The 219,480-nt window shown below is 70.1% G+C and carries 229 protein-coding genes, 1 tRNA gene, 1 other RNA gene and 4 pseudogenes (1 of these 235 only partly in view); 111 read left to right on the top strand and 124 right to left on the bottom strand.

The features are described from left to right. On the top strand, positions 1-426 hold the 3' portion of the coding sequence (locus DR046_RS08210; protein ID WP_115381771.1) for a fatty acid desaturase. 633 nt of this gene lie to the left of the window's left edge; 426 of the gene's 1,059 nt are visible here — the last part of the coding sequence; its start codon lies beyond the left edge, outside the window; the stop codon is at positions 424-426. 110 nt (positions 427-536) lie between these two features. Here the strand turns inward: DR046_RS08210 and DR046_RS08205 are convergent. From DR046_RS08205 to DR046_RS25015, 3 pseudogenes are all read right to left on the bottom strand, one after another. Continuing rightward, positions 537-1,178: pseudogene (locus DR046_RS08205) on the bottom strand (transposase); the annotation flags it as partial. A 37-nt stretch (positions 1,179-1,215) separates the two neighbouring features. Then, positions 1,216-1,377 (bottom strand): annotated as a pseudogene (locus DR046_RS23960) (IS110 family transposase); the annotation flags it as partial. A 147-nt stretch (positions 1,378-1,524) separates the two neighbouring features. Further along, positions 1,525-1,714: pseudogene (locus DR046_RS25015) on the bottom strand (transposase); the annotation flags it as partial. 167 nt (positions 1,715-1,881) lie between these two features. On the opposite strand from DR046_RS25015, the gene DR046_RS08195 reads away from it, so the two are divergent. The 13 genes from DR046_RS08195 (at position 1,882) to DR046_RS08135 (ending at position 12,679) form a co-directional block, all read left to right on the top strand. Then, positions 1,882-2,577: an SDR family NAD(P)-dependent oxidoreductase gene (locus DR046_RS08195; protein WP_115381767.1), complete on the top strand. Its 696-nt coding sequence runs from the start codon at positions 1,882-1,884 to the stop codon at positions 2,575-2,577. A 6-nt stretch (positions 2,578-2,583) separates the two neighbouring features. Beyond that, on the top strand, positions 2,584-4,209 hold the full coding sequence (locus DR046_RS08190) for an MFS transporter (protein ID WP_115381765.1): 1,626 nt from the start codon (positions 2,584-2,586) through the stop codon (positions 4,207-4,209). 376 nt (positions 4,210-4,585) lie between these two features. Further along, positions 4,586-5,533, top strand: coding sequence for a DMT family transporter (locus tag DR046_RS08185; protein ID WP_115381763.1), 948 nt, complete (start codon positions 4,586-4,588; stop codon positions 5,531-5,533). Positions 5,534-5,725: 192 nt separating this feature from the next. Further along, positions 5,726-6,439 (top strand): DUF2306 domain-containing protein, encoded by a 714-nt coding sequence (locus DR046_RS08180; RefSeq protein WP_115381761.1) that lies wholly within the window; start codon positions 5,726-5,728, stop codon positions 6,437-6,439. 85 nt (positions 6,440-6,524) lie between these two features. Beyond that, a complete protein-coding gene (locus DR046_RS08175) occupies positions 6,525-7,508 on the top strand; it encodes a PAS domain-containing protein (RefSeq protein ID WP_115381759.1) in 984 nt (327 codons plus the stop codon). Positions 7,509-7,606: 98 nt separating this feature from the next. Next, positions 7,607-7,894, top strand: a complete 288-nt coding sequence (gene gatC, locus DR046_RS08170) for an Asp-tRNA(Asn)/Glu-tRNA(Gln) amidotransferase subunit GatC (protein ID WP_115381757.1) — start codon at positions 7,607-7,609, stop codon at positions 7,892-7,894. Further along, positions 7,891-9,375 carry an Asp-tRNA(Asn)/Glu-tRNA(Gln) amidotransferase subunit GatA gene (gene gatA, locus DR046_RS08165; protein WP_167766974.1) on the top strand — a complete coding sequence of 495 codons (1,485 nt, stop codon included), beginning with the start codon at positions 7,891-7,893 and terminating at the stop codon, positions 9,373-9,375. The genes gatC and gatA overlap by 4 nt, the downstream gene beginning before the upstream one ends. A gap of 32 nt (positions 9,376-9,407) precedes the next feature. Continuing rightward, the gene (locus DR046_RS08160) at positions 9,408-10,229 is read left to right on the top strand and encodes a hypothetical protein (RefSeq protein ID WP_115381755.1); all 822 of its coding nucleotides are present in this window, start codon (positions 9,408-9,410) and stop codon (positions 10,227-10,229) included. Between the two features lie 5 nt (positions 10,230-10,234). Next, positions 10,235-10,921: an N-acetylmuramoyl-L-alanine amidase gene (locus tag DR046_RS08155; protein ID WP_115381753.1), complete on the top strand. Its 687-nt coding sequence runs from the start codon at positions 10,235-10,237 to the stop codon at positions 10,919-10,921. 10 nt (positions 10,922-10,931) lie between these two features. Further along, positions 10,932-11,312, top strand: an RNA gene (rnpB, locus tag DR046_RS08150) — RNase P RNA component class A. A 165-nt stretch (positions 11,313-11,477) separates the two neighbouring features. Continuing rightward, positions 11,478-11,801: a PAS domain-containing protein gene (locus DR046_RS08145; RefSeq protein WP_115381751.1), complete on the top strand. Its 324-nt coding sequence runs from the start codon at positions 11,478-11,480 to the stop codon at positions 11,799-11,801. 90 nt (positions 11,802-11,891) lie between these two features. Continuing rightward, positions 11,892-12,059, top strand: coding sequence for a 50S ribosomal protein L33 (gene rpmG / locus DR046_RS08140; RefSeq protein ID WP_055661766.1), 168 nt, complete (start codon positions 11,892-11,894; stop codon positions 12,057-12,059). A gap of 86 nt (positions 12,060-12,145) precedes the next feature. Next, positions 12,146-12,679: a GNAT family N-acetyltransferase gene (locus DR046_RS08135; protein ID WP_245190861.1), complete on the top strand. Its 534-nt coding sequence runs from the start codon at positions 12,146-12,148 to the stop codon at positions 12,677-12,679. Positions 12,680-12,761: 82 nt separating this feature from the next. On the opposite strand, the gene DR046_RS08130 is transcribed toward DR046_RS08135, so the two are convergent. The 5 genes from DR046_RS08130 to DR046_RS08110 all read right to left on the bottom strand — a co-directional run bounded on the left by DR046_RS08130 (position 12,762) and on the right by DR046_RS08110 (position 18,400). Then, positions 12,762-13,037, bottom strand: a complete 276-nt coding sequence (locus tag DR046_RS08130) for a hypothetical protein (protein WP_115381749.1) — start codon at positions 13,035-13,037, stop codon at positions 12,762-12,764. Positions 13,038-13,082: 45 nt separating this feature from the next. After that, the gene (locus DR046_RS08125) at positions 13,083-14,249 is read right to left on the bottom strand and encodes a DUF1501 domain-containing protein (RefSeq protein ID WP_115381747.1); all 1,167 of its coding nucleotides are present in this window, start codon (positions 14,247-14,249) and stop codon (positions 13,083-13,085) included. Continuing rightward, positions 14,246-15,598 (bottom strand): DUF1800 domain-containing protein, encoded by a 1,353-nt coding sequence (locus tag DR046_RS08120; protein WP_115381745.1) that lies wholly within the window; start codon positions 15,596-15,598, stop codon positions 14,246-14,248. Before DR046_RS08120 ends, DR046_RS08125 begins: the two co-directional genes overlap by 4 nt. Before the next feature lie 271 nt (positions 15,599-15,869). Next, complete coding sequence (aspS, locus tag DR046_RS08115; RefSeq protein WP_115381743.1) at positions 15,870-17,642, bottom strand: aspartate--tRNA ligase; 1,773 nt, start codon at positions 17,640-17,642, stop codon at positions 15,870-15,872. 77 nt (positions 17,643-17,719) lie between these two features. Then, positions 17,720-18,400: an HAD family hydrolase gene (locus tag DR046_RS08110; protein WP_115381741.1), complete on the bottom strand. Its 681-nt coding sequence runs from the start codon at positions 18,398-18,400 to the stop codon at positions 17,720-17,722. Positions 18,401-18,646: 246 nt separating this feature from the next. On the opposite strand from DR046_RS08110, the gene carB reads away from it, so the two are divergent. The 3 genes from carB to DR046_RS23240 all read left to right on the top strand — a co-directional run bounded on the left by carB (position 18,647) and on the right by DR046_RS23240 (position 23,131). Continuing rightward, positions 18,647-22,015 carry a carbamoyl-phosphate synthase large subunit gene (gene carB / locus DR046_RS08105; RefSeq protein WP_115381739.1) on the top strand — a complete coding sequence of 1,123 codons (3,369 nt, stop codon included), beginning with the start codon at positions 18,647-18,649 and terminating at the stop codon, positions 22,013-22,015. Positions 22,016-22,397: 382 nt separating this feature from the next. Continuing rightward, positions 22,398-22,739 carry a hypothetical protein gene (locus DR046_RS08100; RefSeq protein WP_115381737.1) on the top strand — a complete coding sequence of 114 codons (342 nt, stop codon included), beginning with the start codon at positions 22,398-22,400 and terminating at the stop codon, positions 22,737-22,739. Next, entirely contained in the window at positions 22,739-23,131 is a 393-nt protein-coding gene (locus DR046_RS23240) for a PIN-like domain-containing protein (RefSeq protein ID WP_135227274.1), read from the top strand. The genes DR046_RS08100 and DR046_RS23240 overlap by 1 nt, the downstream gene beginning before the upstream one ends. Positions 23,132-23,173: 42 nt before the next feature. On the opposite strand, the gene DR046_RS08095 is transcribed toward DR046_RS23240, so the two are convergent. Then, complete coding sequence (locus DR046_RS08095) at positions 23,174-23,587, bottom strand: BrnA antitoxin family protein (protein ID WP_115381735.1); 414 nt, start codon at positions 23,585-23,587, stop codon at positions 23,174-23,176. Between the two features lie 292 nt (positions 23,588-23,879). Between DR046_RS08095 and DR046_RS08090 the strand changes: the two genes are divergently transcribed. The 3 genes from DR046_RS08090 to DR046_RS08080 all read left to right on the top strand — a co-directional run bounded on the left by DR046_RS08090 (position 23,880) and on the right by DR046_RS08080 (position 25,921). Continuing rightward, the gene (locus DR046_RS08090) at positions 23,880-24,365 is read left to right on the top strand and encodes a hypothetical protein (protein WP_115381733.1); all 486 of its coding nucleotides are present in this window, start codon (positions 23,880-23,882) and stop codon (positions 24,363-24,365) included. A gap of 55 nt (positions 24,366-24,420) precedes the next feature. Then, positions 24,421-24,666, top strand: a complete 246-nt coding sequence (locus tag DR046_RS08085) for a hypothetical protein (protein WP_115381731.1) — start codon at positions 24,421-24,423, stop codon at positions 24,664-24,666. A gap of 148 nt (positions 24,667-24,814) precedes the next feature. Further along, entirely contained in the window at positions 24,815-25,921 is a 1,107-nt protein-coding gene (locus DR046_RS08080; RefSeq protein ID WP_115381729.1) for a beta-ketoacyl-ACP synthase III, read from the top strand. 109 nt (positions 25,922-26,030) lie between these two features. Here the strand turns inward: DR046_RS08080 and DR046_RS08075 are convergent. Then, a pseudogene (locus tag DR046_RS08075) lies at positions 26,031-26,255 on the bottom strand (hypothetical protein); the annotation flags it as partial. Positions 26,256-26,362: 107 nt separating this feature from the next. On the opposite strand from DR046_RS08075, the gene DR046_RS08070 reads away from it, so the two are divergent. Beyond that, positions 26,363-26,965 carry a thymidine kinase gene (locus tag DR046_RS08070; protein WP_115381842.1) on the top strand — a complete coding sequence of 201 codons (603 nt, stop codon included), beginning with the start codon at positions 26,363-26,365 and terminating at the stop codon, positions 26,963-26,965. 254 nt (positions 26,966-27,219) lie between these two features. On the opposite strand, the gene hisN is transcribed toward DR046_RS08070, so the two are convergent. Both hisN and DR046_RS08060 read right to left on the bottom strand, forming a co-directional pair. Next, positions 27,220-28,005 carry a histidinol-phosphatase gene (gene hisN / locus DR046_RS08065; RefSeq protein WP_115381727.1) on the bottom strand — a complete coding sequence of 262 codons (786 nt, stop codon included), beginning with the start codon at positions 28,003-28,005 and terminating at the stop codon, positions 27,220-27,222. A gap of 63 nt (positions 28,006-28,068) precedes the next feature. After that, positions 28,069-28,428, bottom strand: a complete 360-nt coding sequence (locus tag DR046_RS08060) for a helix-turn-helix domain-containing protein (protein WP_115381725.1) — start codon at positions 28,426-28,428, stop codon at positions 28,069-28,071. A gap of 279 nt (positions 28,429-28,707) precedes the next feature. Between DR046_RS08060 and DR046_RS08055 the strand changes: the two genes are divergently transcribed. After that, complete coding sequence (locus tag DR046_RS08055) at positions 28,708-29,670, top strand: NADPH:quinone oxidoreductase family protein (RefSeq protein WP_115381723.1); 963 nt, start codon at positions 28,708-28,710, stop codon at positions 29,668-29,670. On the opposite strand, the gene DR046_RS08050 is transcribed toward DR046_RS08055, so the two are convergent. Beyond that, positions 29,627-30,520: a LysR family transcriptional regulator gene (locus DR046_RS08050; RefSeq protein ID WP_115381721.1), complete on the bottom strand. Its 894-nt coding sequence runs from the start codon at positions 30,518-30,520 to the stop codon at positions 29,627-29,629. The genes DR046_RS08055 and DR046_RS08050 overlap by 44 nt on opposite strands. A gap of 249 nt (positions 30,521-30,769) precedes the next feature. Here DR046_RS08050 and DR046_RS08045 point away from each other — a divergent pair, with 249 nt between their 5' ends. Further along, positions 30,770-31,552 (top strand): Bax inhibitor-1/YccA family protein, encoded by a 783-nt coding sequence (locus tag DR046_RS08045; protein WP_115381719.1) that lies wholly within the window; start codon positions 30,770-30,772, stop codon positions 31,550-31,552. 54 nt (positions 31,553-31,606) lie between these two features. Here DR046_RS08045 and DR046_RS08040 read toward each other — a convergent pair whose 3' ends face one another. The 7 genes from DR046_RS08040 to DR046_RS08010 all read right to left on the bottom strand — a co-directional run bounded on the left by DR046_RS08040 (position 31,607) and on the right by DR046_RS08010 (position 38,981). After that, positions 31,607-32,194 carry an alpha/beta hydrolase gene (locus DR046_RS08040; protein ID WP_115381717.1) on the bottom strand — a complete coding sequence of 196 codons (588 nt, stop codon included), beginning with the start codon at positions 32,192-32,194 and terminating at the stop codon, positions 31,607-31,609. Further along, positions 32,191-33,108 carry a ring-cleaving dioxygenase gene (locus DR046_RS08035; protein ID WP_115381715.1) on the bottom strand — a complete coding sequence of 306 codons (918 nt, stop codon included), beginning with the start codon at positions 33,106-33,108 and terminating at the stop codon, positions 32,191-32,193. The genes DR046_RS08040 and DR046_RS08035 overlap by 4 nt, the downstream gene beginning before the upstream one ends. Positions 33,109-33,217: 109 nt before the next feature. Then, positions 33,218-34,384 carry a rod shape-determining protein RodA gene (gene rodA, locus DR046_RS08030; RefSeq protein ID WP_115381713.1) on the bottom strand — a complete coding sequence of 389 codons (1,167 nt, stop codon included), beginning with the start codon at positions 34,382-34,384 and terminating at the stop codon, positions 33,218-33,220. Further along, entirely contained in the window at positions 34,381-36,321 is a 1,941-nt protein-coding gene (mrdA, locus tag DR046_RS08025; protein ID WP_115381711.1) for a penicillin-binding protein 2, read from the bottom strand. Before mrdA ends, rodA begins: the two co-directional genes overlap by 4 nt. Before the next feature lie 22 nt (positions 36,322-36,343). Next, positions 36,344-36,871 (bottom strand): rod shape-determining protein MreD, encoded by a 528-nt coding sequence (locus DR046_RS08020; protein ID WP_115381709.1) that lies wholly within the window; start codon positions 36,869-36,871, stop codon positions 36,344-36,346. 3 nt (positions 36,872-36,874) lie between these two features. Then, positions 36,875-37,777, bottom strand: a complete 903-nt coding sequence (gene mreC, locus DR046_RS08015) for a rod shape-determining protein MreC (protein ID WP_115381707.1) — start codon at positions 37,775-37,777, stop codon at positions 36,875-36,877. 166 nt (positions 37,778-37,943) lie between these two features. Beyond that, complete coding sequence (locus tag DR046_RS08010) at positions 37,944-38,981, bottom strand: rod shape-determining protein (RefSeq protein WP_115381705.1); 1,038 nt, start codon at positions 38,979-38,981, stop codon at positions 37,944-37,946. A 188-nt stretch (positions 38,982-39,169) separates the two neighbouring features. On the opposite strand from DR046_RS08010, the gene DR046_RS08005 reads away from it, so the two are divergent. The 3 genes from DR046_RS08005 (at position 39,170) to DR046_RS07995 (ending at position 42,516) form a co-directional block, all read left to right on the top strand. Further along, positions 39,170-40,198 (top strand): ATP-grasp fold amidoligase family protein, encoded by a 1,029-nt coding sequence (locus tag DR046_RS08005; protein ID WP_115381702.1) that lies wholly within the window; start codon positions 39,170-39,172, stop codon positions 40,196-40,198. Positions 40,199-40,252: 54 nt separating this feature from the next. Beyond that, the gene (locus DR046_RS08000) at positions 40,253-41,317 is read left to right on the top strand and encodes an ATP-grasp fold amidoligase family protein (protein WP_115381700.1); all 1,065 of its coding nucleotides are present in this window, start codon (positions 40,253-40,255) and stop codon (positions 41,315-41,317) included. Positions 41,318-41,397: 80 nt separating this feature from the next. Then, complete coding sequence (locus tag DR046_RS07995; RefSeq protein ID WP_115381698.1) at positions 41,398-42,516, top strand: ATP-grasp fold amidoligase family protein; 1,119 nt, start codon at positions 41,398-41,400, stop codon at positions 42,514-42,516. 383 nt (positions 42,517-42,899) lie between these two features. On the opposite strand, the gene DR046_RS07990 is transcribed toward DR046_RS07995, so the two are convergent. Beyond that, positions 42,900-43,460, bottom strand: a complete 561-nt coding sequence (locus tag DR046_RS07990) for a DMP19 family protein (RefSeq protein WP_135227273.1) — start codon at positions 43,458-43,460, stop codon at positions 42,900-42,902. 141 nt (positions 43,461-43,601) lie between these two features. After that, complete coding sequence (locus tag DR046_RS07985; RefSeq protein ID WP_115381695.1) at positions 43,602-45,170, bottom strand: 2-isopropylmalate synthase; 1,569 nt, start codon at positions 45,168-45,170, stop codon at positions 43,602-43,604. 244 nt (positions 45,171-45,414) lie between these two features. Between DR046_RS07985 and DR046_RS07980 the strand changes: the two genes are divergently transcribed. Continuing rightward, a complete protein-coding gene (locus DR046_RS07980) occupies positions 45,415-46,197 on the top strand; it encodes a helix-turn-helix transcriptional regulator (protein WP_167766972.1) in 783 nt (260 codons plus the stop codon). Positions 46,198-46,365: 168 nt separating this feature from the next. Here the strand turns inward: DR046_RS07980 and DR046_RS07975 are convergent, their stop codons facing one another. Continuing rightward, positions 46,366-47,133, bottom strand: a complete 768-nt coding sequence (locus DR046_RS07975; protein WP_115381691.1) for an SdiA-regulated/phytase-like domain-containing protein — start codon at positions 47,131-47,133, stop codon at positions 46,366-46,368. Between the two features lie 77 nt (positions 47,134-47,210). Between DR046_RS07975 and DR046_RS07970 the strand changes: the two genes are divergently transcribed. The 3 genes from DR046_RS07970 to DR046_RS07960 all read left to right on the top strand — a co-directional run bounded on the left by DR046_RS07970 (position 47,211) and on the right by DR046_RS07960 (position 50,051). Further along, a complete protein-coding gene (locus DR046_RS07970; RefSeq protein ID WP_115381689.1) occupies positions 47,211-47,858 on the top strand; it encodes an SDR family NAD(P)-dependent oxidoreductase in 648 nt (215 codons plus the stop codon). Further along, positions 47,852-49,381 carry a cryptochrome/photolyase family protein gene (locus tag DR046_RS07965; RefSeq protein ID WP_115381687.1) on the top strand — a complete coding sequence of 510 codons (1,530 nt, stop codon included), beginning with the start codon at positions 47,852-47,854 and terminating at the stop codon, positions 49,379-49,381. The genes DR046_RS07970 and DR046_RS07965 overlap by 7 nt, the downstream gene beginning before the upstream one ends. 85 nt (positions 49,382-49,466) lie before the next feature. Then, positions 49,467-50,051: a hypothetical protein gene (locus tag DR046_RS07960; protein ID WP_135227272.1), complete on the top strand. Its 585-nt coding sequence runs from the start codon at positions 49,467-49,469 to the stop codon at positions 50,049-50,051. Between the two features lie 166 nt (positions 50,052-50,217). Here the strand turns inward: DR046_RS07960 and DR046_RS07955 are convergent, their stop codons facing one another. Beyond that, on the bottom strand, positions 50,218-51,690 hold the full coding sequence (locus DR046_RS07955; protein ID WP_245190859.1) for an MORN repeat-containing protein: 1,473 nt from the start codon (positions 51,688-51,690) through the stop codon (positions 50,218-50,220). Positions 51,691-51,847: 157 nt separating this feature from the next. Here DR046_RS07955 and DR046_RS07950 point away from each other — a divergent pair, with 157 nt between their 5' ends. Next, the gene (locus DR046_RS07950) at positions 51,848-53,512 is read left to right on the top strand and encodes an NAD+ synthase (protein WP_115381682.1); all 1,665 of its coding nucleotides are present in this window, start codon (positions 51,848-51,850) and stop codon (positions 53,510-53,512) included. Between the two features lie 70 nt (positions 53,513-53,582). After that, a complete protein-coding gene (locus DR046_RS07945; protein WP_115381680.1) occupies positions 53,583-54,050 on the top strand; it encodes a DUF411 domain-containing protein in 468 nt (155 codons plus the stop codon). Between the two features lie 13 nt (positions 54,051-54,063). On the opposite strand, the gene DR046_RS07940 is transcribed toward DR046_RS07945, so the two are convergent. Both DR046_RS07940 and DR046_RS07935 read right to left on the bottom strand, forming a co-directional pair. Then, positions 54,064-54,333: a DksA/TraR family C4-type zinc finger protein gene (locus DR046_RS07940; RefSeq protein WP_115381679.1), complete on the bottom strand. Its 270-nt coding sequence runs from the start codon at positions 54,331-54,333 to the stop codon at positions 54,064-54,066. 50 nt (positions 54,334-54,383) lie between these two features. Beyond that, positions 54,384-54,740, bottom strand: coding sequence for a DUF1428 domain-containing protein (locus DR046_RS07935; RefSeq protein ID WP_115381677.1), 357 nt, complete (start codon positions 54,738-54,740; stop codon positions 54,384-54,386). 65 nt (positions 54,741-54,805) lie between these two features. On the opposite strand from DR046_RS07935, the gene DR046_RS07930 reads away from it, so the two are divergent. Next, entirely contained in the window at positions 54,806-55,249 is a 444-nt protein-coding gene (locus tag DR046_RS07930; RefSeq protein ID WP_115381675.1) for a MarR family winged helix-turn-helix transcriptional regulator, read from the top strand. Here DR046_RS07930 and rpoH read toward each other — a convergent pair. Together rpoH and DR046_RS07920 are read right to left on the bottom strand one after the other, a co-directional pair. After that, complete coding sequence (rpoH, locus tag DR046_RS07925; RefSeq protein WP_115381673.1) at positions 55,246-56,139, bottom strand: RNA polymerase sigma factor RpoH; 894 nt, start codon at positions 56,137-56,139, stop codon at positions 55,246-55,248. The genes DR046_RS07930 and rpoH overlap by 4 nt on opposite strands. 244 nt (positions 56,140-56,383) lie before the next feature. Then, positions 56,384-57,409 (bottom strand): RluA family pseudouridine synthase, encoded by a 1,026-nt coding sequence (locus DR046_RS07920; RefSeq protein ID WP_115381671.1) that lies wholly within the window; start codon positions 57,407-57,409, stop codon positions 56,384-56,386. On the opposite strand from DR046_RS07920, the gene DR046_RS07915 reads away from it, so the two are divergent. Continuing rightward, the gene (locus DR046_RS07915) at positions 57,396-57,698 is read left to right on the top strand and encodes a DUF6476 family protein (RefSeq protein ID WP_209313561.1); all 303 of its coding nucleotides are present in this window, start codon (positions 57,396-57,398) and stop codon (positions 57,696-57,698) included. The genes DR046_RS07920 and DR046_RS07915 overlap by 14 nt on opposite strands. A gap of 176 nt (positions 57,699-57,874) precedes the next feature. Here the strand turns inward: DR046_RS07915 and mnmC2 are convergent, their stop codons facing one another. Continuing rightward, positions 57,875-58,549: a tRNA (5-methylaminomethyl-2-thiouridine)(34)-methyltransferase MnmC2 gene (gene mnmC2 / locus DR046_RS07910; RefSeq protein ID WP_115381669.1), complete on the bottom strand. Its 675-nt coding sequence runs from the start codon at positions 58,547-58,549 to the stop codon at positions 57,875-57,877. An 88-nt stretch (positions 58,550-58,637) separates the two neighbouring features. On the opposite strand from mnmC2, the gene DR046_RS07905 reads away from it, so the two are divergent. The 5 genes from DR046_RS07905 to DR046_RS07885 all read left to right on the top strand — a co-directional run bounded on the left by DR046_RS07905 (position 58,638) and on the right by DR046_RS07885 (position 62,909). After that, a complete protein-coding gene (locus DR046_RS07905) occupies positions 58,638-59,627 on the top strand; it encodes an NAD(P)/FAD-dependent oxidoreductase (RefSeq protein ID WP_245190865.1) in 990 nt (329 codons plus the stop codon). Between the two features lie 39 nt (positions 59,628-59,666). Further along, positions 59,667-60,287: a queuosine precursor transporter gene (locus DR046_RS07900; protein ID WP_115381665.1), complete on the top strand. Its 621-nt coding sequence runs from the start codon at positions 59,667-59,669 to the stop codon at positions 60,285-60,287. A 293-nt stretch (positions 60,288-60,580) separates the two neighbouring features. Then, a complete protein-coding gene (gene arfB, locus DR046_RS07895) occupies positions 60,581-61,000 on the top strand; it encodes an alternative ribosome rescue aminoacyl-tRNA hydrolase ArfB (protein ID WP_115381663.1) in 420 nt (139 codons plus the stop codon). Positions 61,001-61,029: 29 nt separating this feature from the next. Next, positions 61,030-62,055 carry a ParA family protein gene (locus DR046_RS07890; protein WP_115381661.1) on the top strand — a complete coding sequence of 342 codons (1,026 nt, stop codon included), beginning with the start codon at positions 61,030-61,032 and terminating at the stop codon, positions 62,053-62,055. Continuing rightward, on the top strand, positions 62,052-62,909 hold the full coding sequence (locus DR046_RS07885) for an SIR2 family protein (RefSeq protein WP_115381659.1): 858 nt from the start codon (positions 62,052-62,054) through the stop codon (positions 62,907-62,909). Before DR046_RS07890 ends, DR046_RS07885 begins: the two co-directional genes overlap by 4 nt. Here DR046_RS07885 and pncB read toward each other — a convergent pair. The 3 genes from pncB to pncA all read right to left on the bottom strand — a co-directional run bounded on the left by pncB (position 62,906) and on the right by pncA (position 65,663). Further along, positions 62,906-64,198, bottom strand: a complete 1,293-nt coding sequence (pncB, locus tag DR046_RS07880; protein WP_115381657.1) for a nicotinate phosphoribosyltransferase — start codon at positions 64,196-64,198, stop codon at positions 62,906-62,908. The two genes, DR046_RS07885 and pncB, sit on opposite strands and share 4 nt — an antisense overlap. 46 nt (positions 64,199-64,244) lie before the next feature. Beyond that, positions 64,245-64,985, bottom strand: a complete 741-nt coding sequence (locus DR046_RS07875; protein WP_167766970.1) for a YkgJ family cysteine cluster protein — start codon at positions 64,983-64,985, stop codon at positions 64,245-64,247. Between the two features lie 81 nt (positions 64,986-65,066). Continuing rightward, complete coding sequence (gene pncA, locus DR046_RS07870) at positions 65,067-65,663, bottom strand: bifunctional nicotinamidase/pyrazinamidase (RefSeq protein ID WP_115381653.1); 597 nt, start codon at positions 65,661-65,663, stop codon at positions 65,067-65,069. 158 nt (positions 65,664-65,821) lie between these two features. Here pncA and trhO point away from each other — a divergent pair, with 158 nt between their 5' ends. The 3 genes from trhO (at position 65,822) to DR046_RS07855 (ending at position 68,066) form a co-directional block, all read left to right on the top strand. Continuing rightward, the gene (trhO, locus tag DR046_RS07865) at positions 65,822-66,721 is read left to right on the top strand and encodes an oxygen-dependent tRNA uridine(34) hydroxylase TrhO (RefSeq protein ID WP_115381651.1); all 900 of its coding nucleotides are present in this window, start codon (positions 65,822-65,824) and stop codon (positions 66,719-66,721) included. Positions 66,722-66,912: 191 nt separating this feature from the next. Next, positions 66,913-67,629, top strand: a complete 717-nt coding sequence (locus tag DR046_RS07860; RefSeq protein ID WP_115381838.1) for an alpha/beta fold hydrolase — start codon at positions 66,913-66,915, stop codon at positions 67,627-67,629. Continuing rightward, positions 67,626-68,066 (top strand): DMT family transporter, encoded by a 441-nt coding sequence (locus tag DR046_RS07855; protein ID WP_115381649.1) that lies wholly within the window; start codon positions 67,626-67,628, stop codon positions 68,064-68,066. The genes DR046_RS07860 and DR046_RS07855 overlap by 4 nt, the downstream gene beginning before the upstream one ends. Positions 68,067-68,107: 41 nt before the next feature. Here the strand turns inward: DR046_RS07855 and DR046_RS07850 are convergent, their stop codons facing one another. The 4 genes from DR046_RS07850 to DR046_RS07835 form a co-directional block, all read right to left on the bottom strand. Further along, positions 68,108-68,578, bottom strand: coding sequence for a Dps family protein (locus tag DR046_RS07850; protein ID WP_115381647.1), 471 nt, complete (start codon positions 68,576-68,578; stop codon positions 68,108-68,110). Between the two features lie 46 nt (positions 68,579-68,624). Beyond that, a complete protein-coding gene (locus DR046_RS07845) occupies positions 68,625-69,014 on the bottom strand; it encodes a hypothetical protein (protein WP_115381645.1) in 390 nt (129 codons plus the stop codon). A gap of 115 nt (positions 69,015-69,129) precedes the next feature. Further along, on the bottom strand, positions 69,130-70,353 hold the full coding sequence (locus DR046_RS07840) for an amino acid ABC transporter permease (protein ID WP_115381643.1): 1,224 nt from the start codon (positions 70,351-70,353) through the stop codon (positions 69,130-69,132). A 130-nt stretch (positions 70,354-70,483) separates the two neighbouring features. Then, positions 70,484-71,371 (bottom strand): EamA family transporter, encoded by an 888-nt coding sequence (locus DR046_RS07835; RefSeq protein ID WP_115381641.1) that lies wholly within the window; start codon positions 71,369-71,371, stop codon positions 70,484-70,486. Positions 71,372-72,342: 971 nt separating this feature from the next. Between DR046_RS07835 and DR046_RS07830 the strand changes: the two genes are divergently transcribed. From DR046_RS07830 to DR046_RS07815, 4 genes are read left to right on the top strand one after another with little or no spacing between them, the layout of a single operon-like run. Beyond that, a complete protein-coding gene (locus DR046_RS07830; protein WP_167766968.1) occupies positions 72,343-72,783 on the top strand; it encodes a PRC-barrel domain-containing protein in 441 nt (146 codons plus the stop codon). Then, positions 72,776-73,801: an efflux RND transporter periplasmic adaptor subunit gene (locus DR046_RS07825; protein ID WP_115381637.1), complete on the top strand. Its 1,026-nt coding sequence runs from the start codon at positions 72,776-72,778 to the stop codon at positions 73,799-73,801. The genes DR046_RS07830 and DR046_RS07825 overlap by 8 nt, the downstream gene beginning before the upstream one ends. Then, a complete protein-coding gene (locus DR046_RS07820; protein ID WP_115381635.1) occupies positions 73,798-74,652 on the top strand; it encodes an efflux RND transporter permease subunit in 855 nt (284 codons plus the stop codon). Before DR046_RS07825 ends, DR046_RS07820 begins: the two co-directional genes overlap by 4 nt. After that, on the top strand, positions 74,649-74,864 hold the full coding sequence (locus tag DR046_RS07815; RefSeq protein ID WP_115381633.1) for a hypothetical protein: 216 nt from the start codon (positions 74,649-74,651) through the stop codon (positions 74,862-74,864). Before DR046_RS07820 ends, DR046_RS07815 begins: the two co-directional genes overlap by 4 nt. Positions 74,865-74,867: 3 nt before the next feature. Here the strand turns inward: DR046_RS07815 and DR046_RS07810 are convergent, their stop codons facing one another. Both DR046_RS07810 and DR046_RS07805 read right to left on the bottom strand, forming a co-directional pair. Further along, positions 74,868-76,070: an MFS transporter gene (locus DR046_RS07810; protein ID WP_115381631.1), complete on the bottom strand. Its 1,203-nt coding sequence runs from the start codon at positions 76,068-76,070 to the stop codon at positions 74,868-74,870. A gap of 129 nt (positions 76,071-76,199) precedes the next feature. Continuing rightward, the gene (locus DR046_RS07805) at positions 76,200-77,579 is read right to left on the bottom strand and encodes an FAD-binding oxidoreductase (protein ID WP_115381629.1); all 1,380 of its coding nucleotides are present in this window, start codon (positions 77,577-77,579) and stop codon (positions 76,200-76,202) included. A gap of 101 nt (positions 77,580-77,680) precedes the next feature. On the opposite strand from DR046_RS07805, the gene DR046_RS07800 reads away from it, so the two are divergent. Further along, positions 77,681-77,757, top strand: a tRNA-Met gene (locus DR046_RS07800). 146 nt (positions 77,758-77,903) lie between these two features. Here the strand turns inward: DR046_RS07800 and DR046_RS07795 are convergent. The 5 genes from DR046_RS07795 to DR046_RS07775 all read right to left on the bottom strand — a co-directional run bounded on the left by DR046_RS07795 (position 77,904) and on the right by DR046_RS07775 (position 83,774). Further along, on the bottom strand, positions 77,904-79,334 hold the full coding sequence (locus DR046_RS07795; RefSeq protein WP_245190858.1) for an alpha,alpha-trehalose-phosphate synthase (UDP-forming): 1,431 nt from the start codon (positions 79,332-79,334) through the stop codon (positions 77,904-77,906). Continuing rightward, complete coding sequence (gene otsB, locus DR046_RS07790) at positions 79,327-80,106, bottom strand: trehalose-phosphatase (protein ID WP_245190857.1); 780 nt, start codon at positions 80,104-80,106, stop codon at positions 79,327-79,329. Before otsB ends, DR046_RS07795 begins: the two co-directional genes overlap by 8 nt. Before the next feature lie 46 nt (positions 80,107-80,152). After that, positions 80,153-81,007, bottom strand: a complete 855-nt coding sequence (locus tag DR046_RS07785; protein WP_115381627.1) for a UTP--glucose-1-phosphate uridylyltransferase — start codon at positions 81,005-81,007, stop codon at positions 80,153-80,155. A 132-nt stretch (positions 81,008-81,139) separates the two neighbouring features. Next, positions 81,140-82,543, bottom strand: a complete 1,404-nt coding sequence (locus tag DR046_RS07780; RefSeq protein WP_115381625.1) for a UdgX family uracil-DNA binding protein — start codon at positions 82,541-82,543, stop codon at positions 81,140-81,142. 1 nt (position 82,544) lies between these two features. Further along, positions 82,545-83,774, bottom strand: a complete 1,230-nt coding sequence (locus tag DR046_RS07775; RefSeq protein WP_115381623.1) for a putative DNA modification/repair radical SAM protein — start codon at positions 83,772-83,774, stop codon at positions 82,545-82,547. Positions 83,775-83,884: 110 nt separating this feature from the next. On the opposite strand from DR046_RS07775, the gene gnd reads away from it, so the two are divergent. Then, positions 83,885-85,270 (top strand): NADP-dependent phosphogluconate dehydrogenase, encoded by a 1,386-nt coding sequence (gene gnd, locus DR046_RS07770; RefSeq protein WP_115381621.1) that lies wholly within the window; start codon positions 83,885-83,887, stop codon positions 85,268-85,270. Positions 85,271-85,525: 255 nt separating this feature from the next. Here the strand turns inward: gnd and hemC are convergent, their stop codons facing one another. After that, positions 85,526-86,476, bottom strand: a complete 951-nt coding sequence (gene hemC, locus DR046_RS07765) for a hydroxymethylbilane synthase (protein ID WP_115381619.1) — start codon at positions 86,474-86,476, stop codon at positions 85,526-85,528. 125 nt (positions 86,477-86,601) lie between these two features. On the opposite strand from hemC, the gene hemE reads away from it, so the two are divergent. Together hemE and DR046_RS07755 are read left to right on the top strand one after the other, a co-directional pair. After that, positions 86,602-87,636 (top strand): uroporphyrinogen decarboxylase, encoded by a 1,035-nt coding sequence (gene hemE, locus DR046_RS07760; RefSeq protein ID WP_115381617.1) that lies wholly within the window; start codon positions 86,602-86,604, stop codon positions 87,634-87,636. 40 nt (positions 87,637-87,676) lie between these two features. Then, positions 87,677-88,834 (top strand): FAD-dependent oxidoreductase, encoded by a 1,158-nt coding sequence (locus DR046_RS07755; RefSeq protein WP_135227271.1) that lies wholly within the window; start codon positions 87,677-87,679, stop codon positions 88,832-88,834. Positions 88,835-88,870: 36 nt separating this feature from the next. On the opposite strand, the gene hemF is transcribed toward DR046_RS07755, so the two are convergent. After that, positions 88,871-89,758, bottom strand: coding sequence for an oxygen-dependent coproporphyrinogen oxidase (gene hemF, locus DR046_RS07750; protein ID WP_115381833.1), 888 nt, complete (start codon positions 89,756-89,758; stop codon positions 88,871-88,873). Between the two features lie 293 nt (positions 89,759-90,051). On the opposite strand from hemF, the gene DR046_RS07745 reads away from it, so the two are divergent. Beyond that, on the top strand, positions 90,052-91,335 hold the full coding sequence (locus DR046_RS07745) for a D-alanyl-D-alanine carboxypeptidase family protein (protein ID WP_370815867.1): 1,284 nt from the start codon (positions 90,052-90,054) through the stop codon (positions 91,333-91,335). An 87-nt stretch (positions 91,336-91,422) separates the two neighbouring features. Here DR046_RS07745 and DR046_RS07740 read toward each other — a convergent pair whose 3' ends face one another. The 5 genes from DR046_RS07740 to DR046_RS07720 form a co-directional block, all read right to left on the bottom strand. Further along, positions 91,423-93,030 (bottom strand): ABC transporter ATP-binding protein, encoded by a 1,608-nt coding sequence (locus DR046_RS07740; protein ID WP_115381612.1) that lies wholly within the window; start codon positions 93,028-93,030, stop codon positions 91,423-91,425. Between the two features lie 160 nt (positions 93,031-93,190). Then, positions 93,191-94,387 (bottom strand): ABC transporter permease, encoded by a 1,197-nt coding sequence (locus tag DR046_RS07735; RefSeq protein ID WP_115381610.1) that lies wholly within the window; start codon positions 94,385-94,387, stop codon positions 93,191-93,193. Position 94,388: 1 nt separating this feature from the next. Then, positions 94,389-95,468, bottom strand: coding sequence for a microcin C ABC transporter permease YejB (locus tag DR046_RS07730; protein WP_115381608.1), 1,080 nt, complete (start codon positions 95,466-95,468; stop codon positions 94,389-94,391). Further along, positions 95,469-97,316, bottom strand: a complete 1,848-nt coding sequence (locus DR046_RS07725) for an extracellular solute-binding protein (protein WP_115381606.1) — start codon at positions 97,314-97,316, stop codon at positions 95,469-95,471. It lies immediately after the preceding gene. 175 nt (positions 97,317-97,491) lie between these two features. Then, the gene (locus DR046_RS07720; RefSeq protein ID WP_115381604.1) at positions 97,492-98,013 is read right to left on the bottom strand and encodes a c-type cytochrome; all 522 of its coding nucleotides are present in this window, start codon (positions 98,011-98,013) and stop codon (positions 97,492-97,494) included. Between the two features lie 117 nt (positions 98,014-98,130). Between DR046_RS07720 and DR046_RS07715 the strand changes: the two genes are divergently transcribed. Next, positions 98,131-98,979, top strand: coding sequence for a prephenate dehydratase (locus DR046_RS07715; RefSeq protein WP_115381602.1), 849 nt, complete (start codon positions 98,131-98,133; stop codon positions 98,977-98,979). Between the two features lie 27 nt (positions 98,980-99,006). Here the strand turns inward: DR046_RS07715 and DR046_RS07710 are convergent, their stop codons facing one another. The 3 genes from DR046_RS07710 to nudC form a co-directional block, all read right to left on the bottom strand. Further along, positions 99,007-99,966, bottom strand: coding sequence for a YihY/virulence factor BrkB family protein (locus tag DR046_RS07710; protein ID WP_115381600.1), 960 nt, complete (start codon positions 99,964-99,966; stop codon positions 99,007-99,009). Positions 99,967-100,195: 229 nt separating this feature from the next. Then, on the bottom strand, positions 100,196-100,651 hold the full coding sequence (locus tag DR046_RS07705; RefSeq protein ID WP_115381598.1) for an SRPBCC family protein: 456 nt from the start codon (positions 100,649-100,651) through the stop codon (positions 100,196-100,198). Positions 100,652-100,717: 66 nt separating this feature from the next. After that, on the bottom strand, positions 100,718-101,659 hold the full coding sequence (gene nudC, locus DR046_RS07700; protein WP_115381596.1) for an NAD(+) diphosphatase: 942 nt from the start codon (positions 101,657-101,659) through the stop codon (positions 100,718-100,720). 163 nt (positions 101,660-101,822) lie between these two features. On the opposite strand from nudC, the gene DR046_RS07695 reads away from it, so the two are divergent. The 4 genes from DR046_RS07695 to DR046_RS07680 all read left to right on the top strand — a co-directional run bounded on the left by DR046_RS07695 (position 101,823) and on the right by DR046_RS07680 (position 105,851). Beyond that, positions 101,823-102,671, top strand: a complete 849-nt coding sequence (locus DR046_RS07695) for a dienelactone hydrolase family protein (RefSeq protein ID WP_115381594.1) — start codon at positions 101,823-101,825, stop codon at positions 102,669-102,671. Between the two features lie 392 nt (positions 102,672-103,063). Continuing rightward, positions 103,064-104,068: an ABC transporter substrate-binding protein gene (locus tag DR046_RS07690; RefSeq protein WP_115381592.1), complete on the top strand. Its 1,005-nt coding sequence runs from the start codon at positions 103,064-103,066 to the stop codon at positions 104,066-104,068. 137 nt (positions 104,069-104,205) lie between these two features. After that, positions 104,206-105,087: an ABC transporter ATP-binding protein gene (locus DR046_RS07685; protein ID WP_115381831.1), complete on the top strand. Its 882-nt coding sequence runs from the start codon at positions 104,206-104,208 to the stop codon at positions 105,085-105,087. Continuing rightward, the gene (locus DR046_RS07680; protein WP_115381590.1) at positions 105,084-105,851 is read left to right on the top strand and encodes an ABC transporter permease; all 768 of its coding nucleotides are present in this window, start codon (positions 105,084-105,086) and stop codon (positions 105,849-105,851) included. The genes DR046_RS07685 and DR046_RS07680 overlap by 4 nt, the downstream gene beginning before the upstream one ends. 18 nt (positions 105,852-105,869) lie before the next feature. On the opposite strand, the gene DR046_RS07675 is transcribed toward DR046_RS07680, so the two are convergent. Then, a complete protein-coding gene (locus DR046_RS07675) occupies positions 105,870-106,703 on the bottom strand; it encodes an inositol monophosphatase family protein (RefSeq protein ID WP_115381588.1) in 834 nt (277 codons plus the stop codon). Between the two features lie 84 nt (positions 106,704-106,787). Between DR046_RS07675 and DR046_RS23595 the strand changes: the two genes are divergently transcribed. Beyond that, the gene (locus DR046_RS23595; RefSeq protein WP_167766966.1) at positions 106,788-106,946 is read left to right on the top strand and encodes a hypothetical protein; all 159 of its coding nucleotides are present in this window, start codon (positions 106,788-106,790) and stop codon (positions 106,944-106,946) included. 45 nt (positions 106,947-106,991) lie between these two features. Here the strand turns inward: DR046_RS23595 and DR046_RS07670 are convergent, their stop codons facing one another. Further along, positions 106,992-109,010 carry a M3 family metallopeptidase gene (locus tag DR046_RS07670; protein WP_115381586.1) on the bottom strand — a complete coding sequence of 673 codons (2,019 nt, stop codon included), beginning with the start codon at positions 109,008-109,010 and terminating at the stop codon, positions 106,992-106,994. Positions 109,011-109,071: 61 nt separating this feature from the next. Here DR046_RS07670 and DR046_RS07665 point away from each other — a divergent pair, with 61 nt between their 5' ends. After that, on the top strand, positions 109,072-109,488 hold the full coding sequence (locus DR046_RS07665) for a VOC family protein (protein ID WP_115381584.1): 417 nt from the start codon (positions 109,072-109,074) through the stop codon (positions 109,486-109,488). 61 nt (positions 109,489-109,549) lie between these two features. Here the strand turns inward: DR046_RS07665 and DR046_RS07660 are convergent, their stop codons facing one another. Beyond that, positions 109,550-110,032, bottom strand: coding sequence for a pyridoxamine 5'-phosphate oxidase family protein (locus DR046_RS07660; RefSeq protein ID WP_115381582.1), 483 nt, complete (start codon positions 110,030-110,032; stop codon positions 109,550-109,552). Positions 110,033-110,262: 230 nt separating this feature from the next. Between DR046_RS07660 and DR046_RS24590 the strand changes: the two genes are divergently transcribed. Continuing rightward, entirely contained in the window at positions 110,263-110,394 is a 132-nt protein-coding gene (locus DR046_RS24590) for a hypothetical protein (protein ID WP_280652826.1), read from the top strand. A 183-nt stretch (positions 110,395-110,577) separates the two neighbouring features. On the opposite strand, the gene DR046_RS07655 is transcribed toward DR046_RS24590, so the two are convergent. The 4 genes from DR046_RS07655 to lepA all read right to left on the bottom strand — a co-directional run bounded on the left by DR046_RS07655 (position 110,578) and on the right by lepA (position 113,584). After that, positions 110,578-110,886, bottom strand: coding sequence for a TraR/DksA family transcriptional regulator (locus DR046_RS07655; RefSeq protein WP_115381580.1), 309 nt, complete (start codon positions 110,884-110,886; stop codon positions 110,578-110,580). Positions 110,887-111,292: 406 nt separating this feature from the next. After that, positions 111,293-111,541: a DUF2442 domain-containing protein gene (locus tag DR046_RS07650; protein WP_115381578.1), complete on the bottom strand. Its 249-nt coding sequence runs from the start codon at positions 111,539-111,541 to the stop codon at positions 111,293-111,295. Then, a complete protein-coding gene (locus tag DR046_RS07645; RefSeq protein ID WP_115381576.1) occupies positions 111,525-111,767 on the bottom strand; it encodes a DUF4160 domain-containing protein in 243 nt (80 codons plus the stop codon). The genes DR046_RS07650 and DR046_RS07645 overlap by 17 nt, the downstream gene beginning before the upstream one ends. Beyond that, the gene (gene lepA / locus DR046_RS07640; protein WP_115381574.1) at positions 111,767-113,584 is read right to left on the bottom strand and encodes a translation elongation factor 4; all 1,818 of its coding nucleotides are present in this window, start codon (positions 113,582-113,584) and stop codon (positions 111,767-111,769) included. Before lepA ends, DR046_RS07645 begins: the two co-directional genes overlap by 1 nt. A gap of 112 nt (positions 113,585-113,696) precedes the next feature. On the opposite strand from lepA, the gene DR046_RS23235 reads away from it, so the two are divergent. Then, positions 113,697-115,205, top strand: a complete 1,509-nt coding sequence (locus DR046_RS23235; RefSeq protein ID WP_167766964.1) for a winged helix-turn-helix domain-containing protein — start codon at positions 113,697-113,699, stop codon at positions 115,203-115,205. Here DR046_RS23235 and DR046_RS23590 read toward each other — a convergent pair. Both DR046_RS23590 and DR046_RS07620 read right to left on the bottom strand, forming a co-directional pair. Then, the gene (locus DR046_RS23590) at positions 115,202-115,372 is read right to left on the bottom strand and encodes a hypothetical protein (protein WP_167766962.1); all 171 of its coding nucleotides are present in this window, start codon (positions 115,370-115,372) and stop codon (positions 115,202-115,204) included. The genes DR046_RS23235 and DR046_RS23590 overlap by 4 nt on opposite strands. A gap of 134 nt (positions 115,373-115,506) precedes the next feature. Continuing rightward, on the bottom strand, positions 115,507-116,799 hold the full coding sequence (locus tag DR046_RS07620) for an alpha/beta hydrolase family protein (protein ID WP_115381570.1): 1,293 nt from the start codon (positions 116,797-116,799) through the stop codon (positions 115,507-115,509). A 299-nt stretch (positions 116,800-117,098) separates the two neighbouring features. Between DR046_RS07620 and DR046_RS07615 the strand changes: the two genes are divergently transcribed. The 3 genes from DR046_RS07615 (at position 117,099) to DR046_RS07605 (ending at position 119,149) form a co-directional block, all read left to right on the top strand. Continuing rightward, positions 117,099-118,397, top strand: a complete 1,299-nt coding sequence (locus DR046_RS07615) for a DEAD/DEAH box helicase (RefSeq protein WP_115381568.1) — start codon at positions 117,099-117,101, stop codon at positions 118,395-118,397. A gap of 72 nt (positions 118,398-118,469) precedes the next feature. After that, the gene (locus DR046_RS07610; RefSeq protein ID WP_115381566.1) at positions 118,470-118,721 is read left to right on the top strand and encodes a hypothetical protein; all 252 of its coding nucleotides are present in this window, start codon (positions 118,470-118,472) and stop codon (positions 118,719-118,721) included. A 71-nt stretch (positions 118,722-118,792) separates the two neighbouring features. Further along, positions 118,793-119,149: a hypothetical protein gene (locus tag DR046_RS07605; protein WP_245190855.1), complete on the top strand. Its 357-nt coding sequence runs from the start codon at positions 118,793-118,795 to the stop codon at positions 119,147-119,149. Between the two features lie 37 nt (positions 119,150-119,186). Here the strand turns inward: DR046_RS07605 and DR046_RS07600 are convergent, their stop codons facing one another. Further along, positions 119,187-120,512 (bottom strand): cation:proton antiporter, encoded by a 1,326-nt coding sequence (locus tag DR046_RS07600; protein ID WP_135227269.1) that lies wholly within the window; start codon positions 120,510-120,512, stop codon positions 119,187-119,189. A gap of 194 nt (positions 120,513-120,706) precedes the next feature. Between DR046_RS07600 and tldD the strand changes: the two genes are divergently transcribed. The 3 genes from tldD to topA all read left to right on the top strand — a co-directional run bounded on the left by tldD (position 120,707) and on the right by topA (position 126,268). Next, positions 120,707-122,134, top strand: a complete 1,428-nt coding sequence (tldD, locus tag DR046_RS07595) for a metalloprotease TldD (RefSeq protein ID WP_115381562.1) — start codon at positions 120,707-120,709, stop codon at positions 122,132-122,134. An 89-nt stretch (positions 122,135-122,223) separates the two neighbouring features. After that, complete coding sequence (gene dprA / locus DR046_RS07590) at positions 122,224-123,402, top strand: DNA-processing protein DprA (protein WP_115381560.1); 1,179 nt, start codon at positions 122,224-122,226, stop codon at positions 123,400-123,402. A gap of 127 nt (positions 123,403-123,529) precedes the next feature. Beyond that, entirely contained in the window at positions 123,530-126,268 is a 2,739-nt protein-coding gene (gene topA, locus DR046_RS07585) for a type I DNA topoisomerase (RefSeq protein ID WP_115381558.1), read from the top strand. 7 nt (positions 126,269-126,275) lie between these two features. Here topA and DR046_RS07580 read toward each other — a convergent pair whose 3' ends face one another. After that, on the bottom strand, positions 126,276-126,710 hold the full coding sequence (locus DR046_RS07580; RefSeq protein WP_115381556.1) for a VOC family protein: 435 nt from the start codon (positions 126,708-126,710) through the stop codon (positions 126,276-126,278). A gap of 171 nt (positions 126,711-126,881) precedes the next feature. Between DR046_RS07580 and DR046_RS07575 the strand changes: the two genes are divergently transcribed. Both DR046_RS07575 and DR046_RS07570 read left to right on the top strand, forming a co-directional pair. Continuing rightward, entirely contained in the window at positions 126,882-127,475 is a 594-nt protein-coding gene (locus tag DR046_RS07575) for a nitroreductase family protein (RefSeq protein WP_115381825.1), read from the top strand. Beyond that, positions 127,472-128,158, top strand: coding sequence for an EI24 domain-containing protein (locus DR046_RS07570; RefSeq protein WP_115381554.1), 687 nt, complete (start codon positions 127,472-127,474; stop codon positions 128,156-128,158). Before DR046_RS07575 ends, DR046_RS07570 begins: the two co-directional genes overlap by 4 nt. Before the next feature lie 6 nt (positions 128,159-128,164). Here DR046_RS07570 and DR046_RS07565 read toward each other — a convergent pair whose 3' ends face one another. Next, on the bottom strand, positions 128,165-128,446 hold the full coding sequence (locus DR046_RS07565) for a DUF1467 family protein (RefSeq protein WP_115381552.1): 282 nt from the start codon (positions 128,444-128,446) through the stop codon (positions 128,165-128,167). After that, positions 128,446-128,850: a methylmalonyl-CoA epimerase gene (gene mce / locus DR046_RS07560; RefSeq protein WP_115381550.1), complete on the bottom strand. Its 405-nt coding sequence runs from the start codon at positions 128,848-128,850 to the stop codon at positions 128,446-128,448. The genes DR046_RS07565 and mce overlap by 1 nt, the downstream gene beginning before the upstream one ends. A gap of 129 nt (positions 128,851-128,979) precedes the next feature. Between mce and DR046_RS07555 the strand changes: the two genes are divergently transcribed. After that, entirely contained in the window at positions 128,980-129,678 is a 699-nt protein-coding gene (locus DR046_RS07555) for a response regulator (RefSeq protein WP_115381548.1), read from the top strand. Between the two features lie 238 nt (positions 129,679-129,916). Here the strand turns inward: DR046_RS07555 and DR046_RS07550 are convergent, their stop codons facing one another. Further along, a complete protein-coding gene (locus tag DR046_RS07550) occupies positions 129,917-130,678 on the bottom strand; it encodes an SDR family NAD(P)-dependent oxidoreductase (RefSeq protein WP_115381546.1) in 762 nt (253 codons plus the stop codon). A gap of 44 nt (positions 130,679-130,722) precedes the next feature. Beyond that, a complete protein-coding gene (locus DR046_RS07545) occupies positions 130,723-131,358 on the bottom strand; it encodes a DUF3047 domain-containing protein (protein ID WP_115381544.1) in 636 nt (211 codons plus the stop codon). A 209-nt stretch (positions 131,359-131,567) separates the two neighbouring features. Here DR046_RS07545 and DR046_RS07540 point away from each other — a divergent pair, with 209 nt between their 5' ends. Then, on the top strand, positions 131,568-132,074 hold the full coding sequence (locus DR046_RS07540; RefSeq protein WP_245190854.1) for a type III secretion system chaperone family protein: 507 nt from the start codon (positions 131,568-131,570) through the stop codon (positions 132,072-132,074). Between the two features lie 16 nt (positions 132,075-132,090). On the opposite strand, the gene DR046_RS07535 is transcribed toward DR046_RS07540, so the two are convergent. The 5 genes from DR046_RS07535 to DR046_RS07515 form a co-directional block, all read right to left on the bottom strand. Further along, entirely contained in the window at positions 132,091-135,492 is a 3,402-nt protein-coding gene (locus DR046_RS07535; protein ID WP_115381542.1) for an efflux RND transporter permease subunit, read from the bottom strand. Further along, positions 135,492-136,949 (bottom strand): efflux RND transporter periplasmic adaptor subunit, encoded by a 1,458-nt coding sequence (locus DR046_RS07530; protein ID WP_115381540.1) that lies wholly within the window; start codon positions 136,947-136,949, stop codon positions 135,492-135,494. The genes DR046_RS07535 and DR046_RS07530 overlap by 1 nt, the downstream gene beginning before the upstream one ends. Positions 136,950-137,022: 73 nt before the next feature. Next, positions 137,023-137,550, bottom strand: coding sequence for a molybdenum cofactor biosynthesis protein B (gene moaB / locus DR046_RS07525; RefSeq protein WP_115381538.1), 528 nt, complete (start codon positions 137,548-137,550; stop codon positions 137,023-137,025). Between the two features lie 93 nt (positions 137,551-137,643). Next, positions 137,644-138,462, bottom strand: a complete 819-nt coding sequence (gene yghU / locus DR046_RS07520; RefSeq protein ID WP_115381536.1) for a glutathione-dependent disulfide-bond oxidoreductase — start codon at positions 138,460-138,462, stop codon at positions 137,644-137,646. A gap of 99 nt (positions 138,463-138,561) precedes the next feature. Beyond that, the gene (locus DR046_RS07515; protein ID WP_115381533.1) at positions 138,562-139,347 is read right to left on the bottom strand and encodes a uracil-DNA glycosylase; all 786 of its coding nucleotides are present in this window, start codon (positions 139,345-139,347) and stop codon (positions 138,562-138,564) included. 93 nt (positions 139,348-139,440) lie between these two features. On the opposite strand from DR046_RS07515, the gene DR046_RS07510 reads away from it, so the two are divergent. Further along, on the top strand, positions 139,441-140,373 hold the full coding sequence (locus tag DR046_RS07510) for an aspartate carbamoyltransferase catalytic subunit (protein WP_115381531.1): 933 nt from the start codon (positions 139,441-139,443) through the stop codon (positions 140,371-140,373). A 32-nt stretch (positions 140,374-140,405) separates the two neighbouring features. Here DR046_RS07510 and DR046_RS07505 read toward each other — a convergent pair whose 3' ends face one another. After that, a complete protein-coding gene (locus tag DR046_RS07505) occupies positions 140,406-142,721 on the bottom strand; it encodes a mechanosensitive ion channel domain-containing protein (RefSeq protein ID WP_115381529.1) in 2,316 nt (771 codons plus the stop codon). 124 nt (positions 142,722-142,845) lie between these two features. Next, entirely contained in the window at positions 142,846-143,265 is a 420-nt protein-coding gene (locus tag DR046_RS07500; RefSeq protein WP_115381528.1) for an NUDIX hydrolase, read from the bottom strand. Between the two features lie 77 nt (positions 143,266-143,342). Between DR046_RS07500 and ribB the strand changes: the two genes are divergently transcribed. Then, positions 143,343-144,467, top strand: coding sequence for a 3,4-dihydroxy-2-butanone-4-phosphate synthase (gene ribB, locus DR046_RS07495; protein WP_115381526.1), 1,125 nt, complete (start codon positions 143,343-143,345; stop codon positions 144,465-144,467). Between the two features lie 4 nt (positions 144,468-144,471). Further along, positions 144,472-144,975, top strand: a complete 504-nt coding sequence (locus DR046_RS07490) for a 6,7-dimethyl-8-ribityllumazine synthase (RefSeq protein ID WP_115381524.1) — start codon at positions 144,472-144,474, stop codon at positions 144,973-144,975. A 131-nt stretch (positions 144,976-145,106) separates the two neighbouring features. Here the strand turns inward: DR046_RS07490 and DR046_RS07485 are convergent, their stop codons facing one another. The 9 genes from DR046_RS07485 to coxB form a co-directional block, all read right to left on the bottom strand. After that, positions 145,107-145,682, bottom strand: coding sequence for a GNAT family N-acetyltransferase (locus tag DR046_RS07485; protein ID WP_115381821.1), 576 nt, complete (start codon positions 145,680-145,682; stop codon positions 145,107-145,109). Beyond that, entirely contained in the window at positions 145,682-146,941 is a 1,260-nt protein-coding gene (locus DR046_RS07480) for a M16 family metallopeptidase (protein WP_115381522.1), read from the bottom strand. Before DR046_RS07480 ends, DR046_RS07485 begins: the two co-directional genes overlap by 1 nt. Next, positions 146,938-148,323: a threonine synthase gene (gene thrC, locus DR046_RS07475; protein WP_115381520.1), complete on the bottom strand. Its 1,386-nt coding sequence runs from the start codon at positions 148,321-148,323 to the stop codon at positions 146,938-146,940. Before thrC ends, DR046_RS07480 begins: the two co-directional genes overlap by 4 nt. A 9-nt stretch (positions 148,324-148,332) precedes the next feature. Next, entirely contained in the window at positions 148,333-148,989 is a 657-nt protein-coding gene (locus tag DR046_RS07470; protein ID WP_370815821.1) for an SURF1 family protein, read from the bottom strand. A 100-nt stretch (positions 148,990-149,089) separates the two neighbouring features. Then, the gene (locus DR046_RS07465; protein WP_115381516.1) at positions 149,090-149,902 is read right to left on the bottom strand and encodes a cytochrome c oxidase subunit 3; all 813 of its coding nucleotides are present in this window, start codon (positions 149,900-149,902) and stop codon (positions 149,090-149,092) included. 38 nt (positions 149,903-149,940) lie between these two features. Continuing rightward, positions 149,941-150,531, bottom strand: coding sequence for a cytochrome c oxidase assembly protein (locus DR046_RS07460; RefSeq protein WP_370815866.1), 591 nt, complete (start codon positions 150,529-150,531; stop codon positions 149,941-149,943). Further along, positions 150,531-150,719 (bottom strand): cytochrome c oxidase system small membrane protein, encoded by a 189-nt coding sequence (locus DR046_RS07455; protein ID WP_115381514.1) that lies wholly within the window; start codon positions 150,717-150,719, stop codon positions 150,531-150,533. Before DR046_RS07455 ends, DR046_RS07460 begins: the two co-directional genes overlap by 1 nt. Next, on the bottom strand, positions 150,719-151,660 hold the full coding sequence (cyoE, locus tag DR046_RS07450; protein ID WP_370815819.1) for a heme o synthase: 942 nt from the start codon (positions 151,658-151,660) through the stop codon (positions 150,719-150,721). The genes DR046_RS07455 and cyoE overlap by 1 nt, the downstream gene beginning before the upstream one ends. Further along, positions 151,657-152,529, bottom strand: coding sequence for a cytochrome c oxidase subunit II (gene coxB, locus DR046_RS07445; RefSeq protein WP_115381512.1), 873 nt, complete (start codon positions 152,527-152,529; stop codon positions 151,657-151,659). The genes cyoE and coxB overlap by 4 nt, the downstream gene beginning before the upstream one ends. A gap of 196 nt (positions 152,530-152,725) precedes the next feature. Here coxB and nusB point away from each other — a divergent pair, with 196 nt between their 5' ends. Continuing rightward, positions 152,726-153,202, top strand: coding sequence for a transcription antitermination factor NusB (gene nusB, locus DR046_RS07440; protein ID WP_115381815.1), 477 nt, complete (start codon positions 152,726-152,728; stop codon positions 153,200-153,202). A gap of 56 nt (positions 153,203-153,258) precedes the next feature. Here the strand turns inward: nusB and DR046_RS07435 are convergent, their stop codons facing one another. From DR046_RS07435 to DR046_RS07425, 3 genes are read right to left on the bottom strand one after another with little or no spacing between them, the layout of a single operon-like run. Continuing rightward, entirely contained in the window at positions 153,259-153,999 is a 741-nt protein-coding gene (locus DR046_RS07435; RefSeq protein ID WP_115381510.1) for a hydroxypyruvate isomerase family protein, read from the bottom strand. Next, positions 153,996-154,637 carry a 3-oxo-tetronate 4-phosphate decarboxylase gene (gene otnC, locus DR046_RS07430; protein WP_115381508.1) on the bottom strand — a complete coding sequence of 214 codons (642 nt, stop codon included), beginning with the start codon at positions 154,635-154,637 and terminating at the stop codon, positions 153,996-153,998. The genes DR046_RS07435 and otnC overlap by 4 nt, the downstream gene beginning before the upstream one ends. Next, positions 154,630-155,214, bottom strand: a complete 585-nt coding sequence (locus tag DR046_RS07425) for a glutathione S-transferase family protein (RefSeq protein ID WP_115381506.1) — start codon at positions 155,212-155,214, stop codon at positions 154,630-154,632. Before DR046_RS07425 ends, otnC begins: the two co-directional genes overlap by 8 nt. A 110-nt stretch (positions 155,215-155,324) precedes the next feature. Between DR046_RS07425 and DR046_RS07420 the strand changes: the two genes are divergently transcribed. Together DR046_RS07420 and DR046_RS07415 are read left to right on the top strand one after the other, a co-directional pair. Next, positions 155,325-156,458, top strand: coding sequence for a pyridoxal phosphate-dependent aminotransferase (locus DR046_RS07420; RefSeq protein WP_115381504.1), 1,134 nt, complete (start codon positions 155,325-155,327; stop codon positions 156,456-156,458). Between the two features lie 99 nt (positions 156,459-156,557). Continuing rightward, positions 156,558-156,809, top strand: coding sequence for a hypothetical protein (locus DR046_RS07415; RefSeq protein ID WP_115381502.1), 252 nt, complete (start codon positions 156,558-156,560; stop codon positions 156,807-156,809). 33 nt (positions 156,810-156,842) lie between these two features. Here the strand turns inward: DR046_RS07415 and DR046_RS07410 are convergent, their stop codons facing one another. Further along, complete coding sequence (locus tag DR046_RS07410; RefSeq protein ID WP_245190853.1) at positions 156,843-158,060, bottom strand: pyridoxal-phosphate-dependent aminotransferase family protein; 1,218 nt, start codon at positions 158,058-158,060, stop codon at positions 156,843-156,845. A 101-nt stretch (positions 158,061-158,161) separates the two neighbouring features. Here DR046_RS07410 and ygfZ point away from each other — a divergent pair, with 101 nt between their 5' ends. The 12 genes from ygfZ (at position 158,162) to DR046_RS07350 (ending at position 168,351) form a co-directional block, all read left to right on the top strand. Further along, positions 158,162-158,881 carry a CAF17-like 4Fe-4S cluster assembly/insertion protein YgfZ gene (gene ygfZ / locus DR046_RS07405; RefSeq protein ID WP_115381498.1) on the top strand — a complete coding sequence of 240 codons (720 nt, stop codon included), beginning with the start codon at positions 158,162-158,164 and terminating at the stop codon, positions 158,879-158,881. An 85-nt stretch (positions 158,882-158,966) separates the two neighbouring features. Beyond that, positions 158,967-159,800: a M48 family metalloprotease gene (locus DR046_RS07400; RefSeq protein WP_245190852.1), complete on the top strand. Its 834-nt coding sequence runs from the start codon at positions 158,967-158,969 to the stop codon at positions 159,798-159,800. A gap of 319 nt (positions 159,801-160,119) precedes the next feature. Further along, on the top strand, positions 160,120-161,931 hold the full coding sequence (locus DR046_RS07395) for a M3 family oligoendopeptidase (protein ID WP_115381495.1): 1,812 nt from the start codon (positions 160,120-160,122) through the stop codon (positions 161,929-161,931). Then, positions 161,928-162,641: a hypothetical protein gene (locus tag DR046_RS24140; protein ID WP_245190850.1), complete on the top strand. Its 714-nt coding sequence runs from the start codon at positions 161,928-161,930 to the stop codon at positions 162,639-162,641. The genes DR046_RS07395 and DR046_RS24140 overlap by 4 nt, the downstream gene beginning before the upstream one ends. 83 nt (positions 162,642-162,724) lie before the next feature. Further along, a complete protein-coding gene (locus tag DR046_RS07385; protein WP_115381494.1) occupies positions 162,725-163,174 on the top strand; it encodes a YHS domain-containing (seleno)protein in 450 nt (149 codons plus the stop codon). Between the two features lie 61 nt (positions 163,175-163,235). After that, on the top strand, positions 163,236-163,808 hold the full coding sequence (locus DR046_RS07380; protein WP_115381493.1) for an NUDIX hydrolase: 573 nt from the start codon (positions 163,236-163,238) through the stop codon (positions 163,806-163,808). A 59-nt stretch (positions 163,809-163,867) separates the two neighbouring features. Further along, positions 163,868-164,542: an aminoacyl-tRNA hydrolase gene (gene pth, locus DR046_RS07375; protein WP_115381492.1), complete on the top strand. Its 675-nt coding sequence runs from the start codon at positions 163,868-163,870 to the stop codon at positions 164,540-164,542. Positions 164,543-164,790: 248 nt separating this feature from the next. Beyond that, positions 164,791-165,960, top strand: a complete 1,170-nt coding sequence (locus DR046_RS07370) for a serine hydrolase domain-containing protein (RefSeq protein ID WP_115381491.1) — start codon at positions 164,791-164,793, stop codon at positions 165,958-165,960. 44 nt (positions 165,961-166,004) lie between these two features. Further along, on the top strand, positions 166,005-166,370 hold the full coding sequence (locus DR046_RS07365) for a DUF2237 family protein (RefSeq protein WP_115381811.1): 366 nt from the start codon (positions 166,005-166,007) through the stop codon (positions 166,368-166,370). 12 nt (positions 166,371-166,382) lie between these two features. Beyond that, positions 166,383-166,949, top strand: a complete 567-nt coding sequence (locus DR046_RS07360; RefSeq protein ID WP_115381490.1) for a DUF4893 domain-containing protein — start codon at positions 166,383-166,385, stop codon at positions 166,947-166,949. Continuing rightward, positions 166,946-167,725, top strand: a complete 780-nt coding sequence (locus DR046_RS07355) for an alpha/beta hydrolase (RefSeq protein WP_115381489.1) — start codon at positions 166,946-166,948, stop codon at positions 167,723-167,725. Before DR046_RS07360 ends, DR046_RS07355 begins: the two co-directional genes overlap by 4 nt. A 38-nt stretch (positions 167,726-167,763) precedes the next feature. Next, positions 167,764-168,351: a GNAT family N-acetyltransferase gene (locus tag DR046_RS07350; RefSeq protein WP_115381488.1), complete on the top strand. Its 588-nt coding sequence runs from the start codon at positions 167,764-167,766 to the stop codon at positions 168,349-168,351. A gap of 4 nt (positions 168,352-168,355) precedes the next feature. On the opposite strand, the gene DR046_RS07345 is transcribed toward DR046_RS07350, so the two are convergent. From DR046_RS07345 to DR046_RS07250, 20 genes are all read right to left on the bottom strand, one after another. After that, positions 168,356-168,922: a helix-turn-helix transcriptional regulator gene (locus tag DR046_RS07345; RefSeq protein ID WP_115381487.1), complete on the bottom strand. Its 567-nt coding sequence runs from the start codon at positions 168,920-168,922 to the stop codon at positions 168,356-168,358. Between the two features lie 33 nt (positions 168,923-168,955). Next, the gene (locus tag DR046_RS07340) at positions 168,956-169,330 is read right to left on the bottom strand and encodes a hypothetical protein (protein ID WP_135227268.1); all 375 of its coding nucleotides are present in this window, start codon (positions 169,328-169,330) and stop codon (positions 168,956-168,958) included. A 27-nt stretch (positions 169,331-169,357) separates the two neighbouring features. Next, on the bottom strand, positions 169,358-169,975 hold the full coding sequence (locus tag DR046_RS07335) for a PepSY domain-containing protein (RefSeq protein WP_167766958.1): 618 nt from the start codon (positions 169,973-169,975) through the stop codon (positions 169,358-169,360). Between the two features lie 354 nt (positions 169,976-170,329). Continuing rightward, the gene (gene trpB / locus DR046_RS07330) at positions 170,330-171,562 is read right to left on the bottom strand and encodes a tryptophan synthase subunit beta (protein WP_115381484.1); all 1,233 of its coding nucleotides are present in this window, start codon (positions 171,560-171,562) and stop codon (positions 170,330-170,332) included. Between the two features lie 108 nt (positions 171,563-171,670). After that, positions 171,671-172,363, bottom strand: coding sequence for a phosphoribosylanthranilate isomerase (locus DR046_RS07325; RefSeq protein ID WP_115381482.1), 693 nt, complete (start codon positions 172,361-172,363; stop codon positions 171,671-171,673). 3 nt (positions 172,364-172,366) lie between these two features. Then, on the bottom strand, positions 172,367-172,714 hold the full coding sequence (locus DR046_RS07320) for a lipopolysaccharide assembly protein LapA domain-containing protein (protein WP_115381480.1): 348 nt from the start codon (positions 172,712-172,714) through the stop codon (positions 172,367-172,369). 61 nt (positions 172,715-172,775) lie between these two features. Continuing rightward, a complete protein-coding gene (gene ihfB / locus DR046_RS07315; RefSeq protein WP_115381478.1) occupies positions 172,776-173,060 on the bottom strand; it encodes an integration host factor subunit beta in 285 nt (94 codons plus the stop codon). 286 nt (positions 173,061-173,346) lie between these two features. After that, complete coding sequence (gene rpsA / locus DR046_RS07310) at positions 173,347-175,026, bottom strand: 30S ribosomal protein S1 (RefSeq protein WP_115381476.1); 1,680 nt, start codon at positions 175,024-175,026, stop codon at positions 173,347-173,349. 202 nt (positions 175,027-175,228) lie between these two features. Further along, positions 175,229-176,395: an MFS transporter gene (locus tag DR046_RS07305; protein ID WP_115381474.1), complete on the bottom strand. Its 1,167-nt coding sequence runs from the start codon at positions 176,393-176,395 to the stop codon at positions 175,229-175,231. Positions 176,396-176,449: 54 nt separating this feature from the next. Further along, on the bottom strand, positions 176,450-177,133 hold the full coding sequence (locus tag DR046_RS07300) for a dienelactone hydrolase family protein (RefSeq protein WP_115381472.1): 684 nt from the start codon (positions 177,131-177,133) through the stop codon (positions 176,450-176,452). Between the two features lie 59 nt (positions 177,134-177,192). Then, positions 177,193-177,735 (bottom strand): polysaccharide deacetylase family protein, encoded by a 543-nt coding sequence (locus tag DR046_RS07295; RefSeq protein WP_115381470.1) that lies wholly within the window; start codon positions 177,733-177,735, stop codon positions 177,193-177,195. A 75-nt stretch (positions 177,736-177,810) separates the two neighbouring features. After that, a complete protein-coding gene (locus DR046_RS07290) occupies positions 177,811-178,182 on the bottom strand; it encodes a hypothetical protein (RefSeq protein ID WP_115381468.1) in 372 nt (123 codons plus the stop codon). Further along, on the bottom strand, positions 178,183-178,794 hold the full coding sequence (locus tag DR046_RS07285; RefSeq protein WP_115381466.1) for a (d)CMP kinase: 612 nt from the start codon (positions 178,792-178,794) through the stop codon (positions 178,183-178,185). Between the two features lie 70 nt (positions 178,795-178,864). Next, complete coding sequence (locus DR046_RS07280; RefSeq protein WP_115381809.1) at positions 178,865-179,851, bottom strand: serine hydrolase domain-containing protein; 987 nt, start codon at positions 179,849-179,851, stop codon at positions 178,865-178,867. A 69-nt stretch (positions 179,852-179,920) separates the two neighbouring features. Then, entirely contained in the window at positions 179,921-181,228 is a 1,308-nt protein-coding gene (locus DR046_RS07275; RefSeq protein WP_115381464.1) for a TRAP transporter large permease, read from the bottom strand. Next, on the bottom strand, positions 181,228-181,734 hold the full coding sequence (locus DR046_RS07270; RefSeq protein ID WP_115381462.1) for a TRAP transporter small permease: 507 nt from the start codon (positions 181,732-181,734) through the stop codon (positions 181,228-181,230). The genes DR046_RS07275 and DR046_RS07270 overlap by 1 nt, the downstream gene beginning before the upstream one ends. Positions 181,735-181,900: 166 nt before the next feature. After that, positions 181,901-182,902: a TRAP transporter substrate-binding protein DctP gene (gene dctP / locus DR046_RS07265; RefSeq protein ID WP_115381460.1), complete on the bottom strand. Its 1,002-nt coding sequence runs from the start codon at positions 182,900-182,902 to the stop codon at positions 181,901-181,903. Further along, on the bottom strand, positions 182,899-183,495 hold the full coding sequence (locus DR046_RS07260) for a 3-isopropylmalate dehydratase small subunit (RefSeq protein ID WP_115381458.1): 597 nt from the start codon (positions 183,493-183,495) through the stop codon (positions 182,899-182,901). The genes dctP and DR046_RS07260 overlap by 4 nt, the downstream gene beginning before the upstream one ends. A 268-nt stretch (positions 183,496-183,763) precedes the next feature. After that, entirely contained in the window at positions 183,764-185,134 is a 1,371-nt protein-coding gene (gene leuC / locus DR046_RS07255; RefSeq protein ID WP_115381456.1) for a 3-isopropylmalate dehydratase large subunit, read from the bottom strand. Next, positions 185,131-185,919: a GntR family transcriptional regulator gene (locus DR046_RS07250; protein WP_115381454.1), complete on the bottom strand. Its 789-nt coding sequence runs from the start codon at positions 185,917-185,919 to the stop codon at positions 185,131-185,133. Before DR046_RS07250 ends, leuC begins: the two co-directional genes overlap by 4 nt. A gap of 114 nt (positions 185,920-186,033) precedes the next feature. On the opposite strand from DR046_RS07250, the gene DR046_RS07245 reads away from it, so the two are divergent. The 6 genes from DR046_RS07245 to DR046_RS07220 are packed head-to-tail and all read left to right on the top strand — an operon-like array spanning position 186,034 to position 193,058. Then, on the top strand, positions 186,034-186,504 hold the full coding sequence (locus DR046_RS07245; protein WP_245190848.1) for a nuclear transport factor 2 family protein: 471 nt from the start codon (positions 186,034-186,036) through the stop codon (positions 186,502-186,504). Further along, entirely contained in the window at positions 186,501-188,186 is a 1,686-nt protein-coding gene (locus DR046_RS07240) for a hydantoinase B/oxoprolinase family protein (protein WP_115381450.1), read from the top strand. The genes DR046_RS07245 and DR046_RS07240 overlap by 4 nt, the downstream gene beginning before the upstream one ends. Then, positions 188,168-190,252 (top strand): hydantoinase/oxoprolinase family protein, encoded by a 2,085-nt coding sequence (locus DR046_RS07235; RefSeq protein WP_115381448.1) that lies wholly within the window; start codon positions 188,168-188,170, stop codon positions 190,250-190,252. The genes DR046_RS07240 and DR046_RS07235 overlap by 19 nt, the downstream gene beginning before the upstream one ends. After that, a complete protein-coding gene (locus DR046_RS07230; protein WP_115381446.1) occupies positions 190,249-190,851 on the top strand; it encodes a cysteine hydrolase family protein in 603 nt (200 codons plus the stop codon). The genes DR046_RS07235 and DR046_RS07230 overlap by 4 nt, the downstream gene beginning before the upstream one ends. Then, positions 190,848-191,705 carry an isocitrate lyase/PEP mutase family protein gene (locus DR046_RS07225; protein ID WP_115381444.1) on the top strand — a complete coding sequence of 286 codons (858 nt, stop codon included), beginning with the start codon at positions 190,848-190,850 and terminating at the stop codon, positions 191,703-191,705. The genes DR046_RS07230 and DR046_RS07225 overlap by 4 nt, the downstream gene beginning before the upstream one ends. Next, positions 191,706-193,058, top strand: a complete 1,353-nt coding sequence (locus DR046_RS07220; protein WP_115381442.1) for an FAD-dependent oxidoreductase — start codon at positions 191,706-191,708, stop codon at positions 193,056-193,058. 12 nt (positions 193,059-193,070) lie between these two features. On the opposite strand, the gene lhpI is transcribed toward DR046_RS07220, so the two are convergent. From lhpI to DR046_RS07185, 7 genes are all read right to left on the bottom strand, one after another. Further along, positions 193,071-194,717, bottom strand: coding sequence for a cis-3-hydroxy-L-proline dehydratase (gene lhpI, locus DR046_RS07215; RefSeq protein WP_115381440.1), 1,647 nt, complete (start codon positions 194,715-194,717; stop codon positions 193,071-193,073). Further along, positions 194,717-195,568 carry an esterase-like activity of phytase family protein gene (locus DR046_RS07210; protein WP_115381438.1) on the bottom strand — a complete coding sequence of 284 codons (852 nt, stop codon included), beginning with the start codon at positions 195,566-195,568 and terminating at the stop codon, positions 194,717-194,719. The genes lhpI and DR046_RS07210 overlap by 1 nt, the downstream gene beginning before the upstream one ends. Next, the gene (mepA, locus tag DR046_RS07205; protein WP_115381436.1) at positions 195,535-196,395 is read right to left on the bottom strand and encodes a penicillin-insensitive murein endopeptidase; all 861 of its coding nucleotides are present in this window, start codon (positions 196,393-196,395) and stop codon (positions 195,535-195,537) included. Before mepA ends, DR046_RS07210 begins: the two co-directional genes overlap by 34 nt. Next, positions 196,368-197,762: an MFS transporter gene (locus DR046_RS07200; protein ID WP_115381434.1), complete on the bottom strand. Its 1,395-nt coding sequence runs from the start codon at positions 197,760-197,762 to the stop codon at positions 196,368-196,370. The genes mepA and DR046_RS07200 overlap by 28 nt, the downstream gene beginning before the upstream one ends. Positions 197,763-197,835: 73 nt before the next feature. Further along, positions 197,836-198,027, bottom strand: coding sequence for a hypothetical protein (locus DR046_RS07195; protein WP_115381432.1), 192 nt, complete (start codon positions 198,025-198,027; stop codon positions 197,836-197,838). A 178-nt stretch (positions 198,028-198,205) separates the two neighbouring features. Next, positions 198,206-198,604: a PRC-barrel domain-containing protein gene (locus DR046_RS07190; RefSeq protein ID WP_167766956.1), complete on the bottom strand. Its 399-nt coding sequence runs from the start codon at positions 198,602-198,604 to the stop codon at positions 198,206-198,208. Then, entirely contained in the window at positions 198,558-199,349 is a 792-nt protein-coding gene (locus DR046_RS07185; protein ID WP_115381428.1) for a fasciclin domain-containing protein, read from the bottom strand. Before DR046_RS07185 ends, DR046_RS07190 begins: the two co-directional genes overlap by 47 nt. A gap of 300 nt (positions 199,350-199,649) precedes the next feature. Here DR046_RS07185 and ffh point away from each other — a divergent pair, with 300 nt between their 5' ends. The 13 genes from ffh (at position 199,650) to DR046_RS07125 (ending at position 207,866) form a co-directional block, all read left to right on the top strand. Beyond that, positions 199,650-201,143 (top strand): signal recognition particle protein, encoded by a 1,494-nt coding sequence (ffh, locus tag DR046_RS07180; RefSeq protein WP_115381426.1) that lies wholly within the window; start codon positions 199,650-199,652, stop codon positions 201,141-201,143. Continuing rightward, positions 201,140-201,661 (top strand): GNAT family N-acetyltransferase, encoded by a 522-nt coding sequence (locus tag DR046_RS07175; RefSeq protein ID WP_115381424.1) that lies wholly within the window; start codon positions 201,140-201,142, stop codon positions 201,659-201,661. The genes ffh and DR046_RS07175 overlap by 4 nt, the downstream gene beginning before the upstream one ends. Continuing rightward, positions 201,658-202,173 carry a GNAT family N-acetyltransferase gene (locus DR046_RS23955; RefSeq protein ID WP_209313560.1) on the top strand — a complete coding sequence of 172 codons (516 nt, stop codon included), beginning with the start codon at positions 201,658-201,660 and terminating at the stop codon, positions 202,171-202,173. Before DR046_RS07175 ends, DR046_RS23955 begins: the two co-directional genes overlap by 4 nt. Next, the gene (locus DR046_RS23950) at positions 202,170-202,727 is read left to right on the top strand and encodes a GNAT family N-acetyltransferase (protein WP_209313559.1); all 558 of its coding nucleotides are present in this window, start codon (positions 202,170-202,172) and stop codon (positions 202,725-202,727) included. Before DR046_RS23955 ends, DR046_RS23950 begins: the two co-directional genes overlap by 4 nt. A gap of 164 nt (positions 202,728-202,891) precedes the next feature. Further along, on the top strand, positions 202,892-203,470 hold the full coding sequence (locus DR046_RS07165; protein WP_115381421.1) for a GNAT family N-acetyltransferase: 579 nt from the start codon (positions 202,892-202,894) through the stop codon (positions 203,468-203,470). A 2-nt stretch (positions 203,471-203,472) separates the two neighbouring features. Next, complete coding sequence (locus tag DR046_RS07160) at positions 203,473-204,072, top strand: GNAT family N-acetyltransferase (RefSeq protein ID WP_115381419.1); 600 nt, start codon at positions 203,473-203,475, stop codon at positions 204,070-204,072. 75 nt (positions 204,073-204,147) lie between these two features. Next, positions 204,148-204,471: a chorismate mutase gene (locus DR046_RS07155; protein ID WP_115381417.1), complete on the top strand. Its 324-nt coding sequence runs from the start codon at positions 204,148-204,150 to the stop codon at positions 204,469-204,471. 45 nt (positions 204,472-204,516) lie between these two features. Further along, a complete protein-coding gene (gene rpsP, locus DR046_RS07150; protein ID WP_115381415.1) occupies positions 204,517-204,894 on the top strand; it encodes a 30S ribosomal protein S16 in 378 nt (125 codons plus the stop codon). 278 nt (positions 204,895-205,172) lie between these two features. Further along, positions 205,173-205,700 carry a ribosome maturation factor RimM gene (rimM, locus tag DR046_RS07145; RefSeq protein ID WP_115381413.1) on the top strand — a complete coding sequence of 176 codons (528 nt, stop codon included), beginning with the start codon at positions 205,173-205,175 and terminating at the stop codon, positions 205,698-205,700. Positions 205,701-205,752: 52 nt separating this feature from the next. Further along, complete coding sequence (locus DR046_RS07140; RefSeq protein ID WP_115381411.1) at positions 205,753-205,917, top strand: DUF1328 family protein; 165 nt, start codon at positions 205,753-205,755, stop codon at positions 205,915-205,917. Between the two features lie 38 nt (positions 205,918-205,955). Continuing rightward, positions 205,956-206,735 (top strand): tRNA (guanosine(37)-N1)-methyltransferase TrmD, encoded by a 780-nt coding sequence (trmD, locus tag DR046_RS07135; protein ID WP_115381409.1) that lies wholly within the window; start codon positions 205,956-205,958, stop codon positions 206,733-206,735. A 307-nt stretch (positions 206,736-207,042) separates the two neighbouring features. Next, positions 207,043-207,426, top strand: coding sequence for an integrase core domain-containing protein (locus DR046_RS07130; protein WP_115381407.1), 384 nt, complete (start codon positions 207,043-207,045; stop codon positions 207,424-207,426). A 233-nt stretch (positions 207,427-207,659) separates the two neighbouring features. Next, complete coding sequence (locus DR046_RS07125) at positions 207,660-207,866, top strand: cold-shock protein (protein WP_115381405.1); 207 nt, start codon at positions 207,660-207,662, stop codon at positions 207,864-207,866. A gap of 49 nt (positions 207,867-207,915) precedes the next feature. Here DR046_RS07125 and DR046_RS07120 read toward each other — a convergent pair whose 3' ends face one another. Then, a complete protein-coding gene (locus DR046_RS07120; RefSeq protein WP_135227267.1) occupies positions 207,916-208,581 on the bottom strand; it encodes an acyl-homoserine-lactone synthase in 666 nt (221 codons plus the stop codon). Positions 208,582-208,696: 115 nt separating this feature from the next. Continuing rightward, positions 208,697-209,314 carry a helix-turn-helix transcriptional regulator gene (locus tag DR046_RS07115; RefSeq protein WP_115381402.1) on the bottom strand — a complete coding sequence of 206 codons (618 nt, stop codon included), beginning with the start codon at positions 209,312-209,314 and terminating at the stop codon, positions 208,697-208,699. Between the two features lie 122 nt (positions 209,315-209,436). On the opposite strand from DR046_RS07115, the gene DR046_RS07110 reads away from it, so the two are divergent. Further along, positions 209,437-209,934: an autoinducer binding domain-containing protein gene (locus tag DR046_RS07110; protein WP_167766954.1), complete on the top strand. Its 498-nt coding sequence runs from the start codon at positions 209,437-209,439 to the stop codon at positions 209,932-209,934. Here DR046_RS07110 and DR046_RS07105 read toward each other — a convergent pair. Further along, positions 209,931-210,239 (bottom strand): hypothetical protein, encoded by a 309-nt coding sequence (locus DR046_RS07105; protein ID WP_115381400.1) that lies wholly within the window; start codon positions 210,237-210,239, stop codon positions 209,931-209,933. The two genes, DR046_RS07110 and DR046_RS07105, sit on opposite strands and share 4 nt — an antisense overlap. Positions 210,240-211,315: 1,076 nt before the next feature. Further along, complete coding sequence (locus DR046_RS07100; RefSeq protein ID WP_115381398.1) at positions 211,316-213,802, bottom strand: calcium-binding protein; 2,487 nt, start codon at positions 213,800-213,802, stop codon at positions 211,316-211,318. A gap of 218 nt (positions 213,803-214,020) precedes the next feature. Between DR046_RS07100 and DR046_RS07095 the strand changes: the two genes are divergently transcribed. Further along, positions 214,021-214,272, top strand: coding sequence for a type II toxin-antitoxin system RelE family toxin (locus DR046_RS07095; RefSeq protein ID WP_115381395.1), 252 nt, complete (start codon positions 214,021-214,023; stop codon positions 214,270-214,272). Between the two features lie 16 nt (positions 214,273-214,288). Then, a complete protein-coding gene (locus tag DR046_RS07090) occupies positions 214,289-214,630 on the top strand; it encodes a helix-turn-helix transcriptional regulator (protein WP_115381393.1) in 342 nt (113 codons plus the stop codon). Positions 214,631-214,904: 274 nt separating this feature from the next. Here the strand turns inward: DR046_RS07090 and DR046_RS07085 are convergent, their stop codons facing one another. The 5 genes from DR046_RS07085 to DR046_RS07065 are packed head-to-tail and all read right to left on the bottom strand — an operon-like array spanning position 214,905 to position 218,928. Next, entirely contained in the window at positions 214,905-216,698 is a 1,794-nt protein-coding gene (locus DR046_RS07085; RefSeq protein WP_115381391.1) for a SulP family inorganic anion transporter, read from the bottom strand. A 3-nt stretch (positions 216,699-216,701) separates the two neighbouring features. Beyond that, positions 216,702-217,085 carry a rhodanese-like domain-containing protein gene (locus DR046_RS07080; protein WP_209313558.1) on the bottom strand — a complete coding sequence of 128 codons (384 nt, stop codon included), beginning with the start codon at positions 217,083-217,085 and terminating at the stop codon, positions 216,702-216,704. Positions 217,086-217,097: 12 nt separating this feature from the next. Beyond that, on the bottom strand, positions 217,098-218,015 hold the full coding sequence (locus DR046_RS07075) for an MBL fold metallo-hydrolase (protein ID WP_115381389.1): 918 nt from the start codon (positions 218,013-218,015) through the stop codon (positions 217,098-217,100). Continuing rightward, positions 218,012-218,452, bottom strand: a complete 441-nt coding sequence (locus tag DR046_RS07070; protein ID WP_115381387.1) for a DUF6691 family protein — start codon at positions 218,450-218,452, stop codon at positions 218,012-218,014. Before DR046_RS07070 ends, DR046_RS07075 begins: the two co-directional genes overlap by 4 nt. After that, positions 218,452-218,928: a YeeE/YedE family protein gene (locus DR046_RS07065; RefSeq protein WP_245190845.1), complete on the bottom strand. Its 477-nt coding sequence runs from the start codon at positions 218,926-218,928 to the stop codon at positions 218,452-218,454. The genes DR046_RS07070 and DR046_RS07065 overlap by 1 nt, the downstream gene beginning before the upstream one ends. A 72-nt stretch (positions 218,929-219,000) precedes the next feature. On the opposite strand from DR046_RS07065, the gene DR046_RS07060 reads away from it, so the two are divergent. Then, complete coding sequence (locus tag DR046_RS07060; protein ID WP_115381385.1) at positions 219,001-219,318, top strand: ArsR/SmtB family transcription factor; 318 nt, start codon at positions 219,001-219,003, stop codon at positions 219,316-219,318. Positions 219,319-219,480: the final 162 nt, after the last annotated feature.

Here is a 219,480-nt window from a genome sequence, read left to right as displayed (position 1 = left end):
GTCATGGGGCTCGGGGCGATCCTCTTCACAGGCGGTCCCGCGCCGATACTCGCGATCTTCCTGCCGACAACGATGGTCGCGGCCTCGATCGGCGTCTGGCTCTTCTACGTCCAGCACCAGTTCGAAGAGACCAGTTGGGACCACGATCCGAACTGGCAGCTTCAGGACGCTGCTCTGCACGGCAGTTCGCATTACGTGCTTCCCACTGTGCTGCAGTGGTTCACCGCAAATATCGGTGTGCATCACGTGCACCACCTGCAGAGCCGTGTTCCCTTCTACCGTCTGCCCGAGATCCTGCGCGACCACCCCCGGCTGAACGAGGCACAGCGTCTCACGCTGGGGGAAAGCTTCAGATGCGTCAGGTTGCAGCTCTGGGACAGCCGCAGCCGCAGGCTCGTCTCCTTCGCAGAGGCCAGAACCCTCTGACGGAACATTACGCTGTCCACAGCGGCCGGCATGCTCGGATCGGACGTGGCACTATTGCACGGAACGTCTGGAGGCTGATCGCCCCTTGGCCCGATCGGCTCAGACGACGGTTCTGTGACGGGGATGCCGAGCGCGGTGAGGCGGTTGAGGATGGCGATGCGGACCTGGAGTTCGGCGGTCTGGCGGTCGAAGGTGAGGCATCGAGCCGCCCTCGGTCCGAGGCCGATGCCGAACGGCCATGAGCTTCTGGCCGAGCAGCTTCATGCAGGTCATCTTCGTTTGGACACAGCTTCGGCGGGGATAGCCGCTCCAGTGCCGCCAGATGGTCCGGCCGAGGCGCTTGATGGCACGCAGGGCCTCGTTCCTGCCTGCCGCCCCGGGGGCTTTCCTTCTTCCACGGCCTGGCGTTGCGCCTGGGCGGGAGCGAGCCTTGTGCGCCATCGGTTCGAGCACAAAGGCGAGCGCGTCCGCGCCCCGGCCCGCGATGGCGTCGCGGCAGCCGCGGGTGTCGTGGGCGCGGTCCATTGCCCGGCAGGGCATCGCGCAGCGATGTCCCGAGAGGGGCCTTTGACGGGGGCGATTGCTTCGGCCTTGGGGATCTGGACGAGCAGATCAGGCAACACAGGCGCATCGCCGACGTCGCTGCCGGTGATCTCGACGGCCCGGACCTTTAGGGTCGCCTCGTCCATGGCCAGATGCACCTTGCGCCAAACCCGCCTGCGCACGCCGCCATGCTTGCGCGCATGCCATTCGTCGGGGAGCGGTCCGGGGGACCGTTTCCCCGACGAACGAGCACGCTTCCATTCCGATGAGGCACGGTCCCAGCCGCTCGAAGAATGCCTGCATTTGCGCGCGCCGCAGCTGACGGCGAAGGACGACCCGCCCCTCGCCGTCGATCCCGTGCAGCTGGAAAACGCTCTTGGTCTCCCTCTCGGCAGATTTGCAGGGCAAATCGCCTGCGGGGCGGCGGATCGAGGCCGAAGGTGATAGGCCGGTCCATGGACGGCTCCCTTCGGTGGAAGGCTCAGCAGTTCCCACCCTGACACATCGCGATGCCGCAAGCGGGGCAATCCACACCGTCATTGGCGCCGTGCCGGCTCACCTGGCGAAGCGGCAGGCTGAAAAGGACCTTCACTGTCAGACATGCCTGGATGGCGGCGTCGCCATAGACCAGCTGGCCGCCGCGCTTGCCCGATGGCGCCGCCTGCCAGGGCGCCGGAGGGCCGAACCAGACAGTCAGCGATCCATGCTCACGCAGCGACGTATTGCAGGCGGACGAGATCAGGATGCGGTAGCGGGCCGGGGCAGGCTTCGTGCAACAAGGCCGGTCAAACCCATCCACCTTGCTTAGAAGGCTGAGGTCTTACCACTACACAACGCCCGCTTAGCGTCTTACGAGGTATGTGAAGTGATCTGCGAGGTCAAGCAGGTCGCCGGGCTTCGGGGAACGTGACGATGGATAAACCGCGGGCCGTCATCATCGGGGTCGGGGACGGGCTGTCGGCCGCCCTCGCGCGGGAGCTGGCGCGCGACCACGATCTGACGCTCGCCGCGCGAAGCGGTGCGAAGATGCGGGAGGTCGCCGCCGGGACCGGGGCGGAGACGGTCCTGCTCGACGCGACCGACGAGGCAGCGGTCGCGGCCCTGTTCGACGCCCTGCCCCGGCCGCCGCGGGTCGTGATCTACAATCCCTCCGCGCGGGTGCGCGGCCCGGTGGCGGAGCTTGACGTAGGGGACGTGCGGCGCGCCATCGAGGTCACGGCGGTCGGCGCGTTCCTTACGGGCAAGCACGCCGCGCGGCGGATGCTGGACGCCGAGCCGGTGGACGGCTGCCGCGGCACGATCCTCTTCACCGGCGCCTCCGCCGGCGTGAAGGGCTTCCCCCGTTCGGCGCCTTTCGCCATGGGCAAGTTCGCGCAGCGCGGCCTGGCCGAGAGCATGGCGCGCGAGCTGCACCCCGAAGGCATCCACGTCGCCTGGGTCAATATCGACGGCGCCATCCTGAACCCGGGGCGCGTCGAGCCCGGGGACCGGCCCGGCTCCATGCTGCGGCCCGACGCCATCGCCCGCACCTATCGGCACCTGATCGAACAGGACCGCAGCGCCTGGACGCACGAGATCGCGGTGCGCCCCTGGGTCGAGACCTTCTGACGGGGCATGGCGGAGCCCTCCTCCCAACTCGCGGTCTTCCGGAACCCGGCCTTCCGCAACCTCTGGTTCGCGACGCTCGCCTCGAACTTCGGCGGCATCGTCCAGGCCGTCGGCGCGGCCTGGCTGATGACCTCGCTGACCTCGTCCGAGAGCATGGTGGCGCTGGTCCAGTCCTCGGTCACGCTGCCGATCATGATCTTCTCGCTGACGGCAGGCGTCTTCGCCGACAATTTCGACCGCCGGCAGATCATGCTCTGGGCGCAGGCCTTCATGTGCGCGGCCTCCGTCGGCCTCGCCTTCCTCGCCTACGAGGGGTGGCTCACACCCTGGCTGCTTCTGTCCTTCACCTTCCTGATCGGCTGCGGCACGGCGCTCAACAACCCGTCCTGGCAGGCGACGGTCGGCGACCTCGTGACCAAGGCGGAGCTGCCCAGTGCCGTCTCGGTCAACTCGATGGGCTTCAACATGATGCGCAGCGTCGGGCCCGCGGCGGGCGGCGCCATCGTCGCCGTCTTCGGGGCCGCGGCCGCCTTCGCCGTGAATGCTGCGAGCTACGTCGCGATCATCGCCGCCCTGCTGGCCTGGAAGCCCAAACCAAAGGCCAGCCGGCTGCCGCGGGAGCAGTTCGGCAGCGCCTTCGCCGCCGGGCTGCGCTACGTCGCGCTGTCGCCCAACCTGATCCGCACGATCCTGCGGGCGTTCCTCTTCGGGGTCTCGGCGATCGCCCTGCAGGCCCTGCTGCCGGTGATCGTCCGCGACACGCTCGGCGGCACCTCGCTCACCTACGGTCTGCTGCTCGGCGCCTTCGGCGTCGGCGCCGTCACCGGCGCGATGGCGAGCCAGCGCCTGCGGCAGCGGTTCGAGAACGAGGCCATCATCCGCATCGCCTTCGGCGGCTATGCGATCTGCTACCTGGCCCTGGCGCTCGCCCCGCCGGTCGTCGTCGCGGGGGCTGTCCTGTTCCTCGCCGGATCGGCTTGGGTCCTCGCGCTGTCGCTGCTGAACACCACGATCCAGCTCTCGACGCCCCGCTGGGTCGTGGGCCGCGTCCTCGCGCTCTACCAGACCGGCACCTTCGGCGGGATGGCCGCGGGAAGCTGGATCTGGGGCGCGCTGGCCGAGGGCAGCGGCATGGCCGCAGCACTCGTCGGCGCGGGCCTCGCGATGGGGGTCGGGCTTGCCTTCGGCACGGTCGCGCCGCTGCCCGGCCGGGCGGAGATGCGCCTCGACCCGGCCAACAGGTTCGTCGAGCCGACGCTCCTGCTCGACATCCAGCCGCGCAGCGGACCGATCATGGTCATGGTCGACTTCACCATCGACGAGGCCGACGTGCCGCGCTTCCTCGACCTGATGGCCGAACGCCGCCGCATCCGCATCCGCGACGGCGCCGGCCACTGGACCCTGCTGCGCGACATGGAGAACCCCGACATCTGGAGCGAAAGCTACCACGTCCCGACCTGGGTCGAATACATCCGCCACCACGAGCGCCGCACCGAGGAGGATGTCGAGAACTTCGAGAAGCTCCGCGCCCTGCACCGCGGCCCCCACCCGATCCGCGTCCACCGCATGATCGAACGACACACGGTCTGGGAGTTGCGCACCACCCCCGGTCGGCGGCGGGAGGCGAAGTGAGACGGCGGTGACGTCGCTTCCGCCCTCGGCATGACTCCGGGCCGCTCTGGACCGCAGGGGGAGACCCGGGGACCAACCGCCAGGCTCACTGGACTCTTCGTGGTCACAGGATACGGAGCAAGACGCGCGCGCGCCCTCGTCGCCGGCTCGCTGGCAGCCCCATGCCGCGAGTCGGCTTCTCCGCAGCAGTCCTCCGGGTCAGCAAGCCCCATCGCGCGGCACCTCGACGTCCGGAACGCCGCCCTGACTGCCGTCCGTCACAGTATGCCAAGGCGCCGTGTCCAGCCTGAAACGGCCCGTATCGCGGCGCCCGCATTCGCCCTCCAGCCTCACGATGAGCATGGACGGGAGTCCGCAAATCGACCTACGTGGAGCCATGACGCACGCCACCTCCTCCGCCCCGTCCACGGACCGCATCCTCGCCGGTGTCGCCCTGATGCTGGGGTTCTGCCTGACCGCGCCCCTGCTCGACGTGGCGGCCAAGCTGGCTTCGGACACCGTCCCGGTCGGACAGATCACGGCCGCGCGCTTCATCGTGCAATGCGTGCTGATGGCGCCGGTCATCTGGGTCATGGGCCTGTCGATGCGGGTCCCGCGCGGGCATTGGGTGGCCCTGGTGTTCCGCGCGGTCCTCCTGCTGGTCGCCACCTTCTGCTTCATCGCGGCGATCAGCGTGATGCCCTTGGCGGACGCGCTCGCGATCGTGTTCGTGGCCCCGTTCATCGTGCTGCTGGTGGGCAAGTTCTACATGGGCGAGGATGTCGGCCCCCGCCGCGTCGGGGCCGCCGCCGTGGGGTTCCTGGGTGTCCTGTTCGTGATCCAGCCCAGTTTCGCGGCCTTCGGCGTCGTGGCGCTGTTCCCGATCGGCACGGCCGTGGCCTTCGCGTTCTACGTTCTCGTGACGCGCGGGCTGTCGCGCCAGGTTCATCCCGTGACGCTGCAATTCCACACCGGCCTGATCGCCAGCCTGTTCTGCCTGCCGGTGATGATCCTCGCCGAAGGGTCGGGCGTCGCCTCGCTCGATCCGGTCTGGCCCGAGGGCGTTGCATGGCTCTGGCTGCTGGGCGTGGGGTTCTTCGCCGCGCTCAGCCACATGATGATGACCTACGCACTGTCCCTGGCTCCCTCCGCCACTCTGGCCCCGCTGCAATACCTGGAGTTGCCGGTGGCGACCTTGCTGGGCTATCTGGTGTTCCGGGACTTCCCCAACACGCTGACCCTGATCGGCATTGCCATCATCATCGGCGCGGGGATGTACATGATCCACCGTGAGAGGGTCACCGCCAGACAGCTGGTGACCGAGCGCGCCGCCCCGCCGATCTAGGCCGGCAGGAGCCGGACCTGCCTCGCTTGCGCGGAACGGTTTCGTGTCAGATCCGATGGTGAGACCGCCCCGGTCCGCATCTGGTGCTCGGCAGCACAGCAAGGCAGGGGCTGCGGCCGCGCGCCCGATTGGCCGGATCGCGCCCCGCCGCTAGAATCGCTCCGTCTTCCGCCCGGGACAGGAGCCCGCCCCATGACGATGCCGCGCCCGCTGACGCTGCTGATCGGCTTCGCGCTGCTGACGGCGCTGCCCTTCGCGCTGGTCTCGGCCCTGCAGGGGATCGACGGGCTGGACATGGCGCAGGCCGAGCCGACCCGCTTCCTGCACCCGGAGGACGGCGCCGCGAGCCGCGCGCTCTTCGTCCACATGATCGCCGGGGCCGCCGTCACGCTGCTGGCGCTGCTGCAGCCGGTCGCCGCAATCCGCGACCGCTGGCCTCGGGTGCACCGCGTCTCGGGGCGGATCGTGGTCTTCGGCGCGCTGCTCACCGCCGCCGGGGGCCTGACCTACATCGCCCGGCAGGGCACCATCGGCGGCGCGGGGATGAGCGCGGGCTTCGCGCTCTACGGGGTGCTGCTGGCCGGAGCGGCGATCATGACGCTACGTCATGCCGGCCGGGACATCGCGCGTCACCGCCGCTGGGGCCTGCGGCTGACATGGCTGGCGATCGGATCCTGGCTCTACCGGGTGCAATACGGGCTGTGGCATGCGGCGTCGGGGGGCGCGGGCTCAACCCCCTCTTTCGACGGGCCTTTCGACCAGGCGATGTTCGTCGGCTTCTTCCTGCCGCACCTGATCCTGCTGGAGATCTACCTGCGCCGCCGCCCGGGTCCTGCCGCCCCGCCGCAAGGGGCCATCCGACCGCCCCCGCCGAGGGAGGGGACCCGGTCGCTTCAGAAAGGTTAACTTGACCCCCGCCCTCAACTGTCGGACCACGACATGCCGCAAGATGGATCCCGCCGCACCGGGATCGCCGAGGATTACCGCCACCATGCCCGATTCCGCCACGCTCGACGAGCGCACCTTCGGCCCGCTCAGCGACAGCGTCCTGCAGATGCTGGAACAGGTGCGGCTGCCGCTCTGCGTCACCAACCCGAACATGCCCGACGACCCGATCGTCTACGTCAACCCGGCCTTCCTGGAGCTTACGGGCTACGAGGCGCAGGACGTGATGGGCCGGAACTGCCGCTTCCTGCAGGGCCCCGGGACGACGCCCGAAAGCCTTCAGGCCCTGCGCGAGAGCATCAAGGGCGACCGGGTCACCACGGTCGAGATCGTCAACTACCGCAAGGACGGAACGCGCTTCGACAACGCCCTGCAGATCGGGCCGATCATCGACGCCGAGGGCCAGCGGGTGCTGCATTTCGGGTCGCAGCTCGACGTCACCGACAAGCGCGCCGCCGAGCGCGAGGCGATCGCGCTGGAGATGCAGGAACGCACCCACCGCCTGCGCAACATCATCAACGTCATGGCCATCACCGTGCGGATGACCGCGCGCGAAGTGACCGATGTCGAGAGCTTCGCCAAGATCGTCTCCGACCGGCTGCAGCTTCTGGGCGCGGCCCATCTGAGGACCTTCGAGGACCCCGACGCGACCACGGTCTCGGATACGGTCGCGGTCATCATGAACGCCTATGCGCCCCTGGGCGAGCGGCAATACCGGCTCTCGGGGGCGAGCCTGCGGCTGCCGCCTGCGCAGATCACGCCGCTGACCCTGTCGCTGCACGAGCTGGCGACGAACGCGGTGAAATACGGCGCCTTCAGCGACAACGCCGGTCACATCGACCTGTCCTGGGAGCGGAGCGACGGCGAGCTGCGCCTGACCTGGCAGGAACGGGGCGGCCCCGAGGTCACGCCCCCCACGCGCGAGGGCGGGTCGAAGATCGTGCAGTCGGTGCTGCGCAACGCCAGGGGCAATATCACCTACGACTGGGCGCCCGAAGGGCTGACCGCGGTACTGACGCTGCCGGCCTGATCGCCGGACAACGGGCGCGCGGGCCTGTATTGAACCCGTCGCACGGCCCCGCTAGACCGCCTCGAACGTCCCGCCACCCGACCCCGCCCGGAGGCCCCATGTCGATCGACACCGAGACCGCGCGCCGCGTCGCCAAGCTGGCGCGCATCGCCGTCCCCGAGGACCGGCTTCCGGCCCTCGCCGGAGAGTTCAACGCCATCCTCGGCTTCATCGAGCAGTTGCAGGAAGTCGATGTCGAGGGGGTCGAGCCGATGGTCTCGGTCACGCCGATGCGGCTGAAGCGCCGCGAGGACGTCGTGATCGACGGCAACCAGGCGAAGGCGGTGCTGGCCAACGCGCCCGAGGCGCGCGAGGGCTTCTTCGCCGTCCCGAAGGTGGTCGAATGAGCCTGACCGACCTGACCATCGCCGAGGCCCGCGACCTGCTGCGCGCAGGCGAGACGACCGCGCTCGCCCTGACCGAAGCGCATCTGGAGGCCGTGGAGGGCGCTGGCGCGCTCAACGCCTTCGTCCACCACACGTCCGAGATCGCGCGCGAGCAGGCCAGGGCGGCCGACGAACGCATCCGCCGGGGCGACCAGCCCGACATGTGCGGCATCCCGATCGGGGTGAAGGACCTGTTCTGCACGCGCGGCGTGGCGTCGCAGGCCGGCTCGCGCATCCTCGAAGGCTTCAGGCCCGAATACGAGAGCACGATCACCGACAAGCTGTTCCGGTCGGGCGCCGTCATGCTGGGCAAGCTCAACATGGACGAGTTCGCCATGGGGTCCTCGAACGAGACCTCGACCTATGGCGACGTGGTGAACCCGTGGCGCGCAGGCAATTCCGATGCGAACCTCACGCCCGGCGGATCCTCGGGCGGCTCCGCCGCCGCCGTCTCGGCGCATCTGTGCCTCGGCGCGCTGGGCACCGATACCGGCGGCTCGATCCGCCAGCCCGCTGCCTTCACCGGCATCACCGGGATCAAGCCGACCTATGGCCGCTGCTCGCGCTGGGGGGTGGTCGCCTTCGCCTCGTCGCTCGACCAGGCCGGGCCGATGACGCGCTCGGTGCGCGACGCGGCGATCTTCCTCAAGGCGATGTCGGGCCACGACCCCAAGGATTCGACCTCCGCCGACCTGCCCGTGCCGGATTTCGAGGCGATGCTGACCGGCGACGTGCGCGGCCAGGTCATCGGCATTCCGAAGGAATACCGCATGGACGGCATGCCGGAGGAGATCGATACGCTCTGGCAACAGGGCATCGACATGCTGCGCGACGCGGGCGCCGAGATCCGCCACATCTCGCTGCCCCACACGAAATACGCGCTGCCGACCTACTACGTCATCGCCCCGGCAGAGGCGTCGTCCAACCTCGCGCGCTATGACGGCGTCCGCTTCGGCCATCGCGCGAAGCTGAGCCAGGGCGACGGCATCACCGAGATGTACGAGAAGACCCGCGCCGAGGGCTTCGGACCGGAGGTCCAGCGCCGCGTCATGGTCGGGACCTACGTCCTGTCGGCGGGCTTCTACGACGCCTACTACAACCGCGCCCGCAAGGTCCGCACCCTCATCAAGAAGGACTTCGAGGACGTCTTCGCCGACGGCATCGACGCGATCCTGACCCCGGCCACGCCGTCCAGCGCGTTCGAGCTCGGCGCAATGCAGGATGCCGACCCGATCCAGATGTATCTCAACGACGTCTTCACCGTGACCGTGAACCTCGCCGGGCTGCCCGGCATCGCGGTGCCAACGGGCCAGGACCGGCGCGGCTTGCCGATGGGGCTGCAACTGATCGGCAAGCCCTGGGAAGAGGGCGCCCTGATGAATGTCGCACAATCTCTCGAGGAGCGGGCGGGCTTCGTGGCACGTCCCGAGAAATGGTGGTAAGGACGGATCGACCAGCCGATCCAGAGGTATAGATGCGCGCGACCCATCCCCTTCTGGCCCTCGCGGCCCTGACGCTCCTCGCGGCCTGCGATCCGCCGGTGCCCGATAGCGCCGTGACCCGCGGCCCCGGCTTCGAGACGCCGGCCCAGATCGCCCAGCGGGATTCCGCGCTGCGCGGCGGCAGCCCGACCCCGTCCCAGACGATCCGCCCGCCCGAGGCGCCGCCCGGCCCCGTCGTCGTCGCGGGCGGCCCCGTCGCGCCGCAGACCGAGGCGGAGCGGCTGGCCGCCGACACCCGCGCCGCGCTCGGCGTGCCCGCGCCGCAGCCGCCGGTCTCCGGCCCCTTCACGGACACGCCGCAGGACTTCGCCACCGCGCCGTTGCCGGCACAGATCCCCGGGCCCGCGCCCTTCCCGCAAGCCTCGCCCGCTCCGAACCCGATCGAGCTCGACCGCAACAACCCTGGCATCAGCCGGGAACAGGACTTCGCCGCCGTCGCCAGCCAGCGCTCGATCGAGGCCGACGCGGCGCGCGTCAACGCCGCCCGCCAGCAATTCGAGATGATCCAGCCGCGCGAGCTGGAACGCCCCGGCGAGGTCGGTCCGAACATCGTCTCCTACGCGCTGAACCAGGCCCGCCCGGTCGGCGCCTCGGGCAGCTTCCGCCGCAGCCTGACCGCCAGCGAGCGGGCGGCGAACCGCCGTTGCGCCAACTACCGCACCCCCGACGTCGCGCAGGAGGAATTCCTGAGCGCCGGCGGACCGGAGCGGGACCGTCTCGGGCTCGACCCCGATGGCGACGGCAACGCCTGCGCCTGGGACCCGGCGGCCTTCCGCAACCTCGTCCGGAACTGACCCCGATGCGCCAGCAGGCCTCCCCGAACCAGGGGCCGCGGCGTGCCGGACATGACCGTCCCGACCTGATCGTGCTGCACTACACCGCGATGCAGGGCGGGCCGGGCCCCGCCATCAAGCGGCTCTGCGACCCGGAGACGCAGGTCTCCTGCCACTACGTTCTGGGCGAGGACGGCTCCGCCGTTCAGCTCGTCCCCGACGACCGCCGCGCCTGGCATGCGGGCGCGGGGCGCTGGGGCGCCTCCGACGACGTCAATTCCCGCTCGCTCGGGATCGAGCTGTCGAACGACGGCGCCTCCCCCTTCCCGGCAGCACAGATGGACCGGCTGGAGGCCCTGCTGCGCGACCTCATGGCCCGCCACGCGATCCCGCCGTCCCGCGTCATCGGCCATTCCGACTGCGCCCCCGGGCGCAAGATCGACCCGGGCCCCCGCTTCGACTGGCGCCGCCTCGCCCTGCGGGGACTGTCCGTCTGGCCCGCCGAGGGGACCCGCGCCGCCGACCCGGACGCCTTCCTGCGCGACCTCCGCACCGCCGGCTGGACCGCCGAAGCACCGCTCGACACGCTGGTCCATGCGCTGCGGCTGCGCTTCCGCCCCGGGTCCGAGGGGCCCCTCGAGGGACGGGACTGCGCCATTGCCGCCGACATGGCGCGGCGCTTTCCCGTTGACCAGCCGCTCGCGACGGCCTAGCCCGCCCGGCGCGGGGGGCTGGACGGCCGCGGGGGGCAACCTTCGAGGAAAGTCCGGACTCCATGGAGAGACGGTGCCGGGTAACGCCCGGGCAGGGGGCGACCCCTGACGGAAAGCGCCACAGAAAACAGACCGCCCCGATGCGTCGGGGTCAGGGTGAAACGGTGGGGTAAGAGCCCACCGGGGCGGCGGCGACGCAGCCCGCATGGCAAGCCCCACCGGGAGCAATGCCGAATAGGGATCGCGCGCGTCCTTCGGGGCGCAGGGGGTCTCCGCCCCAGCGGTCCGGGTTGGCAGCTCGAGGCCCCGAAGCGATTCGGGGTCCAGATGAATGGCCGTCGCGGCGGACATGTCCGCCGAACAGAATCCGGCTTACAGGCCCCCCGCGCTCGGCCATATCGCGCCGATCCGGGAGCAGCCGGAACTTAACACTTGTTTTGTCGGTTTACCCAATAATTCACTTGAATTGGGGGTGAAGCGGATGACGCAACTACATGATGGGGCGACGCGGCCGGCTGGCCGTACCGCGCCACTGCCCGAAGGGGCGATCAGCGCGGTGGCGCGCAGCAAGGCGCGGATCGGGCTGGTCGATCGCGACGGGCTGATCGCGACCTTCAGCTCCCGCCTCAGCCGCGATCTCGGCTTCGACGCCCCCGAGGATCTGCGCGGTCTCTGCTTCGCGAGCCTCTGGCACCCGGCCGACCGTCCCGCAGTAGAACGGGCCTTCGTCGCCGCCCTGCGCGGGCGGGCCGAAGGGGCCGATGTCGACATGGCCTATGTCCAGGGCGCGACGCAGCCGGCCCATGTCACCTTCGCCCCCGGACAGGCCGGCGGCGCCGTGCTGATGACCTTCGACTGGAACGCCCGCGACGGCGCTTGACAGCCCCCACCCAGCGGATAGAAGGCCAATTCTGATTTCTCCGGGGCCGCGCCGCTCCGGCCGACGCTCGTCCGACGCAGGAGACACCCGATGGCGAAGCCCACCACGATCAAGATCCGGCTCAATTCCTCCGCCGGGACCGGCCATTTCTACGTGACGAAGAAGAACGCCCGGACCATGACCGAGAAGATGGTGGTCCGGAAGTTCGATCCCGTCGCGCGCAAGCATGTCGAATACAAGGAAGGCAAGATTAAGTAAGCCATCGCTTACGCAGATCGCCACCAGACAGGGCCGCGCCGGGAGACCGGGCGCGGCCCTTTGCGTTTCGTCCCTCAGGCGTTCCGATGCTCCTCTCCCTCCGCCCCGCCACCCCCGCAGACCTGCCCTCGGTCGACATGCTGCTGGCCGCGTCCTACCCGCGGCTGCTGGCGGCGGACTACCCGCCTTCGGTCCTGGTGACGGCCCTGCCCCGCATCTGCCGCGCGCGGCCGGAACTGCTGGCCTCGGGCACCTATCACCTCGCCTTCGAGGGCGAGACGCTGGTGGCCTGCGGCGGCTGGACGCGGGCCCGCCCGACCGGCGGCACCGAGCCCGGCCTCGGTCATGTGCGCCACGTCGCCGCCCATCCCGACCACCTGCGCCGCGGCCATGCCCGGCGCCTGATGGAGCACTGCCTGGCCGAGGCCCGGGCGGCGGGGATGCGCGCCCTCGACTGCTTCTCGACGCGCACGGCTCGACGCGCACGGCGGAGCCGTTCTACGCCACGCTCGGCTTTCGCAGCCTCGGGCCCGTCGATGTGCCGCTCGCCCCCGGCATCACCTTCCCTTCGATCGCCATGCGGCTGGACCTCGCCTGACACGGCCTGCCGCGCCGGATGATGATGTCGCCCCGAAAGGACACTGCCGGGCCGCGCCCACTCAGGACCTTTCTGAGACGTCCCGACTCGAACCGCCCGGCGCTTCACCGCGTGTGGCCCTCGTAGCTCTCCCAGACGAGACGCGCCTGCGGACAGGCGGCGAGGAAGATCAGCGCGTCATAGACCGAGTAGAGATGCAGGTGATGCGCCCGTGTCCCGCTCCAGAGCGTGGCGGGCGTGACGCCGTAATTCCCCTCACCCACCGTGCGGGCCAAGGCGCGCTGCACCAGCTGCCGCTGCTCCGGCTTGACGTCGATGGTCAGGCGGATCGGGAACTGGCGGTCGACGACGAGATGGCGATGCGGGCGCTTGTAGCTCATGCCCGGAACAGAGCATGAACATTCAACCCTCGGCAAGGGATGCCGTCAGGCCAGCAGCCCCGGATCCGACCCCATCTCCAGCCCCGGGAAGACGAGCGTCGAGAGCAGGCGCCTGTCGACCCCATAGAGCCCGTGCAGCGCCCAGGCCGCATAGGCGCGCACGTCGCGCAGGGGCATCAGATCACGGCGGTCCAGCAGCGCCGATTCGGCCAGCCCCGGCCACTGCCCCCAGACCTGTCCGCCCGCGATGGCGCCCCCGGCGGCGATCAACGTGCCGCCGGTCCCGTGATCGGTCCCGTACGATCCGTTCTGCGCCGCCGTGCGGCCGAACTCGGTCATCGCCAGCACCGTGGTCCGGGACCAGGCCGGCCCGAGCCCGTCGCGCAGCGTCAGGATGCCGTTCGACAGCCGGCGGAGCGCGCGCAGGATCTGCCGCGGCTGCCCGCGATGCGTGTCCCAGCCCGAGATCGACAGCGCCGCGATACGCGAGTCGCCCGACAGCTGCTCGGCCGCGAAGCCGAACAGCGCCTCGACGCTGTCGCCCTCTCCGGGCTTGGCCTCGGGCCCCTTGGCCGAGAGCAGCAGCGCCTCGGCCGCGCGGTCCCGGAACAGCGGGTCGTCGTGGTAGACGTGCAGAAGAAGGTCGCGCGTCGCCGCCTCCAGCTCCAGCCGCGCGTCGGGCGCCCAGGAAGAATGGGCCGCGTCCCCGCGCAGCAGCAGCATGTCCTCGCGCCCGATGGCGAAGGCCGTGCGCCCCTCGGCGCCCGGCAACACGCCCAGCAGGCGGTTGAGCCAGCCGTCGCGACGCGACAGCGACGGAACCTCGCCCGCCGTCCCGGCCTCGAGGATGTCCTGCCCGTCGAAATGGCTGCGCCCGTCGCGATAGGGCGTGCTGACGGCCTGGGCGAAGCCCAGCTCTCCCGCCCGCCAGAGCGGCAGCAGGTCCGCAAGCTCCGGATGGAGCGCGTGGAAGCCGGTCAGGTCATGCGCCCCGGCCGCAGGGCCGATGGCAAAGTCCGGGCGCAGCAGGGCCAGCCCCGGGTCGCCATAGGGCTGCAGCACGTCCAGCCCGTCCATGCCGCCACGCAGGATGACGACCACCAGCCGGTGGTCCGACGGCAGGGCCGCGAAGGCCATCGGGGTCACCAGCGGCGAGGCGGCCAGCGAACAGGCCGCGGTCTGGAGGAAACGGCGCCGATCGAGCATGGTCATCTCCTGTGGAATTCCGGCGCCGAGAGGATCAGGCCGATCCCGTCCGCCCGGCTCTCGGCGGCCCGGGCGGCGAAGCGCGTCCGCTCCGAGGCGAGCGGCCCGAGGGCCGTGTCGACGAAGCCGCGCGGGTCCGGCAGCGCCGGCAGCTCGCGCGGGATGCGCATCGCCCAGTCGATCCGCGCGGCCAGCGCCTGCGGCGTGATCCAGGCCTCGGCCTCCTCGGGCCAGCCGTCGGGGCCGGGCGCCATCTGCCAGCGCTGGCCCATCAACTCCAGCGGGAGCGCGATGGCGGACTGCACCTGTCCCCGCTTCAGCCCCAGCAGCACCGGCCCCGCGTCGAGCGCCCGCGTCGCGGCGGCGATGAACTCCAGCGGGCGCCGCACCTTGCGCAGCTCCGGCGCGGCCGAGGCGGGATGGTCCAGCAGCACGGCATAGACCTCGGCCAGATCGCCGTCGCTGGCGATCCAGCGCGCGGTCATGGCCTCCACAAGGTCGGCGGGCGCCTCGTCGGCCACGAAATGCCGGGCGAGCTTGCCGCTGACATGGCGGGCGGTCGAGGGATGCACTGCGAGGTCGCCGAGCACGGTGTCGATCGCCCCCGGGTCGGCCTTCGCGCCGCCATAGCTGCGGCCCAGCACGATCTCGGAACCGGGCTCGGCGAAGGCGTTGCGGAAATGCTCCGCCCCCTCCTTCGAGATCGACAGCCCCGTGAGCAGCTCCGCCAGCTCGGTCACGTCGGCCTGCGTGTAAGGTCCGCCCGCGCCCAGCGTGTGCAGCTCCAGCACCTCCCGCGCGAGGTTCTCGTTCAGGCCCGCCCCCTTCTGGCCACGCCGCGAATTGGGCCCGACCGAATAGCGCTGGTCGAGATAGTCGACCATCGCCGGATGCGTCACCGCCGCGCGAAGCAGGTCGGCGAAGCGGCCCGCGACATGCGGCCGGATCGCGTCCTCGTGGTAGCCCGAGACCGAGAGCCGCCGGAACCCGCCCCCGTCCGGCACGGTGAAGTGGTCGGCCCAGAACCAGTGCAGCCGCTCGCGAAAACCATCTTCGGTCGTCGCGGCCCGCGCCAGCACGGCGGCGAGCGTTGCGTGGAACACGTCCCGCATCTCGCCGTAATGCGCCCGGAAGGCCTGCAACTGCGCCTCGCCCTCGTTGCGCTTCCGCCGCAGCGGCCCCCAGGCGATGCTGCGCGCGACGGTGACTTCCCAGCCCTCCAGCGGGATCTCGGCGGCAACCGTGTCGGGCCCGAGAAGACGGTCCAGAACCTCCGCCCCGTCGCGCGGGGGCGCGATCCGGGGCGACAGTCCGGTGCCGAAACGCACGGCGGCAAGGGTCGGGGTCAGGCGCATGGGAGGGGGCCTCGGCGGCAATCTCACGGCGCCACAGATAAGGGCTCCTCCGCCCGGCTCAAAGGGCCTGGGCACGGGATGAGCGGAAAACGCGCAGCCCGGAAAAAGGACGGGCCGGACGCGATGGCCCGGCCCGTCTGGGGTGGTTCAGGAGCGGCGGAACCGCTTGAACAGTTTCCAGATCGCGAAGTACTTGATGAGCTTGCGCATGACGGCCTCCGGGTTCGTTTGCAGGTATCCTCAAACGCAAACCCGGGCCCGAAAGTTCACCTCAGTCCTTCGGGACCAGCCGCAACCCCAGCTCCATCAGCTGCCCCGGCATCGGCTCGGAGGGGGCGCCCATCATCAGGTCCTCGGCGCGCTGGTTCATCGGGAACAGCATGACCTCACGGATATTCGCCTCGTCGGCCAGCAGCATCACGATCCGGTCGATCCCCGCAGCGCAGCCGCCATGCGGGGGCGCGCCGTACTGGAACGCCTTGACCATGCCGCCGAAGCGCTTGCGCACCTCTTCCTCGCCATAGCCCGCCAGTTCGAAGGCGCGGAACATGATCTCGGGCTTGTGGTTCCGGATCGCGCCCGAGACGAGTTCATAGCCGTTGCAGGCGAGGTCGTACTGGAAGCCCAGCACCTTCAGCGGATCGCCCTCCAGCGCCTCCATGCCCCCTTGCGGCATCGAGAAGGGGTTGTGGCTGAAGTCGATCTTCCCCTCGTCGTCGGTCTCGTACATCGGGAAGTCGACGATCCAGGCGAAGGCGAAGCGGTTCTCGTCGGTCAGGCCAAGCTCGCTGCCGATGACGGTGCGCGCGCGGCCCGCCACGGGTTCGAACTCCGCGGGCTTGCCGCCGAGGAAGAAGGCCGCGTCGCCCACGCCGAGGCCAAGCTGCTGGCGGATCGCCTCGGTCCGCTCCGGCCCGATGTTCTTGGCCAGCGGGCCGGCGGCCTCCATCCCCTCGGCGCTCTCGCGCCAGAAGATGTACCCCATCCCCGGCAGCCCCTGCTCCTGCGCGAACTTGTTCATCCGGTCGCAGAACTTGCGCGACCCGCCGGTCGGCGCGGGGATGGCGCGGATCTCGGTCCCCTCCTTCTCCAGCAGCGAGGCGAAGATGGCGAAGCCCGATCCGGCGAAATGCTCCGACACGACCTGCATCTCGATCGGGTTGCGCAGGTCGGGCTTGTCGGTCCCGTATTTCAGCGCGGCGTCGGCATAGCTGATCTGCGGCCACTCGGCATCGACGGGACGGCCGCCCCCGAACTCCTCGAAGATGCCCTGGATCACCGGCTGGATCGTGGCGAAGACGTCCTGCTGGGTGACGAAGCTCATCTCCATGTCGAGCTGGTAGAAATCGGTGGGCGAGCGGTCGGCGCGCGGGTCCTCGTCGCGGAAGCAGGGCGCGATCTGGAAATACTTGTCGAAGCCCGAAACCATCAGCAGCTGCTTGAACTGCTGCGGCGCCTGCGGCAGCGCATAGAGCTTGCCGGGATGCAGCCTGCTCGGGATCACGAAGTCCCGCGCGCCCTCGGGCGAGGAGGCGGTGATGATCGGCGTCTGGAACTCGTTGAAGCCCTTGGCCCACATCCGCTCCCGGATCGACTTCACCACGTTCGAGCGCAGCACCATGTTGCGCTGCATCGACTCGCGCCGCAGGTCGAGGAAGCGGTAGCGCAGCCGCGTCTCCTCGGGGTAGTCCTGATCGCCGAAGACCTGCAGCGGCAGTTCGGAGGCGGCGCCCAGCACCTCCAGGTCGCGGACGAAGACCTCGATCTCGCCCGTGGGGATCTTGGGGTTCACCAGTTCCGGGTCGCGGGCCTTCACGGTGCCGTCGATGCGGATGCACCATTCGGACCGCACCTTCTCCATCTGCGGGAAGACCGGGCTGTCCGGGTCGCACAGAAGCTGCGTCATCCCGTAATGGTCGCGCAGGTCCACGAACAGGATGCCGCCATGGTCGCGGATGCGATGGACCCAGCCCGCCAGGCGGACGGTCTCGCCCACATCCGAGGCGCCGAGACCGGCGCAGGTATGGGTGCGGAAGGCGTGCATGGGCGTGTCTCCGGGGCGGACGAAAGGGCCGCGCCGTTCGACAGCGGGCGTCGGGCGAAGTCAACCCCGGCGCGAAGTCACTCGGCGGCCACCTTCAGGTCGCCGGAGACGACATGCGCGCCCAGCCGGTCGACGACCGGCACGTCCGCCGGAAAGGCCCGCCCGCTCGCGGCGCGGCCCGGAAAGCCGACGACCGTCAGCCCGGCCGCCAGGGCGGACCGGGCGCTTTCGGGGGTGTCCTCGATCACCAGCACGTCCTCGGGGCCGAGCCCCAGCGCATCCAGCGCGGCAAAGTAGATGTCCGGCGCGGGCTTGCCGCGCTCGACCATGGTGCGGTCGCCGATCCAGTCGAAATCGCCCCGCGTGACATGCGGCGCCAGCCCGTCGAGGATCACCCCGACCTGCAGCGGCGAGGTCGTGGTGCAGAAGGCGACCGGCACGCCCTGCTGGCGCGCCGCCTCGAAGGTCTCGACGACGCCCTTGCGCGGCTCCAGCCCGGCGCGGTCGACGAGGGCGGCGAAGACCTTCTCCTTGGTCTCGTGGATCGCGTCGGCGTCGACCCTGTCGCCCGCAGCCTCGGCGTAGCGCGCGATCCGGTCGCGGCCGCCGGGCGCGTGCGGCATGTTGTAGTAGCTCTCCGGCTCCCACACCCAGTCGAGGTCATGGGCGGCGAAAGCGGAATTGTAGGCGCGACGCTGCAGTTCCGACGTTTCGGCCAGGGTTCCGACGGCGCCGAACAGGATTGCGGTACGGGTCATTGCAGGATTCCCCCCCTTGCGTGCAATCGAACGACGTCTCACGACCTCGCATTTGCTAACTTAGAGTTGCAGGGTGCAACGCCAACGGGAAAACGAACCGCCGTAACCTAGATTAATGTCGATGCCTCAACGCGCAGCGCCCGGCAAGGTTCCCGGGCGTCGCGCGGCCAGGCGCGGGGCGGGGTTGTGCCTGCCCGTGCCCAGCCTATAACGCGGCGAATTTGCCATTCTCGAGGGGCCAGGACCATGCCGAAGCGGACAGACATCCAGTCCATCATGATCATCGGTGCGGGCCCCATCGTCATCGGGCAGGCCTGCGAGTTCGACTATTCCGGCGCCCAGGCCTGCAAGGCCCTGCGCGAGGAAGGCTACCGCGTCGTCCTCGTCAACTCCAACCCGGCCACGATCATGACCGATCCGGAGCTGGCCGACGCCACCTATATCGAGCCGATCACCCCCGAGATCGTCGCGCGCATCATCGAGAAGGAACGGCCCGACGCCTTGCTGCCCACGATGGGCGGGCAGACCGGCCTCAACACCGCCCTCGCGCTCGACGACCTCGGCGTGCTGGAGAAGTTCGGGGTGGAGCTGATCGGCGCGAAGCGCGCCGCCATCGAGATGGCCGAGGACCGCAAGCTCTTCCGCGAGGCGATGGACCGGCTCGGCATCGAGAACCCCAAGGCCACCATCGTCGCCGCCCCGAAGAAGGAAAACGGCAAGTTCGACATCCGCGCCGGCCTCGCCGAGGCGATGGACGCGCTGGAGCATGTCGGCCTGCCCGCCATCATCCGCCCCGCCTTCACGCTGGGCGGCACCGGCGGCGGCGTGGCCTACAACCGTGCCGACTACGAGCGGATCTGCCGCTCCGGCCTCGAAGCTTCGCCCGTGGCGCAGATCCTCGTCGACGAGAGCCTTCTGGGCTGGAAGGAATTCGAGATGGAGGTGGTGCGCGACCGCGCCGACAACGCCATCATCGTCTGCGCCATCGAGAACGTGGACCCGATGGGCGTCCATACCGGCGACTCGATCACCGTGGCACCTGCGCTGACTCTGACCGACAAGGAATACCAGCAGATGCGCACGCATTCGATCAACGTGCTGCGCGAGATCGGGGTCGAGACTGGCGGCTCGAACGTGCAATGGGCCGTGAACCCCGCCGATGGCCGCATGGTCGTGATCGAGATGAACCCGCGCGTCTCCCGCTCCTCGGCGCTGGCCTCCAAGGCCACCGGCTTCCCCATCGCCAAGATCGCGGCCAAGCTGGCCGTGGGCTACACGCTGGACGAGCTCGACAACGACATCACCAAGGTCACGCCCGCCTCGTTCGAGCCGACCATCGACTACGTCGTCACCAAGATCCCCCGCTTCGCCTTCGAGAAGTTCCCGGGCGCCGAGCCCCTGCTGACCACCGCGATGAAATCCGTGGGCGAGGTCATGGCCGTCGGCCGCAGCTTCCACGAATCCGTCCAGAAGGCGCTCGCCGGGCTGGAGACGGGCCTGTCGGGCTTCGACGAGATCTCGGTCGCCGGGCTCGACCCGCTGGCGACGAAATGCACCCCCGACCAGCGCGCCGGCGTCACCGCCGAGCTCGCGCGCCAGACGCCCGACCGCCTGCGCGTCATCGCGCAGGCCATGCGCCTCGGCTTCTCCAACGAGGAGCTGAACGCCGTCACCTCCTTCGACCCCTGGTTCCTCGACCGCATCCGCGAGATCGTCGACGAGGAACAGGCGATCCGCCGCTCCGGCCTGCCCATGATCGAGGAGGACCTGCGCCGCCTCAAGCAGATGGGCTTCACCGACGCCCGCCTCGCCACCCTGACCGGGCGGACCGAGGACAACGTCCGCCGCGCGCGCCTCAACCTGAACGTCGTCGCGCAGTTCAAGCGCATCGACACCTGCGCCGCCGAGTTCGAGGCGCAGACGCCCTACATGTATTCCACCTACGAGACCCCCGTCATGGGCGAGGCGGAATGCGAATCCCGGCCGACCAGTGCCAAGAAGGTCGTCATCCTCGGCGGCGGTCCGAACCGGATCGGCCAGGGGATCGAGTTCGACTACTGCTGCTGCCACGCCTGCTTCGCGCTCAGCGCGCAGGGCTACGAGACCATCATGGTCAACTGCAACCCCGAGACGGTCTCGACCGACTACGACACCTCCGACCGCCTCTATTTCGAGCCGCTCACCTTCGAGCACGTCATGGAGATCCTGCGCGTCGAGCAGGAGAACGGCACGCTCCACGGCGTCATCGTCCAGTTCGGCGGCCAGACGCCGCTGAAGCTCGCCAACGCGCTGCACGCCGCGGGCATCCCGATCCTCGGGACCACGCCCGACGCCATCGACCTCGCCGAGGACCGCGAGCGTTTCTCGTCCCTCGTCCGCAAGCTGGGGCTGAAGCAGCCCGAGAACGCCATCGCCCATAGCGACGCCGAGGCCCGCGCCCGCGGCGCCGAGCTGGGCTTCCCGCTCGTCATCCGCCCGAGCTACGTGCTGGGCGGCCGCGCGATGGAGATCGTGCGCGACGCGACCCAGCTCGACCGCTACATCCGCGACGCCGTCGTGGTCAGCGGCGACAGCCCCGTCCTGCTCGACAGCTACCTGTCCGGCGCGATCGAGGTCGATGTCGACGCGCTCTCCGACGGGACCCAGGTCCATGTCGCGGGCATCATGCAGCATATCGAGGAGGCGGGCGTCCATTCCGGCGACTCTGCCTGCTGCCTGCCGCCCCACACCCTGTCGCGCGACGTCATCGCCACCATCCGCGAGCAGACCGAGGCGCTCGCCCGCGCGCTCCATGTCGTGGGCCTGATGAACGTGCAGTTCGCCGTCAAGGACGAGGAGGTCTACCTGATCGAGGTGAACCCCCGCGCCTCGCGCACCGTGCCCTTCGTCGCCAAGGCGGTCGATTCGGCCATCGCCAGCATCGCCGCCCGCCTCATGGCGGGCGAACCGCTCTCGACCTTCCCGCTGCGGGAGCCCTATCCCGGCGACGCCAATCCCGACCACGTCCCCATCGGCGACCTGATGACCCTCGCCTCGCCGGACACGCCCTGGTTCTCGGTGAAGGAGGCGGTGCTCCCCTTCGCCCGCTTCCCCGGCGTCGATACCCTGCTCGGGCCGGAGATGCGCTCCACCGGGGAGGTCATGGGCTGGGACCGCAGCTTCGCCCGTGCCTTCCTCAAGGCGCAGATGGGCGCGGGGGTCGTGCTGCCCGATGCCGGGAAGGACGGCGGCGGCAACGTCTTCCTGTCGCTCCGCGACGCCGACAAGACCGCGCAACTGGCCGAGACGGCGGGCCTGCTGGTCGACATGGGCTTCTCGATCCTCGCCACGTCCGGCACCGCCGAGTTCCTCGCCCGCCACGGCATCGACAGCCGCCACGTCGCCAAGGCCTACGAGGGCGGCCGCACCATCGTCGACATCATGAAGGACGGCGAGGTCGCGCTGGTGATGAACACCACCGAGGGCGCCCAGGCCGTCGAGGACTCCCGCTCCCTGCGCGCCGTCGCCCTCTCGGACCGCATCCCGTATTACACGACTCTGGCGGGTGCCCATGCGGCCGCGCTGGCGATGCAGGCGCGGGCCGAGGGGGTGATCGAGGTGCGGTCGTTGCAGTAGACGAACTGCAATCGACACGCATATCTTCGCCCAAGGGGGTGATTCTGCCGTGAACGTTCATGTGCCCAACACCATACTCGGCAGGGGGATCTACTCTCCACAGCGCGCAGCTGCACTCATCGGGGGCAAGCCGCAGGAGATCTTGCGTTGGACACGAGGGGCGGGACCGAAAGATCCCCTTTGGCATGCTCACTACCAGTTTCTCGAGTCGTCCACCGAGATCAGTTTTCGGGATTTAATCGAGCTTCGCGTTGTAAAAGTTCTCCGAGATGCAGGTGTAAGCCTCCAAGCTATCAGATACGCGATAGCATTGGCGCGTGACCGTTTCGGCGTTCCGCACCCTTTGGTCACGCATACGTTCTACACCGATGGTCAAGAAATCATGATCGAAGCCCTCGAGAACAGCGAGAGCTTGATCAGTCTGTCACCCAGGCGCGCAGGCCAGATGGTCTTCCGCGAAGTCGTCTCCTCTTCCTTGAAGGATCTAGAGTACGAAAATGGGGAGGTTGTGCGATGGCGGCCGAAAGACCACAGGCTGGTTGTCCTTGATCCTGACAGAGCCTTTGGCGAGTCGATCCTCGACAGGTCTGCCGTCTCGACTTCGGTCATATCCGACGAACTTTCGGTGTTCGGCGACGAGCGTTATATCGCGAGGGCATACGATATATCTCTTGCTGACGTTCGAGCCGCGAGAAGGTTCGAGGCCTCCCTGGCAAGGCGGTAATGGTCAAACTCCTGTTTGACCACAATATGCCCCCCGCTCTCGCCAGAGCGGTACATCCGATCATCGAGATCGAAGGCCACGAGGCCTACGCACTACGAGAGAAATTCAGGCCGGATATAGACGATATCACTCTTTTCAAAGCGCTGTCGGGAGAATGGGTCGTCATCTCAAAGGACAGAATGCAAAGCAGAAAACCTGCAGAACGCACTGCGCTGCTTTCCTCAAATGTCCTGGGGATCTATCTGGCAAGATCAGTCCAGAAGCAGCGTTTGAACGAGCAGGCTGCGACGATATTGTGGCACATGGACAAGATCATTGCGCAACGACGGCTAAATACCAGCGGTCTCTTCCTGCTTCCGCAGAACAAGGGATCGAAGTTCAAGCCGGTCTAGCAAGCATAGGGTGGGTGAAAACCCACCACCTCCATCCACCCCCTACCCCTCCTCCTCCCCCACCAGCTTCCCCAGCACCGCGAGCATCGCCTCTGCCGCCTCCAGCGGCAGCGTGACCTCGGGCGGGCCCTCCTTCTCCGCCCAGCGCGCGCGCATCTGCTCCGGCAACCGGGTGCCCTGCACGAAGCCCGCCATCCGGGCCAGCACGAAGCCGCGCAGGACCGAGGCCATGCGCGGGCCGTAGCCCGGTCCCATCCCCCGGAAGAACCGCGCCACCTCCGCGTCGACCCAGAACGAGACCTTCTCCTTCTTCGACCCGCGCGACCGCCAGACGTCATGCCAGGCGTCGGGCACCTCGCCCTGCTTCGCCAGTTCCGCGACCATCTCCAGGTCGAAATTGGCGACGATGGCGGCGAAGTCCCGCGCCGCCTCGTCCCGTCTCGTCAGCCTGCCCATGCCGCCCCCCGGTCCCGATCCAAGGCCTCCATGTCTCCGCCCGAGCGGTGAACGCGGGGTTAACGAAGGGGGCCTGCGGCGTCCGACCGGCGTCAGACCGCGATCAGACCCGGATCGGATACGCGTCTTCCACGCGTCATGCGGCCGCCGCGCCCGCGGGGCGCCGGACGCCTCCCGCCGGCTTCTGCACGTTAAAGTTGCGCTATTTCCCGCCTATACCCGCCTGAGATTGCAACCCGACGCGCCCCAACGCGTTCTGTCCCCAGTGCAACACTGCGGAAGGAGCTTGACGATGCATAAGAACGTCACAGCGATCTATCGAACCCATGCCGTCGCCGAACAGGTGAAGGAGCAGATCGCCGATCTCGGCATCTCCACCCGGCATATCGACGTCGTCCCCAACCGGATGGACGAGGCCACCCACGGCGCGCCCCGCGACCCCGACAGCTATCGGTCGGATCTCGATCATCTCGGCCTGCCCGAGGACGAGCGCCACCTCTACGACCACGCGCTTCGGCGCGGCGACCATGTCGTCTCGGTCCGCGTGAACCACGACGACGAGAAGCATATCAACCGCATCTCCGAGATCATGCGCCACCCCGAGGCCCACGACCTCGACGCGCTCGACGCCGAGTTCCGCGACGAGCCGCGCGGCGCGCACAATGCCGGCCCGGGCGTCGCCACCGGCCGCCGCGACACCGACACCGACTATGGCGGCCCGGCCGTGCGCGGCTACGCCTACGACACCGCCTACTCCCCGCGCACCGCGCGCGCCTGACACCCCTCTCATCACCGTGCCCCCTGCAAGGCACCCCCAAGAAAAGGAGCCAATCATGGCAGACCGTACCGACTACAGAGACCCCAACGTCACGACGACCCGCGACGACAAGTCCAGCAGCAGCTCGGGCTGGATCAAGTGGGTGCTGATCGCGCTCGCCGTGCTCGCCGCGCTGTGGCTGCTCTTCTCCCTGTTCGACACCGAGGAGGAAGTCACGACCATCCCCGCCACGGACACGGACGCTGTCGTGGTCGAGGAAGGCACCGACGCCACGGTGGTCCCCGTCACCCCGGTGGACTGACCCGAGGCCGATCGATGACACGCGCGGGGCGCACGTCCGCCCCGCGCTTTCTCCTGCGCCCGGACGCCGTCGGGCTCGCCGTTCCTCCGGTCGCCCTTGACCTGAGCCGTCCGAGCGCCCATCCCCCGGGAACCCGAGGGAGGACCCCATGCGCAAGGCGGCGATCACCGGATCGGGGGTCTTCACCCCGTCCCAGACCATCACCAACGACGAGCTTGTGGCGGCGTTCAACGCCTATGCCGACAGGCAGAACGCGGCCGGCGCCGAGCCGCCGGTGCCGCATTCGAGCGCGGCCTTCATCACCTCCGCCAGCGGGATCGAACGGCGCTTCGTCCTCGACAAGGAAGGCGTGCTCGACCCCGACCGGATGTATCCCAGCCTGCCGCCCCGCGCCGACGACCAGCCCGGCGTGATGGCCGAGATGGCGCTCGACGCCTGCGGCAAGGCGCTCGACATGGCCGAGGTCGCCCCCGGCGATATCCAGGCGGTCCTCTGCGCGGCGTCGAACCACGAACGCGCCTATCCCGCCATCGCCATCGAGATCCAGGAGTTGCTGGGCACGTCCGGCTTCGCCTTCGACATGAACGTCGCCTGTTCGTCGGCGACCTTCGGCATCCAGGCCGCCGCCGACATGATCCGCGCAGGATCGATCGACCGCGCCATCGTGGTCAACCCCGAGATCTGCTCGGCCCATCTCGAATGGCGCGACCGCGACTGCCACTTCATCTTCGGCGACGTCTGCACCGCGCTGGTGCTCGAGGCGGACGACCTGGCCCAGGGCCCCCGCTTCACCATCGAGAGCACCCGCTGCGCGACGAAGTTCTCCAACAACATCCGCAACAACGACGGCTTCCTGCGGCGCACCCGCGACCAGATGGAGGACCGGCGGGACATGCAGTTCATGCAGAACGGCCGGAAGGTGTTCAAGGAAGTGCTGCCGATGGTCTCGGCCCATATCGGCGACCACCTGAATGCCGAAGGCGTCAGCGCGGACGAGCTCAGGCGGCTCTGGCTGCATCAGGCGAACAAGTCGATGAACGACTTCATCGGGCGCAAGGTGCTGGGCCGCATCCCCTCGCCGGAGGAGCAGCCGAACATCCTGCAGAACTACGCCAACACCTCCTCGGCCGGGTCGATCATCGCCTTCGCCCAGCATTCGGACGGCCTGTCGCCGGGCGACAGGGGGCTGATCTGCTCCTTCGGGGCGGGCTACTCGGTCGGCTCGGTCCTCGTCACCCGGGCGGGCCCGGCCTGACCCGCGCCTCCAGCGCGTCGAGCGCGGAGCGGATCGTGCCGAGCTCCTCGGCATGCGGCGCTTCGGCGGCCAGCCTGTCGAGCCGGGCGCCGAGGCTGTCGCGCGCCGAAAGCTCCCGCAGGGCATCGGTGACGTAGGGCCGGCTCGCCGTCGCCTCCAGCCGGGCGACGGCGTCGATCGGGATGAAGCGGGTCGCGTGCTCCGCATGGGTCGAGTAGTAGCGCCCGAGCGTCGCCTTGGACTTGCCGGTGGCGGCGCAGGCGGCTTCGACGCCGATATCCTTGACCAGCGCCTCGGTCCGGGCCTTCAGAAAGCTGTCGATGTCGCGAGTCATGGCGGCCCGGCCTCTCAAGTCGCTCGTCCATAACACGGTTCGCGATTTGCGGATATGGTCCCGATCCGCGCTTGCCCCCGCCCGGAGCCGGGGGCATGACCCGGGCCATGGCGAAGCTCTACTTCCACTATTCAACCATGAACGCGGGCAAGAGCACGCTGCTGTTGCAGGCCTCCTACAACTACATCGAGCGGGGGATGCAGACCTACCTGCTGACCGCCAAGCTCGACGACCGGTCGGGCAAGGGCCGGATCGCCAGCCGGATCGGCATCGCCGCCGAGGCGGACACCTATGCGGCCGACACCGATCTGCAGGCGATGATCGCGGCCCGGCTGGAAGACGGGCCCTGCGCCTGTGTCCTGCTCGACGAGGCGCAATGGCTGAGCCGCGAGCAGGTCTGGCAACTGGCGCGCGTGGTCGACGACCTAGACGTGCCGGTGATGTGCTACGGGCTGCGCGTCGACTTCCGGGGGGAGCTGTTCCCCGGCTCCGCCGCGCTGCTGGCGCTGGCCGACGAGATGCGCGAGGTGCGCACGATCTGCTGGTGCGGGCGGAAGGCCACCATGGTCATCCGCGTCGATGCGGAAGGGAAGGCCCTGACCGAGGGCGCCCAGGTCGAGGTCGGGGGCAATGACCGCTACGTCTCGCTCTGCCGGCGTCATTTCCGCGAGAGGATCGGGGACAGGGTCCCGCCCGAGCCGCCGGTCTGAACGCCTGCCCCACCCAGGCCCGACCGCAGCAGCGAGTCCTCCCCTTCCTGTGGCCGGAAATACTCCGGGGTCTGGGGCAGAGCCCCAGTCCGACAGCGACGGGGCGCCGTCCGGCGAGGAGCCGCGACAGGCCGAGGCTCGGCCCATGAGCTCGCGCACCGAACGCTCTGCCCGCTCGATCTGGCGGAGCAGGTCGAGAAAAGAGATCGATCGCGCCCTCGGGCCGCCAGAGCGTCCCACCCGCGATCGGCAGTTCAACCCTCCAGCAGCGCCAGCGCTGCCGCGTGCAGCGCGGGCGTCGCCGCCGCCAGCGCCGTGCCGCCGTCATGGGCCGGTTCGCCCCGCCAGTCGGTGACGACGCCGCCTGCCGCCTCGATCAGCGCGATGGGCGCGGCGATGTCGTAGGGGTGCAGCCCGGCCTCGACCACCAGGTCGACATGGCCCGCGGCGAGCAGCGCATAGGCGTAGCAGTCCATCCCATAGCGCGTCAGGCGGCAGCTTCCGGCGACGCGGCGGAAGGCGGCAAGCTGCGCCTCGGTGCCGATCTCGGGGAAGGTGGTGAGCAGCGTCGCCTCCTCCAGCCGCTCGGTGGCGCGGGTGCGGAGCGGACGCGTCTCGGGTCCCCGGGTCCAGGTCGCGCCCTGGGGCCCGCCCTCGAACCGCTCGCCGGTGAACGGCTGGTCGACGATGCCGATCAGCGGCCCGGTCGCGTCGCGCAAGGCGACCAGCACGCCCCAGGTCGGCGTGCCTGAGATGTAGCCGCGCGTCCCGTCGATCGGGTCGAGCACCCAGGTCAGGCCCGAGCGCGAAGGCACCGCCTCGCCCTCCTCGCCGAGGATGCCGTCCTCGGGGCGCTGCGCGGCGAGCACGGCGCGCATGGCGGCCTCGGTCTCGCGGTCCGCGGCGGTGACGGGGTCGAACAGATCGCCCTTGCTGTCGATCTGGATCGGCGTGCGGAAATGGCGCAGTGCCGGGGCGCGCGCGGCGTCGGCGACGTCGCGCGCGACGGCGCAGAGAGCATCGAGATCGGGCGGGGTCACGGCGTCCTCCGGCGGGATGCCGCCGGGGTGGCACCGACGCCGCGGTCGGTCAAGCCTCGGCGGTCAGGGCGCGCTTTCCGACAGGACGCGGGCCAGGTCGAACAACCGGCGGCGCTGGTTCTCGGGGATGGTGTAGTAGCTGCGGATCAGCTGCAGCGCTTCCTTGTCGGCCAGGAAGTCGGGGGTGGTCTCGCCGCCCTTGCCCTCTTCGAGGCCTTCGAAGAAATGCGCGACCGGCACGTCCAGCGCCTCGGCGATGTCCCACAGCCGGGAGGCGGAGACGCGGTTCATCCCGGTCTCGTATTTCTGGATCTGCTGGAACTTGATGCCGACCTTCTCGGCCAGCTGCTGCTGCGTGGTGCCGACCATCCAGCGCCGATGCCGGATGCGCTTGCCAACGTGTATGTCCACCGGATGCTTCAAAGCCTCGTCCCTTCACAAACCAAGATCCGCTGCGGCCGCAACTTCCGCAATGCACGTTGCAGTTGTTTCTTCCATGTCGCTCGGGACTCTGCCAGATGACGAAAGGCTGAAGCGGATTTGCAGGAATGCAGAGACGTGCAAGTAATGTTCTGATTAGGCGTCGGATATGGATTCCGCAAGCCTCGAGTCGGGCCATTGCGAGGCAGATCGCCGCGGCCCACCGGGGCAGAAGGGCAGGTCGGCGGCCTTGCCGCAGGCAACGGAGGGAGGCGGTCGCCCATGAAATCCTGGCTCGTCTCCGAACCCGGCGGTCCGCTGGAGTTCCACCGCAACCTCGATGCGCCGCGGCCCGGGCCGGGCGAGGTGCTGCTCGACATCGCGGCCTGCGGATTGAACTTCGCGGACCTCCTGATGGTGAAGGGAGACTATCAGGACACCCCCACCCCGCCCTTCGCCCCGGGCATGGAAGTCTGCGGCACCGTCGCCGCGCTGGGCCCCGGGACGGAGGGTCCGGCGCCGGGCACCCGCGTCGCGGTCTTCGGCGGCGCGGGCGGGCTGGCCGAGATGGGCTGCTTTCCCGCCGCACGTTGCGTCCCCGTGCCCGCGGCGATGCCGTCGGAGGTGGCGGCGGGGTTCCTCGTTGCCTACTCGACCAGCCATGTCGCGCTCGCCCACAAGGCGAGGCTCGCCCCGGGGGAACGTCTGGTCGTGCTGGGGGCCGCGGGGGGCGTCGGGCTGACCGCGGTGGAGCTCGGCGCGCGGATGGGGGCCGAGGTCGTGGCCGTCGCGAGAGGCGAGGCGAAGCTGGAGGTGGCGCAGAAGGCCGGCGCCACCCACCTGATCGACGCCGAGGCCCCGGACCTGCGCGACCGGCTGCGGGCCCTGGGCGGCGCGGACGTCGTCTACGACGCGGTCGGCGGCGCCGCCTTCGAAGCCGCCTTCCGCGCAACCAATCCCGGCGGGCGCATCCTGGTGATCGGCTTCGCCAGCGGCGAGGTGCCGCAGATCCGCGCCAACCACCTGATGGTCAAGAACATCGACGTGATGGGCGTCTATTGGGGCGGCTACTTGCGCTTCGCCCCGCAGGTCGTCGCCGACAGCATCGCCGCGCTGTTCCGGATGTACGCGGCGGGCGAGATCGCGCCCCATGTCAGCCACGTCCTGCCGTTGGAGCGGGCGGACGAGGCGCTGGACCTGCTCAGGACGCGACGATCGACAGGGAAGGTCGTCGTGACGACCTGAGCGCGCCATAGGACTGGCGCAGCAGGTCGAGCAGCCGCTCGCGCGCCGGGTCGCGCTCCGTCTGCACGGTGTAGAGCGTGACTGCCACGTCGCCGATCTCGGGCAGTGCGCCGCCATGGGCGACGGGGGTCAGCTCGGCGGTGTCGAAGCCGTCGATGACGACGTGGCAGGCGAGGTCCGCGGCGACGCTCGCGTCGATGGCGCGGCTGGAGGAGGCGCTCAGCGCCAATTCCCAGGCGATGCCGGCGCGGTCCAGCGCGGCCTGCGCGGCAGTCCGGAAGACGCATTGCTGCTCGAAGGCGAGCCGCAGGGGCCGCTGCCGCCAGGCGCGCCCGTCCTCGGCTCCAACCCAGATGAGCGGCATGCGGATGATCTCCTCGCCGCCCTCGCGCGCGGCCGTCTCGGTGCCCAGCATCACGTCGAGCTCTCCGGCGGCGAAGGCCTCGTGCAGCGCCGAGGTGATCGAGGAGACCAGCGTGATCCGCACCCGGGGATAGTCCGCGGCAAAGGCGCGCAGCACGTCCGGGATCGCGCGCGGCACGATGTCGTGGGGCACGCCCAGCCGGATCTCCCCGTCCGACGAGGCGCCGCGCATCCGGTCCAGCAGCTCGTCGTTCAGCGCCAGCATCCGCCGCGCCGTGCCCAGCGCGTTCTCGCCCTCGGGCGTCAGCCGCATGCCGCGACTCGTCCGCTCCAGCAAGGTGGCGTCGAGCGCGTCCTCCAGCCGCTTGACCTGCATCGACACCGCCGATTGCGTCAGGTTCAGCAGGGCCGCGGCGCGGGTCACGCCGCCGGTCGAGGCGACGGTGGCGAAGGCGCGCAGCGCGGTGAGGTCGAGGTTGCGGGGCATGGGCGGCTCCTTTCGCGGCAGAGGTTAGCCGCGGCACGCGCGTTCGGGAAATCGAATGTCGTCATTCGCAAGATCACGGGGCGTGATGGCGCATGGATAGGGTGGTTGCCGGGCCACGATAGGCAAAATCAATCGAAACCGGCTGTTTCCAAGAGATCGCCTGCTTGAACTGAAGCCCGTCCACGCCGATATTCCCCCTCGAGGGAGTGCATGCAGCGCCCTTGCACCGTTTCACTCTGGAGGAGTTCCATGGCACAATTCGACGCCTTGCGGACCGGCTCGATTTCCGGCGCCCGCGCGGCCGAAATCGACGAGGGCCTTCGCGCCCACATGAACAAGGTCTACGGCACGATGTCCGTGGGCATGCTCATCACCTTCGCCGCCGCCTGGGCCATCTCGGGCCTGGCGACGACGACCGACCCGTCGCTGGCCGTCGGCCAGATCGGCACGGATACCTACCTGACCGCCACCGGCGCCGCGATCTACACCTCGCCGCTGCGCTGGGTCATCATGTTCGCGCCGCTGATCTTCGTCTTCGGCCTGTCGGCCGCGATCAACCGCATATCGGCCGCCGCCGCACAGACGGCCTTCTACGCCTTCGCCGCCGTGATGGGCCTGTCGATCTCGTCGATCTTCCTGGTCTTCACCGGCACCTCGATCGCCCAGATCTTCCTGATCACCGCGATCGCCTTCGCGTCGCTCAGCCTCTACGGCTACACGACGAAGAAGGACCTGTCGGCGATGGGCACTTTCCTGATGATGGGCCTGATCGGCCTGATCGTCGCGATGCTCGTGAACCTGTTCCTGCAGTCCTCGGGCCTGGCCTTCGCGATCTCCGCCATCGGCGTGCTGATCTTCGCGGGCCTGACCGCCTACGACACGCAGCGGATCAAGACCGAATACGTCGCCCACGCCGCGCATGGCGACACGGAGTGGCTGGGCAAGTCGGCCATCATGGGCGCGCTGAGCCTGTATCTGAACTTCATCAACATGTTCATGATGCTGCTCTCGCTCTTCGGCCAGCGCGAGTGATCGCGAACTGCACCTGACGACGACGGGCCGCCCCTCGGGGCGGCCCTTTTCGTTTCAGGAGAGCAGGGCGCGCGCCGCCGCGATCCCGTCGGGCATCGGCTGGTGCCCTGCTCCGGGATGGGCGATGAAGCGCGCCTCGGCGCCGAGGGCGGCAAGCACCCCGGCGCTGCGTTCGGCCCGCACGAGCGGGATATGCGGGTCGCGCTCGTGGCAGGTGACGAGGGCGCGCAGGCCCGTCAGGCCGCTGTCGTAGTCGAGCGCCTTCTCGCCGTGGCCATAGACCTCGCCCGGCGCATCGGCGCTGCCCACCAGCCCGCCGGAGAGCGCGATGACGGCGCCGAGACCCTGCCCCCGCCGCGCGGCGTATTCCAGCGCGAGGCAGGCGCCCTGGCTGAAGCCCAGTACCGCCACCTCGCCCCGCGGCAGGCCGAGCCCGTCGACCGCGGCGTCGACCGCCGCCAGCCCGCGCGCCAGGGGCGCCTCCATCTGCGCCATCGGCGCGAGAAACGAGGTCGGCCACCAGGAGTTGCCCGGCGCCTCGGGGGCGGCCACGGCCAGCCCCTCGGCGCCCAGCGGGGCGAGCAGGCCGCGCATGTCGCGGCCAGACCCGCCCCGCCCGTGCAGGAGGACGAGGCCTCTCATGCCTTGATCCTCGGCAGGGCGGCCTCGATCCGGTCGCGGATCGGTTCGTACTGATCCGGCAGCTTCAGCGCCTGCCCGAGGCTTTCGAGCGGCTCGTCGCGGGTGAAGCCCGGCGGATCGGTGGCGATCTCGAACAGGACGCCGCCCGGCTCGCGGAAGTAGATGGCGTTAAAATACTGGCGGTCGATCACCGGCGTCACCTGCATCCCCGCCCGCAGCATCCGGTCGCGCCAATCGAGCTGGTCGGCATCGTCCCTCGCACGGAAGGCGACATGGTGGATCGTCCCCGCCCCCGGCACGCCGCGCCGGGCACCGTCCTCGCGGTAGAGGTCGACGACCGTCCCGCGCGCGTCGCCCGGCGCCTTCAGGCGCAGACGCTCCACGCCGCCGGCGCTTTCGTGGCCGGCCTCCTCGTAGCCCATGTGATCGACCAGAAGCCGCTGCGTCGGCCCGAGATCGTGCAGCCAGAGCGTCGTCGAGTGGAACCCGCCCTCGGCCGGGTCATGGGAGCCCGGCTCCGCTATGAGCTCCACGGCCGCGCCGTCGGGATCGGTGACGCTGACGACGGACTGGCCGAAGCGTTCCACCGGGTCGGAGACCTTCGCCCCGCGCGCGGCCACCTCCTTCGTCCAGTGGTCGAACACGTCGGCCCCGACCGAGTAGCCGTAGGCGGACGCCATGCCCGGCCCCGGCCGACCCGGTCGGGCGCCGACGAAGGGGAAGAAGGTCAGGATCGTGCCGGGATCGGCGGTGCGGTTGCCGTAGTAGAGGTGATAGGTGCCCGGATCGTCGAAGTTGACGGTCTTCTTCACCAGCCGCTGGTCCAGCAGCCTGGTGAAGAAATCGACATTCGCCTGGGGCGGGCCGGAGATGGCCGTGACATGGTGCAGGCCGGTGATGTGCTTGTCGGTCATGGTAGGCTCCGTGCGTTGCGTTGCCGCACAGATAACGCGCACGTCGCCGCATCACAGGGCGATCCGTGCACAAGCATGGTTCGGGACCGCGAAGGACACGGCATTGCCCCTATCGGCGCAGCAGCCGCCCCTCGCCCGCCGCCCGCGGACGGTGGACATGGGCCGACTGCACCACCCCAAAAGCCAGCATCAGCACCACCATGGCCGAGCCGCCGTAGCTGACCAGCGGCAGCGGGACGCCGACGACGGGGGCCATGCCCATCACCATCGACATGTTGACCGCGAAGAACAGGAAGAACGTCACCGCGACCCCCAGCGTCACCAGCGAAGCGTAGCGGTCCTTGTTGCGCATCGCGCTGGCCACGCAGAAGGCGATGATCAGCATGTAGAGCAGCAGCAGCGACAGGCCGCCGACGAAGCCGAACTCCTCGGCGAGGGTGGTGAAGATGAAGTCGGTATGCTTCTCGGGCAGGAAGTTCAGCCGCGCCTGCGACCCCTGCATGAACCCCTTCCCCGTCCAGCCGCCCGAGCCCAGCGCGATCTTCGACTGGGTGATGTGGTAGCCCGCGCCCAGCGGGTCGCTCTCGGGGTCGAGGAAGGTGTCGATGCGGCGGTACTGGTAGTCCTTGAGAAGCTGCCAATCCGTCCCCCGCGACCTGAGCACCGCCGTCACCAGCCCCACCCCCGCAGCGATCACCGTGGCGAAATAGGCCCAGTGGACGCCGGCCAGGAACATCACCGCCCCGCCGCCCGTCAGAAGCAGGATTGCGGTGCCGAGATCGGGCTGCTGCAGGACCAGGAAGACCGGAATGAGGATCAGCACGACCGGCAGCAGCACCCATTGCAGGCGGCTCACCTTCGAGGGCGGGAGCCAGTCGTAATAGGCCGCCAGCATCATCACCATCGTGACCTTCATCAGTTCGGACGGCTGCAGGCGCATGAAGCCCAGGTCGATCCAGCGCTGCGCGCCGCCGCCCGACACCCCGACCAGCTCCACCGCCACCAGCAGGGCCAGCGTCACCGCGAAGAGCAGCGCCGAGACGTTGCGCCAGAACCAGATCGGGATCATGGCCACGACGAACATCACAGCGAGGCCCAGGACGAAGCGCTTCATCTGAGGCTCGGCCCAGCGCCAGTCCCCGCCCGAGACGGAGTAGAGCACGATGAACCCGATCCCGGCCGTCGCCGTGATCAGAAGGACCAGCGCCCAGTTGAGCGCCAGCACCTTCTGCAGCCCCTGCGGGACGCGGGCGACGTTGTATTCGAGATAGCTCACGCCTCGGAGGTCCCCTTGGCCGCGGCCAGGGAGGGGTTCAGGACCAGCCCCGCGAAAAGCTCCTCGATCTGGCCGCGCTGATCCGAGGGATAGGCCTCCAGCGGCGGCATCCCGCCGTGCAGCGCGTAGAGCATGATGTCGCGCGCCACCGGCGCCGCTGCGGCCGAGCCGCCGCCGCCATGTTCGACGACGACCGAGATCGCATATTTCGGGTCGTCATGCGGCGCATAGCCCACGAACAGCGCGTGGTCGCGCCGCCGCCAGGGCAGGTCCTCGTTGCGGAACACGCCGCGCGCCCGCTCGGCCGCGGTGATGTTGCGGACCTGCGAGGTGCCGGTCTTGCCCGCCCATTTCACCCCGTTCAGGTCGAAGCGGCTGCGGCCGGCGGTGCCGCCGCGACCGTTGACGACCTGGTACATGGCATCGCGCTGCTTCTCGAGCAGGGAGCGGGGAATATCGAGCGGACGCTTCACGCCCGAGGGCTGCGGCTCGCCGCCGATGCTGCGGACGAGCCGCGGCGTCACCTCGAGCCCCGAGGCGAGGCGCGCGGTCATCACGGCAAGCTGCAGCGGCGAGGTCAGGACGTAGCCCTGCCCGATCGAGGCGTTGAGGCTGTCGCCGATCCGCCAGGCCTCTCCGCGGCGCAGGCGCTTCCACTCGCGGGTCGGGATCAGCCCCTCGGAGACGGAGGTCATCTCGATGTCATGGGCGACGCCGAGCCCCAGCTTGTGCGCCATCGCCGCGATCCGGTCGATCCCGGCCCGCTGCGCCATCTCGTAGTAGTAGACGTCGCAGCTTTCCCGCAGCGACTTGGCCGCGTCCACCGCGCCGTGGCCGCCCCGCTTCCAGCAGTGGAAGCGGCGGTTCGAGACGGTGAGATAGCCGGGGCAGTAGACGGTCTCGCCGGCGGTGACCTCTCCGGCCTCCATCGCGGCGAGCAGGGTCACCATCTTGAAGGTGGAGCCGGGGGGATAGAGGCCCTGGACGATCTTGTTGTGCAGCGGCCGCCGCTCGTTATCGCGCAACTCCGCGTAGTCGGGCACCGAGATGCCCGAGACGAAGAGGTTCGGGTCGTAGCTGGGCGAGGACACGGCGGCCAGCACGTCGCCATTGGTCACGTCCATGACCACGGCGCTGGCGCTCTCGTTTCCGAGGCGGGCCTGGATGAAGTTCTGGAGGCCGGCGTCGATGGTCAGCTGCACGTCCTTGCCCGACTGGCCGGGCGTGCGCCCCAGCTCGCGCATGATCCGCCCGGCGGCATTCTGCTCGACCCGCCGCGACCCGGCCTTGCCGCGCAGCACGCTCTCCAGCCGGCGCTCGGTGCCGATCTTGCCGATCTGGAACTGCGGCGTCTGGAGCAGCGGGTCGTCGTCCTCCTCGTTCTCGAGGTCGCGTTCCGAGACGCGGCCGACATAGCCGATGACATGGGCATAGTCGGCGCCCATCGGGTAGACCCGGCTCAGCCCGACCTCAGGCGTGATCCCCGGCAGCGCGGGGACGTTCACGGCGATGGTCGACAGCTCCTCCCAGGTCAGCCGGTCGGCCAGGGTGACGGCCTGGTGCGGGCGGCGGTCCATCTCGCGGATGGCGCGCTGCAGCGCTTCCTCGTCCAGCCGGACGAGGCCGCGCAGGCGGGTGATCGTCTGATCGACGTCGTCGGCATCCTCGCGGATCATCGAGACGCGATAGATTTGCTCGTTCCCGGCGAGGATCCGGCCGTTGCGGTCGAAGATGACGCCGCGCGCGGGGGCGAGCAGCCGGACCTTGATCCGGTTCTCCTCCGCCAGGAGCAGGAACTCCTGCGCCTGGTCGACCTGCAGGTGGTTCATCCGCGCCACCAGCAGCCCGCTGAACGCGGTCATCAACCCGCCCGTCACCAGCGCGCGGCGGGTGATGCGGCGGGTCGAGAGGCTCAGTTCCTGAGGATTGCGCTTCATGGGCTGTCTCCGGCCGGGGCTCTCAGGCTCTCGTGCCCAGAGTGTCCAGCTCTCCGGGGGCGAGGCGCCGCACGCCGATCAGTTGTGAGAATATGGCAGTCAGCGGGTAGAAGACAACGGTCGCGAGAAGGTGCAAGCCCTGGCTGAGCAGGGGGGCGGTCTCGGCAAGAAGCAGCAGCATCGCCAGATGGTTGACCACGAAGACGCCGATGATGACGCCGCTGACGGCAGCGACCTCGGACCAGAAGGTCCTGACCTCGGTATGGTCGACCCGGCGGCGCAGGTATTCCGAGCCGAGCAGCGCGAGAAGCGTCCAGAGACCGAGGGGCCGCATCAGCAGCGTGTCGGCCAGCAGGAAGACCGGCACCAGCAGCCAGACCGGCACGTAGTCCGGGCGCCGCAGGATCCAGGCGAAGGTCAGGCACAGCAGCAGGTCCGGCCCCGGCACCCCGTCGTCGGGCGGCCCGAAGGGCAGCAGCGCGAAGAACAGGATCGCCGCCGACAGGCCCGCATAGGTCAGTCGGTAGCCCCAGATCGCCGAGGGCCCCATGGCTCAGCCGCCCTCGCCCGGGGGCGGGGGCGGGCCCTGGACCTCGGCCGCGCGCGGAAGCAGCAACTCGCCGCTGGAGGTTATCTCGCCCTGCTCGCGGGTGCGCAGCACGCGCAGGAACTCCAGCCGGCCCATCTCGGCGGCGGGCCGCACGCGCAGCCGCCCGTCGACGGTCCGCACCACCTGCCCGACCAGCAGGTCGGGCGGGAACACGCCGCCGTCGCCCGAGGTGACGATGCGGTCGCCTGCGCGGACGTCGTCGGGATTTTCCACGAATTCGAGCGCCGGCGCGACGGTCGTGTCGCCTGCGAGGATCGCGCGCTTGCCCGAGGGCTGGATGGTCACCGGGATGCGGCTGTTGCCGTCGGTCAGCAGGATGACGCGTGAAGTGCTGGCGCCCACGCCCGCGATCCGGCCCACCAGCCCCAGCCCGTCCATCGCCGCCCAGCCGTCCTGGATGCCGTCCTCGGCCCCGATGTTGAGCAGGACCGAGCGGCGGAACGGCGAGCCGCTATCGGTCAGCACCACGCCGGTCACATAGGTCAGGTCCGGCGAGAGCTTGACGTTCAGGAGGTCGAGAAGGCGCGCGTTCTCCTGCTCGAGCTGGATCGCGGCCTCGCGCCAGGCCTGGGTCTGGCGCAGCTCGCGCCGGAGGTCCTGGTTCTGCTCGTAGACGCGGGCATAGCCCTCGAAATCCTCGATCAGCCGGCCGATCCAGGTCACCGGCGCGAGCGCCCATTCGAAGCCCGGCACGACGCGGTCGACCACCGCGGCGCGGACGCGCTCGGCCCGCGGGTTGTCGATGCGCCAGAGCAGCGTCAGCGCGACCAGCACGACGCAGACGATCGCGAGCAGCAGCCGCCGGAGCGGCCGATGGTAGATCTCTTCGGCGGAATTGCGGGCCATGGGCAGGTGGCCTCTGGGCTATGTGATCGGCCACGCGCTGCGATGCGAGCGGCGGCGCGGGTTGCAGGGGGCGGGACCGGGGGCCAGCCCCCGGACCCCCGGAGTATTTCCGGCCACAGGAAGAAGGTGGGTGGGCGCGTTAACCTTAACCTCCGGTGAACAGGGGTCAGCTGTCGTAGTCGATAACGTGGGACAACTGCCGTTCGTATTCCAGAGCCTTCCCCGTGCCGAGGGCGACGCAGTTCAGGCTCTCGTCGGCGACCGAGATCGCGAGCCCCGTCTGCTCGCGCAGGGCGAGGTCGAGCTCGCCCAGCAGCGCGCCGCCGCCCGTCAGCATTACGCCGCGGTCGACGATGTCGGCGGCAAGGTCGGGGGGCGTCGACTCCAGCGCGGTCATCACGCCCTCGCAGATCTGCTGCACGGGCTCGGCCAAGGCCTCGGCGACCTGCGCCTGGCTGATCTCGGTCTCCTTGGGGACGCCGTTCAGAAGGTCGCGGCCGCGGATGCGCATGACTTGGCCACGCCCGTCCTCGGGCATGCGGGCGGTGCCGATCTCCTTCTTGATGCGCTCGGCGGTGGCCTCGCCCACAAGCAGGTTCTGGTGGCGGCGCAGGTAGGAGATGAGCGCCTCGTCCATGCGGTCGCCGCCCACCCGGATGGAGCGGGCGTAGACGATGTCGGCGAGGCTCAGCACCGCGACCTCCGTCGTGCCGCCGCCGATGTCCACGACCATGCTGCCGGTCGGATCGGTGATCGGCATCCCCGCGCCGATGGCCGCCGCGATGGGCTCGGCGATGAGCCCGGCCTTCCGCGCGCCGGCGCCCAGCACCGACTGGCGGATGGCGCGCTTCTCGACGGGCGTGGCGCCGTGCGGGACGCAGACGATGATCTTCGGCTTGGTGAAGGTCGAGCGCTTGTGCACCTTGCGGATGAAGTGCTTGATCATCTCTTCGGCGGTGTCGAAGTCGGCGATGACGCCTTCGCGCATCGGCCGGATCGCCTCGATCGAGCCGGGCGTGCGGCCGAGCATCAGCTTGGCGTCCTCGCCCACGGCGAGGACCTCCTTGCGGCCGTTCTTCATGTGATAGGCCACGACGGAGGGCTCGTTCAGGACGATTCCCTTGCCCTTCACATAGACAAGCGTGTTCGCCGTGCCGAGGTCGATGGCCATGTCCTTGCTGAACAGGCTTCCGAAGATTGACATGTCGCGTTCCCCAAACCCTATCGCCCCCGTGACGCGGGCGCCCGGAGGGTTTCTGCGCGTCTAGACCCTCGGACGGGGTCGGGTCCAGTGCGCGACGTCGACGCGATGAGCCGCATTTCGCCCATGGCCCCGCGCGCGACCCGCAAGCGACCGTGGACGGGGCATCGGGGGCAGCCTAAAGAAGTCCGATGCCGCTATCGAGATTTACGGGATTGCCTCTTGCCGACCGCGCAGTCCTGCTGGCCGCCGAGCTTTGGATCGCGCTCCGCGCGCCCCGCCTGATGGTGAACTCCTGGCGCCGGGCGCGGGCGCAGGGCTTCCGGCCGTTCCATGCGCTGCCCCTCGCGGGCGACGAGAAGTTCCTCTGGCGCAAGGTCGTCGACCGCGACCCGCTGCACGTCACCCTGTCCGACAAGCTGGCTGCGCGCGACTGGGTGGCGGCACAGGGACTCGACCTGCCGCCTCAACCTCAGGTCCTGTGGCAGGGCGAGCGGGCCGAGGATCTGCCCCGCGCGCTGCTCACCCCGGATGCGGTGGTCAAGGTGAACCACAATTCCGGCGGTGTGCATCTGGTGCGCGAGGACGGGGCGGATCCCGAGCTGATCGCGCAGCGGATCGCGGGCTGGCTTTCCGACGATTTCGGCCGCGCCAACGGCGAATGGGGCTATCTGGCGATCCCCCGCCGCGTCTTCGTGGAGCGGCGGGTCGGGCGGCCCGGGGTGCCGCTTGAGGACTGGAAGGTCTATGCCTTCGCCGGCCGGATCGCCCGGGTCGTCCGCATCGACCCGCAAAGCCGCCCGAGGGCGGGGCAGGCCTATGAGGCCGACGAGACCGGCCGTCTGCGCCTGCTGGACACGCCGCCGGGCGTCTGCCGGGTGGTCAAGAAGGGACCGCCCTCGCCGCGCCTCGACGAGATGCTCCACGCGGCGCGCGCGCTCAGCCGGTCGCTCGATCACGTCCGCGTCGACTTCCTCGCCGATGACCGCGACGTCTGGCTGGGCGAGCTGACGCTCTATTCAGAGGGCGGGAAGTTCGCCGGCAAGGGCTACGACCCGGAAGCGCCGCTGTCGCGGGCCTGGGACATCCGCGACGCAGGCGCACTGCGCCGGCCGGCCGGCGGGCTCGCATGGCGGATCTACGCGCGCAGTCTCGCACGAGCGCTGGACCTTGCGGACGGGACGCGCGGCGCGGGAAGGGCGGGCGAACTCGGCCCTTGAACTTTCGCGCATAAGGTGATTCCGAGCGGCCTTCCACTGCCGGACCCGGACACCGTGCTCCCCCCTCTTGTCTTCCACACCGATGGCAGCTTCCGCCAGCCGGGACTTCGCCCCTCTCATGCGCCGCTCGACGACCTGCCCCTCAAACCGGCGGAGCGGCGCTATTTCGACCGGATGGAGCGCTGGGTCGTCGAGACGCATGAGAAGCTGCGCTGGAGATCAGTGCGGATCGACAAGGCGAACGTGCTCGAGACATTCCAGGTCGCCCTGCCGCGCTCGATCAACGAGAAGTTCACCTGGCGAAAGCTGTTCGACCACGACCCGCGCCTGCCGGTCCTGATCGACAAGATTGCCGTGAAGGACTGGCTCGTGACCGAGCGGATGCCGCTGCGCGCGCCCGAGCTGCTGTGGCAGGGCACCGACCCTGACGCCATCCCCGCCTCGGTCCTGACCCGGCGGGCCGTCATGAAGCCGGCTCAGGGCTGGCGGTCGCAGCTCTTCCTGCGGCCCGGAGAGGCGGAGCCCGCGGAGATCCGCGCCGCCGCCGCCGAGATGCTGACGCATCGCCATGGCTGGCGCCTGTTCGAATGGGGCTATTCCCGGATCCCGCCCCGCCTCCTGATCGAGGAGGAGATCGTGGCCGCGCCCGGAACCCGTCTGGAGGAGGTGAAGGTCTACGTCTTCGGCGACCGGATCGAGCGGATCGTGCGGCTCTTCGACCGCTTCGGCACGATCAGCGGCCAGGTCTGGGACGCGGATGCCGACGGATGGGTGCAGAGGTCGAACCGGCCGCTCGACGTCGCCGAGATCATCGACCGCGCGCCGCCCCCGCCGAACTGGGAGGAGATGATCCGGGCTGCGCAGCAAATCGCCGCGCCGTTCGACCACATGCGCGTCGACCTTTTGACCGATGGCAGCCGCGCGGTGCTCAACGAGATGACCGTCTACAACCAGGGCGGCCGGATGGCGCGGATCGGAGCCGATGGCGCGCATCCGGCAACGCTGGCCTGGGACCTCCGGCGCAGCTGGTTCCTGCGGACGCCGCAGGTCGACCCGATGCTCGAGGAGTATCGCCTGACGCTGGGCGCCCTGCTCGACTGGGCCGAGACGCAGGTCTGATCGGGCGCCATAGGGATAGCGGCAACGCGATCTTAACCATCGGTCGGCGATGGTGATGTCGTGATCAGACCGGGGGCTCGATGCCGGAACTCTTCTTTCATCCCGATGGCGGCTTCGACCAGTCCTTCAGCGCCTGTCCTCCGACGCTGGACGACGTCGCGCTGACCCGGGCCGAGGCGCAAGTCTTCGCGCGGACGGAGGCATGGATCGCCGAGACGCATGCCAAGCTGCGCTGGCGTGCCTGCCGGCTCGACCCCGCCAATGACCAGCAGGGCCTGCGCGTGGCGCTGCCGCGCACGATCAACGAGAAGTTCACCTGGCGGAAGGTCTTCGACCGCAACCCGCTGTTCCCTGCCGTGATCGACAAGATCGCGGTGAAGGACTGGCTTGCGGCCGAGCGGATGCCGCTCGCCGCTCCCCGGCTGATCTGGCAGGGCACCGATCCGGAGGCGATCCCCGACACGGCGCTCGGCCGCTTGGCCGTCGCGAAGGCGGCGCATGGCTGGCAGGCGCAGCTGTTCCTGACCCCCGGCGAGACGACCTTGGCGGATCTGCGGGCCGCGGGGCACCGCTTCATGGCGCATCGTCATGGCTGGCGGCAGTTCGAATGGGGCTACGGCCCGATCCCGCCCCGCATCCTGATCGAGGAACGGGTCCGCCCCGCCCCCGGACGCAGGCTGGAGGAGGTGGAGGTCTATGTCTTCGGCGACCGGATCGAGCGGGTGCTGCGGATCTTCGACCGCTTCGGCACCCCGACCGGGCAGTTCTGGGCCGCGGATGCGGAGGGGCGCGTCCGGCTGAGCCGGGATCTGCCCGAGACGGCGCAGGCCTTCGACCCCGCCCCGCTGCCCCCCAACTGGCAGGCGCTGATCCGCGCCGCGCAGCAGTTGGCGGCGCCCTTCGACCACATCCGCATCGACCTGCTCACCGACGGGGAAAGCGCCCATGTCGGTGAGATGACGCTCTATAACGGCGGGGGCCGGCTGGCCGGGATCGGGGCCGATCCCCGCCATCCGGCCGCGCGCGCCTGGGACCTGCGGCGCAGCTGGTTCCTGCGGACGCCGCAGCCCGAGCCCGCGCTGGAGGAGTATCGCCTGACCCTGCGCTGTCTGCTGGACCGGCTCGCCCCCGCTCCTCGCTCGGGCATGGCGTCAACGGCGCCTTTGCCGTCGCCCTTGGGCTCGGTCCCGGCTACCTGACGCATAGGACGTTGGGGTCGAGCGAAGCCATTTCGCGAGCGATCCGGGAGCGTGAAGCGCGGCAGCGCCCTCCGGAGGACAGCCCTGTCGTCCGGCACGTTGGCGAGGGTTCCGACAGATGACCTCCCCCCGCGCTTTGCGTCCGGCCTCCGCCACGAAGGCGCATCCTCGGAGCGAAGAGCGCGACATCCGATCCGAAGGCAGGCCAGGGCGACCATGGTGGCGTCGGGCGTCAGGGGCATTACCTGTCGGGCAAGGCCGGCGACCGCTCCGGCCCCGAGGAACGCTCGGCGCAGGCCAGCGCGTCCCCGCCTTGCCGCAGGGACGCACGTCGGACGGCACCGCGCCCTGGCGACCCCCAAGGGCCAGGCGGAGCGTCGGAGCTACTGGAGATCCCTCGCCAGTGCCGTGACGCGATCCCAGTAGTTCGGTCCGACATGCCATTCGAGCCGGGGATGATTGAGAACCCAGACCCTGCCGCGCAGGTAGGGCAGGTTCGCCCGGTAGAACGAGTCGGTCTCCAGCAACGTCCTGACCTCGGCGCGGAACTCCTGCGGAATGTCTTCCACGGACTGCATGATCTCCGCCTCGCCAGCCTTGACGGCGTAGAGCCGCTCGTCGAGCGCCTCGTACCTCTCCCGGAAGACCTTCGCCTTTCCCTCGTCTTCGAGAGTCCCGCCCTCCCAACGAGGGTCCTCTTCGAGCAGGTCCCGATACTCCGCGATGATCGATCCGACCGCGGGCAGGTTCAGAACCTCGCTCCCTGTCGACGCATCCTCCAGAATCGCGCGGATTTCGCTGCCGGCATTCTCCGCGAAGAGCGCGTGGCCCTCGCCCTCCACGTTCCCGACATAGCGTTCGACGGCCGCCGCACCGCGATAGTCCGATGGAATGCGCGCAGGTGCGGCCCCCCGAGACAGCAGATGGCCGACGAAGGACTCCACGTTGTTGAGCGGGCCATAAAGGCTGAGGACCCTACGGCCGTCCCCGGGGAGAAGCAGCGGAAGCGGGCTTTCCAGGCGCGGCCAGCTCGGCCCGGCCGGAGGCGGCGGCTCGGACCGCCGCCGCCTGAGCCAGCCCAGCACCTAGCCCGCGTCCTTGTAGCTGATCTCGCGCGCGTCCGACCCCGCCTTCTCGCGCCGCATCATCAGGCGGTTGAGCGCGTTGACATAGGCGCGGACGCTGGCGACGACCGTGTCTGTATCCGCCGACTGACCCGAGACGATGCGCCCCGCCTCCTCCAGCCGCACGGTGACCGTGGCCTGGGCGTCCGTTCCCTCGGTCACCGCTGACACCTGGTAGAGCTGCAGCCGCGCGGAATGGGAGACGAGCGCCTTGACCGCGTTGAACGCCGCATCCACGGGGCCGTCGCCCGTCGCCTCGGACGAGACCGGCTTGCCGTCGATGGTGAGGGTCAGCTGCGCCTCGGCCGGGCCGCCGGTGCCGCAGGTGACGCGCAGGCTCTCGACCTTGATCCGGTCCTCGCCCGAGCGTTCCTCGTCCTGCATCAGGGCGATCAGGTCCTCGTCGTAGATCTCCTTCTTGCGGTCGGCCAGCGCCTTGAACCGCACGAAGACATCGGCGAGCTGGTTGTCGGCCAGGGTATAGCCCAGCTCCTTGAGCTTGGAGCGCAGCGCGGCGCGGCCGGAATGCTTGCCCATGACCAGCGAGGTCTCGGTGAGCCCGACATCCTCGGGGCGCATGATCTCGAATGTCTCGGCGTTCTTCAGCATCCCGTCCTGGTGGATGCCCGACTCGTGGGCGAAGGCGTTCTTGCCGACGATGGCCTTGTTGAACTGCACCGGGAAGCCCGAGACCGAGGCGACGCGGCGCGAGATCGCCATCAGCCTGGTCGAATCCACGCCGGTGGTGAAGGGCATGATGTCGTGGCGCACCTTCAGCGCCATCACCACCTCTTCCAGCGCGGTGTTCCCCGCGCGTTCGCCCAGGCCGTTGATCGTGCATTCGATTTGGCGCGCGCCGCCCTCGACGGCGGCCAGCGAGTTCGCCGTCGCCATGCCCAGATCGTTGTGGCAATGCGTGGCGAAGATCACCTCGTCGGCGCCCGGGACCTCGGCGATCAGGCGGCGGATCAGGTCCGCGCTCTCGTTCGGGGCGGTGTAGCCGACGGTGTCCGGGATGTTGATCGTCGTCGCCCCGGCCCTGATGGCGATCTCGACTACGCGGGCCAGATAGTCCCATTCCGTCCGCGTGGCGTCCATCGGCGACCATTGCACATTGTCGCAGAGGTTGCGGGCATGGGTGACGGTATCGTGGATGCGCTCGGCCATCTCGTCCTTTGTCAGGTTCGGGATGGCGCGATGCAGCGGCGAGGTGCCGATGAAGGTGTGGATGCGCGGGGACTTCGCGTGGCGGACTGCGTCCCAGCAGCGGTCGATATCCTTGAAGTTGGCGCGCGCCAGGCCGCAGATCGTGGCGTTCTTCGCATTCTTCGCGATCTCGGCGACGGCGGCGAAATCGCCTTCGGAGGCAATGGGAAAGCCCGCCTCGATGACGTCGACGCCCATCTCGTCGAGCATCTGGGCGATCTCCAGCTTCTCGTCATGGGTCATGGTCGCACCGGGTGACTGCTCGCCGTCGCGCAGGGTGGTGTCGAAGATGACGACCCGGTTGGAATCGGTTGGCTTGGTCATGGCTGAGGTCCTGTTCTGTCTGGATGTCTTCGGCGCTGGTCCACTCCCGAGCGGTCGCGCCGGATGGCACGCTCAGGAGCGGCTAAGAAGAAGGTCCAGGGTCAGGAACGTCGTCATGGGCTGGAAGATACCGCAACGACGCCGGATGTGAACCCCGAAATCCCCGTCCATGCCGGGAATCGTCGCATCCCCGTTGCTTTCGAATGCCAAACCCCCGATCCTGACCCGAGGTCAGGAGCATCGCATGGCAGACGCGCCCACACATGATTTCGCGCCTCTGACCGCCGAGGCGCAACTCGCCGCGATCAGCGCTCTGCTGCGGTCGCAGTCGGTCGACGAGGCCTGGAAGGTCTTCTCGGACGCCGTGCTCGGCATAGGCTTCGATTACCTGCTCTATGCGCAGGCGCGCCATCCCGGCCCGCCCGACCCGGTCGATCCCGCCGAGGTGCTTCTGCTGCATCACGGGCCGCCGGAATGGCTCGACGCCTATGTCGACGAGCAACTCTATCTCGGCAACCCGCTCTTCGACTGGGCACAGACGAACCGCGGCTTCAAGGCGGTCTCGGAGGTCGCGGCGACCTATGACGGGCCGGTCACGAAGCAGCTCGCCCGCCTGATGCAGCTGCGCCGCGTCCACGGGATCGGACCGGGCTTCCTCGGCGGCCTGCGGGACGCGATGCCGGGCGTGAACGCCGCCATGTCGATCAGCCTGGCGCAGGACATGGATGAAGCCGTGGCCTACATGATCTGGCAGGTGAACGGCGGCGCGATCGAGATGCTGGCCCGGGCGCTGCACCTTCGGGTCTCGACCCTTCCGCAGCCGCTGCTCCGGCCGCTGTCCTCGCGCCAGCGCGAGGTGCTGGAATGGTCGAGCCAGGGCAAGACGGTCAAGGACATCGCGACGATCATGCAGGTCGAGGCGACCACGGTGGAGAAGCACCTGCGCCTCGCCCGAGAGGCGCTGAACGCGACCAACACGAGCCACGCGGTGCGCAAGGCGCTGACGCTGAACCTGCTGTCGGTCTGAGAGAGCCTGCCAACGCCGCCCTTGACGAACCATCAGGGTTAACGGGCCCCTCCTTCCTGTGGCCGAAAATACTCCGGGGGTCCGGGGGCTGGCCCCCGGTCCTGCCCTCTCGGCAGGCGCCGACCTCCGGGGGCGCAAGAATCCCCTTTGGTCTTCCACCCATCGCCCTCAGAACATCATGCAATCCGCCCCGGGCGGCAGGGCCTCGGCCCCCTCGGGCAGCGTCGGCACGTAGTCGAAGCTCGCGATGCTGGCCCCCTCGTCGAAGGCGACGAAGAGTTGGTCGGAGCCCGGACGGATCGCGATCCCCTCGGGGTCGCTGCCATGTTCCCACAAGGGGGCCGTCGCCAGAAGCTCGCCTTCGGGTGAGAGCTCGTAGAGCGAGTTACTCCCCTCCCGGTCGTCCACGATCAGCAGATGGCCGGTGCGGGGGTCGATGGCGATGCCCTGCGGCTCCGTCAGCGGCGGGTCCAGCCGCGTGGTGTCGATCCGCCGCGCAACGGCCCCGTCGGGCGTGAACCAGGTCAGACGCTCGGGGTCGTCCTCGACCGTCACCAGCATCCCGTCAGCCGCCACCGCCACGCCCTCGGTGTCGGAATAGCCGCCCTGCAGCGGGAACGGCTCGGCCAGCGGCACGCCGTCCTTGGTCAGCCGCTGCATCCGGCCGAAGCCGTCGCCGACGATCAGGTGCTCGCCCTCGACCGCGATCGCCTTGATCCGGCTCAGGTCGGCGCGGACCCGGCGCAGCTCCTCCCCGGCGAGCGTCACCAGGACTGCCTCCGGCCCCTCGTTCGCGATCCAGAGCCCGCAGAAGGTCGGGTCGTAATCCAGGCTCGCCGGGCGGTTCAGGTCGTATCTGTCGGTCAGCGTCAGTTCCAGCGCCGCGGCAGGCGCCGCGGCAAGCCCCAAGCAGATCACCAGTCCCTGACGTCCCATGCGACACTCCCTGCCTCGTCTCCGGGGAGGCTGGCACTAGCTCGCCGCAGGTCAAGGCAAACGGCCGAGGGGGCCTCATGGGTAACGCACTCGTCATCGGCGCATCCGGCGGGATCGGCGCAGCACTGGCCGACCGGCTGTCCGAAGATCACGAGGTCGTCGGCCTGAGCCGCAGCGCGAACGGCCTGGACGTGACCGACGAGGCGTCTGTGGCGCGGGCGTTCCGCACCCTGCCCGGGATCGACCTCGCCTTCGTCGCGACCGGGATCCTGGCGCCCGAGGGTCATGCGCCCGAGAAATCGCTCGACGCCATCGACGCGGAGACGATGCTACGTATCTTCGCCGTCGACGCGCTGGGGCCAGCGCTGGTGCTCAAGCACCTCGCGCCGAAGCTGACCGACAGGGCCCGCGTCGGCGTGCTGACGGCAAGGGTCGGATCCATCGGGGACAACCGCATGGGCGGCTGGTATTCCTATCGCGCCGCCAAGGCCGCGGCGAACCAGATCGTCCACGGCGCCGCTATCGAGATCGGGCGCAAGCGGAAGGGCTCGGTCGTCGTGGCGCTGCATCCCGGCACGGTCGAGACGCCCTTCACCGAAGGCTACAAGGCAAGGAAGGTGAGCGCCGGGGAAGCGGCCGAGAACCTTGTCAGGGTGCTGACCGGGCTCGCCCCCGCGGACAGCGGAGGCTTCTTCGACTATGCCGGGACGCGCATCGAATGGTAGGCCGCCTGGTCCTGGTCCTCGGCGACCAGCTCTCCGACGACCTCTCGGCGCTGCGCGAGGGGGACAGGGCGACCGACACGGTCGTCATGGCCGAGGTTCAGGCCGAGACCGACTACGTCCTGCATCACCCGAAGAAGATCGCCTTCCTCTTCGCCGCGATGCGCAAGCATGCCGCCCGCCTGCGGGAGGCCGGCTGGACCGTGCGCTACACGAAGCTGGAGGATCCCGGGAACACCCACTCCATCCCCGGCGAGCTTCTGCGCGCCGCCGAGGCGACAGGCTGCACCGAGGCCCTCGCGACCGAGCCGGGAGAGTTCCGCCTGATCTCGGCGCTGGAGGACGGCCCGCTGCCGGTGCATTTCTTCCCCGACGACCGCTTCCTGTGCAGCCATGCGGAGTTCGAGGACTGGGCCCGAGGCCGCAAGGAGCTGCGGATGGAGTGGTTCTACCGCGAGATGCGCCGCAAGACCGGCCTGATGATGGAGGGGGACAAGCCCGCCGGGGGCAAGTGGAACTACGACCACGACAACCGCAAGCCGCCGAAGCACGGGCTGGACGCACCCGGCCCCATGCGCTTCGCCCCCGACGAGACCACGCAGGAGGTGCTCGACCTCGTTCGCGCCCGCTTCGGCAACCGCTACGGCAGCCTCGACGGCTTCTGGTTCGCGACGGAGCCGGCGCAGGCCCGCCGCGCGCTCGCCCATTTCGTCGAGCGGTCTTTGCCGCTCTATGGTGACTATCAGGACGCGATGGTGCGTGGGGCGCCGTTCCTGTTCCACGCGCTGCTCAGCCCCTACATCAACGCGGGGCTTCTGGGCTGGCGCGAGGTCTGCGAAGCGGCGGAGGCCGCCTGGCGCGCAGGCGACGTCCCGATCAACGCCGCCGAGGGCTTCATCCGCCAGATCATCGGCTGGCGCGAATACGTCCGCGGCGTCTATTTCCTGCAGGGGCCTGACTACACGTCCCGGAACGCGCTGGGCCACCACCGCCCCCTGCCGGAGTTCTACTGGACTGCTGAGACCGACATGGCCTGCATCGCCGAAGTCGTCTCGACCACCATGGCCGAGGCCTATGCCCACCACATCCAGCGGCTCATGATCACCGGGAATTTCGCGCTGCTGGCGGGGTTTGACCCGGCGCAGGTCCACGACTGGTACCTGCGCGTCTATGCCGACGCCTACGAATGGGTCGAGGCACCGAACGTCATCGGCATGAGCCAGTTCGCCGACGGAGGCGTCGTGGGGTCGAAGCCCTATGTCTCGGGCGGCAACTACATCAACCGCATGTCGGATTACTGCAAGGCCTGCGCCTATTCGGTCAGCCAGAAGACGGGCGATGGCGCCTGCCCCTTCAACCTGCTCTACTGGCACTTCCTCGACCGGCACCGCGACCGGTTCGAGGGCAACCCGCGCATGGCGCAGATGTATCGCAGTTGGGACCGGATGGACGGGGACCACCGGGTCGAGGTCATCGCGGGCGGTGACCGCATTCTCGCGCGGCTTGATGCCGGGGAACGGGTCTGACGGCGCAGGAAAACCCAAGCCTCGCCGCAATTCCGACGCGCGTGGCGCCTATCCCTTGCCTCGGAGAGACAAGGGAGCAACTGCAATGTCACTGGAGCGAATTCTCAGTCGCCTCGTGGGCGCACAGCCCGTGCCCGCCGACGGAAACGCGACGGCGATCGCCGGGGCGGCGCTGCGTGGCTCCGGCTCCTGGGCGAACGAATGGGCGGGTGCGGATCGGTCGGTCCAGCGCGCCAAGTCGATGGCCCTGCCCGCCAAGACCCGCCGCGCCGCCGAGATCGTCGAGGGAGAGCATGGCCGGGTCACGCTCCACCCGTTGATGACGCCCCGCGACCTGCGCCTCTACGAGCGGCTGGTCGACAAGCTCGAGATCGAGGCGCCGACCTGCACGCTGCATGCGGGCGTGGCGATGCGCTCCTTCCTCAAGGCCGAGCGGCGCGAGGATGGCAGCGACCGTCTCGCCGACCTGTCGGTCGACCTGCTGATTGCGGACGATCAGGGGACGCCGCTGGTCGCCCTGCTGCATCCCGACCCGAAGCGGCCCCAGCGCCAGATCCGCAAGGTCGATGCGCTGCTCGACGCCGGGCTGCCGCATATCGAGGTGCCGGCGCGCGGCGGACTTTCGTCGGTCTGGGACGAGATCAGGACGCATATCGCCCATCTCTGCTGACCTCGCGCCGACCCTGCCCAAGACGGTCAGCGCCACAGAATGCGGTATGCCCCGGCCCTGCGCCGGGGCGTTCCCGTTTCAGCAGCGCGACCAACAGCTACCGGCCCATCGCCCCGCGCCGATGGGCGCGCAACCCGGACCTGCCGCCCGAGGTGTGGCTCGCGGATCAGCCGTCGCTTTCGGAAGTCGCCCCGGTCGCGGTCCCCTCGGCGGAGGTCGGCTCCACCGTCGCGTCGTCGGTCGAGACCGACTCCCGCTCGGCCAGCGCGCCACCTTCCCAGCGGCCCGATTCGACCTGTCCCGTCGCATAGCGCATCGTGCCCGGCCCCTGGCGGCGGCCTTCGGCGAAGGCGCCTTCATAGACGTCGCCATTGGCGTAGGTCGCGATGCCCTCGCCCTCGATCTCGCCCGCCTTCCAGCCGCCTTCGTAGACGAAGCCGTCGGCCATGGTGATCTTGCCCTGCCCCTCGCGCTGGCCGCGCACGAACTGGCCTTCGTAGACGGTGCCGTCGGCATAGGTCGCAGTGCCCTGGCCGTGGCGCAGCCCCTCTTCCCATTGGCCTTCGTAGCGATAGCCGTCGGTGAAGGTCATCACCCCGAAGCCGTGGTTCTGGGCGTTCCGGAAACCGCCCTCGTAGACCAGCCCATTCGGATATTCGGCCCGGCCCTCGCCGTCGATCACACCCTCCGACCAGCCGCCTTCGTAGGTGGCGCCGTCGACATAGGTGATCTTGCCCTGGCCGTGAGCCAGATCGTCCTTGAACGCGCCGACATAGACCGAGCCGTCGGGATAGGTGACCTCGCCCTGCCCCTCGATCCGGCCCTCGACCCATTCGCCGGTATAGACGTAGCCGTCGGTGCCGGTGAAGGTGCCGGTGCCGTGGCGGCGATCGGCCTGGAACTGACCCTCGTAGGTGTCGCCCGAGGCATAGGTGACCCGGCCCTGCCCCTCGCGCTGGCCCGCGACCAGCGTGCCGACATAGACGTCGCCATTGGCCTGGGTCAGCGTGCCTTCGCCGTTGATCTGCCCGTCAACCCATTCGCCGTCATAGGTCAGCCCGTCCGGCGTGGTCAGCACGCCCTGGCCCGAGCGGACATTGCCCGCCATCTGGCCCACATAGGTCGAGCCGTCGGGATAGGTGATCCGGCCCTCGCCTTCCTTGACGCCGGCGACCCAGCCGCCTTCGTAGCGATATCCGTTCGGGCTCTCCATCACGCCCTGGCCTTCGTGCAGCGCGTTCACGAACTCGCCGGTATAGCGCGTGCCGTTGGCGTAATCGGCGGTGCCGGTGCCCTCGATGCGGCCGTCGACCCACTCGCCCTCATAGGTGCCGCCATCGGCGAAGGTGATGCGGCCCTGCCCCTCGGGCTTGCCGGCGACGAAATTGCCCTCGTAGACCGAGCCGTCGGGGAAGCGCGCGCGGCCCTGGCCGCGGATCTCGCCCTCGACCCACTCGCCGGAATACTCGTAGCCCGACGGCAGGGTGTAGGTGCCGGTGCCGTGCTGCTTGCCGTCCCGGAACGTGCCCTCGTAGACGCCGCCACCCTCGTATTGCTTGGTCACAACCTCCTGCGCGAGGGCGCCCGCGGCCATCGCGGTCAATGCCGCGCACAGCGTCCATCCCATCAATCGCGTCATGACTGCCCCACCTCTTCCCGCTCCGGAGGATTATGCCGGAAATCTACGGCGACCGATACGGGGCTGCAAGCGGCCGTAGCGTCGGGGCAACAGCTTCGGCGCTTCCCCCCACGGAAGCGGCGCGCTAGGTGCTCCCCCACATGCCCGGAGCCCTGCCATGACCGATACCTTTCGCCTGACCCTGGGCCAGCTGAACCCCGTCATGGGCGACCTTTCCGGCAATGCCGCCAAGGCTTTGGCGGCGTGGAGGCAGGCGCGGGAGGCGGGGGCGGACATGCTGGCCCTGCCCGAGATGTTCCTGACCGGCTACCAGCCGCAGGACCTGGTGCGGAAGCCCGCCTTCGTCGCCGACGCGACCCGTCATCTCAATGATTTGATCGCGGCCTGCGCCGATGGCCCGGCTCTCGGGATCGGCTGTCCGCTCTGGCCCGCGGGCGCCGAGAAGCCCTACAACGCCTGGGTCGTGGCGCAGGACGGCAAGGTCCTTGCCGAGGTCGTCAAGCATCACCTGCCCAACTACAAGGTCTTCGACGAGAAGCGCTTCTTCGAGAGCGGCGACGTCTCGGGACCCTATGTCGTGAGCGGCGTCCGGCTCGGCACGCCGATCTGCGAGGACGCCTGGTTCGACGACGTGGCCGAGACCCTGGCCGAGACCGGGGCCGAGATCCTGATCGTGCCCAACGGCTCGCCCTACTTCCGGGGCAAGCAGGACGTGCGCTATGGCCACATGGTCGCGCGCACGGTCGAGACGGGGCTGCCGCTGGCCTATCTGAACCTCGTCGGCGGGCAGGACGACCAGGTCTTCGACGGCGCCTCCTTCGTGCTGAACCCCCATGGCGAGCTGACCCACCACCTGCCCGCCTTCGAGGACGCGATGGTCACGGTCGAGTTCGGGCGGACAGCCGACGGCTGGCGCGCCCGCAAGGGAGAGCTCGCGCCGCAGCCCGAGGGACCGGGCGCCGATTACCGCGCGATGGTGGTCGCGCTCCGCGACTACATGGCGAAGGCCGGGTTCAGCCAAGCCTGCCTCGGCCTGTCGGGCGGGGTCGACAGCGCCCTCGTCGCCGCCATCGCGACCGACGCACTGGGCCCCGAGAACGTGCACTGCGTCATGCTGCCGTCCCGCTACACCTCCGACCACTCGCTGGAGGACGCGAAGGGGGTCGCCGACCGGCTGGGCGTGCGGCTCGACACGGTCGGGATCGCCCCGGCGGTGGCGGCGATGGACGAGATGCTGGCCCCCGTCTTCGAGGGCCGCGCCCCCGACCTGACCGAAGAGAACATCCAGTCCCGCATCCGCGGCATGACGATGATGGCGATCTCGAACAAGCTGGGCTCGATGCTGCTGACCACAGGTAACAAGTCCGAGGTCGCGGTCGGCTACGCCACGATCTACGGCGACATGGCGGGCGGCTACAATCCGGTGAAGGACCTCTACAAGACCGACCTGTTCGAGGTCTGCCGCTGGCGCAACGCCAACCATGTCGACTGGTTTAAGGGCCCCGCCGGAGAGGTCATGCCCGTCCGCGTCATCGACAAGCCGCCCACGGCGGAGCTGCGCGAGGACCAGAGGGACGAGGACAGCCTGCCGCCCTATCCGGTGCTGGACGACATCCTGAAGCGGCTGATCGACGGCGAGGCCTCGGTGTCGGATGTGGTGGCCGCAGGGCATGCCCGCGACACGGTGAAGCAGGTCGAGAAGCTGATCTACCTGTCGGAATACAAGCGCTTCCAGTCCGCGCCCGGCGCCCGCCTGTCGCAGCGCGCCTTCTGGCTCGACCGCCGCTATCCGATCGTCAACCGCTGGCGCGACCCGTCCTGACCGGCAGCGGCGCTTGCCGGGGGTGCGGAGCGTCCCTAGGTTCGGCCCGTCACGTTCGGAGGCCCACACCATGACAGACCGCCGCAGCTTCCTTGCCCTGCTCGCCGCCGGCGCCTCGGCCACCGCCCTGCCCGCCCGCGCGGCGACGCCGATGCATGTCCTGGCCACGCCGGGCTGCGGCTGCTGCCACGCCTGGGCCGGGCTGGCCAGCGAGCGAGGCTTCGACGTCACGATCGAGGACATGACCGATCCGGCGCGCGAGAAGGCTGCGCTTGGCGTCCCGGCGGACCTCGCCTCGTGCCATACGGTGCGCGTGGATGGCTACCTGTTCGAGGGACACGTCCCCTTTCCCGCACTGGAGGCCGTCCTGAGGGACCGGCCCGAGATCGCCGGTCTCGCCGTTCCCGGCATGCCCGCGGGCTCGCCTGGCATGGGCGACGATCCGGCGGCGCGCTACGACGTACTGGCCTTCGGCGGCACGGCCGGGGCGGGCACCGTCTTCTACCGCGCCGGCACCGCCGACCCGTTCGCGGGATAGCCCGCGCCGCCCCTCACCTGAGCTGGCTGTCCTTGGAGCCGCGCCGGTTGATCCCCCCGCGTGCGGGCGCACGTTGCGCCCGCTCGGACGCGCAGTCGAGGCAGAGCTTCACGCCCGGCAGCGCCGCGCGCCGGGCCTCGGGAATGGGCTCCTCGCATTCGGCGCAATGCGTCCGGCTTTCGCCCGAGGGCGCCTTCGCGGCCCGCAGCCGCGCCAGCTCGTCCTGGATCGACGCCTCGATCTGCTCTCCGACCGCGCCGTCGCGGGTCCATCCTCCGGCCATGTCGGATACCTCCGACAGGGAAGATAGGGCCGCGGCGGCCCGGTGAAAAGTCAGGCGTGCTCGGTCAGGATCGGAGCGAAGCCGCCAAAGATCATGCGCTTGCCGTCGAACGGCATGTCGCCCATGGCCTCGGGCCCCATCTCCATCATCTTTCCCCAGGCGGTGTCGCGGGTGGCCTTGTCGGGCCATTCGATCCAGGCGAAAACGACGACCTCGTCCGCTTCCTTCTTCACCGCCATCGGGAAGGAGGTCACCTTCCCGTCCGGGACGTCGTCGCCCCAGGCCTCGACCTGGGACAGGGCACCCCAAGGCTTGAACATCGTCTCCCAGGCCATCCTGGCCTGATCGACATATGCCTGCTTGTTGGCGGCCGGCACGGCGCCCACGAACCCGTCGAAGTAACTCATGGTGATTCTCCATTTTCAGTTCCACGTAGCTTGACGTCACGATACGTTGATATCAACTCTTATTCATGCCGACCCATCCTGAAACCCTCGAAGTTCGCGACCGCTGCCTCTGTTTCCGGGCGCAGCGCACCGCGCGGCTGCTTGCGCGCCGCTTCGACGCCGCCTTCCGGCCCTTCGGTCTGACGAACGGCCAGTTCTCGCTGCTGATGTCCGTGAACAGACCCGATCCGCCCTCGATCGGGGCCGTGGCGCCGTTCCTCGGGATGGACCGAACCAGCCTGACGGCCATGGTCAAGCCGCTGGAGCGGCGCGGCCTCGTGACGGTGACGGTCGATCCCGAGGACCGCCGCGGCCGCCTGCTGTCGCTGACGGAGGAGGGCCGCGCCCTGCTGAACGCGGCCCTACCCGTCTGGCGGGCGGAGCATGACCGGCTCGACGTCCTGCTCCGGGATGCTGGCGCCGATCCCGCCAGCTTGCGCGACGGGCTCGGCGCGGTGCCGCCGCCTTAGGCCGGCACCATGTTTTTTTCGCGCGCCAGCTCGCGCACCCGCTTCTGCAGCTTTTCGAAGGCACGGACCTCGATCTGGCGGATGCGCTCGCGAGAGACGTCGTACTTGCCGGACAGGTCTTCCAGCGTCACCGTATCCTCGGAGAGGCGACGCTGGGTCAGGATGTCCCGCTCACGCTCGTTGAGGACGTCCATCGCCTCGACCATCAGGCCGATCCGGTTCTCGTACTCGTCCCGCTCGGCATAGTCACCGGCCTGGTCGGCGCTGTCGTCGGCCAGCCAGTCCTGCCACTGCGTCGACGACTCCCCGTCCATGCCGACAGTCACGTTCAGCGAGGCGTCCCCGCCGGACATGCGCCGGTTCATCGAGGTGACTTCCTCCGCGGTGACGCCGAGATCGGTCGCGATGCGCTCCACGTTCTCGGGGCGCAGGTCGCCCTCCTCGAGCGCGCCGATGCGGTTCTTCGCCTTGCGGAGGTTGAAGAACAGCTTCTTCTGCGCCGATGTCGTGCCCAGCTTAACCATCGACCAGGACCGCAGGACATATTCCTGGATCGCGGCGCGGATCCACCACATCGCGTAGGTCGCGAGGCGGAAGCCCTTCTCGGGGTCGAACTTCTTGACGGCCTGCATCAGGCCGACATTCGCCTCGGAGATCACCTCGGCCTGCGGCAGGCCGTAGCCGCGATAGCCCATCGCGATCTTGGCGGCGAGCCGCAGGTGGCTGGTCACCAGCTTGTGCGCGGCCTCGGTGTCCTCGTCCTCGACCCAGCGCTTGGCGAGCATGTACTCTTCTTCAGGCTCCAGCATCGGAAACTTCCGGATTTCCTGGAGATAACGGTTCAGCCCTTGCTCCGGCGACGGGGCCGGAAGGTTCGGATAGGCGGCCATGGCGGTCACTCCCTCATGTTAACGGGCTTAACACCCCTTTTCGAAGGATGTGGGGAGCCCGGCGTCAGGTTCAAGTTACCGCAGGTCACAGGGGCGTGTCCTGCTTTGGGTTCAAGTCTATACACTCTGCGATGAAGCACGGATAGCTTCGCGATCGCGCGGGTCTCTCCGCATCAGCGCACATCATCGCAGCGGGTTGGTCACCAGCCTAACGCATTGCGCGCGCCCATGTTTCGAGATCGCGCTATCCCTCGCCGCGCAGCGCCGAGAGCAGCGCGGCCATGTCGGCGGGCAGCGGAGCGGCGAACGCCATCTCCGCCCCGCTCAGCGGATGGAGGAAACCCAGCTCCGCCGCGTGGAGCGCCTGGCGCGGAAAGGCCTCCGCCTCGGCGCGGCCCGGCTGCGCCTGCGGCAGCGCCCGCCGTCCGCCATAGACCGGATCCCCGACCAGCCCGTGCCCGGCATGGGCCATGTGCACCCGGATCTGGTGCGTCCGCCCCGTCTCGAGCCGGCAGGAGACCAGCGCCGCGGCGCCCAGCCGCTCCTCGACCGAGGCGCGGGTGACGGCATGGCGGCCGCCCTCCCACGTCACGGCCTGGCGCTGGCGGTCGGTGCGGTGCCGGTCCAGCCGCGTGGTGATCTTGAGCACGGCGCCAGTCTCCCAGCTGATCCCCCGCAGCCCGCGCAGGCGCGGGTCGGCCGGGTCCGGGATGCCGTGGCAGATGGCGAGGTAGCGCCGCCGCGCCGTATGCGCCTCGAACTGCGCGGCGAGCCCGTGATGCGCCGCGTCGGACTTTGCCACGACCAGCAGGCCCGACGTGTCCTTGTCGATCCGGTGGACGATGCCCGGCCGCTTCTCGCCGCCCACGCCGGAAAGCGCGCCGCCGAAATGGTGCAGCAGCGCGTTGACCAGCGTCCCCCCCGGAGAGCCGGGAGCGGGGTGCACCACCATCCCGGCGGGCTTGTCGATGACGATCAGGTCGTCGTCCTCGTGGACCACCGAGAGGGGGATGGACTCGGCCCGGGTCTCGACATCGGCAGCCGCGGGGACCGAGACCTCGACCTCGTCGCCCTCCGCCGCCTTGTCCTTGGCCCCGGCGACCGCGCCGTTCACCCGCACCCGCCCCTCGGCCAGCAGCCGCGCCAGGCGCGAGCGGCTCAGATGCGCCTCGTCTGGCACGTCGCGGGCGATTGCCTTATCGAGACGCGCGGGCGGGTCCGCCGCCAGGGCGAAGCGCAGGGTCTCGGAGGGCCGGATGTCGGACGACATGGACAAGGTTCCCGAACCGCCCAACCTGCGCTTCCTGCGCCTGCTGGTGACGGTGCTGACTTCGGTGATGATCGTCGGCCTCGTAATCGTCGTGACCCTGCTCGTCCAGCGCCTCCGGGTGCCGAGCGTCACCGTCCCCGAGGCGCTCGCCCTGCCCGAGGGCGCGCGGGCGCAGGCCGTGACCCGGGGGCCGGGATGGTGGGCCGTCGTGACGGAAGACGGGCGGATCCTGATCTTCGACGCGGCCGGGACGCTGGTCCGGGAGATCGCGGTGGAGCTGCCGGGCTGAGCCACGCCGGTTCGGCCGGACGGCATGGGGATCCGGCGCGGCCGGGCGTGCAGCGCGCGGGTCTTCCTGACCCGGCAGCCATGAACTGAACTACATCGCCCCCGGTCCGGACCGCCGCGCCGCGCCGCGGCCCGCCGACGCGGGCAGCCGGCGAGACCTGCCGAAGTTTCGATCCGCTACCGCAGCACGCCCCGGCTCATGTGCCGCTTGCGCCCGTAGCCGGGCACCCGCTCGACCTCGAACCCGGCGGCGGCGAGCGCACGCCGCACATGCCCCGCCGCCGTGTAGGTCGCGAAGCTGCCGCCCGGCGCGGTGTGGCGGGCCACCTGGCGCATCAGCTCCTCCCCCCAGAGCTCCGGGTTCCTCGCGGGGGCGAAGCCGTCGAGGAACCAGGCGTCGGCGCGCTCCTCCCAGGCGGGCAGCGTCTCGCGGGCGTCGCCCGGGACGATCTCCAGGTCGACCCCGCCCAGCGCGATCCGGCGCGCGGGCCAGGCGGCAAGCAGGGCCTCGCGCAGATCGTGCGCCACCGGATGCGCCGAGAGCGCGCGGACCATGTCTTCCCGCCCCATCGGGAAGGCCTCGAAGGAGGTCATCGCGATCCGCCCCGGCCCCTGCCACGCTTCGGCGAGCGCCAGCGCGTTGAGCCCGGTGCCGAAACCCAGTTCGGCCACCCGGAACCCGTCGCCGAGCCGCCCGGGCAGGCCGTTTCCGGCAAGGAAGACGTGCCGCGTCTCGGCCAGCCCGTCGTTGAGCGAGTAGTAGGGGTCGCCGAACGCCTCGGCCACCGGCACGCCGCCGGTCCAGCTCAACGCCGGGCGCTTTCCGCCGATACCGTCCTGCCCTATTCCCATGCCGGACCCATGACCGAAGGAGGGGCCGGTGGCAATCGACGTGACGGTGCGCGGCGCGGGCGTGTTCGGCCTGGCCTGCGCCTGGGCGATGGCCCGGCGCGGCGTGCGCGTGCGCGTGGTCGATCCGCATGGCGTCGGCGCCGGGGCCTCGGGCGGCGTGGTGGGCGCGCTCGCCCCGCATGTGCCGGAAAACTGGAACGCCAAGAAGGCGTTCCAGCTCGACAGCCTGCTGATGGCGGAGGACTGGTGGGCCGCCGTGGCCGGGATCGGCGGCGGCGACCCCGGCTATGCCCGCACCGGCCGCCTGCAACCCATCCCCGACGCGCCCGCGCTGGAGCGGGCGGAGGCGCGCGCGCAAGGGGCCGCGACGCTCTGGCCTGCCGAGGTGACCTGGGAGATCCTCCCCGCTCCCGAGGGCTGGGCGCCCCCTTCCGGAACGGGCCGCGTCATCCGAGACACCCTGTCGGCGCGGATCCACCCTGCGCGGGCCTGCGCCGCGCTCGCCGCCGCACTGCGCACGCTGGGGGCAGAGATCGTGCCCGAGGCAGCCGACGCGGGCGTCGTGCTCCACGCGACCGGCTGGCGCGGACTGGAGGCCTTGCGCGACGACCGGGGACGCCCGGCCGGGAGCGGAGTGAAGGGCCAGGCCGCCCTGCTGGCGCTCGACCGACGGGACCTGCCGCAGCTCTATGCGGACGGGCTCCACATCGTGCCGCACGCGGACGGGACGACCGCCATCGGCTCCACCTCCGAACGCGAGTTCGAGGACGGGTCCGCCCCGGATGCCGCGCTCGACGACCTGCTCGCCCGCGCCCGCGCCGCGGTGCCGGAGCTGGCGGGGGCGCCGGTTCTCGCCCGCTGGGCCGGGGTGCGGCCCCGGGCGCGGTCCCGCGCGCCGCTGATGGGGGAATGGCCCGGGCGGCCCGGGCACTTCATCGCCAACGGGGGGTTCAAGATCGGCTTCGGCGTCGCTCCGAAAGTAGGCGAGACGATGGCCGAGCTGATCCTCGAAGGGCGCGACACCATCCCCGAGGGCTTCGGTACCGGGGGTCTTGCGGCCGGCCCCGGGCCCGACTAGACGGCGCGCCTGCCCGTAGGGGCCATGTCTCCGACCACCATGTCAAAAACGGACCGCATCATGATCTTCGCCATCCTCGCCATGGGGGCCGTCGTCGTCGCCTCCAATATCGGCGTCCAGTTCCTCGTCGCCGACGGCTGGCTGACCTGGGGCGCCTTCACCTATCCGCTGGCCTTCCTCGTCACCGACGTCACAAACCGCCTCTATGGCCCCGAGAAGGCTCGCAAAGTCGTGCTGGCGGGGTTCGGGGTGGGGCTTCTCTGCTCGCTGATCGGGACGCAGATCCACGGAGAGTTCGGCCCGCTGGTCACGCTGCGCATCGCGCTGGCCTCCGCGACGGCGTTCCTCGCGGCGCAACTCGTTGATCTGGGGGTGTTCTCGGCCCTGCGGGAGCGGCGGTGGTTCGTCGCGCCGCTGACCTCGTCCATCGTGGGGTCGGTGGTCGACACGGCGCTGTTCTTCACGCTGGCCTTCGCGGGTTTCCTCGCCTTTCCGGCCGCCTGGGGCGACGTGTCCTGGGCGCAGGAGGCGACGGCGATCGGGCCGCTCTGGGTCGGGCTGGCGCTGGCGGACTGGGGGGTGAAGCTGTCGGTGGCGATGCTGGCGCTGGTGCCGTTCCGGCTCATCACGAAAAATGTCACACAATCCGTAGCCCATTAGGGGTTGACCCACACAATATCCGTGCCAACCTCCGAGTATCGACAACCATAGAAAGGAGGTGCTTCAGTGTCTAGAAAGAGCCTGGAGAATGCGGTCGGGACAGCTTCGGAGGTCCGCGCCTGAGGCAGCCCTCGGGCACGAATCTGCGGGGTGGATTCGTCTAACCGATCCAGCCTCCTGAACTTTCGGAAGGCCGTCCCGTCGCCTCGGGGCGGCCTTCTTACATGGCGGATTCCGTGGGTGATCCACGGGTGATCCGGGTATGATCCACGTCGGACGTCACGGAGGATGCGATGCCGCTGCGCATCAACGACAAGATCGCGCTGGAAGACTGGGAGATGACCGAGCAGTTCGTCCGCGCGGGCGGCCCGGGCGGGCAGAACGTCAACAAGGTGTCCTCGGCGGTCGAGCTGCGCTTCGAGGCGGAGCGGTCGCCAAACCTGCCGGGCCCGGTGAAGGCGCGGCTCCGGCGGCTGGCGGGGCGGCGCTGGACGAAGGAGGGGGCGCTGGTGCTCCAGGTCTCCGAGGAGCGGTCGCAGGCCCGCAACCGGGAGGTCGCCCGCGAGCGCCTGGCGGAGCTGGTCCGCGCGGCCTTCGTGAAGCCGAAGCCCCGGGTGAAGACGAAGGTCTCGGCCAACCAGAAGCGCAAGCGGGTGGAGGCGAAGAAGCGGCGGGGGGAGGTGAAGGCGTTGCGCAGTACCCCTTCTACCTAGTAACACGCCAACAACGTTAGAGGACGCCGATGAAAGTAATAACCTTTTTTAACAACAAAGGCGGAGTTGGGAAGACAACCCTGACCGGAAATATCGCGGCGTACTTCGCAAACGAACGACTAGAAAAAGTGCTAGTCGTTGATTGCGATCCTCAATGCAACCTGACACAATTCATACTCGGTGATGCCCAAACTATCAAACTCTACTGGCCCGAAGAGGACAAAGACAAGGCTATATCAGGAAGAACTATTCTTGACGTAATCCAACCGATACTGGACGGCGATGCCGAAGTCAGCACCAAAGTTCGACCATTTCGGGCAAAGTCCAATCGCTTTGGCGTTGACCTCTTACCGGGTCATCCAAAGTTCTCATTGTTTGAAGACCAGCTTTCTTCTGCATGGTCCGACCTACCGGCGGGCAAAGTTGGCGGATTCCGCGTTTCAAACTGGTTGAGATCGTATCTTGCGTCTGTAGAAGATCAATACGATTACGTCTTCGTTGATGTGAGTCCTTCGCTTGGTTCAATCAACCGGTCTGTTCTTCTAAGTGCAGACCACTTCATTACTCCTCTTGGCGCAGATGCCTTTTCCGTTCTTGGAATACGAAACATCTCAAGCTGGATGACTGGCTGGATCGACTTCTATAAGGTTGGCCTGACTCAGTCCGAACGCCTGAACCCCGGAGCATTGGATCGCTTTAATATCCGACACGACATCCCAATTCAGAAAGGTTTTGTGGGCTACACCCTGCAGCAATATATTGCCAAATCTAAAGAGGGCGTTCGACGGCCCACCAAAGCATACGAAAGGATTCTTGACGACATTCCGCACGAAATTTCTCGGTACCTTAGAGAATTTTTTGAAGGAAGTGTTGAAGAAGCGGCATTAGGAGACGTGCCGAACCTCTATAGCCTAATTCCCCTCGCCCAGAGCGTGAATGCGCCAATTATCGGCCTGAAATCTAAGGACGGACTGGTCGGAAGCCAGTTTAGTCAGGCAAACAAGTATAAGGCAATTATTGGTGAGCTTGCCGAGGAAATAGCGGACCGGGTATGAGCATAGACTGGCCGGAGAACCTTGTCCAAGAGGTGGCAGAGCGAAGAGTGGTTTTCTTTATCGGAGCCGGCTTTTCGAAGTCTGCGCAACCAGACCTGCCCGGGTGGGATAAACTGATACTTGACCTTGGCGGGAAGCTCAGAATTCAAGCGCGGTTTCTAGAGCTGAAGAAACTTGTTAAGCAAGGCCAGCTTCTTGACGCAGCGGAGCTAGTCGTATCCGAACTAGGACGAGCCGATTGCTATGAGAAACTCAAAGACACCTTTCGAATACGCCCCACACCTTCAGCGCCCACATATCAAGATCTCCTAAACCTAGATCCCAAGGTTATTGTCACCACCAACTACGACGAGTTTCTAGAGCGAAATTTTGATGTGCTCTCGGGGGAGAATGAAAACTCTCACTTTGTCCGGAAACAAGACCATATTGACCTCATTGCTGATCTCCGCTCACCGGAGCGCCTAATCTTGAAGCCGCATGGTTGCATCACCGACATGTCTTCGATTGTGCTGGACCGCAGTAGCTACTTTTCGCTGCGACGTAAGTTTCCGGGTTACTTCAAGTCGCTATCTGCGCTATTGACAACCAATACCATTGTGTTTCTTGGGTACGGAGTTGGCGATCCCGACATCCAGCTAATCCTGGAGGAAAGTCATAGCTTTACAGAGTCCGCAAAGCCGCACTATGCGGTCGTTCCGAAGCTCCCACATCCCTCATTGAAGAAATCGCTTCGGTCAGGGTTTAATTTAGAAGCCCTGGAGTATCCGGCGGGAAAGCATGCTGATATGGCGGCCGCACTTTCACGTCTTTGGAAAGATGTGGAGTCATTTCGCGCGAGTCGGGGAATGAGTTAGACCACCACCTCCCGCTCCACCTGCGCCCCCACCCCGAAGACGCGCTTGTAGCGCTCCACCTCGGCCTCAGGCCCCATCGCCTTCCGCGGGTTGTCCGAGAGCTTCACCGTCGGGCGACCATCGGCAGCAACCGCCTTGCAGACAAGCGAGAACGGCGCCAGCCGGTCGTCGGCCACCAGCCCGCGGAAATCGTTCGTCAGCAGCGTCCCCCAGCCGAAGGAGACCCGGACGCGGCCGGAGAAGCGGGCGTGGAGGGCCTCGATCTTCTCCACGTCGAGACCGTCGGAGAAGATCACCAGCTTCTCGGACGGGTCCTCGCCGCGGCTCTCCCACCAGCGGATCGCGGTCTCGGCGCCCTGCTCGGGATCGCCCGAATCGACGCGGATGCCGGTCCAGCCCGCCAGCCAGTCCGGCGCGCGGTCGAGGAAGCCCTTCGTCCCGTAGGTGTCGGGCAGGATGATGCGCAGGTTGCCCGAATGCTCCTCGTGCCAGTCGGCCAGCACGTCGTAGGGCGCGCGGGCCAGCGCCTCGTCGCTCTCGGTCAGCGCGGCATAGACCATCGGCAGCTCGTGCGCGTTGGTGCCGATCGCCTCCAGGTCGCGGTTCTTGGCGATGAGGCAGTTGGAGGTGCCGGTGAAGTTCTCGCCGAGCCCTTCCGTCAGCGCCTGCACGCACCAGTCCTGCCAGAGGAAGGAATGGCGGCGGCGGGTGCCGAAATCGGCGAGCCGCAGGCCGGGGAGGTGGCGCAGACGCTCTACCTTCTCCCAGACGCGGGTCATGGCGCGGGCGTAGAGGACCTGGAGCTCGAAGCGGCCGAGATCCTTCAGCACGGCGCGGGAGCGCAGCTCCATGATGACGGCGAGGGCCGGGATCTCCCACAGCATGACCTCGGGCCAGGCGCCCTCGAAGGTCAGCTCGTACTGGTCGCCCACGCGCTCCAGGTGGTAGGGCGGCAGGCGGAGCTGCTCGAACCAGTCCATGAAGGCGGGCGCGAAGATCTGGCGCTGGCCGTAGAAGGTGTTGCCCCGCAGCCACGTGGATTCGTTGCGGCGCAGCGAGAGGGTGCGGATGTGGTCGAGCTGCTCGCGCAGCTCTCCCTCGTCGATGAGCCTGGCCAGCGGGACGTGGCTGCTGCGGTTGATCAGGCTGAAGGTGACCTGCGTGTCGGGCCGGTTGCGGAACACCGACTGGCACATCAGCAGCTTGTAGAAATCCGTGTCGATGAGCGAGCGGACGATCGGGTCGATCTTCCACTTGTGGTTCCAGACGCGGGTGGCGATGTCCTGCATGGGCGCTCCTCCGGGGTGTGCTTAACGCATGGGCAGCGCGGGCTGTCTAGCCGAGGCCGCGGGCGAGGCGGCGGCGCTCGTCGTCGAGATTGCGGGGCGGGTGGCGGGCGGCCTTGAGCGTGGCCTCGAGGGGCGTGCCCTCGGTCGCGGCCCGCGCGACGCGGGCCAGCGCATAGGTCGGCGCGCCGGTGCCGAGGGCCGCGCGGGCGAGCGCATGGGCGGTGACATAGGCCAGCTGCGGGGCGAGCGTGCCGGTGCCGGGGCGGGCCTCGCCCCCGGCGATGGCCTCGCAGGCGGCGACGTCCTTCGACACGTAGGTGCGGCAGATCATCGGGCGCGCGTCATAGGCGCGGCAGAGCTTCGTGTCGGGGTCGAGCGCCGGGCAGGCCTGGGGGTGCCAGGGCGTCTCGGGCGGGCGCGGGGGCAGCGCGGCATGGAGCGCGCGGGCCTCCGCGGCGGTGATCGTGCCACCGTCCTCGCCGGGCAGGATGCAGCAGAAGGCGCAGCCGGCGGCGCAGGCGAGGCCCGGCGGCTCGGGGCTGCGGTCGAGCAGGGCGCGGCCGATGCGGGTCGCCGCCGTGCCGTCCGAGAGTTGGCGGATCACGGCGTCATGGGGATCGCGATTGGCATCGAGCCAGGCCAGCAGCAGCTCGCGCGCGCTTTCGGTCAGGGCGGCCGGGTGACCGGGAAGGCGGGCGACGGCGACGGCGCTCCGCAGGGCCGCACGGTCGGCGGGCAGGCCACGAATCCTGGCGGCGCGGCGGGCGGCTCGGGGGGATCGGGCCAAGGCGTGTCTCCGGTCGGGGATGCGGGCGCAGTATGCGGAGGCGCGGCCGGGCTGCCAGCGGAAAGGCGGCGGCGAAGCGTCTCAGGCGAGGGCGACACCCGCCGCCCGCATCTCGTCCCGCGCCGCGGCGAGGGAGCCGTCGAGGTCGATGGCGCGGGTCAGATCCTCGCGCACGGTCGCCCGGAAGCCCAGCCGCGCCGCGTCGAGGGCGGAATAGGTGACGCAGAAGTCGGTGGCGAGCCCGACCAGCGTGACGTCGGTGACGCCGAGGGTGCGAAGCAGCCCCTCCAGCCCCGTGGGGGTCGTGCGATCGTTCTCGAAGAAGGCGGAATAGCTGTCGATCGCCGGGTTCATGCCCTTGCGGATGACGGCGCGGGCGCGGTCGGTGTCGAGCCCCGGGTGGAAGGCCGCGTCCCCGGTGCCCTGCACGCAGTGGTCGGGCCAGAGCACCTGCGGACCGTAGGGCATCTCGACGATCTCGAAGGGCTGCCTGCCCTCATGCGCGGAGGCGAAGGAGGAATGGCCCGCCGGGTGCCAGTCCTGCGTCAGGATCACATGCGGGTAGTCGGCCATCAGGGCGTTGATGCCGAGGACGATCTCTCCGCCGCCCGCGACGGCGAGGTTGCCGCCGGGGCAAAAGCCGTTCTGGACGTCGATGACGAGGAGGGCGGTGGTCATGGCGGCGCTCCGTTTGCTGGATGCGGCGATGGTGGCATCCGGCGGAGCGAGGGGCCAGCCCCTCGCGCTCCCCGGCATATTTGGAGAGCATCGAAAGGGGGGCGCATTAACCTTGATCGGAGGTTCACCTGGGGAGATGGCGAGGCTATCTGGCGGGCATGGTCACCGTCGCCGCCTTCTACCGCTTTGCCCCCCTGCCCGACCCGGGCGCCTTGCGGGGGCCGCTGGCGCGGCTGGCCTGCGGGCTGGGGGTGAAGGGGTCGGTGCTGCTGGCGCCGGAGGGGGTGAACGGGACCATCGCCGGCTCGGCCGAGGCGGTCGGGGCGGTGCTGGACCGGCTGCGGGCGGAGCAGGGCTTCGGCGGGCTGGAGGCGAAGCTGAGCGGAGCCGAGGTCATGCCCTTCGGCAAGCTGAAGGTCCGGCTGAAGCGCGAGATCGTGACGATGGGGCGGCCGCTGTCGTCCTCGGACGCGGTGGGGGACTATGTCGCGCCGTCGGACTGGAACGCGGTGCTGCGCGATCCGGGGACCGTCGTGGTCGATGTGCGCAACGCCTACGAGGTCGCCATCGGCAGCTTCGAGGGGGCGCTCGACCCCGGCACCGAGACCTTCGGCGAGTTTCCGGAGTGGTGGGCGGCGAACCGGGAGCGGCTTGCGGGCAAGCGGGTGGCGATGTTCTGCACCGGGGGCATCCGCTGCGAGAAATCGACCGCGCTGCTGCGCGCCGAAGGGGTCGAGGACGTGGTCCACCTGCGGGGCGGCATCCTCAAGTATCTGGAGGAAGTGCCGGAGGAGGAGAGCCTCTGGCATGGCGGCTGCTTCGTCTTCGACGACCGGGTCAGCGTCGGGCACGGGCTGGTGCCCGGCGGCCATGTCCTCTGCCATGCCTGCCGCCGGCCGGTTCCGCCCGAGGCGATGGAGTCGCCGGACTGGGAGGCAGGCGTGTCCTGCCCCCTCTGCATCGGCGAGTTCGACAGGTCCGACCGCGCCCGCTTCCGCGAACGGATGCGCCAGATCGGTCTGGCGCGCGCCCGGGGGACGCGGCACCTCGGGTCATAGCGCGCGCCCTTTCTGCGCGGGCAGCCCTTCCCGCGCGGCAGCAACCGGCTTGACGGCGAGGCCGGTGCCGGGCACCGCGCTTCCGGGGAATTGGTCATTCGTTCCTCCCGCACGGACGTCTCCGAGAGGCTGGCGCAGGGGACCGGCCCCGGCCGGATCCGGGATCCCGTGGCATGCAGAAGGAGCTGTCGATGAAAGCGCCCCTCCCCCTGGTCCTGTTGCCCGGCATGATGTGCGATGCGCGGCTCTTCGCGCCGCAGATGGCGGGCCTCGCCAGGCGGTCGGTGACCTGCGCGACGCTGGCCGGGGCCGCCTCGGTGCCGGAGCTGGCGGCGCGGGTGCTGGAGGCGGCGCCTGCGCGCTTCGCGCTGGCGGGGCTCAGCATGGGTGGGATCGTCGCGATGGAGGTCGTGGCGCAGGCGCCGGGCCGCGTCGCGGGGCTGTGCCTGATGGACACCAACCCGCTGGCCGAGACCGAGGCCGTCGCGGCGCGGCGCGGGCCGCAGATGGAGGCGGTGCGGGCCGGACGCCTGCGCGCAGTGATGCGCGACGAGATGAAGCCGAACTACCTCGCCGACGGGCCGAACCGGGGCGCGATCCTCGACCTCTGCATGGCGATGGCCGAGGGGCTGGGGCCCGAGGTCTTCGTCGCGCAGTCCGAGGCGCTGCGCGGGCGGGCGGATCGCTGCGAGACCCTGCGCGGCGTCACGGTGCCGTCGCTGGTGCTGTGCGGAGAGGCCGACGCTTTGTGTCCGCTACACCGCCATACGCTGATGCACGAGCTGATCCCGGGCAGCCGGCTGGTCGTGGTCGCGGGGGCCGGGCACCTGCCCACGCTGGAGCGGCCCGAGGCGGTGAACGACGCGCTGGCCCTGTGGCTGGCCGAAGTCGACGGAGCGGCGGCATGACCCACCACGCGCTGATCATGTTCGCCGCGGGCCTCGGCATCCCGGTGCTGGCGGCGCTGAATGCGCGGCTCGGCGCCAATATCGGCGGGCCGGCGGCGGCGGCGCTGGTGCTGTTCGCGGTGGCCTTCATCGTGGCGGGCGCGGCGGTCGTGCTGACCGGCCCCGCCGCGCTGACGCGGGTGGCGGGGCAGCCCTGGCACCTGTTCCTGGCGGGGGTGCTGGTCGCCTTCTACGTGCTGTCGGTGACCTGGATCGCGCCGGTCTTCGGCGTCGGCAACGCTGTGTTCTTCGTGCTTCTGGGACAGCTCGTCTCGGCGGCGCTGATCGACCAGTTCGGGCTGTTCGGGGCGAAAGCGGTCGCGCTGTCGCCGCTGCGGCTGCTGGGGCTCGGCACGATGGCGGCCGGGTTGGCGCTGACGCAGCTCTCCGGACGGTGAGGGGCGCGCGCCCCGGCGCCATGGCCAGGGGGCAGCGCGGGTCAGCGCAGGTGGGCGCGAAGCATCCAGGCGAACTTGTCATGCGCGCGCCCGCGCTCGATGGCGAGGTCCTCGGTGCGGACGTCGCCATGCTGCGCGGCCAGCGCGCCGACACCGGCGAGGGTCGCGCCGATGGTCTCCTGCGCCTCCATCAGGTGACGGATCATCTCCTTGTCGGTCGCATGCTCGTCGCCCTCGGTGACCTTCGAGCGCTCCAGATGGGTGGCGAGCTTGCCCTCGGCGGTCTCGCCCAGGGCGCGGATGCGCTCGGCCAGGTCGTCCTGGCCGAGGAAGTGATCCTCGTAGATCTCCTGGAAGAGGGCGTGGAGCGGGCCGAAGGACATGCCGGTCACGTTCCAGTGGAAGTTCTGCGCAAGCATCGTCGCGACGACGGTCTCGGCGACGGCCTGGTTGAGCGCGACCGCGATCTCGGTCGTGGCGGCGGGCGGCAGGTCGGTGGCGGTCTGAGCCATGGGATGTCCTTTCATGGTCGGTGTCCCTCGCTAGATTAGAACTGTTCTAATTCGTGTCCAGTCTTTCGGCGAGGTCGCCGACCAGCATCCGCAGCGTGGCGGCGCCCTCGGGCCGGGCGCGTCGGGTCAGCAGGAAGCGGGCCGAATCGGCGTCGCCGGCCCGCAGGGCGCGGGCGAGGGCGAGCAGCCAGTCCTCGTCGAAGCTGCGCCCCGCCGTGCCGGGCCGCCAGAGGACCGGGCGGCGAAGCAGCAGAACCGGCAGCATCCGCGCGAGCAGCAGCGCCATGTCCTCGACCGCGGCGGCGCGGGCGGCATCCTCCGGAGTCAGCCCGGCGCGGGGCGAGGTCCGGCAGGCGAGCGCGTGGAAGCGCAGGAGGGCGATCAGCGGCGGTTGCCGGTCGCGGTCGAGTTCGGGGGCGAGAAGCGGCGCGGGCATGCAAGACCTCGGAGTGGTTCCTGAGCAAACTAGTCGGAAACTTCCGGTCGGGAAAGCCCCTCGTCTGTCGCGCCGTCGGGAACCGGTCTTGGCGCCGGTGCAGCGGGGCCAGGTCCTAGCGGTCCACGATCGCGATGGACCGGTCGTAGAGGTTCATCACGGCGCTGATGGCGAGGCTGGCGGCGAGATAGAACAGCATCAGCAGAAGCACGCATTCGAGCGCGCGTCCGGTCTGGTTCAGGGTGATCCCGCCCAGCGTCCCGGTGATGTCGAGATAGCCGACCGCGATGGCCAACGAGGTGTTCTTGGTGATGTTGAGATAGGCCGAGATCAGCGGCGGCACGACGATGCGCAACGCCTGCGGCAGCACCACCAGCGCCATGACGCGCCGGGGGCGCAGGCCGAGCGCGGCCGCCGCCTCGGTCTGGCCTCGGTCGACGGCGAGGATGCCGGCGCGCACGTTCTCGGCGATGAAGGCGCCGGAATAGATCGACAGGGCGATCCACAGCGCCAGGAGCGAGTTCCGCAGGTGCATCCCGCCCGCGAAGTTGAAGCCCTGCAGGACCGGCACGTCCCAGCTGAGGCCGAGCGCCCAAAGCGCCAGCGAGATCGGCAGCACCAGAAGCGCCACGGCGGCGGGCCAGGTCCTCGGCCGCAGTCCCGTCGCGGCCTGGCGCCGCCCGGCCCAGCCGCGCAGTCCCAAGGCCGCCGCGACGGAGGCCGCCAGCACCGCGCCGACGATCGCCCAGCTCCAGGCCGAGGCGCCCCCGGCGAGCGAGGGCCAGGGCAGGTAGACGCCCCGATTGGTCACCGGGATCACGCCGAACAGCGCGCGGGCCGCGTCCTCTCCGCGGAAGGCGCCCGGGGCGGGCAGGAGGTTGGCGATCACGGTGAAGACGATGATGATCCAGATCAGCACCGGGATGTTGCGGAACATCTCGACATAGACGGCCATCAGCCGCGCGACGATCCAGTTGCCCGACAGCCGCAGGACGCCCGCGACGACGCCCAGCACGGTGGCGGTGGCGCAGGCGAGCACCGCGACGATGACGGTGTTGACCGCCCCGACCAGCGCGGCACGCAGATGGGTGTCGCGGCTGTCGTAGGGGATCGGCGTCTGGTTGATGTCGTAGCCCGTCGGCGTCAGCAGGAACCGGAAGGAGATGTCGAGCCCGCGCCGGTCGAGGTTGATCGCGAGATTCGCAGCCAGCCATCCGATCCCGCCGAGGAGCGCCAGCAGCACGACGGCCTGGATCGCATGGCCGTGAAACCGCCGGTCCTGCAGCGGCGAGGGGCGGTCCCGTCGCGCCGCCTGGCGCGGGTGGTCCATGCTGCTCATCCGGGTCCTCCGTGGCGACGCAGGTCGCCCTGCCCGGGCCGCGTCCTGCCGTCATAGGCCCTTCCGAACCGGCCGCCCAGCCTGCGCGGCGCGGGGGGCCGCCGGGGGCGCCTATGGGCGGATCGGCTCGTCAGCCAAACGCTATGGCCGCCGCGCCGGCCAGCGCCAAGGTCGAGGACAGGAGGAAGACCGGGCCGGGCCAGGGCTCGGTCCGCAGCACGGCGGCGGCGAGCCAGGCCGAGAAGAACATCTCGCAGGCGCCGATCACCGCGACGGCGGTAACCGTGGTGAGGCTCAGCGCGAAGAACTGCGCAATCTGGCCCAGCGAGATCAGCGCCGCCGCCGCGACCTGCCAGCCCGAGGGCCAGCGGCGCGCCAGGCGCGGCCCCCGCCGCAGCGCCAGGACGCCGTAGGAGAGGCCCCCCGCCACCGCCCCGATCAGCGTGCCGATCAGCGGGTCGGGCAGGCCCCCGAGCGCCGCCTTGCGCGCGACATAGGCGCCGCCATAGCCCGCCGCCGAGCCCACGCCGAGCGCCCGGCCCAGCGCGCGCCCCGCGCCGGTGCCGCCCGGCACGCCCCGGCGCAGGACGGTCACGGCCACGGCCGCAAAGATCAGCGCGACGCCCAGCGCGACGGGTCCGGTGATGCGCTCGCCCAGCAGCGCGACGGCCAGCGCGGCGGCGAAGACCGAGATCAGGCGGCGCAGCACGCCGGTCTCGATCGCCCCGGCCAGCGCGACCGAGCGGAACATCAGGAGCCGTCCGATCAGGTTCGCCAGCACGCCCGCCAGCGCGAAGAGCAGGACGCCGCGCCAGACCTCCGCCCCGCCCGGGGGCAGCGGCGGGCCGAGGACCAGCCACAGCCCGCCCGCCATCGCCCCGGTGACGACGACCGACAGCAGCGCCCCGCCGCCATCGTCCGCCCGCGTCTGCGCGCCCTTGGCGATGGCGACCGCGCCCGCGGCGTAGAAGAAGGCCGAGGCGAGCGCGACGGCCTCGCCCGCGAAGGGAAGCGCCACGGCTCAGCCCGCCCCGCCAACGCGCGTGCGCGGGCTTCGGCGGGGCGGGGCGGACGCTCTCCGCCGGGCTTCCCCTTGGGTGGCGACGCCCTCACGGGCGGCTTGTCGCGGCAGGGAAAGGCCGGGCGGATGCTCCGCCGGCGGGGCGGCAGGGGGCGGGCCGCCGCGTGGAGCCGCGCCCCGCGCCCTCGTTCGCCCGGGCGGAGGGCCGGAGGCGTGCGGCTGACCCGCCTCGTTTCGCCGGAGGCCGGGCGCGGGGCACCGGTCGCAAGGCTCGGTCATCGACATCTCCTGCCGGCCGGTTGACGTCGCCCGGAGGCCTAGGCCAGCCTGCCCGCGCTGTCACGCGGCCGCCCGCCGGGAGGGATGCCATGCCTGAGCGGGGGCGAGCCGGGCTCGACCCCTGGTTGGGGACGGTGAAGGGGGACCGCATCTGCGTCCGTGGCAGGATCGACGACAACAGCCGGCAGCTGATCGCCGTCGAGGCACGCCGGGTCCGCGCGGGGCTGTCGATGAATCTCCTGGTCGAGCTGCGGCCGGAAGGCACCCGCGAGGCGGTGAAGGCCGTCAGCCGGGCGGCGCGTGCCTCGGCCCGGATCAGCGTCATCGTCCCGCCGATCCTTTCGGGCCAGCCGGAGGCCCCGGTGCCCGCCGTGGCCGGGACGGCGCGCACCGGCCACGGGGTGCGACAGCCGCGTCCCATGTCATGCCGGGTTTGCGACCGAGGTTCTCGGCCAACCCAACATGGCACGACGGAATCGGGCCGAAAGACCCGGTCCCGCCCCCGGTCGGAGAAGGATCATGCGCGACGAAGACAGGCGGGGCCCCGGTCCCGGACACCATGAGCTATGGCATCGGGGTCCGCTGGGCTGCGCTCTCGCAGTCCTGATCGCGGCCTCTCCGCTGGCGCAGAGCAGGACGACATATCCGCCCGGATCGCCGCCTCGGACCGGGACGGCGACGCGGCTCTCGTGCCGAAGGCGCCCGGGCCCGATCCTGCCCCGACCCCCGCGCCGCCACCCGGCACGCGAGACGGCCCGGGCGAGACGATCCGGGTCGAGATCCAGGCGGCCGACGCGCCGCCGGCCGCCCCGGACGAGCCGGAGCGGGCGGCGGCCGACGCCGACACGCCGGGCCCGGCGCCCCCGCCGGACCTGACCGCGCAGGAGGCGCCTCTCTCCGCCATCCTGGGCCTTGCCGCGCGCGGGGCGGACGGCTCCGACAGGGGCGAGGTCGAGGATGTGATCGTGTCGCTGCGCACCGGCCGGATCGTTGCGGTCGTCCTGCGGTCCGGCGGGGTCCTGGGCCTCGGCGGCGACACGGAGCGGATCGCCGTCGAGCGGATCGCGATCGACCCGCTCGGAGGGGCGGTGGTCGTCTCGGACGAGGGCGGGGACGGCGGCGATGGCTGAGGCGACCGGGAACGGGAACCGGGGCGGCGGCCGCCGCTGGCCTTGGCTGCTGGGCGGGATCGCCGTGCTCGCCGCCGGGGGGGCGGGCTTCTGGCTCCTGTCCCGGCAGTCGCCTGGCGAGCCGCAGCCGCCCCCGCCCCCGCCGCTGGTCGAGACCGCCCCGGTCGAGCCGGCGGAGCGGATCGTGCTGCGGCAGACCGCCTTCGTACGGCCCGTGGCCGAGCTGCCCGTCCTGCCCGAGACGACGGCGCCGATCGAAGCCGTCTCGCCCGCTTTCGACCGCGGCCGGCGCGTGGCCGAGGGCGAGGTTCTGGTTCGGCTCGACCCGACCGAGCTGGCGGCGGCCGTGGCCCGCGCCGAGGCTGCCCTGGGCGAGGCCGAGGCCGCGGCGCCCTTCGACGCGATCGTGCGCGAGGTCGCCGCCGATCCCGGCGAACTGGCGAACCCGCAGACCGAGCTGGGTCGGCTGGTCGCCGTCGACGCCGTCGAGCTGGAGGTCGGCCTGCTGCCCCGCGACCTTGCCCTGTTGCCGGGCGGAGCCGATGCGCTGCCCGGGGCGCGCGTGCTGCTGCGCGAGGCGCCGGGCGCGCCGGTCCTGGCCGAGGGCGCCGTCGCCTCGGTCGAAAGCGGGCTGGCCGCCGGATCGGCGCTGGTCCCGCTGGTCGTCCGGGTCGTCGACCCGTTCGAGGGCGCGCGCCCGCTGCGGCTCGACGAGCTGCTGCTGGCCGAGCTGCCGGTAGAGATCGCGGGCGGCGGCGCCGTCTCGGTGCCTGCGCGCGCGCTCAAGCCCGAGGGCGTCGTCTGGGCGGTCCGCGACAGGCGGCTGGTCCGGACGGCGCCGAAGCTGCTGATCCGGCAGGCCACGCCCGAGGGCGAGCGGGCGGTGCTGCGGGCAGGCGCCCTGCGGCCCGGGGCGCGGGTGCTGCTGACCGACCTGCCCGCCGCGACCGAGGGGCAGGATGTCCGGCTGGGCGAGGACGGGGCCGGGTCCGACGGCGCATCGGACGACGGCTCGTGACCCGGGCAACGCGCTGGTTCCTGCGCAGCCCGGTGGCGGCGAACCTGCTGATGGTCACGCTGGTCGCCGGCGGGATCGCGGCGATCCTCAATCTGACCGTCCGCGCCTTTCCCGAGATCGCCAGCAGCGCCGTCACCGTCACCGTCGCTTATCCCGGCGCCAGCCCGACCGAGGTGGCCGAGGCGATCCTGACCCCCATCGAGGAGGAGCTGGAGGGGCTGGAGGGCCTGCGCAAGCTGTCGGGCAGCGCGACCGCCGGGACGGGCACGGTCAGGGCCGAACTCACCCGCGGCGCCGCGCTGGACGAGGTCCGCGACGACATCGAGACCGCGATCGCGCGGATCACCACCTTCCCCGCCCCGACCGAAGTGATCACCCGCAACGGCGCCCGCATCGTCACCGTCGAGGCCGATGTGGACAGCGCCGTCACCACCGGCGGCGCCGAGACCGCGTGGGTACAGCGGACCGTCGTGCCGGAGCTGGAGGCGGACCTGCCCGGCGTCACCGTCACCGCAGGCGGCAAGCAGGAGGAGGCGGGTCGCTTCGGCCCGGCGCTGGCGCTGAACTTCGGCCTCGCCCTGCTGGCGATCCATGCGATCCTGACGCTGGCCTTCGGCAGCTTCACCCGGCCGCTGATCGTGCTGGGGGCGATCCCTTTCGGCTTCGTCGGCGCGGTGTTCGGGCACTGGCTGCTCGGGCTCGACCTGACCCTCCTGTCGATGTTCGGGGTGGTCGGGCTGGCCGGGGTGATCGTCAACGACGCGCTGCTCATCGTCGACTACGTGATCGAGCGCGAGGCGGGCGGTGCCGACCGCTCTCCGAGGCGACGCTCGATCGCTCCCGCCCGGTGATACTGACGACGATGACGACCTTCCTCGGCGTTGCGCCGCTGATCTTCGAGAGTTCGGTGCAGGCGCAGTTCCTGATCCCGACCGCGGTCGCGCTCGGCTCGGGGGTGCTGTTCGTCTCGGTCCTGCAGATGGTGCTGGTCCCCGGCTGTGCCTCGCTGCACGCGCGGGCGCGGGGCGCGCGATCTGGCCGGGCGCGCGCGGCCGGCGCCTGACGCTCAGCGGGCCGCGCGCGCCCAGAGGAGCAGCAGCCCCGCCAGCACCGCCGCGAAGGCCCCCATCGCGGCATAGACGAAGTCGAGCCCGCCCCAGGCCACCAGCGCGCCGCCGACGAAGGCCGAGGAGAACTGCGCGAGGAACAGGCTCATGGTCATGCCTCCGGAGGCCCGCCCGCGCATCGCGTCCGGCACGCCCGACAGGAGCCAGGCGTTGTTGGTCGGCATCATCAGCCCCAGCCCCGCCCCGATGCCCGCCAGCGCGATCGTCAGCGGGACGATCGACAGATGGGTCGAGATCGCCACATAGCCGACCGCGACAACCGCAAAGGAAATCGCGCCCACCGCGTGCGGCGAAAGCCTGCGCCGGATGCGCGCGACCTGTGTGGAGGCCAGCGACGAGGCGACCATCGAGGCGGCGACCACGGCGCCGGTCCAGGCCGAGGCCCGCTCTACCCCCACCAGCTCGGCCACGACGAAGGGGATCAGCGTCGGGATGACGTAGAAGGTCAGCATCGCCGCCGCGCCCACCGCATAGATCGGCAGGGCATGGCGCCAGGGGAAGCGCGCCGCCGGGGCGCCGGCCGGCCCGCGCGGGCGGGGCGGCGTCGCCGGGACGGCGCGCAGGACGATGGGGATCAGGACCAGCGGCGCCAGGTAGACCGCGAAGGGCCCGCGCCAGTCGAGCTGGCCCAGCAGACCGCCCGAGCCGATGAAGAGGATGCCCCCCACCCCCATCGAGGCGGCCTGCCAGCCCAGCACGCGCTGCCGCGCCTCGCCCTCCCAGATGTCGGCGATTAGCGCGATCGACGCGGTCATCACCGCCCCAACGGCGAGCCCGAGGAACAGCCGCCCGATCAGGATCGCGTCGAGCGTGTCGAGATACAGCCCCGACGAGCCCGCCAGCACGTAGAGCGCGATGCCGCCCAGCAGGACCCGCCGCTTGACGGTGCGGTCCACCAGCATCCCCGAAAGCGGCGCGGCGACCGCGATGGCGAGACCCGGCGCCGTCAGGATGAACGGCACCAGCCATTCGGCGCGCGGATCGCCGGCGAAATGCGCGACCAGCCCCGGCAGCGACGGCGCGATGGTCGCCCCCGCCATCACCGTCAGCGTGGCCGAGGCGAGCAGCGCGAAGAGCGTCAGTCCGGTCGCGGAGGAGGTCCCGGACGCGCGGGGGCCGTCGTCGGTGGGGGCAACGGTCATGGGGGCAGTCACCCTCCGTCAGGGAAAGACGCTGTGATCCAGACCGGGGCGCGGGATGTCAACGCCGGGGGTCCGGGCGGCCGGTCCCGGCTCGCATGGAAAGCGGGGCCGGGTTCCGGGAGTGAACTTCTAGTCCCGGCGGGGCGGGACGACCTTGCCGGGGTTCATCCGGTTCTCGGGATCGAGCGCCGTCTTGATCGCGCGCATCACGTCCAGCGCCACCGGGTCCTTGCGCCGCGCCATCGTGCCGAGCTTCGACAGGCCGATCCCGTGCTCGGCGCTGATCGAGCCGCCGAGATCGACCGTGACACCCTCGATCATCGCGCGGATGGCGTCGAGCTGCGCCTCGTCGGTCGGATAGACCGTCAGATGGACGTTCCCGTCGCCCAGATGGGCGACGATCAGCGTGTCGGCGCCCGGGTCCATCTGCGCGAGCCGCGCATGCATCCGGTCGATGAAGGCCTCGACCCCGTCGAGCGGAAGGGCGACATCGTTGTCGACGATGGGCAGCCGGGTGAAGGTGACCTCGGCGGCGGCCTCCCGCATCTCCCAGATATGGGCGCGCTGGGCCTCGTTCTGCGCGACCGTCGCCTCGGTCACGTCGCCGGCCTCCACCGCCTCCGTCAGGACCTCCTCCAGCACGTCGGACAGCGGGCGGGAGAGGCCGCCGAGGTCGATCATGACGGCGTGGTCCTGCATCTCGAAGGGCTGGCGCAGGTCCGGGCGGTGGGTGGCGAGCGCCTGCATGTAGCTGCGCGGCATGTATTCGAAGGCCTCGACGGCGCCGTCGGTCGCCTGCTGGAGGCGACGCAAGAGGCGCAGCGCGGCGGGCAGGCCGGTGACGGCGGCCAGCGCCGCCGCGTGGTGGCGGGGCGCGGGGACGAGCCGCAGCACGGCGGCGGTGATCAGCCCCAGCGTCCCCTCGGCGCCGATGAACAGGTCGCGCAGGTCGTAGCCGGAATTGTCCTTGCGGAGCTCGCTCATCAGGTCGAGCACGCGGCCGTCGGCGAGGACAACCTCCAGCCCCAGAACGAGGCCCCGGGTCGAGCCGTAGCGCACCACGTTGGACCCGCCCGCATTGGTCGAGAGCAGCCCGCCGATCCGCGCCGAGCCGCGCGCGCCGAGCGTCAGGGGAAACATCAACTCATGCGCGGCGACGGCATCGTGGACGTGCGACAGGATCGCGCCCGCCTCGACGATGGCGAGCCCCGCTTCCGGGCGGATCTCGCGGATGGCCGCCATCCGCTCCAGCGAGATCATCAGCGCGCCCTCGTTCGCCGTCCCGCCGACGAGGCCGGTATTGCCGCCGACGGGCACGACGGAGAGCCCGTGGCGCGCGGCGAGGCGGACGCACTCGGCCACCTCGGGGGTCGAGCCGGGGCGAACCACGGCGACCGGATTCGCGCGCCACTTGCCGGTCCAGTCCCGGGCGAAGCGGTCGGTGTCGTCCCCGGTGAGGACATGGGGGCCGCCCAGCAGGGCGCGCAGGTCGGAGAGAGCATCGGTCATGGCGCCCGTCTGCCACGCGGCGGCGGCGCGGGAAAGCGGGATGCAATCGCGGCACGGGGCTATTGACGCCCCTCGAGGACCGCCTTATCTGCCCGGCCAGCGGCGGTGTAGCTCAGTTGGTTAGAGCAGCGGAATCATAATCCGCGTGTCCGGGGTTCGAGTCCCTGCACCGCCACCATCCCGTTCTCGGTCGGAACGCCTTGCGGCTGGTGGCGCGGTCCCGCGATCCAGATGGCGTCTAGCGTCCTGCCTCGACGTCTTCCCCTGCCCCGACCGAGCCGAAAACGCCGCACGCGCCCTGCCGTTGCCGCGAAACGCCCCGCCTTAGGTGCCGATACTGCCTTCGACGCTGTCGAGCCCGCTCATGTCGAGCGAGCGCGACGACCGGCGGAGCTCCGCAAGGTAGCTGCGGGTCCACCAGGCCACATCCTCGGCGAAGACACCCTCGCGCAGGGCCTCGTGGCGGCGCTTGCGCTCCTCCAGCGGCATGGCGAGCGCGGTGGCGATCGCCTCGGCGCCCGAGGCCTGGTCGTGCGGGTTGATCATCAGCGCCTCCTGCATCTGCTCGGCCGCGCCGGCGAAGACCGACAGGATCAGCACGCCCGGATCCTCGGGGTCCTGCGCGGCGACGAACTCCTTGGCAACGAGGTTCATCCCGTCAGCCAGCGGCGTGACCATGGCCACGTCCGCGCGGCGGTAGAGCGCCGCGATCCGGTCGCGGTCGATATGGCGGCGGATGTAGCGGATCGGCGTCCAGTCCAGATCGGCATGGGCGCCGTTGATCGAGCCGGAGGTCCGCTCCAGCTCCTCCCGGATTTCCTGGTAGGCACTCACGTCCTCGCGCGAGACGGGGGCGATCTGCAGGAAGGTCGGCCGGATCGAGAGATCCTCGCGCCGGTGAAGATACTCTCCGAAGGCCTGGAAGCGATGCACCAGCCCCTTGGAATAGTCGAGCCGGTCGACCCCGATCAGCAGCGGCGCGCGCCGGTCCAGCAGGAGCTGCGGCACGACCGAGCGCTCGGCGGTCTCGGCGAAGGCCTTCGCGTCGATGCCGATGGGGAAGCTGAGCACCTTGAAGGCCCGCCCCTCGCGAACCCAGGTCCCGTCGTTCAGAAGCTGGGTCCGGTCGTCATGGCGCAGGATGTCGAAGGCCGCGGCGACGTCGCGCCTGGTCTGGAGCCCGACGAGGTCGTGGGCGGCGAACCAGCCGGCGACCTGCTTCGATTCGGGCAGCGCCATCACGTCGTTCACGGTCGGGATCGGGATGTGCAGGAACAGGCCGATCCGGTTGGTCACACCCAGCTTCCGCAGCTCGGAGGCGACCATCAGGAAGTGGTAGTCGTGGATCCAGACCATGTCGTCGGGCCGCAGGATCGCGGCGAGCGACCGCGCCACCCGCGCGTTGACGACGGCATAGGCGTCGAACTCACCTTCCTGGATGTCGAGAAGGTCGGCACGGTGGTGGAAGAGCGGCCAGAGCACGCCGTTGGAATAGCCGAGATAGAAGCCGCGATGCTCCTGCTTGGTGAGCTCGAAGGTCATCCGCTCGTAATCGCCGGAGGCGAGCGGGGTCAGCCCGTCCTCGGCGGTCTCGCCGGGGGTGCCGGCGCCGACCCAGATTCCGCCCGCGTCGGTGAGCGCCTCGTGCAGGGCGAAGACCAGCCCGCCCGCGGGCACGTCGTCGCCCTTGGGGATGCGGTTCGACAGGACGATCAGCCGGCCCTGCTCCGCTGGCTGGGTCCCGTCGTCAGGCAAGCCAACGCTCCAGCAGCGCGCGCAGGGCGGCGGGGTCGGGAAGATGGTGCGCGCAGACGGTGTCGGCGCCGCCGATCTTGATGGCCGTCCCGCCGCGCTCCTCGGCCCAGGCCAGCGCCGGCTCGTCGGTCAGGTCGTCCCCGGCATAGATGGGGAGGCAGTCCGCGAAGGGCGGGCGCGCGAAGAGGTCGGTCAGGGCGATGTCCTTGCCGACGCTGTCGGGCTTGATCTCGTAGGCGCAGAGCGCGGGTTGAAGGCGAAAGCCGTCCGCGGCCGCGGCGAGCGTGTCCATGAAGTGAAGCGCCAGCGCGCCCAGCTCCTGCGCCTGGCGGTAGTGGAGGACGACGCCGGTGGACTTGTTCTCGACAAGGAAGGACGGTTGCAGGTTCGCGAACTCAGCCACGAGCCGTTGCAGCGTGGCGATCTTCTCCTGATCGAAATCATCGGCCGGGCTGCGCACCCCGTCGACCCGGCGCTCGGCCCCGTGGGACCCGATCAGCGTGCCCTCGAAGCCGGGCAGGAACCGCTCCAGGTCGGAGATGTTGCGGCCGGAGACGAGCGCGACTCGCCCGTCCAGCCGGTCCATCGCGCGGGCGAGCAGCATCGGAAGCTCCTCCGGGACGACGACGCCGTCCGGCGTCTGCGCGATGTCCACGAGCGTGCCGTCGAAATCGAGGAACAGCGCGGCGCGGTCGGGATCCGGCAGCCGCAGGCTGTGCTCGGGTGGGGGTGGATCCCCCTCCATGAAACCCGTCATCTGGTAATACAGCATCCTTTCGTCTCCTCCCGTGTCGGCCGGGCGGCGGGCGCCGCGCCGGTCATTCGGCGGCGATCCTCGGCCTTCCGGCCGCCCCGCGCCGCAGGGCCTGGACGGCCAGGGTCGCCTCGACCAGCCCGTCCTTGCCGCCGCAATCGTAGCGCGTGCCCGAGAAGCGGAAGGCATGGATGCCGCCCATCCGCGCGATGGCGTCGGTCAGCTGGATCTCGCCGCCCGCGCCCTTGCCGGTGTCGCGCAGCACGTCGAAGACGGCGGCGTCGAGGATGTAGCGCCCCACGGCGGCGAGGCGCGAGGGCGCGTCGGCGATGGCGGGCTTCTCGACGAAGGCGGTGCAGGGGATCGCCTCGCCCGGGGCGCCCGGGGGGCAGGCGAAGATGCCGTAGCGATCGACCTGCCCGGCCGGAACCTCCTGCGCGGCGGTCAGGCTGCGCATCTCGCCGGGGCGGAAGGCGGCGGCCATCTCGGCGAGGCAGGGATCGCCCAGGATCAGGTCGTCCGGCAGGATGACGCCGACCGGTCCCGGCAGGACCGCCTCGGCACCGCAGAGCACGGCATGGCCGAGGCCCAGCGGCTCCGGCTGGTGGACGACGCGAAGATCCACACCGTCGGGAAGGCAGGTCGCCCGAAGCGCGCGGAGCAGGTCGGCCTTGCCCTTCCGGGTAAGGCTTTCCTCCAGCGCGGGGGCGGAGGTCAGGTAGTCCTCGATCGCGGACTTGTCGGGATGGGAGACGAGGACGACTCGCTTCGCACCGGCGGCAATCGCCTCGTCGAGCGCGAACTGGAGAAGGGGCGTGTCATAGACGGGCAGCAATTCCTTCGGCGTGGCTTTGGTCGCGGGCAGCATCCGCGTCCCGAGCCCCGCGACAGGGAAAATTACCGTTGTTAATCCGTCCATTCTCGCGTCTCCCTCACAATGACGTCATCACCACAACGGCGACGTGCCAGCCGGAGTTCCAGCGGCTTCGAGAGATTTTCCGCCCGTCCCCGCGCCTCGAGCAAGGCCTTGCCGCGGCGCGGCGACGTCTGCCTAGGAATCGAGCAGTTCGGGGACGCGGGCGAGATCGGCGCGGAACCGCTCGGTCTCGGCGGCGCGCAGCTCCGGGTCGGGCAGGCGCAGCAGGTAGGAGGGGTGGACGGTGATCAGGACGGGGCGCCCGTCATGCGTCCGCTCGACGGTGCCGCGCCGCTTCAGGATGCCCTGCCCCGCACCGGTCAAGGCGTGCAGCGCGGTCGCGCCCATGGCGACGACGACCTTCGGATCGACCAGCGTCAGCTCCTGCTCCAGCCAGGTGGTGCATGCGCGGACCTCGCCCGCGTTCGGCTTCTGGTGGATGCGGCGCTTGCCCTTCTGGACGAACTTGAAGTGCTTGACCGAGTTCGTGACGTAGCACTTGCCGCGGTCGAGCCCGGCCTTCACGGCGACCTCATCGAAGAGCTGCCCCGCGGGTCCGACGAAAGGCCGCCCGGCCAGATCCTCGCGGTCGCCCGGCTGCTCGCCCACGATCATCACGGGGGCGTCCTGCGGTCCCTCTCCGAACACGGTCTGGGTCGCGTCTGCGTAGAGCGGGCAGAGCGTGCAGCCCCGCGCCGCGCTGCGGACCTCGTCGAGCGAGCCGGCATTGGCGAACAGGTCCATGGGCATGGCGTCTTCCTCCGGTCTGGCGCGGGCCGGGCGCGGGGCGGCGGCCTGCATGGACGCGACGCGCCCGCGCGCGCCGGCGATCAGGGAGGGAATCGCCCGGGCCTCGGGAAGGTTCCGCCAGTATTTCCGCGGCATCTCGGCGCGCATGGCGTCGACCTTCAGCCGCGCCGGATTGAAGATGTTGGAATAATAGGTCGTCCAGAGCTCTTCGAGCGGGTCGCCGTCATCGGGGCGGGTGGCGGGCACGGCCCGTTGCGACAGCGTGCCGTCCTCGAAAGTGGTCGTCACCTCCGGCGTCACGATGGCCCAGTCCATGTCGCCGAAGCGGTTGACGAAGAAGTCGGCCACCGCCTCCTCGATGCGGTGGTCGGGTTCGAACCAGGCGGCGAAGCGGCGGCGGGCGCCCTGCCCCGGCATCTCCCGGAAGCGGACGAAGGCGTGCATCTTGTGCAGGTCGCGACGGATCTCCTTCGCGATGCGCTCGGCCTCCGCGACCTGCGGGTCGGCGCGGTTGGACAGGAGGGCCCGCTCTCTGGCGAGGCGGTGGAGCAGCGTATGGGCGAGGGTGAAGCCGCGGCCCGACCGTTCGCTGACCAGCAGCTTCGCGAGGGAGACGAAGGGTTTCGGCACCGAGAAGTCCCGCGGCTCCGGCAGGGGGGCGTCGAACATCGAGGGGCCTGCATCCTCCCAGCCCCAGTCGACTTCGGACGGAGGGACATGGGCCAGACGGCGGGCGGCGTCGCGCCAGGCAGTCCCGGTCCCCAGCCGCGGCAGGCGCGGGGCGAACATTCTAGAACAGTTCCAGCTGCTTCGGCTTGACGAACCGGCTGCGCAGGTCGGCGCTGTCGAGCACGGCGCTGGGATGGTGCCCCTTGGCCAGGACGAAGGGTTTCGCCGCGCGCGTCCGCCCGCCCATGCGGCGGATATCCTCGAGCGACAGCGCGCCCGCCCGCCGCGCCTTGAGGATGCGGTCCACGACCTTCGTGCCGAAGCCCGGCACCCGCAGCAGCATCGCCTTCTCGGCCCGGTTCACGTCGACCGGAAAGCGGTCGCGGTTCTGAAGCGCCCAGGCAAGCTTCGGATCGACGTCGAGGTCGAGCATCCCGTCCGCGTCCCGCGTCACGATCTCGTCCAAGGTGAAGTCGTAAAAGCGCAGCAGCCAGTCGGCCTGGTAGAGCCGATGCTCCCGCATCAGCGGCGGATCGACCAGCGGCAGCACGGCGGAGGCGTCGGGGATCGGCGAGAAGGCGGAATAGTAGACCCGCTTCAGCCCGTAGGCGCCGTAGAGCCGGGACGCGTTGCCGAGGATGTCGCGGTCGTCGGCCTTGTCGGCGCCCACGATCATCTGCGTGGACTGCCCGGCGGGCGCAAACCTGCCGCGCCTGCGGCCCTTGTAGCTGCGCTCGCTGTAATCCTCCCCGGTCAGGCGCATCTTGCCCATTGCGCCCCGGATGCCGGCCGGGTCCTTCTCGGGCGCGAAGGCCCGGATCGAGGCGTCGGTCGGCAGCTCGATGTTGATCGACAGCCGGTCGGCAGCGAGGCCTGCGCGCTCGATCAGCTCGGGGCTCGCCTCGGGGATGGTCTTGAGATGGATGTAGCCGCGAAAGCCGCCCGCGCGCAACTTTTCGGCGATGCGGACCATCTCTTCCATCGTGTAGTCCGAGGACTTGATGATGCCCGACGAGAGGAACAGGCCCTCGATGTAGTTGCGGCGGTAGAACTCGGTCGTCAGCCACACCACCTCGTCCACGGTGAAGCGCGCGCGGGGCACGTCGGACGAGACCCGGTTCACGCAATAGGCGCAGTCGTAGACGCAGTAATTCGTCATCAGGATCTTCAGAAGGCTGATGCAGCGCCCGTCCGGCGCGTAGGCGTGGCAGATCCCCGACCCGGTGGTCGAGCCCAGCCCCTTGCCGTCGCGAGAGCCCCGCTTCGCCGTGCCCGAGGACGCGCAGGAGGCGTCGTACTTGGCCGCGTCCGACAGCAGCGCCAGCTTGTCCTGAATCGTCATCTTTCCCATGCGTTCGATCTACGTTCCTTGTCCGTTCCATGCAATCGGCCCGAATGCCGCAGGATTGCGTTTCCGGGACGGGGCGTCATGGTGGGGGTGTATTCGTCAGGGGGGACCGCATGGGCGACGCACGGATCGGGCTGATCGGACTGGGAACGATGGGGGCGGCGCTGGCCTCCAACATCGCCGAGAAGGGCTTCGGCATCGCGGTCTTCAACCGCACGACGCAGGTGACGCGCGACTTCGCCGCCGCCGCCGGGGAGCTGGCGCCGAAGATCACCCCGACCGAGACGCTGGAGGAGCTGGTGGCCGCCATCGCCCCGCCCCGCGCCATCATCCTGATGGTGCCCGCCGGCGACCCGGTCGACCAGCAGATCGCGGCGCTTCGGCCGCTTCTGGACGATGACGACCTGATCGTCGACTGCGGCAACGCCAACTTCCACGACACCGACCGGCGCGCGGCGGAGGGGGCTCCGTTCCTCGGCATCGGCGTCTCGGGCGGGGAGGAAGGGGCGCGCCACGGCCCCTCGATCATGGGCGGCGGCGCGCCGGAGCACTGGGCGCGGGTCGAGGACATCATGCTCGCCATTGCCGCGCGGCACGAGGGTACGCCCTGCGCGGCGCTGATGGGGCCGGGCGGATCGGGGCATTTCGTCAAGATGGTCCATAACGGCATCGAATATGCCGACATGCAGATGATCGCCGAGATCTACGGCATCCTGCGGGACGGTGCGGGGATGGAGCCGGACGCCATCGGCGAGGTCTTTGCGGGCTGGGACGAGGGCGCGCTGAAATCCTACCTGATCGAGATCACCGGAAAGGTCGCCCGTGCCAGGGACGTGGAGACGGGCCAGCCGCTCCTGTCGGTCATCGTCGACGCGGCGGGGCAGAAGGGCACCGGCCGCTGGACCGCGATCGAGAGCCAGCACCTGCTGACCCCGATCCCGGCCATCGAGGCGGCGGTGGTGGCGCGCAACGTCTCCTCCCGCCTGCGGGAGCGGGCTGTGGGCGAGGCGCTGTTCGGGCCCGCCCCCCGGGCCTTCGAGATCGACCGGGACCTGCTGGAACAGGCGCTGATCGCGGGGAAGGTGCTGTGCTACGCCCAGGGCTTCGTCATGATCGCTGCCACCTGCGAGGCCAACGGCTGGGACATCGACCTGCCCACGGTGGCGCGCATCTGGCGCGAAGGCTGCATCATCCGCTCGGCCATGCTGGACGACATGGCGGCGGCGCTGGCGGAGCATCCGGGCGAGAACCTCATGCGCACGCCGCATTTCGCCGACATTCTGAAGCGGACCCACGGCGCGCTGCGGCAGGTCGTGGCGCAGGCGGCGCTGAACGGGCACCCGGCGCCGGCGCTGTCCTCGGGGCTGGCCTATTTCGACGCGATGCGCACGGCGCGCGGCACGGCGAACATGATCCAGGCGCAGCGCGACTTCTTCGGGCTGCACGGCTTCGTCCATGTCGACGGGCGGACTGGCGTCCACGGCCCCTGGACGCGCTGAGAGGGCTCCTCCGATCCCCGACTGGCGCGCCCGGTCGGACGGGCGGGACCGGGGGCCAGCCCCCGGACCCCCGGAGTATTTCCGGCCACAGGAAGGGGGGAGGGTCGCTGCGCACGTCAGGCGCGGACCGATGGGGGACTGCGGCGCGCCCGGGAGGGGGATCGGGCTTCTGCCGCGCCGGAGGCTTCAAGGGCTTGGTGCGGGCGGGGCCGGTCCGGTGGAACCGTCCGGCTCGTCATGATCCGCTAAGCAGGCTCAGCCGGCCTCCTTCCAGTCGAAGAACCCGGCAGGCGCGCGTTCCAGCAGGCGCACGCCCATTTCCCGCCCCAAGGTGGCGCCGTCCTCGGCAGGGGACTCGCCCGATTCGACCAGCACGTCCGAGCCGTCCGGACGCAGGATCTCGCCGCGCAGGCGCAGCGCGCCGCCGTCGAGCTCCGCCAGCCCCGCAATGGGCGTCTCGCAGGAGCCGTCGAGCGCGCGCAGGAAGGCCCGCTCGGCGGTGATCCGCAGGCCGGTCTCGCGGTCGTGGATCGCGGCGAGGATGTCCGCCATCGCGTGGTCGGCGGCCCGCCGCTCGATCCCGATGGCGCCCTGGGCCACGGCGGGCAGCATGTCGCCCGTCTCCATCGGCGTGCGGGGTACCTCGGCCATGCCCAGCCGGTTCAGCCCGGCCATGGCGAGAAAGGTGGCGGCCGCCACCCCGTCGCGCAGCTTGCCCATCCGGGTCTGCACGTTGCCGCGGAACTCCACCAGCTTCAGGTCGGGACGCCGATGCGCCAGCTGCGCCCGCCGCCGCAGCGACGAGGTCCCGACGACGGAACCCTCGGGCAGGTCCGCGATCCGGCCTCCGCCCAGCGTGACGAAGGCGTCGCGCACGTCCTCGCGCGGCAGGTAGGTGTTAAGCAGCAGCCCCTCGGGCTGCTCGGTCGGCATGTCTTTCATCGAATGGACCGCGATGTCGATGGAGCCGTCGAGCAGTTGGTCCTCGATCTCGCGGGTGAAGAGGCCCTTGCCGCCGATCTCCTTCAGGGGCCGGTCAAGCACCCGGTCACCCGTGGTCTTGATGACGACGATCTCGAACGCGTCCTCGGGCAGGTCCATCGACTTCATCAGCCTCGCCCGCGTCTCATGCGCCTGCGCCAGTGCCAGCGGAGAACCCCGCGTGCCGATGCGCAGGGGGCGGGCGGGCGAGAAGTCTGTCGGCATCGGTCGGTCTTTCCGTCTGTCTGCGCGCAGGTGTCAGCTTTACTTGACACGTAACGCATGTTTGACACCATGACACCATCTTGCGACACGCTGTCCAGACCCCAGGCCGCACGGAGTGCCCGACGATGAAGACCCTGATGCGTGCGCTCGCCGGAGAGACGCTGCCCGTCCCGCCGATCTGGATGATGCGCCAGGCCGGCCGCTACCTGCCCGAATACCGCGCCACAAGGGCCGAGGCAGGCGACTTCCTGTCGCTGTGCTACAATTCCGACCTCGCGACCGAGGTCACGCTGCAGCCGATCCGCCGCTTCGGCTTCGACGCGGCGATCCTCTTCGCGGACATCCTGCTGGTGCCGCAGGCGCTTGGCGCGGACCTGTGGTTCGTCACCGGCGAGGGGCCGCGACTGTCGACGATCACCGACCAGGCCGGGGTCGACGCGCTGAAGGGGCCCGACGACATCCACGACACGCTTGCCCCCGTCTACCAGACGGTGCGCAACCTCGCGGGCGCCCTGCCCTCCGAGACGGCGCTGATCGGATTCGCCGGCGCGCCCTGGACCGTGGCGACCTACATGGTCGCCGGGCGCGGGACGCCGGACCAGGGGCCGGCCCATGCGCTCAAGGACGGGAACCGCCCCGTCTTCGACGCCCTGATGGCGCGGATCGAGGCGGCGACGGTCGAATACCTGGACATGCAGGTGCAGGCCGGGGCCGAGACGGTGAAGCTGTTCGACAGCTGGGCGGGGTCGCTGAAGGGCGACGACTTCCAGACCTATGCGGTGGAGCCCGCCGCCCGCATCGTGGCCGAGCTGAAGCGCCGCCACCCGGGCCTGCCGGTCATCGCCTTCCCGCGCGAGGCGGGCGAGGCCTATGTCGGCTTCCACGCCGCCACCGGCGCGGATTGCGTCGCGGTGGACGATTCGGTCTCGGCGGAATGGGTCGCGGAGAACGTGCAGCCCCACGGTTGCGTGCAGGGCAACCTCAAGTCGTCGCACATGGTCACCGGAGGCCAGGCGCTGATCGACGAGGTGCGGCACATCCGCGACGCGCTGTCGAACGGGCCGCATGTCTTCAACCTGGGCCACGGGATCACGCCGGACGCCGATCCCGACAACGTCGCCCTGATGATCGAGACCCTGCGCGAGCGCGTCCCCGCCTGAGCCCTTGCGGGCGGCGCGGCACGCGGTAACGGTCGGCGCCATGTTCGACTTCATCGTCATCGGCGGCGGCATGATGGGCGGCCCCTGCGCACGATACCTGGCCGAGGCCGGGCACAGCGTCGCCCTGGTCGCCGCGCCCGAACCCGCGCCCGGGGCCACGGGTCCCTGGGGCAGCCATTTCGACGCAGCCCGCATCACCCGCCGGGTCGCGAGCGACCCGGACTGGTCGCTCGCCTCCCGCCGGGCCATCGCGCGCTATGCCGACCTCGAGGCGCGGTCGGGCGAGCGCATCTTCCACGAGACCGGCGCGGTAATGGCGGGGCCAGAGGGCGGGCCGCTCGCGGGTTTCACCTCCGGCTTCCTGAAGGTCGCGCGGGGTCTCGACGATCCGCCCGCGATTCTCGATGCCTCGGGGGTCAGGGAGCGAACTGGCCTCGCCCTGCCCGCAGGCTCGCGGGCCACGCACGAGATCGCACGCGGCGGCTGGATGGACCCGCGCGCGATGCGCACCGCGCAGTGGCGGCTGGCCGAGGCGGCGGGGGCGATCCGCTTCGCCGCGCCAGCCGTCGCACGGGACGGGACCGAGGTGACGCTGGCCGACGGCACGCGCCTGCCCGGCGGCCATGTCGTCGTCGCGACCGGGCCGCATGCGGGCTCGGACGGGCTGCTGCCCGCGCGGCCGAAGATGAGGGTCTGGGCCCGCACCGTCGCCTTCGCCCGCCTGTCCGAGGCCGAGGGCGCGCGGCTGGCCACCATGCCCTCGGTCATCTGGGTGCCGGAAGGGTGGGCCTTCGATCTCTACATGCTGCCGCCGGTCCGCTACCCGGACGGGCGTCTCTACCTGAAGATCGGCGGGCAGGTCGATTCGCCGAGGATCGACTCGGCCGAGGAGATGGATGCCTGGTTCCACGGGCCCGGCGATGCCGAAGTCGGCGCAGGACTCCTGGCCGAGATGCGGCGCGTCCTGCCGGGGCTGGAGGCGGAGGCGACCCATACCGGTCCCTGCGCCGTGGTCTGGTCGGAGACCGGCTTCCCCTACATCGCTCCCGCCGGGCCGGGCGTCACCGTGCTTTGCGGGGGCAACGGCGCGGCGGCCAAATGCGGCGACGAGCTGGGGCGGCTCGGCGCGCTGGTCGCGTCGGGCACGGGGCTCGACGGCGAGGGCTATGGTCAGGACTTCCGCGCGGTCTGGGACTGAGGGGCGGCGGGCATCACCCTGCCCGCCGTTCCGGTCTCAATGCCACTTCGCCTCGGGCGGCAGCGACATCAGCACGGCGTCGGGGTTGTGGCCCGTCGTGAGGCCGAACTTGGTCCCGCGGTCGTAGACGAGGTTGTACTCGGCATAGAGCCCGCGATGGATCAGCTGCGCTTCCTTGTCGGCCTCGTCCCAAGGCTGGGCGCGGCGCTTCTCGACGAGCGGCTGGAAGGCGGGCAGGAAATGGGCCCCCACGTCGCGGGTGAAGGCGAAGTCCGCGTCCCAGTCCCCGGTGTTGAGATCGTCGTAGAAGATGCCCCCGACGCCCCGCGCCCGGCCCCGGTGGGGGATGAAGAAATACTCGTCCGCCCAGGCCTTGAGCTTGGCGTAGCGGTCCTCGCCATCCAGCGGGCCATGCGGGTCGCAGGCGGCCTTCATCTGAGCATGGAAATGCGCGGTATCCTCCTCGACCGGCAGGCAGGGATTCAAGTCGGCGCCGCCGCCGAACCACCAGGCATGGGGCGTCCAGAACATCCGCGTGTTCATGTGCACGGCCGGCACGTGCGGGTTGCGCATATGGGCCACGAGGCTGATGCCCGAGGCCCAGAAGCGCGGATCCTCTTCCATGCCCGGGACGCCGCGCGCGGCCATCGCCTTCTGCGCGGGCGGCGCCAGCTGCCCATGCACCTCGGACCAGTTCACACCGACCTTCTCGAAGACCCGGCCCCCGCGCATTACCGACATCAGTCCGCCACCGCCGCCGTCCCTCTCGGTCGGAGAGACCTCGAAGCGGCCCGGCGCCAGTGCCTCGAAAGGTCCGGGCGCGCCCGCATCCTCCAGCCCCTCGAAGGCGGCGCAGATCCGGTCGCGGAGCGCGCGGAACCATTTGGCCGCCTCCGCCTTCCTTTCGTCCGCGTTCTCAAGCATCGGCGGTGTCCCGGCCCTGTCCAGCATCGTCTTTCCTTCGGCGCTATGCGGGGTCTGCCACGATCCCGCCTCGTTCTTCCGCGACCGTTGTAGGGCAGGCCGAAAACGCTCACTAGATATAGATCAAATCGCCGAACAATTAGGGTAATTTCAGGGCAACGTCGCGACGGGCTGGATTCGGCTACGGGGATTCGCTAGCCTGTGGAAACAACGAGAAGAGCGGCACCGGCGCAAGATCGGGCTGCCAGGCAGACAGAGCAGTACAGATGACAGTGAAAGCGATTCGGGCCGTGATGGCCCTGATGCCCCTTGTCCTGACGCTGGCCCTCGCGCTCGGCGTCCCGGCGGCCAAGGCAGCGCCTAATGCGGAACTGGTGATGGATGCACGCACCGGCGAGGTGCTGCACGCGCGCAACGCCGACACCCGGCTGCACCCCGCCTCCCTCACCAAGATGATGACGCTCTACATCGCCTTCGAGGCGGTGCGGCGCGGCGAGATCACGCTCGACACCGAGGTGCGCATTTCCCGCCATGCGGCCGACGAGCCGCCGTCGAAGCTGGGCCTGCGCGCGGGCCAGAAGATCGCGTTCCGCTACCTGATCCGGGCGGCGGCGGTGAAGTCGGCCAACGACGCCGCGACCGCCATCGGCGAGGCGATTTCCGGCTCCGAGCAGGCTTTCGCGGCGCGAATGACGCGCACGGCGAAGGCGCTTGGCATGAACTCCACCGACTTCCAGAACGCCCACGGGCTGACGCAGTCGGGCCATCTCTCGACGGCCCGCGACATGACCGTGATGGGACGGCGGCTGTTCTTCGACTACCCGGAATACTACAACCTCTTCTCTCGCCGGACGACGGATGCGGGGATCACCTCGGTCCGCAACACCAATCGTCGCCTGCTCGACGCCTATCCGGGCGCCGACGGGATCAAGACCGGATTTACCAGCGCCGCGGGCTTCAACCTCGTCGCCTCGGCGGCGCGGGGGCAGGAGCGGGTCATCGCCACGGTCTTCGGCGGAAGCTCCACCGCCACACGCAACGCGCGCGTGGCCGAACTGCTGGACCTGGGCTTCGACCGGGCGCCCAGCCACGCCACGATTCGGAAGCCTGCCCTGCCGACCTATGGCGGCGCGACGATGCCCGGGCCGACCGCGCCCGCCATCTCGATGCGGCCGATCGCGCGGGGCGGCTCGGGCCAGTCGATCCTGATCGCCAACGCCTCCGGCCCCTCGAGCCAGGCGATCGATTCGGCCGTGGCCGTCGCGCTGGCCGGTGCCGCGCCGGCGCCGCGCCCCGAGGTCGTCGTCACCCGCGAGGTCGTCACCGCCGACATGGGCGCCGCGCGCGACTGGGCGATCTCGCTGCGCCGCCAGCCCTCCCGCTCGGAGGCCGACAAGCTGCTGCTCCGGACGGCGTTGCAGGAACTCGACGCGCTCGACAACGCGCTCCGCCGGGTCGACGCCGCCGGCGGTGGCTACGACCCGAGCTTCGTGGGCCTCAGCGAGCGCGAGGCGACCCGCGCCTGCACCCGCCTGCGCGCCCGCGACGTCGATTGCGACGTGATGCTGGGGAGCTGAGACCGCGGTGCGCGGCCGCATGCGGTCCCGCGCGCCGATCGTGCCTGTTCCTTCAAGTGCGCCGTCTGAGCGGGGTCTGCGCCCCGCTCAGACGGCGACCGCCTTCGACGCCTTCAGGTCGAAGGCCGCCGCCATCAGGGCCTGCGTATAGGGGTCCTTCGGCGCATCGAAGATGGACGCGGCATCGCCCGCCTCGACCACGTCGCCGCGCTTCATCACCATCACCTTGTGGCTCAGCGCGCGCACGACCTTCAGGTCGTGGCTGATGAACAGGTAGGCGAGCCCGTAGCGCTTCTGCAGGTCGCGCAGTAGCTCGACGATCTGCACCTGCACGGTCTGGTCCAGCGCGCTCGTCGGCTCGTCCAGCACGACCAGCCGGGGGCGCAGGATCATGGCGCGGGCGATGGCGATGCGCTGGCGCTGGCCGCCCGAGAATTCGTGCGGGTAGCGGTCCATCGAGGCGGGGTCGATGCCGGTCTCGGCCAGGATCTCGGCCACCTGCTCCCGATGCGGACGGTCGTCGCCGGTGGCATGCAGCTTCAGACCCTCGGCCACGATCTCGGCCACGGTCATCCGCGGGCTGAGCGAGCCGAACGGGTCCTGGAAGACGATCTGCATCGCCTGCCTGAGCGGCCGCATGTCGCGCGATTTCAGCCCGTCGATCCGGCGATCCTCCAGCGTGATCGCCCCCTCGGAGGAGATGAGCCGCATGATCGCCAGCGCCAGCGTCGTCTTGCCGGAGCCGCTCTCGCCGACGATGCCCACGGTCTCGCCCTCGCGCACGGCGAGCGTGGCGTCGTTGACCGCCTTCACGTAGGATGACGTGCGTTTCAGCAGGCCCGTGCGGATCGGGAACCAGACCTTGAGGTGCTCGGTCGTGACCACCTCCTGCGCGCGCGGCCCGACCGGGTCGGGCACGCCCTTCGGCTCGGCGGCGAGCAGCTTGCGGGTATAGGAATGCTGTGGGTTGTCGAAGATGTCGGCAACGGGGCCGGTCTCGACGATCTCTCCATTCTGCATCACGCAGACCCGGTCGGCGAAGCGGCGGACGATGCCGAGGTCGTGGGTGATGAAGAGCATCGACATGCCCTCGCGGTCCTTCAGCTCCGCCAGCAGCTCCAGGATCTGCGCCTGGATCGTGACGTCGAGCGCCGTGGTCGGCTCGTCCGCAATCAGGAGCTCCGGCCCGTTGGCGAGCGCCATGGCGATCATCACGCGCTGGCGCTGCCCGCCCGACAATTCGTGCGGATAGGCGGTCAGGCGGCGCTCGGCGTCCTGGATGCCGACCTTGTCGAGAAGGTCGAGGATGCGGGCGCGGGCCTTGCTGCCGCTCAGCCCCTGATGGAGGAGAAGCGATTCGCTCAGCTGCTTCTCGATCGTGTGGAGCGGGTTGAGCGAGGTCATCGGCTCCTGAAAGATGAAGCTGATGTCGTTGCCGCGCACGCGCATCAGTTCCTTCTCCGGCGCGCCGACCATCTCGGCCCCGTCATAGGTGATGGAGCCGGTGACCCTGGCGCTGTCGGGCAGCAGCGAGACGGTCGAGAGCGCGGTGATCGACTTCCCCGACCCGGATTCGCCCACCAGCGCGACGGTCTCGCCCTTCTCGACGTGGAAGGAGACGCCCTTGACGGCCTCGGATGTCCTGCCGTCCTGGCGGAAGGCGATGCGGAGGTCTTTAACTTGCAGAAGGCTCATGCGGCTGATCCGGGCCGGGTCTGGCCGGCGCGCTTGCGGCACCGGCCGGGCCGGGGGCCAGCCCCCGGACCCCCGGGATATTTCTGGAGGGAAGAAGGCAGGCCGACGCTAACCGTGACGGACGGTTTACGGCCCAGAGGAGCGGAGAGCGGCCGGGACATCACGCGAAGGTCTTCCGCGGATCGAACGCGTCCCGCACCCCCTCGAAGATGAAGACGAGCAGCGACAGCATCACCGCGAAGGTTATGAAGGCCGTGAAGCCCAGCCAGGGCGCCTGGAGGTTCTGCTTCGCCTGCAAGGTCATTTCCCCCAGCGAAGGTGCCGAGGACGGCAGGCCGAAGCCCAGGAAGTCGAGCGACGCCAGCCCCCCGATCACGCCGGTCACGATGAAGGGCAGCAGGGTCAGCGTCGCGACCATCGCGTTGGGCAACACGTGGCGGAACATGATCGTCGTATTCGACACGCCCAAGGCCCGCGCCGCGCGGACATATTCGAAGTTGCGGGCGCGCAGGAACTCGGCCCGGACCACGCCGACGAGGGCCGTCCAGCCGAAAAGCGTCATCAGCCCGACCAGCAACCAGAAGTTCATCGGGATGATCGCGGCCACGATGATGATGATGTAGAGCGACGGGATCGACCCCCAGACCTCGATCAGGCGCTGCATGAAGAGGTCGGTAAGGCCGCCGAAGAAGCCCTGCACGGCGCCTGCCGCGATGCCGATGACCGAGGTGAAGAGCGTCACCAGAAGCGCGAAGGCCACCGACAGGCGGAAGCCGTAGATCACGCGGGCGGCCACGTCGCGGGCCGTGTCGTCGGTGCCGAGGATATGCTCCGACGAGGGCGGATGCGGCGCGGCGCCCGGCACGTCGGAATTGGTCGTGTAGTAGTAGCGGATAGGCGGCCAGACGATCCAGCCCTGCTCGACCGGCGTGCCGTCCCAGGTGCCTGTCGCCTCGACGGAGGCGATCACCTCTTCGGGGAAGTCGAAGCACTCCTCCAGACCTCCGGAGACGATCAGGCATTCGACCTCGGGGTCGCGATAGGCCGCTTCCGTGCGGAAGTCGCCGCCGAACGCCGTCTCGGGGTAGAACTGGAAGATCGGCATCCGCAGCTCGCCCCGGTAGCTCACGAGGATCGGCTTCTCGTTGGCGATGAACTCCGCGAAGAGCGAAACGCCGAAGAGGACGACGAAGATCCAGAACGACCAGTGGGCCCGCGTGTTGCGCTTGAAGTTGCGCAGGCGGCGCTGGTTAAGCGGCGAAAGCCACGGGCGTCGCTGCTTCGGCGGCTCGGGCGGGGGCAGCCGCGTCGGCGCGTCCTCCTCCGGCTCCGGCAGGTTGGTGATCCGTTCGGCCATCTCAGGTCTCCCGGCTCTCGAAATCGATGCGGGGGTCGACCCAGATATAGGTCAGGTCGGTCAGCAGCCCCACGACCAGCCCGATCAGCGAGAAGGCGAAGAGCGTGCCGAACATCACCGGGTAGTCCCGGTTCACCACCGCCTCGAAGCCCAGCCGCCCCAGCCCGTCGAGCGAGAAGATCGTCTCGATGATGAGCGATCCGCCGAAGAAGACGCTGACGAAGACCGCCGGAAAGCCCGAGATCACGATCAGCATCGCGTTGCGGAAGACGTGCCCGTAGAGAACCTTGCCCTCGCTCAACCCCTTGGCCTTGGCGGTGACGACATACTGCTTGCGGATCTCGTCGAGGAACGAGTTCTTGGTCAGCAGCGTCAGCCCCGCGAAGGCCGAGATCGTCGAGGCCAGCACCGGCAGCGCGATGTGGTGCAGGTAGTCGAGCACCTGCATGACCGGATTCAGGTCCTCCCATCCCGGAGAGGTCAGGCCGCGCAGCGGGAAAATCTTGAAGTAGGATCCACCCGCGAACAGCACCAGTAGCAGGATCGCGAAGAGGAATCCCGGGATCGCATAGGCCACAATCACGACGGCGCTGGTCCAGGTGTCGAAGCTGGTCCCGTCCCTCACGGCTTTCTTGATGCCCAGCGGGATCGAGATCAGGTAGGCCAGCAGCGTCGTCCAGAGGCCGAGCGTGATCGAGACCGGCATCTTTTCCAGCACCAGATCGACGACGGAGATGGAGCGGAAATAGCTCTCGCCGAAGTCGAAGCGCATGTAGTCCCACATCATTAGCAGGAAGCGTTCCAGCGGCGGCTTGTCGAAGCCGAACTGCGCCTCAAGCTCGTCGATGAATTCCTGCGGCAGGCCCTGCGCGCCCGTGTAGCCCGAGTTGTTCACCCGCTCGACATTCTCGGTGGCTCCGCCCGAGAAGCTGTCGAACGCATCCCCCCCGCCCTCCAGCTGGGCCAGGATCTGCTCGACCGGCCCGCCGGGGACGAATTGCACCAGGCTGAAGTTGATCACCATGATCCCCAGAAGGGTCGGGATGATCAGCAGCAGGCGCCGAAGGATGTAGGCGCCCATTCAGAGCGCCCCGCTGGCCCGCAACTCGGCCGCGGCTTCGGCGTCATACCACCAGAAGTCGAGCACGCCCAGCGCCAGCGGCGGGATCTCGTCGGGGTGGCGGTACATGTCCCAATAGGCGACCCAATGCTCCGAATTGCCCCATTGCGGGATCCAGAAGCCGTGCGCCCGCAGCGCGCGGTCGAGCGCGCGGGTGGCGGGGCGCAGCTCATCCAGCGTCTCGGCGTTCACGACCACCTCGATCAGCCGGTCCACCGCCGGGTCCGCCAGCGCCATGATGTTGCGGGAGCTGTCCTCGGCCGTCTCGGAGCCGAACCACTGGCGCAGCCCGCCGCCCGGCTCGAAGCCTTGGCCGGGGGACTGGTTGGTCAGGTCCCAGTCGCCGGACCGGCGCCGCTCGATATACTGGGCATTGTCCACGCGCTCCAGCCGGGCGTCGATGCCGATCTCGCGCAGGTTCTCGACATAGGGGTTCACGATCCGGTCGAAGCCCGGGTTGAACTGGATGATCACCAGCTCCAGCGTGTTGCCCTCGGCGTCGCGCAGCATGCCGCCCTCGCCCAGCTCGTAGCCCGCCTCCGACAGGAGCGCGAGCGCGGCGCGCCGGGTGCGGCGGTCGGGCGTGTTGCTCGCGGCGTCGTTGGCCGGCGGCATCACGGCCTCCTCCTCGAGGATGGAAGCGTTGAGCAGCCCCTCTTCGACGAGAGGCTCCAGCAGCGCCCGCTCCGCGCCCTCCGGCACCCCCTCGGCGGCGAGATCCGATCCGCCCCAGAAGCTGTAGGGGCGCGAGTAGAGGCCGTAGAACAACGTCTCGTTCGACCATTCGAAGTTGAACATCATGCGGACCGCCTCGCGCACCCGCGGGTCCTGCCACTCCTCGCGCTTGAGATTGAAGACGAAGCCCTGCGCGGCCGAGATCGACCCGTCGGGCAGCGTCTCCTTGACGATGTCGCCGCGCTGGACCGGCGGCACGTCATAGCCCGTGGCCCAGTCGCGCGAGGTCGACTCGATGCGGAAGGTGTACTCGCCGGCGAAGAAAGCCTGCAGCGCAGCCGAGCTGTCGCCGAAATACTCGTAGCGGATGGAGTCGAAGTTCCAGCGCCCCTGGTTGTAGGGGTGGTCGGCGCCCCACCAGTTCGGGTTGCGCGTGTAGGTCAGCGAGCGGCCGGTGTCGAACTCGCCCACGACGTAGGGGCCGGTGCCCATGAAGGGCGTCAGCGTGGACTCGTCGATGCGCGCGCCGGTCTCCTCGAACCAGGCCTTCGAGAACGGGTTCCAGATGCCGACGATCCCCATGCGCTCGCGCTTCGGGACGTCTTCCTCGAACTCGAAGCGGACCTGGAGCGGGCCTGTCTGCGTCACAGACTTGAAGTAACCGTCAATCGCATTGCGGAACTCCGCGAGGCCCTGCTCGAGGAACAGGTCGACGGTGAAGACCACGTCCTCGGCGGTCATCGGCGTGCCGTTCGCGAAGGTCACGTCGTCGCGCAGGTTCACGAGGACGTAGGACAGGTCCTCGGGATACTCGATCGTCTCGCAGAGATAGCAGTAGACGCCATAAGGGTCGTCGGCCGCCGACACGAAGATGTCCTCGTAGAGGACGTCGGTGCCGACCGCGACGTTGCCGTTGCGCGTGTAGTTGTTGAAGCTGTCGAAGTTGCCCAGCGCGGAGAGGCTGATCTCGCCCCCCTTCGGAGCGTCGACGTTCACATAGGAGAACGGCTCGTCCGGGCCATATTTCAGCTCGCCGAAGTTGGAATATCCGTGACTTACGGTAAGGTCCTGGGCGGCGGCCGGCAGGGCCAGCACGGCCCCAAGGGCCAGGGTCGCGGCGATACGGTCCAGCATTCGGGCCTCCCTCGTGATCCGGTTCGAGCACGTAGCTAATGAGCGGGCCATGCCGAGTGCAAGGGCCGCCGGCACACCTCCCCGTGAAGCTAGGGCCGTGACACGGCGCGAAAACCCCGCCCTCCGAATCGGAACGGCCACCCGAGAGGGTGGCCGCCGGTCGTCGAAGAGGATGTCAGCCGCCGGTCGCCGCGAGGTAGGCGATCAGGTTGGCGCGGTCCTGGATGTCGGACATTCCGCGATAGGCCATCTTGGTGCCCGGCGCGTATTCCTTCGGGTTGAGCAGGAAGCCGGACAGGTTCTCGGGCGTCCAGTCGCCTTCCATCGTCGCCAGCATCTCGGAATAGGCATAGCCCGGGACCGAGCCCTTGTCGCGGCCGACGACGCCGTCGAGGTAGGGGCCGGTCGCGTTCGACCCTTCGAGGTTGTGGCAGGAGGCGCATTGCCGCCAGAGACGCTCGCCATCTGCGGCGGAGGCGTTCACGAAGACCTCCTCGAAGGGCACCTCCGGCTCGGCCTCGACCCCTGCCTCGTCGGCCGCCTCGGCGACCTCGATGGCGAAGCCCATCACCGCTTCCTCGCCATGGCTGTCGCCGGCCACGTGATAGAGGCCCTCCGACGCCCAGGCTCCCAGCAGGAACACCAAAAGCGCCCCGCACAACGCGCCGCCGGCCTTGGTGATCGTCATGGTGTCCATGGGGTGCCTCTTCTTCAGTGACGGTCGTGCTTCGGTCCGCGCGTATGTATGGGGTTCCTGCGGTGCGACGCAAGGGATACCGCTTGCGACGAAACGACCAAAGCAAACCGGGGTCCCATGCCAGCAACGATCGCCTTCCAGGGAGAACTCGGCGCCTATTCGCACCAGGCGTGCCACGAGGCGCGGCCAGACCACGCCCCCCTGCCCTGCCCGACCTTCGAGGACGCCATCGAGGCCGTCCGCCAGGGTCAGGCCCAGCTCGCCATGCTGCCGGTCGAGAACTCGACCTATGGGCGGGTGGCCGACATCCACTCTCTGCTGCCCCATTCCGGCCTGCACATCGTCGAGGAGGCCTTCGTCCGCGTCCACATCAACCTGCTGGCCCTGCCCGGCGCGACCCTCTCGGACATCCGCGTGGCGCAGTCCCACACCGTCCTGCTGGGCCAGTGCCGCGACTTCCTCGCCCGGCACGGCATCCGCGCCCGGGTCGGCGCCGACACCGCCGGATCCGCCAAGCAGATCGCCGAGGCCGGCAACCCGGCCGAGGCCGCGCTCGCCTCCGAGATGGCGGGCCGGATCTACGGGCTGGAGGTCCTCGCCCGCCATATCGAAGATCACGACCGCAACACGACGCGTTTCCTCATCATGGCGCCCGAGCCGCTGCGCCCCGCTCCCGGGTCGGGGCCGGTCAAGACGACCTTCGTGTTTCGCGTGCGCAACATCCCCGCCGCGCTCTACAAGGCGATGGGCGGCTTCGCGACGAACGGCGTGAACATGACCAAGCTGGAAAGCTACATGGTCGACGGCCAGTTCACCGCGACCCAGTTCTACGCCGATATCGAGGGCCATCCCGAGGATCCGCCCGTCGCCCGCGCGCTGGAGGAATTGCGCTACTTCACCTCCTCGCTCGACATCCTGGGCGTCTATCCCGCTGACCCGGACCATTTCGACGGCGGCGCGGACTGACCCGGCGGTTGCCCCGGCCGCCCCGTCTCAGGACGTGCCGGGGCGGGCGGCCTTCGACCGGAGCGCCGAGGCGAGGCGGCGGATGCGGATCGCCCGGTTCAGCTCCCCTCCGAAGATCAGGATCAGCGCCCCGAGATACATGAAGTAGAGCGCCGCGATGATCCCCGCGAGGCCGGCATAGTAGCTGGCATAGGCGGCGAAGCTGGTCAGGTACCAGGAGAAGGCCGCCGTCAGCAGCGCCCATGCGGCCACGGTGAAGACGACGCCCGGCCAGATGCTGGAGAAGCGCGTCCGCCGGGCGGGCAGGATCACATGCGCCCCGAGCAGCGAGGCGAAGAGGATGGCGGCCGCCGCCGGATAGCGGATCAGGCTCATTTTTACCGAAGCCGGGTCGAAGGCGGGGAGCAGCATGTGCAACCACGACCCGGCCCGCGGCGCGAGCACCAGCAGGTAGCCGACCAGCACGAGGACGAGCCCGGTGAAGAGGACCATTCCGGCCTGCACCGCATAGACCACGAGGACCGACCGGGTCTCGGGGACGCCATAGGCGCGATTGAGGCCGACGCGCACCCCGTCGACGCCGCCCACGGCGAACCAGATCGTCAGCAGGATACCCACGCTGAGCACGCCCCCGCGCTGCACGGTCATGACCTTGAGCACCTCGGACACCATCGGGTCGACCAGCGCCGGGGGCACCATCGCGATGAGGAATTCGGTAAGGTCCTGCGCCATCGAGCGGTCGCCGACGAAGGCGGTCAGGGAGCTCGTGAAGATCAGGAAGGGGAAGACGGCCAGCAGCATCCGGAAGGCCACGTTGCCGGCCAGCCCGAAGGCATCGTCGCTCCACAGCCGCAGGATGGCTTCCCGGCAGACCGCCACGGGCACGCGCCAGCCGGTCCCGGTCAGCAGGTCGACCGGGTCCGCGGTCACGACGCCGTGGGTCACGACGGCATCGTGCACGGTCTCCTGTCCCTGCCTGGAGCTCATCCTGAGGTCCCGTCTTCCCGAATGGGAGCTACAAGATAAGCGTAGCTCGGGCCTCGCCCAGCGGTCTTGCGAGGGTCGCGCTTCGGCGCGCATCTATCACGGACGTCGCCACCGTTCGACCGCGCAGGCCCGGTCCGACACGACCATCGACGGGGCGACCCGGCTGCCGCTGGGAAAGGCTCCGGGGCCCGCACGACGGCCTGGCGGCGCCCTTCGGCCCGGTCCGGCCTCAGGCGGCCTTGCCCTCGATCCGGCGCGCGAAGCCCGCGACGCGGCCGCGGTAGCGCTCCTCGATCGTGCCGTGGGCCAGCTTCAGCGGCTGCAGAAGGACCTTCGCCCGGATCGACGTCGCCGCAGCCTGGGTGGTGACGGTCAGGCGGGTGCGGGCCTGCGACAGCGCCTCGAGCGTGACGTCGAGCACGATGTCGATGCCCTCGGCATGGGCGGCGATGCCGAGGCCCGTCGGCACGTCCATCCGCGTCACCGTCACCTCGACGAAGCGGATCTTGCCCATGATCTCGGCCGCGCCGGTCCAGGCCGATCCGGGGCCGACGGGGCCCTCATCCTGGCGCTCGGCCTTGCCGCCGCGCGTCCGGAGCGCCTCGGCGAAGCCGTCGAAATCGGTCACGCGCGCCCAGACGGCGTCGATGGGAGCGGCGATCTCTTCGGTGGCGGTGAACTGCATGGGCTGCCTCCTGAGGTTCGCGCCTATCTGCGCGGACCGGGCGGGGGGATCAATCCCCCCGCGGGCTCAATCCAGCCGGTCGGCCAGCCAGTTCTCCAGCAGGAAGCGCGCGATGGCGCCCTTGCGGGCGGCGCCGATCCGCGGATGGGTGCCGGCGAAGACGTCCATCAGCTCGCTCCGGTCGAGCCAGAGCGCCTCGGCGATCTCCTCCGGGTCGATCTCGATGCGATCATCCACCGCCTCACCATGGGCGCCCAGCATCAGCGAGCCGGGGAAGGGCCAGGGCTGCGAGGCGAGGTAGCGGACCGGTCCGACGCGCACCCCCGTCTCCTCCCAGGTCTCGCGGCGGACGGCGGCCTCCAGCGTCTCGCCGGGCTCCATGAAGCCCGCGAGGCACGAGAAGAAGCCCTCGGGCCAGGCCGGGGAGCGGCCCAGCAGCACCCGGTCGCCATGGGTCACAAGCATGATGACGACCGGGTCCGTGCGCGGAAAATGCGCCCGCCCGCAGGTCGGACAGGCCCGCATCCAGCCCGCCTTGCCGGGCTGCGTCGGCCCGCCGCAATTGGCGCAGAAGCCATGCGTGCGGTGCCATTCCAGCGCGCCCTTGGCGGTGGCCGCGATCTCGGCGTCGAGGGACGACAGCCGGGTCATGACGGCCCGCAGTTCGGCGAAGGCGGTGCCGTGGGGCAGGTCGGGATGGGTCTGCTCGGTCGGGTCGAGGAAGGCGCCCAGCCCCTCGCCCAGGCCCGCGACCTCCAGCCCCGAGACGTCGCGCGCGAAGAGGGCCGCGCCGTCCAGCTTGCCGATCAGCACCGGGTGCCCGTGGGCCGTGAAAACGTCCCCCTCCATGATGGCGAGCGCCTCGCGCCCCGGCGCGAGCAGCGGCTTGCCGCGCCAGAGCGGCAGCACCCGCACCGGCAGCTCGGCCAGAAGCTCGGGGTGGCGGCGCAGATCCTCGGCGCGGTTCAGTCCGCCGCCGCCGAAGGTGACTGTTTCGGCGATCCGCATGAATTCCCCCCTCTCCGGCGTGCAGTCTTCGCCGTAGCCCCGGATCGTTTCGCGAACCAGCGGTTTCGGCTCGGATTGGACCGGCTTTCGCCGGGATCGCGTCAAACCGCTGCCCGAGAGGGGGAACAGACTGTTTCGGGAACCCCGTTCAGGAGTCCCGCCTATGTCCCTGCCCCTGCGCCTCGCCCTCATCGCGATCACCTTCGCGCTGCTGATCATGTCGCTGGGCCGGGGCACGCCGCAGGGGCGGATGCTGATGGCGCAGCTGCTCGCGCCCGCGCTGACCGAGATCCAGCCGCTGCTGCTGACCCACGACGCCCCCCCGGCGCCCGCACGCCTGGTCGAGCGCGTGCGCAGCGACCTGACCGCGCCCTGGCCCGACGCGGGTCCCGGACAGGCGACATCCTACGTGACGATGGGCGGGCTGCGCTGGTGGGGGATCGGCCCCGAGACCGGCGACCCGGCCCCCGCGATCCTGCTGCTGCACGATTCCGGTCAGGACGGGCGCGCCATGATCGACATGTGGCACGGGATCGCTGCGCGGCAGGGGGTGGTCCTGATCGCGCCGGACTTCCCCGCCGACGGCACTGCCCCCTACGACGCGCGCATCGCCGCCGAGACGCTGGCCCATGCCGGGCAGGTCTTCCGCCTCGACGCGGAGCGGGTCGGGCTGTTCGGCCACGGCCGCGGGGCCGAGACGGCGCAGCTCTGGGCCAACAGCATCGCCGGCCCTTGGGACGCGGTGGTCGCCCATGCCGGGATCGTCGGGACCGACGCGCCGCGGCCCGTCGGTGAGGGCGTGCCGGTGCGGCACTATCTCGGCTCCGACGACCCGGCGCGGCCGGTGGCGCAGGCGCTGGCCAGTGCCACGGCGATGGCGCGGGCGGGGCACCCTTACGACCTGATCCGCCTGCGCGGCCACGACAACGACCTCGCCGCCAACGGGCCGCGGATCGCCGAGGACGCCTGGGTCTGGCTCGAGACCAGGCTCCCTCCGCGTCCCGCGCCCTGATCTTGGCCGGAGGCCCCGCGCCCGGCCCGCCTCGCCGAGGCCGCGCGCGCCGACCTGACCGGCACTGGCGCCACCTAGGACTACGCGCCCGACCGGGCGCGCGCCGTGCCCCGCCATCCTGCTGCTGCACGGCTCCGGCCGGACCGGGCACAGCATGCTGGACATGTTGCACGAGGCGATCTCGGCCGCCGTCTGGCGCTGGATGGAGCCACGGCTTCGGTAGCCCGGGTCGCGGAGCCTGTCCCCGGTGGATGCCCAGATCCTGGGCACTCCGCACAAGAATTGGCTTTATCTCCTCGCCCGGCCCGGTGCAGGCTGGCCGCAGAAAGCCCGCCCGCTGGCCCTTCCCGCGCCGGAGGACGACGGTCGGGCGAACCAAGAGGGGAGTCATCATGTTCGACCGTTTCACCGGCCTTGCCGCCGCCATGTTCCTCGCCGCGCCCGCGATGGCGCAGACCCAGGTGCCCTTCGCCCTAGACTGGAAGTTCGAGGGGCCGAGCGCCGCCTATTTCGCCGCCATCGACAACGGCCATTTCGCCGAGGCCGGGCTGGAGGTCGAGGTGACCGCCGGCCAGGGCTCGCTCGACGCGATCCCGAAGGTCGCCACCGGCGCCTTCCCCTTCGGCTTCGCCGACATCAACTCGCTGATCAAGTTCCTCGACCAGAATCCCGACGCGCCGGTGACGGCGGTGATGATGATCTACGACAAGCCGCCCTTCGCCGTGGTCGGCCGCAAGTCGCAGGGCATTTCCGGGGTGGACGACCTCGAAGGCTCGGTCCTCGGCGCGCCGCCGCCCGACGGCGCCTGGGCGCAGTTCCCGATCTTCGCCGCCGAGAACGATCTCGACATGGACACGATCACCGTCGAGCCGGTGGGCTTCCCCACGCGCGAGCCGATGCTGGCGAGCGGCGAGGTCGATTCGGTGACGGGCTTCAGCTTCTCGTCCTACCTGAACCTCGTCCGGCTCGGCGTGCCCGAGGACGACCTCACGACCATCCTGATGGCCGATCACGGCGTCGACCTCTACGGCAACGCGATCATCGTGAACACCGACTTCGCCGAGGCCAATCCCGAGGTCGTGACCGGCTTCCTGACCGCCATCGCCAAGGGATGGGCCGACGTCATCGCCGACCCGGCCATGGGCGCGCAGGCAGTGATCGACCGCAACCCGGCCGCCGACCTGGAGCTTGAGCAGCAGCGCCTGCAGCTGTCCATCGATGCCAACGTGCTGACGCCCTGGGTGCAGGAGAACGGCCTCGGCGGGATCGACCCGGACCGCATGGCCAACGCGCTGGAGCAGACGAAGCTCGTCTACGAGTTCCAGAACGAGCCGGACATGGACGCGATCTTCGACGACAGCTACCTGCCCCCCGCCGAGGAGCGGATGCTGCAGTAAACGCCGCGACCTGCTGCCAAAGCCCTGTTCCCGGTCCGATCGGTCGGACCGGGGCTCTGCCCCGGACCCCGGAGTATTTCCGGCCACAGGAAGGGGCGTTAACCTTAATGGGCGGTGAATCCCGCCCCGCCGGTGCCATGTCCCTGCCGATTTCCCTCGACCACGTCACCCATGCCTATCGCACGCAGGCGGGGCCCCTGCCGGTGCTCGACGACCTGACGCTCGACATGCCAGAGGGCAGCTTCACCGCCGTCGTCGGCCCCTCCGGCTGCGGCAAGTCCACGCTGACGCGGCTGGTGGCCGGGCTGATGAAGCCCGACGAGGGCGTGGTGAAGCTGGGTGGCAAGCCGGTGACGGGGCCGCGCTCGACCGTGGGCATGGCCTTCCAGAACCCCGTCCTGCTGGAATGGCGCACGATCCTGCAGAACGTGATGCTGCCGCTGGAGATCGTGTCCACGGGGATGAACAAATCGCAGCGCGAGGACCGGGCGCGCGAATTGCTGGCGCTGGTGGGCCTTGAAGGGTTCGAGGACAAACGCCCGTCGGAGCTGTCGGGGGGGATGCGCCAGCGCGCCTCGCTCTGCCGCTCCATCGTGCACCGGCCCGAGGTGCTGATCCTCGACGAGCCCTTCGGCGCGCTCGACGCATTCACCCGCGAGGACCTCTGGCTGACGATGCACGAGCTGCGCCGCGCCGAGCGGTTCACCTGCGTCCTGATCACCCACGATCTGCGCGAGAGCGTCTTCCTGTCCGACCACACCGTCGTCTTCAGCGCCCGCCCGGCCCGCGCCCAGCGCATCGTCGAGATCGATCTCGGGCCGAACCGGGGCCTTGAGGACCTCTACGCGCCGCGCGCGGTGGAGCTGCTGGCCCTGTTGCGCCGGGAGATCCAGATCGCCCAGGGCCGCGAGGTGGAGACCCCGGCCCCCGCGCCGACCCCGGTGCCCGGCGTCGCCGACCGCCCGGTGGAGGACGTCGCCGCCACCGCCCGGGACCCGTCGACGGAGAGGCCACGATGACCCGCACCCTGCGCCAGATCGCCGTCCCCGTCGGCGCGATGGTCGTCTTCCTTCTGCTCTGGGAGTTGCTGGTCTGGGCGAACGGCTGGCCGAACTTCGTGATGGCTTCGCCCTCGGACCTGCCCCCGGCCTATGCCCGCTACTGGGAGCTGTTCCTGACCGGCGGCTGGCAGACGCTGTGGCGCACCGTCGTCGGACTGCTGATTGCGGTCGTCTTCGGCACGCTGCTCGGCATGGTCATGGGTTTCTCCAGGCTCGCGCGCGAGGCGCTCTATCCGCTGCTGGTGGGCTTCAACGCGATTCCGAAGGCGACCGTGGTGCCGATCTTCGCGCTGCTTTTCGTGGGCCAGCACGACTTCAACACGGTGATGCTGGCCTTCATCATCTCGTTCTTCCCGATCGCCGTCTCGGTCTCGATCGGGTTGTCGACGCTGGAGCCCGAGTATCGCGATATCCTCCGCGCGCTCGGTGCGTCGCAGGCGACGATCTTCTGGAAGATCGCCCTGCCCAAGACCCTGCCGGAGTTCTTCGGGGCGCTGAAGGTCGCGGTCACTCTGGCCTTCATCGGCACCAACCTGATGGAGATCGTCTCGCCGCACGGGCGCGGCCTCGGCGCGCTGTTCGATTCAGGGCGGACGAATGCCGACTACCCGCTGATGTTCGCGGTGCTGATCGCGCTCGCCGTGCTGGGGATCGCGCTGTTCTACGTCGTCGTCGCGCTGGAGAAGATCTTCGCCGGCTGGGCGGAGCGGGCGCCGAACTGAGGCGAAGTCGGCGGCAGGCTAGGAGCGGAGCGCCTCGTTGAACCTCCCGGCGAGCGTCTCCCACAGGCCCTCGGTCCGCGCAGTCAGCAGCCGTCCCTCGCGCATCCCGGGCCGGTAGTCCTGCCCGTCGAGCAGGCGGGCCACGCCGCCCGCCTCCCGCAGGATCAGCGAACCGGCGGCGTGGTCCCAGACGTTCAGCATGCCGTTGAGGCAGAAATCCGTATGGCCCAGCGCCTGCATCCGATACTCGTGCAGGCTGGCGCCCAGCGAGGTCGCGCGCCGGAACAGGTGCGTCGTCCCGGCGAGTCCGGCGCGGTCCGCCTCGGGGAACATGTAGAAGCCGACATTGCCGCGCAGCCGGTCGAGCGGGTCGTCCTGCTGCGACAGGGCGAGGGGCGTGCGGCGTCCGTTCCGGCAGAAGACCGCGCCGCCGCCGCGATGCGCCTCGATCCAGTCGTCGAAGGACGGGTCGTAGAGCAGGCCCCAGACTGTCTCGCCCTCCTCAACCACGGCGACGATGACGCCGTAATTGGCGTTGCCATGGGCGAAGTTCCACGTCCCGTCGATCGGGTCGATGACGGTCACCCGGCCCGATCCCAGCCGGTCGAGCAGGTTCCGGTCCTCGCTGACGGCCTCTTCCCCGATGACGTCGTCGCCCGGCAGGATGGCGCGGACCTTCTCGGTCAGGGCGGCCTCGGCTGCGCGGTCAGCGACGGTCACGAGATCGTCGAAGCTCGACTTCTCGTCGATGTCGCCCGCGGCCAGCGCACGGAAGCGGGGAAGGATCTCGGCCCGGGCGACGGCGCGGACGGCCTCGGTCAGGGCGGCGGCTTGATCGGCGGAAATCGGCATATGCCCTCCGGGGTCAGGAAAACCGGACTGTCAGGGCCGGTCCACGCCCGCATACCCTTTGGTCATTCATCAAGGAAGATTGCCATGCTCAAATCAGCTTTGCCCCGCAACCTGGATCTCGACGCGATGGTCGAGATCCTCGCCCAGAGCCTGCGCGACCGTCCCGCGAGCGACGGCTGCAAGGGCGCGACCTGCTGCGGCAAGTGCGAGAAGTCCCTGACCGTGGACAGCGCGGGCGCCTGACGCGCGCCGGCCCCGGTCTGCCGACCCTGTCATGCGGCCCCGCCTTCAGGCGGCGTCATCGAGTCCCCGTCCCTTCAGCAGCGCCTCGACGCCCGGCAGCCGCCCCCGGAACGCGGTGTAGAGTTCCGCCGCATCGCGGGAACCGCCGGTCGAGAGGATGTTGGCCTCGAGCTTGCGCGCCAGCTCCGGATCGAAGGGATCGCCCGCCTCCTCGAAGGCGGCGAAGGCGTCGGCGTCCATGACCTCGGACCACATGTAGCTGTAATAGCCCGAGGAATAGCCGTCGCCCGCGAAGACATGGGCGAAATGCGGCGTCGCGTGGCGCATCCGGATGGCGCGCGGCATGCCGATCGTCTCCAGCACCTCGGCTTGCTTCTGCATCGGGTCCGCCGGCGCCGGGCCGTCGTGGAAGGCGAGGTCGACCAGGGCCGAGGCGACGTATTCCACGGTGGAGAAGCCCATGTCGTAGGTCGCGGCGCGCAGCAGCCGGTCGCGCAGGGCGTCGGGCATGGGCGCGCCGGTCTCGGCATGGGTCGCGAACTCGCCCAGCACCTCGGGCACCTCCAGCCAGTGCTCGTAGAGCTGCGAGGGCAGCTCCACGAAGTCGCGCGCGACGCTGGTGCCGGAGACGGACTGGTAGGTCACGTCGGACAGCATCTGGTGCAGCGCGTGGCCGAACTCGTGGAAGAGCGTGCGCGCGTCGTCGTAGCTGAGCAGCGCCGGATCGCCCTTTGCGAAGTTGCAGACGTTGACGACGATGGGCCGGACCTCGCCGTCGAGCCGCGACTGTGAGCGCATCGCGCTGCACCACGCGCCCGAGCGCTTGGAGGCGCGGGCGAAGTAGTCGCCGAGGAAGACGGCGAGATGCGTGCCGTCGCGCGTCACTTCCCAGGCGCGGACGTCGGGGTGATAGACCGGCACGTCGATCGGCCGGAACTGCAGCCCGAAGAGGCGCGTGGCGGTGGCGAAGGCGGCCTCGATCATCCGGTCGAGCTGGAAGAAGGGCTTCAGCTCCGCCTCGTCCAGATCGTGCAGGGCGACCCGGCGCTTCTCGGCGTAGTAGCGCCAGTCCCAGGGTTCCAGCGGGCCGGTGACGCCGTCGGCGGAAGCCAGGCGGGAGAGGTGCTCGGCATCGGCCAGCGCGGCGGTGCGGGCGGGCTGCCAGACCTGCATCAGCAGGTCGCGGACGGCCTCGGGCGTGCCCGCCATCTCGGTCTCGAGCTTGTAGGCGGCGAAACTGTCGTAGCCGAGCAATTTCGCCCGCTCTTCCCGCAGCTTGAGGATCTCGGCGGCGATCTCGCGGTTGTCGGTCTCGCCGCCATTCGCGCCGCGCGCGGTCCAGGCCTCGTAGGCCTTCTGGCGCAGGTCGCGGCGCGGCGAGAACTGCAGGAACGGCACGATCAGCGAGCGGTTCAGCGTGACCACGGGGCCGGGGCGGTCGCGGTCGCGGCCTGCCGCGCGCGCGGCGTCCTTCACGAAACCGGGCAGGCCGGCCATGTCCTCCTCGGAGAGGTCCATGAACCACTCCCGCTCGTCGGCGAGGAGGTTCTGGGCGAACTGCGTGCCGAGCGTGGCGAGCCGTGCCTTGACCTCGGTCAGCCGCTCTGCTGCCTCGCCCTCCAGCGCGGCGCCAGCGCGGACGAAGCCGCGGCGGGTGAGCATCAGCACGCGGGCCTGCTCCTCGGTCAGGTCGAGATCATCCCTCTGATCCCACAGCGCTTCGACCCGCGCGAAGAGCGCCTTGTTGTTGGTGATCCCGGAGGAATAGGCCGAGAGCTTCGGCGCCATCTCGCGCTGCAGCGCCTCGCGCGCCGGAGTGCTGTCGGCACCGGCGAGGTTGTAGAAGACGCCCGCCACCCGGTCGAGCGTCCTGTCCGCCCGCTCCATCGCCTCTATCGTATTGGCGAAGTTAGGCTTTTCCAGGTCGGCCGCGATCGCCGCATAGGCCGCCCGGCCGTCCTCCATCCCCTGCTCCAGCGCGGGGCCGAAATCGGCATCGGCGATGCGGTCGAAGGGGGGAAGCTGGAACTCGGTCTCCCAGCGGGCGAGCAGCGGATTGGTCATGGGCGTCTCCTTTGCGGGAGATGTAGGATGACCGGGACGCAACCGCCAGCGGGAGGGGACGATGGCCTGGAGCATTCACCACGTCAATCTGGAGGCCAGGGACGTGCGGCGCGCCGCCGCCTTCTACACCGACATCCTCGGCATGCGGGAATCGCCCTGGGCCTTCCCGGAATCGCGTGGCTACCTGCCCGGCGACCCGGACCGACTGGCCCTGCTGGGCGACGGGCGGGACGGGCATTCGGGGCTGCATCTTATCGCGCCGGATCAAGGCTTTGCCGAGAAGAACGGGCTGGCCTTCAACCCCTCGGTGGGCGGCCATGTCGCCTTTCAGGTGGACGATCTGGACGCCGTGATCGGGCGGCTGCGCGCCGCCGGGATCGCCCATTCGGTGACCGGGGAATTCGCGATCCCCGGCCTGCGCCACGTCTATCTGGAGGACCCGGAGGGCAACCTGATCGAGATCAACGGGCGGCTCTGAGCGCCGAAAAACCCGCGGGTGATCCGCGGGTGATCCGGGTATGATCCGCGTCGGACGCGGATCAGCCGTTCATCCGGACATGCGCCTTCTTCTCTTCGGCGGCGTCCTGCTGCGGGTTCATGCCCAGCAGCGACTTCACGCCGGCGACGAGGGTCGAGGTGTCTTCCCAGATCTCGGCCTCGGTGGCGTCGTAGCGGACGAGCAGAAGCTTCGGGTCATCCTTGCCGCCGTCGTACCAGGCGGAGACGACTGGGTTCCACAGGCGGTCGAGCGTGGCGCGGTCCTTGTCGACCGACAGCTTGCCCGAGACCGAGGCCCAGAGGTCGTTGCCCTTCGACGAGAAGGTCATCACGCCCTGCTTCGGGCCGGTGCGCAGCGCGTCGCCCAGGTCGGTCTCCCAGTTGGTGAAGAACCAGATCGGCGAGGCTTCCTCGTCGAAGGCCGCATACATGGGGCGCGGCAGGGCGCCCTCGCAGCTCAGGAAGACGGTGCGGTCGTCGTCGAGATGCTTCCAGAACTTCTTTTCGAGCTCGGTCGGGGTCATGGCGGTCTCCTTTGATGGATCTGCCGGACAAACGCCGCCGGGGGGCGTCCCGGTTCCGGGATCAGGAGAGGCGCGCGGACGCGCCGCGGGGCACGGGTTTCCCCGCGCCGTGGCGCGTCGTCAGGTGGCAGAGGGCGCTGGCCGGGAGCAGCGGCGCCTCCGGGGCGGTGACGCGAGGGAACCCCAGGGCGGACCGCAGGTTGGGAATTACAACCTGAAGGAGAACGATGATGAAGATCTGGATGACACTCGCAGCGCTCTGCGCCCTGCCGCTGCTGTCCGGCTGCGGCGTGGCGCTCGGCGCCGGTGGCGCCATCGCCGCCGACGAGGTGGCCGAGGAAGAAGGGGAGAACCTGTTTTGACCCGGATTCTGGCGATGCTCGGCCTGATCGGCCTGCTCACGGCCTGCGACGACACACTCGGCGGCTTCGTCGAGGACAGCGAGGAGGTCGGCGACGCGGTCGCGGACGAAATCTGAGCTGGCGGATATCGGGCGCCCCTGCCGGGAGGCGGGGGCGTCCCCGGTGCGCGGCCCGGCGCTTCGGTCAGGCGGCGCAGCTGCGGCAGAGCGCTGCGGTCGGGACCGCCTCGAGCCGCTCCGCCGAGATCGGCTCGCCGCATTTCGCGCAGTCCCCGTAGGTCCCCTCCTCGATCCGCGCGAGGGCCGCATCGATGGCGCGCAACTCGTTGCGGTCATGGACCTCCAGCGCCTCCAGCACCTCGTCCCCCTGCCGCTCCGAGGCGGCGTCGTCCCAGTCCTGCGGGGCGGGATCGTCGAGCTCGTCCTCGATCCGGGCGATGTCGCCGGTGAGTTCCTTGCGTCGTGCGAGAAGGCGGGTCCTGGCGTCGGTCATGGTGGTCTCCGTTTTCGGGGGAGCATGACGGGGGTTCGGTGTGGGGTCGTTGATCCTGGTCAAGCGGGAGGGCGGTTTGGGGAGAAGACGTGTGGGCGAGGAGCATGCTGCCTGCTGCGACGAGACGGTGGGCGGGCTTGTCGAGGAGGTCGGGGAGGTCTGCTCCATGCCGTGGGTCGGGTTACGACCTGCTCGATCGCATCCCAATGTTGCGCAAGTCTCGGCGTTCCACTCTGCGTTGTTACACAAATCAAGGAAGTCATTGATGCTAAGAGACTTCCTGGCAAGACGTGGAAGGCAAGCATTCTAACGGCTACGACATCTCAGGGGTATTCGTGTAACAACCCCTCCATCTGCCAAAAATAGCGAAGCTTCTCCTCGCCCGCCTTCTGCCTCTCATCAATCCTCAAGCCGCCACCCCGCGCTGGCCGGTCCCGTCTCCACGACCGGCCAGAAGCCCCTCGACCGAGACGTCTTCATCCAACGCCTCCCAATGAAGGCCGTAGGCGCTCAATTCCACCGCTTCGCGCTCGGCATGCGACGCGGCGAGGAGGCGGGGGAACCAGGCCAAGGGGGCGCCGATGGTGCGACCGTCTGACAGGGTGACCCAGAGGCAGTCGTCGTCGAAGCGGACGCTCTCAGGCGAAATAGTCATGCCAAGCCCTCTCGATAGTGGCAGAATGAACTATCACCTTTCGGGTGATATCTCGCAAGGCGCGGGCAGCGAAGCCCGAGGAACGGGCGAGTTCCACAGGCGGACCAAGCCAGAGCTTGGCTTCCGCCCCGTCCTTCATGACGTGGATGTGGACGGGCTCGCGCGGGTCGCCCTCGTTGGAGTAGAAGAAGAAGCGGTAGCCGTCCTCGCGCAGGACGGTGGGCATCAGGAATCCATCTTCAACGCCGAGATGAACGCCGATTGCGGGATCTCCACCTTCCCGAACTGGCGCATCTTCTTCTTGCCCGCCTTCTGCTTCTCCAGGAGCTTCTTCTTCCGCGTCGCATCCCCGCCGTAGCACTTGGCGGTCACGTCCTTGCGCATCGCCGAGAGCGTCTCGCGCGCGATGACCTTGCCGCCGATGGCCGCCTGGATCGGGATCTTGAACATGTGGCGGGGGATCAGCTCCATCAGCTTCTCGACCATCGCCCGGCCGCGCAGCTCGGCCCGGTCGCGGTGGACCATCATCGAGAGCGCGTCCACAGGCTCCTCGTTGACCAGCACCTGCATCTTCACGAGGTTGTCCTCGCGGTAGCCGATCATCTGGTAGTCGAAGCTGGCATAGCCCTTCGTCACCGATTTCAGCCGGTCGTAGAAGTCGAACACCACCTCGTTGAGCGGCAGGTCGTAGACCACCATCGCGCGGGCGCCGGCATAGGTCAGCTCCAGCTGGATGCCGCGGCGGTCCTGGCAGAGCTTGAGCACATCGCCGAGATACTCGTCCGGCACGAGGATGGTCGCCTTGATCCGCGGCTCCTCGACATGGTCGACATGGGTGAGGTCGGGCATGTCGGCGGGGTTGTGGAGTTCGAGAATCTCGGGCTCCTCCCCTTCCTTGCCGCGCATGTGGATGTGGTAGACCACCGAGGGCGCGGTGGTGATCAGGTCGATGTTGTATTCGCGTTCGAGCCGGTCGCGGATGACCTCGAGGTGGAGAAGGCCGAGGAACCCGCAGCGGAAGCCGAAGCCGAGCGCGGCGGAGGATTCGACCTCGAAGGAGAAGGAGGCGTCGTTGAGCGCCAGCTTCTCCATCGCGTCGCGCAGGTCGTTGAAGTCGTTCGCGTCCACCGGGAAGAGGCCGCAGAAGACCACGGGGATCGAGGGCTTGAAGCCCGGCAGCGGCGCCTCGCACTGGCGCTTTTCATGGGTGATCGTATCGCCCACGCGGGTGTCGCGGACCTGCTTGATGGACGCATTGAGATAGCCGATCTCGCCGGGTCCAAGCTCCGCCGCGGAGGTCATGGCGGGGCGGTAGACGCCGACATCGTCGACGTCATAGGTCCCGCCGGTCTTCATCATGCGGATGCGGTCGCCCTTCTTCAGGACGCCGTCGATGATCCGCACGATGACGATGACGCCGAGATAGCTGTCATACTTGCTGTCGACGAGCATGGCCTTGAGCGGCGCCTCGCGGTCGCCCTGTTTCGGCGCCGGCAGGCGGGTGACGATGGCCTCCAGCACGTCGGGGATGCCGAGGCCGGTCTTGGCCGAGATCTCGACGGCGTCCTGCGCCTCGATCCCGATGACATCCTCGATCTGTTCCTTCACGCGCTCGGGGTCGGCGGCGGGAAGGTCAATCTTGTTGAGGACCGGCACGATCTCGTGATCCGCCTCGATGGCCTGGTAGACGTTGGCCAGCGTCTGCGCCTCGACCCCCTGGGAGGCGTCGACCACCAGCAGGGAGCCTTCGACAGCCTTCATGGAGCGGCTGACCTCGTAGGCGAAGTCGACGTGGCCGGGCGTGTCGATGAGGTTCAGGACATAGGTGTGCCCGTCGCGGGCGGGATACTCGATGCGGACGGTGTTGGCCTTGATGGTGATTCCGCGCTCACGCTCGATATCCATGGAATCCAGCAGCTGCTCCTGCATGTCCCGCTCGGCCACGGTGCCGGTCAGCTGGATCAGCCGGTCGGCCAGCGTGGACTTCCCGTGATCGATATGGGCGACGATCGAGAAATTGCGGATGCGCGAGAGGTCGGTCATGGGATCGGCCCTTGGAATGTGTCCGGGGGGAGATATACCGCGCGCCGGGAAGCCGAAAGGGGCGGCGTGTCGCGGCTGGTCCGGGCGCGCGCGACGTGGCAGGTTGCCGGCCATGGAGCTTTGCCTGTCGCCCGACACGCGAACCGCGATGCTGGACGGCGCACCGCTGTCGCTGGGCGCGCGGGCGTTCGACGTGCTGTCGGTGCTGCATGCCCATGCAGATCGGGTCGTGTCGAAGGCGGAGCTGCTGGACGCGGTCTGGTCCGGCCTCGTGGTCGAGGAAAGCAACCTGTCGGTCCAGATCGCCGGGTTGCGCAAGGCGCTGGGCCGGGACGCGATCAAGACGGTTCCGGGGGTGGGCTACCAGTTGACGCTCGGCGCGGAGGCGCCATCGGCCCCCGAAGGCGCGCCCGCCGTTCCCACGCGCCCGTCGCTGGCGGTCCTGCCTTTCGCCAACCTGACGGGGAGGCCCGACAGCGACTACCTGGTCGACGGGATCGTCGGCGAGATCACGGCGGCGCTGTCCCGCGTGCCGACATTCCTGGTCATCTCGACGACGTCGAGCTTCACCTATCGCGGCCGCTCGGTCGACCTGGCGCAGGTCGGGCGGGAACTGGGCGTGCGCTACGTGATGGAGGGCTCGATCCAGCAGGCGGGCACGCGGCTGCGCATCTTCGCACAGGTGGTCGAGGCCGAGACCGGCCACATGATCTGGAGCGACCGGTTCGACGGCACGACCGCCGACATCTTCGACCTGCAGGATGCCGTGGCCGAACGCGTCGCGGGCGCGCTGGAGCCGACGATGATCTGGGCCGAGGCCGCCCGCGCCCGCGCCAAGCCGACCGAAAGCCTGACGGCGCACGACCTCTGCCTGCGCGCGGCGCCGATGGTCTATCGCCAGAACCGCCTGTCGGACCTGACCGAGGCGATGGACCTGACGCGGCGCGCGATGGAGCTGGACCCGGATTACGAGCAGGCCAAGGCGCTGTTCGCCTATTCGCACACCTGCGCGCTGGCGACGCGGTGGTGGACCCACGAGCAGGCGATCGCGGCCCTGCCCCAGGCCTACGAAGTGCTGGATTCGCCGCGCGCGGACGCGCTGGAGCTGACCTATTGCGGCCACTACGTCGCCTATGTCGCGCGCGACCGGCCCCGCGGGCGCGAGGCGCTGGAGCGGGCGGCCCGGATGAACCCGAACTCCGCCACGACCGCGATGCTGCTCGGTTGGGTCTGCAACTACGAGGGCGACAGCCCCGCCGCGCTGGCGCAGTTCGAGCGCTGCCTCAGGATCAGCCCGCTGCATCCCCAGATCGGGATCGTGAATTGCGGGATCGGCATGGCCCACATGCAGGCGGGCGCCTTCGAGGAGGCCGCCGCCGCCTACGAGACCGCGCTCGCGCAATATCCGGAATTCGCCACGATCCAGCTTGGCCTGACCTGCGTCTATGTCCGGCTCGGCCGGATGGAAGACGCGCGGCGGGTGGGCGACTGGCTGCGCGCCAAGGTCCCCAATCAGAGTGTCGCGCGGTTCCTGCGGACGACGCCGCACACCGCGCCGCTGCATCACGAGTTGCAGATCGAGGCTCTCCGGGTGCTCGGCTTTCCCGAGGACGATCCCTAGCGGAGCAGGCGGTCCGCTGCGGCGCGGGCGGCCTCGCGACGCGACTGCGCGGCGAGCAGCGCCTCCGCATCGACCGGGCGACGGCGCGGCAGGCGCGCGACCAGCAGGGCCAAGAGCGCGGCGAGGCGCAGGGGGCGGGCGACGGGGTCGGTGGCTTGGACGGTCATGATCGGGGCTCCGGCTTCAGGGAAATGGATCTTCCCCTGAAGCGTCGCATCCGATTGCCGTTTCCGTCCTTAAACCGGACCCGAAACCTTCCTAATCAGGTCCGAAAGGTCCGAAACGGACCGGGGCCGCAGGATCACTCGGCCACGCGGCTCTCCATCTTCAGGCCCAGGGCCGTGCGGTTCGGGAAGCCGCGCCAGTAGCTGTGGTCCGCCGTGGGCTCTCCGTCCTCGCCCATGTCCCAGACGCCGGTCTCGGCGACGTCGACCAGGTCGAGATAGTCGGCGGCGGCGCTGAAGCCTTCGAGATGCAGCTGGAAGAACACAGTCGTGAAGTGCTGGAGGATATTGTTCATCCGCACATTGTCCCAGACCGCGTCGGCATAGTGGTCGAAGGGCGACAGGCCCTCCGTCTCCCAGGCTTCGGCGGGGGCGGGGATCGGGGCGGCGGCGTTGTGGTTGGCGTTCTCGAGGGTCAGCAGGTAGCGGGTGACGCCCGTCGTCTCCTCGAAGATCTGCCGGATGGCGGCATATTCCGACACGTCGTCGGCGGAGCCCGCGACGAGCAGCAGCGGCTTCTCGAAGCCGGCGAGGCCGTCCGCGTCCCAGAAGTCGCGGTTGCGGCCCCAGGGGCCGATGGCGACCACGGCCTTCACCCGGTCGTCGACCAGCTCCGTCAGCGTCTCGGACCCGGCGGCGTGCCGCGACAGCATCTGCTGGGCCGTGTTGTAATGGGCGGGCTCGGTCCGCGTCACGGCGGTCTCGGACAGGCCGCCGCCGCCGAAGATCAGCGCGCCGTAGCCGCCCATCGAATAGCCGACGATCCCGGTGCGGTCGGTGTCGGTGATGGCGCCGATCTCGTCCTCCAGCCCGGCCATCGCGTCGATCAGGAAGGCCTGGTCCAGCGGACGGTTGTAGAGCGTCGAGGGGAACGGCCCCATGTCGTCATAGGTCGACTCGGGGTGGTCGGCCGCCACCGCGACGAAGCCCTTGGAGGCGAGGTTCTCGCCCAGATGCGACATCAGGAAACGGTTGCCCGGATAGCCGTGCGAGATGACGACCAGCGGGAAGCGGCCTTCCGACGGCGCCGCGTCCCGCGCCGCGCGGCCTTGCAGCGCGACCTCGGTCTCGCCGTCGCGCAGCAGCGCGGTGTAGGTGCCGCCGGGTTCCGTGCCTTCGGCCGCAGGATACCAGATCTCGACGGTCAAATCGCGATCATAGGTCGGGATCTCGCCCTCGGCCTCGGTGGCGAGCACGTCGACGCGGTCCTCGTCGGTGAAGGTCATCGTCCGGACCCCGACGGGGTAGTCGCCCAGCGCGGCGCGTTCGGGCGCGTCGGGGCGGATCAGGTCGATGCGGTTGGGCGCCTGGGCGGCGGAGACCGTGGCCGCGACGGCGACGGGCAGGGCGAGGGCGATGCAGGTTCTCATGACGGCTCCGGATGTTGACGAATGGGCGGAGCGTGGCCCCTATCGCCCTGCGGCTCAACAGCCGACGTCACGAAAGCCGCGCATCGGCGGGTTGACGGACGGCCCGGCTTGGCCCACATGCGCCGTGACCCCCGCCCCTCGGGTCGCGTGAGCCGGACGTCCATGCGGGACGTTCCCCACGACGGGCGGGCCGCTTTCCCTTGGATCACGCCGGGAGGGCGCGCGGCACAGATGCCGCGCCTCCCACCGCGCCCGGACGGGCGCCGATACTGGCGCCGAGGCGCCTGAGGACGACGTTTATGGATTTCGACATGCTGGGGCTGAAGCCCCGACTCATCACCGCCCTGTCGGAGATGGGAATCAAGGACCCCACCCCGATCCAGAAGCAGGCGATCCCGCCCGCACTGGAAGGCCGCGACGTGCTGGGCCTTGCCCAGACCGGCACGGGCAAGACGGCCGCCTTCGGCCTGCCGCTGGCGCAGCACCTGCTGGAGGACGAGACGCGGCCCGCCAAGCGCTCTGCCCGGGCGCTGATCCTGGCGCCGACGCGGGAACTGGTGAACCAGATCGGCGAAAGCCTCGACGGCTTCATCGCGGGCTCGCATCTGCGGGTGGCGAAGGTCGTCGGCGGCGTCGGCATCAACCCGCAGATCAAGCGGCTGGAACGCGGCGTCGACCTGCTGGTCGCGACGCCCGGCCGCCTGCTGGACCTGATGGACCGGGGTGCGGTGTCGCTGGGCGCGACGCGGTTCCTGGTGCTCGACGAGGCGGACCAGATGCTCGACATGGGCTTCATCCACGACCTGAAGAAGATCGCCGCCAAGCTGCCCGCCGAGCGGCAGACGATGCTGTTCTCGGCCACCATGCCGAAGGAGATGGAGAGCCTTGCCGCGACCTATCTCGACCGCCCGGTGCGGGTGCAGGTCGCGACCTCGGGCCAGACCGCCGACAGGATCGAGCAGTCGATCCACTTCATCGCCAAGACCGAGAAGCCCGCGCTGCTGCTGGAGCTTCTGAACGCCCATCCGGGCGAGGCGGCGCTGGTCTTCGCCCGCACCAAGCACGGCTCGGACCGGCTGGCGAAGCAGCTGACGAACTGGGGCGTCGAGGCGGTGGCCGTTCACGGCAACCGCAGCCAAGGGCAGCGGATGCGCGCGCTGGAGGCCTTCTCCAGCGGCGAGGCGCCGGTCATGGTGGCGACCGACGTGGCAGCACGGGGGCTCGACATCCCGGTGGTCAAGCACGTCTACAATTACGAGCTGCCGAACGTGGCCGAGACCTATGTCCATCGCATCGGGCGGACCGCCCGCGCGGGCCGCGAAGGCGCGGCGATCACGCTCTGCGCCCCCGACGAGATGGGCGAGCTGAAGGACATCGAGAAGCTGGTGAAGCAGGAGATTCCCGTCGCCTCCGGCCGCCGCTGGTCGCCCTCGCAGGAGGAGGCCAAGCCGAAGCGTGGCGGCGGCGGCGGTGGTGGCCGTCGTGGCGGCGGCGGCCGGCCCCAGGGCGGCAAGCCGGCGGGCGCCGGCCGGCCGGCGGCGGCGGCGGCCAAGCCCGGCGGCGGCAACCGGCGGCGCAGGCCCCGCAAGACGGCCTGATCTCGCCCCGGCCCCATGTCGGTCCCGCCGCACTCCTGCGCGACGCTGCAGGCGATTGCCGGAAGGACCGCCATGAAGCCCCTGCTTACCGTCTCTCCGCTTCAGGCCGGGGAGCGGGTGCTCACGACCGTCCCTGACGGCTTCGCCATCGCCGGCAAGGCCCATCGGCCGGGCCGGGTCTACGAGCTGGTCGCCGAGGGCGAGACCGCCGAGGACCGGTCGGGAGCCACCCCCGACCCGGCGGCGGTGAAGTGCGCCGGGACCTGTCTGGCCGCGACGCGTCTCTGCGACGGATCGGACACGGCGCCCTGCCCCGAGGGCTGATCGCCGCATCCCGATTGCCCCCCTTTCGCCGCTCTGGCATCTTCCCCCGAAAACGAGCGGAGGGCAGAGCAGTGAAGACCCCCACGATGAAGCTATCGGCGGCCATGGCCGCCTGTCTGGTATTGTCCGCCTGCGGCGGCGGGCGGGCGGTCGACGGCCTGCCCACGGTGACCCGCGCCTATGCGACCGGCCCGTTGCAGACGGCCTGCCTGCGGGCGGACCGCACGGCGGCCTCGCCGCAGCTGTGCGGCTGCGTCCAGGCGGCGGCGGACGACGTGCTGTCGCGGCGCGACCAGTCGCGCGCGGTCGCGTTCTTCAAGGACCCCCACCAAGCCCAGGTCACGCGCCAGTCCGACCGCCGCTCCGACGAGGAGTTCTGGCAGCGCTACAAGACCTTCGTCGCCCAGGCCGAACGGCTCTGCGCCTGACCCGGACCCGGACCCGGACCCGGCGCCGGGGCGCGGCTCAGGCGGCGTCCCGCTTCTTCCTGCGGTGCGGGCCCCGTTCGCGCGGATGGATGTCCCCGACCTCCAGGTCGCCGTCGGCGGCGAGGAAGTAGTTCGCGGCATAGCCGTGGATCAGGATCGAGCCCAGGATCGTGACCACCGCGATCCGCCAGACCGCGTCGATATCGGCGAACTCCGCGTGGTTCTGCGCATAGGCGATGTAGAAGACCGAGCCCATGCCCCGGATGCCGAAGAAGGCCACGACCCAGCGCCGTATCGGCTCGCCGGACCGGCAGACGAGGCCCAGCCACCCCGCCAGCGGCCGCACGCCGAAAATGAGCAGCGCCGCGAAGGCGACCTCCTGCCAGCGCAGGCCCGCAAGCGCGCCCGAGGCGGCGAAGACGCCCAGCCACAGCAGCAGCAGCGCCAGCAGGATCGCCTCCAGCTGCTCGGCCCCGTGGTGGACGTAGCGCTCGTAGCCCTCGTCCGAGGTGCCCCGCGTCTGCGAGCGCCCGGCCCGGACCGCGACGAAGACGGCGAGGAAGCCGTAGCCGTCCACCGCCTCGGTCACCCCGTAGGAGATCATCGTGGTCGAAAGGATCACCAGCACCGCGTTCCAGGCGCCCTGTGCCGCGTCCCCGATGGGCGAGAACACGGCCCTCGAAAGCAGCAGCCCCGTGCCCAAGCCCACGAGGATGCCGGCAGCGACCCGATAGGTGAAATCGAAGCTGAGCCAGGACCAGAACCAGGCCTCGCCCTGGAACATCTGGCCCACGCCCAGCGTGGCGGCGTGGATGGAGAGGTAGATGAAGGGGAAGGCCAGCCCGTCGTTCAGCCCCGCCTCGGCGGTCAGCGCAACCTCCGTATGGCCCTCTTCCTCGCCGGGGGGCGAGACCTGCACCGACCGCGCCAGCACCGGGTCGGTCGGCGCCAGCGCCGCCGCCAGCAGCAGCGCACCGGGGATGCCGAGGCCCAGCCAGCCCCAGCCCAGCAGGCCGACCGCCGCCATGGTCAGGGGCATCGTGATCCCGAGCAGCCGCCAGGTCGGGTTCCAAGCCCGCCAGGAGGCGACCGTGTCGATGGCGAGCCCCGCGCCCGCCAGCGAGATGATGACGATCAGCTCCGCCGCGTGCTCGATCACGGCCGACTCCCATCCGCCCTGCAGCGGGTTGATCCGCACCAGCGTCAGCCCGCCGAAGCAGGCGCCGATCGCGACGTAGAGCAGCGGCAGGTTGAACAGCCGGAACCGGGCCAGCGCCGGTTGCAGCGTCAGCCCGAACAGGGCGAGCCCTACCACCGAATAGATCAGGTCGCGGGGATCCAGCGTCGGTATCAGGTCTGTCATCGGGTCCCCGTCGATGCGCCGGACGGGATGCCGGGCGCGCGCGACCCGGGCGGGGCGGGCACGCGGCGGCAGGCGGCGCGTCAGGTTGTTCAACCGCGCGGGGCGCCGTCCGGTTCCTTCGGCCGCGCCGGTACCGCCCCCTGTCGTCCCGCCCCCCGAGGCCCTATCTCGGGGGTAACCGTTCGGAGACAGCCATGACCCACGCCCCCTTCCGCCCCTTCGAGACCCTGCTCGACCGAGAGACCGCCCTGTCGATCCTGTGCGGCGCCACCGACGGCGCCGACGACGGAGAGCTGTTCCTGGAACGCCGCCGCTCCGAGATGGTGGTGTTCGACGACGGGCGGGTGAAGACGGCGAGCTACGACGCCTCCGAAGGCTTCGGCCTGCGCGCCGTGAAGGGCGAGACGGCGGGATACGCGCACTCCACCGAGATCAGCGAGCAGAGCCTGCGCCGCGCCGCCGAGACCGCGCGCCTGGCCGTGGGCGACGGCGGCGGCACGCTGGCCGACGCCCCGGCGGGGACGAACGAGGCGCTCTATGGCGACCACGACCCGATCGCGGGACATGCCTTCTCGGTCAAGCTCGACACGCTGGGCGAGATCGACGCCTTCGCGCGGGGGCTGGACCCGCGCGTGGTGCAGGTCTCGGCCTCGATGGCGGCGGGGCTGCAGGAGGTGGAGATCCTGCGCCCCGAGGGCCGCTCCGTCTCGGACGTCCGGCCGATGGTGCGGCTGAACGTCTCGGTGATCGTCGAGGAGAACGGCCGGCGCGAGAGCGGCTCGGCCGGGGGCGGCGGGCGCATCGACCTCGCGGGCCTCTTGAAGCGGTCGCATTGGGAGGGCGTCGCGAAGGAGGCGCTGCGGATCGCAATCGTGAACCTGTCGGCCGAACCGGCGCCGGCCGGCGTCATGGACGTGGCGCTGGGCGCGGGCTGGCCGGGCATCCTGCTGCACGAGGCGGTGGGCCACGGGCTGGAAGGCGACTTCAACCGCAAGGGCCAGTCCGCCTTCGCGGGGCTTCTGGGCCAGCGGGTCGCGTCCCCCGGCGTCACCGTGCTGGACGACGGCACGATCCCGAACCGGCGCGGCTCGCTGACAGTGGACGACGAGGGCACGCCGTCGGGCAGGAACGTGCTGATCGAGGACGGCATCCTCGTGGGCTACATGCAGGACCGGCAGTCGGCGCGGCTGATGGGCGTCGCGCCCACCGGCAACGGGCGGCGCGAGAGCCATGCGCATATCCCCATGACGCGGATGACCAACACCTACATGCTGGGCGGCGATGCGGACCCGGCGGGGATCGTCAGCGACCTGAAGGACGGCATCTACGCCGTGGGCTTCGGCGGCGGGCAGGTCGACATCACCAACGGGAAGTTCGTGTTCTCCTGCACCGAGGCCTACCGGGTGAAGAACGGCGTCGTCGGCGCGCCGGTCAAGGGCGCGACCCTGATCGGCGACGGGGCGACGGCGCTGACCAACATCCGCGCCATCGGCAACGACATGGCGCTGGACCCCGGCATGGGGAATTGCGGCAAGGCCGGGCAGTGGGTGCCGGTGGGCGTGGGCCAGCCGACGCTGCTGATCGGGGGGCTGACGGTGGGGGGCTCGGCCGCCGCTGGGTGAGAGGTGCGCTCTGCGCGCCCGAAGCCGATGGGCTTGGCGACGTGACGCGTTAACCGGATCGTAACCCGCGGTGGCTCAGGCTGCCGCTCATGGACTACGAGATCCCCGAGCTTCTGCGCGACGACGACGGTCTCTCCGAACCGCCGCTGCCGCTCTTCGCCGGCCCGCCGCCGCAGGAAGAGCTGTTCGCGCGGCTGCGCCTCGCCCGCTCCCGCCGGGTCGGGCCCGCGACCTTCCGGCGGCTGATCGCGGAACACGGGGATGCGCGCGCGGCGCTCGCCGCCCTGCCCGCCATCGCCGAGGCGGCGGGGGACAAGGGCTATGCCGCCGCCGACGAGGGCGCCGTGAAGCGAGAGATCGCCGCCGCCCGCAAGGCTGGCGCCAAGCTGCTGACGCTCGGCGCGCCGGGCTATCCCGCGCGGCTGGCGGAGGTGGCGGACGCGCCTGCCGTGCTCTGGGCGCAGGGATCGACGGCGCTGGCCGCGCGGCGCTGCGTCGCCATCGTGGGCACGCGCAACGCTTCCAGCCTCGCGCTGCGGATGACGCGGGCCCTGTCGCGGGATCTCGCCAAGGCCGGCGTGGTCGTCGTCTCGGGGCTGGCGCGCGGCGTCGACGCGGTGGCGCATTCGGCGGCGCTGGAGGGCGGGACCATCGCCGTGCATGCGGGCGGGCTCGATCAGGTCTACCCGGCCGAGAACGCGGGGCTGGCGGCTGAGATCGCGCAGAAGGGCCTGTCGCTCAGCGAGCGGCCCTTCGGCCTCGCTCCGCAGGCGCGCGACTTCCCGCGCCGCAACCGCATCGTTTCGGGGCTGGCACTTGCCGTGATCGTGGTCGAGGCGGCGGCGCGCTCGGGCTCGATGATCACGGCGAAGGATGCCGCCGACCAGGGCCGCGACGTGATGGCGGTGCCGGGGCACCCGCTCGACGGGCGCGCGTCTGGCTGCAACATCCTTCTGCGGGACGGGGCGACGCTGGTGCGCGGCGCCGAGGACGTGCTGGAGGCGCTGGGGGACGAGGTTGCGCCCCGCGCTCCACGTCCGCAAGCCACGTCTGACGCCCCCGCGACTCCCGTGCCGCCCTCGGGCGGCGAGATGCGGGCGCGTATCCTCACCCTTCTCTCGCCGGTTCCCACCGCCGAGGATCAGCTGCTTCGCGACCTCGGGCCGGGGGCGACGATCGCGCCGCATCTTCTGGCGGCCGAGCTGTCTGAGCTGGAGCTTCTGGGCGAGATCGCCCGCCGTCCCGGCGGCGGGCTGGTCCGCCTCTAGGCGTCGACAGCGCCCGGACGGGTGCGACCCCCTACCATTGACAATTTCCCGGGGGTCGCCACATGGTCCCCGGCCCAAGGGCACCCCTCCGCCCAGCCGCAAGGCCCCACTCGTTCCAGGAGCGTCCATGCCCGTTGTCGTCGTCGAATCTCCCGCCAAGGCCAAGACGATCAACGGCTATCTCGGCAAGGACTACAAGGTGCTCGCCTCCTACGGCCATGTGCGCGACCTCGTTGGCAAGGACGGCTCCGTCGATCCCGAGCAGGGCTTCGCGATGACCTGGGAGGTCCCGGCCGACAGTAAGAAGCGGATCAAGGACATCGCCGACGCGCTGGCCGAGGACCCGAACCTGATCCTCGCCACCGACCCCGACCGCGAGGGCGAGGCGATCTCCTGGCACCTGATGGAAGCGCTGCTGAGCCGCCGGGGAATCAAGAAGGACATGCCCGTCCGCCGCGTGGCCTTCAACGCGATCACCAAGAAGGCCGTGCAGGAGGCGATCGCCAACCCGCGCGAGATCGACACGCCGCTGGTCCACGCCTATCTCGCCCGCCGCGCGCTGGACTATCTGGTCGGCTTCACGCTGTCCCCCGTCCTCTGGCGCAAGCTGCCCGGCTCGAAATCGGCGGGCCGCGTGCAGTCGGTCAGCCTGCGCCTGATCGTCGAGCGCGAGATGGAGATCGAGGCCTTCGATCCGCAGGAATACTGGACCGTCCGCGCCCTGCTGGAGACGCCGCGCGGCCAGACCTACGAGGCCCGGCTGGTGGGGCTCGCCGGCGACAAGGTCGAGCGCTTCACCTTCAAGGACCGCGCCTCGGCAGAGATCGCCGTGCAGGCCGTCGAGAGCCGGGAGCTGACCGTCACCTCGGTCGAGGCCAAGCCCGCGACGCGCAATCCTTCGCCGCCCTTCATGACCTCCACCCTCCAGCAGGAGGCCAGCCGCAAGTTCGGCATGGGCGCCAAGGCCGCGATGGCGACGGCGCAAAGGCTCTATGAGGCGGGGCTCATCACCTACATGCGGACCGACGGCATCGACATGGCGCCCGAGGCCGTCCATGCCGCGCGCGACGCGATCGCGGAACGGTACGGGGCCAAATACGTGCCGGACAGCCCGCGAATGTACAAGAACAAGGCCAAGAATGCGCAGGAAGCGCATGAATGCATCCGTCCGACCGACATGACGAAGGCGGCGGACGACCTGCGCATCGATGGCGAGCAGAGGAAGCTCTATGACCTGATCTGGAAGCGCACGCTCGCCTCCCAGATGGAGGCCGCGCGGCTGGAGCGGACGACCGTCACCGTCGAGAGCCGCGACCGTCAGGTCGAGCTGCGCGCCAACGGGCAGGTCGTCGTCTTCGACGGCTTCATGAAGGTCTATACCGAAGGCCGCGACGACGACGAGGCCACGGGCGAGGACCGCCGCCTGCCCGCCATCTCGCAGGGCGACCCGGCCAGAAAGCACGCGAACGGGCTGCGCCCGGACTTCGACAAGCTGACCGCCGAGACCGGCGACGCGCTGATGGACGATGGCGGCGATCCGGCGAACGCAGTGCTCGCCCCCTCCGGCGCCGTGCTGGGCCAGCAGAGCTTCACCCAGCCGCCGCCGCGCTACACCGAGGCGACGCTGGTCAAGAAGATGGAGGAGCTGGGTATCGGCCGGCCCTCGACCTACGCCTCGATCCTCGGCACGATCGTGGACCGCGGCTATGTCCGCAAGGAGGGCAACCGCCTCTTCCCCGAGGACCAGGGCCGGCTGGTGACGGCCTTCCTGGTCAACTACTTCCGCCGCTACGTGCAGTACGACTTCACCGCCGGGCTGGAGGATGAGCTCGACCACGTCTCCGCCGGGGAGTTGGACTACAAGGACGTGCTCGACCGCTTCTGGCGCGACTTCAAGGCGGCGGTGGACGAGACGTCGGAGCTGCGCATCACCGACGTGCTCGAGAAGATCAACGAGGTGCTGGAGCCGCATCTCTTCCCCGAGCGGGAGGACGGGAAGGACCGCCGGCTCTGCCCGAAATGCGAGCAGGGACGCCTCAGCATGCGCACCGCGCGGTCCGGCGGGGCGTTCATCGGCTGCTCGAACTATCCCGAGTGCCGCTACACCCGGCCCTTCGGCCCCCCGGGCATGGAGGGCGAGCAACAGGGCGAGGAGCGGATGCTGGGCGTCGAGCCCGAGAGCGGGCTGGAAGTCTGGCTGAAGTCCGGACGCTTCGGCCCCTATGTCCAGCTCGGCGAGGCGACGGAAGAGAACAAGAAACCCAAGCGGTCGAGCCTGCCGAAATCCTGGTCGCCGGACATCATGGACCTGGACCGCGCGCTGCAGCTTCTGTCGCTGCCGCGCGAGGTCGGCAGGCATCCCGAGGACGGAGAGCCGATCGAGGCCAATCTCGGCCGCTACGGTCCTTACGTCATGCACAAGCGGCCCGAGGACGCGAAGCCGGTCTACGCCAATCTCGCCGACGAGGACGAGGTTTTCACCATCGGCATGAACCGCGCCGTCGAGGTGCTGGCCGAGAAGCGCGCGAATCCCCGCGGCCGCGGCCGCGCCGCCGCCGCGCCCCTGAAGGAGTTGGGGGAGCACCCCGAAGGCGGCGGGGCGGTCAGCGTGATGGAGGGACGCTACGGGCCCTACGTCAAGTGGGAGAAGGTGAACGCCACCATCCCCAAGGGCACCGACCCGGCCACGGTCACAATGGCGCAGGCGATGGAATGGATCGCCGAAAAGGCCGCGAAGGCGCCTAAGAAGAAGGCCGCGGCCAAGAAGCCGGCGGCGAAGAAGGAGGCGGCGAAAAAGCCCGCCGCCAAGAAGGCGCCCGCGAAGAAGACGGCGGCGAAGAAGCCCGCCGCCAGGAAGGCGTCCTGACGGCGGCTCAGACCTGGACCAGTTCCACGTGGTTGCCGTCGGGGTCGCGCAGGAAGGCGTAGGCATAGCCCGGCGGCGCGTCGTGGACCGGCTCGACCATGATGGTGACGCCGTCGGCGCGCAGCGTCTCGATGGCCGCCACGATATCCGGCACCGTGAAGGCCAGATGCTTCCAGCCGCGTTGCGACATGCTTTCGCCGACGCCCCGCCCCTCGTCGGGGCCGGGCGCGGCGCCGGGCTCGGCGAAGATCTCGACATGCACGCCGTCCTTGCCGATCAGCCCCATGCGCAGGTTCGCGTCGCCCCATTCCTTCAGCAGCTCGAACCCGAAATGCCGCCGGTACCAGGCCACCGAGGCGTCGAAATCGGCGACCGACAGCCCGGCATGGTGAATTCCCTCGATCCGCATCGCGATGTCCTCCCGTTTCTCGGGGCCGAGCATCCCCTCTTTCCGGCCGCCGCGCCAGCGGGTCCGAACGATTCGGCCCGACTCTGCTCCTCGCGCCCTTCGATGCTCCTCGAACAGGACCCGGAGGCTCGAGGGGCGGGGGCGGAGCCCCCTCTGACGCAGGACATGCTTGATCCGGGCGGCGCGGGTTGCGACATGAACGCCATGACCGACATCGCCCCCCTCGCCCCGCGCCCCGACGTGCAGGACTTCCTCGCAACCCGCCGCTCCCGCCCGGCCAAGACCCTGGTCGCGCCCGCCCCCGACCGCGCCGCGCTGGAGCCGCTGCTGGCCAGCGCGCTGCGCGTGCCCGATCACGGCAAGCTGGAGCCCTGGCACCTGATCGTGCTGGAGGATGCGGCGCTGGACCGGCTGGCCGGGCTGACCGGGCGGCTGGGCGCGGCGCAGGGGCGCGATCCCGACAAGGTCCAGAAGTCGCAGGCGATGTTCGCCGACGCGCCGCTGATCGTCGCGGTCGTCGCCTCGCCGGTCCTGTCCGACAAGATCCCCGAGGTGGAGCAGACGCTCAGCGCGGGCGCGGTGTGCCTGTCGCTCGTCAACGCCGCTCAGGCCGCGGGCTGGGGCGCGAACTGGCTAACCGGCTGGATGGCCTCCGACCGGGACTTCCTGACCGAGGGGCTGGGGCTCGCCCCGGCGGAATGGGTCGCGGGCTGGATCGTGATCGGCACCGAGACCGCCACGCCGCCGGAACGCCCCCGCCCGGACCTCGCCGCCAAGGCGGCCTGGATCCGGGAATGATCGGCGACGCGCTCAAGGCCATCGGCCAGATCGGCGATCCGCGCTTCCGGCGGGTGCTGCTGACCGGCGTCGCCCTGTCGCTGGCGCTGCTGATCGGATTCTCGGCGGTGCTGATCTGGCTCGCCCAATGGGTGGTCGGCCCGGTAGTCACGATCCCCTGGATCGGCGAGGTCACCTGGCTCGACGAGGCGGCGGGGTTCGCGCTGGTCCCGGTCGTGCTGGTGGCTTCGGTCTTCCTGATGGTGCCGGTCGCCTCCGCCTTCACCGGGCTGTTCCTCGACCGGATCGCGGCCGCGGTCGAGCAGCGGCACTATTCCCACCTGCCTCCGGCGCGGGACCAGCCCTGGTCCGAGACCGCGAAGGAGAGCGCGGGCTTCCTCGGCCTCGTGCTCGCCGTCAACGCGCTGGCGCTGGTCGCATATCTGCTGCTCGCGCCCTTCGCGCTGTTCATCTTCTGGGCCGTGAACGGGTATCTTCTGGGCCGCGAATACGCGCAGATGAGCGCCGCGCGCCACCTGCCGCCAGCCGAGGCGCGCGCCTTCCGCGCCCGCCACCGCGCCCGGATCTGGGCGACGGGGGTGCTGATGGCGATCCCGCTGTCGGTGCCGCTTCTGAACCTGCTCGTCCCGGTGATCGGCGCGGCGACCTTCACGCACCTCTTCCACCGGCTGCACCGGGGATAGGGCGGGCTATTCGCCCAGCGCCTCGCGCCCGGTGATCCGGCGCAGGTCGTCGATGCCGATCTGGCCGCTGGCGATGAACCAGACGAGCGGCGCCCAGATCAGCAGCGTGATGACGGTGGCCCAGCCCATCCGGCGGTAGACCCGGATCGGGGCCGCAGGCGTGGAGGCGTGGGTGCCCTGCGTCACGCGACCCGCGTCGCCCTGCGTGCTCTGCCCGACCTGGAGGCCGATCAGGAACACCATGGCCCAGATCATGGCGAAGACGACGAAGGCCGAGAAGACGCCCATCAGACCTGCTCCAGCTCGACCAGTGTGCCGGTGAAGTCCTTCGGGTGCAGGAACAGGACGGGCTTGCCGTGGGCGCCGATCTTCGGCTCGCCGTCGCCCAGCACGCGGGCGCCTGTGGCCTGGAGCTTGTCGCGCGCGGCGAGGATGTCCTCGACCTCGTAGCAGATGTGATGGATCCCGCCCGAGGGGTTCTTGTCGAGGAAGCCCCGGATCGGGCTGGCTTCGCCCAGCGGGTGCAGAAGCTCGACCTTGGTGTTCGGAAGCTCGATGAAGACGACGGTGACGCCGTGGTCGGGCTCGTCCTGCGGGGCGCCGACCTTCGCGCCCAGCGTGTCGCGATACTGGGCCGAGGCCGCCTCCAGGTCCGGGACGGCGATGGCGACGTGGTTGAGCTTGCCGATCATGGACGGGTCTCCGCTTGGGTCGGCGGGGTTATCGCGCCCGCGCGGCGGCGCCGCAAGACGACAGGGCGCCGCGTTTACGATTCGTTAGGGACAAGGGCGCATGGTGGCTGCAACCGAGAGGAGAGACGCATGGACGAAATGGACCTTGTCGCCCGACCCGCCCCCACCGTGCAGCGTCCGCTGCTCGGCATGACCATCCTCGTGGTCGAGGACAGCCGCTTCGCCTGCGAGGCGGTGCGCCTTCTGGCGCTGCGCTCGGGCGCGCGGCTGCGCCGGGCCGACAGCCTGGCGGCGGCGCGGCGGCATCTGGGCACCTACCGCCCCGACGCGGCGATCGTCGATCTGGGCCTGCCCGACGGATCGGGGCTGGAGCTCGTGGGCGAGCTGGCGCAGGCGCAGATCCGGCCCGCCGTGATCCTCGCCACTTCGGGGCAGGAGGCGCGCGAAGCCCGCGACGCGGCCGAGGCGCGGGGCGCCGACGGGTTCCTGCCCAAGCCGATCGAGAGCCTCGCGCTGTTCCAGCAGGCGATCCTCGCGCATCTCCCGCCGGAGCTGCGCCCGCCCGGTCTGCGCGCGCTGGCCGCCGACATGGTGGAGCCGGATCCGCTCGCCCTGTCGGAGGATCTCGACTATGCCGACCGCGCCCTGTCGGAGGGCCGGCCGCCCGGCTATGTCGCGGCGTTCCTCGAAGGGCTGGCGCGAACGGGCCATGACGAGGTGCTGCTGGCCGAGGCGCGATCCCTCGCCGCGCACAGCCCCGACGACATCGCGCCGCGCCTGCGCGCGCTGATCTCGCAGCGGCGGGCGCAGGCGCGGCGAGCGATCTGAGGCGGCGGCAGGCGCGGTCCTGCGGGTCAGGAATTCCCGGAAGGCGTCCGGCAGGTGCTTCCGGTTCGGCTACATCGTGGGGCGGCTCGGCCCCGTCGCAGCAGCGGCCCCGCCATCTCCGAGAGGCCGCGGGTCAGGTGCGCCTCGGCGGCGACGCCGCCGGGGTCGGACCATGCCGGATGCGCGGCATGCAGGGCGGGCGGCTCGAACGCGGCCAGGCGCCCGTCGCGCAGGCCGGTCACCTCGGGGCCAGCCGGATCGCGCCGTCGAGGCGGATCGTCTCCCCGTTCAGCATCCGGTTGGTCGCGATATGGGCGACGAGGCTCGCGAACTCCACAGGGTCGCCCAGACGCGGGGGATAGGGCACCTGCGCGCCGAGGCTGTCCTGCACTTCCTGCGGCAGGCCCCGAAGCATCGGCGTCAGGAACAGGCCCGGCGCGACGGAGACGACACGGATGCCCAGCGGCGCGAGATCCCGCGCCATCGGCAGGGTCATGCCCGCCACCCCGCCCTTCGAGGCGGCATAGGCGGTCTGCCCGATCTGCCCCTCGAAGGCGGCGATCGAGGCGGTGTTGACGATCACCCCACGTTCGCCGTCGGGTCCGCGCCCCTCCTGCCCGGCCATGATCGCGGCGGCGGCCGAGGCGCAGTGGAAGGTCCCCAGAAGGTTGATCCCGATCACCCTGGCGAACAGCGCCGGGTCATGCGCGCCCTGCTTTCCCACCGTCTTCGCGGCCGGTGCGATGCCGGCGCAGTTCACCATCAGGTCGAGCCGTCCGCCCTGCGCCACCCGGCCCAGAACCTCGGCGCAGGCTGCGGCATCGGTCACGTCCAGCCTGTGGAAGCTGCCCCCCAGCTCCTCGGCCAGGGCCGCGCCCCTCTCCTCGTCGAGGTCGAGCAGCGCGACCTGCGCCCCCGCCCCGGCCAGATGGCGCGCGGTGGCGGCGCCCAAGCCCCCCGCGCCGCCGGTGATCGCCGCGATGCTACCCTGCAGATCCATGTCGTCCCCCTCGGTTGCGGCGGGGACCGTAGCGGCCCGCGCGGTCAGCGCAAGTCGGGCGCGGTGATGGCGGCGCGGATGCGGCTGTCGGTGTCGTCGCTGTCGGCGGAGATGCCCATGCCGACCAGCACGCCGGGTGCGTCGCCGAAGGCGCGGGCATAGTCGGCGGCGAGGTCCACCTGTTCGGAATGGCTGCCGGTTCCGGCCTGGCGCAGGACGATGGTGCGCATTCCGGCGAGATAGGGGCTGTTCTGCACGGTGCCGCGCGGGTCGGCGCCGCCCCAGACATAGACGATGACGCGGGTGGAGGCGTCGCGCAGCAGTGCCGCGCCGCGACCGGGATCGGCCGTCGCCGCGGTCTGCGGATCGGTCCAGGCGAAGTAGACGGCAAGGTTGCGGTCGTCCCCGCCTTTCCGGCTGAGGTCCGTGGCCGGCACCGACTCCGCCACCGACCAGCCCCAGGAGGCGCGGGTCGCCCCGCGCATCGCCTCGGGCACCGCGCGCCAGAGCAGCGAGACGGTCCCGTCGGACGTCACCTGCAGTTCGGCACCGCGCTGCGCGTAATCGTTGGACGAGAAGCGCAGGAAGCCCTGCTCCCTCCAGGAGCCGTCGAAGGCGAGCGGCGCGGCGGCCGCGGGAAGGGCGAGGCAGGTCACGAGGACGGTCAGGATATGTCTCATGGGTGCCGAAGTAGCGGATCGCCGCCGATCCGGCCCCTCAAATGGCCGTGACCCACGCGAAAGTTGTGGGTAAGCCGAATCGTCCGCTTTACAGGCCGGGTCCCTCGCCCCACCATATCTTGTAGGGACGGCGCGCCGCCATTCATACGGATCGGACCGGAAACAAGGTCTGGGGGCGCACCGGGCACGAGCAGCGGAGGGCCCCCCTGATGATGCATGAACGCACGCAATTCGCCGACACCGGCGACCTGCACCCGATCGACCTGGTCGAGACGGTGGCGGAATCCCACGAGTGGGAATTCGACCGCGTCGGCGACGACCAGATCGCGATGGTGGTCGAGGGTCAATGGCGCAGCTATTCCGTCACCCTCGCCTGGTCCGAGGCGGACGAGACGCTGCGCATGGTCTGCTGCTTCGAGATGGAGCCGCCGACCGACAGCCATCCGCGGCTCTTCGAACTGCTGAACCTCGTCAACGAGCAGTGCTGGACCGGTGCCTTCTCGTTCTGGCCGGATCAGGCGCTGATGGTCTACCGCTACGGGCTGGTGCTCGCAGGCGGCGCCTCGGCGGGGGTGGAGCAGATCAACCGCATGGTCGCCGAGGGGATCCTCGCGGGCGAGCGCTACTATCCCGCCTTCCAGTTGGTCTGCTGGGGCGGGCGCCCCCCGCGCGACGCCATGCAGATCGCCATCGCCGAGGCCTACGGGCGCGCCTGAGCCGCGCCCGTAGCCGTCAGAGCCCCGTCAGCGCGCGCGTCGCCCGGCGTCTGCGGCGGCGCGTCCCCGCGCCGAGGACCAGGGCCGCGCCCGCCCAGGCGGTCAGCAGCAGCGCCGCCGTGCCCAAGAGGAAGGCGGCGAAGGCGGCGGGCACGCCCCCGGGGATGATCGTGTCGAGCGGGCCGAGCGGCGCACCCTCGATCAGGGCCAGGCCGAGCGTCAGGAACCCCCAGATCACCGTGACCGTGCCCAGCACCAGCCCCAGCATGCCGACGCCCTGCGCCCGGTGATCGCGCCCGGGCAGCGACAGCAGGCGCCGCAGCGCCGTGGCGGCGCGGCCCAGATCGTGGCCCATGGCGAGGATCGCGGGCACGAGGACCAGCACCAGCACCATGCCGAAGCCCAGCCCGTAGCTGAGCGTGATGACCGTGGGCCGGAGGAACTGCGCGTCGGTCGAGGTCTCGAACAGCAGCGGCGCGAGACCCAGCACCGTCGTCAGCGTCGTCAGCAGGATCGGGCGCAGGCGGTCGCAGACCGCGTCGACAATGGCGGGGAGGAGGGCGCGGTTCCTTGAATACTCGTCCACCGTCGTCACCAGCACGATCGAATCGTTGATGATGATCCCTGTCATGCCGATCAGACCGACGACCGAGAACATGCTGAGCGGCACGTCCCAGACGTGATGCCCCCAGATCGCGCCGATCAGGCCGAAGGGGATGACCGCCATGATCACGACCGGCCGCGTCCAGGACGAGAAGATCCAGGCCAGCACGAGATAGATACCCGTCAGGCAGGCCACGAGGCCCACGGTCGCGTCGGTCAGGAACTCCCGCTCCTGCTCGGCCAGGCCGCTGAGCGAGTAGTCGACCTGATGGATCGCAGCGATCTCGGGCAGGATCTCGTCGGAAAGCCGGGTGCGGATCTCGTTGGCGCGGGCGGCGTCGTCCTGGGCGATGTCGCCCGAGACGGTGACGACCTGCATCCCGTTGTCGCGCACGATGCTCGCGAAGCCGGACTGCACGCGCACCGTCACGATGTCCGACAGCGCCACGTCACCGCCCGCCGGCGAGGCGAGCCGCAGCGTCTCGAGGAAGTCGGCGCGGATCTCGCCTTCCGGCAGCTCGACGCGGATGGCGCCGGTGCGGGGCCCGACGGGGAAGGTCGCGGCCTCGATCCCCGCCAGCCGGTCGCGCAGCGTCCGGCCCAGCGCGTCGATGTCGAAGCCCAGCGCCTCGCCCTGCGGCGTCAGCTCCAGGATGAACTCGTCCTTGTCGTAGGGCAGGCTGTCCTCGACGCCCGAGACCTCGGGGATGGTGGCCACCGCCTGCTTCAGCGCCTCGGCGGCGGCCTTCAACGTGGCGGCGTCCGCCCCGAAGAACTCCACCGAGAGCGAATCGCCCCCGGGGCCGGAGCGCCAGCCGCGGAAGCTGATCTCTTCGGTCAGCGGCAGCTGGCGGACGCTGTCCTGCAGCTCTCCGACGAACTGGAACGCGGAATAGGGGCGAAGGTCGGCGTCGATCAGCTCGATCGAGATGGCGCCCAGCTGGTCGGGGTCCTTGTCCTCGGCCGAGGGCAGCGCGCGGCCGGTATTGCCGCCGATCTCGCCCAGCGCGAAGGCGACCGGGTTCACCCCGTACTCCGCCTCGTATTTCGCGCCCAGCGCCTCGGTCGCGCGCTGCAGCTCGCGCAGCTGCGCGAGGGTGTCTGCCCGGGTCGCGCCGTCGGCCATGACGAAGTTGCCGCTGACCGAGCCCTGCTCGGGCGAGTTGAAGAAGCGCCACTGCACCTCGCCGGTCATGAACAGCGCCGCCTGGCTCGCCAGCAGCACGAAGGCCCCCGCCAGCACCGGATAGCGCGCCCGGATGCACAGCCGCATGAGCGGGCGGAACAGCGTCTCCCGGACCCATTCGAACCCCCTGTTCACGGTGCGCGACGGCCAGTCGTACCACGCCTTCCGCCCCCGGTTCTTCAGCGCGCCGGCCATGTGATGCGGCAGGATCAGGAAGCATTCGACCAGCGAGGCGAGCAGCACGACGATCACGGTGAAGGGGATGTCGGCGATCAGGTCGCCGAAGCGGCCGCCGATCGCGACGAGGGCGAAGAACGCGATCACGGTCGTCAAGGTCGCCGAGAAGACCGGCAGGAACATCCGCCGGGCGGCGTTCTCGGCTGCGTCATAGGCCGATTCGCCCAGTTTCCGGGCGCGGAAATCGGCGTGCTCGCCGACCACGATGGCGTCGTCGACGACGATTCCCAGCGTGATGATCAGCGCGAAGAGCGAGATCATGTTGATCGTGAGACCGGCGGCCCACATCAGCGCGATCGAGGCGACCAGCGCCACCGGGATGCCCGCCGCGACCCAAAAGGCCGTGCGCGCATTGAGGAACAGGAACAAAAGCCCGACGACCAGCGCCAGCCCCATCAGCGCGTTGCCCACGAGGATGCCGATGCGACCCGTGATCGCCTCGGACCGGGTGCGGATCAGGTCGATCGTCACGCCTTCGGGGGCGCCTTCCATGACCTCGCGGGCGACCTCCTCGACCTGGGCCTGGATGGCGATGGCGTCGCCCTCGGCGGTGCGGTCGACGCGGACGGACATGGCCGGGTTCGGCCCGACGAAATAGGCCCGCTCCCGGTCCACCCCCTCCGAGACGATGCGGCCGACATCGCCTACGGTCAGCGCCGCCCCGGCGGCGGTGCGGCGGATCACGATGGCCTCGATATCGGCGGCCTCGCGCCGGGGCGAGCCGGTGCGGACGCGGGCATTGGCCCCCTGCACATCGCCCGCCGGGGCAGCCTGGACCTGGCCCGCGATGGCCTGGGCGATCTCGGCCATGGTGATGTCGTAGCGCAGCAGGTTCGCGGTCGGCACCTCGACCACGATCTCGGGCGCGGCCACGCCGCGGATCGAGGTGCGCGTCACCCCCGCCTCGAACAGCCGGGCGACGAACTCGTCGGTGATGCGGGCCAGCTGGTCGACGCCGACCGGGCCGGTGACGATGACGTCGGTGACGCGGTCGAACCAGCGCGCCTGGCGCACCTCCGGGTCGTCGATCCCGTCGGGCAAGCCGGTCACGCCGTCGATGGCCGCCTGCACGTCGTCGGCGGCGGTGGTCATGTCGCGCCCCGGCTCGAACTCCAGCCGGATCGAAGCGCGGCCCTCGCGCGCCTCGGCCTGGCTGTCGCTGACGCCGTCGACGGCCAGCAGCGCGGGCTCCAGCAGCTGGACGATGCCGCGATCCACGTCCTCGGCGCCCGCCCCCTCCCAGCGGACCGAGACGGAGACGTCGTCGACCACCACGTCGGGGAAGAACTGCGCCCGCATGTTCGGGATCGCCGCAACCCCTGCCGCGACCATCAGCACCATCAGCAGGTTGGCAATGGTGCGGTGCCGGGTGAAGTAGCCGAGAATCCCCATCAGCCGCCCATCCGGTCCTCGATCCGGGTGATCATGGCGGCTGGAACCTCGTCGGATTCGAGCTGGGTCAGAAGCCGCTGCTTGACGTCGCCGGGCATGCGGGCGTTGCCCTCGATATAGGCGATGATGCGCGCCCGCCGCTCGGGGTCGAGCAACACCATCTCCGGCGCCTCCGGTTCGGCCTGACCGGCCTCGGGGCGCATCGGCCGGACCTTGATCCCGGCGCCCAGCACCGGGGTCCGGGCGGCGACCACGTCGCGCCCGGCGAGCGGTCCGCGCACGATCACGTCGTTGCCCTGGCGGCGCAGCAGCGTGACCTCGACCTCCTCCAGCCGATCCTCCTCGCCCAGCGCCAGCACCCTGTTCTGCGCCGAGAGCGCCGTTGCGGGCAGGAGGATCGCCTGCGCCAGCGCCGGCTCCTGCACGGTGACGCGGACGAAGTCGCCAGGGCGGAAGCCTTTGGCGTCGCCCAGCCGGGCGTAGACGACGCGGCCGGTCTGCCCCTCGCCCACGGCCGAGGCCTCGCGCGTGATCCGGCCCGTCGCCGCCAGGTCCAGCCCCAGCACGTCCAGGACGGCGGTGACCGGCGCCCCGACCAGCGCGCCGTCGCCGTCGAGCAGGCGCGCATGCTCGGCCGCCGACAGCCGGAACGACACTTCCAGATCGGTCGGGTCGATCAGCGTCGCGACCTGCTCGTTGGCCGAGACCAGCCCGCCCGCCTGGATCGACACCTCCGAGAGCGTGCCGTCGAACTCCGCCGCCAGCACGCGGTCGGCCAGGTCTCGCTCGGCCTCGGCCAGCGCGATGCGGGCGCGGTCGATGGCGAGCGCGGCGCTGTCGACGCGGGTCTCGGCCGCGGCGATGGCGCCCCGGCGGGTCAGGATCGTCTGCTCGGCGCTGGCCAGCGCCAGCTCCGCCTGCTCGCGCGTGGCGGCAGCTCCGACGCCGCGCTCGCTCAGGTCGATCTGCCGCTGCAGGGCGCGCGCCTGCAGGTCGCGCTGCGCCTCGGCGCCCTCAAGCTCCGCCTGCGCCAGCTCCAGCGAGCGGCGGGCGTCGCGCGCCTCGGCCTCGGCCCCGGCCAGGTCGGCGCGGGCCACGGCAAGCGCGCTCTCGGCCGAGGCGGGATCGACGCGCATCAGCACCTGTGCGGCCTCGACCCTTCCGCCTTCCTCGAAGCTTTCGGCCAGTTCGACCACCCGCCCGCCGACGGGGGCGCGCAGCTCCAGCACCCGGCGCGCGCGGACCTCGCCGAAGGCGGTCAGCACCGGCACGATCTCCTGCGGGTCGGCGGTCACGACGTTGGCCGCCAGCACCCGCTCGCGCGCGGGCGGGCCGCCGCGGCCCTCCTCCTCGTCGGACTGCATCGCGGAATAGGTGATCTGTCCCGCCCAGGCCAGCAGCCCCAGGGTCAGGGCGGCCAGGAACAGGGCGGTCAGGCTGCGGCCGAGGAAACGCATCGAAACTCCGGGCTGGGACCCAGATCAGATAGGTCCTGCCGCGGGGTAATCCAAAGTCACGGATGCGTGCGCGTCATTTGCGCCGAAGATGCTCGTCGAGCCGCGGCATGATCTCGACGAAGTTGCAGGGCTTGTGGCGGAAATCGAGCTGATGGACGAGGATCTCGTCCCAGGCGTCCCGACAGGCCGAGGGCGAGCCCGGCAGCGCAAAGAGGTAGGTACCCCCGGCCACGCCGGCGCAGGCGCGGCTCTGCACGGCCGAGGTGCCGATCTTCTTCATGCTGACGATCGTGAAGACCGTCCCGAAGGCGTCGATCTCCTTATCGTAGACGTCCCGATGCGCCTCGACCGTGACGTCCCGCCCCGTCAGCCCGGTGCCCCCGGTCGAGATGACGACGTCGATTCCGGGCTGCTCGATCCAGCGGGTCAGATGCTCGCCGATGGCGACGCGGTCGTCGGGGCAGATGGCGCGGTCGGCCAGCACATGGCCCGCGCCTTCCAGCCGTTCGACCAGCGTGTCGCCGGATCGGTCGTCCCCGGGTGTCCGCGTATCCGACACCGTCAGCACCGCGATGCGGCAAGGCAGGAACGCGCGCTCCATGATCGTCTCTTTTCTTCCCTGCTGGACTGTCCCGGGGGGTCCGGGGGGCAAGGCCCCCCGGCGGATCGGACCGGGCGCAGCCCGGTCCGATCCCTATTTGAAGTCGTCGCGTGAATGCCGCTCCGGCAGCTTCAGCGACTCGTCGTCCCCGAAGTTCCGGTTCACCATCCGCCCGCGCCGCACCGCAGGCCGGGCGTCGATCCGCTCGGCCCATTCCATGACGTTCGGATACTCCTGCACCGCCAGGAACTCCGCCGCACCGTAGAGCCGTCCGAGGCAGAGCTGCCCGTACCAGGGCCAGATCGCCATGTCGGCGATGGTGTAGTCGTCGCCCGCGACCCAGGGCACCTCGCCCAGCCGCTCGTCCAGGACATGAAGCTGGCGCTTCGCCTCCATCGCGTAGCGGTTGATCGGATATTCCAGCTTCTCGGGCGCATAGGCATAGAAATGGCCGAAGCCGCCGCCGAGGAACGGGGCGGAGCCCATCTGCCAGAACAGCCAGGACAGCATCTCGGGCCGGTTGCTGCCGAGGAAGGCGGCATAGCGCTCGGCCAGATGCATCAGGATGGCCCCGCTCTCGAAGATGCGGGCATTGGCGCCGTCGGTGCGGTCGAACAGCGCCGGGATCTTGGAGTTCGGGTTGACGTCCACGAAGCCCGAAGAGAACTGATCCCCCTCGCCGATATCGATCAGCCAGGCGTCGTATTCGACCGGGTGGCCGGCCTCGATCAGCTCCTCGAAGAGGATAGTGACCTTCACGCCGTTCGGCGTGGCCAGCGAATAGAGCTGGTAGGGATGCTCACCGACGGGCAGATCCTTGTCGTGGGTCGGTCCAGAGACGGGCCGGTTGATCGACGCGAACTTTCCGCCGGATTGGGTATTCTGCCAGACTTTCGGCGGCTCGTAGGTCATGGGATCGTCCTTGTTGTTCGGTCCGGCCCGGGGCGCAGGCCCCGGCCCTCGCGATATCTATAGCCATAGGAAGGCCCGGCGAGCCCCGCAACCGCCCACCTACCCCCCGAGCCGCGCTCGCAAGGCCAGCAGGTCCGCCCAGGCGTCGCGCTTGGCCAGCGGCTGGCGCAGCAGGTAGGCGGGGTGGAGCATCGGCAGCACCGGCAGGCCGAACCCCTCGGTCCACTGCCCGCGCAGCCGGGTGATGCCCTTGCGGCCCAGCATCGCGCCGCAGGCATGGTTGCCCATGCAGACCACGATCTCGGGCGCGGCGAGCGCGACGTGGCGGCGCAGGAAGGGCAGCATCATCGCGACCTCCCCCGGCTCGGGATCGCGGTTCGAGGGCGGGCGCCAGGGCAGGACGTTGGTGATGTAGACCGCGCGGGCGGGGTCCTCCGCCCCCCGTGCCATGTCGATGGCCGCCAGCATCCGGTCCAGAAGCTGCCCCGCCTGCCCGACGAAGGGCTTGCCCTGCCGGTCCTCCTCCCGCCCCGGCGCCTCGCCGACGATCATCACCCGGGCTTCGGGGTTGCCGTCCGAGAAGACGAGGTTCCGCGCGCCCAGCCGCAGGTCGCACCAGGGATAGGCGGCCATGGCGTCGCGCAGGGCGGGCAGGCTGTCGGCGGCGGCAGCCATCCGCTCCGCCTCGGTGACCGGGTCGCGCCTTTCCTGCACCGCCGGGGCGGCGGGCTCCGCCGTGGGCGCCTCGGGCCGCGCCGGGGCGGGCATCCGCTCCGGCAGGGCGTAGCGGTTGACGGGATGCGCCTCGACAGCCGTGTCGACGCCGCTTTCGAGCTGCCATTCGAGGGCAGCGCGCAGGGCGGCGGGAGAGAGGTCGGGGGCCATGACGAACCGCTAGCCCGACTCGCGCGCCGGGACCAGCCGGCCCGGCAAGATGAGGGCTTGATCACCGCCGCCCCGCGCCACAGTAACCGGGGCATGTTCGCCCGCCCCCACCTCCTCGGCATCGAGCCGCTCCACCCGACCGAGATCACCGCGCTGCTCGACCGGGCCCAGCACTATGCCGAGGGTGCGCGGGCGGGGACGCGGCCCGAGCCGGTCCTGGCGGGGCTGACGCAGGTCAACATGTTCTTCGAGAACTCGACCCGCACCCAGGCCAGCTTCGAGATCGCGGGCAAGCGGCTCGGCGCCGATGTGATGAGCATGGCGATGCAGGCGTCCAGCCTCGCCAAGGGCGAGACGCTGATCGACACCGCGCTGACGCTGAACGCGATGCGCCCCGACCTGCTGGTCGTGCGCCACCCCCATGCGGGCGCGGTCGACCTGCTGGCGCAGAAGGTGACCTGCGCCGTCCTGAACGCGGGTGACGGCCGGCACGAGCATCCGACCCAGGCGCTGCTCGACGCGCTGACGATCCGGCGGGCGAAGGGGCGGCTGCACCGGCTGACGGTCGCGATCTGCGGCGACATCGCCCACAGCCGGGTGGCGCGGTCGAACCTCATCCTGCTGGGCAAGATGGAGAATCGCGTCCGCCTCGTCGGCCCGCCCACGCTGATGCCGCCCGAGGTGGCGGCGCTGGGCGTCGAGGTCACCGACGACATGGCGGCGGGGCTGAAGGATGCCGATGTGGTGATGATGCTCCGCCTCCAGAAGGAGCGGATGGACGGCGCCTTCATCCCGTCCGAGCGCGAATACTACCACCGCTTCGGCCTCGACGCCGCCAAGCTGGCTCATGCGAAGCCCGACGCCATCGTGATGCATCCGGGCCCGATGAACCGGGGGGTGGAGATCGACGGCACGCTCGCCGACGACATCAACCGCTCGGTCATCCAGGAGCAGGTGGAGATGGGCGTCGCCGTGCGGATGGCGGCGATGGACCTGCTGGCAGGCGCGCGCGCCCGCGCCCGCTAGCGCCTTCCCGCGCCCCGGGGGGCGGGCGCCCGTCAGCCCTCCGCTTCGGTCGCGGGGGCGGCCGGCTCGACGCGCAGCGCCTGCGTGTCCCCCTTCTTGTTCTCGCCCAGATAGATGGTCCGGTGGGGGAAGGGGATCTCGATGCCGCGCGCGTCGAAGATGCGCTTGACGATGCCGTTATAGGCCCGTCCCACGCCCCATTGCTTGCCGGGCAGCGTCTTGATCCGCGCGCGGACGATGACCGCGCTGTCCCCGAACTGGTTGAGCCCGAACCATTCGAGGTCGCCGATCAGGGTCGGCCCGTGGTCGGGATCGGCGCGAAGCTCCTCGAAGGCTTCGAACATGGCCTGCTTCGCCTCCTCGATGTCCTCGCGATAGGCGATCCCCATGTCGGCCACGAAGAACGAGAAGTCTCGCATGAAGTTCGAGACGGCATCCACCGACGAGAACGGGATCAGGTGATAGACGCCGTGCAGGTCTCGCAGGCTGACCGACCGGATCGTCAGCTTCTCGACGACCCCGGTCACGGGCCCCGCGGTCACGACGTCGCCCACATTCATCGCGTTCTCGAACTGGATGAAGACGCCGGTGATCACGTCCTGCACCAGCTTCTGCGCTCCGAAGCCGATGGCGAGGCCGAGCACCCCCGCCGAGGCCAGCAACGGCCCGATGTCGAGCCCGATTTCCGAGAGCGCGAACATCAGGGTGATGATCAGAAGCGCGATTGTCAGGGCGTTGCGCAGCAGCGTCAGCAGCGTCTGCTCGCGCGCCGTCGGCACGGTCCCGAACTGGGGGTTCAGCCGATACTCGACCCAGGAACTCAGGGCCAGGTACAGCACGAAGGCCACGACCAAGATCGCGAAGACCGAGAGGACCGTGCCGATCAGGCTCAGCCCCCGCTCGGTCCGGAACCAGCCGCCGAAGTCGAAGATGCGGGCCGCGTCCAGCACGAACAGCGCCACGCCGATCAGCAGGGCGATCCGGATGACGGTCAGCATCTGCGGCACGAACCCGTTCAGCCGCGTCTCGAGGCGCGGAAGCCTCTCGTTGACATGGGCGGGCAGCCGGACGCCCCGGCCGACCGCGCGGCTCAGCATGCCGGACACGAGCAGCGCGAAGATGAGCGCGGCGCCGATGAGGCCCGAGGCCTCGAGGAAGTCGACGACCCGCCTGACCGGCTGGGTGAGCGCCATGACGACGACGAGCGCAAGCCAGAGGAGCGCGCCGATATGCCAGCGCCGTGCGAGGCTCGCATAGAGGCCCGACCGCGGCGGCTCCTTGGCGAGATAGGCACCGTCCGGCGACGTCTCGGCGACCACCGTCTCGCCCTCTTCCACGATCGGTGCGGTGGCGGGCTCCGCACTCGTGTCGACCGGCGTCCGGTTCTGGGCGAGCAGCCAGTCAGCGACGGGCGCCCGGTGCCGGACCGCCGCGGTGCCGAGCTGCAGGGCGGTCAGGATGATGATGACCGCCGCGACGCTGTTGCCCGCCGCGAAGGAGGCGTTGGCGTTCACGATCGGCACGATCAGCAGCAGGCCATAGCCGATCATGCTGATCCCGAGGTTCAGCGACCGGTAGAGCCGCCGCGCCCCCGCATCCGAGATCGGCAGCGGGCGCAACACCGATCCGGTCGGCGAGACCACGAAGCGGACGGCCACCTTCACCATCTCCACCGCGAGGAAAGCGTTGAGATAGAGTGACTGGCGAATCGCGATCTCGCCGAACTGGCCGATCACCGTCGCGGCGAGGCCGTAGCCGATCGCCCAGGCGACGACCACCACGGCCGCGTCGATGAGGACCGAGGCGAACAGCAGCAGCCAGCGCTGGACCACGTCGCCCCGCCCGGCGCGGACGTCCATCCGGACATAGAGCCGCCGGGCGAGGAAGCGCAGGACGACGAAGGCGACGATCGTCGACGCGATCACCAGCAGCAGGTCGCCGAAGGCATCGAGAAGGATGCCGATCTCGCGCTGCCCGAAATTGCCCAGCACATCTGGGGCCCGCTGCAGCGCCGCCCAGGCGGAACTCGCCCCGCTCGCGATGCTCTGGACAGCACCCTGCGTCGCGACCGCCACCTGGCGCGTGAACGATTCCCGGATCTCCGCGGGGGTCGTCTCCTCCACCACGGCGTCCCCGGCCCCGGCGAGGCGCTCCAGCTCGGCGATCAGCGCCTCCCGGCTTGCCTCGTCGCGCAGGATCTCGGCGAGGGCGGCGCGCGGATCGGGCCCCTCCGCCGCCGCGGGCGGCGCCTCCTGGGCGAGCGCGGGAAGGACGAGCCCGAAACAGACGAGCAACGAGAGAACCACCCGTCGGAAGGCGACGGTGAGCTGTGCGGTCAGTGCAGTCATGGCCGGCGGAGTAATCCAGATGCGGGCCGATGGGAACCGCCCCGTGCGCCGTTTTTGCCGCGCGGGCGCCATGCGGCCCCGTGCGCCGGGCGCCGTCGCCCCTGTCCAGGGCCGCCGGCCACGGTCAGTAGGCCCCGAACGCCGGACGATCCAGCCAGTCCACGACCCGCGCGACGTTCGGCGTCAGCGCCAGTCCCGCCATCCCCGCCGCCGACACCCAGCGCGCGTCCTCCGCGTCGTCGGCCGCCACCGGCTCTCCGGCGACCCACTCGCAGAGCACCGCGACCAGCATGTAATGATGGGCGATGCGGTCCCCTTCCCGGACGATGAGGTCCAGGTTGCCCAGGTAGCGCAGCGCCCGCGCCTCGACCCCGGTCTCCTCGCGCAGCTCCCTGACCGCCGCCTCCAGCCCGGTCTCGCCCAGTTCGACATGGCCGCCGGGAAAACCCCAGAGGCCGCGGTTGGGCGCCCGCGCCCGCGAGACGAGCAGCACCTCGCCGTTCCGCGGCACCACGGCCAGCGCCCCGAGCTTGGGTCGATCCATCGCACATCTCCGTTGCGCCCCCGCACTGGCACATCCGCGCCGGTCCCGCTACATGCGAGGCGCGAACGGAGGACCTCATGGCCGACCCCATCCCATTCGAATCCCCCGGACCCGTCGAGCGGGAGAACGCCGAGGTCATCTCCTCCATCGAGGACATCATCGAGGACGCGCGCAACGGGCGCATGTTCATCCTCGTCGACCACGAGGACCGCGAGAACGAGGGCGATCTCGTCATCCCCGCCCAGATGGCCACGCCCGACGCGATCAACTTCATGGCGCGCGAGGGCCGCGGCCTGATCTGCCTGACCCTGCCCGGCGAGCGGATCGACCAGCTCGGCCTGCCGCTGATGGCGTCCAACAACTCGTCCCGCCACGAGACCGCCTTCACCGTCTCGATCGAGGCGCGCGAGGGCGTCTCGACCGGCATCTCGGCCCATGACCGCGCGCGCACCGTCTCGGTCGCCATCGACCCGACCAAGGGCTCGCAGGACATCGCGACGCCCGGCCACGTCTTCCCGCTGCGCGCCCGCGACGGCGGCGTTCTGGTCCGCGCGGGCCATACCGAGGCCGCCTGCGACATCGCTCGCCTCGCGGGCCTCAACCCCTCGGGCGTGATCTGCGAGATCATGAAGGAGGACGGGTCGATGGCCCGCCTGCCCGACCTGATCGCCTTCGCCCAGCGCCACGGGCTCAAGATCGGGACGATCAGCGACCTGATCTCCTACCGCCGGCGCCACGACAACCTCGTCAACCAGACCGCCTCGCGCGCCGTGACGTCGCGCGTGGGCGGCGAGTGGCTGATGCGCATCTTCACCGACGAGACGCAGGGCGCCGAGCATATCGTCCTGACCAAGGGCGACATCGCGGCCGGACCGCCCGTCCTGGTGCGGATGCACGCGATGAACCCGCTCGAGGACGCGCTGGGCATCGGCGACAGCGATCTCGCCGGCGCGATGGGCGTCATCGCCGCGGAAGGGCGCGGCGTCGTCGTCCTGCTGCGCGACACCGAGATGAAGATCGACCATGGCGCCGAGGGGGTCAGCCCCCACAAGCTGCGGCAATACGGGCTCGGCGCGCAGATCCTCGCCGCGCTCGGCATCCACGAGATGGAGCTCGTGACGAATTCCGGCCGCCCCCGCGTCGTCGGGCTGGAGGCCTATGGCCTCAGCATCACCGGCACCCGCCCCATCCCGAAGGAGTAGGCCCATGGCCGGACATTCCGACAACCCCATGGCCCTGCCCGTCTTCGACGAGGCGCCGAAGGTCCTGATCGTCATCGCCCCCTACTACACCGCCATCGCGCAGCGGCAGCTCGCCTCCGCCCGCGCGGTGCTCGAACACGGCGGCGCCACGCACGAGACCGTCGAGGTGCCCGGCTCGCTCGAGATTCCGACCGCCATCGCGCTGGCCCATCGCCAGGCCGATTTCGATGGCTACGTGGCGCTGGGCTGCGTGATCCGGGGCCGGACCTCCCATTACGACGTCGTCGTGAACGAGAGCGCGCGGGCCATCGCCACACTGGGCCTCGGCGGCGCCTGCATCGGCAACGGCATCATCACCGTCGAGAACATGGAGCAGGCCGAGGAGAGGGCCGATGCCGACCGGCTCGACACCGCCGGAGGCGCGGCGCAGGCGGCGCTGCACCTGATCCACCTGCAGCGGACCCTGAAGAAGGAACCCAAGGGCATCGGCTTCCGCACCACCTCCTGAGCGGCGCGCTCCCTTTCGATGCTCCGCAAATATGCCCGCCGGAGGCGCAGGCCGAAACCGGGCGATCCCGCCCGCCCCGCCGGGCCTGCGGCTTCCCGCGCCAGGCGGGATCGTGGGCCTGCGCCCCCGCCTCAGACCCGCCCGCGCCGGTCCGAACGCAGCATTGCGTAGAGCACGTGGTTGCGCCACCGCCCGGCGATCTGAAGATAGCTCTGCGCCACGCCTTCGTACTTGAAGCCGGACTTCTCGAGCAGCCCGCGCGAGGCGGCGTTCTCCTCCAGGCAGGCCGCCTCCAGCCGGCTCAGGTCCAGCCTGCGGAAGGCGTGATGCGACAGCGCCGCGATCGCCTCGGCCATGTAGCCCTGGCGCGCGTGGGCCTGCCCGATCCAGTAGCCCATCGTCGCCGACTGCGCGGGCCCGCGCCGGATGTTGTCCAGCGTGATCGCGCCCAGCAGCGCGCCGTCCGGCCGCCGCGTCAGGAACAGCGACAGCGCCGTGCCCTGCCCGTGGCTGCGCTGCGCCCAGTAGACCCGGTTGGTGAAGGACTTGCGCGACAGGTGGTCAGACGCCCATTCCGGCTCCCAGGGCTGCAGGAAGGCGGCCGAGCTCTCGCGCAGGGCGACCCAGGCGCGGTAGTCGCCATGCTGCGGCAGCCGCAGCGTCATCCGCTCGGTCTCCACGCGGGTCTTGCGCAGCGGGCCGATCATCATGCGGCGAGCCGCGCGCGCAGGGAGTCGAGGTCGGGCGCGTCCTGAACGGGACCGTAAAGCGCCAGCGCCGGCGCCGCCCCGGCCAGTGCGGCGGCATGGGCGCGCACGGCGGCCGCGTCGACCGCGTCGATCTTCTCGATCGCTTCCGACAAAGGCGGCACCCGGTCCCAGACGGCCATCACGCGGGCCAGCCGCTCGGCCCGGGCCGAGGGCGATTCGAGCCCCATCAGCATTCCGGACTTCATCTGCGCCCGCGCCCGCGCGACCTCCGCATCGGACATGTCCTCCGCCGAGCGCGCAAGTTCGTCCATCGTCAGCCGCGCCAGGTCGCCCAGATCCTCGGCCGCGGTGCCGGCATAGATCGTCAGCATCCCCGTGTCGGAATAGGCGCCGACGCTCGCGAAGATCGAATAGCAGAGGCCGCGCTTCTCCCGCGCCTCCTGGAAGAGGCGCGAGGACATGCCCCCGCCCAGCGCCGAGGCGTAGATCTGCGCGGCGTAGATCGCGTCGTCGCGATAGCCGGGCTGCGCGAAGCCCAGCGCCAGATGCGCCTGCTCCAGGTCCCGCACGCGCCGCATCTCGCCGCCCCGGAAGCGGCTGCTCTCGGGCGCGCCCTGGTCCACGGGCGAGAGCCCGCCGAAGATCGCCTCGGCCTGCCGGACGATGGCCTCGTGATCGACCGCCCCCGCCGCCGACAGGATCATCTGCCCCGGCCCGTAGTTGTGGCGGACGAAGCGGGTCAGGTCGGCGCGGTCGAAGGCCGAGACCCGCTCCGTCGGGCCGAGGATGGTGCGGCCCATCGGCTGCTCGGGATAGGCGGCCTCCTGCAGCCAGTCGAAGATGATATCGTCGGGCGTGTCCAGCGCCTGCCCGATCTCCTGCAGGATGACGCCGCGCTCGACCTCGATCTCGCGGTCGTCGAAGACGGGGTTCAGCACGATGTCCGAGATCAGGTCGACGGCCAGCGGCACGTCGTCCCGCAGCACGCGGGCATAGTAGGCCGTCACCTCGCGGGAGGTATAGGCGTTGATGTAGCCGCCGACGTCCTCGATCTCCTCGGCGATCTGCAGCGCGCTGCGGCGGGCCGTGCCCTTGAAGGCCATGTGCTCCAGGAAATGGGCGATCCCGTTCTGCTCGGGAGCCTCGTGGCGGCCGCCCGCGCCGACCCAGACCCCGACGGCGGCGGATTCCATCGACGGCATCCGTTCGGTGACGATGCGAACGCCGTTGGCGAGCCTCGTGATCTCCACGCTCATGCCGCGCGCCTTTCCTCGATGACCGCCTCGACGGCGGCAAGGTCGTTCTCGACCCGGGTCGTGCGCTCCTCGCGGTCGAACAGGTCGGCCATGCGCGGCGGCAGGCCGGGGCGGCGGCCTGTGGCCGCCTCGACCGCGTCGGGGAACTTGGCCGGGTGCGCGGTGGCGAGCGTGACCATGGGCGTCGCGCCCAGATGGTCCCGGGCGACCCGCACGCCGACGGCGGAATGGGGACAGAGCGTCTCGCCCGTCGTCCCCAGGGTCTCGCGGATGGTCTCCGAGGTCTCCTCCTCCGAGGCGCGACCCGAGACATAGACCTCCCGCAGGGCCTGAAGCGCACCCTGGCTGACGGTGAAACCGCCCGACTTCAGCTCCTCCAGAAGCTGCGCGACCGCCGCCCCGTCGCCGTCATAGGCGAGATGCAGCGCGCGCTCGAAGTTCGACGAGACCTGGATGTCCATCGAGGGCGAGATCGAGGGCGTGACTTCTCCGGGCCGGTACTCGCCCGTGGTCAGGCAGCGGTGCAGGATGTCGTTCTGGTTGGTCGCGACGACCAGCTTCTCGATGGGCAGGCCCATGCGCTTGGCGATGTGCCCGGCGAAGACGTCGCCGAAATTGCCCGTGGGGACGGTGAAGGACACGGGCCGGTGCGGCGCGCCGAGGCTGACGGCGGAGGTGAAGTAATACACGACCTGCGCCAGCACCCGGGCGAAGTTGATGGAGTTTACCCCCGCCAGCCCCACCCGGTCGCGGAAGGGGAAGTCGTTGAACATGTCCTTCACCCGCGCCTGGCAGTCGTCGAAATGCCCGGCCAGCGCCAGCGCGTGGACATTCGCCTCGGACGGCGTGGTCATCTGGCGGCGCTGCACCTCCGACACCCGGCCATGCGGGTAGAGGATGAAGACATCGACCGCGTCGAGTCCGCGGAACGCTTCGATGGCCGCCGACCCGGTATCGCCCGAGGTCGCGCCGACGATGGTCACGCGGTCGCCCCGCCGGGTCAGCACATGCTCGAACATCTGCCCGATGAGCTGCATGGCGAAGTCCTTGAAGGCCAGCGTCGGCCCGTGGAACAGCTCCAGCAGGTGGTGGCCGGGGCCGATCTGCACCAGCGGCGCGCGGGCGGCATGGCCGAAGCCCGCATAGGCGCGCGCAATCATCGCGGCGAAATCGTCCTCGGCGAAGGCCTCGGAGACGAAGGGCCACATGATGCGATGCGCGACCTCCTCGTAGGGCAGCCCCGCCAGCGCGGCGATCTCCCCCGCCTGCAGGACCGGCACCGTCTCGGGGACGTAGAGGCCGCCGTCGCGGGCGAGCCCGGTCAGCATCGTGTCCTCGAAGCCCAGGACGGGGGCCTGGCCGCGGGTCGAGACATAGCGCATGGAAATTCCTCAGACGGTGCGGCGCCTGATACGCCACAGCAGGAAGAGTGTCATCCCCGCCCAGACGAGGGCGAGGCCGAACCACTGGATCGCGTAGCCCAGATGGGAGTTCGGGATGCCCCCGGTCCCCACCGGCGCCGGGGCGGGCCCGGCGGGCGGCGTCACGCTGCGCGCGACGACCAGCAGCGGTTCGGCGTTCAGGACCTCGGCCATCGCGCCCACGTCGCGCGCGAACCAGACATCGCCGTCGGGCGCGGGCGTCGCGGCGTTGCTCTCCTCGGGCCAGACGAGGTTGCCGGTCACCTCCAGCATCGTGACCGGCAGGCCGGTATCGGCGCCCTCCAGCGGCACGATCCCGAAATCCACCAGGACGGTCCGGTCCCCGGTCTCGACCGGCGCGACCACGCGAAAGCCGGTGCCCCCGCGCCAGGCGCCCAGCACCCGCAGCGGCGAGCCGGAGACGGTGCCGGTCAGCGTGACGGGACGATAGTCGTCGGCCTCGGGATCGGGCGCCTCGGGCAGCGGGACCGGATCGGCGCCGATGCGCGACTCGATGCGATCGATCACGCCCTCCTTCCACTCCAGCCGCTGCAGCTGCCAGACGCCCAGCGAGACCAGCACGGCGAAGCCGGCGAGGCCGAACAGGAGGGGGAGGACGAAACGCATGGGCACCTCTTGAACGCGGAAGCGGCGCGAGGGACCCGCGCCGCCCAGATCCCTCGAAGGATCCGGTCAGTTCCTTGGAAGAAGCCGACCGACCGTCGCGTCAGCCGCCCCAGACGTAGACGGCGGCGAAGAGGAACAGCCAGACCACGTCGACGAAGTGCCAGTACCAGGCCGCCGCCTCGAAGCCGATATGCTTCGTGGGCGTGAAATGCCCCTGCTGCAGCCGAAACAGACAGACGGCGAGGAAGATCGTCCCGATGATGACGTGGACGCCGTGGAAGCCGGTCGCCATGAAGAAGTTGGCGCCGTAGATGTTGCCGGCGAAGCCGAAGGCCGCGTGGCTGTACTCGTAGATCTGGAAGCCGGTGAACAGCACGCCCAGTCCGATGGCGAGGATCAGGCCCCACTTCATGTCCTGGCGGTTGTTCTCGTGGACCAGGGCGTGGTGCGCCCAGGTCGCGGCGGCCCCCGAGCAGAGCAGGATCAGCGTGTTGATCAGCGGCAGGTGCCAAGGGTCGAAGGTCTCGATCCCCGCGGGCGGCCAGACGCCGTCGACCAGCGGGCTGTCGGGACCCATCGGGTAGATCGCGTGCTTGAAGAACGACCAGAACCACGCCGCGAAGAACATCACCTCCGACATGATGAAGAAGATGAAGCCGTAGCGCAGGCCGATGCGGACGACCGGGGTGTGGTCGCCCATGTTCGATTCGCGGATGACGTCGGACCACCAGGCCACCATCACAGCGAGCACGCCGACGAAGCCGGCGAGGAACAGCCAGGGATGGTTGTTCTCGATGTTCGGCGACATCCAGATGACCGCGCCGATCAGCATGAAGAAGGCCGAGATCGCCCCGATGAAGGGCCAGATCGAGGGCGGCAGGATGTGGTAGTCGTGGTTCTTGGCGTGGGCCATCGGTCTTCTCTCGTTTTGGTCGCGGGCGCGGCCGGGCCTCAGTTGATCGTCTCGTCCGCGCCGGTCTGGAGCGCGGCATGCTCTTCGGGCAAGTCGATTTCGTGGAACGTGTAGGACAGCGTGATCTCGGGCATGTGCTTCGCCTCCGGATCGTCGAGGATCGAGGGGTCGACGAAGAAGGTGACCGGCATCGACACGGTCTCGCCGGGCATCAGGATCTGCTCCTCGAAGCAGAAGCAGTCGATCTTGACGAAATGGGGCCCGGTGGCGAAGGGCGCGACATTGAAGCTGGCGGTGCCGGCGACGGGCCGGTCTGTCGGGTTATGCGCCTCGTAGAAGGCGATGTTGGTGGCGCCGAGGTTCACCCGCATCCTGTTCTGGACGGGCTTGAACTCCCACGGCATGTCGCGGGCGCGCGAGGCGTCGAAGCGCACGAGAACGGTCTCGTCACGCATCTCCGCCGGGGCCGCCGCGGCCTGCGCGGTCGTGCCGCCATAGCCCGTGACCCGGCAGAACAGGTCGTAGAGCGGCACCGCCGCCCAGCCGAGCGAACCCATGCCGATCACCGTCGCCCCCGTCATTGCGATGACGCGGCCGTTGTCGGTCAGTCCTCTCCACCAGCTGCCGATCACTGCGACGCCTCCTCCTGCGAGATCAGGGCCGGGCGGGCGACGTGGTCGAACCCTTCCGAGAAGCCGCCGGTCTGGATCTTGGCGACCGTGATGCCGAAGACGATCACGATGAATGCGATCAGCACGCCGAGAATGCCGAAGTTGCGGCCCCGGCGCTCGATATGGGTCGCGGATTCCTTGTACATCACCAGCCTCCCCAGGGGCCAAGCGCGGCCTCGGCGACGAAGACCGAGAAATGCGCGAAAAGGTAGACGAGGGACCACTTGAACAGCCCCTTCTCGGCCGCGTGGCCATCGGCCTCGCTGTCGGCGTCGGTGCGGCGGTACATCTGCCAGGCACGGCCGACGAAGACGCCGTTCAGCACCAGGGCCACCGCCAGCGTCAGCGGCCCGCCGATCGACGACACCGCCGTGGCGAGCGACACCAGCGCCAGCCCGACGGCATAGACGAGCGCCTGGCGCCGCGTCTCGTCCCGGCCGTGAGTAACCGTCAGCATCGGGATGCGCGCCTCGTGGTAGTCGAGCTTCACGAACAGCGCCAGCGCCCAGAAATGGGGTGGCGTCCACATGAAGATCAGCCCGACCAGCAGCCAGGCCTCCAGCGGGGTCGACCCGGTCGCCGCGGCCCAACCGATCATCGGGGGGAAGGCGCCTGCCAGCCCGCCGATCACCGTGTTCCAGGACGTCGTCCGCTTCAGCCACATCGAATAGATCACGGCGTAGAAGAAGATCGTGAAACCCAGCCAGCCGGCCGCGACCCAGTTCGCCGTCAGCCCCAGCATGACCACCGAGACGCCGGTCAGGAACAGCCCCAGCGCCAGCGCGTCGCCGGGGCTCACCCGGCCTGCCGGGATGGGCCGCTTCCGCGTGCGCTTCATCACCCGGTCGATATCGGCGTCGAACCACATGTTCAGCGCGCCCGAGGCCCCCGCTCCCAGCGCGATCCACAGGATCGACGCCGCGCCCAGCACCGGATGCGGGGCGCCCGGCGCGACCAGCAGCCCGACCAGCGCGGTGAAGACCGACAGCGACATCAGCCGCGGCTTCAGCAGCTGCCAGTAATCGCCGAGACCCGCCTGGTCTGACATGGCGGGCCGGGCCGGGATATGGAGCGAGGCGTCGGTCACCAGGTCACGATCTCGCCGGCCTTCATGGCCTCGAGCCAGGCGGCATATGCTTCTTCAGAGACGACCTTGACCGTGATCGGCATGTAGGCATGCGAGATCCCGCAGAGCTCCGAGCACTGGCCGAAATAGACGCCCTCCGCCTCGGCCTCGAACCACAGCTGGGCGAGACGGCCGGGAATGCCGTCCTGCTTCACGCCGAAGGCGGGGATCGTCCAGGAATGGATGACGTCGGTCGCGGTGACCTGCATCACGATCGTCTTGCCGACCGGAACCACGACCGAGGTATCGGTCGCGAGGCGGAACTGGTCCTCGGTGTATCCGGCCTCCTGCAACTGGACGAGGACCTCGGGCGTCAGCACGTTGCCCGCGTCGGCGCCGATCATGTAGCTCTGGAAGGTGATGCCTTCGTCCGGATACTCGTATTCCCAGGCCCACTGAAAGCCGGAGACCTTCACGACCACGTCGCCCTCGGGGATGCGCTGCTGGTCGAACAGCACCGGCAGCGAGAAGGCGCCGATCCCCACCAGGATCAGGATCGGCACGATCGTCCAGGTCACCTCCAGCGGCGAGTTGTGGGTGAAGCGGGCCGGAACGGCGTTCACCTTGGCGTTGTAGCGCAGGACGACCCAGGCGATCAGGCCGGTCACGAAGATCGCGATGATCGTGATCGCGACGAGCAGGAAAGCGTCGAGCCAGTGGACGTCGCGCGCGATCGAGGTCGCCGCCGGCTGGAAGCCGATGCCGCCGTTCTGCGGCTGCCCGATGATGGGAAGCGGGCCGAAATCGAAGCTCTGCGCCGCGGCGGGAAGGGCGGCGAACGGGGCGATCGCGGCGGCGCCGAGCGCGGCGCGGAGTGTCTTGACGGTCATTCCGGTCATCCTGTCTGAACGGGTCCTGCGCAGGTCCCTCCCACGCCGAAACTCGACGCCTAAAATCATAGGCAGGGGGGAGTCCGCAACCCCGCCCGGGGGATCAGGGGCGATCCGTCGCACGGAACTGCATGCGATGGCACACCGCATCCGGCGCCGCTTGACCCGCCGCGCCGCGCCCCATAACCCGCGCGGCATGTCCGACCTCACGCCCGACGAGAAGCGCGCGCTCAAGCGACGCATGAAATCCGCCGCGCGGCTCTATGCCGTGCAGGCGCTGTTCCAGATGGAAGCGGGCGGCCAGGGCGCCGACCGCGTCCGGCAGGAGTTCGAGGATCATCGCTTCGGCATGGTCACCGAGGAGGGACAGCTTTCCGAAGGCGACGTGGACCTGTTCCGCGCGCTCATCGAGGGTGCCGTCGATGCGCAGGTGCGGATCGACCGCGCGACCGACGCCGCCCTGGTCGACCGCTGGCCGCTCGGCCGCATCGACCCGACGCTGCGCGCGCTGTTCCGTGCGGCGGGCTCCGAGCTGCTGGCGGCCGAGACCCCGCCGAAGGTCGTCATCACCGAATATGTCGAGATCGCCCGCGCCTTCTTCCCCGAAGGCAAGGAGGGCGGCCTCGTCAACGCCGTGCTCGACCAGATGGCGAAGGCCTTCGACCGCCTCTGACGGGGGCCACCTTCCCCCGTCTCGCTCTCGCTACCGCCCCCCGGAAGCCCCGCCGGTCACAGCGCCCGGAACCGCTCCAGCCAGCCCAGCGTCGCGTCGGTATCGCCGCCGGGCCTGTATTCCGCTCCCATCGGCCCGTCCCAGCCCAGCGCGGGCAGCAGCCGGTCGAAGGCGATCTCCCCCTCGTCGGGCCGCCCCCGCGCGGGCACGCCCGCGAACTGCACATGCCCGACGATCGGCCGCAGCCCGGCGAAGCGCCGGGTCAGGTCGCCCTCCGTGACCTGCGCGTGGTAGCAGTCGAACATCAGCTTCAGGTTCGGCCGCCCCAGCGCGGCGATCAGCTCCGCGGCCTGCCCGGTCGTTCTCAGGAAGTAGCCCGGCGCGTCATGGCGGTTCAGCGGCTCGATCAGGATCGTCAGCTCCGGCGCCGTCTCGCAGGCATGGGCCAGCGCCTCCCGGAACGCCGCCTCCGCCGCCGCCCCTTCGGCGACCCCGGCCATCGCGTGCACCGCCCCGGCGCCGATTGCGCGGGCATAGGCCACCGCCTCGTCGATGGCGGTCCGCGCCTCCGCCCCCCGCCCCGGCTGCGCACAAAGCCCGCCGGTCTCGCCCCGGCGCGTGTTCAGCCCGAGGCAGGGCAGCCCGGTCTCCTCCAGCGCGGCGCGGACCTCGGCGGCGGGCACCTCGTAGGGCCAGTGCAACTCCACCGCGTCGAACCCGGCCGCCTTCGCCGCGCGGATCGCGTCGGGCAGGGGCCGGTCCGCCCAGAGAAACCCCAGATTCGCGGAAAACCTCATTCGTCCCACTCCAGATCGAATCGCGTGACCAGCCGCCCGACCTGCTCGCCGGTCAGCCCCCGGGGGCCCATCCCGCGCGTCAGCAGCACCAGCCGCGCCGTCGCCTCCAGCTCCTCGATGGCGTTGCAGGCCGCCTCGACGTCCCGGCCCGCCACGGCCGGCCCGTGATTGGCCAGCATCACCGCCGAGCGCCTGCCCGCCAGCCCCCGCACCGCCGCGCCCATCTCCGGATCGCCCGGCATGTAGTAGGGCAGCAGCGCCACGCGCCCCAGCTGCATGACGGCATAGGGCGTAAGCGGCGGCAGGAACTCCTCCCCCGGCTCTGTCACCAGCGACAGGGCGACCGAATGGCAGGAATGCAGATGCACCACCGCGCCGCAGGACCGCGTCTCGTAGAAGGCGGCATGCAGCGGCATCTCCTTGGTCGGCCGGTCGCCCTCGACCTGCCGCCCCCCGGCGTCGAAGCGCGCCAGCCGCGCCGGGTCCAGCCGCCCGAAGCTCGTGCCGGTGGGCGAGACCAGCAGCCCGCCATCCTCGGTCCGCGCCGAGATGTTGCCCGTCGACCCATGCGTCAGCCCGCGCTCGTAGAGCGATCGCGCCATGTCGCAGAGCCGCTCGCGCAGCGCGGCCTCACTCACGGGCGAGGGCGCGGCGGAAGGCGGGCCGCGCCCGCATGGCGTTCATGTGCGCGCGCAGCCCCTCGGGCAGGTCGAACTTCAGCCCCGCCGCCCAGCCGCAGCAATGCGCCAGCAGGAAGTCCGGGATCAGCGGCTCCTCGCCCATCACGCAGGGCCCCTCGATCAGCTCGGCCATGACCGCGGCATAGCGCCCGAACTGCCAGCGCAGCGACTCCTTCACTTCCGGGACCCTGCGCTCCTCGGGCAGGACGAAGCTGTGCTTGGCATAGGCCCAGAGCACCGCGTCGAAGGTCTCGTTGATCGTGTTGGTCAGCCCGTCCTGCCGCGCGCGCTGGTAGCTGCCCGCCGGATGTGTGAACCGCCCCGCGCGGTCGGCGAGCCAGGTCATCTGCGCCACCGAATCGAAGATCGGCCCCTCGTCGGTCACCAGCACCGGGACCTTGCCCAGCGGCGAGACCGCCCGCACGCCCTCCGACTGCGGCCCGGCCGGCACCCATTCGAAGGGTTCGCCCAACTCCTCCAACAGCCAGAGCGGGCGCATCGCCCGGCTCTTGACCACACCGTAAAGCTTCAGCATCGCGCTCTCCCCTCACGCCCGTCCTCGCCCGCGCCCGCCCGTCTTCGCCTGCGCGCAGGCGGGGATCAAGCCACTCGCGCCCCGCGCGGTTTCGCGCTAGCGAGACGGCCATGACCCATCGCCTCACCGATCTCGCCGCCAGCCTGCCCGCCTCGGTCCCCTTCGTCGGCCCCGAAGCGCAGGAAAGGGCACGCGGCGCGCCCTTCGCCGCCCGTCTCGGCGCGAACGAGAGTCCCTTCGGCCCCTCCCCCCGCGCCGTCGAGGCGATGGAGCAGGCCGCGCGGGACGGCTGGCGCTACGGCGACCCGGAATATCACGACCTGCGCCGCGACCTCGCCGCCCATCACGGTGTCGCGCCCGGGGCCGTGGTCGCGGGCGAGGGCATCGACGGGCTGCTCGGCTATCTCGTCCGGCTGCTGGTCGCGCCGGGCGACGCGGTCGTGACCTCGGCGGGCGCCTATCCGACCTTCAACTACCACGTCGCGGGCTTCGGCGGCAGGCTCCACACCGTCCCCTTCAGGGACGACCGCGAGGACCCAGAGGCCCTGGCCGCGAAGGCGCGGGAGACCGGCGCAAAGCTCGTCTACCTCTCGAATCCCGACAACCCGATGGGCACCTGGCATCCCGCGCAGGCCATCGCCGCGATGCTCGACGCGCTGCCCGAGGGCTGCCTGCTCTGCCTCGACGAGGCCTATGCCGATCTCGCCCCGCCCGAGGCGGTCCCGCCGCTCGACACCACCGACGCGCGGCTGATCCGGATGCGCACCTTCTCCAAGGCGCACGGGCTGGCGGGGCTGCGGGTCGGCTACGCGCTGGGCCATCCCGAGCTCGTCGCCGCCTTTGACCGGGTGCGGAACCATTTCGGCCTGAACCGCGTCGCCCAGGCCGGGGCGCGCGCCGCGCTGGCCGACACCGCCTGGCACGCCAACGTCCTGGCCCAGGTCGCCCAGTCCCGCGACACCATCGCCGCGATCGCGGCGGAGAACGGGCTCACGCCGATCCCCTCGGCGACCAACTTCGTGACCCTCGACTGCGGGCGGGACGGCGATTTCGCCCGGCGCGTGCTGGCGGGGCTGCTCGCGCGCGGCATCTTCGTGCGGATGCCCGGCGTCGCGCCGCTCGACCGCTGCATCCGCGTCAGCTGCGGCACGCAGGCCGACATGGAGGCCTTCGCCGCCGCCCTCCCCGGCGCCCTGGCCGAGGCCTCCGCGATGCCCGAAGCCGCCGCGAACACGGCAACGTGACGCGCCGAAGGCAGGACGGGACCCGTCCGGCGGCCACGGGCGTTGTCGCGTCGGAAGGAGCGGTCTAACCTTCCCTCGGGCAACCAACGGAGGCGGCTCATGCGCGACGATCGGCCGGAGCGGGTCGAGGACTATACGGAGGCGTTCCTCTGGACCGCCTACATGATCCTGATCGTGGCCCTGGTGATGATCTGGGGCATCTGGGGCTACCTGATCGCGCTGGCCACCTGCGCCGGCCTGCACTGGGGCATCACCCGCTGGTCCGTCGCCCGCGCCCGGGCCGAGGCCGAGTGGGACGCCCGCGTCGCCGCCGCCCTCGCCCGCGCCCGCGCGCGGGAGGAGGGCCGCTAGGGCCCGCGCCGGACCCGAAGACCGCGCTTGGCGTCAGCCCGCCGCCAGCGCCCGCGCCGCCGCCGTCAGCCCGCCCTCGCCATGCGGCACGCCCAGCGCCGACAGCCCCGCCTCGATCGTGCCCAGCGTGCCCATGACGGTATGGCCGCTGACATGGCCCATATGCCCGATGCGGAAGAACCCGTGCCATTCCGGCGTGCCCGGCGGCGCCATCCCCAGCCCGATGCCCAGCGTCAGCCCGAACTCCCGCTCGCACCAGTCGCGCAGGTTCGTCCCCTCGCCCGGCAGCCGGACCGAGGTGACGGCATGGCTGCGATGCGCCGCGTCCCGGACGTTCATCTCCAGCCCGCCTTCGGCTTCCCAGGCCGAAAGCGCGGCCCAGACCCCGCGGGCCAGCGCGGCGTGCCGCGCCCAGACGGCCTCGATCCCTTCCTCGTGGATCATGTCCAGCGCCTCGCGCAGGCCATAGAGGTGGTGCGTCGGCGCGGTGCCGTTGAAGTAGCGGAAATAGACCTCCGGGTTGGTGCGCGGCCGCCAGTCCCACCATCCGGTGACGCAATCCGCCCGCTCCCGCGCGCGGTCGGCCCGGTCGTTGTAGAAGACGAAGCACAGGCCCGGCGGCGTCATCAGCCCCTTCTGGCAGCCGGTGATCGCGACATCGACGCCCCAGGCGTCCATCTCGAAGCGGTCGCAGGCCATCGAGGCGATGCAGTCCGCCTGCAGCAGCGCCGGATGCCCCGCCGCGTCGATCTCCCGCCGCAGCGCCGCGAGGTCCGAGCGGACCGAGCTCGCCGTGTCCACATGCACCATCAGCACCGAGCGGATCTCGTGCCCCTTGTCCTCGCGCAGGCGCGCGCCCACGGCGGCGGCGTCGACCGGCGTGCGGTTGCCGAAATCCATCATCTCGACGCGCAGCCCCAGCCCCTCGGCCATGGTCGCCCAGCCGTCGGCGAAGGACCCCGTGCGCGGGATCAGCACCAGGTCGCCGCGCGCATGGGTATTGGCGAGGCACGCCTCCCAGGCGGCATGGCCGTTGCCGATATAGATCGTGGCGTTGTGCTCGGTCCGCGCGACCCGCTTCAGGTCGGGGATCAGCGAATGCGTCATGTCGATCAGCGCGCCCTGATAGATGTTCGGGCTGGGCCGGTGCATGGCGCGCAGCACCCGCTCCGGCGCCATGGACGGCCCGGGGATCGACAGGGCATGGGGCCCATGGGCCAGGTTCGCACCGCTCATTCTGTCATCGCGCATGTCCGTCACCCCCGCTTGGCTGCCGTTCGCAGCTACTCCCGCCGCAGGGGCCGGTCAATCTGCCCCTTGGCCCGCGCGCGGACATCGCCCATGTCTTGGCCATGACCCGCACCCTTCTCCGCGTGTCCGGCGCCGACCGGACGAAGTTCCTCCACGGGCTCCTGACCCGCGACGTGCCGGAGGAGGGCCTCGGCTATGCCGCCCTGCTCAGCCCGCAGGGCAAGTATCTCGCGGATTTCCTGACCTTCCGTGAAGATGACGCCATCTACCTCGACGTGGCCTCCGACCTGGCCGAGGCGACCGCGAAGCGCCTGTCGATGTATAGGCTCCGCGCCGCCGTCACCATTGAGCCCACCGACCGCCCCGTGGCCATGGGCACCGGAGAGCCGCCCGAGGGCGCCCTCCCCGACCCCCGCCCCGGCATGGGCTGGCGCCATTACGGCGGCGCGGCCTCGGACGACACCGACTGGGACGCCGTCCGCGTCGAGCACCTGATCCCTGAGACCGGCATCGAGCTCATCCCCAACGAGTCCTACATCCTGGAGATGGGCTTCGAGCGCCTCGGCGGCGTCGACTTCCGCAAGGGCTGCTATGTCGGCCAGGAGGTCACCGCCCGCATGAAGCACAAGACCGAGCTCCGGAAGGGCCTCGCCCGCATCAAGGGCGCCGTCGCCCCGGGCGAGATCACCTCCGACGGCCGTCCCGCCGGCACCGTCCACACCATCTCCGGCGACCGCGCCCTGGCCTATCTGCGCTTCGACCGGGCGGAGGGGATGGAGACGGCGGCGGGGGCGGTGGAGTTGGATGCCTCGTCCAGATAAGGCCGCTCCCCCGCCGCTTTTCTGGTCCCCTTCGATTGATTGGCTGACGCTGCGGACAACCGCTCCGCCAATCGAAGGATTTCAAGTGTTTCGACCATCGTTCAAGCCGTTCGCCCTGGCGGCCTGTCTCTCCCTTTTCGCCGCCTGCGGCACGACATATCAGCTGGCCGAGATCGACGGGCCGACCGCCTCGCGCGCGACGGCGATGTTTCAGGCCGCGGCGAGCGAAGGCGCCCGCCCGCCGGCGCCGCCAAGCGTTGCCCGCGCGCGGTTCGACCGTGTCGTCGCGCGGGTCCGTCCGGCCGCCGAGGCGCTCTGCGCGGAAGAGCGCAAGTCCCGGCCGTCGATGACATGTACCGTCCCGATCGGGATCGACATCGAGATGCCGGTCCGCAACGCCTATTTCACCTATGCCGATCCGGCGACGAAGAGGCAGCCGCGGATCATGGTCACCATTCCGCTCCTGCGTGACGTGAGGAACGACGATGAACTGGCCTTCGTCCTGGCCCATGAATACGGCCATCTTCTCGGCCAGCATATCGAGAAGGCAGAGGCGCAGGCCGTCGCCGGAGCGCTTCTCCTCGGCGTCGTCGTCGCTGCGGCCACCGCAGACCCGTATGTGGACAACAGTCAGATTGTCTCGGACAGCGTCCAACTCGGCGGCGCGATCGGGCAGCGCGCCTTCTCCCAGACATACGAGCTGGAAAGCGATACGATAGGAACCTTCATCACAATGCAGGCCGGGTATGATCCGATTCGAGGTGCGGGCTACTTCGCGCGTCCGGACGAGGTCGGTCAGGTGAACGGCGCCCTCTCGTTCTGGGGCACCCATCCGCCCGACGAGAAGCGGATCGCGACGGTCATCGCCACGGCGCAGCAGGTGCAGCGGCAAGGGGGGATCGCCCGGAAGGCGCGGTAAGGGCCCGCCTGGCGCCCCCGGCGGGGCGCCGCCCGGCGCGGCGGTCGGGACGGTCCCGCCCGGCCCGCGCCCCCACCGTCGTTGCCGGGCCCCGACCCGGCAATCCACCCCTCCTCTCGCACCGCGGCCCCGGCATGGATCGCCGGGGCAAGCCCGGCGATGACGCGCGTCTCCCACACCCAACAGCCGAGCCAACCGCGAAGCGTGCAAAATTTAGGTATGACCGGGATCACCCGTGGATCACCCGCAGATCACCCCTCGATTGCCCCTGCCGCCCGCCGCCCCTACCTAGGGCCGGACAGACAACGCGAGGACACTCATGACCCTGCTCCGCGACGCCAACGCCACCCCGGGCGGAGAGCCGCTCGGCGACCTGCCCGACTGGAACCTCGACGACCTCTACACCGGCGAGACCGCGCCCGAGCTCAAGCGCGACCTGGCCTGGCTGAGGGAGGAGGCGGCGAGCTATGCGGCTGACTACGAAGGCAAACTGGCGACGCTCGACGCCGAGGGCATGCTCCGCGCGATCCAGCGCAACGAGAAGATCGACGAGGTCGCGGGCCGGATCATGTCCTATGCGGGCCTGCGATATTATCAGGAGACGACCAACGCTTCCCGCGCGAAGTTCCTGTCGGACATGCAGGACCGGATCACCACGATCTCGACTCCGCTCGTCTTTTTCGGCCTCGAATTCAACAGGATAGAGGACGAGCGCTACGAGGCGTTGATGGCCGCCAATGCCGGTCTCGCCCGCTACCGCCCCGCGCTCGACCGGCTGCGGGCGATGAAGCCCTACCAGCTTTCGGATGAGCTCGAGAAGTACCTCCACGACACCTCGGTCGTCGGCGCGAGCGCCTGGAACAAGCTCTTCGACGAGACGATCGCCGGGCTAACCTTCGACGTGGACGGGGAAAATCTCGGCATCGAGGCGACGCTGAACCTGCTCACCGACGCCGACCGCGCCCGGCGAGAGGCCGGCGCCCGCGCCCTGGCCGAGGTCTTCGGCAAGAACGTCCGCACCTTCGCCCGCGTTCATAACACTTTGGCGAAAGAGAAGGAAATCGACGACCGCTGGCGCGGCCTCCCCTCGCCGCAGGCCGGGCGCCACATCTCGAACCATGTCGAGCCGGAAGTCGTGGAGGCCCTGCGCGACGCCGTCGTCGCCGCCTATCCGCGCCTAAGCCACAGATACTATAAGCTGAAGGCGAAGTGGTTGGGGCTCGACACCCTGCAGGTCTGGGACCGCAACGCGCCCCTGCCGCTGGAGACGCCGCGCACCGTCCCGTGGGACGAGGCCCGCAAGACGGTGATGGACGCCTATACCGGCTTCTCGCCGAAGATGGCCCAGATCGCGGAGCCCTTCTTCGACAAGGGCTGGATCGACGCCGGCGTCAAGCCCGGCAAGGCCCCCGGCGCCTTCGCCCATCCGACGGTCACGACCGTGCATCCTTACGTGATGCTCAACTACCTCGGAAAACCCCGCGATGTCATGACCCTGGCGCATGAGCTGGGCCACGGCGTGCACCAGGTCCTGGCGGCGGGCCAGGGCGAGATGCTGTCCTCGACGCCCCTCACCCTGGCCGAAACGGCCTCCGTCTTCGGCGAGATGCTGACCTTCCGCCGCCTGCTGGAGGGCGCGAAGGACGACGCGCAGCGCAAGGTCCTTCTGGCCGGCAAGGTCGAGGACATGATCAACACCGTCGTCCGCCAGATCGCCTTCTACGATTTCGAGTGCAAGCTCCACGCCGCCCGAAGCGAAGGGGAGCTGACGCCCGAGGATATCGACGCGCTCTGGATGTCCGTGCAGGCCGAAAGCCTCGGCCCCGTCTTCGAGTTCATGCCGGGCTACGAGCATTTCTGGGCCTACATCCCGCATTTTGTCCACTCGCCCTTCTACGTCTACGCCTACGCCTTCGGGGACGGGCTGGTGAACGCGCTCTACGCCGCCTACGAGGACGCGCCCGAGGGCTTCCAGGAGAAGTATTTCGACATGCTCCGCGCGGGCGGGTCGAAGCACCACAAGGAGCTGCTGGCGCCCTTCGGCCTCGACGCCTCCGACCCGGCCTTCTGGGACAAGGGGCTCGGCATGCTCGAGGGCTTCATCGACCAGCTGGAGGCGATGGACGGGTGAGCGTCCTGCTCGCCCCTCTCGGGCGGGACGCATCCGGCAGGGTCGCGCATCTCCGGCCCGCGCCCGAGGGGCAGCCGGCCTGCGGCACCGTCGAGGAGATCCTGGCCAGCGACCCGGCCCGGATCGACCTGCATGCCATCGACAAGGAGGACGGCACGGTCGGCCTCTTCGCGGTGGAGCGGCACCGCCGCGGGGTCCCTGATCCCGTCCCCCCGGGCGAGGTCGCCCTGCGCGCCTTCGTCATCGACGCGGCCCGGCAGGGTGAGGGGCTCGGCACCGAGGCGCTGCGCAAGCTCGGCCCCTATCTCGCCGCGCATTATCCGGGCGCCGAGAGCGCTGTCCTGCCGCTCGCCCGCGAGAACGCGGCGGCGGCGCGGATCTTCCTCGCGGCCGGGTTCGAGGAGCTCCCCGATCGCACCGGGACCGAGACAGGGCGGCGCAGGCTGCGCCTGCGCCTGCCGGAACTTCGGATGCGGGCCTTCTACGGCTGGCGGGGGCGCATGGCCCGCGCGCTGGTCAATGTCCGTCGCCGTGTGCCTCCTGGCTTGCGACTGGTCCTCGGACTCCTGCTGATGACGGGCGGGGTCTTCGGCTTCCTTCCGATCCTCGGCTTCTGGATGGTGCCGATCGGCGTCGCCGTCGCGGCGCTGGACGTCATGCCGCTCTGGCGCCGCCTGCGCGGCCCGCGTCGGCGCGATGACGGCAGATGACAAGCGCGTGGGCCCGGCTGTGCGGGGCGCGGCGGGCATGCCATTCTTCCCGGGCCACGATCCCCGCTCAAGGAGCCCGACCGATGCCCCTGACCCGCCGCACGCTTCTCGCCTCCGCCACCGTCCTGATCGCCCTGCCCCGCATCGCCGCGGCGCAGGCCGCAACCTATGCCGAGGGCGGCGTCGCCATCGACGGCACCGATCCCGTCGCCTACTTCACCGAGGGCCGCCCGGTGCCCGGCGACGCCGCGATCACCCATGACTGGAACGGCGCGACCTGGCGCTTCGCGACCGAAGCCAACCGCGCCGCCTTCGCCGCCGATCCCGAAGCCTATGCCCCTCAATACGGCGGCTTCTGCGCCTGGGCCGTCGCCGAAGGCTATACCGCTCCGACCACCCCCGAGGCCTGGGAGATCGTGGACGGAAAGCTCTACCTGAACTACTCGCGCCGCATCCAGCGCCGGTGGGAGAGGGACATCCCCGGCCATATCGCCCGCGCCGACGCGAACTGGCCGGGGCTGCTGTCGAACTGACCGGCTCGACCTCGGGAAGCGGTGGCCCTACCCTCCGCCGCGACCCCGACTGGAGAGCCAGATGACCGAGACCTTCCGCCCGATTTCCTCCGAGACCCTCTCGGACGCCTGGGGCACGCTCACTCGCCACCGCTTCGCCCTGCGCCTGAGCGACGGAACCTGGGACGAGCAGGTGCGCGAGGTCTACGACCGGGGCCACGGGGCCGCCGCCCTGCTGCACGACCCGCAGGCCGACACGGTGCTGCTGGTCCGGCAGTTCCGCCTGCCGATGCAGGTCTCGGGCCAGGCCCCCTTCGTCATCGAGGCGCCCGCCGGGCTGCTGGAGGGCGCCGACCCGGCCGAGCGGATGCGTGCCGAGTTGATCGAGGAGACGGGATACGAGGTCGGCGCGCTGACCCATGTCACGGACCTGATCATGTCGCCCGGCTCGGTCACGGAATACCTCGCGCTCTTCACCGGGACCTATGCCCGCGCCGACCGGGCCGGGGAAGGCGGCGGCGCCCGGGACGAGGGCGAGGATATCGAGGTGCTCCACATCCCCTTCGCCGAGGCGCTGGACATGGTCCGCGACGGGCGCATATCCGATGCCAAGACCGTGGTGCTGATCCAGCATCTCGCGCTGCAGCGGGCCTGACCCGCGGCCCCGGGCGGGGCGACAGGCGATGCGGTCCGCGCGAACGGCAGGAGGCGGCGATGCAGCTCTGGGTAGGCCTGGGCAATCCGGGCGCGAAATATGCCGGCAACCGGCACAATATCGGCTTCATGGCACTGGACCGGATCGCCGAGGATCAGGGCGCGCCATGGCGCGCGAAGTTCCAGGGCCAGATCGCCGAGGCGCGCTTCGGCTCGCAGAAGGTCTGGCTGCTGAAGCCTGGGACCTTCATGAACCTCTCGGGCCAGTCCGTGGGCGAGGCGATGCGCTTCCACAAGCTGGAACCGGGCGACGTCACCGCCTTCCACGACGAGCTGGACCTGGCCCCAGGCCGGGTGAAGCTGAAGCAGGGCGGCGGACATGCGGGGCATAACGGGCTGCGCTCGATCCACCAGCATATCGGGCCGGACTACGCGCGCGTGCGGCTCGGCATCGGCCATCCGGGACACAAGGACCGGGTCTCGGGCTATGTCCTGTCGGACTTCGCCAAGGCCGAGGGAGAGATGCTCGACGACCTTCTGCGCGGCATCGTCGACGGCGCGCCGAAGCTCGCCGCGGGCGACGGGAGCGGGTTCATGAACGCTGTCGCCCTGCGCACGGCGCCGCAGCGCCCCGCGGCCCTGAAGCCCGAAGCGCCGCCCGAGCCGAAGGCGGCGGAGCCGGAGCCGGACCGGCAGCTCTCTCCGCTCCAGAGGCTGGCAGCCAAGTTCAAGTGAGGCTGACCGGGCGTTCCGCGCCCGGTCCCGCGCCAATTCGACGTTCGACTCGCCCTTCATGGGCCGGCTGATGGACCTGCTGGCTCGAATGGAGGCAGCGCCGACCCTGTGACTCTGGCCCGAGGACGAGGCCCACGGCGCGGGCCGGGTCGATTTCCACGGGCGCCGGGCCGACTGGCGCCTTCGGCAAGGCTCGCCTGCCCGGGCCGGTGCTGATACGGTCGCGCCGTAGCAGAGGGGGGGAGCGGATGCGGAAATGGACGAGGCGCGCGGGCATCGGCCTGCTGGCCCTGGCGCTGACGGCCGGGATCGCGGCCGCAGTCATGCGGGAGGAGATCGCGCGGCTGATGGCCGTGAACTCCCTCTTCGAGCCGGACCGCATCGTCGAGAACTTCTCCCATATGGACCGCGCCTTCCTCAGCGTGGCGCTGGCCACGAAACCGGGCGACCCGCTGCCCGACGCCGCCCCGGTTCCCCTGCCCGCGGGCGCCGGGGACTGGATCGCGGACCGCGCTGTCACCGGGATCGTCGTCCTGCATGACGGGGCCGTCACCCATGAAAGCTATTACCTCGGTACCGGGCCGGACGACCTTCGGATCAGCTGGTCGGTCGCGAAATCCGCGCTCTCGCTGCTGGTCGGGACGCTGGTCGCGGACGGGACGCTGAAGCTTGACGACCCGGTCGTGCTGCACGCGCCGGAGCTGATGGGCTCCGCCTATGACGGGACAAGCCTGCGCGACGTGCTGCAGATGGAATCGGGGGTGGAGTTCGACGAGGACTATTTCGACCCCGACAGCGATATCAACCGGATGGGCCGCGTCATTGCGCTGGGCGGGGCGCTGGACGACTTCACCGCCGAACTGAAGGCGCGCGACCGGGAGCCGGGCGGGGCGTGGAAATACGTCTCGATGGACACCCATGTCGTCGGCATGGTCGTGCGCGGCGCCACCGGCCGTCCGGTCGCCGACCTGCTGGCAGAGCGCATCCTCGTCCCCGCCGGGTTCGGGTCCGTGACCTACCTGACCGATGGCGAAGGCGTGCACTTCGTCCTGGGCGGGCTGAACATGACCACCCGCGACTATGCGCGGCTCGGCCTGCTGGTGGCGCAGGGCGGCGTCATGCAGGGGCGGCAGATCGTGCCCCTCGGCTGGATCGACGAGAGCACCGCCGCCTCGGCCAACACCGCCGACGGCGGGCTGGGCTACGGCTACCAGTGGTGGCTGCCCGCCGACGCGCGGCCGGGCGAGGTGATGGGGCGCGGCGTCTACGGGCAATTCCTCTATATCGACCGGACGCGGGACGTCGTCATCGCGGTCAACGCCGCCGATCTCGGCTTCCGCGAGGACGGCGTGCTCGAGGACTGCGTCGAGATGTTCCGCGCCATCGCCGACGCGCAGCCCGGCGCCAAGGGCGCCTAGACCCAGCCACTGACCTGAGGAAACCGACCATGACGCGCCCCGGAATGACCGAAAGCCTGAATGTCGACGGCGAGCCGCTGCAGCCCTGCTCCACCGATCCGGTGACCGGCTTCTTCCGCGACGGCTGCTGCAACACCGGCCCGATGGATGCGGGCCAGCACACGGTCTGCGCCGTGATGACCGCCGAGTTCCTGGCCAATTCCAAGTATCTCGGCAACGACCTGAGCACCCCGCGGCCGGAATTCCGCTTCCCGGGGCTCAAGCCCGGCGACCGCTGGTGCCTCTGCGCCGCGCGCTTCCTCCAGGCCCATGAGGAGGGGGTGGCGCCGCAGGTCCATCTCGCCTCGACCCATGCAAGGGCGCTCGACATCGTGCCCCGCGCGGTGCTGGAGCAGTACCGCGCCGACTGACCGGAGGCCGAGATGCTGCGCCCGATCCTGTTCGCCCTGGCCTTCGCCTGTCCCGTCGCCGCGCAGGACATCCGCGCGCCCGACGCCGCGCGGCTCGACGCGTTCCACCACCATCTGGGCGCGGCGCTGCATGTCGCGCTCGCGGGCGGCGCCCCGGACGACCGCGCCGTGCTGGTCGAGGCGATGCGCGGCGCGGGCGGACCGATCGCGGGGGCCGAGGGCGACTGGGCCTGCCGCACGCTCAAGCTGGGCGGGATCACCGACCTGACGGTCTATCCCGACTTCCGCTGCCGGATCAGCGGCGGCCCCGGGGGGCTGACGCTGGCCAAGCTGACCGGCAGCCAGAGGGTGAAGGGCCGCATCCACCCCGACGGCACCTTCCTCGGCGTGGGCCATGTCGGCACTGCGCCCGCGACCGACTATGCCGGGCTTCCGCCCCTCGACCAGACCCCGGTCGAGCCCAACCAGACCACCGCCGATGTCGGCCGGTTCGAGCTGATGTCGCCCGACCGCGCACGGCTGATGCTGCCCGCTCCGCTGCTCGAGTCGCGGTTCGACATCCTCTACCTGACCCGATGAGATGGCTCGCGCGCATCCTGGTGCTGGTCGCGCTGCTCTATGCGGGCGCGGTCGCCGCACTCTGGGCCGCGCAGGAGGCGCTGATCTTCCCCGGCTGGGGCGGCCCGACAGCCGAGCAGGTTGCCTCGGTCGAGGGCCTGCGGGAGATCGTGATCCCCGGCGAGATCCCGCTGCGCGCCTGGTCCCGCCCCGCCGATCCGGGGCAGCCGACGATCGTCGTCTTCCACGGCAATGCCGGCACGCAATGGAGCCAGCTTCCGCCCTTCGCGGAGCGCGGCTGGGGCATCCTGCTGCCCGCCTATCGGGGCTTCGCCGGGAATGCGGGCCACCCGCACGAGGCCGGGCTCTATGCCGATGCCGAGGCGACGATGGCGCAGGCGGCGGCGATGGGGCTGACCCCGGGCGAGATCGTCCTCTACGGCGAGTCGCTCGGGACCGGCGTCGCCACCTGGATCGCGGCCCGGCCCGAGGGCTGGCGCGCGCTGGTGCTCGACGCGCCCTATACCTCGGTCGCGGACCGCGCGGCCGAGAGCTATCCCTTCGTCCCGGTCCGCGCGCTGATCCGGCACGAGTTCGACACCGCCGGACGGATCGGCGCCGTCGAGGCGCCGATCCTGATCCTGCACGGCACCGCGGACGGGGTCATCCCGATCTCGCATGGCCGCGCCCTGGCCCGGCTGGTCCCGGACGCGCGCGCCGTCTGGATCGAGGGCGGGACCCATCTGCTGCCGCCCGGGCGGGTGGCGGAGGAGATGGCGGATTTCCTCGACCGCTGAGGCTGGCGCCCGCCGCCGCGCCCGCCTATGCCCGCCCCATGCTCACCGACGGCTTCCACCCGATCCCGCCCGGCCGCGTCGCCGCCATCGTCACCCATCTGCGGATGGACCGCCCGGCCGCGCCGCCCCCGGCGCCGGACCTGCCCCTGCGCCATGTCGCCGATCCCGACCCTGCCTGGTATCGGGACCTGTTCACCCGCGTCGGCGCGCTCGACTGGCTGTGGTTCTCGCGGCTCAGGATGCCGGAGGCGGAGTTGCGGGCCATCCTACGCGACCCCGACGTGGAGGTCCGCGTATTCGAGGCTGATGGCCGGGCCGAGGGGCTGGTGGAGCTGGACTTCCGCACGCCCGGTACCTGCGAGCTGGCCTTCTTCGGCCTCGCCCCCGCCTTGCAGGGCCGGGGCCTCGGGCGCGCGATGATGGGGGCCGCGCTGCATCACGGCTTCGCCCGGGACATCCCCGAGATGACCGTCCACACCTGCACCTTCGACAGCCCCGTGGCGCTGCCCTTCTACATCCGCGAGGGCTTCGTTCCGGTGCGGCGGGAGGTCGAGGTGGTGCCTGACCCGCGCCTCGACGGCACCCTGCCGGAGGGCGCCGCGGCGCACGTTCCCCGGATCGGCTGACCGCTCAGCGCGCCTCGGCGCCGTCAAGCGTGACTGCGCCCACCGGGCTCGCGTCGGAGGCGCTCGGCACCTGCGGCTCGAGGGGCACGAGCGGCTCGCCCATGAGGTCCTCGATGAACAGGCAGACGAGCTGGGTGCGGCTCGCGACGCCGGCCTTGCGATAGACGGCGGCCGTCTGCGCCTTGATCGTGCCCTCGGAGGTGCCCCGCGCGGCCGCCATGTCCGACAGCGTCAGCCCCTTGAGCGAGAACAGCGCGACGTCCCGTTCGGCGGGGGTCAGCCCCCATTCGGCGAAGCGTTGCTCCATGAGCGCGGTGAACGCGCCGGACGCGACCCGCAGCTGGTCCTCGACCTTGCGGCGGCGCGCGTCCGAGCGGCGCAGCGCGACGATCCCCATCGCCGTCCCGAGGACCAGGCCCAGCCCCGCCCCGACCTCCAGCATCTCGCGCAGTTGCCAGTCCAGGGGCTCGGCCCGCAGGCCCAGCACCGAGATGATCGTGTCCGAGACGACCAGCAGCGCGCAGGCCGCCTGCACGACGACGATCGCGGCGATGGCGCCCCGGCCGGTCATCCGGCGGACGGGCCGCGCCGGACCGGAGGGCGCTCAGTCATCGTCGCCGCCGTCATCGTCGTCATCGTCATCGTCATCGTCGTCGCTGTCGTCATCGCTCCCGCCGCCCGGGCCGGAGGAGCCGCCGCCGTCCTCGTCGCCCGACCGGCCGCGCCTGCGGTCGTCGTCGTCGTCGTCCTCGAAATAGTCGCGCAGAACCTCGCCGCTGCGGGGGTTCACGACGACCTCCCGCTGGCCCGGCGGACCGGACGCGACGATGCGCGTCCGGCCGAGAAAGGTCCGGCTGATCTCGATCCGCTCGAAGCCTTCGGCCTGCAGCCTCCGGACAATGTCCTGAGTGACATCGGCCTGCGCGCCCACGGGCGCGCAGAGAAGGAGGGCCAGGACAGAAGCCGCCAGTCGGTTCATGCGCATTCCCGGCCCTCTCTCGCGGCATCAGTCGTCCCGGTCGTCTCCGTCATCGTCGTCGCGGTCGTCATCGTCGTCGTCACCGTCGTCATCGTCGTCGCCATCATCGCTGTCACGGTCGTCATCGTCGTCGCCGTCATCGCTGTCGCGGCCTTTCTCGTCATCGTCGCTATCGTCGTCACGGCCCCGGTCATCGTCCCGCCCGCGGTCGTCGCCGCGCCCCCGATCGTCGTCGTCGCGGTCGTCATCCCGTCCCCGGTCATCGTCGCGGTCGTCATCCCTCCCGCGGTCGTCGTCGTCATCGTCGCGATCCCGGCCCGGTCGGCCGGCCCCGACGAAGTCGCGATCCCCCCGCTCCACCTCGAGGCCGCGGCGTCCCGCATCGTCGTCGTCGGCGCGTCCGCGCTCCTGCGCCAGGATGGCACCCGTGCTGTTGTCGTAGACGAACTCCAGCTCCTCGTTGCCACGGATCGCCTCGACTTTGGTCTGGCGCGGCCCGTTCTCGATCTCGATCCATGTATAGCCTTCGGCGCGCAGACGATCGACAAGGTTTTCGGTCGTGCTCTGCGCCGCCGCCGCCGCAGGCGAGAGGCAGAGGGCGGTCAGGACGAGGGTGGTCAGGGGTCGGGTCATGTCGGTCTCCATCGGTTGCGCGGCACCGTGCCGCCCATCCGGCATGGAACGGACCGGAGCGTCGGGGCCATGCGCCGGGGGTTTGCGCCGGACCGCGCAAACCCCCGGCCGACGGACCTAAACCGAAGTTTACGGGGTCGGGCCGGCCTTGGCCGACCGCCCCGTCCTTCCGCCGCACCCGCATCGCGCGCTGCGCCTCACGGGCGCAGCGGCAGCCCGGGACCGCCTTTTGTTCGCAGGCCGCCCACAGGCCGCCAGAGCGGCCGCTGGTCACTCCCCGAGGGCGGGTCCGCGCTCCGGACCGGTCGCCAGGGGGCGGGCAGCACGCGGGCGAGGAGGCGCTGCGCCGGGCTCCCACGTCGGGGCCTACTGGACCTTGCCCATCTCCCAGCCGAGCGCGCGGGCGACGGTGAAGATGTCCTTGTCGCCACGCCCGCACATGTTCATGCAGATGATGTGGTCGCGCGGCAGCTCCGGCGCGATCTTCATGACATGGGCCAGCGCGTGGCTCGGCTCCAGCGCCGGGATGATCCCCTCCATCTCGCAGCAGAGCTGGAACGCCTCCAGCGCCTCCGTATCGGTGATCGAGACATACTGGGCCCGGCCGATGTCGTGCAGCCAGGAATGCTCAGGACCGATTCCCGGATAGTCGAGCCCGGCCGAGATCGAGTGCCCTTCCAGGATCTGCCCGTCCTCGTCCTGAAGAAGGTAGGTCCGGTTGCCGTGCAGCACGCCCGGCCGCCCTCCGGTCAGCGAGGCGCAATGCTCCATCTTCTCGTTCACACCCTTGCCCCCGGCCTCGACGCCGATGATGGCGACGTCCGGATCGTCGAGGAACGGGTAGAACAGCCCCATCGCGTTGGAGCCGCCGCCGATCGCCGCGACGATCGTGTCGGGCAGACGGCCTTCGGCGGCCTGCATCTGCTCCTTCGCTTCCTTGCCGATGATCGACTGGAAGTCGCGGACCATCGCCGGGTAGGGATGCGGCCCGGCCACGGTGCCGATGCAGTAGAACGTCTCCTCGACATTGGTCACCCAGTCGCGCAGCGCGTCGTTCATCGCGTCCTTCAGCGTGCCGCGGCCGGAGGTGACGGGAACGACCTCGGCGCCCAGAAGCTTCATGCGGAAGACGTTGGGGCTTTGGCGTTCGACGTCATGGGCGCCCATGTAGACGACGCATTTCAGGCCGAACTTGGCGCAGACCGTCGCGGTGGCGACGCCGTGCTGGCCGGCGCCGGTCTCGGCGATGATGCGGGTCTTGCCCATGCGGCGGGCGAGGATGATCTGGCCCAGAACGTTGTTGATCTTGTGGGCGCCGGTATGGTTCAGCTCGTCGCGCTTCAGGTAGACCTTCGCGCCGCCCAGCTTCTCGGTGAGCCGTTCGGCAAAGTAGAGCGGCGAGGGCCGGCCGACGTAATGCGTCCAGAGATCGTGCATCTCCGCCCAGAAGCTGTCGTCGGTCTTGGCGTGCTCGTACTGACGCTCCAGCTCGAGGATGAGCGGCATCAGCGTCTCCGACACGAAGCGCCCTCCGAACTTGCCGAAGCGCCCGTTCTCGTCCGGGCCGATCATGAAGCTGTTGGGCAGGTCGTCTGGCATGGGTCTCGCCTCCGGTCTCGGGTCGGACCTGACTAGCCCCCCATCGCCCCCCGGACAAGCGACAGCGGGCCGCGGCGGCGCGTCACGGTCGGGCCGGGCAGCGCCGGATCAGCCCGCTTCGCCATCGGGCGCCGGTCGCCCCGTGGCCGCAGCACAGAACGCCGCGATCCGGGCGGGGTCCTTCACGCCCGGGGCCGCCTCGACCCCCGAGGACACGTCGACCTGCCGCGCGCCGGTCAGGCGCATCGCCTCCGCCACGGTCCCGGGCGTGAGGCCCCCGGCCAGCATCCACGGACCGCGCCACGTCCGTCCCGCGATCAGCGCGTGGTCGAAGCCGATGCCGTTCCCGCCCGGCAATGCCGCGCCCCGGGGCGCCTTGGCGTCGATCAGAAGCTGGTCGGCGACGCCCTCGTAGCGCGCGATGGCCTCCAGATCGGCGGCGTCCCTGACGCCCACCGCCTTCATCACCGGCAGGCCGGTGCGCGCCCGGACCGCACGCACGCGGTCGGGCGTCTCGGCTCCATGAAGCTGGATCATGTCGAGCGGCACCTCGACGGTGATCGCGTCGAGCGCGGCATCCTCCGGGTCGACCACCAGCGCGACCTTGGCGAGCCCCGGCGGCGCCAGCAGCGCAAGCGCGCGCGCCTCGGCGATCCCGAGATGGCGCGGGGATTTCGGGAAGAAGACGAGGCCGATATAGGCGGCGCCCGCGGCTGCAGCGGCATCGACGTCAGCCGCGCCCCGGACTCCGCATATCTTTACGCGCCCCCGGCCGCCGCCCGGGCGCGAGACGCGCAGCATGGATCAGCGGGGCCGTTCGACCAGCGCGAGGACGTCGTCCTCGGGCGCGGAGCGGGCGCGGGTCTTGGCCAGCTCCTTCTCGAGCCGTTCCTTCTGGGCGCGCTGCGACCGGGCCTCGGCCCGGTGCTTGTGCTCGCGCAGCCATTCCCAGGTGAAGCCGATCAGGAGGCCCAGCGCGATGGCGAGGAAGATGACCAGGAACAGGGGCATCGAGATGCCCCCGGCGACGACGGGCGTCACGCCCAACTCGTCCGGGATCAGCTTCAGCGAGACGATCTGGCGGTTCGCCAGCATCAGCGTGACCAGGATCAGGCCCAGCAGCCCGAGGAAGACATATCGGATGAAGCTCATGCGATCTGACCTAGCCTCGCGACGCGCGGCTGTCCAGACGCCGCGACGGCACCCGGGCAGGTCACTCCCGGTCGTTCAGCCGGTCGCGCAGCAGCTTGCCCGCCTTGAAGAACGGGACGTGCTTTTCCTCGACCTCGACGGCGGCGCCGGTGCGCGGGTTCCGGCCGGTGCGGGCATCGCGGTGCTTGACCGAGAAGGCGCCGAAGCCGCGCAACTCCACCCGGTCGCCCTGGGCCAGCGCCTCGACGATCTCGTCGAAGATCGTGGTCACGATCCTCTCGACGTCTCGCTGATAGAGGTGCGGATTTTCCTCCGCCACCTTTTGTATCAGTTCCGAACGGATCATTCGCGCCCTTCCCAGCTGCAATGCAGACCGCGCTGCGGTCGAGTGAATGTTTGCAGGCCAGAATGCTATAGCGTCTTTTGCTTCATTCGAAAATGGTCGGCGGTGCCCCGCACGTAACAAAAATCTAGCCGTTCCGGCAGCCGTTCGCCTTCCGGACAGGCGCTCCGCCGAATGCCGCCGATCGGAGGCCGGGGCCGGGCGGGATGATTCGCGCCCGGCAGGCCGGACGAAAAAGGGGCCCCGCATGGGCGGGACCCCTTCGCATCGTCGGTCGCGTCCTGCGGCGTCAGTCGTCGCCCTTGAGCGCAGCACCCAGGATGTCGCCCAGAGAGGCACCCGAGTCGGAGGAGCCATACTGTTCGACGGCCTCCTTCTCTTCGGCGATCTCGCGCGCCTTGATCGACAGACCGAGGCGGCGGTCCTTCGCGTTCACGTTGGTCACGCGGACATCGACCTTGTCGCCCGGCTGGAAGCGCTCGGGGCGCTGGTCGGACCGGTCGCGGGCCAGGTCGGAGCGGCGGATGAAGGACTTCATGCCCTCATACTCGACCTCGATGCCGCCGTCCTCGATCTTGGTGACCGCGACGGTGATGATCGAGCCGCGCTTCACGCCGCCGATCGCCTCGGCATAGGGATCGCCCCCGGCCGCCTTGATCGAGAGCGAGATCCGCTCCTTCTCGATGTCGACTTCGGAGACGACCGCCTGGACGATGTCGCCCTTGCGGTAGTCGCCGATGACATCCTCGCCCCGGCCTTCCCAGGTCAGGTCCGACAGGTGGACCATGCCGTCGATGTCGCCGGGCAGGCCGACGAACAGGCCGAACTCGGTGATGTTCTTGACCTCGCCCTCGACCTGCGTGCCCTCGGGATGCGTTTCCGCGAAGACTTCCCACGGGTTGCGCATGGTCTGCTTGAGACCCAGCGAGACACGGCGCTTCTGGGTGTCGATCTCGAGCACCATCACTTCCACTTCCTGAGAAGTGGAGACGATCTTGCCCGGATGGACGTTCTTCTTGGTCCAGGACATCTCGGAGACGTGGACCAGCCCCTCGACCCCCGGCTCCAGCTCCACGAAGGCGCCGTAGTCGGTGATGTTGGTGACGCGGCCCTGATGGACCGAATCCAGCGGGTACTTGGCGATCACCGTGTCCCACGGATCTTCCTGAAGCTGCTTCATGCCCAGCGAGATGCGGTGCGTGTCCTTGTTGATCTTGATGACCTGGACCTTCACGGTCTCGCCGATCGACAGGATCTCGCGCGGGTCGTTGACCCGGCGCCAGGCCATGTCGGTGACGTGCAGCAGGCCGTCCACGCCACCCAGGTCGACGAAGGCGCCGTACTCGGTGATGTTCTTGACGACGCCGTCGACGTTCTGGCCCTCGGCCAGGTTGCCGATGACCTCGGCGCGCTGCTCGGCGCGGGACTCTTCCAGGATGGCGCGGCGCGAGACGACGATGTTGCCGCGACGGCGATCCATCTTGAGGATCTGGAAGGGCTGCTTGAGGCCCATCAGGGGACCGGCGTCGCGCACGGGGCGGACGTCGACCTGGCTGCCGGGCAGGAAGGCCACGGCACCGCCGAGGTCGACGGTGAAGCCACCCTTGACGCGGCCGAAGATGGCGCCCTCGACGCGCTCTTCCTTGCCATAGGCTTCTTCCAGGCGGTCCCAGGCGGCTTCGCGGCGGGCCATCTCACGGGAGATGACGGCTTCGCCCCGGGCGTTCTCGACGTTGCGGAGGTAGACTTCGACCTCGTCGCCGATCTCGATCTCGGGGGCCTCGCCGGGATTGGCGAATTCCTTCAGGTCGACGCGGCCTTCCATCTTGTAGCCGACATCGATGATGGCCTGGCCCGCCTCGATGGCGATGACCTTGCCCTTGACGACGCTGCCTTCGGACGGCGTGTCGATTTCGAGGCTTTCGTTCAGGAGGGCCTCGAATTCCTCCATGGTCGCGTTCTGAGCCATGTGGCTTTGTGTATCCTATTCGTTGCGTTTGACTGGCCGCGCGGTTGTCTCCGCGGGTCTCGGGTTGGTGCCCGCGCTTCGCGCGGACCGACTTGGTCGGTGAAAGCGCGGTCCGGGCGGCTGGAGCCGCCGCGCGGTCGCGCTGTCGAGTGACGCGCGACGCCCTACTGCAAAGAGCGCCAATCCGCAAGGGAGCAGCGCATCAGGCCGCCCGCGACACCTGCGGGGTGCTGCGACCGAAGGCCACCAGCGCCGCCAGCGCGGCGATGCACATGGCGACTCCGAAGAGCAGGGTCGCCGCCGCGCTGCCCGACCGCTCGGCCAGGACACCGGCGAGCGCGGGCGCGAACATCATCCAGGCGTAGTAGATCGTGAAGTAGACGCCCATCGCGAAGGCCCGCGCATCCGGTGCGAGGAACATCGCGGGCAGGCCCACGACAGGCCCTGCCGACAGGCCGAACAGGAAGCCGACAGCCACGAAGATCGCCGCCACCCAATATGGTGCCACCATTATTGCAAGCGGCATCAGAACGACGAAGCCGATCAGGCCGAGCGCGATCACCATGGCGGGCCGCCCGCTGCGGTCCGCCAGGATCCCGCCCAGCGGCACCGAGACGCAGAAGACGATCATGAACAAGCTCGTCGCCCCACTCGCCGCCTGAAGCGTGAGGCCCCGTTCGGTCAGCAGCGCCGGACCGAAGCCGAAGACCATCGCCAGCGCCGCATTGTAGAGCGCCCAGATCGCCCCCGCCAGCACGAGCGGCGCGACCGGAAAGCCGCGCACCGAGACGGTCGAGGGGCCCGTCGCGGCACCCTCGGGCGACCTGTAGCAGCGCAAGAACAGCACCAGCCCGACCGCGATCAGCACCAGCACGAACAGCCACGCCGCGCCCAGCCCCCCCGCCGTCGCGACCCATGGCAGGGTCAGCAGCGCCAGCGCGATACCCACGGGCCAGGAATTGATGTAAATCGCCATCGCGGTCGAGATCTCTCGCCCCGCGAACCAGTCAACGACCATCTTGGTCATCACGATGTTGACCACGACCCCTCCGGCGCCGGCCAGCACGCGCCCCGCCGTCAGGGACCAGCCGCCCGGCCCCAAGGCCAGCAATGTACCGCCTGCGAGCATCAACCCAAGGCTCCACCCGACGATCTTCTTGTCTCCAAGTCGCGCGGCCAGCGTCCCGCCGGCAATCGCCACGAGAATGCCCGGCGCGAGGTAGAGCCCGATGAGCAGCCCGATATCGACGAGCGACAGGCCATAGGCCTCGACCATGATCGGCGAGAGCGCGGGGACGGACTGGAACTGGAACGCCATCGTCATCCGCGCAAAGAACAGAACGCCGAGTATCGTCCAACGGTCCATCATGCGCGCTCCCTCGTCGATCGACCTAGCGCATAGCTTTCCGCTAGGTCAACCGGATCAGGACGCGATCAGATGACTCGCGAAGAACGCCTCCGCGCCCGCCTGCGCGCGCACCGCAGAATGCTCCACATAGCCCATGCCGGGATCGTCCGAGACCTGCGCGGGGTTGGTGAAGGCGTGCCCGGTCCCCCCGAAGCAGAGCGCGTGCCAGTCGTCGCAATGGGCCTCCAGCTCCTTCGTCATCTCGACGAACTGGTCGGGCGTGGCCAGCGGGTCGTTCCAGCCATGGCAGAGCAGGATGGGCGGCATCTTCTCCGTCTCCCAGGGCGGGCGGTCGTAGATGCCGTGCATCGACACGCCGGCCTGCAGGTCGCCCGCGCGGGCCATGTCGATCACCGCCTTGCCGCCGAAGCAGAAGCCGACGGCGCCGGTGCGTGCGGCGCCCAGCTCCGCCAGCGCGGCCTGCGTGCGCACCAGCAGGGTGCGGCGGTCGCCGTTCAGCTTGCCCATCGCGGCCCCGGCCTCGTCCATGTCCGACGCGACCCAGCCGTCACCGTAGTAGTCGACGCCCAGCACGTCGTATCCCATCGCGGCGTAGCGGTCGCATTCCGCCATCTCGAAGTCGCGCAACCCGAAGAAGGCCGGGATCACCAGGATTCCCGCACCGTTCGGCCGCTCCGGCCGGGCGCGGTAGCCCAGCATGCCCGTCCCGCCCGCGTCGTAGGGGTGTCTTTCACCCATCGCTCGTCCTCCCGTTCGTGCAGGCGAACCCTGCGACGGACGGGACGCGCGGGCAAGGGTCAGAGATCGCGCCCACGCTCCTGCAGGCGCTCCAGCAGCTTCTGCTGCTCATCCCGGCTGTCGCCGCGGCCGAACTGCACCCCGCCCGAGCTGTAGAGGGAGCCATAGGTCAACGCGACATTCACCGTCTGCCCGATGCCGGAGATCAGCTGCTCGTCCCGCAAAGGCGAGAGCGGGTGGATGTAGACCGCCCAGAGCCGCCCCTCGGCCACGGCGTAGCGCGCGTCGAGCGCGCTGTCGAAGTTGGCCTGCATCATCCGGCGCAGGTCGGCCTCGGTCAGCCCTTCGGCGGTGCGGATCGGGACCATGGCGCGCATCCGGTCGGCGAGCGGGTCGGTGACGATCAGCAGCGGCACATCCTCGACGGTGAGGCGGAAGGCGGGGCCGGCCCGCTCCAGCCCGGGGTCGAGCCGGGTCAGCACCGCCTCCATCCGGTCGAGCGTCATCGCGGGCGCCTCCTGCGCCGGGGACGCGGCCGGGAACAGAAGCGCCGCGGCGAGCAGGGCGCCAAGCGGGCGGACGGGGCGGGACGGGAATGGCATGACGGATCCTCGCGCGATGTCCGCTCAGGCTACGGCGCGACGGCGCATCGGGGAACGCACGATCGGGTGACCGCCTCAGCCGATGCGGCGCAGCAGCAGCGGGTCGGGAGCAAAGCCCGCCTCCACGAGCCCCAGATGAACCGCACGGGCCATCGTCATCGCCTCGACCGTCACGGTCTCGCCCGGAGTCAGGATGACGACGAGGGGCAGGCTGCCCTCGTCCCCGGCCCAGAGGTTCAGCACATGGCGGCCCGAATGGACGCGCAGACGCCGCTCGGCGCCGGGGCGCAGCTTCGCGACGGGGGAGCCGTCGATCTCCACCGCCCAGGCGCGGGCGAGGAGGCCGCGGCCCGGGCGGCGCAGGACCAGGGTGGAGTCGGGCGCGGGCGGAGGCGGCCTGCGCCACAGACCGCGCCAGAGGCGCCGGACCTGCCGCAGCAGGCCCATCTAGCCGCCCCGGACCCGCACGACCTCGGCGATGGCGGCGGCGACGGCCTCGTCGATGCCCATCTCGGAGGTATCGAGCACCAGCGCATCCGGCGCCGCGACCAGCGGCGCGTCGGCGCGGCCCATGTCGCGGGCGTCGCGGGCCAGCACGTCCTCCAGCACCTCTTCCCGGGTCACGTCCACGCCCCGCGCAACCAGCTCCGCATGGCGCCGGTCGGCGCGCACCTCGGGCGAGGCGGTGACGTAGAGCTTCACCTCGGCCCCGGGACAGATCACCGTGCAGATATCGCGCCCGTCGAGCACTGCGCCCTCGGGCGCGCGGGCGAAGGCGCGCTGGAAGTCCAAGAGCGCAGCGCGCACCTCGGGGATCGCCGCGACCCGGCTCGCGGCCGAGGCGGCGGCCTGGCTGCGCAGGTCCTCGCGCGCGAGATCGGCCTGGGTCAGGCTGCGCGCGGCGGCCTCGGGCGCTTCGCCCGCCTCGACCCGGGCGCCAACGGCGCGGTAGAGAAGCCCGGTGTCGAGATGCAGCATCCCGAAATGCGCAGCCAGGGCGCGGGAGATGGTGCCCTTGCCCGAGGCGGCGGGGCCGTCGATGGCGACCGTGAAGCTCATGCCGGGACTCCTGTCGTGATCGAGGCCGGGCCTAAAGGCCCCGGCCCCGCGCGTCCAGCCCGGCGGCGGGTCAGCCCTGGGTCTCGACCGCCGCCTCCATCAGCGCCATCAGGTCGCCGAAATGGCCGGCGGTCCGGGCGGGCTGGTTCGGATCGGAAGTGATCACCAGAGTCATCTCCCGCTCCGGCACGACGGCCAGCACCTGTCCGCCATAGCCGCGCCCATAGGCCGCGCGCACCCCGTCCATGCGGGTCACGAACCAGCCGTAGCCATAGCCGTCCCCCGACCAGGGCGAGCGGGCGCGTGGCTCCCAAGAGGTCTCGATCCAGCCCTCGGGTACGACCTGCGTGCCGTCCCAGCGGCCGCCGAGGCGGACCATCTCGCCGATGCGGGCCAGCGCACGGGGCGTCAGCGCCATCTGGTTGCCGCCGAGATAGCGGCCCTGCGGGTCGCGCTCCCACTCTGGCAGGGCAATGTCGAGCGGATCGGCCAGCCAGTCGCTCGCCAGCACGTGCAGGCTGCGCCCGGTCGCGCGGGCGAGGACGGCGCCGAGGACGTGCCAGCCGCCGGTGGAATAGGTGAAGCCGGTCCCCGGCCGCCCCGTCGGGTCGGCGTCGAGCACGTAGTCGACCCAGTCGGGGCTCGACGCCCAGGCGCCGTAGTTCCCGCCGGAGGTCGAGGGCAGGCCGGTGCGCATGGACAGCAGGTGCCCGACGGTCAGGTCGTCGCGTGCGTCGCCCGTGGGCGCGCGCCCGAGCAGCGGCAGCACCTTTGCGTCGGGGCCGGAAATGTCGCCCTCAGCGATGGCGATGCCGGTGAGCAGGGCCAGGATCGTCTTCGAGACAGACTTGATGTTGGCTACCCGGTCCAGCCCCGGCCCGCGCGGGGCGATGGCGGTCAGCACCTCTCCGCCCCGCAGGACCTGGAAGGAATGAAGCTGGTCCAGCGCCTCCGCCTCGGCGGCAACGGCATCCAGGGCGGGGCTGGCGCGCAAAGTGGCGGGCGCGGCGAGCGCGGCGGCCCCGGCGAGGAGGGCGGCGCGGCGGGTCAGGGTCAAGGTCAAGGTCAAGGTCAAGGTCATGCAAGGAAGCTAGGCGGTGCTCGGCGGCGTCCAAGCCCCACCCGATCACAGGGACGGGAGCCAGAGCGCCAGGCCGGGAAGCAGGATCAGCAGCGCCACCACGGCGAGCGAGCAGAGGATGAACGGGATCGCCGCCAGATAGATCTCGCGCATGGTCGTGCCGGGCGGCGAGACACCCTTCATCACGAAGAGCAGCAACCCGAATGGCGGCGTGGTGAAGCTGATCTCCAGCGCGAGCAGCATGATGAGCCCGAACCAGACCGGATCGAAGCCCAAAGAAATCGCCAGCGGGAAGAAGATCGGCACCGTGAGCAGCATCATCGAGATCTGCTCCATGAACATGCCGAGGATCAGCAGCACGCCGAACATGACCAGCAGCATCACGACCGGCGCCAGCTCGAACCCCGTCGCCCAGGAGATCAGCCCGCGCGACGCGCCCGAGAAGGCCAGTAGCTGGCTGAAGGTCGCCGAGCCGAAGACGATCAGGTAGGCCATCAGCGTCACCCGCAGCGTGCCCCGGACCGAGGCGCGCAGCGCCTGCCAGCTGAGGCAGCGATAGGCGATGGCCAGCAGGATCACGCCGAGCGCGCCGAAGGCCGCGGCCTCGGAGGGGGTGACGATGCCGCCGATCATCATCGCGACGATGACGACCATCAGCCCGACCATGGGCACGACATCGCGGACCACGAGGGCGAGCTTGGCGCCGAGGCTCTGGCGCTCGACCTCGTAGGGCGGGGCCGCCTCCGGGTCGAGCCGGGTCTGGATGTAGATCGTCAGCAGGTAGAACCCCGCGAGGATCAGGCCCGGGATCACGCCCGCGATCAGCAGCGCGCCGACATCGATCTGCGCCAGCGTCGCCAGCAGCACGGCCAGCGCCGAGGGCGGGATGATGATGGCCAGCCCCCCGGTGCCGAGGATCGGGCCGATGGACATGTGGGACTTGTAGCCGCGCCGGTTCATCTCGGGCACCATCAGCGAGCCGAGCAGCGCGGTGGACCCCATCGACGACCCCGACAGCGTCGAGAACCCTGTCCCGCCCAGCACCGTCACGTAGGACAGCCGCCCCGGCAGCTTGCCCAGCAGCCGGTCGATGGCCGAGAACATGCGGCCACCGAGGCCGGTGTGGAAGAACAGCTCTCCCATCAGCAAGAACAGCGGGATGGGCACCAGCGCGAAGCTGGTCAGCGCGCCCCAGCCGTTGTTGAGAAGCTGGACGACGCCCCGCTCGCCGCCCATGAAGACCCATGCGCCGAGGATGTTGGCGCCCAGAAAGGCGAGGGCGACCGGCATCCCCAGCGCCATCAGGACCATGATCGAGCCGATCAGCAGGCCCAGCGCCTCGTACCATTCCATCACTCGTGGATCCCCGCCTCGCCGGAATGAAGCAGCTCGGCGCCGGCGACGAAGCGGGCGAACTCGATGGCCATGACGCTGAAACTTATGGGAAAGGTGATCGTCAGAAGCCAGCGGGGGTAGAAGTAGGCGCGGACGTCGTAGTCGTTGCGTTCGATGTTGGTGAGGAACAGTTCGAGGCCGTACCAGGCGAGGATGGCGCAGACGAGGACGCAGAGCGCGGCGATGGCGCGCGAGACGAAGCGGCGGGCGCGGCCCGGAAGGGCGGCGGTGACGAGCTCGATATGGACGTGGCCGCGTTCGCGGACGAGCCAGGGGGCGCCGAGCATCGTCATGTAAAGCAAGCCATATTCCGTCGAGGTGAAGAGCCAGGCGAAGGGCTGCATCCCGAGATTGCGCATCGCGACCGAGGCCACGACCGCGACCATCAGCCAGACCAGCGTCAGCGCGGCGACCAGCGCCATGGCGGCGACCAGCAGATCGTAGGCGCGGATCAGGAGGCGCATCCGGCCGTCCGATCGGAGGGGTGATCCACGGGTGATCCACGGGTGATCCGCGTCGGACGTGATCCGACGCAGGCCCCGCGCCACGGGCAGCACGGCGCGACGCGCGCGCAGGCGCGCGAGAGGCCCCGGCACGGGGCCGGGGCGTCGGATGTCAGGACGGGGGCGATCAGCTGTCCGCCTCGGGGTCGTAGAACAGCTCGATCAGCCGGTCGTAATTGCCGTCGCCCTGCGGCGCCTCGGCCATCAGCTCCTTCATCCGCTCCCAGGTCTTCTCGCGCGCGGCGGCGAGGTAGTCGGCCCGCGCCTGCCCCTCCAGCTCGACGACCTGCATCCCCTGCTCCTCCAGGGCGGCGAAATCCTCGTCGCGCTTGGTGCGCAGCGCCTCGACCGAGTCGATCTCGTGCTGGATGGCGACGTCCTGCAGGATCTGCTGCGCCTCGGGCGAGAGCTCGTTCCAGCGGTCGAGGTTCACGATCACGCCGAGATCGGTCGAGAAGAAGCAGGGCTCGATCCGGTAGTTCAGGAACTCGTTCCACTTCAGGTCGATCAGGCCGATCTGGGTCCAGCCGGTCGCGTCCACCACGCCGCGCTGCAGGCCGGCATAGACGTCGCCGGTGGGCAGGTCGATGACCTGGGCGCCGAGATAGTTGGTGAAGAAGGCGTTGTAGACGGCGTTTCCGCGCAGCTTCAGGCCCTCGACCTCCAGGTTGCCCTCGGCGTCGAAGGTCGGCGCCTCGCGGGTCCAGAGATTGTAGCAGACGCCCGAATCGAACCAGCCGAGATACTTCAGGCCCATCTTCTCCTGGTGGATCTGGTCGATCAGCTCGATGCCGCCATTCTCGCGGGTCTCGATCGCCGTCAGGTTGGACGCCACAAGCGCGTCTTTCTCGGGCAGCGCGCCGCCGTAGAAGGAGCCCGCCGTGTAGACCATGTCGACGATCCCGTCGCGCACGGCGTCGGCCTGCTGGAACATGCCGATCGCCTCGGGGCCGCCGCGGACCTCGATCTGCACCACGCCCTCGCCGGCCTCGTTCACCTTGTCCACGAATTCGAGGAAGGACTGGGTGTAGATCAGCGTCTCGGGGAAGGCGTGCACGGCGGTCAGCGTCTCCTGCGCGTGCAAGGCCATTGGGGCCGCGACGAGCGCGGCGGTCAGCGTCAGTTTCATTCGTCCTCTCCTGTCGGGTGTCCCGATCTCTGGTCCCGGGCCGGAACGGCCCAGGGATGGTTGGCGTGGCGGTCGTTGCGGAAGGCCGCGATGGCGGGGCCATGCTGCGCGGTCAGGTCGATATCGTCCCAGCCGTGGATCAGCTTGTCGCGCTGGGCGGGGTCGAGGGCGAAGCGGCGTTCGCCGCCGGGGCCGGGGCCGCGCAGGGTGCCTGCGGCGAGGTCGATCTCGATCTCGGCCGGCAGGTCGTCCCAGAGGGCGGGCGCGTCGGCGATGGCGGCGGGCAGCAACCCGTTGTTCACCGCGTTGGCGGCGAAGATGTCGCCGAAGCTGGGGGCGATCACGGCGCGGATGCCGAAATCGACCAGAGCGTAGACGGCGGCTTCGCGCGAGGAGCCGGAGCCGAAATTCGGCCCCGCAACGAGGATCGTGGTGCCTTCGGGAAGATGGGCATCGGTGTCGTGGAGCAGGAAGCGGCCATAGCCTTCGGCGCGCGGGGTCGACATGAAGCGCGCCGGGATGAGCTGGTCGGTGTCCACGTTGGACAGGCGCAGCGCGGCGGCGCGGCCGGTATGGGTGGTCCAGCCGGTCATGCGGGGCGCTTTCGACGAAAGTTCGACGGAGCCTGCGCGAAACAGCATCGGCTCTGCCGATGCCGCGCGTTTCGCCGAAGGCGAACCTCCGGTTCGACGCCGGGCCGCCCCCCGGCCCGGCGATCTGGTGAAGCCTGGTGCTTCGATCGAGCGTCATCCTGACTTGGCGTAGATAAAGTGCGTAGAATGACCGTCGGATCGCCGAACCGCGGCCCGACGATGCGCGCGCCCGATTTCGACGGTGCAGGTGCCTTGAGTGGAACCCGGATCATGCCGCGTCCCTCCCCTCAAGCAGCGGGCGCAGGTCGGTCAGCTTGCCCGTCACCGCGGCGGCGGCGACCATGGCGGGCGACATCAGATGCGTCCGCGCCCCCTGCCCCTGCCGCCCCCGGAAGTTGCGGTTGGTGGTCGAGGCGCAGCGCTCGCCCGCCGGCACCCGGTCGCCGTTCATCGCCACGCACATCGAGCAGCCCGCGCCGACCCAGTCGAGCCCGGCCTCGGTGAAGATGCGGTCGAGCCCCTCCTCCTCGGCCTGCTGCTTGACGAGGCGCGAGCCGGGCGAGACGAGGCCGGGGACCCTGGCCTTGCGCCCGGCCAGCACGGCGGCGGCGGCGCGCAGATCCTCGATCCGGGCATTTGTGCAGGAGCCGATGAAGACCCGGTCGATCTCGATCGCGGAGAGGGGCGTGCCCGGGGTCAGCCCCATGTAGTCGAGCGCGGCGCGGGCATGCTCGGTCTCGGGCACCGGGACGGTTTCGGTGATCGGCAGCGCGTCCTCGGGGCTCGTGCCCCAGGTGACGGTCGGGGCGATCTCGGCGGCATCGAGCGTCACCTCGCGGTCGAAGCGCGTATCGGCGTCCGACCTCAGCGCGCGCCAGTCGGCCACGGCGCGGTCCATGTCGCGCGGCGCGTAGGGACGCCCGGCGACATAGGCGAAGGTCGTCTCGTCCGGGGCGACCATCCCGAAGCGGGCGCCGCCCTCGATGGAGAGGTTGCAGAGCGTCATGCGCGCCTCCATCGAGAGGCCCCGGACGGTGCTTCCCGCATATTCGACGGCATGGCCGGTCGCGCCCCCGGTGCCGAGCCGGGCGATCCAGGCGAGGGCGAGGTCCTTGGCGCCGATGCCGGGTCCGAGTTGGCCCTCGACCGTGATCCGCATCGCCTTCGGCTTCACCTGCCAGATCGTCTGGGTCGCCAGCACATGCGCCACCTCGGTCGCGCCGATCCCGAAGGCGAGCGCGCCGAAGGCGCCGTGGGTGGAGGTGTGGCTGTCGCCGCAATTCACCGTCAGGCCGGGTAGCGTCAGCCCCTGTTCGGGGCCCACGACATGGACGATGCCCTGCCGGGGGTCGTCGAGGCCGAAGCAGGCGATGCCGTACTTGGCCGTGTTCTCGGCCAGCGTGTCGATCATGCGGGCCACGGCGGCGTCCTTCGGCGTGCCGCGCGTCGGGGCGTAATGGTCGGCCACGCCGAAGGTCAGGCCGGGCTCTGCCACGGGCAGGCCGCGCTGGGCCAGCTTGGCGAAGGCGTGGTGAGAGCCCTCATGGACGAGGTGCCGGTCGACCCAGAGCAGCGAGGCGCCGTCGTCGCGGCGCAGGATCTCGTGCGAGGCCCAGAGGCGGTCGAGCAGGGTCGTCATGCGCCGCCCCCGATCACCGGTTCCCAGTGGGAGGTATCGCCCTCGCGCACGCGGGAGAGCGTCATGTCGAGGCGGAACAGGTCGGGCAGGTAGAGCGCCGAGAGGTACTCGACGCCGCGCCCCTCCACGTCGCGCACGGTGCGCGTCAGCGACAGGAGCGGCGCGCCGAGGACGGTGCCGAGCGCCTCGGCCACCTCGGGGGTGGCGGCGGTGGCGGTGACGGATTGCTGCGCCGCCTCGATCCGGGTGCCCGCGCGTTCCAGCAGTTGCAGCAGGGGAGCGCGGGCGAGATCGGCCTCGTCGTAGTGGCGGGCGATGGCCTCGGGGACGAAGGTCGTCAGGTGGCTGAAGGGACGCCCCTCGGACAGGCGGATGCGGGTGGCGCGCTGGACCCGCGCGCCCTCGGGCAGGTCGAGCGCGCGAAGGACGGGCGCGGGGGCCGCGACATAGGCGAAGGACAGAAGCCGCGCCGTCGTCGCCTGCCCCATCTGGGCGAGTTGCGGCAGGGCGCTGGCGATGTCGGCCGAGAGCGGGGCCTGCGCGCCCTCGGTCACGGTGGTGCCGGCGCCGGAGCGGGTTTCGACCAGCCCCTCGGCGGCCAGCGCGGCGAGGGCGCGGCGCACGGTGACGCGGCTGACATCGTGGGAGGCCGCCAGCTTGGACTCGGCCGGGAGCGTGGCGCCGGGGGCGTAGGTTCCGCTGGAAATCTCGCCGCGCAGGGACAGGTAGACGCTGCGGGCCTTGCCGCCGACCGGGCCGTTGCCCGGCCGCCCCGAAGGCGCCATCCTCTCTGCCTGGACCGTCACCGGAGCCGTCTCCCCTCTCCCGCCCGCGTCGAATTGACCTAGCGTTAGCCCAAAACCTGTTCTATGGGAAGGACAGATTTTCGGAGGCAGCGCATGACCGAGACCCGGAGCGACGAAGCGGAGGCGACCGTCCGTGCCTTCCTGACCGCGCTGGAGGCCCGCGATCTGGACGCGGCGCGGGGCATGGTGGCGCCCGGCTTCGCGATGCGCTTTCCGGGGGCGGCGCCGATGACGGAGTTCGCGGCGCTGATGGACTGGGCCAAAGGGCGCTATCGCCGCATCGGCAAGACGATCGAGGCGGTGGAAGGCTTCGCCCGTGGTGGCGCGCAGGTCGTCTATGTGCGCGGCACGCTGGCCGGGGAATGGCCGGACGGGGCGCCTTTCGACGGCATCCGATTCATCGACCGGTTTGAGGTCGTGGACGGCAGGATCATTGACCAGCAGGTCTGGAACGATCTAGCGGAGATGCGCCCGGCGACGGGCGACACCGAGACGCGCCCGAGGACTGGCGACGCCGAGATGCGCCCGAGGACCGGCGACCCCGAAGTCAGGGCGCGGGCATGAGCATCGACGGCGTCACCCTCGCCGTGCTGGCGGGCCGGATGGAGCAGATCGCGGACGAGATGGACGCGACGCTGTTCCGCGCCGCCTTCAACCCCATCATCGCCGAGGCGCATGACGCCTCTCACGGGCTCTACCATGCCGAGACGGGCGACACGCTGGTGCAGGGCAAGTCGGGCCTGCCGATCTTTGTCGGCGTCATGTCCTTCGCCGTGAAGGCCGTCATCGACCGCTGCGCGGAGGAGGGCGGGCCGCGCGAGGGCGACACCTGGATCTTCAACGACGCCCATATCGGCGGCACCCACCTGTCCGACATGCGGCTCGTGCGGCCCGTCTTCCGGGACGGCAGGCTGTTCTGCTGGCTGGCCTCGGTCGGGCATTGGCATGACGTGGGCGGCGCGGTGCCCGGCAACTACAACCCGCAGGCGACCGAGGCCTTTCAGGAGGGCTTCGTCCTGCCCCCCGTGCGCCTGATCCGCGACGGCGAGATGCAGCGCGACGTGGTCGACATCCTGATGCGCAACACGCGGCTTCCGGCCTCGGCGCAGGGCGACCTGAACGGGCAGCTGGGCGCGCTGGACCTCGGGCAGCGGCGCATGGCGGAGCTTCTGGACGAATACGGCGCCGAAACGCTGGGCGAGGCGCTGGATGCCTTGGGGGATCGCGCCGAGACCCTGATGCGCGCCGAGATCGCCGCCCTGCCCGACGGGCGCTGGGAGGCGGAGGACTTCCTTGACAATGACGGCATCGGCGCCGACCCCCTGCCGATCCGCGTCGCGCTGGAGATCGCGGGCGACCGCATGACCCTCGACTTCGCGGGCACCGCGCCGCGCACGGCGGGGCCGGTGAACATCGCCCTGCCGACTGCCGTCGCCACGGCCTATGTCGCGATCAAGCATATCTTTCCCGACATGCCTGCGAATGCCGGCGTGATGCGGCCCGTCGACATGCGGGTGCCCGAGGGCTCGCTGCTCTCGGCCGAGTTCCCGGCGCCGGTCGGCGGCTATACCGAGACGATCCTGCGGATGATCGACGTGATCTTCTCGGCCGCCGCGCAGGCGGTGCCCGACCGGGTCGTCGCCAACGCCTATGGCACGATCAACGCGCTGAGCATCGCGGGGCGGCGCGCGAATGGCGCCCGCTGGGTGATGTTCTCCTTCTACGGCGGCGGTCATGGCGGCACGCCCGAGGGCGACGGTCTCAACCACGGCAACGCCCCGATCTCGACCGCGACGATCCCCCCGCTGGAGATCCTGGAGGCCGCCTATCCGGTGATGTTCCGGCAGTGGGCGCTGCGGCCCGACAGCGCCGGTGTGGGCAGGCATCGCGGGGGCCTCGGCGCGGTCTACGAGATCGAGCTGCTGGAGGAGAAGGCGGAGGCGTTCCTGTTCGGCGAGCGCGGCAGGTTCCCGCCGCGCGGCGTGGCCGGGGGCGGCGACGCCGCGATGAACCGGTTCGACTACGAGCAGGACGAAGGCCGCGCGGTGCCGCCGCTGGCCTCGAAGATGACCGGCATGAAGCTCCGGCGCGGCCAGACCGTGCGGCTGGAGACGCCGGGCGGCGGCGGCTACGGCCCTGCCGCCGAGCGGCCTGCCGAGGCGGTGGCGCGCGACGTGGCGCTGGGATATCTGAGCGAGGGCGCCGCCGATGCCGCCTACGGGACGGCATGGAGGGACGCGCCATGATGATCGGCGTCGATGTGGGCGGGACCTTCACGGACGTCTTCCTGCTGGACGAGGCGACGGGCCGGGCCGAGGTCGCCAAGGTGCCGACGACGCGCCCCGACCAGTCGGGCGGCTTCCTCGCGGGGATCGGGCGGCTTACGCCCGACCTCTCGCAGGTGTCGGTCGTCGTCCACGGGACGACGGCGGGGACCAACGCCCTGCTGGAACGCAAGGGCGCGAAGACCGGCGTCATCACGACCGAGGGCCTGCGCGACGTGCTGGAGATGCGGCGCCGCGACCGCCCCCGCACCTGGGGCCTGCGCGGCGACTTCCGGCCCGTCGTCCCCCGCGACCTGCGGCTGGAGGTGCCCGAACGCACGCTCGCCGACGGCACGATCCGCATGCACGTCGATCTCGACGCCGTGAGCGCCGCCGCCCGGGCGCTGCTGGAGGCGGGCTGCGAGGCCGTCGCGATCCTCTTCGCCAATGCCTATGCGAATCCCGGGAACGAGGCCCGCGCGGCCGAGGCCGTCCGCGCGCTCTGGCCCAACCCCCATGTCAGCGTCTCGTCGGAGATCCTGCCCGAGATCCGGGAGTTCGAGCGGTTTTCGACCGCCGCGTTGAACGCCTACCTGCAACCGGAGGTCTCGGGCTATCTCGACCGGCTGGGCGCGGCGCTGAAGGGCGGCGGCTTCGGCGGCGAGTTCCTGATCGTGCAGTCCAACGGCGGCGTCATGGACACGTCCACCGCCTGCCGCCTGCCGGTGCGCACCGCGCTGAGCGGACCCGCCGCCGGCGTCATCGCCGCCGCCCATATCGCGACCACGGCGGGGTTCGAGAACGTCATCACCGGCGACATGGGCGGCACCAGCTTCGACGTCGCGCTGATCGCGGGGGGCAAGCCTGGGCTCTCGCCGCAGACCTCCATCGATTTCGGCATGGTCGTGCGCACCCCGATGATCGAGATCACGACCATCGGCGCGGGCGGCGGCTCCATCGCCTGGGTGGACAAGGGGGGCCTTCTGAACATCGGGCCGGAAAGCGCGGGCAGCACACCCGGTCCCGTCGCCTACGGTCAGGGCAACGACCGGCCCACGGTGACGGATGCCAACGTCGTGCTGGGCCGGATCGACCCCGACAAGCCCATCGGCGGCGCGCTCGACCGGCTGGACGTCGACGGCGCCGCCCGCGCCATCGACGCCCATGTCGGCAGGCCCCTCGGCCTCGACACCGTGCAGGCCGCCGAGGCGATCCTGCGCGTCGCCAATTCGCGCATGGCCGGGGCGCTGCGGCTGGTCTCGATCGAGCGGGGCTTCGACCCGAAGCGCTTCGCCTTCATGCCTTTCGGGGGCGGCGGCGCGCTGCATGTCGGCGCGCTGCTGGCCGAGACCGGGATCGCGCGGGCCATCGTGCCGCGCTACCCGGGCGTGACGAGCGCGATGGGCTGCGTCATCGCCGACATGCGGCAGGACTTCGTGCAGACGATCAACGCCGCGACGGCGGCCCTGGACGTGGAGGCGCTGCGCGCGACGATGCAGGCCCATGTCGACGAGGGGCTGGCCCTGCTCGACGCCGCCCGCTCCCGCTTCGAGGCGCGGGAGGCCACGTTCGAGCTCGACATGGCCTATCTCGGGCAGACGCATACCGTCGCCGTGCCGCTCCCGGTCGGGGTGGAGGAGGGTCGCGTCGCGCCCGTCACCGTGGGCGAGATCGAGGCCGCCTTCGACGCCGCCTATCGCGCGACCTATGGCCGGCTTCTGGAGAACGGGACCCGGCGGGTGATGAACCTGCGCAGCGCCGTCACCGGGCGGCGGCCCAAGTTCGACCTCGCCACGCTGGCGCCCCGGGGCGGGGACACGGAGCCCATCGCCAGCCGCCGCGTCCATTTCGGCGAGGCCTGGCACGACACCGCCATTCACGACCGCCTCTCCCTGCCGGTGGGCGCCGAGATCCGGGGGCCCGCGATCCTCGTCCAGCCCGACACGACGGTGCTGGTCGATCCGGGGCTGGTGGCGCGGGTGGACCGCTTCGGCAACACCATCGTCGCCCCGGAGGGGCGCCTTCCAGAAGATCCCGAGGCGACATGACCGAACTCGACCCGACCCGCACGGCGCTGCTGACCATCGACCTGCAGAACGACTTCCTGCACCCCGAGGGGGCTTATGGCCGCGCGGGCCAGCGCTCCGAGGCGATCGCCGCCCTGCCCGCCCGCATCGCGCCGCTGCGCGACGCCCTGCGCGCGAGGGGCGGGACCTATATCAGCGCGCAGTTCACGCTGGTCCCGGGTCCCGGAGGGGAGCCGCTGATCGCGCCGCACCTGAAGACGCTGCGCCCCTTCCTCGGCAAGGGCGACTTCGCCCCCGGCGCCTGGGGGCACGGGCTGGTCGATGCGCTCGCCCCCGCCGACTACACGGTCGAGAAGGTCGCCTATTCCGCGCTCTACCAGACGCGGCTGGAATACATCCTGCGGGCGCTTTCCATCGACACGCTGATCCTCGGCGGGATCGTGACGAACGGCGGGGTGGCCAGCACGATCCGCGACGCGCATCTGCGCAACCTGCACACGATCATCCTGTCGGACGGCTGCGCCGCCTTCGACCCGAAGGTCCACGAGGCGACGCTGACCTCGCTCGGCTCGATCTGCCCTGCCATGACCTGCGCCGAAATGACGGAGCGGCTGCGATGAGCCTGCGCGCCCGCCTCCGCCGCGCCCCGATCCTCGTCGCACCCGGCGTCTACGACCCGCTGACCGCCGCCCTGGCCGAGGATGCGGGGTTCGAGGCGCTCTACCTCTCAGGCGCCGCCGTCGCCTATACCCGCCTCGGCCGCCCGGATATCGGGCTTACCTCGGTGACCGAGATGGCCGACACGATGGCCCTCATCCGCGACCGCGTGGATCTGCCCGTCGTGATCGACGCCGATACCGGCTTCGGCAACGCGCTGAACGCCCAGCGGACCATGCGCCTCTACGAGCGGGCGGGGGCGAACGCGCTTCAGGTCGAAGACCAGACCTTCCCGAAACGCTGCGGCCACCTGTCGGACAAGACGCTGATCCCGACCTCCGAGATGACGGGCAAGATCGCCGCGATGGCCGATGCCCGCGCCTCCGACGAGACGCTGGTCATCGCCCGCACCGACGCCATCGGGGTCGAGGGGATCGAGGCCGCGCTGGACCGGGCCGAGGCCTATGTCGAGGCCGGGGCGGACGTTCTCTTCGTCGAGGCGCCGCGCTCGGGCGAGGAGCTGGCCCGCGTGGCCCGGCACTTCGCGGGCCGCGTCCCGCTGCTGGCGAACATGGTCGAGGGCGGCGCGACGCCGATCCGGTCCGCCGCCGACCTGGAGGCGCTGGGCTATGCGCTGGTCATCTTCCCGGGCGGCATCGTGCGGGCGCTGGCGCGGACCGCCGCCGACTACTACGCCAGCCTGTACGAACACGGCTCCAACCGGCCCTTCGCCGACCGGATGGACGATTTCGACGGGCTGAACCGGCGGCTCGGCACCGCCGGGATGCTGGCCGCCGGGCGGCGCTACGAGGGCTGAATGCCGGTCCTGCCACCCCCCGCCGCCTACGACATCGAGATCCCCGTCCTGATCGTCGGTGCAGGCGCCTGCGGGATGGTGGCGGCGCTGGCGGCGCAAGAGGCCGGCGCCGAGGTGCTCGTGCTGGAAGCGGACCCGGTGCCCTCCGGCTCCACTGCGCTTTCGGCGGGGCTGATCCCGGCGGCAGGCACGCGGCTTCAGGCCGAGGCGGGGATCGAGGACGACCCCGCCCGCTTCGCCGCCGACATCCAGGCGAAGGCGAAGGGCGAGAACCCGCAGGCGCTGGTCGACCTGCTGGCGCGCGAGGCGGCGCCCGCCGTCGATTGGCTGTGCGATCTGGGCCTTCCCTTCTCGGTGGTGGATGATTTCGACTACCCGGGCCATTCGCGCCGCCGGATGCACGGGCTGCCGACCCGCGCGGGCCGGGAACTGATCGACCGGCTGCGCAGCCTCTGCGAGGCGCGCGGCATCGACATCGTCTGCGACCGGCGAGTCGGCTCTCTCTTCGCCGGGGACGGCCGCGTCACCGGGGCAGAAGCCGCCGGCCCCGACGGGCCGGAGCGGATCGGCGCGGGGGCCACCGTGCTCGCCTGCAATGGCTATGGCGGCAACCGCAAGATGGTCGCCGCCGAGATGCCCGCCATCGCCGATGCCCTCTGGTTCGGCCATGACGGCAACCGGGGGGATGCGGTGCTATGGGGTCGCGCGCTCGGCGCGCGGGTCCGGCATCTGGGCGCCTACCAGGGCCACGGGAACGTGGCGCATCCGCATGGCATCCTGATCACCTGGGCCACGATCACCGGGGGCGGTGTCCAGGTGAACGCCGAGGGGGAACGGTTCTGGGACGAGAGCCAGGGCTATTCCGAGGCCGCCCGCGCCGTCCTCGCCCAGCCCGGCGGCATCGCCTGGACGATCTTCGACGCCCGCATCGCCGCCGTTGCGCGCCAGTTCGAGGATTTCCGCCAGGCCGAGTCTGTAGGCGCGGTGCGGGAGGCTGCCGATCTGGCCGCGCTGGCCCGGGCCTGCGACCTGCCTCAGGCTTCGCTGGAGAGGGAGCTGTCGTCGCTGACCCGCACCGACCCCTTCGGGCGCGTCTGGACCGGCCCGCCGCTCACCCCGCCCTATCGCGCGGTGAAGGTGACGGGGGCGCTGTTCCACACCCAGGGCGGGCTGGAGGTGGACGACCACGCGCGGGTGATGGGGGCGGACGGCCCGATCCCCGGGCTTTTCGCGGCGGGGGGCGCGGCGCTCGGGGTCTCGGGCAAGGGCGACAGCGGCTATCTCTCGGGGAACGGGCTGCTGTCCGCCGTGGCGCTGGGCCGGGTCGCGGGGCGGGCGGCGGCGGGGTCCTGAAGCGCAGGCCGCTCAGGCAAGCCAGCGCGGCAACCCGGTCGGGCCGCGCCCCGTTACCGCCGCCTCGACGCAGGTGTCGAGGCTGCCAAGCCGCACCTGCCGCCCGTGTAGGCCCGGCCCGTAATGCGCGTATTTGCCGGAGGTCGTGAGGACGGTCCGCGCCTGCGGCGGAAACACCGGCTCCGACAGCGAACACCAGCAGAGATCGGGGACGACCCGCACGCCCGCGCCTGTCAGCGCCGCCATCACCCCCTCTTCCTGCGCGGCGCGGGCGACGTCGCGACCGACCGTTACCAGCGTGTCGATGACGCAGCGCCGGTCCCCCAGCCCGCGGGCCAAGGCGCGCAGTTCCGGCAGCGAGGCATGGGGCGAGCCGATGGCCACCAGGTCCACCGCCTCCGGCCCCGCGCCGAGCCGGTCCCAGCCGTCGCGCAGGGCCGCCCGGTCGAGGCGGATCGTGGGGCCCGAGGCCGGCCCCGGGCCAAGTTGCAGCATGGGCGCGGCCGAGGTGGTGCCGAAGGCGGCGCAGAGCGCCTTGAGGTCGTCGGGGGACGGCGCCGCGCCCTCCAGCCCCGTCACGCGCGGGACCCGGTCGGGGGCCAGGCGCCCGATCAGCCAGCCGAGAAGGGGCCAGACCGCGTCGTCCGCCTCTTCGGGAAACTCGACCGCGACCGTCACCTGCGGCTCCCGCGCGGCGTCGGCATACATCCCCGCCAGCGGCACGCGTCCCGTCACGGCGGCGCAGAGGTCGATGAAGTCGGGCAGCTTGGCCGTGCGCGCGCCGAGCACCGAGTTGGCGTAGATCACCGCGTTCGACTCGCCCCAGGCCAGCACGTCCCCCGGCCCCGGCGGGTCGTCCAGCAGGTAGGGCGCGCAGGTGAAGCTGGGCCGGGCTCCCATCTCGACATAGGCGTCGGCGAGCCGGGCGGCGGGGGCGCCGACGGCCTCGGCGACGCCCTGCGCGCGCCAGTTCTCCCGGTCGACCGAGATGGCGTTGGTCGTGGTCGGCACCCGCACGCGGGCGCCCATGCCCGCCATCGCCTCGGCGAAGCGCAGGAAGGCGGGGGCGGCGTGGATGCAGCCGTCGATATGGGCGCGGGTCACGGGCACCAGCCGCGTCGCGCCCTGCACGGCGGCGATGGCGACCAGCACCCGCATCGCGAAGGCCGCGGCGGGGCCCTCGGCACCGTCAAGCATCGCGCGCTCCTCGGGTGTGAGGGAAAGCGCCTCGGCATTGCAGGACCCGAGGGCGATGCGGTGGCCGTCCGCCTCCAGCACGCCGTCCCCGATCCGCGCGTGGCGGGCGCGGCGCACGGTCTCGAAGGCCGAAGCCTCCAGCCGCACCACCGGCAGCGCGATCCCGAACAGCTCCGCCGCGACCAGCGCGCCGGTCGTGGCCACGTCCTCGGCGTCGCGGAACACGAGGGCGGCGGGGGCGCGGCCGTTCAGCGCGAGGTCCAGCAGCACCCCGCTTCCGGTGCAGGAGCCGCGGGTGCCCGGCAGGACGAGAACCTTGCCGCTCACGACCTCGCCCGCCTGCGGATGATGCGCGTCCACGATCCGCCCCGTCGCCGGATCGACCCCGCCCCAGAAGCTGAGCGGCTCCTTCAGGGCCAGCACCGGGCCGGACGCGTCGCCGGGGACCAGCAGCCGCCCCATCAGTCGAGCACGTAGTCCACGAACTCCGTCCGCTGCAGCGCCCGAAGGTTGTCGTCCGAGATCATCGTGGCGCGCAGCCGTCCCGCCTCGTCGCGCCAGATCGACACGCCTTCGAGGTTGTCATGGGCGCCCAGCGCGCTCTGCATCTCCAGCCGCTCGTCGCCGCCGGTCAGGTCGAAGCTGCGCAGCCGGGTGCGGAAGCCGATGACGGCGAAGTCCCGCTCCAGCAGGTAGAGCCGGCCGTCGAACACGTCCGCGCCGGCGACCAGGAAGCGCCCGTCGCGGCGCAGCGCGAAGGGCCGGTCCCAGGTGCCGTGCCGGAAACGCCAGACTGGAAACGGCCGATCCTCGGCGCCCGACCGCTCCCGGATGGCATAGAGCGTGCCCTCCGCATCGGCGGCGAGCGCCTCGAATCCGGCATTGCGGTGCACCCCCCGGAAGGCATCCGGCTGCGGCATCCTCTCCGGCGCGGCGTCGAGCGCGGGATGGCGCATCACCCGGTGGATGCCCTCGAAGGCGATGTACCAGTCGGACCCGGCGCCGGCGATGGCCTCGGCGTCGGTCTCGGTGCTGCGCAGGCGGCGCCCCGAGGAATGCAGCAGCGGCCCGCGCCCCGCGACAGCCACCTCCGTCACGGCGCCCGTTCCCTCGCGCAGGAGCGTCCCGCGCACCCAGCTTCCGCGATCCGACAGGGCGACGAAATCGCGCCCCTCAGGCCCCAGCCACAGCGCCGAGAACCCGCCCGCCCCGTGCCAGCCCGGGCGCCAGACATGGCTGCCCAGGTAGTCGGCGGCAGAGGCAGGAGCGCAGGCGGCGATCAGCGCGCAGGCGCAGAGAGTACGGAAGCGCATTGCTGAGGCAGGTTGGCCATCGTCAGGTCCCGCCGGGGGGCGGGGGGCGGCGCGTTCGGGTCGGGCGGCGGCGGGTTGAGGATGTTGTTCACCCAGTCCTGCGCCTCGGCGCAGCCGTCGCCCGGCGGCGGCGCGTCCTGATCCTCGCAGTTGCGCGCCCCGCGCGGGCAGGCGATGCGGACATGCATGTGGTAGTGATGTCCCCACCACGGCCGCACCTTGCGCAGCCAGGACCGGTCGCCGGTCTCGTCCTGGCACATCTGCACCTTGGCGCCCGGGAAGATGAAGATCCGCGCCGTGCGCGGGTCCTGCGCGGCCTTCTTGACCAGCTCGTGCTGGCCGCGGGTCCAGTTGTCGTTGACATAGGCCCCCTCGGCCCGCTGCATCGAGATGGCGGAGATGTTCTCGCGCTGCTGCCGGCTCAGCGTCATGTCGGTCGCGGGATAGAGCCAGATATCGGCGTCGAGCCCGATCTGGTGGCTGCTGTGGCCCGAGGTCATCGGCCCGCCGCGCGGCTGGCTCAGGTCGCCGACATAGATGCCGCTCCAGCCGATCCGGTCCATGTGGCGGCCGATGTCCTGCACGAGGTCGACCAGCTCCGGATGGCCCCAGTTGCGGTTGCGCGACAGGCGCATGGCCTGCCAGCTCTCGCCGGTCTCGGGCAGCTGGGCAAGCCCCGCGGCACATCCGCGCGCGTAGGAGCCGATGGGCTCCGGCTGCTGGGCGCTGGGCCGGTCGGCGGCGCCGAACAGCTGCTTGGCCGGTTGCTGGGCGCTTGCGGGCAGGGCAAGCAGCGCGATCAGGCAGGCGAGGGCGACGCGGACCATGTCTCTGACTCTCCTCTCGGTTTCACCCAGGCTAGCAGGATCAGCCCGGCGATGAACAGCCCCGCCACCGGCAGGTAGCCGAGCCTCGCCGATCCCGTGGCCGTGGTGCCGATCCAGATCAGCGCGGGCGCGAGGAAGGCCGTCGCCTTGCCCGACAGCGCATAGAGCCCGAAGGCCTCGGTCGGCCGCGCGGGGTTGGCGTGCAGCGCCATCATCGTGCGCGACGCGGCCTGCACCACGCCGCCCGCGCCGCCGATCACCGCGCCCATGACATAGAGCAGCAGGTCCGGCGCGCCCGAACCGGGACCCACCGGCACGCCCAGAACCATCGTCCGGTCGGTGAAGCAGATCGCCAGAAGCGCCCCGGTCAGCAGCAGCACGGACCCGAAGATGACCGGCTTCGGCCCATGCCGCCGGTCGAGCCGCCCCCCGACCCAGGACGCGACCCCCGCCGTGATCGCCGCGACGATTCCGAAGACGCCGATCTGCACCGTCGACCAGTCCAGCACCAGCCGCGCATAGACCCCCCCGAAGGCATAGAGCGCGACCAGCGCGTCGCGGTAGAGCATCGAGCCCAGCAGGAACGCCGTCAGCGACTGCCGCCCCGGAAGCTGCCGGACCAGCGCCATCACGTCCCCGAAGGCACCGCCCAGCGTCAGCCGGCCCAGCGCGGGGGCCCGCGGCTCCCGCACCCAGAGGAAGAAGGGCACCATGAAGACGACGAACCAGAGCGCGGTGAAGGGGCCGACGAAGCGCGTCCCCTCCCGCGCCTCGGGGTCGAGTCCGAAGGGCGGCGGGTTGCCCAGCAGCGTCACCCCCGCCTCGTTTTCGGCAAAGAGCAGCAGCATGACGAACAGCGCCACTACGCCCCCTGCATAGCCCAGCGCGTAGCCCGAGCCCGAGATGCGCCCGACCTCGCCCGGCGGGCCCAGCGACGGCAGCAGCGCGTTGGTATAGAGCGTCGTCATCTCCGCCCCGACCATGGCGAGGGCGAAGGCGACCAGCACCACGCCCGTCTGGCTCGCGTCCGGCACCATCAGCCACAGCCCGGCGGTGCCCAGGACGTAGAGGACCGAGAAGGCCCAGATCCACGGCATCCGGCGCTGCGCCCGGTCGGCCAACGCGCCCATGACCGGCGCGCAGATCGCGATGCCCACTCCGATCCAGGTCTGCGTCCCCGACCAGAGCGACTGCGCCGCGGCGTTCGCGGCCTCCGTGCCCATGCCCTCGGCGGCATAGGCATCGGCCAGGACGCCGGCGAGGTAGGGGCCGAAGACGAAGGTCAGGCACAGCGTGTAGAAGGGCTGCGTCGCGAAATCGAACATCATCCAGCCGCGCACCCGGCGGCGGAGGGTCGTGTCGGTCATGGCGGCCCCTCTGCGTGTCGCGCGCGACCATGGGGCGGGGCGCGCGACCTGGCAATGGGGATGTGCGGCGAGGTCAGAACAGGATCACGTCCTCGACGCCGATCCGCCCGCCCCCTTCGATGACGGCGACCAGCCCCGGCGCCTCCGGACCGCCCCGCCCGTCGATATCGATCCGAAGCTCGCCCGTCCGGCCGTCGTAGTCCGCCCGGCCGCTGCGCAGGGCGGCGTCGATCTGGCAGGCTGACGGGGCGGGGTAACGGAACAACCTCTCGATGCGTCGGCGGCCGTCACGACACCGGGCGCGGAAGATTCTCGGCGCCTTCGGGGTGGCAGGCCCGGGGCCGAAGCGCGGGAATGCCGGGCCGGACCGAAGGATCCGCATCCGGCACACCCCCTGCCCATCCGCGGCTCCGGCCGCGGAGGCCGGCCCCGCGGGTCCGGGATCAGCCGTCCTCGGCACCCTCCATGAGGATCACCGCGCCGTCGAGCGGGTCGATGACGAGCTCGACGACGTCGACGCGGATCTTCTCCGCCTCCTGCAGGCCGATGGCGGAGAGGTCCACGAAGCCCGGGGACGGCGCATAGACCAGCGTCCGGGCTTCGGCGCCCTGAAGGTCGATCAGCACGTCGACGACCTCGCCCAGGGTCTCTCCGACGGGGTCGCGCACGGGCTGGCCGATCAGGTCGGCGACCGAGACCACGTCCGCGGTCAGGCCGATCACCGGCACCTCGACGGTTTCTCCGGCGGACACGTCCCGCTCCGGCGCGGCGGCCCGGTCGGCATCGCCCGCATCCTCACCCTTTTCCGGCACGAAGACCTCCGGATCGGGCAGGACGATCACGGTGGCGGGTCCTGCCCGTTCGGCGGGCTGCGGCTCCGGGTTCGCCGGGGGCCGCGTCGCCCTGCGCGGCGGGGTCGTAGACATAGACGTTCTCACCGCCGCGGTACCAGGTCGGCGCGGGCGGCCCGGACGCCGCGGGCTCAGACGCGACGGTCCGGGCCGAGGGTTCGTCCGGCGCGGCGGCGTCCGCCTGCGCAGGCGGGGTCGCCGGGTCGAGGCGGTTCAGCCGTGCCTCCAGATCGTGGGGCAGCAGCACGGCGTCGAGCGCATGGATCACCGCCGCGTCGGCCCGGATACTCCCCGCCCGCACCCGCGCCTCCGAGGGTGCGCGCGCGCCGGGCGTCGTCTCCGCCTCCTCGGGCGGCGTTGTGCGGAAGGTCAGGGCGCCGCGCCTGCAGGTCGTCACGATCCGGGTGTCGCCGGCGAGCGGCCGCATCTCGACCGGCAGCGCGTTCGAGGGATGCGGCCCCGACGGGATCAGGTGCAGGGCCAGCACGGCGCGCAGCGCCGCCTCCGCCTGCGGCCGGGACAGGCGCTCGACCAGTGCCTCGGGCAGGCGGCGGAACGCCGCGTCCGTCGGCGCGAGCACGGTGCCGCCGCCCGCCGCCTCGAAGCGGTCGAGCAGGGCCGTGTCGGCCAGGGCGTCGAGCCGCCCGTCCTCGGCGAGCACGGTGCCGAGGGGCGCCGCACTCAGCGGGGCGGCAAGGACGAGGAGGCCGAGAAGGACGAGAAGGAACAGGATCATGCGATCGCCCCGGCTGTGTCACGGTCGGACGGAAAACCGCCGCCTGACGCGGCACGTTCCGCCCCGGGGCCTGCGACAAGGGCGCACCCCGACGCCCTCCGGCCGGGCGCCGCCCAGCCCGAGCTTGACACGGGAGGGAGACGCGCGCATAGCCCGCGCCCAAACCCGGAAGCCCTGCGCCTCCGGTCCCCCGACCGCCGGGGGATCGCCCCCCGTCAGCGCGTTGCGCCCACGGGGGCGTTTGTGCATTCGCCGGGCGTCCCCCATCTAGGGGCCACCCATCACGAGGAGAGAGCGCCGATGTTCGAGAGCCTGTCAGACCGCCTGGGCGGCGTCTTCGACCGCCTGACCAAGCAGGGCGCCCTTACCGAGGACGACGTCCGCACCGCCATGCGCGAGGTCCGCGTCGCCCTGCTGGAAGCGGATGTCTCGCTGCCGGTCGTGCGCGACTTCGTCAAGCGCGTCACCCAGAAGGCCACCGGCGCCGCCGTCACCAAGTCGATCACCCCGGGCCAGCAGGTCGTGAAGATCGTCCATGACGAGCTGCGCGCCATGCTCGCGGGCGACGAGGGCATCCCGCCGCTCAAGATCGACAACCCGCCCGCGCCGATCCTGATGGTCGGCCTGCAGGGCTCGGGCAAGACGACGACGACCGGCAAGCTGGCCAAGCGGCTCAAGGACCGCGACGGCAAGCGCGTGCTGATGGCCTCGCTCGACGTCAACCGCCCGGCGGCGATGGAGCAGCTCGCCATCCTCGGCACCCAGATCGGCGTCGACACCCTGCCCATCGTCATGGGCCAGAAGCCCGTCGACATCGCCAAGCGCGCCAGGCAGCAGGCCAGCCTCGGCGGCTACGACGTCTACCTGCTCGACACCGCCGGCCGGCTCCAGATCGACCAGGCGCTGATGGACGAGGTGGCGCAGGTCCATGCCGCCGTCGCCCCCCGCGAGACGCTGCTGGTCGTGGACGGCCTGACCGGCCAGGTCGCCGTCGAGGTCGCCGAGGAGTTCGACGCCCGCGTCGGCGTCACCGGCGTCGTCCTGACCCGGATGGACGGCGACGGCCGCGGCGGCGCCGCCCTGTCGATGCGCGCCGTCACCGGCAAGCCGATCCGCTATGTCGGCCTCGGCGAGAAGATGGACGCGCTCGAGACCTTCGAGCCCGACCGCATCGCCGGCCGCATCCTCGGCATGGGCGACATCGTGGCCCTCGTCGAGAAGGCGCAGGAAGTCGCCGACATCGAGGCGCAGGAGCGCATGATGAAGCGGTTCCAGAAGGGCCTCTTCAACATGAACGACCTGAAGGGCCAGCTCCAGCAGATGGAGAAGATGGGCGGCATGGAAGGCGTCATGGGCATGCTGCCGGGCATGGGCAAGATGGCCAAGCAGATGGACAAGGCCGGGCTCGACGACCGCATCCTCAAGCGCCAGATCGCGCTGATCGATTCGATGACGAAGAAGGAGAGGGCCAATCCCGCCCTGCTCCAGGCCAGCCGCAAGAAGCGCATCGCCTTGGGCGCGGGGCTGGAGGTGGCCGAGTTGAACCAGCTTCTGAAGATGCACCGCCAGATGGCGGACATGATGAAGAAGATGGGCAAGGGCGGGATGCTCAAGAAGGCGATGGCGATGATGTCCGGCAAGGACGGCGGCATGCCCGACCCCTCGCAGATGGATCCCGCCGCGCTGGAAGCGGCGTCGAGGCAGCTCGGCTCCATGGGCGGGATGCCCGGCATGGGCGGGATGCCCAAGGGCCTGAGCCTTCCCAAGGGCTTCGGGGGCATGAAGAAGAAGTGACCGGGACGGCAGTCCATATCCCTACGCTTGTGACCGGGCGCCTCGTGCTGCGCGCCCACCGGCTCGCGGATTTCGAGGCCTATGCGGCGACGATGGCCTCGCCCCGGGCGCGGATGATGACCGCCGATCCCTCGCGCCGCGCCGCCTGGGCGGGTTTCATGCAGGACGTCGCCTCCTGGTGCCTGCACGGCTTCGGCCTCTGGGCGGTGGAGCTGCGCGATGGCACCCCGGTCGGGCAGGTTGGCGTGAACCGCCCCGACCACTTCCCCGAGCCGGAGCTTGGCTGGCTGCTGCATGACGGCCACGAGGGCAAGGGCGACGCGACCGAGGCCGCCACCGCCGCGCTGGACTGGGCCCGCGGCCGCGTCGCCTCGCTGGTCAGCTACGTGACGCCCGGAAACCTGCGCTCCGAGGCCGTGGCCCGCCGCCTCGGCGCGACGCCCGACCCCGACGCCCCCCTGCCCGAGGGCGAGACCCGCGCCGAGACGACGGTCTGGCGCCACGGGGGGCCGGCATGACGGCCATTTCCGTGCTGACCACCGAGCGCCTGACGATGCGCGCCCCCAGGCTCGACGATTTCGAGGCGCTCGCGGCATTCTACGCCTCGCCCCGCTCCCGCTTCGTCGGCGGCCCGCTCACGCGGGAGCTGGCCTGGCGCGCCCTCGCGCAGGAGGCGGGGCACTGGCAGCTGCGCGGCTACGGCCGATGGCTCGTCGAGGCCGCGGGGACGCCCGTCGGCCTCGTCGGCCTCTGGTTCCCCGAGGGCTTCCCCGAGCGGGAGCTGGGCTGGGACCTGTTCGACGGGCAGGAGGGCAAGGGCTACGCGACCGAGGCAGCCCGCGCCGCACGCCGCCACGCCTACGAGACGCTGGGCTGGACGACGCTCATCAGCCTGATCGCCGACGGCAACGCCGCCTCCGAGGGCGTCGCCCGCCGCCTCGGCGCCCGTCCCGACGGGCGCTTCACCCATGCCCGGTTCGGCGCGGCCACGGTCTGGCGCCACCCCGCGCCCTCGGAGCGCGCCCCGTGACGATCCCGACCGCCATCCCCCTCCCCCCGGCGGCGGCCGCGCGCGCCGCCGCGCTGCGCTCGGCCGTGCCGGTGCTGCGCACCGCGCGCTGCGTGCTGCGCGCGCCCGAGCTCGGCGACTTCGACGCGCTCCACGCCATCCTCGGCTCCGAGCGCGGCGCCGACATGGGCGGCCCCTTCACGCGCGAGGAGACCTGGTCCGACCTCTGCGGCCAGACCGCCACATGGCTGCTGCGCGGCCACGGCATGTGGACCGTCGAGCATGCCGGCGCCGCGGCCGGCTTCGTCCTCATCGGCACCGAGCCCGGCGACCGCGAGCACGAGCTCGGCTGGCTCCTGACGGCCGAGCACGAGGGCCGCGGCCTCGCCTTCGAGGCGGCCTCCGCCGCCCGCGATCACGCAAGGGGCGCGCTCGCCCTGCCCTCGCTCGTCAGCTACGTCGCCATCGGCAACCGCCGCTCCGAGCGTCTGGCCGAGCGGCTCGGCGCGCGGGCGGACGGGACGCTCTATGACGGGGCGGTCGCGGTCTGGCGCCATTGGGGGACCGGGTCATGACCCGCGCCGGATCGAATCGGCCGGTGGCGACCGGCGCGCATGGTTGCCTCGGGAAACTTCGGATCTTTCGGGCTATAGACGGGCCTGCGTCCGATATGCCCGTGAATGGAACCACTTCACTCTCCGTGGCGTCCCGGACGCCGTTCACAACCGGAGACAGAGACATGATCCCCACCCTCACGACCCCCCGGCTGACGTTGCGGGCCCCCGAGGTGCGCGACTTCGAGGCCTATGCCGATTTCCGCGCCGCGCCCGAGCCGATGGCCTGGCTCGGCGGCCCGATCTCGCGCGAGGCCGCATGGCACCAGTTCTGCGCGCTGCTCGGCCAGTGGCAGTTGCGCGGCTACGGCCGCTGGATCGTCACCCTGCGCGGCGATGACACGCCGGTCGGGCTGGTCGGCCTGTTCGAGCCCATCGACTGGCCGGGGCAGGAGATGTCCTGGGCGGTCTTCCCCGGCTCCGAGGGCCGTGGCATCGCGACCGAGGCGGCGCGCGCCGCGCGGCGCTGGTGGTACGCGCTGGGCAACGGCACGCTCATCAGCCATGTCGCGCCGGGCAACACCCGCTCGGTCGCGCTGGCCGAACGGCTGGGCTGCACCCCGGGCGAGACGCTGTCGCATCCCGTCTTCGGCGAGATCGTCCGCTGGCGCCACCCCGAGCGGGTCGAGCCCTTCATCGCCGACGCCCCGCGGACGCGCCTCGCGGCGAGCCCCGCCGTCCACGCCGTCGACCGGGGGCACTGACCATGCGCGCGGATATCCCGGTCCTGACGACGAAGCGCCTGATCCTCCGGGCGCCCGAGCCGCAGGACTATCCCGATTTCAAGGCGACCTTCGCCTCCTACCGCTCCCGCTTCATGGGCGGGCCTCTGACGCCCTACGAGGCGTGGATGCTCTATGCGGCCGAGATCGGGCATTGGGATATCCGCGGCTTCGGCATGTGGATGGTCCACGCCCGCGCGGACGACCGCACGCTGGGCATGGCCGGCGGCTGGCAGCCCGCCGGCTGGCCCGAACGGGAACTCGCCTGGATCATCTGGCCGCAGGAGGCGGGCAAGGGCTATGCGCTCGAGTCGACGGACGCCGTGCGCCGCTACTTCTACGCGCATGGCTGGGAGGGGGCGGTCAGCTATGTCGGCTCGCGCAACCTCGACTCGATCCGGCTCTGCGAGCGGCTGGGGGCGAAGCGCGACCGCGACGCGCCGACCATCGCCGACGACGATCTCGTCTACCGCCATCCCGGCCCGGCGGAGCTGAAGGACACCCGCCTCTCCTGGGCGATCGCGCGCGAGATCGCGCATTACGCCGACCCGAAACTTTCGCCCGAGGGGATGCCCGTTGACTGACAGACAAGCCGCCGATAGGTCCGACGCCCATCCGACGCGGATCACCCACGGATCACCCACCGGATCGCCCCGCCCATGACCGACGCCACGACCCGCGCCGCCAGCCTGCTGGCCGAGCATCGCGCTTCTATAGACCGCCTCGACGCGGTCCTCGTCTATACCCTGGCCGAGCGCTTCGCCCACACCCAGGCGGTGGGCAAGCTCAAGGCCCAGCACGACCTTCCGCCCTCGGATCCCGAGCGGGAGGCGACCCAGATCGCCAGGCTGGAACGCATGGCGGTGGAAGCCGGGCTCGATCCCGACTTCGCCAAGAAATTCCTCGGCTTCGTGATCGAGGAAGTCATCCGCCACCACCGGCGCCACCAACCGGGCGACGCGACGTCCCCGGCCCAACCGTAGGGTGGACGAAAGTCCACGCCCCCAAGCCAGCAAGAGGAACTCCCCATGGCCATGAAGATCAGACTCGCCCGCGGCGGCTCCAAGAAGCGCCCGCATTACGCCATCGTCGCCGCCGACACCCGGATGGCCCGCGACGGCCGCTTCATCGAGAAGCTCGGCACCTACAACCCCCTGCTCGCGAAGGATTCCGAGGACCGCGTCAAGATGGACGTGGAGCGCGTGCAGTACTGGCTGTCGCAGGGCGCGCAGCCGACCGACCGCGTCTCGCGCTTCCTTGAGGCCGCGGATCTGGCGCCGAAGAAGACCCGCGCCAACATGAAGAAGGCCGAGCCGGGCAAGAAGGCGCAGGACCGCGCCAAGCAGAGGGCCGACAGGGCCGCCGCCGCGGCCGCGAAGCAGGACGAGACCGCCTCCGCCGAATGAGGCGGCGCATCGGGGCGGCTCCGGGCCGCCCCTTTCGCCTCCGGGCATCCCGAACGGGAGACGGCTCATCGCCCATCGCCTGCTCTTTCCGCTGATCCTCGCCACCCTGGTCGCGGTGATCGGCCTCGTCCTGCTGCTCCAGACCGAGCGGCCCAACGCGCGCCTGGTGGGCGCCGCGCTCCTCGCGGGCGCGGCACTTCTGGCCGCCGCGCCGTTCCTGGCTTGACCGGTCCGGCGCTCTGCGTCACCTTTCCCGACCGACGATCACGAGAGACCCCATGAAGGATCACGTCTGCCTCGGCGCCGTCACCGGCAGCTACGGCGTGCGCGGCGAGGTCCGCGTCAAGAGCTTCTGTGCCGAGCCCTCGGCCATCGGCGACTACGGGCCGCTGACCGGCGACGACGGCACCGCCTACAAAGTCACCGTGCTGCGCCCGGTGAAGGGCGGCTATGCCGTGCGCCTGTCGGGCGTGCCCCACAAGGAGGCGGCGGATGCGCTCAAGGGCACCCGGCTCTGGGCGCCCCGCGCCGCCCTGCCGGAGCTGCCCGACGACGAGTTCTACCATTCCGACCTGATCGGCCTCGACGCGGTCGATACGGGCGGTGCCCCGCTCGGCCGCGTCCACGCGGTCCATGACCACGGCGCGGGCGACCTGCTGGAACTGCGTCCCGCGGGCGGCGCGGCGGTGCTGGTGCCCTTCACGCGGGCCGTCGTGCCGACGGTCGACCTGGCGGCGCGCCGGCTCGTCGTCGATCCGCCGGACGGCTTGCTGGACGAGGCCGAGGCGCCGCCAGAGGGAACCTAAGGCCCGGGCCCCGGGTTCACCAGAAAGTGAAACCAACTGGAGCCCGCACCCCATGCTTGAATGGATTCTCATCCTCATCGTCGTGGCCGCCATCGCCGCCTTCCTCGGCATGGGCCGCGTTTCGGGCGTCGCCCTGTCGGGCGCGAAGATCCTCGTCGTCCTAGCCCTGATCATCGGCGTGCTGGCGCTGCTTGGGGTGTTCGCGGCCGCCGCCTGACCCTTCCGCCGCCCTGGCCCTCGCGATATGCGGGGGCCATGGAACCCCCCTCCCGATCCCACGCCACGAAGTCGATCCGGCCGACGGCGCAGCCGCGCGACCTGCTGGCCGAGACCGCCCGCGCCGGCACCTGGACCGCCAGCGTCGTCACGCTCTTCCCCGATGCCTTTCCCGGAACGCTGGGCCTGTCGCTGACGGGCACTGCGCTGAAGGCGGGGCTCTGGGACCTCCGCACCACGGATCTGCGCGGCTTCGGCCTGACGAAGCATCGCAACGTCGACGCCCCGCCGGCGGGCGGCGGCCCGGGCCTCGTGCTTCGCGCCGACGTCGTCGGGCCCGCCCTGGACGAGGCGCGCCTGCCAGGACCCATGGTCTATCTCAGCCCGCGCGGCCGCCCCTTCACCCAGGCCACTGCCCGCCGCTGGGCCGCCGCGCCCGGCGTCACCCTGCTCTGCGGCCGGTTCGAGGGCGTCGATCAGCGGGTGATCGACCATTACGGCCTGGAGGAGGTGAGCCTCGGCGACTTCGTCCTGACCGGCGGCGAGATCGCGGCGCAGGCGATGCTGGACGCCACCGTGCGCCTTCTGCCCGGCGTTCTGGGCAACGCCGCCTCCACCGAGGACGAGAGCCATTCCGACGGGCTGCTGGAACATCCGCACTACACCAAGCCCGCCGACTGGCGCGGCCACGGCATCCCGGAGGTGCTGACCTCCGGCGACCACGCAAAGGTCGCGGCCTGGCGCCGCGCACAGGCCGAGGCACTGACCGCCGAGCGGCGGCCCGACCTCTGGGCGAAGCGGCGTGGCTCCGACGTGTAGCTGTTCCGCCCCGGCATGAGAGGGCGCGAATCGGCTCTGAACCGGTCCGGTTCCTCGGTCCGACATTTGACGACGTGCTCGTATGGCGTGAGGCCGCGCAAGGTGTTGAGACTAAGGGCGTAGTTGTAGGTGAGGAGGAATAGGGGAAGGCCCGGGCCGGGCGTTTCCCGGACGAACGCCTCGATCAGCGCCTCCAGGAACTCCCACGCCGTCCTGTAGTTCGCGCGTTCGACGAGCTGCACGAAGGCGAACTTGGAGGTTTGGTCCCCTTTGGAGGTCTGGTCCCCTCTCGGGACATCGCTGCGCGATGCCCTGCCGGGCAAGGGACAACGGCATCCAGTTCACCAACCGGAAGAAGGACAAGTATGCCTTCATCCACGCCTTCGGCATTGCCTACACCGAGCACGACATCAAGCACCAGCTGACGAAGGTGAACCACGCGTGGATGAACCGCCCGGTCGAGCGGATGAATCGAACGATCAAGGAAGCCACCGTGAGGCGCTACCACCACGGCAGCCGCGACAAGCTCCGCACCCATCGCGCCGACTTCGTCGCAGCCTACAACTTTGCTCGGCGCCTCAAGACCTTCTGTGGCCTCACGTCCAAGCAATACGTCGTCAAATGCCGGACCGACGAGCCGGACCGGTTCAAAATCAATCCGCGCCACCAGATGCCGGCACCAGACGCCTAGGCCATGGCGCATCCCTTGCCGCAGTGGTTGAAACCCTGCCACCACAATATGGGACTGAACAGCAAAGCTCGATCGACAGGGGAAGCCTCGTCAGCGTCCGTGCCGAGCAGGGCGCACATGGGTTGCAAGCCATCGGAACAGTCTCGATCGAAGCGCCATAGCTTGAAGAGCCCGGTGTCGGGGAGCCTGATCCGACCGACCGGACCTGGGGAGACGAAGTCGCCTCGTCATGTCTGCCCAAATGCGTCAAGTGGGCCGATCGGGGCAAGGGTTTCGGCTTCGCCAACGCCTTTCGTGAGGAAGGGGATTTCTTCGTTCACATGAGCGTCCTGCAGCGCTGCGACCTGCAGAAGATTGGGGCCGGTGAAGCGATCGGTGTGAATGTTATCGACGGCGAGAGAGGTCCCGAGGCAGGGGAAATGCTGCGCTGGAACGCCTGACGGTCAGGCATCGGTGCGGGCGATGTCACGGCGACGAAAGCCTCGCCCCCTACCCGATCCGGTTCAGTCGCGTCTCGAAGATCTCGCCCCGCTCGGCGTCGACCCCGAGTTCGGCCAGGCGTTCCGGGGCGCGTTCGGCCAGGCAGCGGAAGACCGCGTATTCGCGCCCGTCCTCCTCGCTCAGGATCGGGTAGGTCAGGCGGTCGATCTGGAGCCCGACCAGGGCAGCGGTCCGCTGCAAGGGGAGAGGCGAGAAGGTGAGGAACGAGGTTCCGCCCGCCTGCCTGATGACCCGGACGAGGCCATCGATGATGAGGGCGAGGCACTGCATGCGGCGAAGCCTCGACCTCAGGTGGTCCGACACGACGAGACGGGTTCCCTCCCATGTCTTCTCGGGCGGGTAGGCCGAGGGGTCGAACGGTATCACGGGGCCTCCGGGGATGAGCCCTCTAGAGAAGTCGTTGAGCATGTAGGTGTAGATGCCCCAGGACGAGTTGCACGGTTGGCACCGTGCGCCCCCGATCACGCGATCACCTTCCAGGACGACGGAGTATTTCGCCAGGGGCGTGTCGTACTGGTCCATCTCCACGATCCCGTCGGTCGGAATCCTCCAGCCCAGTTCATCGACGAAGAAGCTCTTCCGTAGCTTGAGGAAGTCATAGAAGACCGGCCCATGCAAATGCATGGTCGACATGTCGAACGTTATGCTGCGCATCTGCTGCTCGAGACCTTTTTGGCCCAACAAGTCAGATATCCTGCGCAAAGTCCTGCAGGTTCCTTCAGGTGAGAGATATTGCGGTCTCACGGTGAGGCATTAATCACACAGGCGCTCAGAGCAGCCCGTAATCCGAGGCCATGGAGACCGCCTGCGGGGTCGTCCTCGCCCCGAGCTTGTCCTTCGCGCTGCGGAGGCGCTGCTTCACGGCCCCTTCCGAGATGCCGAGCTTGAACGCGATCTCCTTGAGAAGTTCCCCGTCCCTGATTGCGGCCAGCACCTCCGTTTCGGCCTCGGTGACGTCGTCCGGCGCCGTAAGGTCGGCAAACAGCAACTCGAGCCTGCGTCCGAGCTCCTCGATCTCGCTCGACGTGAGTTCCCTGTCGGAGCGGCAGAAGTTTCCGAAGCTTCTGATGCTGGGGTCGTCCTCATCCCGGAGCGATATCGCCGCGCCGAAATTAAGGTCGTATTTCGCGGCTTCCCCGAGAACGCCGCTGGTATCGGGTATGTCGACCTCGCTCCATCGAATGGAGCCGGCGTTGCAATAGACCCACCTGAGCACGGGATCCATCATCAGCAGGCCCTGCTGCGTGTATTTGTGCACCCATGGACGCGGCAGGCTGTTATGCTCGAATTCCGGCAGCAGAAATTCGATCCGGAAAGCGATGTAGAACCCGGCACTCGCGATTTCTTCGAAGGCGTAATCCCGTATCCGGGCTTCGGCGGCTGTCATGTCAGGGATCTCTCGCGCACAACGACGTTGCGTCGCCGCCTTCCTGTCGGGTAACGATGAGTTATCCGAGGTGCGTGACACGTTTTGGGGCTTCTCGCGAGGGTTGGCCGGGGGACAGGGACATGGATCGAGCTACCGAGCTCATCGGCCTCTTCGAGGGCCTCGATGAGATGTGTGCCAGCGGCTACGCGATCGGCCTCCATCTCAGCTTCACGACGTCGAAGTACATCTTCCAGACCTACCCCCGCGAATGGATGGACGCCTACTCGCGCAAGGGACTGATCCTGCAGGATCCTACCATCCGCTGGGGCGTCGAGAACACCGGCGCGATCCGCTGGGCCGACCTGGAGCGGTCCGACCCGGGCGGCGTCATCAAGGAGGCGCGGGCACACGGCCTGGTCGAGGGGGTCTCCGTCTCGGTCGCGACCGACCGCTCCCGGTCCTTGGGCAGCTTCGCAACACCAAGCGGCCCCTTCGACGCCACAACCGTGACGGAACTCGCCGACCGCCTCCTCAGGATGCACGAGATAACCGCCGACATCGAGAGCGACTCCTCGGAGGACAAGCGTATTCGACGCTTCGCTGCGTCCATGGCCGGCAGGGAAATCCACGACCTCTAGGCCCGCTTGAAAGGGCCTGCCAGTGCCCGAAGCAGCGAATCCGCAGGTTCGTCCGGCGTGCCGAAGAAGTCGATCTTTGCCGCGAGCGACAAGGTGAGGCCCTCGATGTGGTGGGGCGGACAAGAGACGTAAGGGTCCGCTCTGACGAGGCGCGTGCGCGTCTGTGGGTCGAAACCTTGCCGCATCAGCGCGCAGGCTAGCATGCAGGTGGCTCGCCTCGGAACGACAATGCTCACCCCCTCGGCCCAGGCAGTCTCCATCAACTGGCCCGACAGGAAGGTTTCATCGTGAAGGATCGTCAGCATGAAGCGCTCCTGGTTTCCACGACTTCTGGGTGGGCATGCTGACGAGAGTGCGACCGCTATGAGGTATCCCCACGACCCATTCGCGTCGCGCTGGTGAAGGTGCCCAAGCGTCACCTGCCCTTTTTGACGCTCGTAGGTGGACAGTCCGGAAATGCTTCTGCCGATGACCGGGTTCCCTCCTTGGCGAAGGCGGCGTGGAGGAGATGCGCCTCTGTGGACCGATCGGAAACACAGCGTTCAGGAGTTACCTCGGCAGCCTGAACTTTTGGCAATGCAGCCATCCGCCTTGCCGCTTGCTAGAAGGTAAGGGCGGCACGCGTTCGTAAGTGGTAAATGGTAGGCAGTAAAAGGTGACAAGTTTTACGGATGCCGGACAGCCTAATTCGTGTCGCTTTGCCGGGAGGACCGGCGTCTTCGATCGAGAGGACGCCGTTCCCGGCAAAAGGCTCTGTCCGGTGTCTTTGGTCTGGTCCAAGGCCGATGTCTGTAAGGTCGAATGACGGGTTTTTGTGTTGGCGTGATCGTGGCGCCTCGGTTTGTAAAGAGTGGAGTGAACGGTGAAAAATGGTTCGGTAAAGGTCCGGAAGGCCGATCTCCTTCCGAAATTCCCCTCGCAGGAAGAATACGACCGGATGCGTCGTGAAGCGACCCCGCCGTCTCGCAGGAGGACCCGGGCTCTCCGCAATCGGAACCCATGGATCAAGGCGTGGGCGACCGGCATCCACGGGGCCCTCCGAGCGAGATGCTTGCGCGCCGATGTCCCGGACGCGATTCCGCAAGACGGCGATATGGGGAGGCAGCCATCGGCACGTTTGGTGCTCCGGCCGGAGTGGCGCATCGCAGTGTCCCCCGGAAACCGGACACTGACGGAAGCTGCGATCTGAGGGGACCGGCTCTCCGGGCCTGTCCCGGGGCCGAGGTCGGTCTGCTCCTGGTGAAGGAGACGGGGCGATCGCGGCCCTGGCCCGTTCCATGTCGGTCTGCGATGGGACCTCCATAAAAGCGGGGTTTGCCAGAGCCGCGGGCACGCGCTCCGTGGCCTGGCTCCCCGGCACGAGCTTCCGCAGGCGGCAGGCTCAGAACAGCAGCACATCCTCCCAAGTCAGGCGCGGGCCATCTTCCAGGACGGCGACCAGCGTCGGGGCCTCCGGGCCCCTCTGCCCGTCCAGGTCGATCCTCACCTCGCCGCTGCCGCGGTCGTAGTCGAACCTTCCGGACCTGACCGCCGACTGCGCCTGTCCCAGCGTGACGGGGCGCGGGTCAATGCCGCCGTCGCCCAGTCCGAAGAAGCGGTCGTCGAGCGCCAGCCGGTCGCCCTCCCCCGGATCAAAATCGGTGACTGTGACCGTGGCCTCGCCGGGACGGAAGGCGAAGGAATCCGCGCCGGTTCCGCCGGTCATCGTGTCGTTGCCGCCTTCCGAGACGAGAATGTCCGCGCCCGGGCCGCCGTAAAGCGCGTCATCGCCGGGCCCGCCGTAGAGCTGGTCGTTGCCGCCTTCGCCCCGCACCGTGTCGTCGCCGCCGAGGGCGCGGATCCTGTCGCGCCCCGTGTCGCCGCGGAGATCGTCGTCCCCTGCCGTCGGCTCCGCGTCGGGATCCGGCGGATCGGTGCCGTCGCTGGCCTCGATGACGCCCTCGATCCGGTCGGTGCCGATCCGGGCGCCGTCCCCGGTGGCGGAGACCAGCTCCACCGTCCAGCCCTCGGCCCCCTCGGCGAAGCCGTCGGCGATCACGCCGAGCTCGATCCGCGCCATGTTGGACCGGTCGATCTCTGCCTCGGAGGGCGCGCTCGATCCCGCGGGGGATACCTCGCCGAAACGCACCGTGCCGGAGAGCGCCCCGTCCAGGTCCGCCGCATCGGCCTGCGCCTCGCCCGTGCCGACGAGCCGCCAGGTCACGGTTGAGGCCGCCGAGACGTCGCCGATGCGCGCGATGGTGAAGGCGAGCGTCCCGCCCTCGGCGACGGGACCGCCGCCATGCAGGTAGATGAGCGACCCCGCCTGCGCGACGTCTTCCGCTCCCGTCCCGACCACGGTCCCGGTCTCGCCGGCCGTGCCGTCCTCGCCGATGGCGCCCGCCGGTCCGGGGCCGGTCGACGCGCCGGCGACACGGGAGTCGTCGTCGTATTCCTGTAGCGGCGTCCGATAGGGCTCCCATGCTTCCCGTCCCTCGGATGTGAAGCTTCTCCAGGACAGGTCCTCGAGGCTGTAGCCCCGGGGCGCGATCGCGATGTAGGGCAGCATCGCGCGGCCGCCCTGCCCGCCGACGCCTTCGCCGGGCTCTCCCGCCTCCCCGCCGGTCCCGCCTTCGCCGGCAGAGAAGCGGCTGCCGGTCCCGCTCTCGGTCGGGGCGGCGACCTCCCCTTCGGCCGTGCCGTAATTCACGATCAGGCCGCCATTGCCGCCCCGGCCGCCCGATCCGCCGTCGCCGCCCGCTCCGGCCGGGCCGGCATCTCCACCGACGCCGCCCTCCGAGGTGGCGACGTCGAGGAACCATTCCCGTTCGCGCAGGCGGCCGTTCGAATCGTAGAAAAAGACGTCGTAGAGGCGCACCCATTCCTGTCCGCCATCCGCGCCGGGTCCGCCGCGGGAATCGCCGCCGTCGCCGCCCGTCCCGCCTTCGCCGCCATCGCCCCCACGCAGGTCCAGCCCGGAGGCCAGCGCACCGGATGTCAGCCGGCCGCCGAAGACCACGTCGGTCAGGGACAGCGTCGCGCCCTCCCCGTTGATGATCGCGGCCGCGTCGCCGCCTTTCCCGCCATCGCCCCCGGCACCGCCGTCGCCGCCCGGTCCCCCATCGCCGCCGTCGCCAGCCCAGGGCGGGTTGAGACCGTTGCCCGCCTCGCCGGGATAGTCGTAGACCATCGGCGCCGCGGGGTCGGTGCGCCAGGGATGGTCGACCAGTTCGATATCCGGCAGCGGCGTATCGACGCCGAGCTCGTCCTCCTGCCCGAAGCCGCCGATGGACAGCCCGCCCTCGCCGCCGAGACCGCCGGACCCGCCGCCGGACCCCTCGGCCTGGAAGCCGCCGAAACCGACGCGCTCCAGGGTCAGGGTCCCGAAATTGAGGATCGCGGCGGCACTTCGGCCCGCGCCGCCGGTCCCGGCCGCCCCGCCATCCTCGGCGGCCCCTCCCGGACCGCCGTCCCGGTCGTCGACCACCGGGGGATCCGCAAAGGCGTTGTCCCCATCCGCGCCCGCAAACCCGGGGAAGGCCCGGGCATCCGCCTGCCCGAACGTCCCGCCGAGGACATCGACGTTGCGCAATGTCAGCTCCGCCCCGAAGCCCACGACCAGAAGCGACGAGCCCGCGGCGCCGGTGCCGTCGAGCAGAACATCGCTCACCCCGTCGCCGTCGCGGTCGCCGTCGATCACGAGCCGCCCGCCCTCGGGCGCGGAAACACTGATGGGGAAAAGGAATCCGACCGTCGCGGCCTCCTCCGAGAAGCGGATCGTGTCGTCCTCGGGCGAGGCGGCCGCAAGCGCGACGGCATCGGACAGCGACAGCAGGGTCTCGTCGGACGGATCACCCGCGCCGCCGGTCGTGACGATGTACTCGGCCATGAACGTCTCCAATCGATCTGAACTTGCAATAGCTTGCGCAGACGGCGCCGCGCAGGGTCAGCTTAAGCTGGCAGGGAAATGGCTGACAACTTTCCGTTGAGCCGGAGCATCCATGACTGCCCCGGCCCTCGCCGCGCTGGACGAGATCGGGCGACGCGCCGTGCGGTGGCAGGGATGTAGCTACTGACGACACCCCTGTCCCTTCGCATATCCTCGCCATGGCCCTGAGGCCCAGCTACACCCGGCGCGCCTTGCGCGCCCTGCGCCGGATCCCTCCCCCGCAGGCCAGGCGCATCCGGGCGGCGGTGGATGCCTGCGCGGCCGATCCGCAAGGCCAGGGGCATGACGGGAAGGCGCTGCAGGGGCGACAAGGGCTTCGCCTGCGCGTCGGAGAGTACCGGGTCATCATGGACCCTCAAGGGGCCGTCCTGGCGGTTCTGGACGTGGGGCCAGGTGGCTCGATCTGCTGATGGAAGGAAGGCGCCAATGGATACCGTGACGATCCCCCGCAGCGAATACGACGCCCTCCGCGCAGCGGCGGCCGAACTCGAAGACGTGACCGCCCATGACGACGCCAGGGCCGCCTTGAGCCGGGGCGAAGAAGAACTTGTCCCCGAGCCCTTCGCGTCCCGGATCATGGACGGGGAGAGCCCCGTGCGGGTGTTCCGCGAACTGCGGGGGCACAGCCAGTCCGCCCTCGCCCGCCTGTCGGGGGTGAACCGGGTGCAGATCGTGGAGATCGAGGGGGGCCGGGCGACCGGATCGGCCGCCACGCTCGGCAGGCTCGCCGCCGCGCTGAAGGTGACGTTGGACGACCTCGCCCCGTGACCCTCTGACCTGGTGGCCTTGGCTGACGGTCGTTTCCGGCGCGCCGTCATGGGCGGGACATCAACCTGAGGGCGAGACATGCCCGCCGGTCCGGGCTCGGCTCGGATTCCTTCCGCGACATTCGATCCTGAGCTGCCGAACGTGCGGGAGTCCCATGCAATTCTGAAGGCATCTCCCGATAAGGCAATCTGCGGGACCCTTGGAACCTGCTCCTGCTCCTGCTCCTGCTCCTGGTCTGGGCACCGGGGTCGCAGACAGGGTCCGGGCGCGCCGATCATCCAGCGGCGGACCCACGTTCGGGGAACGGTCTGGACGCATCCATGGCTGGCCGATCCGCATGATCGGCCAGCCTGGTGATTTCTGGCGCCAGCGCTTCCATCGCCTCGTGGTGGGACAGAAACACCTTGCCGGTAAGGTGCTCCAGGAACGACGCCTTTGCCAGGCGATCCATCACCGGGCCCTTCACCTCCGACAGGTGCAGGTCCACCCCCTGTTCGGCGAGGCGGTGGCTCACCAGCTCCAGGCTCTCCAGCGCGCTGGCATCGATGCCGTTCACCGCGGCGCAGTTCAGCACCAGGTGGCGCACGCGCGGTCGCTCCGCCACCGACCGCTGGATCACGTCCTCAACGGCACGGGCGTTGCCGAACCAGAGGCTCTCGTCGATCCTGAGGGACAGGACGTGCTGTGAACGAAGCACGTCGTGCCGCAGGATGTTGCGGTAGTGCCGGGTGCCGGGCACCTGCCCGATTTCGGCGATGTGGGGCCGTGAGCTGCGCCACAGATGCAGGAGCAGCGACATCGCGACGCCGGTGAGGATGCCGGCCTCCACTCCGGCGGCCAGCGTCACGAGGATCGTGCCGGCCATCGCGGCGAAGTCGAACCGCGAGTAGCGCCAGGTGCGGCGCAGCGCGCCGAGATCGACAAGGCTCAGCACCGCGACGACGATCGTTGCGGCCAGCACGGCAAGCGGCAGGTGAAAGATGACCGGCGTCAGGAACAGCGACGCGAGCGCGATGCCGATCGCGGTGTAGGCACCGGCGGCCGGTGTCTCGGCGCCGGCATCGAAGTTGACGACCGAGCGGGCGAAGCCGCCGGTGACGGGGTAGCCGCCGGAAAAAGCCGCCGCCAGGTTCGACATGCCGAGGCCGATCATCTCCTGGTCCGGCCGGATGGACTGCCGCCGCTTTGCCGCCAGTGTCTGGGCGATGGAGACGGACTCGGCGAAGCCGATGATCGAAATGAGGAAGGCGGCCGGCAGGAGAGTGCCCCAGAGACCAGGGTCGAGCGGCGGCAGCGACAGGGGCGGCAGCCCCTGCGGCACCTCACCCACCACCGCCACGCCCCGTGCCTCGAGGTCCAGGCTGACCACCGCCAGGATGGACACCGCGACCGCGAGAACGGGGGAGGTGCGCGCCAGAAGCGTGGCTGCGCCGGCGTGCAGGCCGAGGTGCTCGAGCGCCGGTTTCAGCTTCGCCCGCGACCAGAACAGGAAGATCGTCGCCGCGCCGCCGATCACGAGCGTCGGGAGGTTGGTCTCCGGCAGCGCTGGAAGGAGCGACCTGCCCAGCTCGATCAACGTATGGCCACCGGCCTCGACCCCGAGGATGTGCTTCAACTGGCTCGCGGCGATCAGGAGGCCCGAGGCGGTGATGAACCCGGAGATGACCGGGTGGGAGAGCAGGTTCGCGACGAAGCCCAGGCGGAAGATTCCCATCGCGAAGAGGATCAGGCCCGATAGCAGCGCCAAGGTGATGGCGGCAGTGACGTATTCCGCGCTTCCGGGCGTCGCCACGGCACCGGCAGCCGTAGCGGTCAGAAGCGAAACCACCGCCACCGGGCCGACGGCGAGGGTGCGGCTGGTGCCGAAGATCGCGTAGGCCACCAGCGGCAGGATCGAAGCGTAGAGCCCGACGACGGGCGGCAGGCCGGCCAGCATCGCGTAGGCCAGCGATTGCGGGATGAGCATGATCGTCACGATCACGGCAGCCATCCCGTCGCTGAGGAACGCCTGCCGGTCGTAGCGGCGCCCCCAATCGAGGACGGGGAGGTATCCGGCCAGCCTGCCCATGGATCAGCTCTCGACCGGAAGACCGGCGGATTTCCAGCCGCCGAGGCCGCCCTCGATGAGGGCGGCGTCATAGCCCATCCGCTGCAACGTGTCCGCCGCCAGCGCCGCGCGTCCGCCCGAGGCACAGAGAACATGGACACGAGCGGAGCCCCGAGCCTCGGTGAGCCGCGCCTCGGCGGTCTGTGCCGTTGCATCCGCCCGCGTCTCGAGAATGCCCCGCGGGATGTGCAGGGCGCCCGCGATGCGGCCGTCCTTCTCCAGTTCGGCCGGCTCGCGCACGTCGAGGATCAGGTCGCCACGGCGCACCGCATCCTCTGCCTCCTGCGGGGAAACGGCGCCCACGCGGCTACGGGCGTCGGCAACGAGGTCCTTCATGGTCATGGTCATGTGTCTTCTCCTTCAGAAGCGGTTGACGGGAAGTTTGAAGTAGATGCGGCCATCGTCCTCGGCCGGCGGCAGGCGACCGCCGCGCAGATTGACCTGGAGCGCGGCCAGGATGCGGTCGGGCAGCGCCAGGGTCGCATCCCGCTCGTCGCGGCGCCTGATCCAGTCCTCGCGGCGCGTGCCGTCCCTGACGTGCTGGTTCTCTGCCTTGTGCTCGACCACCGTCGCCTCCCACATCGGCTCGTCGCGCCCCTCGGCCCCGTAATCGTGGCCGACGAAGAGCCGCGTCTCGGCGGGCAGCGCGAGGATCGCCTGGATCGAGTCCCAGAGCTGCGCGCTGTTTCCGCCGGGAAAATCGGCGCGGGACGTTCCCACGTCGGGCTGCATGAGGGTGTCGTGCGTGAAGGCCGCGTCGCCACAGACATAGGTGATGGAACCCAGCGTGTGCCCCGGTGACAGCATCACCCGCACCTCGAGCTCACCGATCCGGAAGGTCTCGCCTTCCGCGAAGAGCCGATCGAAGTCCCGTTCCGGGTCGAAGACGCCGGGCATGTTGTAGATCTCTTCCCAGAGCGCCGCGATCTCGTGGACCTTGGCACCGATGGCGTTCGGCGCGCCCGTCCGCTCCTTGAGATGCGCTGAGGCCATGACGTGGTCGGCATGGGGATGGGTGTCGAGCACCCATTCGACGGTCAGGCCGTTCTCCCGCACGAGATCCAGGACCTGGTCCATGCTCCCGGTCGAGAAGCGGTAATGCTTCGGATCGAAGTTCCAGACGACGTCGATCAGCGCGGCCTTCTTCGTGGCCGGATCGGCGCAGATATACTGGATCGAGCCGGTATCGGGCTCGTAGATGCCCCAGACGTCGGGACTGCCTGCCCCCCGGGAGGCGGAGTGGCGCACCACCCGCTGTTGCAGCTGCGAAGTGCTCATTGTGTTGCTCCTTTCGGTGCGAGGATTCCGAGAGACGAGGCCCGGGCGCCAAGCCAGAGGCCGGCGAGCATCGCAGGCACGAAGACCAGCGTGCCGGGGGCAAGGAGCGGCAGTGCCGTCCAGGCCGGCCCCGGACAGAACCCGCCAATTCCCCATCCGGTGCCGAAGAGCGCCGCGCCGAGGATCAATGGCCGGTCGATCCGGGTGTTCGTCGGGACATCGAACCTGGTCTCGAGCACCGGCGCCCTCCGGTGCCAGACGAGGCGGTAGCCGATGAAGGCGGTGACGGTCGCGCCGCCCATGACGAAGGCGAGGCTGGGGTCCCAGGTTCCGGCGAGGTCGAGGAAGTTCAGGACCTTCGCCGGGTTCGACATGCCCGAGATGACTAGGCCCAGGCCGAAGACGAGGCCGCTGAGAAAACCGAGAGCGATGCGCATCATGCACCTCCCAGAACATGGCGCAGGACGAAGACCGTGACGAAGCCCGCGGCCATGAAGGTCACGACCGCAGCGAGCGAACGACGGGACAGCCGGGCGAGGCCGCAGACGCCGTGCCCGGACGTGCAGCCGGAGCCGAGCGCGGTGCCGAGGCCCACGAGCAGTCCGGCTACGGCCATGCCGAAGAGGTTCGAGGGGACGGCCTGCGAGACCGTTCCGCCGACCAGCATGAGCGCGAGGGGCGCTGCCATCAGCCCGAACAGGAAGGCCAGCCGCCAATCCCTGTCGCGCGGAGTGCCGGGGGTCGGCAGGACAGTGCCAAGGAACCCCTTCGTGATCCCCGAGATCCCCGCGATCCGTCCGAACAGGCCCAGGACCATGACGGCGCTGAGGCCGATCAGGACCCCGCCGGTGAGCGAGGCCCAGGGCGTGAACGCCGTTTCCAGTTCCATCTCCATCATGCGTCTCCGTTCCATGCCCTCGCGCTTGCATCCGCCGGGCTTTTCGGCTACATATTAGCAACAACTAAATCAGTCAAGGCTAATGTAATGGAGTTGGACGCAGACAGGTCCGTCGCCGCCCTCCAGGAGCGGGCCGATTACGTGGCAGGCCGGTTGGTGCTGGTCGCGAACACGAAGCGGCTCTTGATCCTGTGCGAGCTTGCGAAGGGCGAGCGGTCAGTCGGATCGCTTCAGGCGGCCGTGGGGCTTGGCCAATCAGCCCTGAGCCAGCACCTCGCCAGGCTGCGCGAGGCCGGCATGGTCGAGACGCGCCGCGAGAGCCAGACAATCTTCTACCGGATCAGCGATCCGGAGCTCGAGCTCCTGATGGCGGCACTCTACGAGGCGTTCTGCAAGGACGTCTGACGCGGTCTGTCAGCCAGCGCGGGGAACGGTCGGAAGGTCCGGATACTGTTGAAAAAGTCCGTTGCCTGGCGTTCGAGGCTTTGATTCACTCGTTCTGAGAGTGGAGGGCATCGCGATGATGGGGCCAAGGCAAGTCGCGCAGGGCGCGCTATTTTACGAGTT

Origin of the sequence: Jannaschia formosa (assembly GCF_003340555.1) — a bacterium.
In the GTDB taxonomy this organism is placed as follows: domain Bacteria; phylum Pseudomonadota; class Alphaproteobacteria; order Rhodobacterales; family Rhodobacteraceae; genus Jannaschia; species Jannaschia formosa.
The sequence above is the reverse complement of the archived record's forward strand: the minus strand, read 5'-3'. Positions and strand labels throughout refer to the sequence as shown.

Excerpts from the sequence above, each read along its gene's own strand:
- DR046_RS08195 (WP_115381767.1), top strand. The coding sequence starts at position 1,882 with ATGGATAAACCGCGGGCCGTCATCATCGGGGTCGGGGACGGGCTGTCG.
- DR046_RS08190 (WP_115381765.1), top strand. The coding sequence starts at position 2,584 with ATGGCGGAGCCCTCCTCCCAACTCGCGGTCTTCCGGAACCCGGCCTTC.
- DR046_RS08185 (WP_115381763.1), top strand. The coding sequence starts at position 4,586 with ATGACGCACGCCACCTCCTCCGCCCCGTCCACGGACCGCATCCTCGCC.
- DR046_RS08180 (WP_115381761.1), top strand. The coding sequence starts at position 5,726 with ATGACGATGCCGCGCCCGCTGACGCTGCTGATCGGCTTCGCGCTGCTG.
- DR046_RS08175 (WP_115381759.1), top strand. The coding sequence starts at position 6,525 with ATGCCCGATTCCGCCACGCTCGACGAGCGCACCTTCGGCCCGCTCAGC.
- gatC (WP_115381757.1), top strand. The coding sequence starts at position 7,607 with ATGTCGATCGACACCGAGACCGCGCGCCGCGTCGCCAAGCTGGCGCGC.
- gatA (WP_167766974.1), top strand. The coding sequence starts at position 7,891 with ATGAGCCTGACCGACCTGACCATCGCCGAGGCCCGCGACCTGCTGCGC.
- DR046_RS08160 (WP_115381755.1), top strand. The coding sequence starts at position 9,408 with ATGCGCGCGACCCATCCCCTTCTGGCCCTCGCGGCCCTGACGCTCCTC.
- DR046_RS08155 (WP_115381753.1), top strand. The coding sequence starts at position 10,235 with ATGCGCCAGCAGGCCTCCCCGAACCAGGGGCCGCGGCGTGCCGGACAT.
- rpmG (WP_055661766.1), top strand. The coding sequence starts at position 11,892 with ATGGCGAAGCCCACCACGATCAAGATCCGGCTCAATTCCTCCGCCGGG.
- DR046_RS08135 (WP_245190861.1), top strand. The coding sequence starts at position 12,146 with ATGCTCCTCTCCCTCCGCCCCGCCACCCCCGCAGACCTGCCCTCGGTC.
- DR046_RS08130 (WP_115381749.1), bottom strand. The coding sequence starts at position 13,037 with ATGAGCTACAAGCGCCCGCATCGCCATCTCGTCGTCGACCGCCAGTTC.
- DR046_RS08125 (WP_115381747.1), bottom strand. The coding sequence starts at position 14,249 with ATGACCATGCTCGATCGGCGCCGTTTCCTCCAGACCGCGGCCTGTTCG.
- DR046_RS08120 (WP_115381745.1), bottom strand. The coding sequence starts at position 15,598 with ATGCGCCTGACCCCGACCCTTGCCGCCGTGCGTTTCGGCACCGGACTG.
- aspS (WP_115381743.1), bottom strand. The coding sequence starts at position 17,642 with ATGCACGCCTTCCGCACCCATACCTGCGCCGGTCTCGGCGCCTCGGAT.
- DR046_RS08110 (WP_115381741.1), bottom strand. The coding sequence starts at position 18,400 with ATGACCCGTACCGCAATCCTGTTCGGCGCCGTCGGAACCCTGGCCGAA.
- carB (WP_115381739.1), top strand. The coding sequence starts at position 18,647 with ATGCCGAAGCGGACAGACATCCAGTCCATCATGATCATCGGTGCGGGC.
- DR046_RS08100 (WP_115381737.1), top strand. The coding sequence starts at position 22,398 with ATGATCGAAGCCCTCGAGAACAGCGAGAGCTTGATCAGTCTGTCACCC.
- DR046_RS23240 (WP_135227274.1), top strand. The coding sequence starts at position 22,739 with ATGGTCAAACTCCTGTTTGACCACAATATGCCCCCCGCTCTCGCCAGA.
- DR046_RS08095 (WP_115381735.1), bottom strand. The coding sequence starts at position 23,587 with ATGGGCAGGCTGACGAGACGGGACGAGGCGGCGCGGGACTTCGCCGCC.
- DR046_RS08090 (WP_115381733.1), top strand. The coding sequence starts at position 23,880 with ATGCATAAGAACGTCACAGCGATCTATCGAACCCATGCCGTCGCCGAA.
- DR046_RS08085 (WP_115381731.1), top strand. The coding sequence starts at position 24,421 with ATGGCAGACCGTACCGACTACAGAGACCCCAACGTCACGACGACCCGC.
- DR046_RS08080 (WP_115381729.1), top strand. The coding sequence starts at position 24,815 with ATGCGCAAGGCGGCGATCACCGGATCGGGGGTCTTCACCCCGTCCCAG.
- DR046_RS08070 (WP_115381842.1), top strand. The coding sequence starts at position 26,363 with ATGGCGAAGCTCTACTTCCACTATTCAACCATGAACGCGGGCAAGAGC.
- DR046_RS08055 (WP_115381723.1), top strand. The coding sequence starts at position 28,708 with ATGAAATCCTGGCTCGTCTCCGAACCCGGCGGTCCGCTGGAGTTCCAC.
- DR046_RS08050 (WP_115381721.1), bottom strand. The coding sequence starts at position 30,520 with ATGCCCCGCAACCTCGACCTCACCGCGCTGCGCGCCTTCGCCACCGTC.
- DR046_RS08045 (WP_115381719.1), top strand. The coding sequence starts at position 30,770 with ATGGCACAATTCGACGCCTTGCGGACCGGCTCGATTTCCGGCGCCCGC.
- DR046_RS08040 (WP_115381717.1), bottom strand. The coding sequence starts at position 32,194 with ATGAGAGGCCTCGTCCTCCTGCACGGGCGGGGCGGGTCTGGCCGCGAC.
- DR046_RS08035 (WP_115381715.1), bottom strand. The coding sequence starts at position 33,108 with ATGACCGACAAGCACATCACCGGCCTGCACCATGTCACGGCCATCTCC.
- mrdA (WP_115381711.1), bottom strand. The coding sequence starts at position 36,321 with ATGAAGCGCAATCCTCAGGAACTGAGCCTCTCGACCCGCCGCATCACC.
- DR046_RS08020 (WP_115381709.1), bottom strand. The coding sequence starts at position 36,871 with ATGGGGCCCTCGGCGATCTGGGGCTACCGACTGACCTATGCGGGCCTG.
- mreC (WP_115381707.1), bottom strand. The coding sequence starts at position 37,777 with ATGGCCCGCAATTCCGCCGAAGAGATCTACCATCGGCCGCTCCGGCGG.
- DR046_RS08010 (WP_115381705.1), bottom strand. The coding sequence starts at position 38,981 with ATGTCAATCTTCGGAAGCCTGTTCAGCAAGGACATGGCCATCGACCTC.
- DR046_RS08005 (WP_115381702.1), top strand. The coding sequence starts at position 39,170 with ATGCCGCTATCGAGATTTACGGGATTGCCTCTTGCCGACCGCGCAGTC.
- DR046_RS07995 (WP_115381698.1), top strand. The coding sequence starts at position 41,398 with ATGCCGGAACTCTTCTTTCATCCCGATGGCGGCTTCGACCAGTCCTTC.
- DR046_RS07985 (WP_115381695.1), bottom strand. The coding sequence starts at position 45,170 with ATGACCAAGCCAACCGATTCCAACCGGGTCGTCATCTTCGACACCACC.
- DR046_RS07980 (WP_167766972.1), top strand. The coding sequence starts at position 45,415 with ATGGCAGACGCGCCCACACATGATTTCGCGCCTCTGACCGCCGAGGCG.
- DR046_RS07975 (WP_115381691.1), bottom strand. The coding sequence starts at position 47,133 with ATGGGACGTCAGGGACTGGTGATCTGCTTGGGGCTTGCCGCGGCGCCT.
- DR046_RS07970 (WP_115381689.1), top strand. The coding sequence starts at position 47,211 with ATGGGTAACGCACTCGTCATCGGCGCATCCGGCGGGATCGGCGCAGCA.
- DR046_RS07965 (WP_115381687.1), top strand. The coding sequence starts at position 47,852 with ATGGTAGGCCGCCTGGTCCTGGTCCTCGGCGACCAGCTCTCCGACGAC.
- DR046_RS07960 (WP_135227272.1), top strand. The coding sequence starts at position 49,467 with ATGTCACTGGAGCGAATTCTCAGTCGCCTCGTGGGCGCACAGCCCGTG.
- DR046_RS07955 (WP_245190859.1), bottom strand. The coding sequence starts at position 51,690 with ATGACGCGATTGATGGGATGGACGCTGTGCGCGGCATTGACCGCGATG.
- DR046_RS07950 (WP_115381682.1), top strand. The coding sequence starts at position 51,848 with ATGACCGATACCTTTCGCCTGACCCTGGGCCAGCTGAACCCCGTCATG.
- DR046_RS07945 (WP_115381680.1), top strand. The coding sequence starts at position 53,583 with ATGACAGACCGCCGCAGCTTCCTTGCCCTGCTCGCCGCCGGCGCCTCG.
- DR046_RS07940 (WP_115381679.1), bottom strand. The coding sequence starts at position 54,333 with ATGGCCGGAGGATGGACCCGCGACGGCGCGGTCGGAGAGCAGATCGAG.
- DR046_RS07935 (WP_115381677.1), bottom strand. The coding sequence starts at position 54,740 with ATGAGTTACTTCGACGGGTTCGTGGGCGCCGTGCCGGCCGCCAACAAG.
- DR046_RS07930 (WP_115381675.1), top strand. The coding sequence starts at position 54,806 with ATGCCGACCCATCCTGAAACCCTCGAAGTTCGCGACCGCTGCCTCTGT.
- rpoH (WP_115381673.1), bottom strand. The coding sequence starts at position 56,139 with ATGGCCGCCTATCCGAACCTTCCGGCCCCGTCGCCGGAGCAAGGGCTG.
- DR046_RS07915 (WP_209313561.1), top strand. The coding sequence starts at position 57,396 with ATGTCGGACGACATGGACAAGGTTCCCGAACCGCCCAACCTGCGCTTC.
- DR046_RS07920 (WP_115381671.1), bottom strand. The coding sequence starts at position 57,409 with ATGTCGTCCGACATCCGGCCCTCCGAGACCCTGCGCTTCGCCCTGGCG.
- mnmC2 (WP_115381669.1), bottom strand. The coding sequence starts at position 58,549 with ATGGGAATAGGGCAGGACGGTATCGGCGGAAAGCGCCCGGCGTTGAGC.
- DR046_RS07905 (WP_245190865.1), top strand. The coding sequence starts at position 58,638 with ATGGCCCGGCGCGGCGTGCGCGTGCGCGTGGTCGATCCGCATGGCGTC.
- DR046_RS07900 (WP_115381665.1), top strand. The coding sequence starts at position 59,667 with ATGTCAAAAACGGACCGCATCATGATCTTCGCCATCCTCGCCATGGGG.
- arfB (WP_115381663.1), top strand. The coding sequence starts at position 60,581 with ATGCCGCTGCGCATCAACGACAAGATCGCGCTGGAAGACTGGGAGATG.
- DR046_RS07890 (WP_115381661.1), top strand. The coding sequence starts at position 61,030 with ATGAAAGTAATAACCTTTTTTAACAACAAAGGCGGAGTTGGGAAGACA.
- DR046_RS07885 (WP_115381659.1), top strand. The coding sequence starts at position 62,052 with ATGAGCATAGACTGGCCGGAGAACCTTGTCCAAGAGGTGGCAGAGCGA.
- pncB (WP_115381657.1), bottom strand. The coding sequence starts at position 64,198 with ATGCAGGACATCGCCACCCGCGTCTGGAACCACAAGTGGAAGATCGAC.
- pncA (WP_115381653.1), bottom strand. The coding sequence starts at position 65,663 with ATGACCACCGCCCTCCTCGTCATCGACGTCCAGAACGGCTTTTGCCCC.
- trhO (WP_115381651.1), top strand. The coding sequence starts at position 65,822 with ATGGTCACCGTCGCCGCCTTCTACCGCTTTGCCCCCCTGCCCGACCCG.
- DR046_RS07860 (WP_115381838.1), top strand. The coding sequence starts at position 66,913 with ATGAAAGCGCCCCTCCCCCTGGTCCTGTTGCCCGGCATGATGTGCGAT.
- DR046_RS07855 (WP_115381649.1), top strand. The coding sequence starts at position 67,626 with ATGACCCACCACGCGCTGATCATGTTCGCCGCGGGCCTCGGCATCCCG.
- DR046_RS07850 (WP_115381647.1), bottom strand. The coding sequence starts at position 68,578 with ATGGCTCAGACCGCCACCGACCTGCCGCCCGCCGCCACGACCGAGATC.
- DR046_RS07845 (WP_115381645.1), bottom strand. The coding sequence starts at position 69,014 with ATGCCCGCGCCGCTTCTCGCCCCCGAACTCGACCGCGACCGGCAACCG.
- DR046_RS07840 (WP_115381643.1), bottom strand. The coding sequence starts at position 70,353 with ATGAGCAGCATGGACCACCCGCGCCAGGCGGCGCGACGGGACCGCCCC.
- DR046_RS07825 (WP_115381637.1), top strand. The coding sequence starts at position 72,776 with ATGGCTGAGGCGACCGGGAACGGGAACCGGGGCGGCGGCCGCCGCTGG.
- DR046_RS07810 (WP_115381631.1), bottom strand. The coding sequence starts at position 76,070 with ATGACCGTTGCCCCCACCGACGACGGCCCCCGCGCGTCCGGGACCTCC.
- DR046_RS07805 (WP_115381629.1), bottom strand. The coding sequence starts at position 77,579 with ATGACCGATGCTCTCTCCGACCTGCGCGCCCTGCTGGGCGGCCCCCAT.
- otsB (WP_245190857.1), bottom strand. The coding sequence starts at position 80,106 with ATGCTGTATTACCAGATGACGGGTTTCATGGAGGGGGATCCACCCCCA.
- DR046_RS07785 (WP_115381627.1), bottom strand. The coding sequence starts at position 81,007 with ATGGACGGATTAACAACGGTAATTTTCCCTGTCGCGGGGCTCGGGACG.
- DR046_RS07780 (WP_115381625.1), bottom strand. The coding sequence starts at position 82,543 with ATGTTCGCCCCGCGCCTGCCGCGGCTGGGGACCGGGACTGCCTGGCGC.
- DR046_RS07775 (WP_115381623.1), bottom strand. The coding sequence starts at position 83,774 with ATGGGAAAGATGACGATTCAGGACAAGCTGGCGCTGCTGTCGGACGCG.
- gnd (WP_115381621.1), top strand. The coding sequence starts at position 83,885 with ATGGGCGACGCACGGATCGGGCTGATCGGACTGGGAACGATGGGGGCG.
- hemC (WP_115381619.1), bottom strand. The coding sequence starts at position 86,476 with ATGCCGACAGACTTCTCGCCCGCCCGCCCCCTGCGCATCGGCACGCGG.
- hemE (WP_115381617.1), top strand. The coding sequence starts at position 86,602 with ATGAAGACCCTGATGCGTGCGCTCGCCGGAGAGACGCTGCCCGTCCCG.
- DR046_RS07755 (WP_135227271.1), top strand. The coding sequence starts at position 87,677 with ATGTTCGACTTCATCGTCATCGGCGGCGGCATGATGGGCGGCCCCTGC.
- hemF (WP_115381833.1), bottom strand. The coding sequence starts at position 89,758 with ATGCTTGAGAACGCGGACGAAAGGAAGGCGGAGGCGGCCAAATGGTTC.
- DR046_RS07745 (WP_370815867.1), top strand. The coding sequence starts at position 90,052 with ATGGCCCTGATGCCCCTTGTCCTGACGCTGGCCCTCGCGCTCGGCGTC.
- DR046_RS07740 (WP_115381612.1), bottom strand. The coding sequence starts at position 93,030 with ATGAGCCTTCTGCAAGTTAAAGACCTCCGCATCGCCTTCCGCCAGGAC.
- DR046_RS07735 (WP_115381610.1), bottom strand. The coding sequence starts at position 94,387 with ATGGCCGAACGGATCACCAACCTGCCGGAGCCGGAGGAGGACGCGCCG.
- DR046_RS07730 (WP_115381608.1), bottom strand. The coding sequence starts at position 95,468 with ATGGGCGCCTACATCCTTCGGCGCCTGCTGCTGATCATCCCGACCCTT.
- DR046_RS07725 (WP_115381606.1), bottom strand. The coding sequence starts at position 97,316 with ATGCTGGACCGTATCGCCGCGACCCTGGCCCTTGGGGCCGTGCTGGCC.
- DR046_RS07720 (WP_115381604.1), bottom strand. The coding sequence starts at position 98,013 with ATGGACACCATGACGATCACCAAGGCCGGCGGCGCGTTGTGCGGGGCG.
- DR046_RS07715 (WP_115381602.1), top strand. The coding sequence starts at position 98,131 with ATGCCAGCAACGATCGCCTTCCAGGGAGAACTCGGCGCCTATTCGCAC.
- DR046_RS07710 (WP_115381600.1), bottom strand. The coding sequence starts at position 99,966 with ATGAGCTCCAGGCAGGGACAGGAGACCGTGCACGATGCCGTCGTGACC.
- DR046_RS07705 (WP_115381598.1), bottom strand. The coding sequence starts at position 100,651 with ATGCAGTTCACCGCCACCGAAGAGATCGCCGCTCCCATCGACGCCGTC.
- nudC (WP_115381596.1), bottom strand. The coding sequence starts at position 101,659 with ATGCGGATCGCCGAAACAGTCACCTTCGGCGGCGGCGGACTGAACCGC.
- DR046_RS07695 (WP_115381594.1), top strand. The coding sequence starts at position 101,823 with ATGTCCCTGCCCCTGCGCCTCGCCCTCATCGCGATCACCTTCGCGCTG.
- DR046_RS07690 (WP_115381592.1), top strand. The coding sequence starts at position 103,064 with ATGTTCGACCGTTTCACCGGCCTTGCCGCCGCCATGTTCCTCGCCGCG.
- DR046_RS07685 (WP_115381831.1), top strand. The coding sequence starts at position 104,206 with ATGTCCCTGCCGATTTCCCTCGACCACGTCACCCATGCCTATCGCACG.
- DR046_RS07680 (WP_115381590.1), top strand. The coding sequence starts at position 105,084 with ATGACCCGCACCCTGCGCCAGATCGCCGTCCCCGTCGGCGCGATGGTC.
- DR046_RS07675 (WP_115381588.1), bottom strand. The coding sequence starts at position 106,703 with ATGCCGATTTCCGCCGATCAAGCCGCCGCCCTGACCGAGGCCGTCCGC.
- DR046_RS23595 (WP_167766966.1), top strand. The coding sequence starts at position 106,788 with ATGCTCAAATCAGCTTTGCCCCGCAACCTGGATCTCGACGCGATGGTC.
- DR046_RS07670 (WP_115381586.1), bottom strand. The coding sequence starts at position 109,010 with ATGACCAATCCGCTGCTCGCCCGCTGGGAGACCGAGTTCCAGCTTCCC.
- DR046_RS07665 (WP_115381584.1), top strand. The coding sequence starts at position 109,072 with ATGGCCTGGAGCATTCACCACGTCAATCTGGAGGCCAGGGACGTGCGG.
- DR046_RS07660 (WP_115381582.1), bottom strand. The coding sequence starts at position 110,032 with ATGACCCCGACCGAGCTCGAAAAGAAGTTCTGGAAGCATCTCGACGAC.
- DR046_RS24590 (WP_280652826.1), top strand. The coding sequence starts at position 110,263 with ATGAAGATCTGGATGACACTCGCAGCGCTCTGCGCCCTGCCGCTGCTG.
- DR046_RS07655 (WP_115381580.1), bottom strand. The coding sequence starts at position 110,886 with ATGACCGACGCCAGGACCCGCCTTCTCGCACGACGCAAGGAACTCACC.
- DR046_RS07650 (WP_115381578.1), bottom strand. The coding sequence starts at position 111,541 with ATGACTATTTCGCCTGAGAGCGTCCGCTTCGACGACGACTGCCTCTGG.
- DR046_RS07645 (WP_115381576.1), bottom strand. The coding sequence starts at position 111,767 with ATGCCCACCGTCCTGCGCGAGGACGGCTACCGCTTCTTCTTCTACTCC.
- lepA (WP_115381574.1), bottom strand. The coding sequence starts at position 113,584 with ATGACCGACCTCTCGCGCATCCGCAATTTCTCGATCGTCGCCCATATC.
- DR046_RS23235 (WP_167766964.1), top strand. The coding sequence starts at position 113,697 with ATGGAGCTTTGCCTGTCGCCCGACACGCGAACCGCGATGCTGGACGGC.
- DR046_RS23590 (WP_167766962.1), bottom strand. The coding sequence starts at position 115,372 with ATGACCGTCCAAGCCACCGACCCCGTCGCCCGCCCCCTGCGCCTCGCC.
- DR046_RS07620 (WP_115381570.1), bottom strand. The coding sequence starts at position 116,799 with ATGAGAACCTGCATCGCCCTCGCCCTGCCCGTCGCCGTCGCGGCCACG.
- DR046_RS07615 (WP_115381568.1), top strand. The coding sequence starts at position 117,099 with ATGGATTTCGACATGCTGGGGCTGAAGCCCCGACTCATCACCGCCCTG.
- DR046_RS07610 (WP_115381566.1), top strand. The coding sequence starts at position 118,470 with ATGAAGCCCCTGCTTACCGTCTCTCCGCTTCAGGCCGGGGAGCGGGTG.
- DR046_RS07600 (WP_135227269.1), bottom strand. The coding sequence starts at position 120,512 with ATGACAGACCTGATACCGACGCTGGATCCCCGCGACCTGATCTATTCG.
- tldD (WP_115381562.1), top strand. The coding sequence starts at position 120,707 with ATGACCCACGCCCCCTTCCGCCCCTTCGAGACCCTGCTCGACCGAGAG.
- dprA (WP_115381560.1), top strand. The coding sequence starts at position 122,224 with ATGGACTACGAGATCCCCGAGCTTCTGCGCGACGACGACGGTCTCTCC.
- topA (WP_115381558.1), top strand. The coding sequence starts at position 123,530 with ATGCCCGTTGTCGTCGTCGAATCTCCCGCCAAGGCCAAGACGATCAAC.
- DR046_RS07580 (WP_115381556.1), bottom strand. The coding sequence starts at position 126,710 with ATGCTCGGCCCCGAGAAACGGGAGGACATCGCGATGCGGATCGAGGGA.
- DR046_RS07575 (WP_115381825.1), top strand. The coding sequence starts at position 126,882 with ATGACCGACATCGCCCCCCTCGCCCCGCGCCCCGACGTGCAGGACTTC.
- DR046_RS07570 (WP_115381554.1), top strand. The coding sequence starts at position 127,472 with ATGATCGGCGACGCGCTCAAGGCCATCGGCCAGATCGGCGATCCGCGC.
- DR046_RS07565 (WP_115381552.1), bottom strand. The coding sequence starts at position 128,446 with ATGGGCGTCTTCTCGGCCTTCGTCGTCTTCGCCATGATCTGGGCCATG.
- mce (WP_115381550.1), bottom strand. The coding sequence starts at position 128,850 with ATGATCGGCAAGCTCAACCACGTCGCCATCGCCGTCCCGGACCTGGAG.
- DR046_RS07555 (WP_115381548.1), top strand. The coding sequence starts at position 128,980 with ATGGACGAAATGGACCTTGTCGCCCGACCCGCCCCCACCGTGCAGCGT.
- DR046_RS07550 (WP_115381546.1), bottom strand. The coding sequence starts at position 130,678 with ATGGATCTGCAGGGTAGCATCGCGGCGATCACCGGCGGCGCGGGGGGC.
- DR046_RS07545 (WP_115381544.1), bottom strand. The coding sequence starts at position 131,358 with ATGAGACATATCCTGACCGTCCTCGTGACCTGCCTCGCCCTTCCCGCG.
- DR046_RS07540 (WP_245190854.1), top strand. The coding sequence starts at position 131,568 with ATGATGCATGAACGCACGCAATTCGCCGACACCGGCGACCTGCACCCG.
- DR046_RS07535 (WP_115381542.1), bottom strand. The coding sequence starts at position 135,492 with ATGGGGATTCTCGGCTACTTCACCCGGCACCGCACCATTGCCAACCTG.
- DR046_RS07530 (WP_115381540.1), bottom strand. The coding sequence starts at position 136,949 with ATGCGTTTCCTCGGCCGCAGCCTGACCGCCCTGTTCCTGGCCGCCCTG.
- moaB (WP_115381538.1), bottom strand. The coding sequence starts at position 137,550 with ATGGAGCGCGCGTTCCTGCCTTGCCGCATCGCGGTGCTGACGGTGTCG.
- yghU (WP_115381536.1), bottom strand. The coding sequence starts at position 138,462 with ATGACCTACGAGCCGCCGAAAGTCTGGCAGAATACCCAATCCGGCGGA.
- DR046_RS07515 (WP_115381533.1), bottom strand. The coding sequence starts at position 139,347 with ATGGCCCCCGACCTCTCTCCCGCCGCCCTGCGCGCTGCCCTCGAATGG.
- DR046_RS07510 (WP_115381531.1), top strand. The coding sequence starts at position 139,441 with ATGTTCGCCCGCCCCCACCTCCTCGGCATCGAGCCGCTCCACCCGACC.
- DR046_RS07505 (WP_115381529.1), bottom strand. The coding sequence starts at position 142,721 with ATGACTGCACTGACCGCACAGCTCACCGTCGCCTTCCGACGGGTGGTT.
- DR046_RS07500 (WP_115381528.1), bottom strand. The coding sequence starts at position 143,265 with ATGGATCGACCCAAGCTCGGGGCGCTGGCCGTGGTGCCGCGGAACGGC.
- ribB (WP_115381526.1), top strand. The coding sequence starts at position 143,343 with ATGGCCGACCCCATCCCATTCGAATCCCCCGGACCCGTCGAGCGGGAG.
- DR046_RS07490 (WP_115381524.1), top strand. The coding sequence starts at position 144,472 with ATGGCCGGACATTCCGACAACCCCATGGCCCTGCCCGTCTTCGACGAG.
- DR046_RS07485 (WP_115381821.1), bottom strand. The coding sequence starts at position 145,682 with ATGATCGGCCCGCTGCGCAAGACCCGCGTGGAGACCGAGCGGATGACG.
- DR046_RS07480 (WP_115381522.1), bottom strand. The coding sequence starts at position 146,941 with ATGAGCGTGGAGATCACGAGGCTCGCCAACGGCGTTCGCATCGTCACC.
- thrC (WP_115381520.1), bottom strand. The coding sequence starts at position 148,323 with ATGCGCTATGTCTCGACCCGCGGCCAGGCCCCCGTCCTGGGCTTCGAG.
- DR046_RS07470 (WP_370815821.1), bottom strand. The coding sequence starts at position 148,989 with ATGCGTTTCGTCCTCCCCCTCCTGTTCGGCCTCGCCGGCTTCGCCGTG.
- DR046_RS07465 (WP_115381516.1), bottom strand. The coding sequence starts at position 149,902 with ATGGCCCACGCCAAGAACCACGACTACCACATCCTGCCGCCCTCGATC.
- DR046_RS07455 (WP_115381514.1), bottom strand. The coding sequence starts at position 150,719 with ATGTACAAGGAATCCGCGACCCATATCGAGCGCCGGGGCCGCAACTTC.
- coxB (WP_115381512.1), bottom strand. The coding sequence starts at position 152,529 with ATGACCGTCAAGACACTCCGCGCCGCGCTCGGCGCCGCCGCGATCGCC.
- nusB (WP_115381815.1), top strand. The coding sequence starts at position 152,726 with ATGTCCGACCTCACGCCCGACGAGAAGCGCGCGCTCAAGCGACGCATG.
- DR046_RS07435 (WP_115381510.1), bottom strand. The coding sequence starts at position 153,999 with ATGAGGTTTTCCGCGAATCTGGGGTTTCTCTGGGCGGACCGGCCCCTG.
- DR046_RS07425 (WP_115381506.1), bottom strand. The coding sequence starts at position 155,214 with ATGCTGAAGCTTTACGGTGTGGTCAAGAGCCGGGCGATGCGCCCGCTC.
- DR046_RS07420 (WP_115381504.1), top strand. The coding sequence starts at position 155,325 with ATGACCCATCGCCTCACCGATCTCGCCGCCAGCCTGCCCGCCTCGGTC.
- DR046_RS07415 (WP_115381502.1), top strand. The coding sequence starts at position 156,558 with ATGCGCGACGATCGGCCGGAGCGGGTCGAGGACTATACGGAGGCGTTC.
- DR046_RS07410 (WP_245190853.1), bottom strand. The coding sequence starts at position 158,060 with ATGCGCGATGACAGAATGAGCGGTGCGAACCTGGCCCATGGGCCCCAT.
- ygfZ (WP_115381498.1), top strand. The coding sequence starts at position 158,162 with ATGACCCGCACCCTTCTCCGCGTGTCCGGCGCCGACCGGACGAAGTTC.
- DR046_RS07395 (WP_115381495.1), top strand. The coding sequence starts at position 160,120 with ATGACCCTGCTCCGCGACGCCAACGCCACCCCGGGCGGAGAGCCGCTC.
- DR046_RS07385 (WP_115381494.1), top strand. The coding sequence starts at position 162,725 with ATGCCCCTGACCCGCCGCACGCTTCTCGCCTCCGCCACCGTCCTGATC.
- DR046_RS07380 (WP_115381493.1), top strand. The coding sequence starts at position 163,236 with ATGACCGAGACCTTCCGCCCGATTTCCTCCGAGACCCTCTCGGACGCC.
- pth (WP_115381492.1), top strand. The coding sequence starts at position 163,868 with ATGCAGCTCTGGGTAGGCCTGGGCAATCCGGGCGCGAAATATGCCGGC.
- DR046_RS07370 (WP_115381491.1), top strand. The coding sequence starts at position 164,791 with ATGCGGAAATGGACGAGGCGCGCGGGCATCGGCCTGCTGGCCCTGGCG.
- DR046_RS07365 (WP_115381811.1), top strand. The coding sequence starts at position 166,005 with ATGACCGAAAGCCTGAATGTCGACGGCGAGCCGCTGCAGCCCTGCTCC.
- DR046_RS07360 (WP_115381490.1), top strand. The coding sequence starts at position 166,383 with ATGCTGCGCCCGATCCTGTTCGCCCTGGCCTTCGCCTGTCCCGTCGCC.
- DR046_RS07355 (WP_115381489.1), top strand. The coding sequence starts at position 166,946 with ATGAGATGGCTCGCGCGCATCCTGGTGCTGGTCGCGCTGCTCTATGCG.
- DR046_RS07350 (WP_115381488.1), top strand. The coding sequence starts at position 167,764 with ATGCTCACCGACGGCTTCCACCCGATCCCGCCCGGCCGCGTCGCCGCC.
- DR046_RS07345 (WP_115381487.1), bottom strand. The coding sequence starts at position 168,922 with ATGACCGGCCGGGGCGCCATCGCCGCGATCGTCGTCGTGCAGGCGGCC.
- DR046_RS07340 (WP_135227268.1), bottom strand. The coding sequence starts at position 169,330 with ATGAACCGACTGGCGGCTTCTGTCCTGGCCCTCCTTCTCTGCGCGCCC.
- DR046_RS07335 (WP_167766958.1), bottom strand. The coding sequence starts at position 169,975 with ATGGAGACCGACATGACCCGACCCCTGACCACCCTCGTCCTGACCGCC.
- trpB (WP_115381484.1), bottom strand. The coding sequence starts at position 171,562 with ATGCCAGACGACCTGCCCAACAGCTTCATGATCGGCCCGGACGAGAAC.
- DR046_RS07325 (WP_115381482.1), bottom strand. The coding sequence starts at position 172,363 with ATGCTGCGCGTCTCGCGCCCGGGCGGCGGCCGGGGGCGCGTAAAGATA.
- DR046_RS07320 (WP_115381480.1), bottom strand. The coding sequence starts at position 172,714 with ATGAGCTTCATCCGATATGTCTTCCTCGGGCTGCTGGGCCTGATCCTG.
- ihfB (WP_115381478.1), bottom strand. The coding sequence starts at position 173,060 with ATGATCCGTTCGGAACTGATACAAAAGGTGGCGGAGGAAAATCCGCAC.
- rpsA (WP_115381476.1), bottom strand. The coding sequence starts at position 175,026 with ATGGCTCAGAACGCGACCATGGAGGAATTCGAGGCCCTCCTGAACGAA.
- DR046_RS07305 (WP_115381474.1), bottom strand. The coding sequence starts at position 176,395 with ATGATGGACCGTTGGACGATACTCGGCGTTCTGTTCTTTGCGCGGATG.
- DR046_RS07300 (WP_115381472.1), bottom strand. The coding sequence starts at position 177,133 with ATGGGTGAAAGACACCCCTACGACGCGGGCGGGACGGGCATGCTGGGC.
- DR046_RS07295 (WP_115381470.1), bottom strand. The coding sequence starts at position 177,735 with ATGCCATTCCCGTCCCGCCCCGTCCGCCCGCTTGGCGCCCTGCTCGCC.
- DR046_RS07290 (WP_115381468.1), bottom strand. The coding sequence starts at position 178,182 with ATGGGCCTGCTGCGGCAGGTCCGGCGCCTCTGGCGCGGTCTGTGGCGC.
- DR046_RS07285 (WP_115381466.1), bottom strand. The coding sequence starts at position 178,794 with ATGAGCTTCACGGTCGCCATCGACGGCCCCGCCGCCTCGGGCAAGGGC.
- DR046_RS07275 (WP_115381464.1), bottom strand. The coding sequence starts at position 181,228 with ATGGAATGGTACGAGGCGCTGGGCCTGCTGATCGGCTCGATCATGGTC.
- DR046_RS07270 (WP_115381462.1), bottom strand. The coding sequence starts at position 181,734 with ATGCGCCTCCTGATCCGCGCCTACGATCTGCTGGTCGCCGCCATGGCG.
- dctP (WP_115381460.1), bottom strand. The coding sequence starts at position 182,902 with ATGAAACTGACGCTGACCGCCGCGCTCGTCGCGGCCCCAATGGCCTTG.
- DR046_RS07260 (WP_115381458.1), bottom strand. The coding sequence starts at position 183,495 with ATGACCGGCTGGACCACCCATACCGGCCGCGCCGCCGCGCTGCGCCTG.
- leuC (WP_115381456.1), bottom strand. The coding sequence starts at position 185,134 with ATGACGACCCTGCTCGACCGCCTCTGGGCCTCGCACGAGATCCTGCGC.
- DR046_RS07250 (WP_115381454.1), bottom strand. The coding sequence starts at position 185,919 with ATGGCGCCTTCGGGGCGGCCGGGCAACGGCCCGGTCGGCGGCAAGGCC.
- DR046_RS07245 (WP_245190848.1), top strand. The coding sequence starts at position 186,034 with ATGACCGAGACCCGGAGCGACGAAGCGGAGGCGACCGTCCGTGCCTTC.
- DR046_RS07240 (WP_115381450.1), top strand. The coding sequence starts at position 186,501 with ATGAGCATCGACGGCGTCACCCTCGCCGTGCTGGCGGGCCGGATGGAG.
- DR046_RS07235 (WP_115381448.1), top strand. The coding sequence starts at position 188,168 with ATGGAGGGACGCGCCATGATGATCGGCGTCGATGTGGGCGGGACCTTC.
- DR046_RS07230 (WP_115381446.1), top strand. The coding sequence starts at position 190,249 with ATGACCGAACTCGACCCGACCCGCACGGCGCTGCTGACCATCGACCTG.
- DR046_RS07225 (WP_115381444.1), top strand. The coding sequence starts at position 190,848 with ATGAGCCTGCGCGCCCGCCTCCGCCGCGCCCCGATCCTCGTCGCACCC.
- DR046_RS07220 (WP_115381442.1), top strand. The coding sequence starts at position 191,706 with ATGCCGGTCCTGCCACCCCCCGCCGCCTACGACATCGAGATCCCCGTC.
- lhpI (WP_115381440.1), bottom strand. The coding sequence starts at position 194,717 with ATGGGGCGGCTGCTGGTCCCCGGCGACGCGTCCGGCCCGGTGCTGGCC.
- DR046_RS07210 (WP_115381438.1), bottom strand. The coding sequence starts at position 195,568 with ATGCGCTTCCGTACTCTCTGCGCCTGCGCGCTGATCGCCGCCTGCGCT.
- mepA (WP_115381436.1), bottom strand. The coding sequence starts at position 196,395 with ATGGTCCGCGTCGCCCTCGCCTGCCTGATCGCGCTGCTTGCCCTGCCC.
- DR046_RS07200 (WP_115381434.1), bottom strand. The coding sequence starts at position 197,762 with ATGACCGACACGACCCTCCGCCGCCGGGTGCGCGGCTGGATGATGTTC.
- DR046_RS07185 (WP_115381428.1), bottom strand. The coding sequence starts at position 199,349 with ATGATCCTGTTCCTTCTCGTCCTTCTCGGCCTCCTCGTCCTTGCCGCC.
- ffh (WP_115381426.1), top strand. The coding sequence starts at position 199,650 with ATGTTCGAGAGCCTGTCAGACCGCCTGGGCGGCGTCTTCGACCGCCTG.
- DR046_RS23955 (WP_209313560.1), top strand. The coding sequence starts at position 201,658 with ATGACGGCCATTTCCGTGCTGACCACCGAGCGCCTGACGATGCGCGCC.
- DR046_RS07165 (WP_115381421.1), top strand. The coding sequence starts at position 202,892 with ATGATCCCCACCCTCACGACCCCCCGGCTGACGTTGCGGGCCCCCGAG.
- DR046_RS07160 (WP_115381419.1), top strand. The coding sequence starts at position 203,473 with ATGCGCGCGGATATCCCGGTCCTGACGACGAAGCGCCTGATCCTCCGG.
- DR046_RS07155 (WP_115381417.1), top strand. The coding sequence starts at position 204,148 with ATGACCGACGCCACGACCCGCGCCGCCAGCCTGCTGGCCGAGCATCGC.
- rpsP (WP_115381415.1), top strand. The coding sequence starts at position 204,517 with ATGGCCATGAAGATCAGACTCGCCCGCGGCGGCTCCAAGAAGCGCCCG.
- rimM (WP_115381413.1), top strand. The coding sequence starts at position 205,173 with ATGAAGGATCACGTCTGCCTCGGCGCCGTCACCGGCAGCTACGGCGTG.
- DR046_RS07140 (WP_115381411.1), top strand. The coding sequence starts at position 205,753 with ATGCTTGAATGGATTCTCATCCTCATCGTCGTGGCCGCCATCGCCGCC.
- trmD (WP_115381409.1), top strand. The coding sequence starts at position 205,956 with ATGGAACCCCCCTCCCGATCCCACGCCACGAAGTCGATCCGGCCGACG.
- DR046_RS07130 (WP_115381407.1), top strand. The coding sequence starts at position 207,043 with ATGCCCTGCCGGGCAAGGGACAACGGCATCCAGTTCACCAACCGGAAG.
- DR046_RS07120 (WP_135227267.1), bottom strand. The coding sequence starts at position 208,581 with ATGCGCAGCATAACGTTCGACATGTCGACCATGCATTTGCATGGGCCG.
- DR046_RS07115 (WP_115381402.1), bottom strand. The coding sequence starts at position 209,314 with ATGACAGCCGCCGAAGCCCGGATACGGGATTACGCCTTCGAAGAAATC.
- DR046_RS07110 (WP_167766954.1), top strand. The coding sequence starts at position 209,437 with ATGGATCGAGCTACCGAGCTCATCGGCCTCTTCGAGGGCCTCGATGAG.
- DR046_RS07105 (WP_115381400.1), bottom strand. The coding sequence starts at position 210,239 with ATGCTGACGATCCTTCACGATGAAACCTTCCTGTCGGGCCAGTTGATG.
- DR046_RS07100 (WP_115381398.1), bottom strand. The coding sequence starts at position 213,802 with ATGGCCGAGTACATCGTCACGACCGGCGGCGCGGGTGATCCGTCCGAC.
- DR046_RS07095 (WP_115381395.1), top strand. The coding sequence starts at position 214,021 with ATGGCCCTGAGGCCCAGCTACACCCGGCGCGCCTTGCGCGCCCTGCGC.
- DR046_RS07090 (WP_115381393.1), top strand. The coding sequence starts at position 214,289 with ATGGATACCGTGACGATCCCCCGCAGCGAATACGACGCCCTCCGCGCA.
- DR046_RS07085 (WP_115381391.1), bottom strand. The coding sequence starts at position 216,698 with ATGGGCAGGCTGGCCGGATACCTCCCCGTCCTCGATTGGGGGCGCCGC.
- DR046_RS07080 (WP_209313558.1), bottom strand. The coding sequence starts at position 217,085 with ATGACCATGACCATGAAGGACCTCGTTGCCGACGCCCGTAGCCGCGTG.
- DR046_RS07075 (WP_115381389.1), bottom strand. The coding sequence starts at position 218,015 with ATGAGCACTTCGCAGCTGCAACAGCGGGTGGTGCGCCACTCCGCCTCC.
- DR046_RS07070 (WP_115381387.1), bottom strand. The coding sequence starts at position 218,452 with ATGCGCATCGCTCTCGGTTTTCTCAGCGGCCTCGTCTTCGGCCTGGGC.
- DR046_RS07065 (WP_245190845.1), bottom strand. The coding sequence starts at position 218,928 with ATGGAACGGAGACGCATGATGGAGATGGAACTGGAAACGGCGTTCACG.
- DR046_RS07060 (WP_115381385.1), top strand. The coding sequence starts at position 219,001 with ATGGAGTTGGACGCAGACAGGTCCGTCGCCGCCCTCCAGGAGCGGGCC.